Origin of the sequence: Nakamurella flava, assembly GCF_005298075.1 — a bacterium.
GTDB classification, from domain to species: domain Bacteria; phylum Actinomycetota; class Actinomycetes; order Mycobacteriales; family Nakamurellaceae; genus Nakamurella; species Nakamurella flava.
This window is the reverse complement of the sequence record NZ_SZZH01000005.1, coordinates 1-206,708: the sequence shown is the minus strand read 5'-3', so window position 1 is coordinate 206,708 and position 206,708 is coordinate 1. Positions and strand designations below refer to the sequence as shown.

Below are 206,708 nucleotides of genomic sequence, written 5' to 3'. Positions count from 1 at the left end.
TGTCGGGGTCGTTGGTGCAGTGGCTGCGCGACAACCTGGGCATCATCTCCTCGGCCCCGGAGATCGAGACGCTGGCCAACACCGTGGAAGACAATGGTGGGGCGTATTTCGTGCCCGCGTTCTCCGGCCTGTTCGCCCCCTATTGGCGGGACGACGCCCGCGGGGCGATCGTCGGTCTCACCCGGTATGTGAACAAGGGGCATCTGGCGCGGGCGGTGCTGGAGGCCACCGCGTTCCAGACCCGTGAGGTGCTCGATGCGATGAACGCCGACTCCGGGGTCGACCTGACCGCGTTGAAGGTCGACGGCGGCATGGTGGTCAACGAGACGTTGATGCAGTTCCAGGCTGACATCCTCGGGGTCCCGGTGATCCGGCCGGTGGTGAACGAGACCACCGCCCTGGGCGCGGCGTACGCCGCCGGCCTGGCCGTCGGGTTCTGGGAATCCGAGGACGACATCCGCGCCAACTGGGCCGAGGACAAGCGGTGGAACCCGCAGATGGACCCCACCGAACGCGACCGGCTGTACCGGCAGTGGAAGAAGGCCGTCACCAAGACCATGGACTGGGTCGACGACGACATCAGCGCCACCTGACCAGCCGCGCAGCATCGGGGCCGGCCGCCCGCGACAGGGCGGCCGGCTTCGTGCATGTTTGCGGCGACCGTCCAGGAGGGAAAGGGCATGGGTGTGACTGACCTGCTGCTGGGCCCCGTGCTGCGGCACGTCGGCGAGACCGATGCGACCGTCTGGGTGGAGACCGACGCCCCGGCCACGGTCACCGTGCTGGGCTGCTCGCAGGAGACGTTCACCGTCGCCGGGCACCACTACGCGCTGGTCGTCGTCACCGGTCTGACCCCTGGATCGACGAACGAGTACACGGTGCAGATCGACGGCGCCCAGGTCTGGCCGCTGGCTGACAGCACCTTCCCGGCCAGCCGGATCGCCACCCTGGGCCAGGACCGCCCCGTCCGCATCGCGTTCGGTTCCTGCCGCTATGCCACCGCCGAGGCCATCGGCACGTCGAAGGGCTACGACGCCGACGCCCTCGACGGGTACAGCCGTCGTCTGGCCCGCCAGGTGTCAGGGGTCGCGGGAGACCGGTTGGGCGACAACGACACCGACCCGCTGCACCGCTGGCCGACCGCACTGATCATGTTGGGCGACCAGGTCTACGCCGACGAGACGTCCCCGGCGACCCAGAAGAAGATCAAGGCCAAGCGGGACATCACCAAGGGCTCGAAGGACCAGGTCGCCGACTTCGAGGAATACACCTGGCTCTATCACGAGTCATGGGCCGACCCCGATGTCCGCTGGCTGATGTCGACCGTTCCGTGCTCGATGATCTTCGACGACCACGACGTCCGGGACGACTGGAACACCTCGGAGGCCTGGCGGCAGGACGTCAAGAAGACCGACTGGTGGTCCGAGCGCATCATCGGCGGGCTGTCGTCCTACTGGGTCTACCAGCACATCGGTAATCTGAGCGTGGGTGAGCTGGCCGAGAACGATCTCTACGCAAAGGTTCTCGAGGCCGGCCGGGACGGCGGCGACGCCGAGCCGATCCTGCGGGAGTTCGCGGTCGCGGCCGATGCGGAGGCCGACGGGGCCAAGGGAGCCCGCTGGTCGTACCGGCGGGACTTCGGCGACGTCCGCCTGCTGGTCATCGACTCCCGGTGCGGGCGCATCCTGGCCGACGGCCGCCGGACGATGGTCAGCGACGCCGAGTTCGACTGGATCGAGCAGCAGGTCGAGGGCGACTACGAGCACCTGCTCATCGGCACCTCCCTGCCCTGGTTGATGCCGCGGGCGCTGCACGACGTCGAGGCATGGAACGAGCTGATGTGCGCCGGCCGGCGCGGCAAGTGGGCGGCCAAGGTGTCCGAGAAGCTCCGTCGCGCCGCTGATTTCGAACACTGGGCCGCGTTCTCCGAGTCGTTCCAGCGATTCACGGCGATGATCGCCGCCGTCGGTCGCGGCGACTACGCCACCGCCGACGGCAAGGCCCCGGCGACCGTCTGCGTGCTGTCCGGGGACGTCCACCACGCCTACGTGGCCCACCCGGAATTCACCCCGGCCGACGGGGTGCGCTCGCAGGTCTACCAGTTGACCTGCTCCCCGCTGCACAACCGGGTGCCAGCCGTGGTCAAGGTCGGATTCCGGGCGGCCTGGAGCCGGATCGCCGAACGGTCGACCCGGGTCCTGCTCGGCACCATCGCCCGGGTGCCCCGGCCGCCGGTGGAATGGACCCGCACCTCGGGACCGTACTTCGGCAACGACCTGATGACCCTGACCCTGACCGGCCGCCGGGCCGATCTGCTGCTGGAGCAGGCCGGCCCCCGTCAGGACGACCCAACCCTGAGTGCCCGGCTGGCGCTGCAATTGGCCGATGGTCGGTCGTGACGACGCTGCGTTCTTGAGCGCCCGGCTGGCGCTGCAATTGGCCGATGGTCGGTCGTGACGACGCTGCGTTCCTGAGCGCCCGGCTGGCGCTCTGCGATGGGCCGGCGGCCGGTTCGCCGCGACCCCGTTTCGGGAGTTCTTCGTCCGCCCCACGGAGGATCACTTGCCGCCCCGGTTACGGTCCGAACCGGCGGAGGCATCGTCGGCGACGGGGGAGAGCAATGCGGACTGGCGCAGGACCGACAGGATGGAACGGCTTCGGGGCGTTCCCGGGCATGCCGGCGATGCCGGGGTTCGGCGGCTTCCCGGTGATGCCGGCGTTCGGCGGTTTCCCGGCCATGCCCGGCTGGGGTGGCGTGGCGGGTCGGGCGACGACCGGGCGTCCGCGGAGCCCGGAGGCGATGCTCGACGCCCTGTTCTACGACGTCGACGTCATCACCGACGAGGAGACGGCCCTGCTCGGCACCGATGCCGCACCGGAAGGTGCGGTGGTCGTGGTCCCGCCGACCGGTCAGGGGACGGTGCGGGTCTACCGCGACTTCGCCACCTACGCCGCGGCCGACGATCCGGTGACCGCTGTCGCGGTCGCCGGGGTGGCCAGCTCGGCCCTGGGTGGCGCGGCGCTGTCGCGGGATGTCGCCGATGCCATCGGGGCGCCGGTGGCCGCGGTCGTCTCCGGGCACGGACTGTCCGACCTGGCCGCCGAGGCGATGGGCGGGTGGTTCTGGTACGGCGGGATCAACCTGATGCGGCAGGCGGCCAAGGTGGTCACCCCGTGGTCGCAACTCGTCGGAGCGGCCGAGGACCAGTTGGAGGCCTCCGAACTGGTGTCGTTCGTGCGGACCAGTAAGGACGTCGACACCCTGCTGCACCTCATCGAGTCCGACGGGTCGATCGAGCTGCTGGTCGGTCACTCCAAGGGCAACCTGATGATCTCCGAGGCGCTCTACTGGCTCCGGGCCAACGATCCGAAGCGGTTCATCGAGGTCACCGAGAGGACGGCCGTCATCACCCTCTGCGCCAAGGTGGGTATGCCGGCCGGGTGCGAGCGGGTCATCGACATCACCTGCGAGCACGACAGTTTCGGGGCGATGAACTCCCGCATCGACATCCGGTCCGACCACATCGTGCCGAACGCCTGGCACAGCACCAGCCGCCAGTTCCCGTACGAGATGGGGCTGGACGTCACCAAGGCCGTCCGGGCGGTGCTCCCGTTGCTCGACGGGCCGCTCACCGACCAGCGCATCCCGCGTCGCCCGGGCGGTGCAGCAACGGGCGGGGGTCGGTCGCGGACGGCGACGGGCCGCCGCAAGCCGCGCGCGTCGAGTTCCGCTGCCGCCCGGCGCCGCAGCTGACCGGCTCAGGCCGGCGGCGACGCCGAGGGAGGTGCTGCGGGGCCGGCCGGGTGGACCGCGGCGTCGTACACCTCGATCAGCTGCCGGAAGAACTCCAGCACCGTCCGTCGTTCGGCCGGGGTCATCTCCGCGGCGATCCGGTCGATGCCGTCGATCACCGGCTGTACCAGGCTCATCGCCCGGGCGCCCGATTCCGGCAGCGCCGTGACCACCAGTTTGCGACCATCGGAAGGGTGTCGGGCCCGGCGGGTGTGCCCGGCGGCCTCGAGCCGGTTGAGCACGAGACTCATGGCGGCGGTGGAGATCCCGAGCCGGCCGGCCAGTTCGGTCGGGGTCGTCGGTCCCTGGGTCAGCAGCAGGTTCATCACCATCAGACCGGAGTGGTCGACGCCCAGCTGGCCGGCCAGGTAGTGCTCGAACACCTGCTGCCGGTTCCCGAACGCCTGGGCGCCGGATCGCAGATCGTCGCCGGGGTCCGGCGGCGGGGGAGACGAGACGGCCATGCGGTGAGGGTAACCGGTTGGCCCCACTCGTTGACAATCAACAGCATTGGTTATCAATGACATTGACTATCAACGTAATTGGTGGAACGCTCCCGGCATGACCCCACGACACGTCCTCATCTCCGGCGCCGGCATCGCCGGCCCCACGCTCGCCTGGTGGCTGGTGCGGTACGGATTCCGCTGCACCGTCGTCGAGCGGTTCGCCGAGCTGCGCACCGGCGGCCAGAACATCGACATCCGCGGCGCGGCACGAGAAGTCCTGCGCCGGATGGGTCTGGACGACGAGGTCGGCGCCCGCGGAACCGGTGAGATCGGCACCCGTTTCGTCGACTGCGACGGGCGCGCGGTCGGCGAGTTCCCGCAGACCCCGGGCGAGACCGACGGACCCACCGCCGAACGGGAGGTCCTGCGGGGGCAGTTCGCCGAGCTCCTGCACGAGCGGACCCGCGACGACGTGGACTACCGGTTCGGCGTCCAGGTGGACCGGATCGAGCAGCCGGCGGACGGCGCCGCGCGCGTCACGCTGACCGATGGGACGACGCTCGACTGCGACGTCGTGGTGCTCGCCGAGGGCATCAACTCGCGCACCCGCGGCCGGCTCGCCGACGCCTTTGGCGTGCACGAACGCCGCCTCGGCGTGTCGATCGGCTACTTCTCGGTGCCCCGCGTCCCCGCCGATGCCCAGGACGGCACCTGGTGGCGCTGGTACAACGCGACCGGCGGCCGGTCGATCACCCTGCGCCCGGACAATGTCGGGCGTCAACGGGTCACTCTGTCGTTCCGGTCGGCACCGGTCGCGGCCGACCTGCGGTCGATGGATGCCCAGAAGGATGTGCTGCGGCGACGGTTCGCCGGAGCCGGATGGCAGAGCGACCGGATCCTCGCCGCCCTGCCCGATGTCGACGACCTCTACCTGGAGGATCTGGGCCAGGTCCGGGCCGACCGCTGGTCCGACGGGCGGGTCGCCCTGCTGGGCGATGCCGCCTGGTGCGCCTCGCCGGTCAGCGGCATGGGCACGAGCCTGGCCCTGGTCGGTGCGTACGTCCTCGCCGGCGAGCTGGCCGCGCACGTGCACCATCAGGACGCCCTCGCCCGCTACGAGGAGCGGATGCGGCCGTACGTCACCAGGGCGCAGAAGCTCCCGCCGGGCGCCCCTGGCGTCATGCACCCGCGCACTCGACTGGGGGTGGCCGCCCTCCGGACGGCGTTCCGGGTCGCCGCGGCCGGGCCTCTCCGCCGCTTCGAGACGACGCTCTTCCAGCCGCCGGCCGATCAGTTCGTGCTGCCCGACTACCGCCACCTGCGCGCGGTCGAGACGGCCACGACCGAAAAGGGCTGACGCCGGGGAACCCAGCTGACGCTGACCAACGTGCCATTCGGAGCTCCACTATCGCTCTCCGACGCGATGAAGATCAGCGTCAGCGCGGATCGTCGGCGTCGGCGAGCGCGGCGGGCGACCCGACCGGTAGTCCGGCCAGTCGGCGGACCTGGGTCAGGACCTCGTCGAGCATCGCCGGGGTCAGCCGCCCGGTGAAGGTGTTCTGCTGGCTGACGTGGTAGCTGCCGACCAGCGTCAGCGAGCGGCCGTCGGGGTGGGTCACGGTGGTGGTGGCGCCGTGGCCGAACTTCGGGCGGGGGCGGGGCACCGTCCACCCCAGCTCGGTCAGGGTTCGCAGCAGCGCGACCCAGCCGAAGCCGCCCAGCACCATCGCCACCCGGACGGTCGGCGCCAGCAGCTCCAGTTCGCGGGCCAGGTACGGCGAGCAGTTCGCCCGCTCCTGCGGGGTGGGGGCGTTGTCGGGCGGAGCGCAATGCACCGGCGCGGTGATGCGCAGGTCGGTCAGCGTCAGGCCGTCGCCGGCGTGCACGGACGTCGGCTGTGAGGCGAACCCGGCCCGGTGCAGGGCGGCGAACAGCACGTCGCCCGAGCGGTCGCCGGTGAACATCCGGCCGGTGCGGTTGGCGCCGTGCGCGGCCGGGGCGAGCCCGACGACGAGGACCCGCGCGTCGTCCGGCCCGAGCCCGGGAACCGCGCGGCCCCAGTACGTCTCGTGCCGGAACGAGGCGCGGCGAGCCTCCAGGGCGACGTGCTCGCGCCAGGCCACCAGCCGGGGGCAGGCCCGGCAGGTCGCGACCGCCACGTCGAGCGCGGCGATCGAGGTGGCGCCGGCCGCCAGCAGGTCGGGCCGGTCCGTCCTCGTCGTCGGGCGGCGTCGCCGGGCGTCGGAGGGTGTGGACACGGCTCGATCATCCCCGTCGAGCCGGGCGGGATCGTCAGAACGCCCCGTCCGGCAGGTCCATCAGGCTCAGGTCCGCGGCCTCGACGATCGCCCGACGGGCGGTCAGCTCGGGCAGCACGTTGCGGGCGAACCAGCGGGCCACCGCGATCTTGCCGGTGTAGAAATCGACGTCCTTCGCCGAGGCCTCGCCGCGGTCCAGGGCCTGCTGGGCCACCGTGGCCTGGCGCTGCAGGAGATAGCCGATCAGCAGGTCGCCGACGCTCATCAGCAGGGACACGGCGTGCTCCCCGACCCGGTAGATCGAGCGCGGATCGGCCTGGGCGGCCAGTGCGAAACCGACCAGCGTGCCGACCATGGCCTGCACGTCCTCAGCGGCCGTACGGAGGAGGGTGAGCTCCTCCTTGTGCCGGCCGTCGCCGTTCTCCGACAGCCCGGCCTGCAGGAACGCGCCGATCTCGCCGGCGACCACCCCCAGCGCGGCGCCCTGGTCGCGGACGATCTTGCGGAAGAAGAAGTCCTGCGCCTGGATGGCCGTCGTGCCCTCGTAGAGGGTGTCGATCTTGGCGTCCCGGATGTACTGCTCGATGGGGTAGTCCTGGGTGTAGCCGGACCCGCCCAGGGTCTGCAGCGACAGGGCCAGGTTCTCGTAGGCCCGTTCGGACCCGACGCCCTTGACGATGGGCAGCAGCAGGTCGTTGACGTGTGCGGCGACGGACAGGTCGACGTGCTCGGCGCCCTCGGCACCGGCCTCCGCCAGCGCGATGCGGTCCTGCCAGCTCGCGGTGTACAGGTAGACGGCCCGCAGCCCCTCCGCATACGCCTTCTGCTTCATCAGCATCCGGCGGACGTCCGGGTGGCGGATGATCTCGACACGGGGCGCGGTCTTGTCGGTCATCCGGGTCATGTCGGCACCCTGGACACGCTGCTTGGCGTACTCCAGGGCGTTGAGGTAACCGGTGGACAGGGTGGCGATCGCCTTGGTGCCGACCATCATCCGGGCGTACTCGATGATCTGGAACATCTGGGCGATGCCGTTGTGCTCCTCGCCCAGCAGATAGCCGACAGCGGGGGTGCCGTTCACCCCGAAGCTGAGCTCGCAGGTCGTCGAGACCTTCAGGCCCATCTTGTGTTCGATGCCGGTGACGAAGACGCCGTTACGGTCGCCGAGCTCGCCGGTGGCCGGGTCGAACAGGAACTTCGGCACGATGAACAGGCTGAGACCCTTGGTGCCGGGCCGGTTCTGGACGCCCTCGCCCTCCGGGCGGGCCAGCACCAGATGGATGATGTTGTCGACCACGTCGGACTCGGCGGAGGTGATGAACCGCTTGACCCCCTCCAGGTGCCAGGTGCCGTCGGTCTGACGGATGGCCCGGGTCCGGCCGGCGCCGACATCGCTGCCGGCGTCCGGCTCGGTGAGGACCATGGTCGACCCCCACTGGTGGTCGATGGTGGTCTGCGCCATCTGCTGCTGCAGCGGGGTCCCGTTGCGGTGGACGACGGCGGCGAAGTTGGGGCCGCCGGAGTACATGAACAAGGCCGGGTTGGCGCCGAGCACGAGTTCGGCGGCCGCCCACCGCAGGCTCGGGCTGGCCCCGAAACCGCCCAGCTCGCTGGGCAGCTCGAGCCGCCACCATTCCCCGTCCACGACGGCGCGGTAGGACTTCTTGAACGACTCGGGGAGCGTGACGCTGAAGGTCTGCGGGTCGTAGACCGGCGGGTTGCGGTCGGCGTCGGCGAACGAGGCGGCGACCGGCCCACTGGCCACCGTCTCCAGTTCGCTCAACACGGTGCGGGCGGTGTCGGCATCCATCTCGGCGAACGGGCCGCGGCCCATGCTCGCGTCCGCGCCCAGCACCTCGAACAGCGTGAATTCGATGTCGCGGAGATTGGAACGGTAGTGACCCATGGCCGGCTCCTCGTCTGTCCGTTCGCCGAGCCCCCGTCGGTGCCGAGGCGTCGGCTCCGGGGTCGGGGGGACCACAGGGCGAACGGGGCGGCATCCGACGGGACAATTCCGGCACGTCCGAATGTGAACCCAGGTTATTACTCGCCAGTAACTTAGGCAAGGTCTCCCGGCTTCCGTCCCCGATCGGGTCGCGTCCACCCGACAGCGATCCAGGGGGCGTCGTACGGTGGCGGCACACCGGGTGCGACCGGCGGCCAGCCCGCCCGATCGGCGCCCACCCTGGGGGAGGAACGATGAGCGACAGCAGCACGCCCGGCGGTCCCGCCGACCACTCCGACGACGGACTGACCCTGCCGCCCCCTCCGCCGACGGACTACACCGACAGCGGCGTGCCCAACCTGGACTTCGTCCGGGACCGGATCGAGGGCCGGCTGGCCCGGGCCGAGGGCGGCACCGAACTGGCCGCCCAGGGCGAGGAGGCCCGGACGGCCGCCGAGCAGGCCGCCGACCGGGAGAAGGCCGCCGCGGAGCGACTGGCCGCGATCCGCCGTTCGCTGCGGCCCGACGGGGGCTGACGTCCGCTGTCCGCCGAGCCCACCCCGGTTCACCGCCTGCTGCTCGCCACCGCCCAGACCGGGGCCGGCGATCACTGGCGCGTCCAGGACCTCGATGCCCGGGGCGACCCGCTGAGCTCGGCCCGATCGGTCGGTACGGCGGAACTGCGGGACCTCGACACCTCCCGGGCCCGCTGGGTCTGCCGCGATCTGAGCGCCGACTACCCGCCCCTATGGCGAGCCGGGGTATCGCTCAGCCGCGCCCACGACCTGGCGGCGACCGACCGGATCCTGCGCGCCCGCGCGGGCGATGTCACCGCCGTACCGGACCCGGCCCCGGCGCTGCCGCCGCTGGATGACGGCCCGGGCCTGTTCGACGCCGTCCCCGGTCCGCGGCCGCCGCGCCGCCGCGCCGCCGCCGGGTCCGGAGCGGACAGGCCCCCGGCCGGCATCGGCGGGCCGGACGACGCCCGTCGGCAACTGGTCGACCAGCTCGCGCACACCGCGGGTGACGGTGCGCTGCGACTGCTGGTCGCCGCCGAATCCAGTGCCGGCCTGTCCGCGGTGGAGATGACGGCGGCCGGCCTGCCCTGGCGGGCCGACCGGCACCGGGAGCTGCTGGACGAGGTGCTGGGCGCCCGACCGGGCTTCGGGCAGCGGCCGCCACGCCTGGCGGCCCTGGTCACCGCCATCGGCGAGGCGTTCGGATTCCCGGTCAATCCCGACTCCCCGCTGGAGCTCCGGTCTGCGCTGTCCCGGGTCGGTTACGCCGTCGAGTCGACAAGATCATCGATCCTGCGGGAGATCCCGCATCCGGTCGTCCCGCTGCTGCTCGACTACAAGGAACGGGCCCGGCTGTTCACGGCCAACGGCTGGGACTGGCTCGACACCTGGGTGCGGGACGGGCGCTTCCGTCCGGAGTACGTGCCCGGCGGAGTGGTCTCCGGCCGGTGGGCCAGTCGCGGCGGGGGCGCCCTGCAGATCCCGCGCGCGCTGCGCCGGGCCGTGGTCGCTGATCCGGGCCACCGGTTGATCGTGGCCGACGCCGCGCAGGCCGAGCCCCGGGTGCTGGCCGCGGTGTCGGGGGACACCGGCCTGCGGGAGCGGGCCGCGGCGGCCGACCTCTACGACGCGCTGGCCGCCGACGGTTTCGGGGGCGACCGCGCCCGGGCCAAGCTGTCGCTGCTGGGGGCGATGTACGGGGCGACGACGGGGGAGTCCGGACGGCTGCTGCCCACGCTGCGCCGGCTCTATCCGCAGGCCATGGGGCATCTGCAGCGGGCAGCCGACGAGGGGGCGCGCGGCGGCACCGTCACGTCGGTGTTGGGTCGGGCCTGCCCACCGCCGTCGCCGTCCTGGCGGTCCACGGTCGAGATCGGCACCCAGCCGGACGCGACCGCCGCCGAACGGTCCCGCGCCGACCGCCTGACGGCCGACCGCTCGCGGTTCACCCGGAACTTCGTCATCCAGGCATCGGCGGCCGACTGGGCGTCGGTCTGGTTGGCCCAGGTGCGGCAGGCGCTCGGCCCGACCGCGGTGGTGCTGTTCCAGCACGACGAGATCGTGCTGCACGTCCCGGAGTCCGGGGCCGCGGACGCGGCGGCCGCGGTGACCGCGGCGGCGGACTCGGCCAGCGCGCTCGTCTTCCCGGGGACCGGGGTGCGGATCCCCGTCGATCCCGCCGTCGTCGACAGCTACGCCGACAAGACCTGACCGCCCACCACTGCGGGTCGGTCAAGAACGCCGCTACCACCCCTGCGGATGCGGCATTCTTTACCGACCGGGAGAGAGGCCGGTCAGCTGGCGAGGGTCTGCGAGGGCAGCTCGTGGAACGTCGCCCGGTAGACCTGCGAGAAGCGCCCCAGGTGGAAAAAGCCCCAGCGAGCGGCGATGTCGGTGACGGAGGTGCCCGAGGGGTCGGCGTCCAGCAGGTCCCGGCGGGCTCGTTCGAGCCGGGTCCGGCGCACGTACTCCAGCGGCGTGATCTGCAGGTGGCGCTGGAACGCCTCCTGCAGCGACCGGGCTGAGACCCCGGCGACCTGAGCGAGATCGGTGAGTCGCCAAGCTTTCTCGGGCTGCGCCTGGACGGCGGCGACGACCAGCCGCACGGCGCGCGATCCGATGGTGGTGGCGGGGGCGTCGGCGGAGGTGGTGTTCGGCTGGGCGGCGAGCAGTGCGGCGATGAGGCTCTGCTCGAGATGGGTGGCGGCCAGTTCGGACCCGACCAGCGCGCCGCCGGCCTCGATGTCGTCCACGGCGAGGTGCACCAGGCGCAGCCAGGACCGCATTCCGGGCGAGCACAGGTCGACGACGGGGTCGAAGACCACCGGCGGGGCGTCCGGACCGCCGGCGAGGGCCTGCACGGCTTCCCGTCGGATGTGGACGAGCAGCTGCTCGCACCCGTCGCCCCAGACCATGTCGACCGGCTCGGTGGGTGATCCCAGGGAGGCGCGGGTGGAGTCGGAGGCGACGATGCGGTCGCCGACCCGGACCCGCGCCCGTCCGGCCAGCGGCACCTGCACGAGATAGAAGGAGTGGAAGCGTCCGGGGACGATCCGTACCTCGTCGCCGTAGCGCAGGTAGTTCAGGGTGACGTCCCGGCCGATGGCGGCGGCGTTGTGCACCATGTCGAGCCGGCCGCCTCGCTGGGTCAGCGCCAGCTGGTGGGGACAGAACGACGCACCGATCGTGCCGCGCGCCTCGTCGAGCCGCGTCGTCGCGACCCGGCGGTGCCGGGACAGCAGTGTCGTGGACATCAGGGGGCTCCCGGGGTGTGGGCGGTGTCCCTATCGTCCACGCGCCCGTGGCCATGTCAACCATGGGACGGTCGTCATCTCGACGAAACACTCTACGGAGTCGGGCGGACCACTCGTTCCTCCGGGATGACGGCCACGCCCATGATCTCGATGAGCGCATCGGGCTGCCACAGGCCGGTGGTACCGATGCCCGCCATCGCCGGATAGACCGGCCCGGCGAGTTCCCGCCAGACCTGCCCGATCTCACGGCCGTGGGCCTGGTAGTCGGGGATGTCGGTGAGGAAGATCGTGATGCTGACCAGGTCGGACGGCTGGCCGCCGGCTTCGCGCAGCGTGGCCAGGACGTTCCCGAACGCCTGACGGAACTGCTCGACGATGCCCCCTTCGACGATCCGCATCCGCGCATCGAGGGCGGTCTGTCCGCCGAGGTAGAGCGTGTTGCCGGCCAGCGTGCCGTGCGAGTACCCGCTGGGCTTGGCCAGCGACGCCGGGTTGACGGGCACCGGGGTGAGGGACACGGCGACTCCTTGTGGATTGATCGGTCGGCTCGGACGCCAGCACGGTAACAACGGTATTGACACCGTGGCAACGATCGTGCGAAAACTGAAATACGTCAGCGAAGGAGGCCCACCGTGCGATTGGCAACCGTCATGGGTTCCACCGGAACCACTGCCGCGGTGCTAGACGGCACCGACTGGCGGGCCCTGCCCGCACCCGATCTGTCCGCGCTGTTCGCCGGAGCCGGCGAGGCGCTCGACCCGGCCGCAGTGGCCGGGCAGGCGGGTGTCGTCGTGCCCGACGCCGTGCCCGTCCTCCCGCTGCCCCGCCCGGGCAAGATCCTGTGCTGTGGACTGAACTACGGCGAGCACATCGCCGAGACCGGCCGGGAGCTGCCCCGCTTCCCCACTCTGTTCGCCAAGTTCGCCGACACCCTCACCGGCCCCACCGACGACTTGCACCTTGACCCGTCGGCCGAGTGGGACTGGGAGGCCGAGCTGGCCGTCGTCGTCGGGCGCACCCTGCACCGGGCCGACCGGGCCACCGCGGCCGCCGGCATCGGCGGGTGGACCGTCGCGAACGATCTCTCGGCCCGGGACTGGCAGCGCCGCACCCTGCAGTGGCTGCAGGGCAAGGCGTGGGACGCGACCACGCCCGTCGGGCCGGTCGTCGTCACCCCCGACGAGGTCGACCCCACCGCCGGCCTGGCCATCTCCTGTCGGATCAACGGCGAGGAGGTCCAGCGCGACAGCACGGCGACCCTCGTCTTCGATGCGGCCGAGCTGCTGGCCTACGTCTCCACGTTCACCGTGCTGCGCCCCGGCGACCTGGTCCTCACCGGCACCCCCGGCGGGGTCGGGATGACCCGCACGCCGCCCCGCTTCCTGGCCGACGGCGACGTCCTGGAGACCGAGATCGACGGCATCGGCACGCTGCGCAACACCGTCCGCCTGCGGGCCTGACCCGGCCCCCGCCGCACCCAGACCGCTCGTCCAGCCGTTCGCGAAGGAGCCCGCGATGCGATCCGAGACCCACTCCCACGACCACCACCACCACGGCGACGGGCGGTTCCACAGCCACAGCCACGGTCACGTCCCGCACGCGCACACCCCGGGCGGCGACGGCGAGTACGACGAGGTCGGCGACAGCGGCCTGGTCGTCCCCGTCGTCACCCGCGGCGGCGAGGAACCCGACAACACCGGTCAGAGCGAAGGAGCCACTCGGATCTCCGGGGTCAGCCCGCAGCACACCCCGGCGACCAAGATCTGGTTCGGCAAGGTGCACAACCTCGCCGGGTACCGCTCGGTGCCGCACCACCACGGCGAGGCCGAGACGGGCGGGTTCGTGCTCTCCGGGAAGGCGCGCATCTACTTCGGGCGCAAGTTCGAGGACTACATCGACATGTCCGAAGGCGACTGGGTCTTCGTCCCGCCGCACATGCCGCACGTCGAGTGCAACCTCGACCGGAACAACCCGCTGACGTGGATGACCACCCGGACCCCGGACAACATCGTCGTCAACCTGCCGCAGGTCGACGACAGTGAACTGCCGGACTGGACGGACCGGCCGTGACGACCACTGTCGCCACCTCGGCGACCTTCACCGACGCGATCACGCTCACCGAGTGCCCGGCGGAGGTCTTCGACGTCGCCTTCACCGCGACCACCCAGCCGTGCCCGTGGCCCAAGGCCTACGGCGGGGACATGGTGTCGCAGGCTCTCGTCGCGGCGATGCGGACCGTCACCGGCGGCAAGACCCTGCACTCGACGCACTCCTACTTCCTCCGCCCTGTCGACATCGGCGGGCAGGTCCGGTACGAGGTCGAGATCCTCCGCGATGGACGGGGTTACAGCACCCGGCAGGTCCGCGGCTTCCAGCACGGCAAGCCGGTCTACGTCTGTCTGGCCAACTTCGCCGCCGGCGAGGCGGGCGGCAGCTTCGCGCCGGAGCCGCCGGCCGACCTGCCCGACGCGGACACCCTGCCGTCGTCGGCGCAGGTGCTGGCCGGCCGGTCCGGCGGCACGATGACCGACGAGTCGCGCGAGTACTGGTCGCACGGGCGCAGTTTCGACATGCGGCACGTCCCGGGCCCGGTGTACCTGGAGGTCGAGGGCGCCCGGGTGCCGCACCAGGCCCTGTGGATCCGGCCGTTCGACACCCTGCGTCCGGTCGACGGATTGACGGACGCACAGCGGGACACCGCCGCCCTGGCCTACGTCTGCGACTACACCATCCTCGAGTCCGCGCTGCGGGTGCTCGACACCGCATGGGCCGAGCCGGGTCTCGTGACGGCCAGCCTCGACCACGCCGTCTGGTTCCACCGGCCGGTCGTCATGGGCGACTGGCTGCTCTACGCCCAGGAGGCGCTGTCGGTCGAGTCCGGCCGCGGCACCTGCCTGGGGCGCTTCTTCGACCGTGACGGGGTGCTGCTGGCCACCGTCGTCCAAGAAGGACTTCTGCGATCCGCTCGAGCTCAGACGGGAGTTGCAACATGAAGGTGGCAATCGTGGGCGGGGGCCCGGGTGGGCTCTACCTGGCCGCCCTGCTCAAGCAGCTGGATGCCGAGCATGAGGTCACCGTCTGGGAGCGCAACGCCCCGGACGACACGTTCGGGTTCGGCGTCGTCTTCTCCGACGAGACCCTTGGCAGCATCGAGGGCGCCGACCAGGTCGTGCACGACCGGATGGAACGGCGGTTCGCCCGGTGGACCGACATCGACGTCCAGGTCGACGAGCAGCACTTCACCATCGGTGGTCAGGGTTTCGCGGCCATGAGCCGCAAGGAGCTGCTGCAGATCCTGCAGGAGCGGGTGGCTGAACTCGGGGTCGACGTCCGTTACCGGTCGGTCGCGCCGGACGCCGAGGATCTCCGGCGGACGCACGATCTGGTCGTCGCCGCGGATGGGCTGAACTCGGCCGTCCGGACGAAGTACGCGGACGCGTTCGGTCCGTCGCTGGACCGCCGCCCGAACAAGTACATCTGGCTGGGCACCGACCTGGTCTTCGAGGCGTTCCAGTTCGTGGTGAAGCACACGCAGTGGGGCACCATGCAGATCCACGGCTACCCGTTCTCGGATGCCGGGTCGACGTTCATCGTCGAGATGCACGAGGACGTCTGGCACCGGGCGGGCTTCGACGCCACCGCGGAGCAGCAGTTCCCGCCCGGGGTGTCGGACGAGTACGCCGTCGACCGGATCCGGCAGATCTTCGCCGACGAACTGGTCGGCCACCAGGTCCTGACGAACAACTCGAAGTGGCTGAACTTCCACACCGTGCGCAATCAGCGGTGGCACGACGGCAATCTGGTGCTGCTCGGCGACGCCGCGCACACCGCGCACTTCTCGATCGGTTCGGGCACCAAGCTGGCCATGGAGGACGCCCTCGCGCTGGCCGCCTGCCTGCACGAGCACGACACCGTTCCGGCCGCGTTGGAGGCGTACCAGACCGAACGCAAGCCGGTCGTGGAGTCGACCCAGCGGGCCGCCCAGGCGTCGCTGGAGTGGTTCGAGCAGATCGGGATGTACGCCGATCAGGACCCGACCGAGTTCGTCTTCAACCTGCTGACCCGCTCGCGCCGCATCACCTTCGACAACCTCAAGGACCGGGACGCCGACTTCGCCGGCGAGGTCGAGTCCGCCTTCGCCCGCCGCGCCGGCGGTGAGCCGGGGCCGGCCATGTTCCAGCCGACGACGATCGGCGACCTCGAACTGGTCAACCGCGTGATGCTCTCGCCGATGGACATGTACGTCGCCCAGGACGGTGTCCCCGGTGACTTCCACCTGGTGCACCTGGGCGGCAAGGCCATGGGCGGTGCCGGCCTGGTGATGAGCGAGATGGTGTGCGTCTCGCCGGAGGCCCGCATCACCCCGGGTTGCCCCGGTCTGTGGACCGACGAGCAGCGTGACGCGTGGGCCCGGGTCACCGGCTTCGTGCACGAGAACTCCCGCGCGAAGATCGGCGTCCAGCTCGGCCACTCCGGCCGCAAGGGCTCGACCAAGCTGATGTGGGACGGCATCGATCAGCCGCTGGAGTCCGGCAACTGGGAGGTCGTGGGCCCCAGCCCGCTGCCGTACGGGCCGGGTTGCCATGTGCCCAAGGAGATCACCCGCACCGAGATGGACGCCGTCGTCGCCGATTTCGTCGCCTCCGCACGCCGGGCGGTGCAGGCCGGGTTCGATCTCATCGAGGTGCACGCCGCGCACGGCTACCTGTTGTCCTCGTTCCTGTCCCCGGTGGCCAACCGGCGGGCGGACGAGTTCGGCGGGTCGCTGGAGAACCGGCTGCGGTTCCCGCTGGAGGTCTTCGACGCGGTCCGCGACGCGGTGCGGGCCGAGCCGGGCGGGGCGAGTGTCCCCGTGACGGTGCGGATCTCGGCCCACGACTGGGTACCGGACGGCAACACCGCCGACGACGCGGTGGAGATCGCCCGGGCCTTCGTCGAGCACGGGGCGGCGGCGATCGACGTCTCCTCCGGGCAGGTCACCAAGGACGAGAAGCCGGCGTTCGGGCGGTCCTACCAGACCCCGTTCGCCGACCGGATCCGGCACGAGGTCGCCGCCCCGGCCGGGGTGGCCGTCATCGCGGTCGGCGCGATCTCGTCGCACGACGACGTCAACTCGATCCTGCTCGCCGGCCGGGCCGACATCTGCGCGCTGGGCCGCACCCACCTCTACGACCCGTCGTGGACGCTGCACGCCGCCGCCCAGCAGGACTACACCGGGGCGGGCGCGATCTGGCCGACCCCATGGCGGGCCGGTCGGCGCAAGCCACCGACGTCGCGGACCGACAAGATCCCGCCGCGGTTGTCGCTGCTGCGGGACGGTGCGCCGCAGACCGAGCACGTGCGCTGGCAGCCCCGGGTCCCGGCGGCCGTCGGGTGACCGCGCTCAGCGGTGTCCACCGGACGCATGTGCACTGGGTCGACACCGACGCGGCCGGTATCCACCACAACACGTCCATCGCCCGGTGGGCCGAGGCGGCCGAGGCGGACCTGATGCGCGGGGTGGGCCTCACCGGCTACTTCCCGGTGGCCCCGCGGGTCCGCTACGAGGCCGACTTCACCGCGTCGCTCCGGCCGGGCGACGAGGTGGGCGCCACCGTGACGGTCGAGCGGATGGGACGGACCTCCCTGACCCTCGGGTTCGAGGTCTGGGGTGGGCCCGCCGGTCAACCGGCGGTGCTCGCGGCCCGAGGTCGGTACGTCACGGTGCACGTCGATGCCGCGGGCGGCGGGCCGAGCCCCTGGCCGGCGACCTGGCGGTCGGCCCTGGACCCGGACGGGACCGCGACCGACGCTGTGGACGAGCCATGATGCTCGCCCCGGGTGGCATCATCGTCCGGGTGAGTCGCCCGCCGGTCATCCCCTCGCCCCGGCCGGCGTCCGCTCCCATCCGTTCCGAGGAGGACGGGGAGCCCCCGGGTGCGGTCGCCGAACTGGCGGAGCAGGGCAGCCCCCGGGCCCCGCGCACGCTGGTCGTCTCGTTCCTCGGTGCCGTCGTCCGGCGGATGGGCAACTGGTTGCCGATCGGTGGGGCCATCGACCTGCTCGACGCCGTCGACCTGGACGGTCAGACGGTCCGCACCGCCGTCTTCCGGCTGAAGAAGCGGGGCTGGCTGACGCCGGAGACCCGGGACGGCGTCCGCGGGTACGCGCTGACGCCGCACGCGCTGGAGGTGCTGGCCCAGGGCGACGAGATCATCTGGCATGCGCGGCAACCCGCGGCGCTGGACGACGGTTGGTGCATCGTCAACTTCTCGGTTCCGGAGTCGATGCGCAGCCGCCGGCAGCAGCTGCGGTCGCACCTGACCACGCTGGGGTTCGGCAACACCGGGACGGCGACCTGGATCGCGCCGGCCCGCATGTTGCCGGCGGCCGAACGGGCCATCGCCGAACTGGATCTCACCGACTACAGCGCCGTCTTCGTGGGGTCGTACGTGGCCGGCCAGGATCTCCGCGCACTGGTGGCCGAGAGCTGGGACCTGGCGGGCATCGACGGTCGCTACCGCGACTTCGTCGCCACCCACTCATCGATCGAGAAGTCGCTGGCCGGGGCGGCTCTCATCACCCCGGCCTACGCCTTCGCCACCTACCTGCACGTCGTCGACGCCTGGCGACGGCTGCCGTTCCGGGACCCCGGGCTGCCCCGGGACCTGCTGCCCGGCGACTGGGCCGGCCCGCACGCCACCCGGCTGTTCGAGCATCTGGTCGCCGCGCTCGAAGGTCGCGCCCTGGCCTACGCCGTCGGGCACTGGCCCGGCGCCTGACCGTTCGGTCCTCCGCCGGGCCCCCGGGTACGGCGGCGGTCGTCTGCTGTTCTGCCCCGCCCGGTGGGCTTCGTGCCCGACCCGTTCCGCTCGCTCGACACCACCATCACCGAGGTCGGTCCCGGCATCGTCGGATGACCGACCCGCTGCGACGAGGAGGCTTTCATGGCGATGTCACCGTCGGGGTACGAGGACACGTTCGCGCGGGACCATCTGCCGCCCCCCGGCCAGTGGCCGGTCCTGGAGTTCACCACCCCGGAGCTGGTGCATCCGGAGCGGGTGAACGCGGCCGTCGCGATCCTCGACGCCACCATCGCCCGGCTCGGCCCCGACCGGCCCGCACTGCGCACCCCCCAGGGCGAGATGTGGACGTACGGCGAGCTGCAGCAGCGCGTCGACCAGATCGCCGAGGTCCTGGTCGAGGATCTCGGGCTCCGGCCGGGCAACCGGGTGTTGCTGCGGTCGCCCAACACACCGTGGATGGTGGCGGCCTGGTTGGCCACGCTGAAGGCCGGCGGGATCGCCACGACGGTGTTCGCGGCGCTGCGGGCCGGTGAGCTGAGGCCGGTGATGGCCGCGACCCGGCCGGTGATCGCCCTGGTCGAGCACCGGTTCCTGGCCGACGTCGAGACCGTGCGGGACGAGGCGGCCCCGGGGCTGGTGATCGTGCCGATGGGCGGTGCGAGCGACGACGACCTGCTCCGTCGGGTCGAGGGGAAAACCGGCGGCTTCGTCGCGGTCGACACCGCCGGCGACGACGTGGCGTTGTTCTGCCCGACATCGGGCACCACCGGCGTCCCCAAGATCACCACCCACTTCCACCGCGACCTGTTGTCGATCGACGCGACGTTCGGCCGGACGATCCTGCAGCTCACTCCGGATGACATCGTCGCCTGCACGGCACCTTTCGCCTTCACCTTCGGCCTCGGCATGCTCGTCGTGTTCCCGTTGCGCGCGGGCGCCTGCGCCCTGCTGACCGATGCGATCGCCCCGGCGGACCTGGCCGGCGTGGTGGCGGAGCAGGGGGTCACGGTGCTGGCCACCGCCCCGACCGCATACCGGCAGATCCTGAAGGCGGGTCAGGGTGATCAGCTGCGCGGCCTGCGGATGGCGGTCAGTGCGGGTGAGCACATCACCCTCGAGACGTGGGACGAGCTGCGGGCCCTCGGCATCGACGTGGTCGACGGGATCGGCGGCACCGAACTGCTGCACATCTTCATCTCGGCCGCCGGGGACAAGGTGCGGCGCGGCGCCACGGGGCGTCCGCTGCCCGGCTACCGGGCCGCGATCCTCGGTCCCGACAGGCAGGAACTCCCGCCCGGGGTCGAGGGGCGACTGGCGGTGATCGGCCCGGTCGGCTGCCGCTACCTCGCTGATTCCCGCCAGACCACCTACGTCCAGCACGGGTGGAACGTCACCGGTGACACCTTCCGCCGCGACGAGGACGGCTACTTCTACTACTGCGCCCGGACCGACGACATGATCGTGTCCTCCGGCTACAACATCGGGGCGCCCGAGGTGGAGGCGGCGCTGCACACCCACCCCGACGTCGTGGAATGCGCCGTCATCGGCCGCCCCGACCCCGACCGCGGATCGGTGGTCTGCGCGTTCGTCGTGCTGCGCCCCGGGGTCCCCGAGTCACCCGAGCTGGTGCGCGCCCTGCAGGACCACGTGAAGGCGCGGCTGGCGCCCTACAAATATCCGCGAGACATCCGGTTCTGCGCCGCCCTGCCGCGCAACACCAGCGGGAAGGTGCAGCATTTCCAGCTGCGTCGGATGGCGTCCGGACCGGTCAGCTGACTCGCCGGGCGGCGGCGTCGATGACGCGGGCCAGGTCCCGGGGCCGGCTCCACATCGGCCAGTGCCCGGTCGGCAGATCGACCAGCTCCAGGTCCTCCAGGGCCGTGACGGGCGCGAACATCGGATGACCCGCCCGGGCCAACTCCAGCATCCGGTCTCCGGCTAGCGAGCAGCAGACCAGGGTCGTCGGCACCCGGTGGCGGGCCGGGTTCGTGAGCTCTATCGCCTGCCGGAGCGCGGCGGCGGGTTCGGGCACGGCGCGGGCGCGGAACCGTTCGAGGTCCGCCTCGCTGAGCCCCGCCAGGCTGGCCTGCTGGCCGAGAACGTCAAAGGGCGGCAGCGGCAGCTCGGTGACCGCCTCGGGCAGGTCCGGGGCGAAGACCGTCCCGGCGGCGACCGGACCGGAGTCGACCCACACGACTCGCCGGACCAGCTCTGGGTGCCGGTCGAGGACGATGCTGACGGGCGCGTTCGCGCCGCTGTGTGCGACGAGAACGACTCCTTGGCCGGCGATCTCGGGCCCGCGGATCGTGTCGACGATCGCCGCCGCCTGGTCGTCGAGGGTACGCGTCGTGCGCTCCGGATCGTCGGCCGACAGCCCGGGCAAGGTCAGGGCGACGACGGGGCGGCCCCCGTCGACGAGGTGTGCGACGACCTGGTCCCAGGCCCAGCCGCCCAGCCAGTGACCGGCGACGAGGACGACGGGCGGGCGCAACGGTGTGGTGGCCATGCCCCGACTCTCGCAGCCGACGAGGACAGCGGTATGACACCATCTGTGTCACTAATCGGGGGAGGTGTCCAGGGGTGAAGCGCACCGAACGCCTGCTCGCGCTGTCCGAGACCCTGCGCCGGCACGGCCAGCGGGGGTGTTCGGCGGAGTACCTGGCCGCCGAGTTCGGCGTCTCCGTGCGGACCGTCAAGCGGGACCTCGCCGCGCTGGAGAGCAGCGGCGCCCCGATCTGGTCCCGACCGGGTCCGGGCGGCGGCTACGGGCTGGCCGCCGGCGCTTCCCTGCCGCCCGTCACTCTTTCGCCCGCCCAGGCGGTGGCCCTCATGGCGGCGGTGTCCGCCGCGGCCGATGCACCGTACGCCGACCTGGCCGCAGCCGCCGTTCGCAAGATCGTCGACGTGCTGGACCCCGGAACCCGTTCCCGCGCCGATGATCTCGCCGGAAGGGTTTGGGTCGACGCCCCGGCGGCCGCTCCCCGGGCCGTCCGATCGGCCATCGAGCAGGCGATGGCCGACCAGCGGATCGTCCGTCTCCGTTACACCGCGCCGGACGGCACCACGACCACCCGTGACGTCGAGCCGGTGCTCTTCGCCGCCCGCCACGGCCAGTGGTACCTCATCGGCTGGTGCCGCCTCCGTGACGCGATGCGGTGGTTCACCGTCGCCCGGATCGAGCGGGCGACGGTCACCGCCCGGGCGTGCACCGGTCACACCGTGGACGAGGTCGGTGAACCTCCGGCGACCGCCGAGCCCGTCCACCGCCGGATCACCTGAGTCCTGGTCGCGTTCCGCGGACGACCACCGCGTCGCACGGATAGTCCGTCACCGGTGCCCGGACCTAGCGTCCCCTCCCATCACGCGCGGTCGCCGCCCGCGTGGAGGGAACGGAGGCCCACCCATGCCCGACCTGTCCGGTCGCACCGCCATCGTCACCGGCGGCGCCACCCTGCTCGCCCACGGCGTCGTCGGCGCACTGGCCCGCGCCGGGGCCCGCGTCGTGGTCGCCGACGTCGACGAGGCCGGCGGGGTGGCCGCTGAGAAGCTCGGTAGCGATGTCGTCTTCGTCCGCACCGACATCACTGACGACGCCGCGCTGGCCGCGTTGGTGGCCACCACCGCCGAGCGGTTCGGGGGCATCGACATCGTGGTCAATCTGGCCGCCACCTACCTGGACAACGGGTTCGGGACCAGCCGTCAGGACTGGCTGACCGCGTTGAACGTCAACCTGGTCAGCGCGGTGGAGACCGTCCGGCACGCCCACCCGTACCTGAAGGCCAGCGAGCACGCGGCGGTCGTCAACTTCACGTCCATTTCCAGCAAGGTCGGCCAGACCGGCCGCTGGGTGTATCCGGCGTCCAAGGCCGCCATCGTCCAGCTGACCCGGTCGATGGCGCTGGACTTCGCGGCCGACGGCATCCGGGTCAACTCGGTCAGCCCGGGCTGGACCTGGTCGAAGATCATGGACGACCTCTCCGGCGGCGACCGCGCCAAGACCGACCGGGTCGCCGCCCCGTTCCACCTGACCGGCCGGGTCGGGGACGGCGCCGAGATCGGCCACGTCGTCGCGTTCCTGGTCTCCGACGACGCCTCGGTGGTCACCGGCGCCGACTGGGCCGCCGACGGCGGCTACTCCGCGATCGGTCCCGAGCGGACCGTCCCCGCCATCCCGCAGTTGAGCGAGTGAGAGGCACCGTCATGAAGATCGCCATCGTGGGGGCCGGGTTCGCCGGCCTGTCGTCCGCCAAGGTCCTGACCGAACTCGGGCACGACGTCGTCGTCTACGAGAAGGCCCCGGACGTCGGTGGCGTGTGGAGCGCCACGCGCCGTTACCCGGGCTTGAAGACGCAGAACGACAAGGGCACCTACTCGTTGTCCGACCTGGCCATGCCGGCCGACTACCCGGAATGGCCGGCAGGCGAACAGGTGCAGGCCTACCTGGAGTCCTACGCCCAGAAGTTCGGGCTGCGGCCGCTGCTGCGGCTGGGCACCGAGGTCACCCACGCCGCCCCCGTACCGGGCGGCGGCTGGAACGTCACCACCGCCGCCGGCACCGAGCACGTCGACCACCTGGTGATGGCCAGCGGGATCTTCTCCCGCCCGTTCATCCCGACCATCCCGGGCGCCGACCTGTTCGAGAAGCTGGGCGGGCAGATCATTCCCGGCAGCGACTGGCACGACCGTGAGCAGGTGCGCGGCAAGAACGTCATCGTGCTCGGCTACGGCAAGTCGGCCTGCGACGTCACCGTCGAGATCTCCAAGGTCGCCGCTTCCACCACCGTGGTCGCCCGCGAACTGCTCTGGAAGATGCCCCGCAAGATCAAGGGCATCGTCAACTACAAGTACCTGATGCTCACCCGCCTCGGCGAGGGACTGTTCCGCTATCGCGTCATCTCCGGGCCGGAGAAGGTGCTGCACGCGCGGAACTCGATGATGGCCAACCAGATGCTGGGCAGCGTGGAGAAGGTCACCACCGGCCAGCTCGGACTCAAGAAGATCGGGCTGCTGCCGCACGGCCGCTTCGCCGACATCGCCCGGTCCACCGTCTCGCTGGTCTCCGAAGGATTCTTCGAGGGCGTCGCCGACGGCTCGATCACCGTCAAGCGGGAGAGCATCATCCGCCGGTTCGTCGAGCGGGACGGCCGCGCCTACGCCGAACTGGGCTCCGGTGAACAGATCCCGGTCGACGTCGTCGTCGCCGCCACTGGCTGGACGCAGGACATCCCCTGCCTGCCCGCCGATGTCGTGGACCAGCTCACCGACGACAACGGCGACTTCCTGCTGTACCGGCAGATCCACCCGGTCAACGTGCCGGACCTCAGCTTCGCCGGGTACAACTCGTCGTTCTTCTCGCCGCTGTCGGCCGAGGTGTCCGCCATCTGGATCGGCTCGCTGCTCGGCGGCAACCACACGCTTCCCAGTCGCGAGGTGATGCTCGCGCGCGTCACCGAACGGCTGGCCTGGATGCGGGAACGCACCCGCGGCAAGCACGCCCGCGGCACCAACGTCATCCCGTTCTCGGTGCACAACATCGACGAGGTGCTCTCCGACGTCGGCATCAACGTCGGCGCGCTGACCCGGGCCAAGCAGTGGCTGCTGCCGATCTGCCCGCAGGACTACCGGGGCATCACCCCGGCGCTGGCCCAGCGGCTCCGGGCCCGCGGAACCCTCTGCCACGGCGCGCCGGCACGTGACACCGCGGCCGAGCCGCGGCAGGCTGTGCGGGCATGAGCGCGACCTACGACGCCGTCGTCATCGGAGCCGGCATCAACGGCCTGGTGGCCGCAGCGGAACTGGCCGGCGCCGGTTGGAAGGTCGCGCTGGTCGACGAGCGTGACCGGATCGGCGGTTTCATCGATTCCGGCGAGCTCACCGCCCCCGGATACGTGCACGACACGTTCTCGTCCTGGCATCCGCTGTTCGTCGGCGGCGCCGGGTACGGGACGCTCGGCCCCGACCTGCACCGGCACGGGCTGGTCTACCGGCACGCTGAGGGCCCGGTGACCGCGTCGGTGTCGGAGCGGGGCGCCGTCGTCGCCGACCGCGACGCCGCGCTCACCGCGAAGCTGTTCGAGCATCCGGCGGACGCCGACGCGTACGCGGGGATGCTGGCCCAGTTCGAGAGCTGGGCGCCGCACGTCTTCGGGGCGCTGGGCTCGGAGCTGACGGCGGGGGACAGTGCGCGGCTCGGACTCGGGGCGCTGCGTGGTCTCGGCCGCGCCGGTCTCGGCGAGCTGGCCCGGGTGGCCACCCAGTCCGGCCGTGGCCTGGTTCGTGAGCGGTTCACCGGCTGGGAGGTCGACCAGCTGTGGTCGCCGTGGCTGCTGCACGCCGGTCTCGCGCCGGACCAGGCCACCGGCGGGCTGATGCTGCCGGTGATGGCCTTCACCATGCACGCCATCGGGCTACCGATCGTCGAGGGGGGTGCGGCCAACTTCACCGCCGCCTTCGCCGCGCTGCTGGCCGAACGGGGCGTCGAGACGTACCTGGGCAACCCGGCCGACCGCATCGAGGTCCGGGACGGTAAGGCCGTCGCCGTACATGTCTCGGGCACCCGCCTGGCCGCGAAGCGGGCCGTGCTGGCCTCCACCTCGACTGGCCGGCTCTACCAGACCCTGCTCGCCCCGGGCGATGTCGACGACCACGGCCGGCAGGCCGTGGCCCGCCACCGCCCGGGCCGGGCGGCCACCCAGATCCACCTGGCCCTGGACCGGCCGCTGCGCTGGACCGACGACCGTCTCGACGCGGTGCCGCTGGTGCACGTCAGCAACGGCGCCGACAGCACGGGTGTCGCCTGCGCCCAGGCCGAGGCGGGTCTGCTACCCGCGGCGCCGACCGTCGTCGTGGGCCAGCAGACGGTCCTCGACCCGACCCGCGCCCCGGACGGCGCGGCCACCCTGTGGCTGCAACTGCAGGAGGTCCCGTGGGCGCCCGTCGGCGATGCAGCCGGGCAACTGGACGTCAGCGGCGGGTGGACCCCGGAACTGGCCGACGCCTACGCCGACCGGGTCCTGGACCGGGTGGCCGAGTATGCGCCCGGGCTACGTGACCGGGTGGTGGGCCGGCACGTCATCTCCCCGACCGGCCTGCAGGCCGCCAACGCCAACGCCGTCCACGGCGACCCGTACGGCGGGGCTGCCGAGCTCGACCAGTCGCTGCTGTGGCGGCCCGGCACCGGCACCGGTCACCGCACCGGCGTCGAGAAACTGCTACACATCGGCGCTTTCACCCACCCCGGCCCCGGCCTCGGCGGCGGTTCCGGGCACCTGGCCGCGCAGGCGCTGCTGCGCCCGTCCGCCCCGCAGCGAGCCCTGAACCGGGTGCTGCACCGCGGCTGACCGCCGCCCCCGAAGGTCCCGCGCCCCCGCCTGATGTCATCGGCCGGGGCGCGGGACGTCCAGGGGCTCAGCGGCCGTCGATGCGATGATCGCCATCGTGGAACCGGGCCAGAACGGGGTCGATGGTCTGGCCGGCGAACTCGAGCGAACGGGTCAGACTGCGAAGGGAGGTAGGAACCGGTGACCTCATTGCCTCCAGTGTGTACTTCTGCTGCCAATCCGGTCCGGGTGGAACCAGCTTCCTGGGCAAGGTCATCCCGCGTCGGCGCTGTTCCCGTCGTAGCGCTGCCCCCAGCTGCTCTGGATCGATGGTGATGTCGTCGGCGCCGATGATGAGGACGAGGTCAACGAGATCGCGGTAGCGTCCCGACGTCCTTCCGTTGTGTTGCTCGTACATCGCGGCAACCTTGTCGGCGACCTGGTCAACCACGGGGTAAAGCCGCATGGGTGGAGGTGGCCCGACATCATCGATCGACACCGGGAAGTCCGAGTGCAGCACCCGCACCTTGCCGGTGAAGTGCAGACCGGTCGTCAGATCGAGCGGGAACTGCTCGAAAACGGTGGAGCCCAACAGGGCCCGCACGGTCAGCGTGACCCCGTGAGTCGCGCCGGTCAGGCGCCCCCGTTCGCTGACATCGAAGATGAAGGGGTCTCGCCCTTGCGCACGGCCGGCCTCCTTCAGTTCGGTGATGCAACCGTCGATGGTGAGGTCGGCGGCCGTATTCAGCAGGTCGAGATCCCTGCTGAATCGAGCATTGGGAAGCTGGACCGCCAGGCTGGTTCCACCTTTGAGGATCCAGCGTTCGCCGGGAATGTCGAAGACACGCGCGAGAAAGCAGTGCAGGACAAACAGGCGCCGAAGCTCCTGAAAGGGTCGGCCGCTAGCGGTTGAGGCCTGCTTGGTTCTGTCCGTCAGGGCTCGGCGAAAGGCAGCGGGAGTGGGATAGGCCTTCCCTGTCATGGAGGGTCAGCAATCATCGCTCGAAAACGTCCAGGCCCCGCTGGAGGAGAACTACGAGCACGGTCACCGCCGGTCGCGTGGGCGGCCAGGTCGATGCTGGACTGGGGGACGCCGGCGAGGGCGATCAGCTCATCGATCAGAGCGGTGCCGTCGTCGAATCCGTATCCCGCCGCGCAGCGATCCAGCGCAGCGGCCAGCGAAGTGACGGGTACGTCCCTCCGCCAGACCGCATCCCGGGCCACCACCGCCAGGTGCTCGCGGTCGACTCCGCTGTCCGCGAGCGCGGCGACCGTGACCACCGGAGTGGTGACCGGCAGGCCGTGCTCGACGATCCAGTCTCCGGACCGGACTTGGGCTTGGTGGACGACGACATCCGGATTGCGGGGCCGCCGTCGAGTGGACGCGACGAATTCGATGCGATCGGCGTCGAGATCGCCGAGGCCCAGCAGCTGTGCCGCGCTGCGATGGGAGACCACCCCCTCAGGATCAGGGGCGGCCAGCCGCTCCGGCGCTGATCGTTCCGGGGCCAGGGCGAGCCATGCGGTACGGACACCGGTCCACTCATCGGACGGGGTCCCGGTCAGTTGGTAGATGCCGTGCTGGAGGCGGGTCAGGGTGCCCTGCTCGATGAGGTCGGCCAGCTGCCGACGGGTGGCTCCGGCCAGGCGGCCTTGTGCGGCGGTGATGAGCCCGTGCTGGTCCTCCGCCTGCAGGCGGAGATTGGGCCACCACTCGTCCCTCCGCATGGCGCAATAGTATGCGCTTAGGTGAACTATTGCGCCATGCCGTGCAGCCAGCGGACGACCGGTCTGAGACCTGATCAGCCCATTTCGGGGCGCAGCCCCTTCTTGACCAGCCGCGGCATGACCTCCTGCGCGAAATACTCCAGCTCGCCGACGTAGTCGACGAACGACATCGTGATGCCGCCGAAACCGGCCCGGGCGAAGCGCTCGATCTCGTCGGCCACATCGTCGGGGGAGCCGACCAGCGGGCAGGTGCCGTGCCCGGCGGCGAACCGGCCGCGGAACGTGGCCAGCATCTCCGGGCTGAACGACTGCGCGTGCAGACCCTGCAGCCGCATCAGGTTGTCGACCGCATCCCAGTCGGCGTTCTCGTCGGCGTAGTAGTGCAGGTACTCGCGGGCTTCCTCGCGGGTCGGCCGGCAGACCACATGCGTCGGCGTGAGCACCCCGCTGGTCCGCCCCTGGGCCGCGGCGTCGGCGTGCAATCCGCGGACCACCTCGGCGCCCTGCTCCGGTCCGCTGACGATCGTGAAGACGAAGTCGGCGTTGCGGGCCGCATACGCCTTGCCCTGGGCGCTCGACCCGGCGTTCAGGATCGGCAGCCGACCGTCGGCCGGCTTGGGCAGTGCCTCCACCCCGGTCAGGTTCCAGAACCGACCGGGCACGTCGTACCGGCCCTCGCGCTGCCACAACGTGGTGACGATGTCGATCCACTCCTGGGCGAGGGCGTACCGGGAGTCGTGGTCCTGGGGGAGATCAACGCCCATGGCCTCGTACTCGGGCTGGTTCCAGCCCGCCACGACGTTCACGCCGACCCGACCGGGCGCGACCTGGTCGACGGTGGCGAGCTGCTTGGCCGTCACCACCGGGTGATTGAAGGCGGTGTGCACCGTGGCGAACGCGGTCACCCGCTCGGTCGAGGCGACGATCGCGGTGGCCCACGGCACCGGTTCCAGGACGCCCTCGTGGAAGTTGGTGACGCCCCCGTACCCGATCCACCGGGCGATCGGCAGCATGAAGTCGATGCCGACCCGATCGGCCAGCTGGGCCAACCGCAGGTTGTCCGCCCAGGACGCCGACCAGCGCTCCGGGATCGTCGTGACGGCCAGGCCGCCGGTGCAGTTCGAGGAGAACAGGCCGAGACGGAAGTGGTCGGCGTCGAGAAGCGGTGTGGACACGGTGAGTTCCTTTCGATGAGCGGGCGGTTCAGCGCTGCAGGACGAGCGGGATGGCCGGGCCGGCGGTGAGGTCGACGACCTGGCCGACGAGGTAGGTGTGGTCGCCGACCGGGAGTCGATGCCGGACGCGGCATTCCAGGCGGAGGGGTACGTCCGCGACGAGCAGCGGCATGCCGTCCAGGCCGGCCGTCCACTCGATCCCGGCGAACCGGTCGGCCGATCGGTTCGCGAAGTGGGTCGCCAGGGGTATCTGGTCGGCGCTCAACACGTGCACGACGAAGCCGTCGGCGGCCAGCCAGTCGTCCAGCTGACTGGAGCCGTGGTCGACGCACCATCCGACCAGCGGCGGTTGCAACGAGGTCGAGTGGAAGCTGTTGATGGTCTTGCCGACGGGCCGACCGTCGACGACGGTCGTGACGACGGCGACGCCGGTCGGCCAGCGGGCGAGGTGGCGGCGCAGCGCGGACGGAGTCGTCGCGGGGTCGTTCACGACCGGGGCGGGCGGGGTGTGCTGCGGCATGGCGGAGATCGTCCGGTCAGGGCGCCGGGACGGGCTATCCATTGACAGTCGCCGCTGTCCAGGGAACGCTTGTGTTCTGCGATCCGGACGAACGTCAGTCAAATGTCAACGGAGCCGCGCCGGCGCGTCGGTGACGGGGCGCCCGTGCGGGAGGTGGCCCATGGCCCGGTCGGCCCCGCCCCTGTCCGCCCACCGGGTGCTGCGCACCACGAGTCTCGATGTCGCCCGAGCCTCGGTCTCGGCCCAGCTCGCCCCGCACCGGCTGATGCCGACGGCCGGTGTCGAGGGCTTTCGCGCGCTGCACAACGCGGTCGATCTCGACGGTCTGAGCCTGCACTACATCGACTACGCGTCCGAGGTCGAGATCGCCGTCGACGGCATGGGTTTCCAGCTCGTCCAGATCCCGCTGGCCGGTCGGTGCACCATCGTGGCCGGACGAGCCACGGTCGCCGCGCACCCGGGCACAGCGGTGGTCGCCCCGCCGGGGCGCCCGCTGCGGATGCGCTACTCGAGGGGCAATCCGCGCCTGATGGTGCGGATCGGCCGTCCGGTGCTGACGCAACGGGTGGCGGTCGCCCGGGCCGCCGGGCTCGACATCCCCGACGGGGTCGGCGAACTCGATCTCACCCGGGGGGCGGGGCGGAGCTGGCGGGCCCTGGTCGACCTGGTCGTCACCGACGTGGACCGTCCCGACGGGCTCGCGTCGGCGCCCTCTGCGGCCGCGGCGTTGCGGATCGCGCTCATCGACGGGTTGCTGGCCGGGCTGGCCGTCCCCGGCGAAGCTGCCGCCGTCACCCCCCACGAGCGGCCGATCCGCCGCGCCGCCCGGCTCATCGAGGACCACTGTGCCGAACCGCTCGGCACCCCGGACATCGCCGAGGCCGTCGGTCTCAGCGTCCGCGCCCTGCAGGCCGGCTTTCGCGTGCACCTGGGCGTCACCCCGATGGCCCACCTGCGCCGGGTCCGGCTGGAACGGGTGCGCGCCGATCTGCAACAGGGCCGCGCCGCGAGCGTCACGGAGGCGGCGCTGCGCTGGGGCGTCACCCACCTCGGCCGGTTGTCCGGCGACTACCGGTCGACGTTCGGCGAGACGCCCAGCCAGACCCTGCAACGCTCCCGCTGAGACCGGGCCGCCCGGTCCGCCCGCATTCCGGCTGACCCACGCGCGAACTGGATAGAGCCCCGCCCGGGCCACCGCCTACCGTCCGACGTCACGGCAGCAGTCGTCCCCCGGGCGACCGCGATCCGCGTCCCGTACTGCGACCGAGAGGTGATGGCCATGACCGTCGTCGACGACCTGCTCGATTCCCTGGCGACCGGCGGGGTGGAGATCCTCGACCTCACCGCCCCGCTCTCGCCGGACACCCCCGTCCTGCAGCTGCCGCCGCCGTTCGCGAACACGATCCCGCTGTCGCTGGAGAAGGTCAGCGACTTCGACGACGACGGGCCGTTCTGGGGCTGGAACAACATCCACCTCGGCGAGCACACCGGCACCCACCTCGACGCCCCCGTGCACTGGGCGACCGGCCGGGACGGCAACTCCGTCGACACCATCCCGCCGCGTCGGCTCGTCGGACCGGCCGTCGTCCTGGACGTCACCGAGCGCGCGCAGGAGAACCCCGATCTGCTGGTCGGCCCAGCGGACTTCGAGGCTCTCGGTCCGTTGCCGGAGGGTGCCTGGCTGCTGCTGCGCACCGGCTGGAGCCGGTACAGCCGGGACGCCCAGGCCTTCGCTAATGCCGACGACGCCGGCCCGCACACCCCGGGCGTCTCGGCCGAGGGGGCGCAGTGGCTCGCCGAGTCGCCCATCACCGGCTACGGGGTGGAGACGGTCGGTATCGACGCCGGTCAGGCCGGCGGACTGCAGCCGCCGTTCCCGGTGCACCACTACCTGCTGGGCGCCGACAAGTACGGCCTGACCCAGCTGCAGAACCTCGACCGGCTGCCGGCCACCGGGGCCATGCTGGTGGTCTCGCCGCTGCCGATCGTCGGCGGCACCGGGTCGCCGGCCCGCGCGTACGCCATCGTCCCGTCCTGATCCGCTCGGGTCGCCGCCCCCGCTGACCAGCCGACCATCGACCGAACGGAGAAGGAGCCGCCGCCATGGCCGAACGGTCTTTCGCCCACGAAGTACGCAAGCTCCGCGACGGAGCGGGCACCACGTTCTCCGGCGAGGGCATCCTCGCCGTCACCAAGGCCCTGCTGCAGTCCGGCGTCGCCTACGTCGGCGGCTACCAGGGCGCGCCGATCTCGCACCTGATGGACGTCCTCGGCGACGCCCACGAGGTGCTGGAGGAACTCGGCGTCTACTTCGAGAACAGCGCCTCCGAGGCCACCGCGGCCGCCATGCTGGCCGCATCGGTGAACTATCCGCTCCGGGGCGCGATCACCTTCAAGTCGACCGTCGGCACCAACGTCGCCTCCGACGCCCTGGCCAACCTGTCCAGCGGCGGCGTCACCGGTGGCGCGTTGATCATCGTCGGGGAGGACTACGGCGAGGGCTCCAGCATCATGCAGGAACGCTCGCACGCGTTCGCCATGAAGTCGCAGATGTGGCTGCTCGACCCACGCACGAACATCGAGGCGATCGTCAACGCCGTCGAGGCCGGGTTCGAACTGTCCGAGGCCAGCTCCACCCCCGTCATGCTGCAGCTGCGCCTGCGGGCCTGCCATCTGACCGGCAGCTTCGAGGCCAAGGACAACCAGCGGCCGCCGATGACGGTCACCGAGGCCATCGAGAACCCGGTCCGGCAGCTGGACCGCATCGTGCTGCCGCCGGCGAGCTTCCTGCACGAGAAGGAGAAGATCGAGAACCGCTGGCCGGCGGCCGTCGAGTTCATCACGCGGCGCGGCCTGAACGAGGTGCTCGGCGCCGGCACCGCCGACGTCGGGATCATCGTGCAGGGCGGCGTCTACAACACCCTGAACCGGGCGCTCGAACTGCTCGGCCAGTCGGACGCGTTCGGCAACACCCAGGTCCCGATCTACGTCATGAACGTGACCTACCCGGTGGTCGACTCCGAGGTTCTCGACTTCTGCGCCGACAAGAAGGCCGTGCTGCTGGTCGAGGAGGGGCAGCCCGACTACATCGAGCAGAACCTCAACGCGATTCTCCGGCGGGCCGGGTCGACCGTCGCACTGCACGGCAAGGACCTGCTGCCCGTCGCCGGCGAGTACACCACCGCCGCCGTCACCCGCGGTGTCGACGACTTCCTGGCCCGCCACCTGCCCGACCGCGAACGGACCCGACCGGCGCTGCTGCGCCCGGCCGACGACCCGGCCAGCCCGTTCGCCACCCGCGTCGACGCCAAGGCCATCAAGGCCCGCCCGCCGGGCCTGTGCACCGGCTGCCCGGAGCGCCCCATCTTCAGCGCACTCAAGCTGGCGGAGAAGGAGACCGGCAAGAAGCACCACGTCAGCGCGGACATCGGCTGCCACCTGTTCGCCATCAACGAGCCCTTCAACCTCGGCGCGACCACGATGGGGTACGGGCTCGGCTCGGCCGGGGCGGCCGCACTGAACTCCAAGTCCGCCGACCGGCGGACCGTGGCGATCATGGGCGACGGCGGGTTCTGGCACAACGGCCTGACCAGCGGGGTCGGTAACGCCGTCTTCAACGAGAACGATCAGCTCCTGCTGGTCGTGGACAACGCCTACAGCGCCGCCACCGGCGGCCAGGACGTGCTCTCGTCCCAGGCCGACAGCCCGCTGCGTTCCACCCAGCATCCGATCGAGAAGGCCGTCCGCGGCGTCGGGGTGAAGTGGACCAAGACCGTCACCGACACGTACAGGATCGGCGAGCTGCGCGATCTGCTGGTCACCGCGCTCACCACTAAGACCAAGGGCCCGAAGGTCATCGTCGCCCAGTCCGAGTGCCAGCTGAACAAGCAGCGCCGAGAGAAGCCGCAGCGGCAGAAGGCCATCAAGGAGGGCAAGCGGGTCGTCAAGGAACGGTTCGGCGTCGACGCCGAGACCTGCACCGGCGACCACGCCTGCATCCGCGTCTCCGGCTGCCCCTCGCTGACCATCGCCCCCAACCCGGACCCGATGCGCACCGACCCGGTCGCCACCGTGCTCGACTCCTGCGTCGGCTGCGGGGTGTGCGGGGCCAACGCGCACGCCGCGTCGCTGTGCCCGTCGTTCTACCGGACCGACATGGTCATCAACCCGACCGCCGTCGACCGCGCCCGGTCCGTCATCCGCAAGGGCTGGACGAAGGCCCTGTCCTCCGGGGTCGAGTCCCGGGCCGCACAGTACGAGGTCGCGCAATGAGCAGCAGCTGGAGCAGTGGGCGTCGCCCGATCACCATCGCCATCCTGGCCATGGGCGGCGAGGGCGGCGGGGTGCTCGCCGACTGGATCGTCGCCGTCGGGCAGAAGGCCGGCTGGTACGCACAGAACACGTCCGTCGCCGGGGTCGCCCAGCGCACCGGTGCGACCGTCTACTACGTCGAGCTGTACCCGCCGTCGTTGGCCCCGGCCGGTGAGAGTGCCCGGCAGCAGCCGGTTCTCAGCCTGTTCCCGACGCCGGGGGAGGTCGACGTCGTCATCGCCTCCGAGCTGATGGAGGCCGGCCGGGCCGTGCAGCGCGGGTTCGCCACCCCCGACCGCACCACGTTGATCGCGTCGACCAACCGGGTCTACTCGATGGACGAACGACTCGCCCTCGGCGACGGCCGGGCCGACAGTGCCGCCCTGCTGTCCGCGGCCGAGGCCGGCGCCAAGCGGCTGGTGTCCGCCGACTTCATGGCCCTGGCGACCACGGCCGGCAGTGTCATCAGCGCGTCGCTGTTCGGGGCGCTGGCCGGGTCGGCCGCGCTGCCGTTTCCGCGGCCGGAGTTCGAGGCCGCCATCAGGGCGTCCGGCAAGGGCGTCGACGCGTCGCTGCGGGCGTTCGCCGCCGGCTACGACGCCGCGACCGCGCCGCCACCGGCCCCGGCCTCGCGCGGCAACGGCCCGGTCGCCCTGACCCTGCAGCCGCGCCGACCGGTCGACCCGGTCGAGGCCGCCGCCCAGGCCGAGGAACGGCGACGGCGGCAGATCGCGGCCACCGACCCGGGCAGCCTGGTCGGGCCCGGGTTGCAGGCCCACGCCCGTCGCGTAGCGGACCACTTCCCCGTCCCGGCGCGGGACATGCTGCTGCACGGGTGCGTCCGCACCGCCGTCTACCAGGACATCGACTACACCGATCGCTACCTGCAGCGGGTCTCCCGGTTGGCCGCGATCGAACTCGATCCGGCCGGGGAGGCCCGGCTCACCGTCGAAGCCGCCCGGCACGTCGCGCTTTGGATGACCTACCAGGACACCATCCATGTCGCCCACCAGAAGATCCGCAGCAAGCGGATCGCCGGAGTCCGCGACGAGGCCGGGGCCAAGAAGGGGCAGATCGTCGACGTCCGCGAGTACCTGCACCCGCAGGTCGAGGAGATCACCGACACTCTGCCGACGGCGATGGGCCGCCGGCTGTCCCGGTCGAAGATGTTCCGCCGCATCGTCACCAGGGCCACCCGGAACGGCATCGTCGTCAACACCACCGGCACCATCGGTTTCTCGATGCTGTGGGTGATGGCCAGGTTCCGGCCCATGCGGCCCCGGTCGTACCGGTTCGCCCGCGAGCAGGAGGCGCTGGACACGTGGATCGACCGGGCCGTCCGGGTCGGTCGCGACGATCCCGAACTGGCCCGCGAGGTCATCGAGTGCCAGCGGGTGCTCAAGGGCTACGGCGCCACCCACGAGCACGGCCGGGAGAGCTTCGCGCTGCTGATGGCCGCCGTCGACACCCTGGCCTCCGGGCCCGGGCGGGCCCGGGCGGCCGCGGAGATCCAGCGTCTCCGGGAGGCCGCGCTGGCCGACGAGGACGGGACGGCGCTCCGCGCGGCGCTGGCCCAGGTGGCGCCGGGCGCGTTGGCCGCGGTCGCCTGAGGCCGCGGGCGTGGTCGGTTCCGTCGGGGGGCCGACCCGCCCGGCTGCATCGACAGGGGCGCCCCGACCGCGAAGGACCGTCACCACCGTGGGACGGGCTATAGTGGTCGGGCACCTGCGGGCGTAGTTCAGTGGTAGAACTTCAGCTTCCCAAGCTGATAGCGCGAGTTCGATTCTCGTCGCCCGCTCCAGCAGTGCGAAGGCCCGGACGGATTTCCGTCCGGGCCTTCGCCGTTCCGCCGGTGGGGGTGACGTTGCGATTCCCGCTGGTCGGGGCCTCACGACCCGACGCCGATCGGCCCTCTAGGCTGCCCTCATGCTGCTTTCGGATCGCGACCTGCTCGCCGAGATCGAGGCCGGGAATCTCGGCCTGGACCCCTTCGACGCCACGCTGATCCAGCCGTCCAGCATCGACGTCCGGCTCGACCGGTTCTTCCGGGTCTTCAACAACACGAAGTACACCCACATCGATCCCAAGGTGCAGCAGGACGACCTGACCACCCAGGTGGAGGTCGAGGGGGACGGACCGTTCGTCCTGCACCCGGGCGAGTTCGTCCTCGGCTCGACGTTCGAGGCGGTCACGCTGTCCGACTCCCTGGCCGGTCGGCTGGAGGGCAAGTCGTCACTCGGCCGGCTCGGTCTGCTCACCCATTCGACCGCCGGGTTCATCGACCCCGGTTTCACCGGTCACATCACCCTCGAACTGTCCAACGTGGCCAACCTCCCGATCACCCTGTGGCCGGGCATGAAGATCGGACAGCTCTGCCTGTTCCGGCTGACCACCCCGGCGCTGCACCCCTACGGCTCGGCCCAGTACGGCTCCCGCTACCAGGGGCAGCGCGGGCCGACCCCGTCGCGGGCGTACCTAAACTTCCGGCAGGACGACACCCGCCGCTGAAGCGGCGGTCGCTTCGCCGCCCGATGGGCGGCGGAGCGGGTGGAGGTCACGAGGTCACGCGGAGAGTGCCGTCCACGCGACGCGCCAGTGAGTGGTCCACCGGCTCGTCCCGTAGTTCGTCGGGCAGCAGGTCGGCCGGCACGTCCTGGAAGCAGACCGGTCGGAGCCAGCGGCGGATGGCCGTCGCCCCGACGCTGGTGTGCAGCACCGACGTGGATGCCGGGTAGGGACCACCGTGGTGGGTGGCCCAGGCCACGGCCAGTCCGGTCGGGAACGCGTTCCAGACGATGCGCCCCACCCGTCCGACCAGGATGTCCAGGACGATCCGCGACACCTCGGAATCCGTCCCGTCGGCGTGGATCGTCCCGGTCAGCGCCGGTCCGGTCCGGGACACGATGGACCGCAGCTGGTCGACGTCCGTGTACGTCGCCACCAGCAGGATCGGCCCGAAACACTCCTCCAGCAGGTCGCCGGTCAGCTGGTCGGGGTCGACCTCCAGGAGCACTGGGGCGCCATGGCGGCCGCCGGCATCGACCGGACGACGATCGGAATGACCCGCCAGGACAGTGACTCCGGCGTGCCCGGCCAGTGCCGTGCTGCGGGTGGCGTAGGCGCCGGCGATGCGCTCGCTGAGCATCACGCCGCTCGGCACTTCGCCGACCGCCGTGATCAGCGCCTTGCGCAGGGCCCGGCCGTCCGGGCCGGCGGGGATCAGGACGAGACCCGGTTTGGTGCAGTACTGCCCCACCCCCAGGGTGAAGGAACCGGCGAGACCGCGGGCGATGTCGACGCCGCGGGCCCGGGCCGCGGCCGGGCAGACGGCCACGACATTCAGGGCCCCGAGCTCGCCGTAGAACGGGATCGGGTCCGGGCGGGCCGCTGCGACGTCGGCCAGCAGACGGCCGACCGGCAGCGATCCGGTGAAACCCACGGCGCGGACGGCGGGGTGGCGCACCAGCTCCGTCCCGGCCTGTTGCCCGTGGACGAGCGAGAGGATGCCGGTGTCGACGCCGATCGATTCCGCCGCCCGCCGGATCGCGCGGAAGGACGATGCGGAGGTCAGCGGGTGGGCCTCGTGGACCTTGGCGACGACGGGACAGCCAGCGGCCAGGGCCGAGGCGGTGTCGCCGCCGGCCACCGAGAAGGCGAACGGGAAGTTGCTGGCCCCGAACACACCGACCGGGCCCAGCGGGAGGAGCATCCTGCGCAGGTCGGGACGGGGCCCGGCCGGCGAGTCGCCGCGGTGGTCCACCGTCGCCTCGAGGTAGGCGCCGTCGTCCAGCACGTCGGCGAAATGCTCGAACTGGAATCTGGCCCGCGAGAGTTCCTGTTGCAGGCGTGATGTCGGCAGTCCGGTCTCCTGCTCACAAGTAGTGACCAGATCGTCACGGTCGGCCTCGAGTGCGGTCGACACCGCTCTGAGCAGTCGAGCGCGGCCCGACCGGCCGAGGGAGGAGAGCGCGGCGAAGGCCGCGACCGCCGCGTCGAGCGCCGCGTCCAGTTCTGCGGTCGAGGTGTGACGGGCGGGCGCGGCGGACGGGTCCGACCGGTCATGAGGGGACATCAGTGCTCCTGTCGGCTGGAAAGCGATGAAACGACACGAATGTCGATGGGTGGTCCTGGAAAAGCCTGTCGGGGCATTGCGCCGTATGACGCCCGCGTAACGATCGATGTGCGCGCAGACCTGTTCGGCCAGAACGCTCTTGACAAGTTCGGCAATGCGGCAGAGTCTCCCCGTAATCGATTACGAGGAGGACGTTATCGTCACCGTCAAGGACGTCGCTCAGCGAGCGGGAGTGTCCGTCGCGAGCGTGTCACGCGCGCTCAACGGGCTTCCGGGCGTGAGCGAGAGCGTCGTCCGGCGGGTCAAGGAGGCGGCCGACGAGCTGCACTACCGTCCCAACGCGGTGGCCCGCTCGCTGCGGACGGAAGCCTCCCGCGCGCTCGGCCTGGTGATCAGCGACGTCACCAACTCCTTTTTCGTGGAGCTCGCCCGGACGATCGAGGACGAGGCGGCCAAGCTCGGCTTCTCGCTCATCCTGTGCAACTCCGACGAGGACCCGGCCAAGGAGGGCCACTACCTCGACGTCCTGCACGACCAGCGGATCGACGGTCTGCTGCTGTCCCCGGCCCGCGCGATGACGCCGCAGATCAGGCGGATGCGCGAGTTCGGAACGCCGATCGTGCTGCTCGACCGCAACCTCCGGGGTTCCGGCCTGCCCTGCGCGGGCGTCGACGGCCGCAGTGCCATCGCCGATCTCGCCGAGCACCTGGCCGAGCAGGGGTATCGGAGCGCCGGTGTCATCGGCGGTCCGGTCGAGGTGTCCAACGGCCACCAGCGGCTGCTCGACTTCGCCACCGAAGCCGGGAACCGGGGTATCGCCGTCGCTCCCGAGCACCGCCACACCGGCAATTTCGAGGTCGACGGTGGGCGCGCCGCGATGAGCCTGATCCTCGACACCCCGTCGCCCCCGCAGGTTGTCTTCGCGACCAACAACCTGATGGCCCTGGGCGCTCTGCAGGTGCTGCACGAACAGGGCGTCGCGGTCGGGACCGACATGGGCTTCGTCAGTTTCGACGACGTGCCCTGGTTCTCCCTGATGACTCCGAGCATCACGGCGATCGAGCAACCGATCGCCGCGCTGGGCGCCAACGCCGCGTCGATGATCACCGGCCTGATCGCCGGCCAACGGGTGCGCTCCCGCACGGTCCGCGCGCACCTGACTCCCCGGCAGTCCACGATGAGGGGCCACGCATGACGACGAGCGGTACGCCGACGCACACGGGCGGGCGGCTCTTCCGGGACCCGTCGACGGGACGGTCATCGCACCCGATCCGTCGACTGGTGACGCCGTCGTTCTGGCGACACAAGGCGGTCTGGGTCGTGCTGGCCGCGACCTATCTCGTCGGGCTGGCCGTGTCCGCGAACGTCGTCGCGCCGAGTCGCTGGGCCGACCTGCTGCGGTTGGCCACGCCGTTGGCGTGCCTGGCCCTTGGTCAGACGATCCTGGTCATCGGCCGCAACCTCGACCTCTCCGTCGGCGGGGTCGTCGGACTGGTCAACGTGATCGCCGCCGGCGTCCTGGCGCAGCAGAGCAACCCCGTCGTGGTGATCCTGCTGTGCCTGGGCATGGGGCTGGCCGTGGGCCTGATCAACGGCGTCGGCGTTGCCCTGGTAGGGGTTTCGCCGTTCATCATGACCCTGGGCACGAGTTTCATGCTGACCGGCGCGGCCCTCGTGATCTCGGGTGGAGCCCCGTCCGGTCAACTTCCACCGTCGATCCGCGCGCTGTCCCTCGGCAGTTGGCTCGGCCTGGCTCCCGCGGTGTGGCTCACCGCGGCCCTGTTCGTGGGGGTGGCCATCGTGCTGAAGTTCACCTGGGTGGGCCGCACGCTCTACGCCCGCGGCATCAATCCCTCCGCCGCGCGGCTCAGCGGCGTCTCCCTCGCCCGTGTCGACGTCGTCTCCTACGTGTTCTCGGGGCTCTGCGCCGCCGTCGGCGGCCTGTTCCTGGCCGGCGCCGTCGGTCAGGGCAGTCTCGGAGCCGGCGAAGACCTGCTGCTGAACTCGCTGGCCGCCGTCGTCGTCGGCGGCACCACCTTCGTCGGCGGCAAGGGCGGCGTCGGCGGGACCCTCGGCGGGGCATTGTTGTTCACCGTCCTGGCCGCCGTACTGACAGCCGCCGGTCTCGGCGCCGGCGGGCTGTCGATCGCCAGCGGTGTCGTCCTGCTCGCCGCGGCCGCTCTGTTCCGGCGAACCCGCAGCACCTGACCAACCACCCACCACTGCGTCCCTGTCGCCTTTCTCGTCCGCCGCCCCACCCCCAGCACCCTCAGATCGGAGCTCCTCAGATGCGTACCCCCCTCCGGCATTTCATGGTCGCCGCGGCCGTGTCGGCCGTGACCCTGACCGCCCTGACCGGCTGCGGGAGTTCCAGCAGCACGTCCTCCAGCTCGGCCGACGGTGGCTCGTCGTCCGCTGCGGCGTCCGGCAGCGCCGGCGCGGACGCCGGCGGCAGCATCCCGCTCTACTCGGGGATGGCGCTGTCCGCCGCCAGCTCCGATGTCGACACCTCGAAGTACAAGAGCGACGTCAGCAACCCCAAGATCGGGTACGCCAGCCTCAACCTGGTCAACAGCTTCCAGGTGCAGCGCTCCAAGGCCGCCGAACTGGTGGCCAAGGAGTACGGCGCCGAGCTCATCACCACCAACGCCAACAACGACGCCAACACCCAGGTCAGCAACATCGAGGACCTGCTCGCGCAGGGCGTCAACGCCCTCGTCGTCTCGCCGGTCAACAGCGACTCCCTGACCCCGGTGCTGCGCCGCGCGGCGCAGGCCAACATCCCGGTCATCGTCGAGGGGACGGACGTCCAGTCCTCTGACGTGCTCAGCCGGGTGTTCTCGACCAACGACACCTTCGGTGCCACCGCGGCCAAGGGACTCTGCGACCTGATGTCCGGGAAGGGCAAGGTCGTGATGCTGCGCGGGATAGCCGGCGTGCAGGCCGAGACCGAGCGGTACGACGCGGGCAAGGCCGAGATGGAGAAGTGCGGACTCGAGGTCGAGGGTGAGGCCTACGGCGACTGGAACTACGCCGGCGGTCAGACCGCGGCGGAGACGCTGGTCGCCCAGTTCCCCGAGATCGACGGCGTGTGGTCCAGCGGTTCGGAGATGACGCGGGCGGCGATCGACGTGTTCGAGGCCAAGGGGCGGCCGCTGGTGCCGATGACCGGCGAGTGCGAGAACGGTTTCCTGCACATCTGGCAGGACAAGGGGCTCAAGGCCGTGGCGCCGATCTTCCCGACCTGGCAGACCCCGGAAGCGGTCAAGCTGGCGCTGAAGGCGTTGCGCGGCGAGACGATCAAGGCCTCCTACAGCCTGGAGCTGCCGGCCATCACCGATGAGAACGTCGACCAGTTCGCCAACGCCTCGCTGCCCAAGGACTGGTGGTCGGACGGTGTCGTCGGCAGCGACGGCAAGCTGGAGAACTACCTGACGCCCGACCAGGTCAAGACGATCTTCTCGTGACTTTCCGCAGCCTCACCGTCGATCACGTCTCCAAGGCGTTCGGGGCGACCCGTGCGCTGTCCGACGTCAGCTTCACCCTCCGAGCGGGCGCCGTCCATGGCCTGGTCGGGGAGAACGGCGCCGGGAAGTCGACACTGCTGAAGATCATCAGCGGGGTCTACCGGGCCGATTCCGGCACGGTGGCCGTCGACGGGACGGCGGTGACGCCGGGTTCGATGACGGCGGCCGAGGCTGCCGGGATCCAGATCGTGCATCAGGAACTGGCGCTGTTCCCGCACCTGACGGTGGCGCAGAACATCTGCGCCGGCCGGGCACCCCGCAAGCAGGGGTGGGTCAGCGTGTCGGAGATGGAACGCCGAGCCCGGGCCGCCCTGGCCCGGCTCGGCGCCGACATTGATGTCCGACGCCGGGTCGAGGGACTGCCGACCGCCGATCAGCAGTTCGTCGAGCTGGCCCGCGGTCTGGTTCGTTCGTCGAACGTCCTGATCCTCGACGAACCGACGGCGGCGCTGCCGCCCGAAGACGCGCGGCGGTTGCTGGCCGTGTTGCGGGAACTGGCCGCCGGCGGGATGGGCATCGCCTTCGTCAGTCACCGGCTCGACGAGGTGATGGCGGTGACCGACGAGGTGACCGTGCTCAAGGACGGCGCGGTGAACAGCTCCGCGCCGACCGAGCAGTTGTCGCCGGAGCGGATCGTCTCGCTCATGGTGGGCCGCGAGCTCGCCGATCTCTTCCCGCCGAAGGCGGCCGAGACCGGCCGGCCGGCCGTGCTCTCGGTGCAGGGACTGGTCGCTCCGCCGTTGGTCCGCGGCGTGGACGTCGAGCTCCACGAAGGGGAGATCGTCGGCCTGTACGGCCTGGAGGGGTCGGGCCAGGACGAGGTGCTCCGCTGCCTGGCCGGTGACCTCCCGGTGGCCGGCGGGCGCGTCAGCCTGCGCGGCCGACGGCTCCGGACCGGCCGGGTCGGTCGGGCGCTGCGGGCCGGGGTGGGGTTCGTCCCGCCCGACCGCAAGCACGACGGCCTGCTGCTCGAAGCGTCAGGCATCCAGAACATCTCGCTCCCCGTGGTCCGGCGCCGATTCAGCTCGGGCTGGTGGGTGCGGTCCCGGGCCGAGCACCGGGATGCCGCCGCCGCGGCCGCCGAGGCGGGTGTCCGCGGCAACCTGGACCGTCCGGTCGTCACCCTGTCCGGCGGCAACCAGCAGAAGGTGCTGCTGTCCCGGTTGCTGCTGGCCCGGGCCGACGTCCTGCTGCTGAACCAGCCGACCCGCGGCGTCGACGTCGGCGCCAAGGCGGAGATCTACCGGCTGATCCGGTCGGTCTGCGACAGCGGTCGGACGGCGCTGGTCGTCAGCCCGGAGATCACCGAACTGCTCGGACTGTGCGACCGGATCGTGGTCATCGGCGCGGGCAGCATCCGCGGTGAGGTCGACGCCGGCTCGGCGACCGAGGAACAGGTGCTGGCGCTGGCGGTGGCGTCGTGAACGACATCGGGAAGGGCAGCATGGACACCAGCATCAAGGGCGCCGTGAACGACGCTGGGACGACGACCCGGTCGTCCGGGTGGGGGTCACGGTTCGATCCGTCGATCCTGCCCGCGGTGCTGTTCATCGTGCTGCTGTGTCTCATCGGTGCGCGCAACTCCAACTTCTTCGGCACCTTCAACATCGGCAACGTCCTCACCCAGATCGTGCCGCTGCTCCTGGTGGCCGCCGGGCAGACCTTCGTGGTCGCGACCGGCGGCATCGACCTGTCCGTGGGGTCCATCGTCAGCCTGGCCTCGGTGGTGTCGGTCAGCCTGTTCGCCCCCTGGGGCATTCCGGCCACGATCGCGATGACCATCGCGGTGAGTGTGCTGTGCGGTGTCGTCAACGGCCTGCTGGTCAGCCGCGGACTCGAGCCGTTCCTGGTCACCCTGGCCACCCTGTCGGTGATTCAGGGCGCCGCCTTCCTCATCCGCGAATCGCCCGGCGGCGGCGTGCCCGAGTCCTGGGGCGAGGTGGCCGGCTACTTCAAGGGCGGCATCGTGCCGTTCGCGCTGCCGATCGCCGTCGTGGCCATCATCGTGGCCACCGTCGTGCTGCGCCGGACCCAGGTCGGGTTCGACATCCTGGCCACCGGCAGCAACGCCGACGTGGCCGAACTGTGCGGGATCCGCACCACCCGGGCCCACCTGTGGGCCTACGGGCTGTCGGGTCTGCTGGGCGGTCTGGCCGGGTTGTACGTGAACGCCCGGACGCTCGGCGGGGATCCGCTGGCGGGGGCCACCTTCACGCTCGACTCGATCGCCGCGGTCGTCCTGGGTGGCACCCTGATCACCGGCGGGCGGGCGTCGATCATCGGGTCGGCCGCCGGGGCGCTCTCGCTGGGCCTGCTCTCGAACGTGCTGAACTTCGCCAACGTCTCCAGCTTCTACCAGCAGGCCGTCAAGGGCGCCGTCGTCGTCCTGGCGGTGGCCGTCCCGCTGATCGCCGTGCGGGTGAGCCGACGCGTCCGGGCCACCAACCAAGCCCGCGCCGTCGCGCGGAACCGTTCACGCGTCGCCGTCGCCGGCGGCCCGGGGGACGGGAGTACCGCGTGACCGTCGTCGACGGGTGGGTGACGACCGTGACGGGGCCGGTCGAGGCCGCGTCGCTCGGACACGTCGCCCCGCACGAGCATCTGGTGTCCGACTCGTCGGCCCAGGTCGTGGCCCTCTACGAGGGGCCGGCGGAGCGTCGCGCCGCGCTGGGTATCGACGAGGCCGACCGCGAGTTGCTGATGGCGCCGATGGACATCCGCAACCTGGGCTGGATCCGTCGACACGCGATGAACGTCGACAACCTCCGACTCGACGACCGCGAGGCGACCCTCGAGGCGTTGGCCGACTTCCGTGGACTCGGTGGCACCGCCATCGTCGAGTGCACGCCCATCGGACTGGGCCGCGATCCGCTGGCGCTGCGCGAGCTGTCGCAGGCATCGGGCGTCCTGGTCGTGATGGGCAGCGGGTGGTACCTCGCCGACTTCCACCCGGCCGAACTCGACGCCGCCGACACCGGCCGGTTGCGTGAGGAGATCCTGCGCGACCTCACCGTCGGTGTCGACGACACCGGGGTGCGGTCCGGGATCATCGGCGAGATCGGCACCGGCTGGCCCCTCCACCCGGCCGAACGGCTGGTGCTGCAGGCCGCCGCGCAGGCGCAACGGGCCTCGGGGGCGGCGATGCAGATCCACCCCGGACGGCATCCCGAGGCCCCGGCGGCGGTCCTGCGGGTCCTCGACGAGGCCGGCGCCGACCTGACCAAGGTCTCCGTCTCGCACCTCGACCGGACCCTGACCGACCCGGCCGACCTCGTCGAGATCGCCCGGACCGGTTGCTATCTCGAGTTCGACATGTTCGGCCAGGAGTCGACGTACTACCCCTACGGCTGGTTCGAGGTGCCCAACGACGGCGCCCGCGTCCGGCTGCTGGAGGCGCTGGTCGAACGGGACCTGCTGGGTCAGCTGCTCATCTCGCAGGACACCGGCTACCGGTCCCTGCTGCCCCGCTGGGGCGGCACCGGATACGCGCACATCCTGCGCGAGGTCGTGCCCCTGCTGCGACGCCGCGGCTGGAGCCCGGCGGACGTCGACCGCCTGACCCGGACCAACCCCGCCCGATGGCTCAGCCGGAACGGAGCGTGACCGTGGCCATCATCGAATACCGCCCGGAACCCGAGGAATTCGGCTGGACGTTCGGCGGCCTGGAACCGGTGCGCCGGGTGGCCCCGGGCGATGTGCTGAGGCTGTGGACCGAGGACGCCTTCGGCGGTCACCTGCGCTCCACCAGTTCCCGGCTCAGCACGGATGTGCCCGGGTTGCTGACGAACCCGCAGACCGGGCCGTTCCACGTCGAGGGTGCCCGGCCGGGCGACACCCTCGTCCTGCACGTGCTCGACCTGCGCCCCGCCCGCACGTGGGGTGCCTCCTGCGCCTTTCCCGGCTTCGGCGGCCTGACCAGCACCGACCTCGACCCGTCCCTGCAGGACCTGCTGCCGGAACGGGTCTGGATGTACGACGTGGACGCCGAGGCCGGCACGGTGACCTATCGGGCCCTGGACAGCGACCACCAGATGGCGCTGCCGCTGGAACCCATGCTTGGCACCATCGGGGTGGCCCCGGCCCGCGGCGAGGTGCGGTCGTCGCTCGTCCCCGATCGGCACGGCGGCAATCTCGACGTCCCGGCCGTGCGACCCGGGACCACCGTCTACCTGGGGGTGAACGTCGAGGGCGCGTTGTTCTCCGTCGGCGACGGTCACTACCGCCAGGGCGAGGGCGAGCTCTGCGGCTCCGGGGTGGAGGGCGCGTTGTGGGTCGACCTGGTGGTCGACCTGCTGCCGGGCGTTCCGACCGCTGGGCCGCGGCTGGAGACCGACGACAGCCTCATCGCCGTCGGTTCCGCGCGGCCGCTGGACGCGGCCTGGCGCATCGCCCACCTCGACCTCGTGAGGTGGGTCGCCGACCGCACCGGACTCTCACCGATGGACGCCTACCAGCTCGTCTCCCAGGTGGGCCGGTCGCCCATCGGCAATGTCGTCGACCCGAACTTCACGGTCACCGCCGTGGTCGACAAGAAATACCTGCCCGGCCTGGACGAGGCCGCCGACGGCCTGCACCAGCGGCTGCGGGCGACCGATCTACCCGCCCGCCCCTGACCCGAGACCCCAGGGAAGGTCCGCCCGGACCGCCCGACCCGAGAGGAAGACCCGTCCGATGACACTGTGCCGCGCCCTGGTGGTGGGCGAGTCGTGGGTGACCCACAGCATCCATCAGAAGGGGTTCGACTCCTTCACCACGACCGAGTACGTCGAGGGCGGGGGTCGGCTGATCGCCGCCCTGCAGGCCGGTGACGTCGAGGTGGACTACATGCCGGCCCATGTCGCGATGCGCGACTTCCCGGACACCGCCGAGGCGCTCCGGGCATGGGACTGCATCGTCATCAGCGACATCGGGGCCAACAGCCTGCTGCTGCATCCCGACACGTTCAACCGGTCCGTGCCCCGCCCCAATCGGTTGGAGGCCCTGGCCACCTACGTGCGGGAGGGCGGCGGCGTGGTGATGGTCGGCGGCTACCTGACGTTCCAGGGCATCGAGGCCAAGGGCTGCTGGCGGGGCACCCCGGTGGAGGAGGTCCTGCCGGTCACGTTGGAACCGTTCGACGATCGTTGCGAGCGGCCGGACGGTGTCGTGGCCCAGGTGACCGGGTCGCACGCGGTCACCGACCAGGTCCACGGCGAGTGGCCGGCGTTGCTCGGCTACAACCGGTTGACCGCTCGCCCGACGTCACAGGTGCTGGCCACCGTCGGCGACGACCCGCTGCTCGTCGTCGGGTCGGCCGGTCAGGGGCGCAGCGTCGCCTTCGCCTCCGACTGTTCGCCGCACTGGGCGCCGCCGGCGTTCATGGACTGGGAGCACTACGAGCGCCTGTGGTCCCAGATGATCATCTGGGCCGCCGGGACGGGAGCGCGCTGACGGTGCCCACCGAGACGTCCTCGCCGGTGCCGCGGGTCGTCGTCCATCCCGAGCGGCCGGACGGCGTGTGGGAGGCCTTGCGCGCCCTGGCCGAGCAGGAACCGATGACGCTCGTCGACGCGGCCGACGAGCAGGACGTGGTCGACGCCCTGCAGGAACCCGGCGCAGTACTGGCCACCTATCGGTGGTCGCCGCGTTTCCTGCAACCGGGCCTGTCCTGGGTGCAGGCGATGAGCACCGGTGTCGACCAGTTCCCGCTCGACGAGTTCCGCCGACGTGGCATCGGCCTGTGCAACGCGTCCGGAGTACTGGCCGACTGCATCGCCGAACACGCCCTGGCCTGCCTGTTCGCGTTGACCCGGAACCTGCCGCAGCACCGTGACGACCAGCGCGCCGGCCGGTGGACGCCGCGGGTGGGTCACGAGCTGGTGGGCGCCACCCTCGCGGTCGTCGGACTCGGAGCCGTCGGGCAGCAGGTCGCCCGGCTCGGCGCGGCAGTGGGCATGACCGTGCTCGGCGTGCGCCGCACCCCCGGCCCGGTCGGGTCCGTGGCCGAGGTTCTCGGCCCGGACCGGTTGCTGCAGGTGTGCGAACGAGCCGACGCGCTCGTGCTGTGCCTGCCGGAGACGGCCAGCACCCGCGGCCTGATCGGGGCGGCCGAACTGGCCGCGCTCGGAGACGGGTGGCTGATCAACGTCGGGCGCGGCTCCGCGGTCGACGAGTCCGCGCTGCTCCACGCGCTCCGTCGGGGGGCCCTGCGTGGCGCGGCGCTGGACGTCGTCGACCCGGAGCCGCCCCCGGCGGACAGTGGACTATGGAACGAGCCCCGCATCCTGCTCACGGGCCACAGCGCAGTGCTGAGCCCACGCTGGGGGACGGAATGGACGAAGGTGCTGGCCGCCAACCTCCGGTCGGAGCGGGACGGGACCGGCCGGGTGAATGCGGTGATCGGGTGACCGTGCGAAAGCTGTTCGAGCGCCGATCCTCTGGTGAGACCCGTCTGGGCGTGGACGATGTCGTCGGCGAGTTGCGCCGCGCCGGGGTCCCGGTCGACACGGCTAGTCGCCGCCGGGCCGAGTACAGCTCGGACGCCGGGAACTACCGGGTCCCGCCGCAGGCCGTCGCCTACCCCCGGCACGTCGACGAGGTGCTGGCCGCGGTGGCGGCGTGCCGTCGGACCCGTACCCCGTTGACCGTCCGCGGAGTCGGCACCTCGATCGCCGGCAACGCGATCGGTACGGGTCTGGTGCTGGATCTGTCCCGGCATCTGAACCGGGTGCTCGACATCGATTCCGCCGCCCGGACCGCCATGGTCGAACCCGGCGCGGTGCTCGACCGGATCACGGCGGCCGCCCGGCCCCACGGTCTGAAGTTCGGTCCCGACCCGTCGACGCATTCCCGGGCCACCATCGCCGGCTCGATCGGCAACAACGCCTGCGGGGCCCACGCCATGTCCGTCGGGCGGACCGCCGACCAGGTCGTCGCCCTCGACGTCGTCGCGATGAACGGCGAACGGTTCACCGCCGGTCCGGGCAGTGCCGGCCCGTTCACCGAGCCGCTGCGGGCGCTCACCGCGCACAACCTGGGCGTCATCCGCACCGAGTTCGGGCGCTTCCGCCGACAGGTCTCCGGCTATTCCCTCGAACACCTGCTGCCCGAGAACCGTTTCGACGTGGGCCGTTTCCTGGCCGGAACCGAAGGGACCCTCGCCGTCGTCCTGGGGGCCACGGTGTCGCTGGTCCCCGTGCCGCCGGCCACCGCGCTCGTCGTCCTCGGCTACGAGGACATGCCCGCCGCCGCCGACGCGGTCCCCGCCCTGCTGCCGTTCGCGCCGCTGGCCATCGAGGGCATCGACGCCCGCATGGTCGACGTGGTCCGCCGGCGACGGGGCGACTCGGCCGTCCCGGTCCTGCCCCGCGGGGCCGGCTGGATGTTCGTCGAGGTCCAGGGACAGACGCCCGCCGCCGCCGTCGCCGCCGGGCAGGAGCTGGCCCGGCACGCGCAGGCCATCGACCACGTCACCGTCGGCGGTCCCGCCGCCGCGGCGCTGTGGCGGATCCGGGAGGACGGCGCCGGTCTCGGTGGTCGCACTCCGGCCGGAGAACCCGCGTGGCCGGGCTGGGAGGACGCGGCCGTCCCGCCCGAGCGCCTGGGGGACTACCTGCGCGCGTTCGAGGCGCTGCTGGCCGAGCATCGGCTGGACGCGCTGGTCTACGGCCACTTCGGAGACGGCTGCGTCCACGCCCGTATCGATTTCCCGTTCGCCACCGCCCCTTCAGTGTTCCGGCGGTTCGTCGAGGCGGCGGCCGACACCGTCGTCGCCCACGGCGGTTCGCTGTCCGGCGAGCACGGCGACGGCCGGGCCCGCAGTGAACTGCTGCCACGGATGTACTCGGCGCGGGCCATCGAGCTGTTCGGAGCGGTCAAGCACCTCTTCGACCCGGCCGGCCTGCTCAACCCCGGCGTCCTCGTCGCGCCCGCCCCGCTGGACGTCGACCTGCGGGTGCCGCAGGCCGGACCGCTGCCCAGCCGCCGGTTCGCCCTGCCGCTGGATCAGGGCGACGTGGGCGTCGCCGCGCACCGCTGCGTCGGCGTCGGCAAATGCCTGGCCGACGCGACCCCCACCGGTGGGGTCATGTGCCCCTCGTACCTGGCCACCCGGGACGAGAAGGACTCGACCCGGGCCCGGGCCCGCGTCCTGCAGGAGGCGGCCAACGGCCGTCTGGTCCACGGCCTGGGTGCACCCGAGGTCCTCGACTCGCTCGACCTCTGCCTGTCCTGCAAGGGGTGTTCGGTCGACTGCCCGGCCGGGGTCGACATGGCCACGTACAAGGCCGAGGCGCTGCACCAGCGATACCGGGGGCGGCTGCGGCCGGCGTCCCACTACGCGCTGGGCTGGCTTCCGCGGACCGCGCGGCTGGCGGCCCGCGCACCGCGGCTCGTCAACGGCCTGCTCGGCGTTCCGGCGCTGGCCCGACTGATCAAGGCCGCCGGCGGCATCGATCGCCGCCGACCGTTACCGCGGTTCGCCGACCGGACGTTCCGGTTCTGGTTCATGCGTCGACCCGTCGCCCCCGGGACGCCCGTCGTGCTGTTCGTCGACACCTTCACCGACCACTTCTCACCGGAGGTGGGGCGGGCGGCGGTCGCCGTCCTGGAGGGCGCCGGGTTCAGCGTGCGCGTCACCGATGAACCGGTGTGCTGCGGTCTGACCTGGATCTCGACCGGGCAGCTCGACGGGGCCCGGCGGCAGCTGCGTCGCACCGTCCGGGCGCTCGACGCCATCGGCGACGTCCCGATCGTGGGGCTGGAGCCGTCCTGTACGGCGGTGCTGCGGGCGGACGCGGTCGAGCTGCTCGCCGCGGGCGCCGTCGCGGCGGCTGAACGCGTCGCCGGTCGCACGCGCACCCTCGCCGAACTGCTCGGCTCGCTGCCGGGGTGGGAGCCGCCCGACCTACGCGGGGTCACCGGCGTCGCCCAGCCGCACTGCCACCACCACGCGGTCATGGGGTGGGACGCCGACCGGGCCCTGCTGGAGCGGGCCGGGGCGCAGGTGCGGGCGGTCGGCGGCTGTTGCGGGCTGGCCGGGAACTTCGGCGTCGAACGCGGGCACTACGAGGTGTCGGTCGCGGTGGCGGAGACGGCGCTGCTGCCGGCAGTGCGCGACGCGGGGGAGGAGGCCGCCGTGCTGGCCGACGGGTTCTCCTGCCGGTTGCAACTGGACCAGCTGGCCGGGCGGCGCGGACGTCACCTGGCCGAGGTGCTGGCCGACCATCGCTCCCCGAGCGGCGAGCCGTCTTCCTGAAGCCCGTCCGCGGCGCCGCTCCACTTGTCATACCCGCACCTTGCCGGCACCCGGGAACGTGCGGGTATGACAAGTCGATGCAGCCGGGACCCCCGGCATGGGCCTCGACGCGACAAGTTACCCGCGAGTAACTTCTAGAGTCGGGAACCGGGTACTACCGGAACCGCCGCCGTCCTGATCGGACCGGGGCGACCGGTTCAGGACGGGAGCACACACCAGATGAGCAGTACGACAGCCGAGCGGCCCACGCCATGACCGCACTGTCCTGGGTGACCGGCCCACTGGCCGTGATCCTCATCGTCGTCGGTTTCGGGATGCTCGCGCAGGCGAGCCTGAAGATCTACCGATTGGTGCGGCTCGGCGCCCCCGACCACACCCGCGGCGGCGCTGTGAAGGCCCGGGTGAAGGCGTTGGCCGTCGAGGTCGGCGGACACACCCGGATGTTCAAGTGGGGCATCGTCGGGGCCGCGCACTGGCTGGTGATGGTCGGCTTCGGCGCCCTCGTGCTCACGCTCGTACAGGCGGTCGGCCAGTGCTTCGACCCCCGGTTCGAGATCCCCTGGCTCGGTCATCAGGCCTGGTACGGGCTGCTCGTCGAGCTGGTCGCGGTCCTGACCCTGGTCGGCATCGGCTACCTCATCGCCGTCCGGCAACGGGCCCACCCGCGCCGCGCCGGTCTGCGGTCCCGGTTCGCCGGGTCCAACTTCGCCCAGGCGTACTTCGTCGAAGCGGTCATCGCCGTCATCGCCGTCTGCATCCTGCTGATCCGCGGCTTCGAATCCGCCGCCGGGTTCCTGCCGTTCCCGACGTGGGCGGCGCCGCTGTCGACCTGGCTGGGCAGCTGGCCGCCCGGCGGCACCACCGCCGAGATCGCCATTCAACTCGTCGCTCTCGTCAAGGTCGCGGTGTCGATGGCCTGGGCCATCGTGATCGCCCGCAACCTGACGATGGGCGTCGCCTGGCACCGGTTCCTGGCCTTCTTCAACATCTACTTCAAGCGCAAGCCCGAGCGCACGGCCAACGGCGGGCTGAAGCCGATGATGTCGAACGGCGACGTGCTGAACCTGGAGGAAGCCGACCCGGAGACCGACACCTTCGGTGTCGGCAAGGTCGAGGACTTCAGCTGGAAGGGCTGGCTTGACTTCAACACCTGCACCGAGTGCGGACGCTGCCAGTCGCAGTGTCCGGCCTGGAACACCGCCAAGCCGCTGTCGCCGAAGCTGCTGATCCTGGGTTTGCGCGACCATGCCTACGCCAAGGCGCCGTACCTGGCCACCGGCGGTGGCACCACTCCTGACGGGGACGAGAAGTTGAGCGAGGCGGACCTGGCCGCGTTCGCGCACGCGGATCCGTTGGCCATGCTGGAGGCCCAGCGCCCGCTGGTCGGCCCGGCCGAGACCGACGACCAGGGCCGCGAGATCGGCGGCATCATCGACCCCGAGGTGCTGTGGGACTGCACCACGTGCGGCGCCTGCGTGGAGCAGTGCCCGGTCGACATCGAGCACGTCGACCACATCATCGACATGCGCCGGAACCAGGTCATGATCGAGTCGGAGTTCCCGTCCGAGCTGGCCGGGCTGTTCAAGAACCTGGAGAACAAGGGCAACCCGTGGGGTGCGCAGCAGCGCGACCGGATGGCCTGGGCCAAGGACCTGCCGTTCGAGGTCCCTGTGGTCGAGGACGTCCTGGACTCCGACCACGAGTACCTGTTCTTCGTCGGCTGCGCCGGCGCCTTCGACGACCGCGCGAAGAAGACCACCCGGGCCGTCGCCGAGCTGCTGGACATGGCGGCCGTCGGGTTCGCCGTGCTGGGCACGGGGGAGACCTGCACCGGCGACCCGGCCCGCCGGGCCGGCAACGAGTTCCTGTTCCAGCAGATGGCCTCCGAGACGGTCGAGACGCTGAACGCCGCGTTCGGTGACCGGGAGCGTCGCAAGATCGTCGTCACCTGCCCGCACTGCTTCAACACGCTGGCCAACGAGTACGGCGAGCTCGGCGGCACGTTCGAGGTCGTGCACCACACCCAGTTGCTCAACCGGCTGGTCCGTGAGAAGCGGCTGGTCGTCAAGAAGCCCGTCTCCGCTTCCCAGGGGCCCGCGGTGACCTACCACGACCCCTGCTACCTCGGTCGGCACAACAAGGTCTACTCCCCGCCCCGCGAGCTGGTCGCCGCCTCCGGCCTGCAGCTGTCGGAGATGCCGCGCAACTCGGCCCGCGCCCTGTGCTGCGGCGCCGGTGGCGCGCGGATGTGGATGGAGGAGAAGATCGGCAAGCGGATCAACCTGGAGCGCACCGACGAGGCGCTGTCGGTACTGCCCGAATCCGGGGCCGGGCAGATCGCCACCGGTTGCCCGTTCTGCCGCGTGATGCTCACCGACGGGCTGACCGCCCGCCAGGAGCAGGGCCGGGGCGCCGACGTCGAGGTCGTCGACGTCGCCCAGATGCTGCTCGCCGGGGTGAAGGGCTCGCCGACGAGCTGAGGCTGTCGGTGCGTTACGGCACACTGTCGGCATGCGGCGGTGGACGACGAGAACTCCGATCGGGAACGGCTCGTCCGTCCCTGTCCCGGACGCTCCGGGGTACCCCCGGGGTGAGCATGTCGCACCAGGCACGACCGAGCAGGCCCGGCGCTGCGCTCCGCGAAGGAGCGGGCCCGCCCAGCAGCACAGGTCGTCGTCCACCGCCGTCAGTTCATGAGCGACACCCCCGATCCCGGGCCGCCGCCCCGCCGATCCGGTGACGATCCCGGTGGCCTCGTCCGTCGGGGTGGTCCGCCGCGTCCCCCGTCGGGCGGACCTCCCGCCCCGCCGATCCGGCCGCGGCGCAAGCGTCCCCGTGGTCGGCCGTCCCCGTTTCGGGAGGACCGCCCCGGTCGTCCCGATGCGTTGGTCGATGCGATCGCCGGCGCACTGCTGGCCGACGCGGACGACTGGACGGCGTCGGGACTGATCGGCCGGGTGGCAGTGGTCTTCGCCGGGCCGCACGACTGGGTGCCGCGCCTCGTGGAGCAGGTCCTCGAGCTCTACCCGCGTCCCCCGGCGGACCGGCCGCGCGAGCTGCAGGCGGTCGTCGGCGTCCTGCTCAACGACCTGCTCGACCCCGCCCCCGACGACGACGGTGACGAGCCGACGACGGAGATCCGGCCCGTGCCCCGTCCGGTCCACTGGCCCGTCGCGTCGACGAGGACGGTCCGCCGGCCGTTCGCCACGCCCCCGCTCGACGACGCCGGCGACTTGGCCGCGCTGCTCGGCGTCGATCTCGTCCAGCTGACCGCGCTGGCCGACACGCGGCTCCGGGGCCGCCGGGCCCGCAGTGAGCAGATCGCGAACTACCGCTACCAGTGGCTGGACCGCCCATCCGGTCCGCGGCTGCTGGAAGCGCCCCGGCCGCGGCTGCTGTCCGCCCAGAGGGTCGTGCTGCACGAGTTGCTCGACCTGATCCCCACCCACCCGGCGGTGCACGGGTTCGTGTCCGGGCGGTCGGTGGTCACCGGCGCACGGGAGCATGTCGGCGCGGAAACAGTGCTGACCCTCGACCTCGAACACTTCTTCGCCGCCGTCACCGCGGGCCGAATCTGGGGGGTCCTGCGGTCGGCCGGTTATCCCGAGCCGGTCGCCCATCTGCTGGCCGGACTGACCACGACGGCGACCCCGGTGCGAGTGCTGACCGCGATGCCGCCCGGACCCGACCCGGGGCGGCAGTTCCGGCTGCGTCGCCGGCTCGCCGTCCCGCACCTGCCGCAGGGCGCGCCCACGTCACCGGCGCTGGCCAACCTCGTCGCCTTCACCCTCGACCGGCGGCTGGCCGCCTACGCCGCCGCGGTCGGCCTGAAGTACACCCGCTACGCCGACGACCTCACGTTCTCCGGCCCGTTCCGCCAGAGAGCACACGTGCGGTCGTTCGCCCGGGCCGTCGGGCGCATCGTCGCCGACGAACGCTTCCGGATCAACGAGGCCAAGACCCGGTGGCGGGGCCGGCACGAACGGCAGACCGTCACCGGCGTCGTCGTGAACGAGCACCCGGCCATCGCCCGGGATGAGGTCGACCGGCTGCGAGCCGTGCTGCACGACTGTCGACGCTCCGGACCGGCCGCCGCGAACCGGCACGGCCACCCCGATTTCCGCGCCCACCTGCTCGGCCGGATCAGTTGGGTCGCCTCGGTGCACCCGGCGCGTGGGGCTCGGCTGCGTGAGCAGTTCGACGGGATCGACTGGACCGCCTGAGTCGCGGCTGCGCTCGACACCCCCCCGGGACACAGGAGAGGCCCGAACGCTGAGCGCTCGGGCCTCTCCGGGTGGAACGAACCGGTCAGCGCGGGGGGTGCGAGACCGGTCGACCTGGCGGGGAAAGGGGGGTGTCCCCGCCGGGCGGTCTGGTGGGGCTCAGGAACCGAAGACGTCCTTCGCGGTGTCCTTGACCTTCTCGCCGGCCTGCTTGGCGTTGGCCTCGGCCTGATCGGCCTGGCCCTCCGCCTTGAGGCTCTCGTTGTTGGTCAGGTTGCCGATGCCTTCCTTGGCCTTGCCGACGGCTTCCTCAGCGGCGTTCTTGATCTTGTCGCCCAGGCTCATGGCAGTTCCCTTCCGTCGTGTCGTCGACCGGTCGGTCGTCGCACCGCTCAATGCCCCGATCCTGGGAACCCAACATGGGAGTGGCGTGAGCGTTCCGTTCAGGTCCCGTCCGGGGTGTCACCTGGCGTCACCGAAGGGTGACTGGAGGTGCTCAGATGCGGCGGAGCGCCTCCGGGTTGACGCAGTACTCCAGTGGCTCACCCCGCAGGTAGCGGCCGACATCGCCGGCGACGATCTGAGCTGCCTTGATGGCCGTCTGCTTGGAGGCCCCGGCCAGGTGCGGCGTCATCACGATGCCCGGTGTGGTCAGCAGCCGGGAGTCCTCCGGGATCGGCTCGACCGGGAACACGTCGAACGCGGCCGCCCACAGCTGCCCGCTGTCCAGACCGTCGCACAGGGCGTCGTAGTCGAGCAGAGCCCCCCGTGCGCAGTTCACGATGATGGACCCCCGGGGCATCGCCGCGATCTGTTCGGCGCCGATCATGCCCTTGTTCTCCGGGGTCACCCGCGCGTGCAGGGTGATGATCGACGAGCGCCGCAGCAGTTCGTCCAGCTCGACCCGCTCGGCCACCCCGTCCAGCGTGGTCGGGTCGACGTACGGGTCGTAGACCAGCACGTCGGCGCCGAATCCCCGCAGGATCCGGGTGACTCGACTGCCGATCGCGCCGTAGCCGACGAGACCGATCGTGCTGCCCTCGATCTCGGGCCCGACGTTGTCCCAGGCGTAGTAGTCGCCCCGCCAGGTGCCGGCGTTCAGGTCCGCGTTGGTCTGCGGGATCCGCCGCACCGCAGCCATGATCATCGCGACGGTGTGCTCGGCCGTCGCGGTGGCGTTCCGCCCGGGGGCGAAGGTGACGCCCACCCCGGCTTTCGTCGCCGCCTCGACGTTGGCGTTCACCGGACCGCCTCGGCAGATCGAGAACAGGCGCAGATCCGGGCAGGCCTTCAGGATCCGTTCGGTCAGCGGCGCGAGTTGGGTGACGCAGATCTGCGCGCCCTCCAGTGCGGCGATGATCTCGTCCTCCGACCCGGACGCCTCGTCGACCTCGGCGACCTTGCCCATCGGGGTCATCGGCCACGGCAACTGCAGCTCGCGGATGTCACTGCGGGCCACCCCCTGGCCTTCCAGGGCATCGGTGAACAGGTGGGGCAGGACGAAGTGGTCGCCGGCGGCGAGCACACGGGTCATGACAGGAGCCTCCTTGGTCCGCGTCAGTGGTGGGGCTGTGAGGGAACCGTCTTCGGTCAGACGGCCGGGGCGTTGAACGACAGCAACGCGGCCGAGGGGGCGGCCCCGTCGGTGAAGAGCTCGATCTCGTTGAGGGCCCCGTTGCGCAGAACGGGCATCAGGCGTCGGTACTCGCGAAGTTGGATGCCGAGCAGCCGGCACAGCGCCAGTCGGGTGGCGGTGCTGTGGGCGACGACCAGGACCCGGCCGTCGGGATGGGCGGCCGCGATGTCCTCCAGGCCGGCCACGTACCGCTCGGCGCACGCGACCGGGTCCTCACCATCGGGCAGGTGACTGGCGACCGGGTCGTCCCGGAAGGCGGTCAGGGCGTCGGGGAACTGCTCGCCCATCTCGGCGATGGTCAGGCCCTCGGCCCGCCCGAAGTGCAGTTCACGGAACCGCGGATCGATGATCGGCCCCGTCCCCAGCGCCTCCGCCGACGGGGCGGCGGTCACCTGCGCCCGGCTCAGATCGGAGCAGTAGACGGCGGCCAGACCGGCGCCGGCGGCCCACGTCGCCAGGGCGTCGGCCTGTGCGCGGCCCTTGTCGGTCAGTTCGATGTCGCTGGAACCGGCGTACCGGTTCTCGGCGTGCCAGACGGTTTCGCCGTGCCGGACGAGGACGAGTCGGGTCATGCCGACCACCCTCTCAGACGGTCCCGGGCGTGCGCGGCCAGCCCGTCCGGCAGCCACCCCCGCTCGTCCAGGGCCGTCACGAAATCGGCGAACCGCTCCCCGTACCGTTCGCCGGCGTTCGGGTCGGGGTCGAGAACCGTTCGGACGTGGACCATGTCCGCCGCGCGCTCGGTGACCGGCCGGTCCTGGGCGGCGGCCAGCAGGGCCATCCCGAGGGCAGGTTCCGCCGTGTCCGGCAGGGTCACCGGCCGGCCGAGAACGTCGGCGCGGAGCTGGTTCCAGTACGCGCTGCGGGTGGCGCCGCCGGTCAGCACCAGGGCGCCGTCGGTGGGAGCGCCGATGCGGTCGAGGTGGTCGAAGCCCAGGCGTTCCAGGAAGGCCACCCCCTGCAGCACGGCGGCGAACCGTTCCCCGTCGTCGCGGGCCGGGCCGGTGGTGAACCCGGTCGCCTCGGGGGCGACGAACGGGAACCGTTCCCCCGACGACACCAGCGGGTAGGTCAGCATCCCCGCCGGCTCGTACGCGGCGGCGGCGCGGTTGAGGGCGTCCAGGTCGGCGTCGGGGAAGTCCCGGGAGATCGCCCCGGCCCCGGTGCTCGACGCGCCGCCCGGCAACCACGTGTCACCCGGCCCGCGATGGCAGTACACGGCGCCCGTCGGGTCGGTCACCAGTTCGGCGGCCACCCCCTTGACCACCAACGTCGTCCCCAGGACCGAGTTCCAGCTTCCGACCTCCAGGGCGCCGGCACCGAGTTGGGCGGCGCAGCCGTCGGTCATCCCGGCGATCACCGGGGTGCCCTCCGGCAATCCGGTCGCGGTGGCGGCCGCGGCGCCCACCGTGCCCAGGCGTTCCCCGGGCCGGGCCAGTGGAGGCAGGAGGGTCTCGGACGCGCCGAGGGTGTCCAGCACCGTCGACGGCCAGACGCCCCCGACGAGATCCGCGCCGGACTTCAGGGCGTTGGACAGGTCGGTGGCCACCGGACGCCCGACCAGCCGTTCGGTGATGACGTCGCTCTGGTGGGCCAGCCGGGCCCGTCCGACCAGATCCGGGTGTTCGGCCACCAGCCACAGCAGCTTCGGAAGCCCCCAGCTGCGCTGCATCCGCTGGTAGCCGAGCCGCCGCCACACCGCGCCGCCCGCCTCGTTGACCCGGTCGACCAGATCGGCGGCCCGGCCGTCGTCGTACATCAGGGCCGGGGTCAGCGGCGTGCCATCCCTCCGGTCGACCAGCAGCACCGTGCCCGACGTCGCGTCGACCGCCACCCCGCCGAAGGTGACCCCGGGTGCTGTTCTGCGGGTGTCGCGGACCGCCTCGGCGGTGGCCGCCGTGACGGCCTCCCACCAGTCCTGCGGGTCCTGCTCGTGCCGGTTGCCGTCCCGCCGACTGGTCAGCTTCCGACCCGCCGCGCCCAGGACCGTGCCCCGGCCGTCCACGACGAGCGTCCGCACGCTCTGGGTGCCGAGGTCGATGCCGACCCATGCCTCCGGGGGATCTGCGGTCATGGCCCCATTGGATCGTGCCGGCCCGGTCGCCGCTGAGCGGGGTCGTTCGTTTCCGACGCGTCGAACCCCGCATCGAGAGGACGCTCGTGCTGCTCTGGCAGGCCCTCACCGCAGCACAAGCGTCCTCTCGATGAGGGTGAGAACCCGCGTGGTGTGGACAACTGCGGCGGCGTCTTCCGGAACTGCGACGCTGCGATGTGTGCCGCCCTGCCAGCCCGTGCCGATCCGGCAGGACCTGCAGGCCAGCGCCTTCACGGTGGCTCAAGGCCGTGCGGCGGGGCTGACCCGCTTCGAGCTCGAGCATCCGCACCTGCAGCGGCCTTTTCGAGGGGTGCGCTTCGTACGGGACGAGAGCGCCGACACCTTTCGGGCTCGTTGCCTGGCCGCGCTCGCCTCGGTGTCCGCCACCGGGAACGGGGACGCCGTGCTCAGTCACCTGAGCGCGGCCCACTGGTGGCCCGTGCCGATTCCGACGCCGCTCGATGGTGGGCCCGTCGACGTCGCGGTGCGTCTCCCGGGCCGCGCCAGCCGTGCGACGGGGATCCGCGGCCACGTCCTGCACGATCCGCGGGCTCGCGTCGTGATGCGGCAGGGCATGCCTATGGTCGACGCCGGAACGCTGTTTTGCCAGCTGAGCGCGGTGCTGTTGGTGCCAGACCTCGTTGCCGTGGGAGATGCGATGGCGTTGACGCCTGCGGTGCGGTCCTGGGACGACGATCGCCCCTGGCTGACTGTCGAGGAGCTGGCGGACCGGGTCCACGGCTTCCGGGGACGAGGGAAGCGCCGCGCTGTCGCCGCGCTCACCTTGCTGCGGCCTGGTGCCGAGTCCCGGCCGGAGACGTTGCTTCGCCTGCGGTTGGGCGACGCGTCCCTGCCGGAACCGGAGGTCAACGGCGTGGTCCGCGACGGGGTCGGGCGGTTCGTCGCGCGCTGCGATCTGCTCGACCGGCAGTGGCGGGTCGTCGTGGAGTACGACGGCGACCAGCACCGCACGTCGCGAGCGCAGTTCGAGAAGGACGTCCGGCGGTTGGAGGAACTCGCCGCGTTGGGCTGGCGGGTGGTTCGCGTGCTGTCGCGGGACTTGTTCGTGACGCCGGATCTCACGGTTCTCCGCGTGGCGACTGCGCTTCGCCAGGGCGGTTGGCCACCAGGCTCCCATCGAGAGGACGCTTGTGCTGCCCGGTGACGCGATCAGCGCGACACAAGCGTCTTCTCGATGGCGGGGGGGGAGGGGTTGCGATGAGACATCTCACGCCCCGTTCGGGTTCAGCTCCCCCGCCCGAATGGGCACGGTGGAGTCATGTCCGTCGACCTTCTGGCCACCTTGCCGACCGACACCGGTGACGCTCCGCTCGCGTGGTTCTCCCTGTTCCTGCTCGCCGCCGTGGTGGGCGGCTTCGCCGCCGCCTGGATCCTGGGCCTGATCATCCGGCGCATCGCGCGCCGCTGGGACATCGCGGTCGAGGCGACCCGCCGCGCCCGGGTCCCGTTCCGGCTGCTGTTCGCGCTGATCGCCGCTCGACAGCTGATCGCCGCGACGACCGCCCTGGCCGGCTGGCAGGACACGATCCTGACCATCACCGGTCTGGCCGTCCTGGCCGTCTGCGGCTGGCTGCTCGCCGTGGTCGCGTTCGTGGCCCAGGACCTCACCCTGGCCCGCTTCCCGGTCGACGTCGTCGACAACCGGAAGGCCCGCCGGGTGCAGACGCAGGTGATCCTGCTGCGCCGGGTCGTGGTCGCGGTGATCGTGGTGCTCGTCCTGGCCACCATGCTGCTGACCCTGCCGGGCGCCCGTCAGGCCGGGGCGACGATCCTGGCTTCGGCCGGTGTGCTGGGCATCGTGGCCGGTCTGGCCGCCCAGTCGTCCCTGTCGAACCTGTTCGCCGGCCTGCAACTGGCGTTCACCGACGCCATCCGCGTCGACGACGTGGTGGTCGTCGAGAAGGAGTGGGGCCGCATCGAGGAGATCACCCTGACGTACGTCGTGGTGAAGGTCTGGGACGACCGTCGGCTGATCCTGCCGTCGACGTACTTCACGTCCACGCCGTTCCAGAACTGGACCCGCAAGGAGTCCGCGGTGCTGGGGGCCGTCGAGATGGACGTCGACTGGCGGGTGCCGGTGGACGAGTTGCGGGTGCACCTGGACCGCACGCTGCAGGCGTCGCAGATCTGGGACGGCCGGACCGGTGTCCTGCAGGTCACCGACGCCGTCGGCTCGTTCGTGCGACTGCGCATCCTGGTGTCGGCCAAGGACGGACCGACGGTGTGGGACCTGCGCTGTGAGGTGCGGGAGGCGCTGGTCGAGTTCATCCAGCGCAATCACCCGGAGGCGCTGCCGCGGCTCCGCACCCAGGTCGTCACCGCCGAGGACCAGGCGCAGACGAACGGTTCGGCCGAGCCGATGGGCCGTTTCGAGAAGACCGCTTCCGACCCGAGCAGCCGGCGCCGCGGCACCGGGGAATCCGAGTCCACCCAGACGATGGGGCTGTTCACCGGCAGCCGGCAGGCCGAGGAGCGGGCCAAGGAGTTCTCCCGCCCCTGACCGGCCCACCGAACGGAAAACGCAGAACGCCGTCACGGAGAGCTCCGTGACGGCGTTCTGCGTTCTCCGGGTGGGGGTCAGGAGGCCAGGCCGGCCTTGATGTCGTCGACGAACTTGTCCATGCCCCACGTGAGGGACAGGGCGGTCGGCGGCGAGACGGAGGAGACCTCGGACTCGCCGGTGACCTTGGCGATCTTGCCGCCGTTGACCTGCGGCAACAGCTTGGCCTCGGGGGAGGCGAGGAAGGTGTTGACCTCGTCGTCGGTGGCCCCGTACATCAGCAGCACGTCGGCGTCCAGCGAGCCGAACTGCTCGGGGGCCAGGGTGAAGTAGAAGCTGGCCTCCTTGGTGTCGAGGCTGGTCACGCTGTCCGGGGTGGTGAACCCGAGGTCCTGGGTGAACTGCACCCGCGGGTCGGCCGGCGTGTACACGTACAGCGAGCCACCCGAGTACAGGGCGGCGGCCATCGACTTGCCGGCGAACTCCGGGTTGGCCGAGGCGCGCTGGGCGATCTCGGAGTCGATGTTCTTCAACACCGTCTCGGCCTCGGCGGTCTTGCCCAGGACCTGCCCGGTGATGGTGACGACGTCCCGCCACGGCGTCGACCACGGCTTGTCCGGGTAGGCGACGACCTTGACCCTGGCCTGCGTCAATCGGTCGTACTCGACCTGGGTGAGCCCGGAGTACTGGGCGAGCAGAACGTCCGGCTTGGCCGCCAGGATCTGCTCGATGGGGGCGTCGGTGCCGTTATTCGGCAGCAGCGCCGGCGTCGCGGCGCCGAGCGCGGTCAGCTTGTCGGCGACCCAGGGGAGCACGCCGTCGGCGTTGCCGCCGTAGGTCTGCTGCGCGATGGCGACCGGGACGACGTCCAGAGCGAGGGCCGCGTCGGCGGATCCCCAGCCCCAGGACGCGACCCGCTCGGGGGCTGAGTCGATGGTGGTCTCACCGAACGCGTGGGTGATGGTGACCGGGAAGCCGCTGGCGGCCGGCGTGTTCGAGCCGGAGGCGGCGCTCGAGGCCGCCGCGCTGGAGGTCGTGCTGGAGGCGGTGGTCGAGCCACCGCCACAGGCGGACAGGGCCAGGGCGATGGCCCCGGCGGCAGCCACGGCGACCGCGGTGCGGAGTCGAGGGAAGCGGTAGGAGGACGGCATACGGGTGAGGTTAACCTAACCTTCCTCCCATGCGATCCATGGGCCGATCACGGTCCGGTCACGTCAGGGCGTCCGTCCGAGGGCGAGGTTCCAGAGCCTCCGCCAGCGGATCACCGGTGGGGGTGGCGGGACGCCGGGCCGGTCCTTCGGCAGCCGGATCCGCAACGCGCGCGGCTCGATGGTGCAGACGACCGGGGCGGGAAGCATGATCGCTTCACCGTCCAGGCCGACAGGCATCTCGTCCCGATCCGAGTCGACCCGCACCTGCTGCGTCACGACGGTCTGCACCGGCGCGGTGCGCCGGCCGAGCAGCCACTGCCAGGGCAGGCGTATCGCGTCGGCCGGACCCCCGATCGCTCCGGCCACGACCCCCAGCACGCCCCGGTCGAGCCGGTCGCGACGGCCGACGCCGCTGTACGGGTTGTTGCTGACGAGGACGACCTGCCGGTGGTGCAGCACGACCCAGCGGTTGCCCCGTCGGACGGACACCTGCGGCTGCACCTCCTTGTCCTGCAGCAGGTCGGGCAGCATCGTCAGGATGGTGCTGCCCTTGCGGTCCCGGTACTCCGGGTTCTGGACGATCTCGGCGTACGCACCGAATGAGGCCGTGTTGACGAACGGGCGGCGCTCGTCCCCGAGATAGCCCATGTCGATTCGGATCTCCACCGCGTCGGTGAGCGCGGCGAGGGCGGTACTGGGGTCGTTGCGGTCCAGCCCGAGATCCATGGCCAGGTGGTTGCGGGTGCCGGCGGGCAACACGACGAACGGCAGGTCGTGCTCGACGGCGACCGCGGCGACGAGGGCCTGGGTACCGTCGCCGCCGGCCACGCCGAGCAGGTCGGCGCCGTCCCGTACAGCCTGGCGGGCGAGTTCACCGACGTCGATCTCGTCGGGACCGTCGAGCAGGGCGACGTCGGCGCCCAGGGCCTTGGCCTTGGCGACCATGTCGAATTTGCCGACCTTCCCGCCACCCGACCGCGGGTTCATGACCAGGTAGGGCCGGCTCGGTGGGGAGACGGCGGTCTCCGGCATCCAGCGGAAGTCCGGTTTGCGCAGCGCGGCCCGGGCCGCCGTGCCCCCGGCCAGCACCAGCACGATCACCAGGACTGCAGTGATCAGTGATTCGCGGCCGACGAACAGGGCGACGGTGCCGACGAGGGCAGCCACCATCAGGACGAGCCCGACAACCCGGGCGACGCCCCGGCAGGTGAGGACGTAGTACCCGCCGACGACCAGCAGCGTCGCGCTGAGCGCCCCGACCACCAGCAACCACAGCCCGAGCACCCCGGAGGCCTGGATCAGGACAACGGCGGCGGCCGCGAAACAGACCAGCGCCGTGATCGCCAACACCCGTGCGGACGTCGTCACCGGCGTCTTGTCGCTCATATCCGGTGACGCTAGGTCATCGGCGGCGTCGGTCCGGCCGCGGCATTCGCATGCGGCCGACTTGTCATACCCGCATGCTCCCGATCCGCCGGAAGGTGCGGGTATGACAAGTGGGCTGCACCCGTCGGGTCACGGCGTCCATCCGGATGCGAGTAGCGCCTGACGCACGCGCCCCGTGACCCCGGTCGGGTCACCGAAGAATGATCGCGCGGTCACCCGGATCACCGTCCAGCCGGCAGCGACCAGGCGCTCCTGGCGGACGATGTCGGATTCCCATTGGCCTCGGTCCACCCGGTGGTGGTCGCCGTCGTACTCGACGATCACGCGCCACGGCTGATAGACGAGGTCTCCCCGGGCGACGAAGCGTCCGTCGCCGGTCGTGATGTCCCGGTTGACGGTCGGCTCCGGGAGTCCGGCGGCGACGAGGTGCAGACGCAGGAGCGTCTCCGGACGTGACTCGGCGCCCGGTCGGATGAGTTCCAGTGCCGTCGCGGCGGCGCGTTTCCCCCGGCCGCGGTACCAGCCGACCCGTTCGGTCAACGCGGGGAGGGAGATGTACGGACGTCCGGGTTCGGGGACGCGCGGGTCCAGCACGAGGGCATCCCCCACCGCGGTCAGATCCGGGACGGACAGGAACAGTCCGAGGTGGCAGAAGAGCGCCGCGGCGTCGATCGTCAGGAGCCCGTGGCGGATGACGGTGCGCGCATGTTCTTCGCTGATCTGTCGACCGAAGATCCCCGGCCGGCGGGTCGCCCGCTCGGGGATCCAGACGCTCAGGTGCAGTGCTTCGCCAGGTCGGGGCTGATCCGGGAGGGGCAGCGGCCAGATCCGTGCGGCCGTGATGCCGTCGACGAACGCGCCGGTGCCCAGGACGTGCAGAGCGAGTCGGCACCGCAGGCGCAGCGCCTCGGTGGGCTCGAGCGTGGCGGGGTCGAGCGGCCCGCCCCGGCTGACCCGCACCCCATGGTGGGGGCGGAGCAGGTCGGGTCCGGCGAGCCGACCTCGACCGAGACCCACCGAGCCCGGCCCGAACAGGGTCGAGTGCAGATGGTCGGGGAGTGGCTGTCGAGCAGGCATGACGGCAGGGTGCAGCCGTCCGGTCGTCCCGCCCGTCAGGTGTTCACATTTCGGGGCATTTCGAGCGAGCTGTCCCCAGGCCCGCCGGCCGACTTGTCATACCCGCATCTCCGGGCCGCGGATCGTCATGCGGGTATGACAAGTCGGCGTGCATCAGGTGGGGCGACACCCTAGGTTCGGGCGCGTGACTGAACCCCAGTGGTGGCAATCGGCCGTCGTCTACCAGATCTACCCGCGGAGCTTCGCGGACTCCGACGGGGATGGCATCGGTGACCTGGGGGGCATCCTGGCCAAGGTCGACCACCTGGCCCGGTTGGGGGTGGACGTGGTCTGGCTGTCGCCGGTGTATCCGTCCCCGCAGGACGACGCGGGGTATGACATCAGCGACTTCCAGGACATCGAGCCGGTCTTCGGCTCGCTGGAGATCTTCGATCAGTTGCTCGCGGCGCTGCACGAGCGGGGCATCAAGCTGGTGATGGACCTGGTGGTCAACCACACCTCGGACGAGCACGCCTGGTTTCAGCAGGCCCGTCGGAGCAAGGACGACCCGAAGCGCGACTGGTACTGGTGGCGCCCGCCGCGGGAAGGGATGACCGGTGGCGACCCGGGGGCGGAGCCGACGAACTGGGGGTCGTTCTTCTCCGGCTCGGCCTGGGAATGGGACGAGTCGACCGGCGAGTACTACCTGCACCTGTTCTCGAAAAAGCAGCCCGACCTCAATTGGGAGAACCGGGAGGTCCGCGAGGCGGTCTACGCGATGATGCGCTGGTGGCTGGACCGCGGGGTCGACGGCTTCCGGATGGACGTCATCAACATGATCTCCAAGGCCGTGCAGCCGGACGGCAGCCTGCCGGACGGGGTCGTGTCGCACGGCCTGTACGGCGATGGAACGCCGCTGTTCACCGATGGCCCGCGGATCCACGAGTACCTGGCCGAGATGAACCGCGAGGTGTTCGCCGGACGGGACGGCCAGTTCCTGACGGTCGGGGAGATGCCGGGTGTGACGATCGACGAGGCGATCAGGTACACCGATCCCGCGCGGGCCGAGGTCGACATGGTCTTCCAGTTCGAGCACGTCACGCTCGATCAGGGCCCGGGCGGAAAGTGGGACGTCCAGCCGCTGCGGCTCACCGACGTCAAGGCGTCGCTGGGTCGCTGGCAGGCCGGTCTGGCTGAGGTCGGCTGGAACAGCCTGTACTGGAACAACCACGACCAGCCGCGGGCGGTCTCCCGCTACGGCAGTGACGCACCGGAGCACCGGGTGCGGTCGGCCAAGTGCCTGGCCACCGTGCTGCACCTGCACCGCGGGACGCCGTACGTCTATCAGGGCGAAGAGCTGGGCATGACCAACTTCCCGTTCGGCGGGATCGGCGACTTCCGGGACATCGAGTCGCTCAACCATTACGCCGAGGCGACCGGACACGGTGAGGACCCCGAGGACGTCCTGAAGGCGCTGCGGTACATGGGCCGGGACAACGCGAGAACCCCGGTGCAGTGGGACGATTCGGCCAACGCCGGGTTCACCACCGGTACGCCGTGGATCGCGGTGAACCCGAACCACACCGAGATCAACGCATCCGCCCAGATCGACGACGAGGATTCGGTCTTCGCCCACTACCGGCGGGTCATCGAACTCCGGCATACCGAAAAGGTGGTGGCCACCGGCGATTTCACCATGTTGCTGGCCGATCACGACCAGATCTACGCGTTCGTCCGGTCCGAACCGGGTACTGCTCTGCTCGTGCTCGCCAACATGTCGAATGAGACGGCGGTGGCCGATCAGATCCCGGACGCCGCCGAATGGGAACGCGCCGAGGTGCTGCTGACCAACGCCCCGTCGCCCGAGCCGTCGCAGCCGCGGCTGTCCCTGCAGCCGTGGGAAGCGCGGGTGTACCGGCGACGGACCGATGGCTGATGTCCTGGCCGAGCTGGCCGGCGCCGTCGCCGATCTCGTCGATGAGCGGGGCCTCAGCGTGGCGGCGGCCGAGTCGGTGACCGCCGGGCGGGTCGCGACCGCGCTGGCGGCGGCCCCCTCGTCGGCCGCCTGGTTTCGGGGTTCGCTGGTCGCCTACCACTCCGAGGTGAAGTTCTCCCTGCTCGAGGTGCCGGAGGGGCCGGTGATCACCGGGGACACCGCCCGCCGGATGGCGACCCGGGTCCGCAGCCTGCTCGGGGCGGATGTCGCCGTCAGCTCGACCGGCGCCGGCGGCCCCGACGCGGAGGAGTCGCAACCGCCGGGGACGGTGTTTCTGGCCGTGGCGACCGCAGACGGCTGCTCGGTGCGCCGGCACCACTTCACCGGCGAGCCGCCGGATGTCGTCGAGCAGGCCGCGGCCGAGGCGCTGCGGGAGCTGCGCGACGTGCTGCGGGCCGGGGCGGCCGGCGGCCCACCTTAAGGCGCCGCTAAGAAAGCGGGGCCGCGCTTTCCGGGTACCTGGTCACCTGCGCATAGTGACGGTCGTCGCCGCCGGTTCGGCGGCACCGCCTCGGTCCGGGGCCCGGAAGCAAAGGAGCTTCGTCGCATGTCCGATCTCGGAAGGCCGGCCCTCGCGGAGGGCGGGACACTCGACGCCACCGTGAAGCCGATCAGCACCCAGCGGGCGATCCTCAACACGATCAAGGGCTCGTCCGGCAACCTGGTCGAGTGGTACGACGTGTACATCTACACGGTCTTCGCCGCGTACTTCGAGAACCAGTTCTTCGACTCCAACGACAAGAACTCGACGATCTACGTCTACGGCATCTTCGCCGTCACATTCGTCATGCGCCCGATCGGGTCCTGGTTCTTCGGCCGGTTCGCCGACCGCCGCGGCCGCAAGGCGGCGCTGACCGTCAGCATCACCCTGATGTCGGCCTGCTCGATGATCGTGGCGCTGATGCCGACGCGGGAGTCGATCGGCATCTGGGCGGCCATCATCCTCATCGCGGTCCGGCTGCTGCAGGGCTTCGCCACCGGCGGCGAGTACGGCACGTCGGCGACGTACATGTCGGAGGCAGCCACCGCCAATCGGCGGGGCTTCTTCTCGTCGTTCCAGTACGTCACCCTCGTCGGCGGCCATGTGCTCGCCCAGTTCACCCTGCTGATCATGATCAGCGTGATGCCCGTTCAGGACATCAAGGACTGGGGCTGGCGGATCGGCTTCTTCATCGGCGGCATCGCCGCGTTGGTGGTGCTGTGGCTGCGCCGCACGATGGACGAGTCGCTGTCGGCTGAGCACATCGCCGCGGTCAAGGAGGGTCGGGACACCGGCTCGGGGTCACTGAAGGAGCTGTTCACCACCTACTGGCGCAAGCTGCTCTGGGTCTTCCTGGTGACCGCCGGCGGCACCATCGCCTTCTACACGTACAGCGTCAACGCGCCGGCGATCGTCAAGAAGGCGTTCGGCGAGGACGGGGCGACCGCGGCCACCTGGGTCAACCTGCTGAGCCTGATCCTGCTGATGGTGCTGCAGCCGGTCGGCGGCCTGATCAGCGACCGGATCGGCCGCAAGCCGATGCTCGTGTTTTTCGGGGTCGGCGGTGTTCTCTACACCTGGGTGCTCATCACCTACCTGCCACAGACCACTTCGCCCGTGACGGCCTTCGCGCTGACCGCCATCGGCTACATCATGCTGACCGGCTACACCTCGGTGAACGCGATTGTGAAGGCCGAGGTCTTCCCGGCCCACATCCGGGCGCTGGGCGTCGGTCTCGGGTACGCCCTGGCCAACTCGATCTTCGGCGGGACGGCACCGGTGATCTACCAGGCGTTCTCGTCGGCCGGTCAGACCACCATGTTCATCGTCTACGTCACCGCGGTCATCGCGGTCAGCCTGGTCGTCTACGTGTTCTTCATGAAGAACCGGTCGGTCACCGCCCTGGACCGGGAGCAGGGCAACGCCTGGACGGAGCCGGTGGGCGCGGGTCGGTAGCCGGCGTCCTCGACGGTGACGGTCGTACCGGGGCCGGTCGAAGGCCCGGTACGACCGCTGCCGTTCGGTCCTAGGCTTGGCCGGTCACCGGGCGCGGTAGGCGCAGCCAGGGCCGTCGGATGGAGATCGATGCGGATCGCAGTGGTCGAGGACGACGACGGGGTGGCCGGCGCCCTGGTCGACGGCCTCGCCCTGCACCGGGTCGAGGCGGTACGGCTGACCCGCGGTCAGGACCTGCTCCGCCGACACGGCGAGTTCGACGTCGTGCTGCTCGATCTTGGTCTGCCGGACATGGACGGTATCGACGTGCTGCGGGATCTGCGGAAGGTGAGTGCGGTGCCGGTGGTGATCCAGACCGCGCGGGACGATGAACGCTCGGTGGTGCGGGGGCTACGGCTGGGGGCCGACGACTACCTGGTCAAGCCGGTGCGGATGGCCGAGCTGCTGGCTCGCATCGAGGCGGTCCGCCGACGGGCGGCGGCGGCCGCGCCACGGACCACCAGCAAACGCCACTTCGACGCGGTGGTGGTCGATCTCGACGAGCGGACGGTGAGCGTCGACGGGGTCGACATCGCCCTGACCACCAAAGAGTTCGATCTGCTGGCGGTCCTGGTCGACGAGCCGGGGGCGGCGGTGAGCCGGGAACAGCTGATGGATCGGGTGTGGGGGGATGCGTTCGTGGCGGTGTCCCGCTCGCTGGACGTCCACATGGCCGGCCTGCGGGCCAAGCTCGGTCGCCGCGGTCTGATCGAGACGATCCGTGGTTTCGGCTATCGCTGGACGGGCTGACCGATGAGGGCGCGGATCGTGCTGGTGCTGACGATCCTCGGTGCGTTGACCGTGATCGCGTTCGCCGTTCCGTTGATGCTGACGCAGGCCGAGTCGCGGACCCGGCAGCTGGTCCTGACGCGGGAGAGCGATCTGCAGCGGTTCGCGGCGCTGGCCGGATCGTGGGCCACCGGTGGCCCGTCCGGATCGCTCTTCGACGAGCTCCGTGCCTACGAGCAGTTGTACGGCGAGCCGATTGCGGTCGTGTCCACCCGCGGGGTGGCGCCGTTCTCGGTGGGACTGGACCTGAACGATCCGGATGTGGCCGGGGCGATCGCCGGGGCCGTCCGCAACCAGCCGCAGACCCCGGACGACCGGATCACCCCCACCGGACCGGACCGTCGGGTGTTCGCGCGGACCATCGGCGCGGACACCGACATCAGCGGTGCGGTGGTGGTGGCCGCGTCCACCGCGGCGGCCCGCGCCGACATCACCCGCGTCTGGGCGATCGTGGCTGCGGGCGGGGTCGTCGCCCTGCTCGCGCTGGTGGCGTTCGCCGTGGCGGTGAGTGCCTGGGTGCTGCGGCCGCTGCGGCGGTTGACCGTCGAGCTCACCGAGCTGGCCGCCGGGTTGCCGTTCCGGGCCGGGCCTGGTCAGGCTCCCGTGGAGCCGCTGGGAGGAGGTCCGCCGGAGCTGCGGGCGCTGTCCGGCACGTTCGAGCGGATGGCCCGGACAGTGCGCGGGTCGGTGACCTCCCAGCGGCAGCTGGTCGCCGATGCCGCACATCAGCTACGAAACCCGTTGGCCGCGTTGCAGTTGCGACTCGACGCACTGGACGGCCTGCTCGCCCCCGGAGCGCAGCCCGGCTACGCGAAGGCGGTGGCCGAGTCCGAACGGCTCGCCGAGGTACTGGACGACCTGCTGGCCCTGTCGTCGGCCGAGGCCGCGCGGTCGACGGTGCGGACCTGCCTGCCGCGCATGGTCGTGGTCGATCGGGTCGAGTTCTGGTCGTCCACCGCGGACGCCGCCGGGGTGCGGCTGGACGTCGTCCCGCCCGCGGCCGCTGGGGAACCCGACGTGTCGATGGGTCAGGTGGAGCTCGGCCAGATCCTGGACGTGCTGCTGGACAACGCCTGTCGGTACGCGGGGGCCGGGGCGTCCGTGCAGGTGTCGGTCGAGACCGATGCGCCGGACGGCCGTTTCGTGACGGTCAGCGTGGCCGACACCGGTCGCGGGGTACCGCCCACCGAATTGGACCGGCTGACCACCCGCTTCTACCGCGGCTCGACGTCGGCGCAGTCCGACGGGACCCGTTCGCGGGGAACCGGTCTGGGACTGGCGATCGTCGAAGCGCTGGTCACCTCGGCCGGGGCGCGGATGTCGATCGGGCCGACCCCTGGGGGTGGACTGACCATCGGCGTGCGCATCCCGGCCGCGGTCGACCCGGCGGGTGACCGGTCGGCAGAGGTGGAGGTCGATTCGCCGGCCACGGTGGCAGGGGCACCATGACGCTGCGGCCCAGTCGCCGGACGGTGCTGCGATGGTCCGCGGCGGCAGCCCTGGCCCCGCTGACGGCGGCGTGCAGTTCCGGTCCGACACCGACATACCAGGTGGGGGCGGCCGAGAAGGGCGGGTTCTTCTACGAGTTCACGCAGTCGTTGGTGGACGCGGTGGCGCGGGCCGATCTCGACTTCCGGCTGGAGCGCCTGGTCACCTCGGGGTCGTTGCAGAACCTGACCTTCGTGCGGGACGGCACGCTCCCCCTGGCCATCGCCTTCGCGGACGCCGCTGTCGCGGACCCGTCGGGTGTGGTCGCCCTGTCCCGGATCTACGAGAACTACCTCCAGGTGGCGGTGGTCGCGGACGGCCCGATCGCCACGGTGGCCGACCTACCCGGCCGTCGGGTGAGTCTCGGCCCGGTGGGGTCGGGGTTGGCGAACAGTGCCGAGCGCATCCTTCAGGCGGCGGACGTCCCCGTCGATCGCATCACCGCGGTGCCCACGCCGCTGGTCGATCTGCTGGACGCGTTGGGGGACGGCCGCGTCGAGGCGGGGTTCTTCGGCGGAGGGGTGCCAAACCCCGTCATGGACACGTCGGCCGGTCGGGGACCGTCGTCCGGCATCCGCATCCTGAATCTGTCCGAACCCCTGGTCCGGCTGCAGGCGCAGTACGGATCGGTGTACCAGACGGTCACCGTGCCGGCCGGGGTCTACGGATCGGATCGCGACGTGCAGACCGTCGGAGTGACCAGCTTGGTGCTGGCCTCGCCGTCGCTACCGGACGAGGTGGCCGGCGCGCTGGTCGATCTCATGGTGACCCGCCCGCAGGAGCTGGTGCCGCCGGCGGCGCTGGGTACCCAGTACCTCTCGCCGAGCGCCCTTCCGTACACGTTCGGCATCCCCCTGCACCCGGGGGCCGTCGAGACGTACCGGCGGCACCACGGGTGAGCGGGGCGGAGTAGCCCCGAACGTGGGGACGCCGAGCTCTTCGCCGCCTGCGTGTGGTGTCCGGACCTGGAGGAACCGCGGGGTCGGGCCTTTACGGTGTGGTCATGAGCGACCGCCCGCCGCCCCGGGGTTTCGACGCCGCGGCGGGTGGGCTCTCCCGGGACCGGATCGCGGAGATGGTGCAGGGCTGGGTCGACGGTGTCGTGGCGGGCCCGCCGCCCGCGGTGCCGCGCCCGGGCGACCGTCCGCTGCGGCGGGGTGTGTCCGTGTCGATCGAGGCTCCCCCCGGCATGGGCAAGTCGCATCTGGCGTGGTCGGTGGCCGAGCGGGCCCGGGACCTCGGGGCCCGCGTCGTCACCGCTCGGGGACGGGAGCGGTTGTCCCGCAGTAGTTTCGGGGTCGTCGACGAGTTGGTGGGCGGAACGGCCGCGGCCCGGGATCCGGGGGACGGCGCCTTCGAACAGATCGATGCCTGGACCGCGCAGGGCCCGGTGTTGTGTTGGGTCGACGATCTGCACTGGGCCGACTCCGCCTCGCTGACCGTTCTCCGTCGGCTGGCCTGGGCGGGCCGTGACCTGCCCCTGGTGTTGCTGCTCACCGGGCGTGCGGCGCCGAGCCGGGAGGCGGTCAGCCTGGTCACCCGCTCGGTCGACCACCGGGTCGACCTGCCGCCCATGACGGACATGGCGGTGGAGGCGCTGGCCCGGGATCAGCTGGGCGGCTGGCCGGGACCGCGTCTGCGCCGACACCTGCAGCGGTGCCGCGGCAATCCACTCTTCGTCACCGACGTGCTCGCCGGTCTGACCACGTCGGGGCGGGTCGGGTCCGTCGGCCGTGACCGGGTGGACCTGATCGGTCCGCCGCCATCGGCCGGGGCGGGTCTGCAGACCCAGCTCGACGATCACCTTCGTCAGGTGGGCGAGACCCCCCGGGAGCTGCTGGCGGCCCTGGCCGCGTGGGGCACCCCGGCGTCCACGCAGGAGCTCGCCGATCTGCTCTACGTCACCCCGCCCGCCATCCACACCGCGGTGGAGGCAGCCCTGGCCTCCGGTGTCGTGCAGTGGTCGGACGTCGGTGTGAACGACAACGTCAGTGCCGGAACGGATCCCCGGTTGCAGTTCGTCCATGACCTGTACGCCGAGCGGGCCCTGGCGCTGCTGGACCCGACGGTCCTGCGGTCCACCCATCGCCGCGCGGCCACCCTCCGGGCGACGGCGGGGTACGGCCCCGCCGTGGTGGCCGGCCATCTGATGCTGGCCGGCGACCCGGACGAGGGTCTGGTGACGGCCCTTCGCGCCGCGGTGGTGCAGGCCGGCGAGTGGGCGCCGGCGGTCCGGGCCGAGTTGCTCGGCGACCTGCAGTCGGTCGCCACCGGCGACGAGGTCGCGGTCGATCAGGCGCACGCCCTGTATGCGAGCGGGCAGCAGGAGCGGGCCGTTGAAGTGGCGGCCCGGCACCTGGCGGTGACGACGGACCGGGGCACGGCGGCCACGCTGCAGACCGTGGTGCTGCGTGCTCTGGTCAACCGGGCCGACACGGCAGCGGCCGGCCGGGCCATCGATCGGACCCTCACGGTGGCCGGGCTGCCCGATGGTGTCCGTCGTCAGCTCGGGCAGCTCCGCTGTTGGGTCCGGGTCCTGGCCGGCGAGCGGACCCGGGCACGCGCCGAGCTCGGCCCGCTGCTGGAGCAGGCTGTGGCGACCGGCGACGTCGATGTCGAGTTCGGCCTGCTGACCAGCCTGGCCATTCTGGAGTACCTCGACGCCCGCCCTCGGGATGCGCTCCAGCTCGTGGCCCGCCAGAGCGGGCTGACGCTGTCCGATCCGGCCGTCGAGAGCCGGATGACGGCACTGATCTGGCCGCCCCTGTTCCAGCTCTACGCCGATGGGGTGGACACCGCGACGCGGGGGTCGCTGGAGGCCCGGCGCGCCGGGGCGGCGCTCGGCGCGAGATGGTTGGAGCCGTTCCACAGTTTCGTGGCCGCCGGTATCTCCACCACGGCCGGCGACTGGGACGACGCCACCGTCGAGGGCGACATCGGGCTCGAGCGGGCGGAGGAGATCGGAACGGGGTGGATCTCGTTGGCCGTGGGGGAGCGGGCCGTTCTCGACGTCCGCCGCGGACACCGCGAACAGGCTGCGCGCAGGTTGACCGACCTGGGCGCGGCCGGGTTCCCCTGGCAGTTCGGCAGTCCCGATCCCGCGCTGGCCCAGCTGCTGATCCTCGAAGCGGGCGGGGCGAGCGCCGAAGCCGGTGCGGCGGCCCGGGAGCTGTGGTCGACGGCCGGGGTGGCCGGACCGTTGTGGATGCTGCGGGCGGCCCCGGACGTCGCCCGGGTCGCCTTGACCGGATGGGACCCGGAACTCGCGCAACGGGTGGCCGACGATGTGGCCCGCCTGTCGGTCGACCAGACACCGATCCTGGCTCCGGTCGTCGATCTGGTCGGGGGGATGGCGGACGGGTCGGTCGACCGGCTCCAGGCCGCCGCCGCGGCGGCCGAGGCCGTACGGAACGCCCCGCTCGCGGCCGCCGCCCACGAGGAGGTCGCCGTCGCGGCCGGCGCCGTGGGCGCCTCCGACATCGCCCGCACGGCATTGGATCTCGCGGTGACGGCCTATCGGGCGATGGGCGCCTGCACCGACGTCGACCGCGCCGCGGCGCGGCTGCGCGCCCTGGGGGTCCGCCGCGGTTCCCGTGCGGCCCGCCGGGTCCAGACGGGCGGGCCCGCCAGTCTCACCGAGACGGAGCGCCGCGTGATGGCGCTGGTCCGCGACGGGCTGACCAACCCGGAGATCGCGGCCCGGCTGTTCGTCTCGCCCCGCACCGTGCAGACACACGTCTCGCACATCCTGGCCAAGCTCGGCGTCCGGTCCCGGGTCGAGGTGGCCCGGATCGACCTGCCCGAGGACGTCTGACGCGAAGCGGGCCCGGTCGGGGAACGAAGCGCCTCCGCCGGTCGGCGGATGTCTCGACCGCACCCGCCTCCTAGTTTCCCGGGCATGAAGAATCTCGTGATCCTGATGGGCTTCGTCCCGTGGATCGTGTTCACTCTCGTCTCGCAGCAGTTCGGGCCCAACCGGGTGGCCTGGGCGGCCGTCATCGCTGTCGCCCTGACCTTGTTCTCGGTCGTCACCAACGCCCGCAAGCACGGACCGAAGATCCTGAACCTGGGGACGCTGGTCCTGTTCGGGGCCATCGCCGTCGCCGGCTTCGTCGGCGGCCCGGACGTCGACGCCTGGCTCTACCGGTGGGGCGTTCCGCTGGTCGGTGTCGTGCTCGGGATCTACGTGCTGGCCACCGTTCCCGTGCTGCCGTTCACCGCCGAGTACGCCCGGCAGGGCGTCCCCCGCCAGTACTGGGGTTCACCGACGTTCGTCAAGATCAACCGCGTGCTGAGCACCGCCTGGGGGGTGGCAATCCTGGCCATGGGTCTGCTGTCGGTGGCGGTCGCCGCGCTCGGCGGCAAGACCGGGCAGGCGGACGACAACCAGTTCCTCGACCTGTTGCTGAACTGGATCCTGCCCATCGCGATCGTCTGGTTCATGGTCAAGTTCACGGTCAGCTACCCGGACCGGGTCCGCGGTCATGCGCAGGGCGAACCGGCCGACACCCGGACCTCGGCGTGACGCGCCCGCCAGGCGCGTCCGAGGGTCCTGCGGGCGCTCCGGCCGTCCATCCCGCGACGCCCACCCGGCACGGCCATCCCGGGTTGGCCGACATGTCCGGGGACGTGCACCTCAGTGGTCCGTTCCGGCCGACCCTCGACGAGATCGACCAACCGGCCACCGTCATCTCGGGTGCGCTGCCGCCGGAGCTGGACGGGGAGTACCTGCGCAACGGCCCCAACCCGCGGTTCACCCCGGTCGGTTCCTACCTGTACCCGTTGGAGGGCGACGGCATGGTGCACGCCGTCACGCTGCGGGACGGCACGGCGCACTACCGCAACCGCTTCGTGCGCACGCCGATGGTGCAGCTCGAGGAACAGGCCGGGCACGTCCTGTGGCCCGGTCTGATGTCCGGCCGCACGCCCACCGCGGACGAGGTCGGACCGGAACTGGCCGGTTCGTTCCGGGAGATGCCGGACATCAACATCGTCCGGCACTCCGGCCGTCTGATGGCGATGGCCGAGGGCACGCCGCCGTTCTGTCTCGGTCCCGATCTGGCCACCGTCAAACGGGAGACCTTCGACGGTGCCCTGCCCGTCGGCATGACGGCCCACCCCAAGATCGACCCGGTCACCGGCGAGATGGTCGTCTTCTGCTACATGCTCGAAGCCCCGTTCCTGACGTGGTCGGTCATCGACCGGGACGGGCGGGTGACCCGGTCCGACACGCCGGTCCCCGGGGTGCTGCGCCCGGTGATGATCCACGACATGGCCCTGACCGAGCACAGTGTCGTGCTGGTCCTGTCCCCCTTGTTCTTCGACGTGATGGCGGCGATGCGCGGTGGCTCGCTGCTGTCCTGGGAACCGGACGAGGGCACCCGGGTGGCGAGCGTCCCGCGGGACGGCGGTGCGGTGAAGTGGGCGCACGGTGACACGTTCTGGACGTGGCACATGGCCAACGCCTTCCACCGGACCGGTCCGGGCGGGGCTCCGGGTACCGCGGACTCTCCGATCGTGGTGGACATGGTGCAGCACAACAACCCGGGCATGGGGCTGCGGTCCGGCCCGCACACGTCGGCCTTCGTGCGCACCACCATCGATCCCGTCGCCGGCTCCATCGAGCACGAGGAGATCGAGGCCGGACGGCTGGAGTTCCCGCGGATCGACGATCGGTTGCTGGGTTCCGCGCACCGTCAGGTGGCGATGGGTCACCGCACGGCCGCGGCCCCGCCGGTGCCGGGCGCGTTCGACGCCGTCCGGGTCTTCGACACCGCGACCGGTCGGGCGTCGATGTGGACCGCCGAGGACGGTCTGGTCGGGGAGCCCTCGTTCGCGCCACGGCCGGGGGCAAGCGCTCCGGACGACGGCTGGTGGCTCACCATCGTCGCCGATCCGGCCGGCGTCGCCCACAGCCGGCTGGTGGTGCTCGATGCCGCCGACATCGCGGCGGGCCCGGTGGCCACCGTCCAGTTGCCTGCCCGGGTCCCGCTGGGCCTGCACGGGAACTGGTTGCCCACGCAGGAGTGAGGTGACGAACCTGGGTGCCGTTAGGGGCCCAGGTGCGTCCGCCGATAGTCGTGAAGTCCTGGTGGATACTCTCCCGGACTGCAGGCCAGTGAGAGCGTACGTTGGGCTTCGCTCAGAAGTAGAAGTATTTCGACCCGGTCCACTTCGTCTTCACCAGCGGTGTCGCCACCGCATTGAATGTGGTGCATATACGTCGAGCGGACGCGATTCGCCGCACGATGGGGGACCGGGTGAGCTTCGAGAAGAATTTTCTTTCGTGATAAGACTCCAGCGATATGACGTCGAAGTCTTGTGAAAGCCAGGCCATCTGCTCGCTGGTCGGTTCGACTCCCACCAGCTTCGCAGCGAATCGAAAGAAATTCGCTTCGGTAATGATGTACTGGTCGGGGTACCTCTGGCAAACGAAGTTGCCATACATCTCGAATTCAGCCGGAATGGAGTTGGCGTCCATGACGCTGATGATCCCCTCCCAGAAGGGAAGTCCAGTTCGGGTCTCGACCTCATCAAGCATCTCGTTGACGAGATCGGTCCGCATGTACATCACTTCAGCGACGAACGAAGGGAGAGCCGGTCCTAGCTGCGTAGCCAGTCGACGGTTCTCGAGACCCAATACCCTTCTGTTCAATTCGTAATAGGGGGGGAAGTTTTCCGTTTTTCCGAATAAGAAAGGGCGGCCGTCGCGTTCTGAGAAGAAGTCGAACCGCTTTGTCGGAATGGTGTCAGAATCCCAGATGATGTAGCCGGTGTGAGGCGTCGTCCTCGCGTAGCCCAGCTTGAGGAACTGCTGCAACAGCCAGCCCGGTGACCGGAGTTTCGGAATGTCGTATTCTTCCATCTTGCGTCGCACTGCGTCGAGGGTCATCCCCGGCACCAACTTGTCCTCGTCCAGAACGCGGCAACCGGCCAGGCGCGGATCAGATGATGACTCCGATCCAGTAATCACGGTGATCTCAGCCGGTCTGACGTAGCGCCGGAGAGTATCGAAAGTGCGAGCAGCCGTTCCGATGTCCCGCACATGGAGCGGAATGACGATTTCCGGTTGAGGCGAGCCGTGTACTGGGTCAGGCTGTCTGTTCGGCAGTACGGTCATGACTTGCGTCCGTTCTGTGACATTCGCCGTCGGTAGTTGTGACAGGCAGTGGGTTGATTTGTCCCCGGGCCGTGAGGCCGGCTGGCTGTAGCTCAGCCCGCGTTGTCGAGTGCTTCCAGGAGCAGGCGCAGACGTCCGGACTTCAGGACGTACTGGTCGGCGCCGGCGGCGAGCATCGCGTCGCGGGTGGCGGCGTCGTCCCGTCCGGAGAAGACGACGATGTGCGAGGTGGGGCTGGCGTCCTTGGCGGCGCGGGCCAGATCCGGTCCGCCGCCGGGCATGCTGACGTCGAGCAGGATGAGATCGGGTCGGTGCAGACGGATCTCGTGCAGCCCGGACGGTCCGTTCTCGGCTTCGGCGACGATCCGGAAGCGGGGAACGTCGGTGAGGACGAGCCGGATGGCTTCGCGGAGGTCGCGTTGGTCGTCGCACACAACGATGCGTTTGGTCCGTTGGCCGGTGGTCGGGGCCGTCGTGAACGGGGGCCGGGTGTGGGTGGTCCGCCGCCGGGCGGTCAGGGCGAGGGTGACGGTGGTGCCGCGTCCGGGTGCGCTGTGGATGCGCAGCCGGGCGCCGACGTTCTCGGCGCGGGCGCGCATGGACGTCACTCCGCGGCTGAGGGTGGCTTCGGTGAGGCCCGTTGTCCCTCTGCCGTCGTCGATCAGTCGGAGCACGACTTCGTCGTGGTGGGTGTCGATCTGCAGGGTGACTGATCCGGCGGCGGCGTGCCGGCGGACGTTCGTCAACGCCTCCCGCAAGATCCGGTACGTCGTCTCCATGGTCCCGGGGTCCAGCGGGACGTGGTTGGGCCCGGTCACGGTCACCCGGGTCCCGGTGCCGGCGAAGATGCTGCGGGCCAGTGCCCCGAGGGCCCGCCCGAGTCCGCCGGCCAGGTCGGGCGGGGTGAGGGCGATGACGATGAGGTTGCGCAGCCAGGCCAGCGACTCCTCGAGCTGGCCGGTGACCTCGTCGACGACGCGGCGCGCGTTGGGGTCCAGCCGTCCGCGGAGGTGTTCGAGGGTGAGCAGCCCGCTGACGATGCGTTGGATCGGTTCTTCGGTCAGGGCGTCGGCCAGTGACCGTCGTTCCTCGTCCTCGATGTGGGCCAGTTGCTCGGCCGGGGACCATGCGGGCCCGGGTTGCCGGGGGAGCTGTCGACCGACTGACCGTTCCCCGGTGCGCTGCCGGGGCAGTGGGCCGGCGGGTGGCGCGGTGGTCTCGTGCGCGATCTGGTCGAGGGCGGCCGCGGCGGCTCGGGCCAGTCTTTCCAGCAGTCGTTGTTCACCGCGGCCGAAGTCGCCCGCGCCGGTGGAGAACGCGGCGATGTGCCCGAGCAGGTGACCGGCGCGGTGGACGGCGGTCACGATGGCCGCCCCGGTGGCCGCACCGAGGTCGTCCCGCAGGCGGTGGACCGTGTCGGGTCTCGTGGTGCCGGGACGGGGGTGACTGCCGGCCAGGGCTCGGCGCACCGCCCGCCGGACGTCGGGATCGGGGTGGGAGACGACCGGTCGTCCGTCGAGGCGAGGATCGCCGACCGCGGGCCAGATGACCGCCCCCTCGCCGATGGCCGCGGCGACGAATGCGGCCAGGGAGTCGAGCAGTTCCTCGGCGGGTAGCCGGGTGGCCATCTCGTCGAGGACCTTGCGCAGGATGCGGCTGTCGGCGGTGACGTCCGGTGGCGGGCCGAGGTCGGCCGCCGTGGTCCGGGCCAGCAGGGTCGTCGCGCCGGGGCCGTCGGGTGACGCAGGGGTCCGCCCGGCATGGCGTTCGGGGGGTGTGGCGGGATGTCGCGCATCGTGGTTCGACAAGGTGCACCAGGTTTTCGACAGCCGGTCTGCTGCAGCCGGTGATGGTGTGGGGGTGTGCGCGGCGCGGCGGAGGCCGCCCCGACCGGGTCAGGGATCCCCGGGCGGCGCGGACGACGCGGGGATGCGGAAGGTCACCGTGGTTCCCCCGCCCGGAGCGGCGACGATGTCCAGGGTGCCGCCGTCGGCGACGGCCCGCGCGCGCATGGTGGCGACGCCGAGATGGCCGGGGCCGGAGCTGAGATCGGAGGCCCCGACGCCGTCGTCGGCCACCCGGAGGCGTACCTGACCGTCGATCAGCTGGAGATCCACCCGCACGGCCGACGCCTGGGCGTGCTTCCGCACGTTGACCAGGGATTCGCGGGCGATCTTCCACGCGGTGCTGGCTCGGGCCGGGCTCAATGGCACCTGCTCCAGGCCCGTGACTTCGATGCTCATCGGCCAGCCGACGAAGATGCCTTCGGCCAGCCGCCGCAGCGCGATCCCGAGACCGTCGGTGAGATCGGCGGGCGTCATGGAGATGATGAGGGACCGCAATTTGCCGACGGCGCGTTCCAGCACGTCGATCCACCGGTCCATGCCGGCCGGTCGCTGATGGTCGGGAGTGCTGTCCATCAGCATCATGACGGCGACGATGAGTTGCATCGGTTCGTCGTGGATCGCCTCGGCGAGCAGGACGCGTTCGCGTTCCTCCACGGTGCTGAGCTGCTCGATGACGGAGGCGTATTCCAGGCGCAACCGGGACAACCGGTCGGCGGCGGCGCGGCCGTCCAGTTCGGCGCGTTCCAGGCGGGTGCGCAGCCGCTTCACCGTCAGGGCCGAGCCGATGCGGTCGGCGACGATCTGTGTGAGGTCGTCGTCGGCCGGCTGGAACTCGGTGGTGACCGGGGTCGTGGTCGTCCGGATGCAGCGCAGGTATCCGACGACGATTTGGTCGGCGCGGATCGGCGCGGAGACGACGTGCAGCAGGCTGTCCGGCAGCGGGAGCGCTGAGGAATGCGCGAGGTCCTCGCGCCAGCCCGGGGCGCGGGCGCTGGACCAGGCGCGGTTGCCGAGGCGGTCCAGGACGCTGGGCGGCCAGCCCGGGTCCCACAGCAGGGCGGCCTGGACGAGGTCCGGATCGTTGGTGTCGGCCTCACGCAGCGGTTCGGACACGACTTCGGTGGTGACGCGCTGGCGGTCGGTCGAGAAGACGCGGACGGCGACGATCCCGCCCAGGGTTTCGGCCATGACGTTGACGATGCTGCGGAGAAGAGCGCTGGGAAGGCCCTGTTCGGCGCTCATGATGTCGCCGATGCGGCGGAGCAGCGCAGTTCGCGCGGCGGCGGTCTCGGATCGTCGGACCAGTTCGGCGGGGTCGGGCGTGGTGTCGGGGACAGCGAGACCGCCGGCCACCGTTCCGGTGCTGCTCACGACCGCGACACCCCCCGTGCCTCGTTCTGGCGGGCGCGATGACGATGCGGTGACCCCCCGGTCCGACCGCACCTGGGCTTCGCCCTCCCGACGAGTCCCGGCGCTCCTGCGGCAGAGCGTAGCAGCGCAGGCACCCGTTGTGATGGCCGAGTTGCATCCGTCCAGTGACGTCAGCAGACCCTGTGAAGGGCACGCCGACGAGTGATCACAGGGCGGGGCCGTCCTGGTGGCGGAGGCGGCCGTCGTTCACTCGAAGGTGGGGCCCGTCGTGGCTCGCCGCTGAGCAGCTCTGGGTCCGAGCGGGGGAATACTGCGGCCGGCCTGTGAAGGCCCGGCGGGACGACGTGGCCAGGTCTACTGTCACATGGAGTGACGGGGGATCAGCATTCAGTAGGTACTGGGGGATCGGCGGCGGAGTCGCCGGGCGGTGGCGCGCGGGCAGCGGGCGACCCGCCGGCGGGATCCGGGACCTCAGGTGACGGAGCGCCGGCCGAGGGTGCGGCGGGTCCGTCGCGCTACACCGTCACCACCTACGTGCCGCCGGAGCCGACGGTGCAGTTCGCCGACCGGCGCCGGTTGACTCCGGAGGAGAAGGCCGCCGAGCAGGAGGCGCGGCGCAAACGCCGTCGTCGTCGCCGGGTGATCGGCTGGTCGATGATCGCCGCCGGGTGCCTGGTGCTGCTGGCCGGCGGGTGGGTGGCCTTCCGGGCGTACCAGGCTTATACAAACCTTGATGCCGCAGCGACCCGGGTGCAGGACCTGCAGGAGCAATTGGGTGGTGACGGCGCCGGGGTCGACTCGCTGGACGAGGCGGCCGCCCGGCAGACCATCAGTGATCTGCAGGCCGACGCCGCGGCGGCGCGGTCGGCGGTGAGCGACCCGCTGTACCGGATGGCCACCGGTCTCCCCCTGGTGGGCGCGAATCTCGATGCTGTGGGCACGGTCAGCAACACCGTCAACTCGCTGGCTCAGGACGTCATGCCGCCGCTGCTGGACGTGGCGACCACGCTGCGGCCGGAGAACCTCGCCCCGAAGGACGGGGTCATTCCGCTGGCTCCCATCCAGCAGATCTCGCCGACCCTGCAAAATGCCGACGCCGCGATCGACCAGGCACTGGTGGACGTGGGCGGTATCGACCGGTCGGCGCTGGCCCAACCGGTGGCCGACGCCGTGACCAAGCTCGGCGACAAGCTCGTGCAGGCAGCCGATCTCACCGACCCGGCGGCGCGGATCGCCCGGTTGGCCCCGGCCATGCTGGGCGCGGACGGGCCGCGGACCTGGCTGGTCGTCTTCCAGAACCCGGCCGAACCGCGGGCAACCGGGGGCATCTTCGGCTCGTTCGCGCTGATCAGGGCGGACCAGGGGAAGATCGAGATCCTCGACCAAGGCGCCTCTTCCCGATCGATCGGTTGGTTTCAGCAGCCGATCGCGGAGCTGACGGCCACCGAGAAGGGACTGTTCGGTGACCTGCCGGGGCAGTTCCCGCAGGACGTCAACCTGACCCCCGACTACGAGCGCGCGGCGCAGCTCTACACCGACATGTATATGGCACGGACGGGGACGAGCGTCGACGGCGTCCTGGCTCTGGATCCGGTGGTGCTCTCCTACGCCCTGAAGGGGGCGCCGGCCATCGAGGTCGGTAACGGCGTGACCCTGGACTCCGGGGATCTGGTGGAAGCCCTGCTGTCCCGGGCCTACGCCCAGTTCGACGAGAACGACCAGGCCGCCCGGGACGAGTTCCTGGCTGCGGCGACCGGGAAGATCTTCAGCACGGTGATGAGCGGCGGGGTGAACAGCCGCGCGGTGATCGAGGGCCTGCGGCAGGGGGTGCGCGAGCACCGGGTGCTGATCCAGTCAAACAACGTGGGCGAGCAGGCGGATCTGTCGAACACCGACCTGACCGGCCAGTTGGACGGTCTCGGCGCGACCCGGCCGACTGTCGGTGTCTTCCTGAACGACGCGACGGCGGCCAAGCTCGGCTACTACCTCCAGCCGAAGGTGGTCGTGACGGACGGCGACTGCCGCACCGATGGTCGCCGCCTGCTGGACGTGTCGGTCACGTTGACCAGCGATGCTCCTTCCACCGCCACCCCCCTGCCCGGTTATGTGCTGGGGGACAGCGAACTGGGGGCCCAGCACGGGGTGCTGACGGATGTCCTGGTGACGGCGCCGCTGGGCGGCGGCATCGTGTCGGCGACCCGGGACGGCGGCGACACCGCCTACAGCCGTGGCGAGATCGACGGACACGAGACCGGTTCGGCACCGATCCAACTCCTTCCGGGGGAGACCAAGACGGTGGTCTTCCAGGTGCTCAGCCCGGTGGGCTCGCCGGCCACCGATGTCGCACCGCGTCTGGTGACGTCACCGCTGGTCAGCCCGTGGACGACGGAGGTCGGCGCCTATCGCGTCTGCCGGGCGGAGGGCTGACAATGACCGGGTTTCACCTCCTTTCCGCCGGCCTGGCCGTCGGTGTCCGAGTCACTATTCCGGGGGAATCCGGACACGGAGGTCAGGCGTCCGCGACGCGTCTTGGTCACCCTCAGTCACGCAAAGCAGGAGCACGAAGCGGGGGGACACCCGCGGGGCCGACCTTGAACGAGTCAGTTACGCAGAGCAAGTCGACTGCTACACAGCGTCAAATCGGTGTCTTATGCTTCTCACATCTTCTTCCTCCGCAGGGTGGGCGGGGGGACCAAGTCTTCAGAGGGGGGCACTCCGTGCTGCGTAAGCTCGTTTCAGCTCTGGCGGTGGCCTTTGTCGTGACGCTCGGCAGTGCCGGCGTAGCGGCAGCGGCTCCGTACGATCCGCCGGCCGTTGCCGGCGACCGCACTCCCGGCGGGGGGGTCGAACTCCTCGGTAGCGGGTTCGGCACCGACGCCGGGGCCGACTCGTCCGTCACCGTCACCGTCGTCATCAACGGCGTTTCGACGACGTACACCTTCCCGGTGGACTCCGACGGTAACTTCCGCGGCACCATCCCCGGTATCGGCGACAACGCCGCCACCATCACCGTTGTCGGTGACCAGTCGGGCAAGACCAAGACGGTGCAGATCGCTGGCGTCAGCCAAAGCACCGACGCGACGACCACCGCTGTCGTCACGTCGACCATCCTCGTTCCGACGACGGTCGCCGTTCCGACCACCGTCAACGGCACGCCGACCACGTCGTACATGCCGTCGACCGTCACTTCGGTGGCGACCATCGGTGGGAACAGTGGTTCCAGCGGTGGCGGCTACTGGAACAACTCGGGTAGCGGATCGTCGGGCGGCTCGCAGGGCGCCTACAGCGCTGGTGGCTCTTACAACCCGAGCTTGGCCAACACCGGTGCCAGCATCGCCGGTCCGATGGCTATCGGTATCGGAACGCTGACCGCTGGGTTGGGCCTGCTGTTCTTCGGGACGCGGGGTGTCATTCGTCGTCGAGGTGTCCGCGGCACATCGTCCAGCTGATCCCGGTAGGTGCTAGGAAAGGGCCCGCGCCAAAGTGGCGCGGGCCCTTTCGCTTTACCGGAACGTCTCCCCCGTCGTGCGGGAATTCGTGTACCGTAGGTGTAGGGGCAGCGACTTGAACGCAATTCGCCGTGGTCGCTCGGGGTCACTACATCCGCACGGGGGAAACTGTGGATTTGCCGAGGTTTGGTCGCGCTCTGCGACGTAGCTGGTGGGTGATCGCGGTCGCGGTCGTACTGGCTGCCGGAGGTGGAATTGCCTACACGGCCATCACCCCCGCACAGTACGCGAGCACAGTGACGTTCTTCGTCAGAACGCCCACTGAACAAATCTCGGGAGCATATCAAGGCGACCAGTTTGCCCAAAAGCGAGTGAATTCTTACGTTCAGCTCGCCGAGAGCAAGCGTCTCGCGGATGCGATTCTTGAAGAGACGCAATTGCCCCTGACGAGCGAGCAGCTGACGCAGAAGATCAGTGCGCAAGGCGATCTCAACACCGTGCTACTCACGGTGACGGTCACCGACTCCGACCCGCAGCGCAGCCTTGACATTGCTCAGTCGCTTTCCCGGACTTACGTGTCCCTCGTTTCCGAACTCGAGACGCCGCCGGGATCTACGACACCCACGGTGTCGCTCGACGTGACGTCAGCTCCGACCCTGATACCCACGCCAGTCAGACCGCGACCTCTGATCAATATCGGGCTCGCGGTAGCTGTGGGTCTACTTCTCGGGATCTTGATCGCCGTCGTTCGCGACCTGCTCGACAACACGATACGTACCGCTCGCGAGTTAAAGACCGAAAGCGGTGGGGCTGTTCTGGCGTCGATTCCGTTCGACAAGTCGGCGGGAACCTCGCCACTCATCGTCGAGAGTCACGCGCTGTCTGCCCGTGCTGAAGCTTTCCGTCAGCTCCGGACCAACCTTGAATTCGTCGATGTCGATCACCCGGCCAAGGTGCTGGTCGTGACCTCCTCCTTGCCGGAAGAAGGGAAGTCGAGCACGGCGGCGAATCTCGCTCTGGTCTTCGCCGAGGCAGGAAAAAAGGTCCTGCTCATTGAGGCAGACCTTCGCCGGCCTCGCGTCGCCGACTATCTCGACCTCGAAGGTGGCGTCGGGCTCACCAACGTGCTTGCGGGGCAGGCTGAGCTCGATGATGTCCTGCAGCCGTGGGGCGTCGGCGGCCTGAGTGTGCTGCCCAGCGGTTCGGTGCCGCCGAATCCCTCAGAGTTGCTCGGTAGCCACAGCATGCAGGAACTCCTGCAATCGATGCGTCTGATCTTCGACATCATCATCATCGACACCCCGCCGCTCCTGCCGGTCACCGACGCCGCAATTCTCGCCGCCCATGCGGATGGAGCGATCGTGGTGGTGCGCTGCAGCAAGACGACCAGAAATCAGCTGGCGCAGTCCAAGCTAACTCTGGAAGCGGTCGACGCGAGAATCTTCGGGTTCGTCCTTAACATGGTGCCGCCCAAGCATCCGGAAGTGTACGGATACGAGACTTACCACTACGGAGCCGACTCGTCGAGGTCAAGCGCAGAAAAGATCGACGGTGTTGGGCAACTGCCTTCACAAGGTTCGCCCGATGACAGCGGTCACCGTGCGTCCGCTCAAGGCGCGCTGCGCTGAGGAGGGCCGTGACATGCACATCCAAAGCAGCCATGTCTGACGATTCGATCTGTGTCGTCGGCATGCACTTCGCGCCGGAGACCACCGGTAATGCGCCCTACACGACGGCTCTGGTCGGTGCTCTGGCCGAATCAGGCGTCGATGTGCACGCCATCACCGGGGTTCCGCACTATCCGCAGTGGAAGGTGCAACCCGAGTACGTCAGAGGTCTGAGGTGGGCGGAGCAGGGCGATGGATTCCGGCTAACCCGGCTCCGCCACGCTGTGCCCAGAAAGCCTGACCTGATCGGGCGGCTGCGGATGGAATCAAGTTTCTTTTCGTTGGCCTACCCGGAAGTTCGACGCGACCGTTCGTCGGCGGTCATCGCGGTCTCTCCCACGCTGTCGGGTCTCGCCGCGGCCAGGATCGGCGCACGGGGAAGGCCTGTAGGCGTTCTGGTCCAGGACCTGAACGGCAACGGTGCGCGACAGGCCGGCCTCACCGGCAGTCGGGTCTCCGACACCATCAACCGCCGGGAGATGGATTTGCTGCGCCGCGCCAGTCTGGTAGGCGTAATTACCCCGCGCTTTGCGGAAATTTTGGTCGAGAACGGGGTTGACAGTTCGGCCATCCGGCTTCTGCCGAACTTCGCCCACGTGGAGCCCGTCGCCGCCTCCCAGGCTGAATCGCGTGCGCGTCTGGGTTGGCAGCAGGACGGTCGGTATGTCGTCCATACCGGCAACATGGGGCGCAAACAGGGTCTCGAGACAATCCTCGAGGCGGCACGGTTGCACGCAGACAATCCGAGGATCACGTATGTGCTGGTCGGGGACGGTAACCAACGCAGCAATCTGCAGAGATCTGCGGAAGGTCTCACCAATCTACGATTCATGGACCCGGTCGATGACGGTGACTATCCGCATGTTCTCAACGCGGCAGACGTTCTGGTTCTTTGCGAGCGAGTCGGAGTCAAAGAGATGTCCCTCCCGAGCAAACTGACGTCGTATTCAGTCGCCGGGCGGCCGATCGTCGCCTCGGTTGAACGGGGTTCCATCTCGGCCGAGCTGTTGCGCAAGCACGATGCGGCGAAGATCGCGAATGCAGGTTCGGCCGAATCACTGGCGTGCGTTATCGACGAGGTGCTGGCGGATCCCGCAACCATGCAGAGCCTGGTCGATGGCGCTGGTCGCCTGCGATCTGTCGTGGGCGGAAGGGCTGAGGCGGCTGAGCGATACAAGGCTTTCGGCCGCGAACTGCTCGACCTGCCAGGTGGACCGTGATGGCTGCGGCCGCAGTCGGACAGTCGCATTGCGCCGTCGTACTGATCGTCGAGTCGAATCCTAGCGGGCACCGACTGAGCTACGTTCGGGTCATCGCTGATCAGGCAAGATCAGACGGTCATGCCGTTCGCATTCTGCTCGGTGGGCGATGCGAAGGTCACGAGAACTTCGGACTGCACCTTTCGCAGTATGACTGCGTGGTGTCTTTCGGCGGCGAAAACCTGAGTATAGGTGAGATGGAGCAATTCTCATTGCGGGTGAACGCCACAGTTGTCGTCGTCCCCGATGGCGACACTCTGCTCGTGCCGCTTCTGCGACGTGCCGGATGGTCGGGAGGCGGCCGCGTCCGTCTCTTGGTCATGCGCGCACCTCGATTCGAGACCAGAGGACTCCGGCGCTTCGTTAAGTCCATGGTGATATGGGTCGCCGCCCGTGCACGGCGGACCACTGTCCTGACGTTGGTAAGTTCGGTCGAGCCGGCACCCGGGCATCACGAGGTGCGTGATCCCGCAAGGCTCGTACACGATCAGCGAGTCGCACCCCCTGACGGTCACCACCGGATCCTAATGATTGGGGCGATCACACCTCGCAAGAATCCGGAGCTCGTGATCGACAGTGTCGCCCTGCTCGATCGACCGGATGTCGAGCTCGTGGTCGCCGGCACCGTGGCGAATTCGTGTGCCCGGACGATCGCAGAGGCGCCGGATCGCTTGTCGAGGTCGGGCGTGAAGTTCGTTCATGATGCAAGGCCGCTCTCTGACGACGAGTTCGACGCCTACGTATCGTCGTCGTCGGTAGTTGTCCTAGCGCATTCCAACAACGGCCCGAGTGGCGTTCTCGCGAAGGCGGCATTGGCCGGGGTGAATGTGGTCGCGGCCGGCGCACCGTCGTTGCGGGCCGATTGCGACGTGCTGGGCAACGGCGCCGAGTGGACCTCTCTGCGGGCGCCCGACATAGCAGCGGCCATCGAGCGCGCTCTCGCCACCAGGGGTGCGAAGCCGTTTCCGGCAGCAACCGAGAGCGAGTTCGCTCGCAAGATGATGGGCCTATGACGTCGACCAGGCAGACCCGCCGCGCAGGGGTTCGACGCCAGACCCTGTTCTACACCGTCGCCCTGGGCCTGGGTTCTCTCGTCACCGGGGTGCTGTTCGTCTTCGCCGCACGCTCGATGCCGCCCGGCACCTTCGGCCTCGTGAGCACCAGCATCGGTATCGCGACCGTCCTGGCCGGGGTGATCGACTTCGGGACTAACAGCTTGTGGGTGAGGGAGCTCTCGGACTCCCACACTTCCGTCGGGGTCGTTGCTCGACAGATGCGTGGCAAAGCCGTGGTAGCCGCGGCGACGGCAGGCGCGCTGGCCGCCGTGCTGGGTACGTGGCTCACACCTGCCTGTGCCGTGGTTGGTCTGTATCTGCTGGCCCTGGTCGTCGCCCAGATGTCGGTCGTGCCGCTGAGAGCCCGTGTGATGCCCGCGCGGGTGGTCTCGTGCACTGTGGCGGACCGGTCGGTCGCCGCTTCGACGATGCTGGCTCTCAGCTGGTTTGATGTCGAACCGGCGCTGCGTCTTCCCGTCGCCCTGTCGTTGGGTTCCTTCGCCGGCGCTGCACTTGCGATGTGGAGACTGGAAGGGCGAAGCGAATTCATCTCGTGCAAGTCCGTGGCAATGCCCTGGGGCGGCGCAGCGTTCTTCGGGCTCTCAAGCTTGGTGCTCGCTGTCCAGAATCTAGACCAGGCCGTCGTGCTCAAAGTGGCAGGTGCCTCCGCTGCCGCCGACGTGGGGGCGGTCTCTCGATGGATGTCCCCCATCGGCCTGATCGGCACAGCCCTGGCGAATACCGCGGGACCGCTCGCCGCGCGGGCGCCCGATGTCAGGTCCGCGTGGTCGACAATGAAGCCGACGCGCCCTTACGTACTCCTGGCCATCTGCGTGGGAGCCGTCAGCAGCTTGCTGAGCCCGTGGCTCGTCCCGGCCGTTCTCGGGACTGCCTACGCGGGTTCCATTCCCGTATTCCAGATCCTGGCTATTAGCGCCACGATCACAGTCCTGAGCCAGCCGGTGGTGACCATCCTGCAGTTCCGCGGCTACGACCGCACCGTTTGCTGGGTGGTGTGGTCCGGCGTGATGCTCCAGTTCACCGTTCTCTTCTCAGTCGTCTCGACCATGGGCGCCATCGGGTGCGCCATTGCTTCATTGACCTGCCAGGTCTTCATTCTGGCGGCGTTGGTCTGGGCGACGTGCATCAAGGTTGCAAGAGAATCGAAGACGTCGGTCGCGACCGCAGGCCGGTAGAACCTGGGTAATCGGGCTTCAACGAACGGCGTGCTGACCGGTTTGTGAAGCCGCTCCCGATCCAGGCCCCGGGATCACAGGCGTCACTCGCGACCGAGGATGACCCGCTGCGGCGGCATTCCCCCGTGCAGCCCGATTCGGGCACTGGGAGCCGTTGTGCGATTCAGGATCGTCCGGTGTATACGACACCGCAAGCAGGGCCAGGACCGCCAGGGCAGGGAAGAGATACGGCCGACCCGGCGCGGATATCACCTCGGTGAGAGAGCCGCTCAATAGAACGCAGACGACGCCGAGACTCCAGCGCCGAGCGGAATCATCCTGCGCGCTCAGTACCGCCGTGGTCAGAGCCCCGGCCAGTAGGAGGCATCCGATGGCACCACTCGCCACGAGCGACTCCATCATCAAGTTGTGGGTGGAGTAATTGGCCGAGATCCCGTCTTCTCCCCCCAGCCGCACCCAAAAGCTCGAACCGTACCCAACCAGCGGACTCTCGGCGGCCAGTCCTCTGGCGCTCAGCCAGAGTGTGGCGCGGTAGGTGAATTCGTCCCCGCGGTAGGCAAGTAGGGGAAGAATGACGCAGGTCGCTCCCAACGCAATTGCCGTCACTGCTTGCATAAGGTTCGAGTTGGTCCGCCTGCACCACCGGTCGACGATCGCGACGACGATCCCGATGATCCACGAATACAGTGCTGTTCGGCTGCTCGTCAGGTCGACGAGGGCCAAGCTAGCTGTGCTGATGACGAGAAATTTCCAGCGGCCGTCAATGATCAGGAGGCACAGCGCCGCGGCGATGGCATAGAAGATGCCCAACGCGTTGCCGTCCCCCGCCGTGCCGATGGACAGTCCCCAGACCGAGCACTTGTCCGTGCGGCAAGGGCCGAAGAAGTCGGATGACTGCGCGATCCCGATCATCGCAATCGCGATGATCGCCGTGAGGGTACCGAGCCGCAAACCGTTTCGGATCTGGCGGAGGTCGTAACCGGTTCGACGGCCGAGAATCGCGGGAAGGAACACCGCAAGAGAGAGACACGCCTGTGCCACGGATTCTCCGCCGAAGGCGAACGCGAGAAGGAGGACGAAGTAGGCACCGATCAGCCCGCCGGCCCAGTTGATCGACAGGGTGCGCGCAGCCAATGTCTGCAGAACCATGATGACGCCGACCACGATCAGCGGGATCATCCGAACGGCGGTGGCGAGAGTCGCAGTGCCGGAGAGCACGCCAATGCTGAACAGGGCCACCACGCCCGCCGTGACCATGGCCGTCCAGGCCCACCAAAACTCGATGGTTGGTCTACGAGTCCGGAGCGGACGTCTGACGAGCAATGCTGCCACCCAGAACACCGAGCTCAAGATGGTGACGACGAGTGGCATGGTTGTGGGCATACGGGCGGCTCCTGGTGAAATGGGTCGCTGCGGCAGGTGTCGAGAGCTGCCGATCGTTCCTGCGCGCAGTTCTAGAGGTACTCGCGAGTGCTGTTAAGCACGTCTAGGTGACGCCGGCCCTGCGAGTCATCGAATCTCGCGCCGACGACTCGGGCTGGGCATCCTGCAACGACAGCGAAGTCGGGTACATCGTTGATGACGACCGCTCCAGCTGCGATGACTGCTGCATGCCCCACGCGTATGCCGCTGAGAACGACAGCGCCGGCTCCGATCCACACGTCGTCGCCGATCGTGATGAGGTCTTGCGGGGTGGGTTCGCGGTTGCCGACCCACGCTGACAGCACGACCGGCACGCCGATCTCATCGATCGCATGATCCTGTCGCCCCACGACGGCGACGTTGGCGGCGACGAGGAAGTAGTCCCCGATAGTGCCGCTGACGTCGATGAGGGAGTTCCGACCCACACAGGCGTGGTCTCCGATCGACAGGTGACCAGGCGAGGAGACGCGACTGCCGGGACTGGCCCGGAAACTTTGTCCCACGGTGACCGTGGAAGACAGTGCCCGCTTGTTGAGCAGACGCCGAGCTGACCGTTCGACAACGGCCGGTACCCGGCTCCGACCGGTGGCGCTCATACGGCGTCCTCGGTGATGTCCACAGAAGACAGTGGCCACCCGGTCGCCAGGACGAGATTCTGCATTCGGCCCTCGCAGGCCGCCTGCAGTCCGGCCGCCATGTCCTCAGCGCAGTAGTAATCGAGCACCGGGCGTCGGACCTCCGAGGGCTCGGGCTGCTGAAAACCGTTGATGGATTGGAGTATTTCGGTCAGCTCCGTCTGGTCGTCGTAAAACAGGACGTTGCCGAAGCCGGCCAGTTCGATCTCCGGTGCATGCGGTTCGTGACGCGAGACCAGCATGGGCACTCCGAATCCAAGCGACTGGGTCAGGCTCAACCCCGCGTAACCGGGGGAGACGCTCAAGATGGTTCGATCGTAGATGTCCCGCAGCACCCGCGGGTCCGTCACCTGGCCGGTGAAATCCACGGCGTCCGCGCACCCCAGGGTCTCTGCGAGCGCCGCCAGATCATCCGCCATGCTGCCGGTTCCTACGATGCACAGCCTCGTCGAGTTTCCGGCCAGCCCGGCGGCAGCAAAGGCCCGAACGAGCTGGTCGACCTTCTTCGCCGGTTCGAGTCGACCGACGTAGAGGATCAGATTGCGCCCGTCGACGCTCCCCGCCGGCCCTAGCTGCGCCTTGCGGTACAGGGAATTGGGGGCGACCCAGACCGGCTGGTCGGGTAAAGCAGCCCGGGCTAGGAGCACACTGTCGTAGCCGTACAGGACGGTGCCATTACTGATCCGCCGCAGGAACTGACGGAGTGAGTTCGTTCGGGAATCCGCTCCTGCCCGGGGATGGAGATGCCCCCACAAGAGGGTGCGTCGACGGAGTGCCCAGCGGGCCAAGGTGAGGATCCATGCGGTCAGGGACCGCGGATTGAGGTCAAGGATCGCCACGTCGGCTCGCAGCACCTGCCCCCAGTGGCCGGTCTGCAAAAGCAACCGACGCCCGGCGATGAAGCGGTTGCTCACCGCGACGTACTGATCCGAGCGGATGCCCGTTCGAACCGTCGGATCGCAGTGCCGGTCTCCGGTGAAAATGGTGACCCGGTCACCCATCGCTTCCTGAAGGGCGTCGATGCACTCCTGTCGGTAGAACGGCACGACTGCCAGGTAGAGCACCGCGGACGTCAGGCTGCCGGACGGCTTCATCGCGTTCGCACTCCCCGGGCCTCAGGGGCGAGCACGGTCTCGCACGGTGCGACGTCCCCGGCGACCAGCGCTGTCGCGCCGACCGTGGCTTCCCGCCCGATGGTCACTCCGCGCAGGACGGTAGCCCGAGCAGCGATCCAGGCACCGTCCTCTACCACGATAGGCGCGTTGTCGAATTCGAAGGTCGCCGAGCGCCGATCATGGGATCCGGTGCACAGCAGGACGTCCTGTGAGATGCAGACGTCGTGGCCGATGGTCACCGGTTCCAGGTTGAGAATCCAGACGCCTTCACCCACCCAGCTGTTGTCGCCAATGGCGAGCTTCCACGGCCAATGGATGCGGACGCGATGACGAACGAGGACGCTTTCGCCTATCTGCGCACCGAAGCCGCGAAGGATGGCAACCCTGACCTGTCGCGGGCACCACCACCGCATCACCACTGACCCGGAGACAACCAGCCAGGCGAGCTGCCACAACGGGCCGCGCCCCCGGTCGTATCCGACGCCGGTGAAGCCGGCGAGATTTCGGGTCACCGGCGGAACTTGTCCTGGTTGTCAAGGAACCATGCGTACGTCTCGCGGAGCCCCTCGCTCAGGGGTATCTCGGGCTTCCAGCCAGTTGCCTTCAGGCGCGAGACATCGAGGAGCTTGCGCGGCGTGCCGTCCGGCTTGCTGGCGTCCCAGTGGATGTCGCCGTCATAGCCGACGGTCTCAGCCATCATGTCGGCGATCTGGGCGATGGTGTGGTCTGTCCCGCTCCCGATGTTGATGGTGTCGGGGCTGTCGTAAGTCTCCAGCAGATGCAGACAGGCAGCGGCCAGGTCGTCGACGTGGAGGAACTCGCGGCGGGGCGTCCCGGAGCCCCAACATGTCACCGCCGGAAGGCCGCCGAGCTTCGCCTCATGGAACCGACGCATCATCGCCGGCAGCACATGGCTGTGCTGCGGGTGGAAGTTGTCACCCGGCCCGTACAGGTTCGTGGGCATGGCCGAGATGTAGGCCAGGCCGTACTGCCGCCGGACGGCTTGAATGCCGAGGATGCCGGCGATCTTGGCGATCGCGTAGGCGTCATTGGTCGGCTCCAGGGCGCCGGTCAGCAGCGACTCCTCGCGGATGGGCTGTGCGGCGAACTTGGGGTAGATGCAGCTGGAACCCAGGAACAGAAGGCGCGGCACTCGCTGGGCGGCCGCAGCATCCAAGATGTTGGTCTGCATCCGCAGGTTGTCGGACAGGAAGTCGGCCGGGTACGTGCTGTTCGCCATGATCCCGCCGACCCGCGCGGCGGCGTCGATGACGACGTCGGGCCGCATCTCCTCGAACCGGCGGAAGACAGCGTCGCGGTCGCGGAGGTCGAGCTCCCGCGAGCTCCAACCGACCACATCGGTGAAACCTTCAGCCCGGAGGAGGCGGCAGATCGCCGACCCCACCAGCCCCCGATGACCCGCGACGTAAACCCGCGCGGTCCGATCGAGCGGCCCGACAACAGGGCGTTCGACATCCATGATCGTCATTGCAGTTTCCCCCAGAACATTTCGTCACACCCGCGCCCACCGCTACACTGCGTGTGACTCGACCAACCCAGCGTAGCGGTCAGGGTGGGGCCGCGGGAAGGTATCGAGTCACAAGTCGACGACGGGGGTCATCGGAAATGTCGCGTACCGCATTCATCACTGGCATCACCGGCCAGGACGGCTCATACCTAGCAGAGCTGTTGCTGCAGAAGGGGTATCAGGTCCACGGGCTCATCCGCAGGGCGTCCACCTTCAATACCAGCCGCATCGATCACCTCTATCAAGACCCGCACGACGATGCGGCCCGCCTTTTTCTGCATCATGGCGATTTGACCGACGGGTCACGCTTGGTGACTTTGTTGGAGCGAATTCAGCCCGATGAGGTCTATCACCTCGGCGCGCAATCACACGTTCGTGTGTCTTTCGATGAGCCCGAGTTCACCGGTCTCACTACGGGTATGGGAACCGTTCGCCTGTTGGAGGCGATCCGTTCCACCGGGGTGCCGGCCAAGTTCTACCAAGCCAGCAGCTCGGAGATGTTCGGCGCAACCCCGCCCCCGCAGTCCGAGAGCACGCCGTTCTGGCCCCGGTCGCCCTACGCGGCGGCCAAGGTGTACGCCTACTGGACGGCCCGGAACTACCGGGAGGCCTACGGCCTCTACGCGGTCAACGGGATCCTGTTCAATCACGAGTCACCACGGCGTGGCGAGACGTTCGTGACCCGCAAGATCGCGATGGCGGCGGCCGCCATCGCCGCCGGCAAGCAGGAGCACCTCTACCTCGGCAACCTCGATGCCATCCGCGACTGGGGTTACGCCAAGGAGTACGTCGAGGGCATGTGGCGCATGTTGCAGGCGCCGACCCCGGACGACTATGTCCTCGCTACTGGGACGGCGTACTCCGTCCGCGACTTCCTCGGCTTCTGTTTTGAGGCCGTCGGGCTGGAGTGGGAGAAGTACGTCCGGTTCGATCCCCGGTACGTGCGGCCCTCCGAGGTCGACGCGCTGATCGGTGATCCTGGCAAGGCCGAGCGGGTGTTGGGCTGGAAGGCGGAGACGCTGGCGCCGGATCTCGCTCGCCTCATGACCCAGGCGGAGATGACGGCCCAGCCGAGCGCGTTCGCGACCTGGCAACGACCGGCAGTCTGACGCCATGTCGGTCATCGCCTCCCGGGCCCAGCCCGACCAGGAGGGTCCGGATGAGACGCGCCCTGCTGCTGCCTTCGTCGATCCCGCCGACCCGGCCGGCCCCGTCGAAATCACCAGCGCCGCAACGACCCGTGACGAGCCGGCTCTTCCGACAACCGTCGACCGCTGGTCGGTGCGACTCCGGACCCGCCTGCTGCTGACCGACACGGCGACGGTTGTGCTCGTCGTCTTCGCAAGCCAAGCCCTGCGCATCAGTGATCGCACGCAGGTGGTCGTCGACGGCTTCGGCTCGATCAACTACTGGGCCATCTCGACGTTGCTGAGCGCGCTGTGGATCGCCTCGCTGGCCATCTTCGGCGCCTACGACAAGAACATCCTGGGCGCCGGGGCCAGCGAGTACGGCCGCATCGGCAAGGCGTCGTTCTACCTGTTCGGCTTCACCGCCATCGTGTCCTACCTGCTGCAGGCCGAAGTCGCCCGCTCCTACCTGATGATTGCCCTCCCGTTGGGTCTGTTCGGCCTGATCGGCGGGCGGTGGGTGTGGCGGCGGCTGCTCGCCGAGTACCGGCGGTCGGGGTCGCACCTCAACCAGGTGCTCATCGTGGGCAGCCCGCAGCGGGCGCATGATTTGGCCCGGCGGCTGCGGGCCGAACCGGCCGCCGGCTTCCGGGTGGTCGGGCTGTGCCTCCCCGGTGCGCCTGATGTCACCCCGAACCAGCACTCCGCTTCTCCGCTGATGACGGACGACGGTTTCGAGGTCGCGGGCGGCGTGGGGGACATCCTGTCCGCCATCCGTCTCACCGGCGCCGACACCGTCGCCGTCGAGGCGTCGGAGTCGTTCGGCCCGGAAGAGGTGCGCGAACTCGGGTGGAAGCTCGAGGGCACCGGCGTCCGTCTCGCGCTCGCCCCGGCCCTCACCGATGTCGCCGGCCCCCGCGTCCACGTCCGACCCGTCGCCGGCCTGCCGCTGCTCTACGTCGAGGAACCGCGTTTCCGCGGGCCGAAGCTCATCGCCAAGACGGCGCTGGACGTCGGCCTGGCCACGATCGGCCTCGTCCTGCTGTCGCCGGTGTTGCTGGCCGTCGCCGTCCTCATCAAGATCAAGGATCCCGGGCCGATCTTCTTCCGGCAGAACCGCGTCGGCTACGGCGGCAAGGTGTTCCGCGTCTGGAAGTTCCGCACGATGATCCACGGCGCCGACAAGCAGGTCGACAAGGCGAAGGACGAGGCCGGCCAGACCGCCAGCGTCTTCTACAAGTCGGCCAACGACGCCCGCATCACCCCGCTCGGCCGCTTCCTGCGCAAGACGAGCATCGATGAGCTGCCGCAGCTGTTCAACGTCGTCGCCGGGCAGATGAGCATCGTCGGACCGCGCCCCCTCGTCCCTGGGGAAGGGGCCGAGATCGGGAACTTCCTGGAGCGGCGACGCCTCGTCCGTCCCGGCATCACCGGGCTCTGGCAGGTGTCCGGTCGGTCCGACGTCAGCGCCGAGGAACGGATCCGCCTCGACTTCTACTACGTCGAGAACTGGTCCGTCGCCGGTGACCTGGTCATCATCGGCCGCACCGTCAAGACGGTGCTCGCCCGCGAAGGCGCCTACTGACCGGGCCCGCGCCGGTGAGTCGCCCGGAGTGACGCTGCGAGCGCGCGAGTGCAGTTCCCGTCACGGCGCCCCCGTCGCGCGACCCCCGTCCGCTACCGTTCGTTGCGGAGGGCACCGGCGCCCGAACGGACCGTCACCGCAACATCGAGGATGAACGCATGAAGATCTCAGTCGTGGGCTGTGGGTACCTGGGCGCCGTCCACGCCGCGGCGATGGCCAAGCTCGGTCACGAGGTCGTCGGTGTCGACGTCGACGAGAACAAGATCGCGCTGCTGGCCAAGGGTGAGCCGCCGTTCTACGAGCCGGGCCTGCCGGAGCTGCTGACCGAGAGCATGGCCTCCGGTCGGCTCACGTTCACCACCGACATGGCCGACGCCGCCGACGCGAAGGTGCATTTCGTCTGTGTCGGCACCCCGCAGAAGCGCGGCGAGTACGCGGCCGACATGCGGTACGTCGAGGGTTCCGTCGAGTCGTTGATCCCGCACCTGCGGTCCGACTCGCTGGTCGTCGGGAAGTCGACCGTGCCCGTCGGCACCGCCGGCCGCCTGTCCGAACGGATCGCCGAGGCCGTCCCCGGCGCCCTGCTGGCCTGGAACCCCGAGTTCCTCCGTGAGGGTTTCGCCGTCCAGGACACCCTCACCCCCGACCGCCTCGTCTACGGCCTGCCCACCGTCGGGGCCGAGACGGCCAAGGCCCTGCTCGACGAGGTCTACGCCGACATCCTCGCCCTGGACACCCCGCTCATCGTGGCCGACTACCCGACGGCGGAGCTGGTGAAGGCGGCGGCGAACGCCTTCCTGGCCACCAAGATCTCGTTCATCAACGCGATGGCCGAGGTCTGCGAGGCCAGCGGGGGTGACGTCACCAAGCTGGCCGACGCCATCGGCTACGACAACCGCATCGGCCGCCGTTTCCTGAACGCCGGGCTCGGCTTCGGCGGCGGCTGCCTCCCCAAGGACATCCGCGCGTTCATGGCCCGCGCCGGCGAGCTCGGGGCCAGCGACGCCCTCGGATTCCTGAAGGAGATCGACGCCATCAACATGCGGCGTCGCGTCCGCATGGTCGACCTGGCCCGTGAGGTCTGCGGGGGCTCGATCATCGGCCGCCGGGTCGCCGTCCTCGGCTGCACGTTCAAGCCCGACAGCGACGACACCCGCGACTCACCGGCCCTGAACGTCGCCGCCCAGATGAAGCTCCAGGGCGCCAGCGTCGTGGTCCACGACCCGCAGGGCATGGACAACGCCCGTCGCGCCTGGCCGGACCTGGAGTTCGCGCCCTCCGCCGCGGACGCGGCCCGCGGGGCCGAGGTCGTCATGCTGCTGACCGAGTGGCGCGAGTATCGCGACCTGGACCCGACCGAGTTCGCCCGGCACGTGGCCGCCCCGCGCATGCTCGACGGGCGCAACGCGCTGGACGCCGAGAAGTGGCGGGCGGCCGGCTGGACCTACCGGGCGTTGGGGCGCCCCTGAGGCCCGGAGATCGGGCTCACACCGACGTTCCCCGGCTCGCCCGGTAGCGCGGGAGATCGACTGTATGTCCGATCTTCGCAGGTCACGGTGGTTCGTTCAGCGATCGGCGCTTCGTTTTGTTCCCCCAGATGGCCGCGGTATTCGCTTACCATGATCACGTAGCGAAGGCAGTGTTTGGGATCGTGGACGCGGGGAAGTCCTGCGGTTGCAGTCGATGGGAGTCGGCGCATGATGCAGTTCGAAGGACCGCCACCGGGAGCCGGCCTCCCGGTCGACCCGGTGCTGAGGACCGCGTCGATCGGGACGGACGCCGACCCGGCGCCCGAGCGGCTGAACGAGGACGAACCGGCCGTGACCCGCCTGGGAATCGACGACCTCCGGCTCGACACCTACGCCCAGATCCTGCACGACGAACCGCTGCAGCTGGTCATCGCGGCCATGCTCCGCCTGGACGCCGTTCCCGCGCAGTACCGTCTGCCGGCCCTGACCCGTTCGGTCGAACTCCTCGAGCGGACCGTGGACCGTCAGCGACACCTGGTCCACGCCATGGGGGCACCCGACGACGACGACAGCATCGCCGTCGTCGTCGGCCGGGACGCCGCCGCGCTGCTCGCCGGCCGGCAGGTGCGGATCGCCGTCACCGACCGGTCCGGCCTGCGGCTGTGCGCCCGACTCGAACGGGCCGCCCGGGACATCCTCTTCGCCGCGCTCTGCGAGATCCGGCTCCGCAGCACGCTCACCGCCGTGCATCTCGACCTGCACGCCGACGCCGGCGACCTCGTCGTCACCCTCGAGAACGACGGCGACGGCAGTGTGCCGCGCGGCCCGCACCCGGCCCCGCCCGGTCTCGCCGACCTGCGGGTCCATGCCGCCGCCGTCGGCGGCACCCTGGACATCGGGCCCGGGAACACCCTGACCCTCACCCTGCCTGCGGCAGCACCGGCCCGCCCGGTCGGTCTCGCCGCACCGACGTCGTGACCCCGGCCGGGCCGTCGTGACCGAACACGCTCCCTTCGACGCCGCCAACTGGACGACCGGTGTACGGGCCGTGCCTGCTCTGGTCGATGACCGTCGACCGGTCGGGGCCGAGCGTTCCCCCGGCCAGATCGTCGACACCTTCGTGGCTTTCGCCGCCGCCAGTGTCGGCGACGGCGCGGTCTTCTGGCCCGCGGAAGGCCGCTTCGAGGTCGACTGGCGGCCGCGCGTCTGCCATCCCGACGGCGACATGGCCCGCATGATCAAGAGCGGGCTGTCCCTGCCGTCCCACCGCTCGACAGCTCCCGACCTGCGGCCCCGCCACGAGGTCCTGCGCGACGTGCTCCTGGACATCACCCCGGCGGCCCTCGTCGTCCCCGTCGACGTCGACGGAGCCGAACTCGGCCACCTCGGCGTCTTCTCGCTCCGCCCCACCGCCCGGTACGGCCCGGCCGACCACGATCTGCTGACCCGGGTGGCCGTCACCGCCGCCGCCGCCCTGCAGCACGCCGAGGTGCGAAGCCACCCGGGCGCGGGGGGAAGCGCCGTCGTCGAGGCCGACCCGAGACACTCGGCGGGCCCCGCCGGTGACCACCGGCGCCTGCTGGACCGGATGGCCGAACTGGAGGACGAGGAGCGGCGCGCCCTCGGCGAGGCCATCCACGACGCCCCGATCCAGCAGATCGTCACCGGTGTCGTCCGGCTCGAATACCTGCGGGACAGGGTCGACCAGCACGGGCAACAGGTCATCGACGGGGTCACCGACCTGCTCGAGGAGTCCCTGGACTGGCTGCGCTCGCTCATCGTCGTCTCGCTGACCCCGCCCGACCTGGCGCCCGGGATCGGGCCCGCGTTGGCCGTTCTCGCGCGTCAGGTGCTCGCGGGCACCGGGACGCGCGTCCGGATCGCGGGTCCCGCTCATGCGAACCTCGACCGGTCCGCGAAGCTGGCCGTCTACCGGATCTTCCGGGAGGCGCTGCTGAACGTGGCCCGGCACGCCGAGGCCGATCTCGTCGTCATCCGTGTCGAGTCACGCGCCGGCGAGATCGAGATCAGCTTGCGTGACAACGGTGTCGGCGGTGTGGACGGGAAACCCGCCGGCTCACGCGGGCTCTCGATGATGGCCGACCGGGCCCGCAACCAGGGTGCCGAACTGGTCATCGACAGCCCGCCCCGGGGCGGGACGACCGTCACCGTGCGGTTCCGCACCTCCGTCCTGCCCGTGCCCGTCTCGCCCGGGGCACTGGCCGCCGCCTCGCTGGCCGCGCCGCCGTTGGTGTCCCGCGCCCGCAACCGCGTCCTGGTCTGCGACGACCAGAAGGACCTGCGAGCGGCGGTCACCCTCGTGCTGGCCGACAATCCGACCGTCGAGGTGGTCGGGGAGGCCCCCGACGGGGACACCTGTCTGCGGCTGCTCGAAGAGCGCCGTCCGGACGTCCTCATCGTCGACGTCAGCATGCCGGGCGGCGGGCCGGACCTGGCCCGGGCCATCAAGACGATCCGGCCGGACTGCCACGTCATCGTGTTCTCCGGCCGCGCCGACGCCGCCACCCAGGAGGCCATGCTGGAGGCCGGCGCCGATCAGTACGTGGTGAAATCCGGTCGGCTCCGGCGATTGATCGAGGCCCTGGAACGGGCCATCTGAGCCGGCGGGCCGGTGGCCCCGCGGCGAGTGCCGGAGAAACGAACGAGGTCCCCGCGGGTGTGCACCCACGGGGACCTCGATCGGTGAAAAGCCCTGCGTCAGACGATGTATCCCCGTCGCAGACCCTGTGCCACCGCGTGCGCCCGATCGCGGGCGTCGAGCTTCACGAAGAGCCGGCGGCTGTGCGTCTTGATGGTGTCCTCGGTCAGGAACAGCTCCCGGCCGATCTCCCGGTTGGTCCGGCCGTCGGCCATCCCCCGCAGCACCTGCATCTCCCGCTCGGTGAGGTTGTCCGGCACCTTCGGCGTCAGGCGACGGCCGGTGGCCCCGCCCGCGTTCGGACCGGCCCACCGCAGCACCCCGCGGGCGCCACGGCGCACCGCGGCCGCCAGCAGATGCGGGTCGGCCAGGTCGCCGTAGACGACGACCGTGGTGCTCGGGTGCAGGCTCAGCAGCAGATCCAGCGCCTGGGTGCCCAGGTTGGGCGACAAGGCGATGAAGACCAGATCCGCGGGCTGCCGCTGGAACTCGTCCACCAGCGCGAAGCCGTCGACCACGCGACGGACCTGCGCGCCCTGCGACTCCAGCGTCAGCGCCGGATCCGGAAACCGTCCGCCGCCCTCGCACACCAGAACGGTGCGGACGGCATGACGGGCGCGCGGGATCGCTCCCACGCGAGCTTGTACTTCGGTCATCCTTGGTCCCCCTGTGTTGGGGCGATCCCGGTCGCGTAGTCACCCACCCGACCGGGACCGCCATTCCCCCCGAAACGTCGTGACCGGGCAACCACCCCATGTCGGCCGGTACGACAGCGTCACCGTAACTGTTGGTGCCGAAGTTGTCACTACGTGTAGCAAGCCACCGAATGAACTCATGCGGACGCGTCGATGTACTGATGTGATCGCCCGGAGTGGATGACATACCCCCTGAATGGCTGACCGGCCCCGTGTCGGACCAGTGCGACCACGCTGAGCGACGTGATCTTGGTCCTCTCACCCGTTTCACATTCACGCTGTCCCGGGAGAGTGGTTCTTCGGTCAGCCACCGGACGAAGCCGTTTCCTGGCAGCGAAGGACGGTGAGGTGGGCGGATGATCCGCCCGGCCGCCCCGCCGTCGGGTCAGAACCGGCCGCCCCCGCCGCTGGTCCAGCCGCCACCGCCACCGCCACGGGAACCCCCACCCCCGAAGCCGCCTCCGCCGAAACCGCCACCCCAGCCGCCGCCCCCGCCGCCGCGACGGCCGGCATTGAGGACGGAGTCGATGAGGATGCCGCCCAGGACGGCGCCCCCGAGACCGCCGCCCCCGCCGGACCGACCACCACCACCCCAGCCGCTCACGTCCTGCTGGGCCAGATCCGAGGCCGCCCGGGCCAACGAGATCGCCTGCTTGGCCTCACCGATCGCCCGGGCCGCGTCCGTGCCGGACAGCTCTTCGGCCGCCGCCAGATGACGGGACGCCTCGGCCAGCCGGGTCCGGGCCTCGCTCCCGATGGCCCCGCGCCGGGTGCTGACGAAATCCGTCGCCGTCGCGACCTCCGACCGCGCGGTCGACAGCACCTGCGCCAGCGTCGCCTGCGCGCGCTGCGCGTCCTCCTGGGCGGTGTGGGTCGCCACGGCGATCTCGTCCAGCGCCTCGTCGGCCTCGTTCACCTTGGCCAGGGCCGTCAGCGGGTCGGCCGCGCCCTGGGCGGAACGCGCCACCTGCAGCACCGCGGCGACCTGGTCGAGGCGCGCCTGCAGGCCCGCCGCTGCGCCGCCCGCGTCACCGGCGGCCAGCGCCGAACGGTTGGCGGCCAGCTCGTTCTCGACGGCGGCGACGGCCTGATCAAGCCGGGAGCCCGCGTCGGCCAGCTCGCCCTCGGTCCGCTCGATCGCGTCGAGCAGGGTCTGCGCCTGTCCGATCGCCTCCTGGGCCGCGCCGGCCGCCAGGACCGCCGTCGTCCGGGCCTCGTCCGGTACGACCGGCACCATGGTGCCCGCGGTCGGGGGAGTGGTCGCCCCGGTGGCATCCCCGGCCGAGGCCTTCGCCTGCTGTCCCGACGTGCGGGCGAACGCCAGTCGGCTGGTCGCCTCGTCCACGTTGGCGGCGACCGCCGAGAGTGCGGTCGGGGAGTAGCGCAGCCGGAGCCGGTCGAGAGAGGCGGCGGCCACCGGGATCCGGGCCTGCTGCGCGTCGATCGCCGCCGGCAGCTCGGCCAGCACCTGCGGCAGGCGCGACCGGAGATCCCGCAGACCGCTGAACCGTTCGGACTCGTCCTCCAGCTGCTGCGACGCCTGCGTGCAGCGCTGCAGGATCTCCTCCATCATCGCCCGCCGGTCCGCCTCGCTCTCCGGCACGTCGTCGTCGATCTTCTGCCGCAACGCGAAGGCCCCGGCCAACGACTCCCGGGCCGCCTCGAACACCCGGCGGAAATCGACGGCCGCCGCCGTGCCGAACTCCGTCTCGGCCGCGGACAACTCGAATTCGCTAGCCCGCACGGCGTTGTCGGTGTCGATGAGCGCCTGCACGCTGCGATCGGAGAGTTGCTGGTACGGCTCGACCGGCACCGGCCGGCCGTCCGGCCCGACGCCGGCCGGGACGTCCGCGGACCCGGTCTGGTTCTTGCGCTGCCGGTTGCGATAGACCAGGTACCCGCCACCTCCGACGACGACGATGCCCCCGGCCGCCCACCACCAGCCCGCGCCGCCGCCCCCGGCCGCCCTGCGGTACCCGTCCGCGGCGGCGATCGCCGCGCCGGCCCAGTCGGAGTTCTGCAGGGCCGGGAGGATGTCGCTGTCGGTCACGTTCCGGATTTGGCTGGAGGTCAGCTTGCTGAATCCTGGGCCCACCCCGACCCCGTACGACTTCTCCTGGGTGGCCACCGCCAGGACGATGTTGTCAGCGCCCATGCCGGACAGCTGCCCGGAGGCCTGCGCCCACGCCGCACCATCCACCGGGTTCTCGAACGTCGGCACATAGACGACGTAGAGCGAAATGCCGGTGTCGCGGGCCAACTGGTCGAGCTTGCTCTGCACCTCGCCGCGTTCACCGCTGTCTAGGGCTCCCGACTGGTCGGTGATCTGCTCGGGCAGGTTGAGCGGAGCGGTGGCGGGCCGGGCGAACGGCCCCGCGGCCGCACCGGCACTCGGCGGGGGAGCCGCCTGCGCCGCCGTGGTCGCGAGCACCGGAGCCCCCACGATCAGGGCGAGACCGGCGGCCGCCGCCCATCGGTTGAGCGTTCGCTTGGTGGTCATCGCCTGGTGTCTCCCCCTCGACCGGTCCACGAGACCACCCGGCCGCTCGGCCGATCCGATCCGTGGACACCCGGACCGTCGTCGGGGGAGGGCGGGGGCCCTTGTCGGGGGAACAGTACCGAGCGACCGCGGCACGGGACCGGAATCCGCCGGCAGGTTGGCCGGTTCCGGTGATCACGCGGCGCGCGGCGGCGCCCGGGCGGCAGATGTTCGCTTTTCGTGCGGTTGAGTGCGCTCCGGTGACTAGCGGTCAGGTGGCCGGTGTTCTGGAATGGAGGACGGCCACGCGCGCCCGCCCTGAAGAGAGGGGCCCCGCGCGACGGTGCACGCAAGGAAACGATCATGACCAGCCTGTCCTCCTCCGCCCGACTCGGCGGTGCGCCGGTAGCGCACAGCTCGCCACCGTGCCCGGTCGACGCCCTTGCGGTGGTCGCCCGGCGGCTCGCCCTGGCCGACGACCTGTCCGTGCTGCTCGCCGAGCTCCCCAAAGTGGCCCCTCTGGTCGTGGCCGGCGCCGAACACGTCAGCGTCACGCTGATCGACAAGGGTCGGATCACCGCCACGAGCGCGGGGGACGACGTGGCCCGGCGCTGGGCGAGCTGCCAGCAGCAGACCGGTGAGGGCCCGACGATCGACGCGCTCCGCGGTGAGACGGGGATCGTCGTGGTCCCCGATCTGGCGGGCGACCAGCGCTGGTCCCGCTGGCGCGCCCTGCTCGCCCAGGAATGGCCCGGCGCCCCGGGCGGTGCGTTGCTCGCTCTCCGGCTGGACGCCGGTCGTGGTCAGCAGGCGACGCTGACCCTGCACTCCCGGCGGCCGCGGTCCTTCGACCGGGGCGCGACCTCCGCCGCGACGGCGTTGTCCATCCACGCCTCGATCGCCATGGCCACGGTCGCCAAACACGACAATCTGCGGGTCGCGCTGGAGTCGCGCGACACGATCGGCCAGGCCAAGGGCATCCTCATGGAGCGCCTCCGGGTCACCGCGGACGAGGCCTTCGATCTACTGGTCGGCGCCTCCCAGCGGACCAACCGCAAGCTGCGGGACATCGCCGAGCAGCTCACGACGACCGGTGAACTGGTCGCCGAACGCGTTCCGCACACCTGACCGTCGCGCACGTCGGCCCCCGGGGCCAGCGGTCAGCAGGCCGTGCCGTCCCGGTCCTGGGGCAGCGTGCGCCGCCGCTGCACCACGTCGTGGGCCACTTCCTGGACCGTCGACTGCTCCACGAACGCCGTCGCACACAACCGGGACAGAGCTTGGTCGGGAGCCACCCCCCACTGCGCCGACAGCATGCCGGCGGCGACGTGCACGTCGGGCCGGTGTTCGCCCCACGGTTGCCGCGGCACGCCCGCAGGGCCGCCCGCCGGGGCCGAGGACAGGTAGGCCACGACGATGCGATCGGCGAGCTCCACGGTGAGGGCCGCCGCCGCGCGGGTGAGCGCCCGGGCCTCCCGCCGTCGCCAGTGGAACGTCGCGGTGCCGAGGAACCCGGTGGCCACGTACAGCGGCACCGAGAGCAGGGCGGCGACGCCGATGCGGGTGGCCTCCGGGACGAAACCCGGCCACCGGCCAAGTGCGACCGTCGCGGCGAGATCCGGGACGTGGACGGGGCGACCGGTCGCGAAGCAGGTCAGCGCCGGGCCCTCGCCCAGGACGAACTGCAACTCCTCCACCGCCGCCCCGAGCGGATCGCTGACGTGCACGACCGCGGTTCCGGTGCGGCCGCCGCCTCCCACGCTGACCCCGACCCCGTCGGCGACCAGTTCGTCGCACAGCTGCCCGCACGTGCGGCTGATGGCCGGCCCGTCCCCGGGGACGGGCCCGGTATGAACGCCTGGTTCAGCCACGGACCAGTGGTTCCCGGGGGCGCCCGGAACGACGCAAAGAGGGCGTTTCGCCGGCCGGCCCTCCGGTTCGCCCGCCGGTCGATCGATCCCCGGCCGGGGGACCCCCGGCCCGTCAGGGGCGGGCGAGGGCGTCCCGCGCCGACCGCTCTACGAACACCGGCACGAAGTCGCGGATCGGGGCGCCGTCGAAGCGGCGGTGGGCCTGTTCGACGGCGGCCTGCACGGTGTCCGGCGGGGCGTCCGGGAACCTGGTCGCCAGGCGCCGCGCCACCTCGGCGATGTCGCGCTGTTCGTGGGCAGCAGGATCTGTTTTCGGCTGCATGGACTCGATGATCGACGCCGATCCGGAGGGGTTCAAGCCGGCGGCGAATGATGGCCGAACGATCACCCGGGCGGTCATCCCGGCTCCGCCGGGAGTCTTCGCTGCGGTTCACCCAGGGGCGCCCGGAACCGAAGTGGTCCATCGACCGGGTGGTGATCACGCTGGCCAGGGGACCCGGTCGACCCGGACAGGTGTTCGCCCTCGCGTACGCTGATCGGGCAGTCATCGAGTCCGTAGGAGGCCGATGTGGTGACGGACAACGGGCTCCCGCCCGAACCGCCGGGCTTCGCGGAGCTGGTGGCCGACCTCGCTCTGGCCTACGCTGATCTGCGGGACCCGAACCGGCGATCGCTGGTGGAACAGATCGTCACCGGAGCGATCGCGATCATTCCCGGGGTGGTGGCGGCGGCGGTCGAGACCCTCGACGCGCAGGGCCGGCTGGGGGCACCCGTCATGGTCGGCAATGAGGTCGCGCGCGCGGTGATGGATGCGCAGAACGAGCTGTCCGACGGGCCGGGTCTCCAGGCCCTGCGCGATCAGAAGCAGGTCGTGGTCAACGATCTCGGGTCCGATGGCCGCTGGCCCGCAGTGGCCGCCGCCGCGGCGTCCGCCGGGGTCCAGTCGGTGCTGTGCACTCCGATGGAGGTCAACGGCCGCAGCTTCGGCGTCCTCGTGCTCCTCGGCGGCGCCTCCGACTTCGGTGACTCGGCGGAGGACAGTGCCGTGCTGGCCAGGATTTTCGCCGCGCACGCCGCGCTGGCCCTGTCCGGTGCGGCGACATCCGGCCAGATGGCCACCGCCCTGGAGAGCCGCGACCTGATCGGGCAGGCCAAGGGCATCCTGATGGAACGGTTCCACCTGGCCCCGGACGCCGCGTTCGCCCTGCTGGTGCAGACGTCCAGCCACACCAACACCCGGCTGCGCGCGGTGTGCGAGCAGCTGTGCGACACCGGGCAACTGCCGTCGGACCGACGTGCCCCGCGGCCGTCCCCGACCGACTGAGCCGCTCTCGTCCCCGGAACCGGACGGAGCGGTCTCGGCCGCCCGTCTGCTGGAGCGGCCGAGACCTTGGTACCGAGACCGCCCGGGCAGTCGTATGTACCCACCTGCCCCATTCCCGGCCAGACCGCTGACGTAAACATCGCAGAAGGAGGAAGATCAGCGGATCGGACGGAAAGTCCGCGCTGCTCCGCTCATTCGGCGGCCGACGGAGCGTCCGCCGTGGCCAGGAACTCCCGCATCGCGGCGACCACGGCCCCCGGGTCGTCCGAGATGGGCACGTGATGCGCCCCGGCCAGCCAACGCCACCGCACGTTGGGCAGCACCCCCAGGTACCGCAGCACCTGCGGTGTCATGGGGTCGTTCGTGCCCTGCAGGATCAGCACCGGTTGCCGGATCGACGGCAGGTGGCGGGCGACGTCGAGGGCGCCGGCCCGGTTGGTGGCGTCGAAGCTCGCGGAGTCGGCGTACCCCTCCAGAAGCTCCCGGGCGTCGGCGGAACCCAGCTGCCAGGGCAGACTGCGGTTCCCGGTGAAGAAGACCGCCCGGCCGGCGGGGCTCTGGCTCAACCACGGGGCGAGCGGGGCCAGGCCGGCGGCCATCATCCGGGCCGCGGACAGGTACCAGTAGCCCTGCCAGCGCTCCCAGGGCGTGCCGAGACCGTCCGGTCCGATCGCGACCACGGCCGACACCGACGGGGAGGCGGCGAGCTGCAGGGCGACCCGGGCTCCCAGCGAGTAGCCGGCCACGGCGGCCGATGCGATCCCGTGCCGCCGCAGCTCGGCCCCGACGGCCGCGGCCAGGTTCGCCGAAGTGGGCTGGCGATCGGCGGGCAGGGCGGGCGACTGCCCGAACCCGGGGAGGTCGAAGGCGAGGACGTCGAAGTGCTCGGCCAGTCGGTCCATCACCGGATGCCAGCCGACGCTGGATTCGCCGAGGCCGTGCAGGAGCACGAGCGCCGGGCCCGAACCCCGTCGGTCGAGGAACAACTCGGGCCAGCCATCGGTCGGCGTCGGCGGATTGATCGGGGCAAGGGCGGGCAGGACGGCGGTCACGGGCGACTCCAGGGGGCAGAGACGACGGACCGGCGTCGACAGGAGTGTCGACGCCGGTCCGTGGTCTTCGGTGTCGGGTGTCCGACCGGGCTGGCCGGTCGGACACCCATGGGGACTCGTGGGCGAGGCGGTGGCGGTGCAGGAGGTTCGGCCGGAGCCGGCCGTCACCGCACCCGCCGACGGGTCACTTGCTGTTGTCGTCCTCGACGAGGCGCTCGATCAGCTCGTCGACGTTGCCGCTCTTGGGCAGGCCGCGCTCGGCCAGGTGCTCGGACAGCTCGGCCTTGGTCAGACCCTCGTACTGCTCGCGGGCCTTGGCCTGGTTGGCCTTCTCCTCGTCGCGGGCAGCCTTGCGCGCGGCCTTCTCGGCCTCGGCCTTCTGCTCCTCGACGACATCGGCCTGCTCGTGGGCGACCTCGCGCAGCTGGCCGGCCTGCTCGGTGGCCAGGTCAGCCGCCCGATCGGCCTGCTCGACCATGAGGCTGCGGGCCGACTCGGCCTGCTCGACCATGGCGCTGGTCAGCTGGCCGACCAGGTCGGCCCAGCGGAAGGCCAGCTCGCGCTGGACATCGACGGTCTTCTGCACGAACTCGAAGTAGCGCTGGACGGGCTCGTTGAAGTCCATCTTCGGCAGCTGGCCGGTGAACTGGCCGGCCTGCTCGGCGAGCTGATGGGTGCCCTGCCGCCAGGCACCGACGGTGCTCTCGACGGCGCTCTTGCCCTGGTCCGCAGCGGCGGTGTACATCTCGGTGGCGCTGGTCATGACGACTCCTGATGCTCGGGGAACGATGGTCGCCGCACGAGCGACAGCCCTGGGCGCTACCGCGGCCAGGACGGGGAGAGCTGGCCGGGTAGGGCTTTCGGGTGCTGGCGCGGACTGCGGGGCGACCTACTCCGGGGATTGCGGAGCTATTAGCAGGTTAGCTGCGATTCCAGCTAACTTGCTTGCAAGGGCGGGTGACGATGACCACCCGGACATATGGTTCACATCGGGCGAGCGGGGAAACCCTCACGCGCGCTCGCCGGTGTGTCGGCCGGTCGTCGCCACCGTGGCCGGCGGGTCGAGGCCGCGCGGCGGCGATGAGGGTCTGGCCGGTCGCCAGGTCGGCAGGAGCCCGGTCTCCACGAGCTCGGCGGCGACGTCGGTGAGTTTCCGGTTCATGTTCGAACTCACGACCCGCAGGCGATCGAACGCCGCGTCGGCGTCGATGCGGTACGCGTACATCAGGATCCCGACGGCGTGCCCCACGAGCCGGCTCGTGGTCAGTGCCCGATCGAGGTTGACGACCTTGTCGGTCTGTCGGACCAGCATCAGCATGACTTCGGCGTGGGCGGCGAACATCGTTGCCACGTCGACACTGTCGGTCGTGAAGGCGCCGACGGAGGCGCTGTAGAGGTTCAGGGCGGCGCGGTGCGTCGGCACGTGCACGGTCAGGGACAGGGCCGACCGGATGGGGGTGTCGGCGGTGACCCGAGCTCCGAACTCGGGCCACTCGTTCGACTGGCGCAGATCGTCGGCCCGGAACAGCCCGTCGGCGCGCATCGCCGCGACGGCGGGGCCCTGCGCGAGGTGGTACTGCAGGTCGTCGGCCACGCGGACGACCGGGTCGGTCGCCGCGATGGTGGTGAACCGATCGCACTGACGTCCGGTGTTCTGGGTCAGGCCGGCCCAGTCGCATCGGGGTATCGACCATTGCGCGAGCCGGGCGACGTCGGTGAGCGCCTGGGCGACATCGTGGGTGTGGAACAGTCGGTCGCCCAGGGTGCGGAAGCCTTCGGCCATGACGCCGCTCACACAGTCATCCATGGTGGGTGCCTCCCTGGGTGGCCTCGTCGAGAGATCGACGGACAGTCACCACCGAACGGGCTGCGCACTTGAACCCACTTGCACCTTACTCATACCGGATGACGCCGACATAACGGGCATCCTGGAGTCGGTCGACGGCCGCGAGCGGGGCCCGGACCGACTCACCCGAAACGTCGGCGGCGACGCAGCCGCAACGGCCCGGCCGGTGCGAGGGTGAGACCGCCGCGGACCTTGCCCGTGCCGGACACCCGCTCGAGGTCGGCGTCGGCGAAACCGGCGACCGCGGTCCGCAACATCAGCGTGGCCAGGCCGGCGCCCAGACACGTCCGCTCGCCGGCCGCGAAAGGCAGATAGCCCCAGGCCGGCTGGGGGCCGTCGAAGCGCTCCGGTCGGAACGCCTCCGGATCCGGCCACAGGTCAGGGTCACGATGCGTCAGATACGGGCTGTAGAGCACCATGCGGCCGGCCGGCACCAGCAGGCCGTCGACCTCGGTGTCGGTCGCGGCGACCCGGCTGCCGATCCACCCGGACGGATAGAGCCGCAGCGCCTCCTTGACCACCGCCGCGGTCCGGGCCGGGTCGTTGAGATCCGGCCGGTCCGCAAGCTCCCACAACGCGAAAGCCAAGCTGTGCGCGGTGGTGTCGTAGGCCGCGGCCACCGCGACCCGGGCCTCCTCGACCCCGTCGGGCAGCTCGGCGAACAGCTCGGCCAGCGTGCCCGGCTGCGGAGCCTGGAACACCTGGCGCAGCGCGGCGTTCATCCGGCTGATGCGGACCGGGCGTCGCAGCAGCGGCCCCGGCATCGGTTGATCCAGGGGCGCGACGAACGACGCGAGCTCGTCGGGCGGCATCCGGTCGCCGAAGAAGGCCGCCGTCAGCATCGACCGCACCACCGTCGACGACCACCGACCCGCGTCGAAATCGCCGGTCGGCAGATGAGCGCGGACGATGCGACCGAACCGGTCGGCGAACGCCGCGGTGACCGCCCGACGGTGGAAGGTCGGGTTCATCGCCGCCCGCCGTGCCCGATGGTCCGGATGATCGAGCGCCACCACACCGGCCGACAGGTACGGCGAGATCTGACTGAGACTGCCCCGGCTGCGGAACGTCGCCAGATCGCCCAGCACCGCCCGGTTCCACGCCGGTGACCAGCCGACGGTGACCGGGCGCCACAACCTGATCTCGAAGGCCCGTCGCCCACCGGTGCGCCCCCGGGCCGCGCCCTCCTGCAGCAGCGCCAACGGGTCCGACGTCCAGCGGGGCAGGTGCCCGACGAGCGGAAGTCCCTGCGGCCGGGCCAGCGGACCGGACCCTGCGGGAGCCGCGGCGGACGGTGCGTCCCGCACCACCCCGGACACCGGGCAGGTCGGCGGGGTCGGCTCCCCGGCGGGCTGCGCGGTCACCGCTCGGCCCGCCGCGCGAAACGTTCGTTCCAGCTGCGCACTCCGCCGACCACCTCGTCGAAGCCCGGCAGCGGACGCTCCGGATCGGCCGTGGCCAGTGCCGCATCCAGGTCCGCCAACCGCCGGGTCAGCTCCCCGGTCAGCTCGTCGGGCTCCGCCGCCCCCGACGGGACCCCCGGCGAGATGTCGAGGTAAGCCTCGGGCGCCTGCTGGGCCCGTAGCACCACCCGAGTGGCCACCGCGTGCAGCGCGGCGCCCGACCGATCGGCCAACCACCGTGCGCCGGGCGCGGTCTCGCGCAGCGGTCCGCTCGGCCACAGCCGCCCCTCGGGAAAGACCACTAGCACCATGCCCGAGCGCAGCATGTCGACGGCCGTGCGCAGCCGATCGGTGGGCACCACCCCGACCCGGTCGTACAGGGCCCGCCGTCCGACGTTCGTCGCGTCCATCAGCACGCCGACGTCGTCCCGGCCGCGCGCCCGCAGCGCCGCCGCTGCCGCGAAGAAGTCCCACCAGCTGTGATGGTTCGCCGCCCACACCGCCGGCCCCGACGGGACCACCCCCGACGTCCACACCCCCCGCAGGTTGCGACGCACCAACTGGTCGAGCCCGCCACGCAACACGTCCTCGGCCCCGCTCCGGACGCCCGCGGACACCCGGGAACGGACGACCGCGCCCAGGCGAGCCGCCCGTTCACTTCCCGACGTCATCCGGTGGCCGCCCCGTCGCCCGTCGCCCCGGCGGTCGGGGTCGGGTCGCTGCGTCCGTCGTCGACCAGGGCCATCAGCAGCGCGTTGTCGTCGGCGTTGGCGCCCGATTCGGCCCGGTCGCCGATCGGGGCCTGCAGTTGGGACTGGACGTACTCCAGCGGAGCGGACGCCAGGGCGCGCACCAGACCGCCGTCGACGGCCGGTCCGGGCAGCGTCGTCACCTGGACCATCGCCCGCCCGGCCCGCCGCGCGAACGAACGGGCCAGGCCGGCCGTCCGGGCGACCCCGTCGCCGGCCCGCAGCAGAGCCAACGCCCGGTCGGCCTCGGGGACGGTCAGACCGGGCCGGAGCAGATCCCGCAGTTCGGCCGCGTCGGACGTTCCCGCGGCCATCGCGTACACCGCCGGCATCGTGACGGTGCCGCCGACGAAGTCGGCCCCACACGGCTTGCCCACCGCCTCCGCCGATGCCGCGACGTCCAGCAGGTCGTCGGTGAGTTGCAGGGCCACGCCGAGGTCGGATCCGAACGCGCCGAGGGCCTGCACCTGCGCCTCCGACAGCCCGGCCCGGCGACCCCCGATCCGGGCCGCCGCGCGCAGCAGGGCACCCGTCTTGAGCTGGGCGACCCGCAACACGTCCAACGGCCCGGCATCGGCGTCGAAGGACAGCAGGGACTGCCGCTGCTCACCGGAACACATGTCGGCCAGCGCGTCGGCCAGGTCCCCGCACGCAGCCCCGGCCGCCGCCACCAGCCGCCAGCTCTGGGCGATGAGCGCGTCACCGGCCAGGATCGCGGTCGCCGGGCCCTCGACCTCGTGCACGGTCCCCACCCCCCGACGGGTCGGGGCGTCGTCGAGCAGGTCGTCGTGCAGCAGGGTCGCGCTGTGCAGGAGCTCGACCGCGGCGGCGGCCTGCACCGTGACGTCGTCGTGGCTCGGATCCCCGGCCGGTCCGTCCGTGGTGAGCACCGCGCACCGCAGGACCAGATCCGGCCGCAGGCGCTTGCCGCCGGCATCGATCACCCGGCGGGCCCCCGACCGGCCCGGTTCGCCGAGCCGGTCGACAGCCGCCCGCAACGACTGCTCGACGGCAGCGGTCAGTCCGTCGGGGCGGGGGGAAGTCGACGCAGGAGCCACAACGCAGTGCCTTTCGTCCGGGACCCGCGCCGGCCGTCGAAGGGCCCGAGGGTCGGTGTCTGACGAGTGGTCGACCCCGATGTCGTGTCCATCATGTCGGATTACGCGGTCACCCGGCGTACTTCCCGTGTTCCCGAATCGGATGCGCTCACACCCCCTCCGACATCCGGTGAGCCGCTCACCCGGCAGCCCTGGGTGATCGACGGGCCGTCCGCGGCCCCTTCCGTACGATCGGTCGGGTGGGGCTCCGGCGGGTGACCCCCGCTCGAAAACCCTGACGGACGGTACCGAGACGGACAGGAGTGATCGGCGACGTGACGGGCTGGACCTACCTCGCCGTGCTGGCGGCCTGCGTCATCGGCACCCTGCCGCTGGAATTCGCCCTGCGGGCCCGGGTCTACCGCCGCTGGACCGGGGCCCTACTCGCCGTCCTCCCCATCTCTGCGATGTTCCTGACCTGGGACTACTTCGCCACGGCCGGTGGCTGGTGGTGGTTCGACGAGAACCACCTCGTCGGCCTGTGGCTCGCCGGGATGCCGCTCGAGGAGTGGCTGTTCTTCCTCGTCATCCCCGTGTGCGGGCTGCTCACCATCGAGGGCGTCCGGCACGTCCGCCCCGACTGGGGCCGGGCCGCCGACGCCGCCGGGCGGCCGCCGATCTGGTCACGCCCACCGTCGACCGTCGCGCCGAGCCAGGACGTGGAGGCCAGCCGGTGACCCCGACCCTGATCTACACGTGGGCGTCGATCACCGCCGTGGTCGTCGCTGTCGTCGTCGACCTGTGGATCGTGCGGACCCGGCTGCTCACCACGCGCCTGTTCTGGGCGTCCTACGGGATCGTGCTGTTCTTCCAGTTCATCGTGAACGGCATCCTCACCGGGCTCGGCATCGTCCAGTACGCCCCCAGCGGCATCCTCGGCCTCCGCGTCTTCTTCGCGCCCGTCGAGGACATCGGCTTCGGCTTCGGGCTGGTCACCCTCACCCTGGTGCTGTGGATGCGCTACGGCCGGTTCCGGCGGGGTGGTCCGGTCGAACGGCCCGTCGACGCCGGTTCGGAGCGCTGACCCTGTCCTGGTGGGCTGGCGCTGCCCTGGTGAGTCGACGCTGACGAAGTGCGCATGTGCGGACCGTAGTGGCTGCTGAATCGCATTCTTGATCAGCGCCAGCCGAGTTCATCAGCGTCAGCCGCGGTGCACCGACGGCCGCGCGGAGGCCCTCAGACCGTCCGGGCCAGCAGGGTCCGCAGGGCCACCGACGCCCGGCGCCGCCGGCTGACCCGGACCCGGGGGCCGAAGACCTGCAGGTCGGCCTGCTCGATGGCCCCGAGGATGTCCCCGTACAGCTGATAGGCGACGCGCACGCAGCGACGGCCCCGGGGCGCGAGCAGCCCGATCCCGGCCTCCGCCGTCTCGTACCGGGCGCGGGTGTCCGCGATCCGGTCGGTCAGCAGGGCTCGCACCCGCGGGTCGACGGGACGGTGGCCGTCCTCGGCGGCCAGCAGCTCCCGGTCCACCCCGTACGCGGTCATCACGTCCTCCGGGAGGTAGACCCGGCCCAGCCGCAGGTCCTCGCCGACGTCCCGCAGGAAGTTCGTCAGCTGGAAGGCGACCCCCAGCTCGGCCGCGGCCGGCTCGGCCACCGATCGCGGACCGACCGTCCCGAGGATCGGCGTCACCATCAGGCCGATGACCGCGGCGCTGCCGTAGACGTACTCGTCGAGGTCGGCCTCGGTCGCGTAACCGGTCACGGTCAGGTCCATGGCCATCGAGTGCAGGAACGCCTCGAACCAGTCCGACGGCAGCTCGTACCGGCGGGCCACGTCCGCGGCGGCGCGGACACTCGGATCCACGCCGGGATCGGTGGCGCTCCGTCCGTCGAGCAGGGCGTCCCGGAGCTGACCCGAGAGCACGGACAGCCCGGCCCGTTTCGCCTCCGTGGTGGCGTCGACGTCGTCGACGATGTCGTCGGCGGTCCGGGTGAACCCGTACAGCGCATGGACCGCCGGCCGCGCGTCCGGCGGCAGGAACCGGGTGGCCAGGAAGTACGTCCGGCCGTGCTCGGCGGCGAGCCCCCGGCAGTGCCGGTAGTCGGCCCGCAGGGCCGGGGCGTCGATGCCCGCGGCGTCCAGTTCGCGATCCACCGCGTCCCCGCGATGCACTCCGCGCATCGTCCGGTCCTCCGTCGTCCGGGTCACGCAGCGGCCCGATCGCCCACGATGCGCTGTGCGGCCAGCCGACCGGAGAGCAGCACCATCGGCACCCCGACGCCGGGTTGCGTGTTGGACCCGCAGAAGACCACGTTGCCCAGCTTGGGGTCCAGCGTCGGCCGGCGCAGCGGGCCGGTCTGCCGCAGGGTGTGCGCGGCAGCGAACGGCGCACCCGCGGCGAGCCCCATCGCCTGCCAGTCGGCCGGGGTGACCAGTCGCTCGACCTCGATGGCGTCACCGAAGCCCGGGAAGCCGCGCCGTTCCAGCGTGGCGACCATCTCGTCGCGGTAGCGCGGACCCTCGGTGGCCCAGTCGATGTGGGCCCCGGTGATGGTGTTCGGACACGGGAACAGCACGTAGTACGTCTGCTTCCCGTCCGGGGCCAGCGACGGGTCGGTCTGCGACGGGTTGCTGACCAGGAACGACGGGTCGCTCATCGTCTGCCCGGTCTTGATGATCTGGTCGAACGTCTGCTGCCAGGCGTGGCCGAAATCGATGGTGTGGTGCGCGGTGTCGGGGAAGGTGGCCGACGAGCCGACATGCAGCAGCACGCACGACGGCGAATAGGTCAGCCGCTTGACGCCGCGCGGGGTGTATTGCGGGTCGAGCAGTTCGCGGTAGGCGACGGGGAGGTCGGCGTTGACGACGACCGCGTCCGCGGCGATCCGCTCCCCGTCCGCGGTGTGCACGGCGACGGCCCGGTCGCCGGAGGTCTCGATGCGGGTCGCGGACGTCCCGTAGCGGAACTCGACCCCCGCGTCGGCGGCCGCGGCGGCCAGCGCGGCCGGCACCGCGGACATGCCGCCCTTCGGGAACCAGACGCCCTTGACGCAGTCCATGTAGGCGATGACCGAGTAGATGGCCCGGGCGTCGTGCGGGGCGAGCCCCGCGTACATGGCCTGGAACGAGAAGATGCGCCGCAGCCGGTCGTCCTTGACGAAGTCGCCGATCCGGCCGTCCAGCCGGCGGAGCCCACCCAGGGCCAGCAGCTTGAGGGCGTTGACGGCGCTGGGTCCGATGAAATCGGTGACGCTGTCGAGGTTCCGGTCGATGAAGTCGTGCCGTTCGATCCGGTACATCTTCTCGAGGAACGTGACCATCCTCCGGTAGCCGTCGGCGTCGGAGGCCGAGCACGTCCGGGCGATCTCGGCGGACATCGCGTCGACGTCGGTGATGACGTCGATGGCGGTGCCGTCGGCGAACCGCGCCCGGTAGGCCGGGTCGACCTTCACCAGCTCCACCCGATCGCTGAGCTCCTCACCGACGCAGGCGAGCGCGTCGTCCAGCAGCTCGGGCATCGTCAGCACCGTGGGCCCGGTGTCGAACCGGTAGCCGTCGAGGTCGAGGATCCCGGCCCGGCCGCCGGGCCGGTCCTCCCGTTCGACGACGGTCACCCGCCGGCCGGCGCCCACCAGGCGCAGCGCGGCCGACAGGCCACCCAGTCCGGCTCCGATGACGACGACGTGGTCGGCGGACATGCCGCGGCGGGAAGGGGATCGCATGTTCCGCTGGTACCCCGTGCCGACCCGGGCCAGATGCGCAACCGGGCGAGATGTGAACCACGCGACCGGCATCAATGGCGGTGGCGGTGGTGGCTGTCCGGGAAGTGCTCGTGGCTGTGGGTGAGCTGCGGATGGGCGTGGCGGTGCTGATGGCGGGTGCCCGGCGCGACCGGTTCGGCGTGGTCGTGTCGATGGTGCTCGTCGTGGGTGTGCCAGTGCTCGTGCTCGGTCGCGGTGTGGGTGTGCCGGTGGTCGTGCCGCTCCCTCAGGTGCAGCCAGACCCCGACGGCCATCAGGGCACCGGCCACCAGCAGCGGCCAGGTCACCGGTTCGCCGAGCCCGACGGCCAGGACGGCGCCGAAGAACGGGGCGACCGAGAAGTACGCCCCGGCCCGCGCGGTCCCGACGTGCCGCAACCCGACGATGAACAGGACGAGGCTGACGCCGTACGCCAGGAACCCGACCACCATCGCCGCGGCCGCGTTCACCGCCGGCGGCCAGGCGGTCCCGACCACGAAAGCCAGGGTCAGGTTGACGGTGCCGGCGACCAGACCCTTGACCGCGGCGAGCCAGGACGCGTCGTGCACCGCGACCTGGCCCGTCAGGTTGTTGTCCAGCCCCCAGCACAGGCACGCCCCAAGCACGGCCAGCGACGGCCAGAGCGCCCCGATGCCGACCCCTCCGGCGGCGGTGAGCACCACCGCACCGGCCACGATCGCCAGCATCCCGGCCACGACCCGGCGGTCGGCGTTCTCCCGGAACACCCACCAGGCCAGCAGCGCGGTGCAGACGCCCTCCGCGTTGAGCAGCAGGGAGGCGCCCGTGGCCGGGAGCCGGGTCAACCCGATCATCAGCAGCAGCGGGCCGAGGACACCCCCGGCCAGGATGGCGCCGGCGAGCGGCCACCGGTCGGCGAGGGACAGCCGCACCCGCGGGGCGCGTCGGAGGAGCCGGATGGTGGCCAGGCCCAGACCGGAGCCCAGGTAGAGCAGACCGGCCAGCAGCCAGGGACTCACGCTGTCCAGCAACAGCTTCGCGGCCGGGGTGCCGGCACCGAAGAGGACCGCCGCCGCCAGCGACGCCTGGACGCCGGGGTTGCGCACCCCGAGCCGGTGACCGCGGTGATCGTCGGTCACCGCAGTCCCCCGCGGTCGGCCCGAGACCACGCGGAGTGGCGCAGCAGTCGGAGGCCGTTGAGCGCCACCAGGACCGTCGAACCCTCGTGCCCCGCGACGGCCAGCGGCAGCGGCAGGGTGGCGACCAGATCCCACGCGACCAGGACGACGATGAACGACGCCGCGAGGGCCAGGTTCGCGACGACGACCCGATGCGCCCGACGCGACAGGGCGATGACCGCCGGAATGGCGTGCAGGTCGTCGCGGATCAGGACGGCGTCGGCCGTGTCCAGGGCGAGATCCGAACCGTGCCGGCCCATCGCGACGCCGACACTCGCGGTGGCCAGGGCCGGGGCGTCGTTCACGCCGTCGCCGACCACCAGCACCGGTGTGCCGGTCTTCTCGAGATCGGCGACGATGGCGGCTTTGTCGCTCGGAAGCAGCCGTGGGTGGATGTGGGTGATGTGCGTCCGATCCGCGACATCGGCAGCCGTGGCTGCGTTGTCGCCGGTGAGCAGATGCACCGGGGCGACGGTGAGCGCATCGATCCGGGCGACGGCGGCCGGTGCGTCCGCGCGTAACGCATCCTTCAGCGTGATGCGACCGACGGGCCGACCGTCGACGCGCACCAGGACCGCGGTGCCGATCCGCTCCACGTGGGCGTCATCGTCGCGGCTCACCTCGACGCGGTGCCCGTCCGCGGTGCCGAGCACACCGACCCCGGGGACGGCTCGGAACCCCGAGACGGACGGAACGTCGAGATCGGTGGCCGCGCCGACGATCGCGCGCCCCAGCGGATGTTCACTGGGCGCCTCGACCGCGGCCGCCCACCGCAGGACCTGATCGGCGGTCGCGCCGGGAAACGGTTCGACGAGGCGGACCTGGGGTGCCCCGACCGTGAGCGTGCCCGTCTTGTCGAAGGCCACCACCTGGGTGCGGCCGAGGCGTTCCATGACGGTGGCCGACGTGACCAGCAGGCCGTGCCGCCCGGCGTTGGCGATGGCCGCCAGCAGCGGCGGCATGGTCGAGAGCACCACCGCGCACGGCGACGCCACGATCATGAAGGTGACCGCCCGCAGCAGGGCGCCCTGGGGGTCGGCGCCGAACAGCAGGGGGACGCCGAACACCGCGAGGGTCGCGACGACGACCCCGAAGGAGTACCGCTGCTCGACATGCTCGATGAACAGTTGCCGGCGGGCCTTCGTCGCCGACGCCTGCTCCACCTGGGCGACGACGCGGGCGACGACGGACTGTGCGGCGGCCCGGCCGACGCGGACCCGCAGGGCGCCGGTCCCGTTGAGCGTCCCCGACAGCACCGGGTCGCCGACGTCCCGCCGGATCGACACCGACTCGCCGGTCATCGCCGACTGGTCGACGTCCGACACGCCGTCGACGACGGTCCCGTCGGCGGCGATGCGCTCCCCGGGCCGGACCAGGACGATGTCACCCACCTGCAGGTCGGCGGCCGTGATCGTGTCCGGCTCACCGTCGGGGCCGAGCCGGGTGGCTTGTTCCGGGGCGAGGTCCAGCAGCGACGACACCGCAGTGGCGGTGCGCTGGGTGACCACGGCTTCCAGGGCGCCCGAGGTGGCGAAGACGACGACGAGCAGCGCCCCGTCGAAGACCTGCCCGATCGAGGCGGCCGCGACGGCCGCGACGATCATGAGAAGGTCGACGTCCAGGGTCTTCTCGCGGAGCGCCTGCCAGCCGGCCACGGCCGGCTCCCACCCGCCGGCGAGGTAGCAGGCCAGGTAGAGCGACCACCACGACCATGCCGGTGCCCCGGTCAGCTGCAGACCCCAGGCCGTCAGGAACAGGGCCAGAGCTGCTGCGGCCCACCGCACCTCGGGGAGCTGCCAGCCGGTGCGCCACAGCGGTGGGGGTGCGGCGAGGACACGGCCGCCGTCTCGCGCCGTCGTGCTCGACGGTGGGGCGGGAGCTTGGCACGTCACGGCGCAGCCCGGCCGTTGGTCGCCCGGCCGTTCGCGGCGGGGCGGCGTGGGTCGGCGGACTCCGGGTGATGGTGCGCGGGCGACCCGCCCAGGGAATGCTCGGCTTGGAACACCGCGTCGGCGACCAGTTGCTGGGCGTGCTCGTTCTCCAGTCGGTAGAACACCCGGTTGCCGTCCTGGCGGGTGCCGACGATCCGGGCCAGCCGCAGCTTGGCCAGGTGCTGCGACACCCCGGCCGGCGTCTTGCCGACGATCTCGGCGAGCTGCCCGACCGGCAGCTCACCGGCGTCCCGCAGCGCCATGATGATCCGCACCCGGGTGGCGTCGGCCAGCATCGAGAACACCTCGACCGCCAGCTCGACGTACTCGCTGTCCGGCAGCCGACCGCACCGGCTAGATCGACTATCTGCATTCATACGCAGATAGTTGCACAGTCGGCCGGGTTCGGGCCAGGCTCGCCTCGGTGACGCTGACGACGTGGGCTGACGCTGATCGTCTCGGCCTGATGGAGCCGCACGGAGGTGCCGATCTAGGGAGTCGATCAGCGTCAACGAGGGTGGTCCGCGTCGGGTCGCGGGCGTGGTGCTGAGGTCAGTCCTTCGGCGGTCGGGGGAAGAAGAACGACACGCGCCGCTGGTAGTCCCGGTAGCCCGGCCGGTCGGCCATCCGCTTCTCGGTGCGCTTGGCTCCGGTGGCGTGGATCAGGAACCAGGTCATCGCGGCCGGAGCGGGAAACGTCCAGGCGCCGGGGGCCGATGCGGCCGCGGCGAGGTAGGCGCCGTCCCAGACGACGGAGTCGCCGAAGTAGTTGGGGTGACGCGACCAGCCCCACAGACCGGTGTCGAGGATCTGCGGGACGTCCGAGTCCGGCTTGTCGGACTTCTTCGCTTCCTGCTTGGCGGCCTTGTAGGCGTCCTTCTGCCGGTCGGCGACCGCCTCGATGACGGTGCCGGCGACCATGATCGCGATCCCGGCCGGCGCCAGCCAGCGCCGTGGCCCCTTCGGCAGACTGCTGGCCGCGGCGAGCTGCAGTGGAGCGGAGACCAGCAGCTGGGCCAGACCCTGGGTGACGAACACCTTGGTGACGACCTGCGCGGTCGAGCTGTCCTCAAGGAACTCCGCGTACCGCGGATCCTCCTCGTCGGACTTGCTCACACGTTTGCCCATCAAGGTTGCCAGCCGCGCGGCCCAGGCCGTCGTCACCCCGGCCAGCGCCCACCGACGGCCGGCATCGCCCTGCCCGACCGTCGCCCCGACCAGGGCCACCGCCGCCAGGCCCGGCCCCCAGACCGCGTCGGCGTAGTCCCGCCGTCCCGCCTTGATCGCCGTCACCGCTGTCGCCGCCTGCAGGGCGGTCACCGCCGCCGCCGACACCGCCGCGACCCGGCCGAGGTTCCGCAGATTCACGCTCATGGGCCACCGATGCCCGCGGGGCGGCCCGATGAATCACCCCGACGAAAGGGCTGACGCCGCCGAACGGGTCTCAGCGCAACCGGTTGGCCGGGGCGAAACCGTGCTGGTAGCTGGACTCCTCGGCGCGGATGACGTGGGTGACGGCATTGATGAGGGCCAGGTGCGTGAACGCCTGGGGGAAGTTGCCGAGGTGCCGGCCGGTGACCGGGTCGAGTTCCTCGGCGTACAGGCCCAACGGGGAGGCGTGCGACAGCAACCGTTCGCACAGGGCGCGGGCCCGTTCTACCTCACCGATCTCGACCAGCGCCGAGACCAGCCAGAACGAGCAGATGGTGAAGGTGCCTTCCTCGCCGGCCAGTCCGTCGTCGGTCTCCTCGACCCGGTAGCGCAGGACGAGACCCTCGTGGGTCAGCTCGTCGGCGATGGCCAGGACGGTGGAACGGATCCGGTAGTCGTCCGGCGGCAGGAAGCGCACCAGCGGGGCCAGCAGGAGCGACGCGTCGAGGGCGTCCGAGCCGTAACGCTGCACCAGGGCGCCGCGTTCGTCGACGCCGTGGGCGAGGACGTCGGCGTGGATCTCGTCGGCGATCGCCTGCCACTTGTCGGCGATCGAGGGGGAGTCGTGCAACCGGGCCAGCCGCACCCCCCGGTCGAGCGCGACCCAGCACATGATCTTGGACGCCGTGAAGTGCTGCGGCTCGCCGCGGACCTCCCAGATGCCGCGGTCGGGGGCCCGCCAGTGCGCCGCGGCCTGCTCGACCTGGGCGATGACGATCGGCCAGAGCTCCTCGGGCATCTGCTCCCGGGACCGGGTGTGCAGATAGATCGAGTCCAGCAGTGCACCCCAGACGTCGTGCTGCTGCTGGTTGTAGGCGCCGTTGCCGATGCGCACCGGGCGGGCGTCGTCGTAACCGGTCAGCCAGTCGAGCTCGTGCTCCTCGAGTCGGCGTTCACCGCCGACGCCGTACATGATCTGCAGGTCGTTGGGGTTCTCCTTAGTCACGTCGTGGATGAAGAAGAAGAAGTCGTTGGCCTCGCGGTCGAAACCGAGGGTGTACAGGCCCCAGAGGGCGAACGTGGAGTCGCGGATCCAGGTGTAGCGGTAGTCCCAGTTGCGTTCGCCGTGCGGGGTCTCCGGGAGGGACGTGGTCGCCGCGGCCAGCAGGGCACCGGTCGGTGCGTACGACAGACCTTTGAGGGCCAGGGCCGACGACTGCAGGAACGCGCGCCACGGATGATCGGGAAAAGCGCCCTGCGACAACCACTGTCGCCAGTACTCGCTGGTCCGTTCCATCCACTCGGCCGCCTCGCCCTTGTCGGCCGGCGGGGACAGCGGCGAGAACGTCAGGGCCAGGTAGTGCGAGTCGCCGCGGGTCATCTTGGTGCGGGCCATCGCGGAGCGGCCCTCCACGCCCATCCGCAGCGAGCCGGTCAGGGTGAGCGTCGGCTGGCCGGGCACGGTGCTGGTGACCTGGTCGTAGCCGGACCCGGTGTACTCCCAGGTGCCCCCGGTCTTGGCGTAGTCGAAGACCGGTTCGCACGCCATCTGCAGGTCGACCGTCCCGCTGATGCATTTCATCGTGCGCAGCAGACAATGCGCGGCGTCGTAGTCGGTGGGCGACCGGCGGTGGGTCTTGGACCGTTCGTCGGTGTTGTGCCAGGGCGCGAGGATCAAGGCGTCCCGGACGACGAGCCACCCCGTCGGGGTCTGCCACGTCGTCTCCAGGACCAGGGTGCCGGGCAGGTAGCGGCGGGCGGCCGGGACCGCCACCCCGAACGGCGACACCCGGAACGACCCGCCGGCCCGGTCGAGGATCGCCGAGAACACCGACGGCGAATCCGGTCGAGGGACGCACATCCACTCCACCGCGCCCGACGGGGCGATGAGGCAGTTCGTCTCGCAGTCCGACAGGAACGCGTAATCGGCGATTCCCGGGAAGTTGCTGGACGAGTGGTGCGCGTGCGCGGCCGCGGCCATCGGGTTCGCCCCGTCGTCGGAGATGTCCAGCAGGGGAGCAGCCGCCCCGTTCGACGACGTCAGCGGCGACAGCGAGCTCGCTGCGGTGGACTGGTCCATGGTGCACCCCTGATCCCCGGTTCGGACGGTGTGAGCACAGTGTGGGCCACAGTAGGGCCGTCGCCATCCGCGGGTGGTTTCGACCGTGTGAAGAGCGCTCGATGGGGAAGTCCTGCGCCGGGGGCGGCCACCTGAAGTGATGGAAATCCGCATTCATCCGCATGAGGTGGACGGGGACACCGACCGGGCGGCGCCCGGAGCGCAACGGTTCCGGGGTGCAGCGGACGGTGACCAAACGTGCACGGGATGCTGACATCCGGATATTCCAGCACCGCCGCGGCCCGGTGACCGGTCTACCCAGCGACAGCCCCCCTCGACCTGAATCGGATCAGCGTCGCACCGCAGGATGCGAAAGTCCCCGTGCCGGCGGTCGTGGACGTGCGACGACCCGGCCAGATCGCGGTGGTCCTCGACAGTGCGGCCGCCTACTCGTCTTGCGGGGGGAAAACCATGAAACGACCACCCTGGCTCCGGCGCCTGATGGCCGGGACCGTGACGCTCACGCTGGTCGCCGGGGCGACCGTCGCGCTGCCGGCCATGGCCGCCGCCGCGACGACCGTCCTGTTCCAGCAAAGCTTCCACAACAACACCCCGGACGGCGTCGGGGCCGTCGTCCGGCCGGCCGGGTCCGGCGTGGCGAACACCGCCTGCCTGACCGCGACCGGCGGCAACAGCCCCTCCCTGCCCAGCTGCCCGTCAGGTCAGGGATTTGTCAATAACACCAACGGTGCGGGGGCGCTGTCCCTCACGCCCGCACTGAACGAGAAGACCGGCGGTCTCTTCGCGGCCACCAGCGTGCCCACGTCCCAGGGCCTGGATGTGTCCTTCGATCTGCATCAGTATTCGAATTCCAACGATCCGGCCGACGGGCTGACCTTCGCGCTGTCGGCCGTCGACCCGGCCAACCCGACTGCCCCGCCCAATATCGGGCCGGCCGGGGGTTCTCTCGGATACGCCGCGGCGCCCAACGTGGCCGGTTTGTCGAACGCCTACCTCGGGCTCGGTTTCGACGTCTACGGCTACTACAGCAGCACCACGTTCTTCGGCACCCGCGGATGTGGGTCCACCCCGTTCGCCCGGCCGAACCGGACTCCCTATCAGGTGGTGGTCCGCGGCCCCGGCAACGGCCTGGACGGCTACTGCGCCCTGGACAGCACCGCAACCAGTTACAACGATCCGCGGGTCAACCTGCACGGCACGAGCCGCGCTGGTTCCACCATCCCGGTACGAGTACTGATCAACTCGTCGAAGTCCGCCGTGGTCGCCGCGGGCGGGATCACGGTGCCGGCTGAGTCGTACTACTTCGCGTTCACGCCCATCGGCCAGCCGCAACGGGTTTTGACCAAGGCACTGCCGGTGATGAGCAGCGCCTACGTCGGCGCACCGTCCTGGCTCGACAGTGACGGCCTGCCGAAGCAGTTGGCCTTCGGTTGGGCGGCCGCAACCGGCGGCCAGGTCATGAACCAGGAGGTCGACAACGTCACCGTCGCGTCCCTGACCGCGGCCGTTCCGCGGCTCACGGTCGACCAGAACAGCTACACCCCCGCGACGAATCTGAACCCGGGCGACCCGGTGGGCTACGTGGTGAGGCCGGGCGTCGCTGAAGGGACGAACGATCCCGGTCCGGTGTCGGTGACCATGACGACACCGACCGGCGTGGCCCCGCGCGGCGCGTCAGGCGACGGGTGGAGCTGCGCAGCTCCGAGCGGACGGCAGATCACGTGCACCCGCTCGGGAGGGCCTTTCCCCGCGGGACAGGATCTTCCCCTCATCGCGGTGACCGCCGTTGCCACCGCCTCAGTGGCTGCCACCAGCATCCAGACGGGAACGACCACCACGGTGTCGTCGGACACCGGCCAGGCCGCGATCACCACGACCGCCCCGGCCGGCGCCAACCCGCCCGCCCCCCAGATCAGCCGATTGAGCCCCGATCTCGGTTCGACCGCGGGCGGCATCCCGGTGACCATCAGCGGATCGGATCTCGCGGGAGCTACCTCCATCGCCGTCGGCACGGCCCAGGAGATCGCCGCCGGCACGGCGCCGGTGCTGCTGCCCTGCTCGGTGACCATCACGACCAACTGCTTCACCCTGTCGAATGGGCAGCTGGTGGTCCCGCAATGGCCCGCACACGCCGCCGGGGCCGTGATCGTCTCCGTCGTCGCGCTGGGTCGCTCCGGTTCGAGCAGCTTCTCCTACGTGGCGGTGGCGCCCGGCGCACTATTGATCAGCGAATTCCGGCTGTCCGGCCCGAACGGTGACGACGACGAGTACGTCGAGCTGACGAACGTCAGCGGGACGCGCCTGCCGATCGCCGGGTTGAGCGTTCAGACGAACTCCGGCGCGGGAGACACCTCCGCGCTGCGGACGACGACGCTGCCGATGACGGCCGCGCCGTTGCCCGCGGGTGGGACCTACCTGGTCGCCGGCCCTGCCTACTCGCTGGGGGCCGTCGCAACGGCCGACTACACGTCGACCACTCCGCTGGGGTCGGGCGGTGTCCGGCTCGTCGCCCCCGACGCCCCGACAGCCGTCGTGGACGCGGTGGGACCGTCCGGTATCGCCGGCTTCACCGAGGGGACCGGTCTGCCCGCGTTCTCGGTTTCTCCGTCCGATCAGTACGGGTGGGTCCGGACGCGGCAGACGGGTGCCTTCAAGGCCACCGACGACAACGCGGCCGACTTCGCGCTCGTGTCGACGACGGGGGGTGCGGTGGGCGGAGTCCAGTCGATGCTGGGTTCGCCATCGCCGTCGGGCCTCACGACCCCGGCGGACCGTTCCGCACAGCTCCCGTCGACGCTGCTCGACCCGACGAAGCCGGCGAGCGCCGCTCCGAACCGCGTCGTGACCAAGGGGGCGGGCAGTACCCGGATCGAGACCCGACGCGTCGTCACCAACAACACCGGCCAGACGATCACTGCGTTGCAGTTGCGGTTGATCGACATCACCGAGGCGAACGGCCTGACGCCGCTGCCCTCGGTCATCCCCTCGGGGGCGTCCCTGGCCCAGCTGAAGGCGGTCACGCCCCCATTGCCGACCGTCCAGATCGATGGTCGGACGGTCTCGAATCTGGCGCCGGCCAGTCCGTCCGTCCCGGGGGTCGGCGGGGGACTGAACTCCACCTTGCTCGTGCCGCTGGAGGGAACTCTGGCCCCCGGTCAGTCGGTCACGGTGGCCGTCACGATGGATGCCACAGGGAGCGGCAAGTTCTTCTACCGGTACTCGACGGAAGCGCTGCTGGGCAGCTGACGCGGCTGCCACACGGGCCGACGGCCGGGTCACTTCTCGAAGTGACCCGGCCGTTCGCCGTTTCAGCGGAGCCTCGACGGTGATGGCGGTATCAGCCGTCGTCCAGCTCAGCCGCGGTATCCCCGTCACTCCAAGGAGTGCGAATGGCTGCACGCCATGCGAACGGTCTCAGGTGCGCTCGTTGGGGCGAGAGACGCGCACGGCACAGCTCCATCGCCCAGCACGCTGTCACGCTCCACTCACCGTATTCCCACGTTCCGGTAGAGCGGTATATGTATTGGTCACGCAGGGCGGGGGCGGGAGCGTGGGGTGGCCGGCGGCCCGGTCCGGCGGGCGGTGGGCCACCTCTATCTTCCGGTCAGCACCGGGCGCGCTGTGTGACGTCCCGGTGGGTTGCGACGGCCGGGGGAACCGGTCGTTCCGTCACTGACCGGGGGAGCCCATGAAACGTCCGCCCTGGTTCCGGCGAGCACTCGTTGGAACAGTCACCTGCGCCCTGGTCGGGGGAATGGCCATCGGCTTTCCCGCCGCTGCCCTGGCCGCGCCGAACAGCACGCTGCTGTTCGACCAGACCTTCCGGAACAACACCGCCGACGGGACGGGGGCCGTGGTGAAGCCGGCGCCGAGCGGGTCCGGTCAGCAGAATGTCGCCTGCCTGACCGCTTCCGGCGGGACCACGGGCGAGCTACAGAGTTGTGCGAACGCCAGTGACGCCAACGGTTCCGGAACGCTGTCGCTGACCTCAGCGCAGTACAACCAGGTCGGCGGGGTGTTCGCGGCGACCAGCGTCCCGACGGCTCAGGGTCTGGACGTGCAGTTCACGATGCATCAGTGGTCGCCGGGCAACACCAACCCGGCCGACGGCATCGCGTTCGCCCTGTCGGCGGTGGATCCGGCGGACCCGACGTCCCCCCCGAACATCGGGCCCAAGGGCGGGGCGCTGGGCTACTCGTCGGCTTCCGGAGCCGAGGGCGACGACGGTTTGGCGCACGGCTACCTCGGTATCGGCTTCGACACCTTCGGTAACTTCAGCAACACCGCGTACCAGGGCCTGAACTGCCCGACCAGCCAGTACGCCCGACCGGGCCTCACCAAGAACCAGGTCGTGGTCCGTGGGCCGGGGCAGCGGCAGGCCGGGTACTGCGCGATCAACAGCACCGCGACGAACTACGACGCACCAGCCGTTGCGATGCACGGTGACACCCGGGCGGGCTCGTCCGTCCCGGTGCAGGTCATCATCAACTCGAGCCCGTCGTCGGCCACCACCCGTAACGACCTGTCGATTGCCGCCAACTCCTACCTGGTGCGCTGGACGCCGATCGGCTCGTCCCAGGCTCAGGAACTCGGGGGCCCGCTGCCGGCGATGGACAGCAGCTACGTCGATTCGCCGTCCTGGCTGGACGACACCGGGCTGCCCAAGCAGCTGGCGTTCGGTTGGGTCGGGTCGACCGGTTCGCTGATCGACAACCACGAGATCACCAATGTGACCGTCAGCAGCCTCGTGGCCGAGGTCCCGGTCCTGAACGTCAGCGCCACCAGCTACGTACCGGGACCGAATCTGGTGGCGGGCGACCCGGTCGGCTACGTCATCACACCGGGCGTCAACCCCGGCGCGAACGAGCCGGGGCCGGTCACGGTCACCGTCACCACGCCGACCGGGGTCAAGCCCCTCGGTGGGTCGGGTAACGGGTGGGTCTGTGAGCCGCCGGCGGGTCAGCAGCTGACCTGCACCAAGTCGGGCGGCCCGTTCCCGGCTGGAGCTGCTCTCCCGCCGTTCACCGTCACCGCCGTCGCGACCGGCCCCATCACCGCGGACGACGTCGAGAACACCGTGACCACTGCGTCTTCCGATGGCAGCCAGCCCGGTTACAGCGATGAGGCTCCCAACGACACCAACCCGCCGACGCCGGGCAACCTCAGCATCGGTCCTGAAATGGGCGACGTGTCGGGTGGATATCCGGTCACGATCTCAGGTGACAACCTGGCTGGTACCACGGCCGTTCTGGTGGGAACGCAGGATGAGTTGAACAGCGGTACCGGCACGCTGGTACCGCCCTGCGCGAGCGGCGTTCCGCAGCCGTGCTTCAACAACTTCGGCGGCTCGCTGGTCGTGGAGCAATGGCCCGGGCACGGCGTTGGCCCGGTCAAGGTGCGAGTCGTCGCGCGCGGCACCGCAGCACAGTTGGACTTCACCTACTACGAGTACTCCCCCGGCTCGTTGGCGATCACGGAGTTGCGGTTCTCCGGCCCGGCTGGTCCGGGTGATGAGTATGTGGAACTGACCAACACCACGAGTGGTCCCCTGCCCATCGCCGGGGCGGTCGTGCTGGCGGCCAACGGTCTGGGGGTCGGGATCCCGGACGTCAGCCCGCTGCCAGCCGGCGGCTCCTACCTGGTCGCCGGCCCGACGTACTCGCTCGGGTCGGTCGCGCCCGCCGATGTGGTGGCCAGCGGCGAACTGGGGGACACCGGTGTGCAGGTGCTCTCTCCGCGCGTCAATGGCGCGCGGGTCGTCACCGATGCTGTCGGTCCGGCATCGTCGGCATCCGGTTTCCACCGGGGTACCCCGTTGGCGACGGTCGCCAACACCGTGACCGATCAGTATGGGTGGGTGCGGACGCAGCAGACGGGTGCGTTCAAGCAGACCGATGACAATGCGGCTGATTTTGCGTTGGTGTCGACGACGGGTGGTGTGGTTGGTGGGGTGCAGTCGATGTTGGGTTCGCCGTCGCCGACGTCGTTGACGACTCCGTGGAATCGGTCGACGTCGATCACGTCGACGTTGGTGGATCCGAGCAAGTCGGCGAATGTGGCGCCGAATCGGGTGGTGACCAAGGCGCAGCAGGGTCAGCCGGGTGGGCGGATCGAGTCGCGTCGGGTGGTCACGAACAACACGGGGAAGTCGGTGACGGCGTTGCAGTTGCGGTTGATCGATGTGACGGAGGCCAATGGGTTGACGCCGTTGCCGTCGGTGATTCCGTCGGGTCGGCCGTTGGCGCTGTTGAAGGCGGTGCGGCCGGCGCAGCCGACGGTCACGGTGAACGGCACGGTGGTGTCGAATCTGTCGCCGGCGGCTCCGACCATCCCGGCCAATGGCGGCGGGTTGAACTCGACGTTCGTGGTGCCGTTGGAGAGTGCGTTGGCGCCGGGGGCGTCGGTGTCGGTGGCGTTGACATTCGATGCTTCGACCAGTGGTTCGTTCTTCTTCCGGTATTCGACGGAGGCGTTGCTGGGCGGTTGATCGCGGGTGGCGACCGTCAGCGGCCGGGTTCCCCTCGCGGGGACCCGGCCGTTTCCGTTCTGTCAGTTCACCCCGGTCAGCACATCCCAGCTGACCCAGAAAGCACCGGGCCGGTCGACGGAGAAGGTGATCGCCACCGCCTGCCGTTGCCCGGAGAACAAGGTGTTCTGGTAGGTCCCGAGCGGCAGTACTGCGAACAGACCACCGGTGCCGCCGCCGGCTGGTGCGAGATTGCTGACCGTCACCGGCGACCCGTTGGCCAGTCGGACCGACGACGAACGGGTCGACGGGGTCGCAACGGTCAGCTCGGCTCGTCGGTCGGCGGGGACCAGGGAAAAGGGTGACCCGCCGCCATTCCGGATGCTCATCGTCGAGATGCGCAGCGCCAGGCCGGGGGCGGCCGGCGCGGTGCCGGGATTGCTGATCCATCGACGGATGGTCAGGAAGCGCTGGCCGTCGACGGTGGTGATCTCGCGGTTCGGTGCGGCCGACGCCGGAACCGTCGGGTCGAGCAACAGGGAGGTGACCGTCGTCGATCGGGTCGCGGTCACGGCGACGGGAGTGACGGTGCCGCGGACGGCCGCTCGACCTCCGACGGCGCCACCGTCCGCGGAGATGAGCTGGAAGTCGGAGGAGTTGTTGCCCGTCGAGACCGGTCCGGCGGGAGTGCGGCTGCGCATCCACGCGAAATCGACCGCGGGCTCACCGGTCAGCGCAGGCAGCCCGCGACCGGTGTGCAGGCCGGCTTGCGGTCCGACGGCGTCCGACACCGTGCCGGAGCCATCAGGGAAGCGGATGCGCAGGCCATCAGTGCCGAGCCCGTCCTGCGCCACCTTCGTCGCCGCGGTGGCTCCGGACCACGTCGGTCCGACGATCAGAAGATGACCGGACGGGGCCAGGACTGGTGCGTCGTCGGCCAGGGTGACGGTTGCCCCCGCGCCGGTCTCCACGTCCAGGCCCGCGGTCGGGATCGGAGTCGGGCTGACGTTCGTGATGTCGACGAACTCATCGCCCGGTCCGGCCGGGCCGGATTGGCGCATCGAGGTGATCAGCAGATCCCCGGCCACCACCGGCCCAGCGACCTTGACCGAGGTGGTCGCGGACTGGGTGGTGCCGGCTGCATCGGTGACGCCGATGGTGACCGAACTGGTGCCGATCGCCTGCGGGCGGCCGGTGATGGCGCCGGTGTCGGGGTCCAGGCCGAGGCCGGCGGGCAGGCCGCCCCCGACGACGGCGAAACGGTACGGCGCGGTACCGAGGGTGACGTCCGTGCGGCCGTGGTAGTCCCAACCGACCCGGCCGAGGGGAGTGGCCAGGCTGACGACCAGCGGTGACACCACCAGCACCGCTGCGGACGGGTCCGAGGGCAACCCCTGGCCGATCGCGTTCCGGGCGGCGACCGTGAAGGTGTAGCTGGTGCCCGGCGTCAGACCGGTGAGCAGCGCCGAACGAGCATCCCCACCCGTGGTGACGGCCGGTGCGGAGCCGGCGGCCGTCTGCGGCGTCACCACGTAGCCGGAAATGTCCCGCCGACCGTCGGACGACGGGGCCTGCCATCGGACGGTCACCCCTGTCTTGTCCGACGACGCCTGGACGTCGGTGGGCCGACCCGGTAACCAGGGGACCTCGATGTAGTCCGTGAACCCGGTCGGGCCGACCCCGCCGTTGATCCCCGGCTGGACGAGGACCCGGTAGTCACCCGCCGGCAACGCGACGAAGGTGATCGTCCGATCCCGCCCGCTGGGAAAGCGCACGGTCTCGGCGTAGCCGGTTCCCACCACCGAGACGGTGTAGCCGCTGACTTCGGAGCCGTCCGGAAACAGCGAGGCGGTCCAGGTCGCCGTCAGCTGGCCGGGCGCGGGTGTGGCCGTCACCAGGGGCAGTGACGACGTCTCCGCCGCGCCGGCCGATGGAGGCAAGACGAGCAGAGTGACCAGCACCGTGACCAGCGTCAGCAGGCGGACCTGCTTCCGCCCGGCCCGCCGGCGGCTGTACGCGCGTGGCCGGAGAGGTCGGCCGCCGGGCTCTCTTCCGTCGGCGCCCCGGGGTGTCATCGACCGATCAACTCGAATTGCTCCCACAGACCGATGGAAGTGCGGTTGGCGATGAGCGGCTGCGACCCCCCGGCCTCGGCGGTCACGAAGCGACCGTTGATCGTCGACCGGAGACTGATCGTGCCGTCGGCGTTGGGGATGAACAGGAACTGTTCCCAGTCGCTGGCCGTCGGGCGGTTCGCGATGAGGGGCTTGCTCCCCGCGTTGTCGGCGGACGTGAACCCGTTGACGACCGACCGCAGGGCGACACGGCCGTTGCCCAGGTCGTACATCTGGAACTGCTCCCAGGAGCCGATGGCCGGTCGGTTCGCGATGAGGGGCTGGGTTCCCGCGGCCTCGGCGGTGACGAGCTGGTTGTTGGCCTTGGCCCGCAGGCTCAGGGTGAGCGGCTCACCGCAGGAGGCCGACGTCGGGCCGCCGCCGGGGTACCAGGGCAGATCGATGGCCGGGGCACTCGAGTTGTTGTTGACGTACTGGACGGCCAGGTTCTGCCACTGCCCGTAGTACTGGGGCTGGCCGCTCTGCTGGACGGATTCCGCCGCGGCGGCCAGGTCCATCGTCTGCCAGTTGGGCACGTCCAGCAGCCCGCTGTTCGGGGCGGCGCTGCGGCTGCCGCCGAAGAACGCCATGGCTTCCCACCGCGGATCGAGCAGGCGCCGGACGACGCCGATCGGGTCGGTGCGACCGTTGCTGGCCCCGTAGTTGCCCCAGCCGTAGGCGGGGCGCTGCTGGAAGAGACCGATGGAATCGGCGTTGTAGGCGCCGTCCCGCGAGCCGAACCGGTCGTGCGGGAAGTACAACGACTGCTTCGCGACGGCCTGGTAGTAGGCCCGGCCCGGCCACGGATACGACGAGCGGTAGGGACTCGTGCCGTCGTTGGCGAGGTTGCGGATGCTCGACTCCTGCAGCATCACCATCACGGCAATGACCTGACCGCGGTAGGGCACCCCCATCGACTTGGCGACGCCGATCATCGTGCGGACGGCGGCGGTGCCGGACGACTGGGTCGGGTTGGCGGGATCCGGGCAGGCCGCCGCGGCCATCAGGGATCCCGCGGCCGCCGGACCGGCGGTCGCCGGGCCCGCGACGGTCACCGAGCCGGTGACGGCGACGAGCGCGGTCAGCAGCGCCGCCGCCCAGCGGGGTCCACGCCGACCGCCGGCTCGCCGCGAGGGGCGCGCCGGACGGTGGGCAGACAGGGTGGTGACGTCCATGGGTGCCGCCTTCGCCGCTCGGGTGCACGCGCCGGTCACAGGGCCGCGGCGGCCGTCGAACCGACGATCCATCACCTACAGCAACAATTCAGACACGTGACGTAATCAATGGGCTGACTGTAGGTCGGCCGACAAGACGAGGTCGACTCCCTGGGGGCGTGATGCGGTGGTCCCGATAGCGGTCTCGGCCCCCGGGTCCGATGACCACTCTCCGTGACGGGTCGCTGAGTCGGGCCACTTTCCCCCGAAAGTTGCTGTCGCGAACCGGGGACCGCCAAATACCATCTGACCGGGGGAAATACGGATCACGCCGGTGCTGCGCCGCTACTGCGCGCGTGTGTCAGGCCTGACCGATGTCACGGGGGGTACAGGATGCGCGAGCAGCTGATCACGGGTCCGAACGACGGCGGACCGGACGTCGACGCGGTGGGGGTGGCCCACGGACTCCGCATCGAGGGGCTGGACGCCGCCGACAACCTGCCGCGACTCCCGGCCGGTCAAGCGGCCGACCTGCCCGTCGTCCGGGTGGAACGCACCACGTCGCCCTGCCCGACCGAACGCCGGGTCGGCGCCCACGGATGCGGCGGGGACGTCGTCGTCCGCGAGTTCTCCGGTGACCGGGTTCTCGTCCTGGATCGTCTCGCGGGAACGGCCACCTTCCACGGCCCGGCCACCGCGCCCGACGTCTTCGTCCACCCGGGCCTGCTGATGGTCAGCGCCCAGTTCAACCACTGGGCCGGGCGGGAGACCTTCCAGGCCGGCGCCTTCACCGTCGGCGGTCGGGCGTACCTGATCGCCGGACCGTCCGATGCGGGTAAGAGTGTGCTGCTGACGGCGCTCGCCGCGGCCGGCGCGACGGTGCTGACCGACGGCGGGGCGGTCACCGACGGCCGTTCGGTGTTCAGCGGACCGCGGACGCTCGACCTGTCCGAACCGGTACCGATGCACGTCGTGGGCCTGCCGATGCAACCGGCGAACGGCCAGACGCGCTGCCGGTTCCCTCTCGGGCCGGCGCCCCTGCGGCGCCCGCTGGCCGGCGTGTTCTTCCTCCGCTGGGGCGGCCCGGTGCGGGCCGAACCGGTGAGCGACGCCGGCCGCGCCGGGCGGCTGGCCGCACAGCGCACGCTGCGGGTGCTCCTCGCCGATCCCGGCATCATGACGGCGATCGCAGCGCTGCCGGCCTGGAACGTGCACCGGGCCCGCGAGTGGTCGAGCCTGGACGAGACGGTCGACCTCGTGCTCGGGCTGGCCCGGTCGACCGGCGACGGCACCGCTTCGCTCCCGGCGCAGCAGACCGCCGCACCCGCGCAGATGATCCCTGCGGTCGCCTGACCGGGTCGCACCGCCACTCGTCCGTCACCACGAACGGACCGCGTCGATCCGCAACTGCGGAACCGGCGCGTCCGGGGGCACCGGACCGGCGGCCGACTCCGGGAAGTCGAACACGGCGACCATGATCTGCAAGGGGTAGGTCGGCGGGGCCGGACAGCGGCGGACGACGACCTCGTCGACCCGGAACACGGCCTCGTGGTCGTCCCAGTCGACGGAGTAGGTGTGGGGTTCGCCGACGTCGAGGGGGAGCCGTGGGGCGGCGAAATCGTCCTGTAGCCGGGGATCACGGATGGCCTTGACGCCGATGCCCACCTCGGCGGACGGCCCGTCGGGGCCGTCGCGGAGAGCGGAACCGAACACCTCGACGACACACAGTTCGCCGCAGTCGGTGGGCTGTTCCTGGAAGCCGCACAGCCACAACGCGGCCATCGACGTGGGACCCAGGCTCATCGAGCACGTGACCTCCAGGTGGCCGCCAGTCTGCAGGTGCCCGCGGAAGGGGGGCTGGGCCTCGCGGACGCGCTGCCCGGGGAAGACCTCCTGCTGCCCGTCCGTGCTGCCGACCGGCCCCGAACGGCAGGCGCTCTGCAGGCCCGAGACCCGCAGCGGCGGCCGGTGGTCGTCCGGCAGCCAGACCGGGTGGTCGACGGGTAGTTCGAGGACCAGGCCGGAGCCGGTCAGGCGGTAGGCGGCGGCCGTCTGCCCCCGGGAACTCCACATGGGCAGGTAGTGCGGCAGCCAGACGGCCGGATCCAGCGCGGTTCCTTCGAAGCGGTCCTCCCACATGCCCGGAACGGTAGGGGTCGTCACCGACAGCGGGTTGCGGTTGCCCGCCCGGCGCCGGGCCCGTCCTGCGGCGCGTGCGAATCACCCGTTCGATGGCGCGGAACGGGAACATCGTGACCGGGTCTGCGGTTGGACCGATCAGTAAAGTTGAGTCGAGTCAGCTCAGGTCGTTTGACAAGTCCCCGAGGCGGGGGCAACCTGAGTCGAGGGGACTCAGCCACGCGCCACCAACAGACCTGAATTCACTGATGGTCCGAGCCGACCGGCTCGGACACCTCGCAACAGGAGGAACCTGCATGTCCCGTGCCGTCGGTATCGATCTCGGTACCACCAACTCGGTCGTCTCCGTCCTGGAGGGCGGCGAGCCGACCGTCATCGCCAACGCCGAGGGTGCCCGGACGACGCCGTCGATCGTGGCCTTCGCCAAGAACGGCGAGGTCCTGGTCGGTGAGGTCGCCAAGCGGCAGGCCGTCACCAACGTCGACCGGACCATCCGCTCGGTCAAGCGCCACATGGGCACCAACTGGACCGTCGCCATCGACGGCAAGAACTACACCGCGCAGGAGATCAGCGCCCGCGTACTGGGCAAGCTGAAGCGCGACGCCGAGTCGTACCTGGGCGAGCCCGTCACCGACGCCGTCATCACCGTGCCGGCGTACTTCAACGACTCGCAGCGCCAGGCCACCAAGGAGGCCGGTGAGGTCGCCGGTCTGAACGTGCTGCGCATCGTCAACGAGCCGACCGCCGCGGCCCTGGCCTACGGCCTGGACAAGGGCGACAAGGAGCAGACCATCCTGGTCTTCGACCTCGGTGGCGGCACCTTCGACGTGTCCCTGCTGGAGATCGGCGACGGGGTCGTCGAGGTCAAGGCGACCGCCGGTGACAACAAGCTCGGTGGCGACGACTGGGACGAGCGCGTCGTCAAGTACCTGGTCGACAAGTTCAAGCTGGCCAACGGCATCGACCTGACCAAGGACAAGATGGCCATGCAGCGGATCCGTGAGGCCGCTGAGAAGGCCAAGATCGAGCTGTCGTCCTCCCAGCAGACGTCGATCAACCTGCCGTACATCACGGTCGACGCCGAGAAGAACCCACTCTTCCTCGACGAGTCGCTGTCCCGCGCCGAATTCCAGAAGATCACCTCCGATCTGCTGGACCGCACCCGCACCCCGTTCCACCAGGTCATCAAGGACGCCGGCATCAAGGTCGGCGACATCGACCACGTCGTGCTCGTCGGTGGTTCCACCCGCATGCCCGCGGTGACCGACCTGGTCAAGGAGCTGACCGGCGGCAAGGAGCCCAACAAGGGCGTCAACCCTGACGAAGTGGTGGCGGTCGGAGCGGCGCTCCAGGCCGGCGTGCTGCGCGGCGAGGTCAAGGACGTCCTGCTGCTCGACGTCACCCCGCTCTCCCTGGGCATCGAGACCAAGGGCGGCATCATGACCAAGCTGATCGAGCGCAACACCACCATCCCGACGAAGCGTTCCGAGATCTTCACGACGGCCGAGGACAACCAGCCGTCCGTGCAGATCCAGGTCTTCCAGGGTGAGCGCGAGATCGCCGCGTACAACAAGAAGCTCGGCATGTTCGAGCTGACCGGGCTGCCGCCGGCCCCGCGCAACGTGCCGCAGATCGAGGTCACCTTCGACATCGACGCCAACGGCATCGTGCACGTGTCCGCCAAGGACATGGGCACCGGCAAGTCGCAGTCGATGACCATCACCGGCGGCTCCGCGCTGCCCAAGGACGACATCGACCGGATGATGCGCGAGGCCGAGGCGCACGCCGAGGAGGACAAGGCCCGCCGCGAGGAGGCCGAGGTCCGCAACCAGGCCGAAGCGCTCGTCTACCAGACCGAGAAGTTCGTCAAGGACAACGAGGACAAGCTCCCCGAGGAGCCGAAGGAGCGCGTCAACGCCGCCATCGCGCGGACGACCGAGGCGCTCAAGGGCACCGACGTCGCCGCCATCAAGTCGGCGGTCGAGGAGCTGGCCAACGAGTCCCAGCAGCTGGGTTCGGCGCTGTACGCGCAGAACCAGGCCGACGCGCAGTCCGGCGCGGCCGGCGGCGCGGACGCCCCCGGCGGCACCACCGGTGCCGGCTCGCCCGACGAGGAGATCGTCGACGCCGAGATCGTGGACGAGGGCGACAAGAAGTGAGCGATCCCGGCCGACCTGACGAGCAGGAGCCGGTGATCCGCGACCGTCGACGCATCGACCCGCAGACGGGTCTGCCGCGCGAGACCGGTGCCACCGCACCGGGTTCGCCGGCGGGCCCGGCGGGCGATGCGCCCATCGGTCCGGAGTCCGGCAACAACCCGTTCCCGGGTGGGCGGCACGCCGCCGACGATCCCGGGGACCCGAACAACGCCGCGCAGCCCCTCAACGTCGACGCCGGCATCGCGGGCGCCGAGCTGGAGCTGGCCAAGCAGGAGGCGGCCGAACGGACCGCCGACCTGCAGCGGGTCACCGCCGAGTACGCCAACTACCGGCGGCGGGTCGACCGCGACCGCGAGCAGGTCGTGACGTCGGCCAAGGGCACCGTCGTGACCGAGCTGCTGCCCGTGCTCGACGATCTCGACCGGGCCCGGGCCCACGGCGACCTCACCGGGTCGTTCGGCACGGTGGCGGACAAGTTCGTCGCCGCGCTGCGCAAGCTCGGCCTGGAGCCGGTCGGCGCCGAGGGCGAGGCCTTCGACCCGGCTCGGCACGAGGCCGTGCAGTTCGGGACGTCCGCGGACGTCACCGAGCCGACGGTCACGTCCGTGTTCCGCAGCGGATACACGTTGGGCGACAAGCTGTTGCGGCCCGCCGTGGTCGTCGTCACCGGACCCGAACACGGGTCCTCGGGCGACACCACAGCTGATTCCACAGATGCCGCCGGTTCGTGACATCAGCGGGGCGGCCGGGGACATCCCGGCCGCCCCGCTTTCTTCAGACTTCAGAACGGAAGGGGGTTCCGAGTGAGCGCCAAGGACTATTACGAGAAGGATTTCTACTCCGAGCTGGGGGTGCCGAAGACCGCGTCCGCGGCCGAGATCAAGAAGGCCTACCGCAAGCTCGCCCGGGACCTGCACCCCGACAAGAACCCCGGCAACACCCAGGCCGAGGAGAAGTTCAAGGCCGTCTCCGAGGCCTACGACGTGCTGTCGGACGACGCCAAGCGCAAGGAGTACGACGAGGCGCGAGATCTGCTGGCCTCCGGCGCGTTTCGAGGTTTCGGGGGCGGCGCCGGACCCGGCGGCGGGGGGAACCCGTTCGGCGGCGGCGCCGGTGGGATCAACCTCGACGACCTGCTGCGCAACGCCGGCGGTGGCGCCGGAGGCGGTGGCGCGGGGGGCTTCTCCGACATCTTCTCTGGCCTGTTCAACCGCGGCGGCGGGGCCGGCGGGGCGACCGGGAACCCCCGAGCCAGCCGGGCCCGCAAGGGATCGGACCTCGAGACCGAGGTGCGCATCTCGTTCACCGACGCGGTCAACGGGGTGTCGGTACCGCTCAACCTCACCGAGCGGGGCACCTGCCCGACCTGTCACGGGGTCGGGGCCAAGCCGGGCACGTCGCCCCGCACCTGCCCCATCTGTCAGGGCACGGGCCTGACCACCCGCAACCAGGGGTCGTTCGCGTTCTCCGAACCGTGCGCCAACTGCCACGGCACCGGGTCGATCATCGACGACCCGTGCCCGACCTGCCACGGCGAACGGACGGTGCTGACCACCCGTCGGTTGACCACCCGCATCCCCGCGGGAGTGTCCGACGGGCAACGGATCCGGCTCGCCGGCAAGGGCGAGCCCGGTCCCGGCGGCGGTCCGGCCGGTGACCTCTACGTCGTCGTGCACGTCACCGCGCACGACCTGTTCGGCCGCTCCGGGGACAACCTGACCCTGACCGTCCCGGTCACCTTCCCGGAGCTGGCGCTGGGCACGGACCTGCAGGTCCCGACCCTGTCCGGGTCGGTGCGCCTGCGGGTCCCGGCCGGTACGGCGTCCGGCCGCAAGTTCCGGGTCAAGGGCGCCGGCGTCACCCGCAAGGCGACCACCGGCGACCTGATCGTCACGGTGGAAGTGCAGGTGCCGCAGCGCCTGTCGGCCGAGGCGAAGAAGGCGCTCGAGGAGTTCGCGGCGGCGTCCACCGCGGATCCGCGGCCCGGCATCACCGCGGCGCTGGCCGACCGGGGCTCCGGCGGTGCGTCGTGAGCGGCCCGATGTCCGGTGAACCCCGTCGTCCCCGCACCACCGGCGACGGCGGGGCCGCCGGACCCGCCGATCGGTCGGGGCAGCCGGCCGGCCCCGGGCGAGGCCCGGGTTTCGAGATGGACGCACCGTTGTTCGTCATCTCGGTCGCGGCCCAGCTGGCCGGTCTGCACGCGCAGACGCTGCGGTCCTACGACCGGGAAGGGCTCGTGTCGCCCGGCCGTACGCCCGGCGGTGGGCGTCGATACTCGCACCGGGACATCGAGCTGCTCCGTGAGGTGCAGAAGCTGTCGCAGGACGAAGGTGTGAACCGGGCCGGCATCCGCCGCATCATCGAGCTCGAATCGCAGGTCGACGCGTTGCGCAGTCGGCTCGGCGAGATGGAGGACGAGATCGCTGAGCTGCGGGCCGAGCTCATGCAGTCCCGGATGGACGCCGCCAACGCGGCCGCCAACGCCATCGCCGGGATGCGCCGGGACGTCGTGCCCTGGCAGCAGAGCGGGACGTCGCTCGTCGCCTGGCGCCGGCCGCCCCGTCGCTGAGCCGTTCCCGTCCGCGACTTGGTCAAGAAGGCCGCAAAAATGTCGCGGAAGCGGCGTGTTCCGCCCAGTCGCGTGGAGGTGGCCGAGGATTCGGGGTCGGCGGCGCTGCCGGCCCCGTCAGGTAGATGTGTCGAACGATCAGGCGACGTCCGAGTCCACGGATCCGCGGTGGGTCAACACGTCGAACGTGTCGTACTCCGCCATCGACGACGTGTCGTTGTCCCACAGCACCCGGGCCCGCGGCGTCCGCCCGTAGTTCCCCCCGTAACCGGGGTGGATGACGTTGACGACCAGACCCGTCAGACCCACCGTGACGCAGACGTCATCGACCAGGGAACGGACGGTGTCACCCACCCGCAGTGGCCGCGGTCGTCGGCCGGGGGTCGGGGCGGGGACGCTGGGGTGGGGGATACCGGCCTGCGGGCCGGTACCGCCGGAGGTCGCCCGGTCCGCGTCCGTGACGGGGCGGGCGGTGCGATGGACAGCCAGCGCCGGTAGTCCCGTGGCATTCGACAATGCGGTGTCGTCATTCATGAGTGCGCCCTTTCTCGATCTCCTTCGCGGGGCCTTGACCGGTTCAGATTGCGTGGTCCCCGCTTCGATGGAAGGACGCCGGTGTTTCGGGTCCGTGAATCGCTGGTCGCTTTCGTCACAGTGCCCGCTTTCGAGTGACGCGCACCACCGATTGTTCGCCGCATTCGCAGAATGCGAATGGCGTCGACGCGTCTTCCGTCTTTCGGGTGGGTCAGCGATCCGGTGCCGGGCCGGGCTGGCAGCGCGGACACCACCACGTCCGCCGACGTTCCGGATCACCGGGGACCTCGGCGACCACCTCGATCGTGGTGCCACAGCGCCGACACGGCTCCTGGGCCCGACCACTGACCCAGTGCTGCTCGCCGCGGCGGGTCGACCCGGTGGTGACCTGATGCGCCCCCGGAGTGAGCGCCGAATGCCGCAGGGCCCGAGCGGCCAGGGTGACCGTCCGCGGCAGATCGACGTCACGCATCGGCGTCCACGGGCTGTAGCCGCGCAGGAACGCCAGCTCGTTCACCCACAGATTGCCCAGGCCGGCCAGGTTCCGCTGGTCGAGCAGAGCGGCGACCAGCGGGCGGTCCGGATCCGACGCGAGCCGGCGGATCGCCTCGGCCGCGTCCCAGTCGCTCCGCAGCGGGTCGGGTCCCAGGTGGCCGACGATCGACGCCTCGTCGTCGGTGCGGACCAGTTCGACCACCGGCAGTTTCAGCCCATAGGCGGTCGGCCCCGGCGCACCGTCCTCCTCCGTCACCGCCAGCAGGACCCGGACGTCCGGCATCAGGTCCCGGGGCAGGCGTTTCCCGGCCCGCACGACGCTCCAGCTGCCGTCCATCCGCAGGTGGGTGTGCAGCGTCAGGTCACCGGACAACCGGGTCAACAGGTGCTTGCCCCACGTGGCGTGCTCGAGGATGACCCGCCCGGACAGGTCGGCGGTCGCGTGCCGAGGCACGCGCAGGTCCCCGCGGCTGATCCGGCGGCCCAGCAGCGACCGGTCCAGCCGCCGGGCCAGCAGATACACGCTGTCGCCTTCAGGCACGACAGCTCAGTGCCCCGCCGAACGGGGCCTCCAACACCCCTGGGCCCACGCTGATGAACGTCGCTGACGCTGCCCCAGTGAGCTGACGACTTGGTCAGCGTGGACCCACTGCGTCGGCGTGGACCGCCGCCCAGGCCGCGGCCGGCACCCGGAACCGCTTGTGCCGGGAGGTCATGCCGCCGACCAACTCCACCTCACCCCGCCGCACGCCCAGGTGCGCGGCCAGCAGTTCGCCGGCCGCAGCGGTGGCCTTGCCGTCGACAGCCCGTTCGCGGACGATCAGCGTCAGCGCCCCGGACTCCGGGTCGACCTCGACGAGCGGGCCCTTCCGGCTGCCCGGGGTCACCTTCACGGTGACGGTCGCCCAGGCGGCGGGGTCGGCGGCCATCAAGCGAGCGTCGCGGCGACGGCGGCCTCGACGTGCAGGCGGGTGGTCGGGAACACCGGGAGGTCGCAGTCGTCCGCCCCGATCAGCAGCTCGATCTCGGTGCAGCCGAGGATCACGCCCTCCGCCCCCGCGGCGGCCAACCGTCCGATGACGTCCTGGAACCGCCGGCGCGACGCCGGGGCGATCACCCCGCGGCAGAGCTCGTCGTAGATGACCCGGTGCACCTCGGCGCGGTCGTCGTCGTCCGGTACCAGGACGGTCAGCCCGTGTCCGGCCAGCCGGTCCCGGTAGAACGCCTGCTCCATCGTGAACGCCGTGCCGAGCAGCCCGACCGTGGACAGCCCGGCGGCGTGCACCGCAGCCGCGGTGCAGTCGGCCAGGTGCAGCAGGGGGATGTCGACGGCCGTCTCGATGGCGTCGGCGACCTTGTGCATGGTGTTCGTGCACAGCACCAGGAAATCGGCGCCCGCCGCCTGCAGTCCGCGCGCCACCTCGGCCAGGACCTGACCCGCGGTCGCCCAGTCACCGGCCACCTGCAGGGCCTCGATCTCGGCGAAATCGACGGACGACAGGATGCAACGGGCCGAATGCAGACCGCCGAGCTCGCGGGCGACGGCCTGGTTGATGAGCGAGTAGTACAGCCCGCTGGACTCCCAGCTCATCCCGCCGATGAGACCGACTACGCGTTGACCGCCCACGGGGCGAGCGTAGTCGCGGTCCGCTGTTTCACCGCCGACGCAGCAGCGCTCGCACGTTGGCGACGGCCCCGGCGACGGCGGCGAGCAGCAGCAGGCCGGCCAGCGCCACCCGCAGGTTCGTCACGGCCAGATAGATCGCCCCGCCGATGACGACGAGCACGGCCAGGCCGACGAGGTAGGTGGCGATCCGCCCCCGGAGGACGGCTTCCACCCCGGTCACCGCGAGGATGGCCACCCCGCCGAGCAGCAGGGCCGAGTCGTAGCCGAGCAGCAGGGCGACGCCGAGCAGGGCCAGCAGCACGGACAGCGACGCCTCGGTCCAGACCCGCAGCAGCAGACCCGGCGGCCGGTCGGGGTCGATGTCGGGGACGGCCCGGTGTCGCAGGTGGGCGTGGGGTGGCGTCTCGACGGGGCGGTTGATGGCGCGCTGCAGGTACTCGCGTTCCACGACGAGCGTGCGCCGCTCCTGCTCGAGATCGGCGACGGCGGACTCCTTCTCGCGGACGCGCCGACGGGCGCCGATGCCGCCGCGCTCGCGGGCCAGGGTGGGCGGCACGGCGTCGACTCCGACGGCGGTGCTCTGCAGTGCCCGCGTGCGCTGGGCGATGTCGGCGCTCAGGGACCGCTCCTGCCGGCCCAGCTCGGCCAGCCGTTCCTGCTGGGTCGCGTGCAGTTCGGCGGCGGTGGCCGGCACCTTGGCCAGGCCGGCCCAACCGACCGGGTCGCCCCACGACGCGCGGATGGTCCCGCCCCGCTCGTAGCGGGGGCCGCCGGGGGCGCGTTCACCACCGAACGGGTCGTCGGTGTCCAATCCCCACAGGCCGGGATAGTCGCGGACCCAGGGGGTGTCGTCGTCCACGAGCACCGGCTGCCACGGGTGGTCGGTTCCCGGTCCGATGTGCCGGCCGTCGCCGCGGGCGTAGTCGACGTACGGGATGCCGAGACCCTTGTGCTCGTCGTCGGTCCACGGGAACAACGCCCGCCGCGTCCGCCGCACCGCGGCCAGGAAACGTTGCAGGGCCGGCGGTTCCACCCGGATCAGGTAGTCGCCGGGCAGGTAGGCCCCGGAGTGCGAGCCGGCCCCGGCGTGCACCACCGGGTGGGTGTCGCCCACCCAGCTGATGTCCGGGTCGTCGGCGCGGCGGCGCAGGTCGTCGCCGGTCTCGTCGTGGCTGGAGAACGCCACCCACGCGACCCGCCAGTCCGCCGGGTCGGTCGGTAGGGCGCGGCCGTCAGGATCCGACCACCCTTCGCGCGGGGACAGGAAGACGGTGACCTGCTCCCAGTCGGCCTCGTGGTCGTTGACCCCGCCGAATGTCGAGCGCCAGTCGTTCATGGCGTAGAAGAACCAGTACTGCACGACGAGGTAGCGGCCGTCGCTGCTGACGTGCGCGTAGTACGGGTGCCCGGCCTGCGGGTCGGCCGGGGTCGGGTGGGCCTGCTGGATCGCGGCGGTCAACCCGCCCGGGACGGCCCCCCGGACCACCAGGGACAGCCGGAACAGCACGTCGATCAGCCGGCCGAGCAGGCCGACGGTGGCCAGCCGGGAGGTGCTGGAGAGCCGGGCCCGGTCCGGTCGACGACGCCACTGCAGACGTTCACGGCGGGCCAGCGGGCCGGGCACCGTGCGCAGCTCGAGTCGACTGTCGCGGTGTTCGTCGGCCCGCTGCAGGAGCCCGTCCAGGGTCAGCTCGCCGTGGTCGGCGACGCGGCTGCGGGTGCGGTCCCGTCGCCCCGGGGCGGGGACGGCCGGCCGGGACCACAGGGCCGCGCGGGCCACGTAGTCCTCGACGGCCATCGGGAAGAACAGCTCGCCCTGCGTGTAGCGCACGACGGGTTCGAACCGTCGGGCCACGGCCCACGGGTCCAGCCCGGGCGGCAATGGGTCCGGTGCGGTCGAGGGCATGTCACCGATCATGACCGATCGATGCCGGTCGACCGCTCGTTTCGGCCGGGGCCACCCGACCGGCGTGGGCGAGGGGCGCTCCAGCAGCGGAAGCAGGCCGCCGGTGCGCCCCTCGACCCCATCGGGCAGCGCCTACCAGCGCGGGTGGATCTGCGCTCGCAGCCGCTCGTCGTAGACCCGGTGCACCGCCTCGTCGAAGCGGCCACTGTCGCCGTCGGTTGCCCAGCCCCGGCCGGCGGCCGCATTGGACTTCGCCTGCCGCGGGTTGCGGGCACCGGGGATGACGGTGGTGATGCCGGGCTGATCGACGATCCAGCGCAGCGCCGCCTGGGGCAGCGGCACGCCGTCGGGCAGGGCGCGCTGCAGGTCGGCCACTGCAGCCAGGCCGGTGGCGAAGTCGACGCCGGAGAACGTCTCGCCCACGTCGAACGCCTCGCCGTTGCGGTTGTAGCTGCGGTGGTCGTCGGCGGCGAACGTGGTGTCCGCGGTGTACTTCCCGGACAGCAGACCGCTGGCCAACGGCACGCGGGCGATCACCCCGATGCCGGCGGCCGCGGCGGCCGGCAACACCTCGTCCAGCGGCTTGAGCCGGAACGCGTTGACGATGATCTGCACACTGACCACGCCGGGCCGGGCGATGGCGGTCAGCGCCTCTTCGCACGTCTCCACCGAGACGCCATACCCGGCCAGCGCGCCCTCGGCCTGCAGCGAGTCCATGGTGTCGAAGACGGCGTCGTCGGAGTAGACGGCGGGCGGCGGGCAGTGCAGCTGGACCAGGTCCAGGGTCTCGACGTCGAGGTTGCGGCGGCTGCGGTCGACCCAGGCCCGAAGGTTCGCGTCGGTGTAGGTCTCGGCGACGAACGGGTCGGCCCGTCGACCCACCTTGGTGGCGATCATCGGTCGGTCGGCCGCCGGCAGATCCCGCACGAACCGCGCGATGAGCTGCTCGCTGCGGCCGTCGCCGTAGACGTCGGCGGTGTCGAAGAACGTCACTCCGGACTCGAGCGCAGCCCGCAGTACCCCCAGCGCGTCGTCCTCGCTGACCTCACCCCAGTCGGCGCCGAGCTGCCAGCAGCCGAGGCCGACGACGGAGGCGACCGCGTGGTCGGCGCCGCGGGCGAGCAGACGCGGGAACGGGCGCTGGGGCAGCACCGGACGGTCGGTGGCGGGGTGGGCGGCAGTCGGGTCAGCGGCATCGGTCACGGACGGACGGTATCCCCGGTCCGGGTCGGCCAATCGGGCCGCCGGTCGCCGCGGCGGACGGATCAGTGGGTGAGCAGCAGCTTGAGCAGGACGACCAGCAGACCGATCGCGGCCACCCCGACCCCGGTCAGCACGATGCGCAGGGAGGACTCTCCGCCTCGCAGGCGGGCGACCAGCACCCCGGTCAGGGCCAGCCGGACCAGAGGGATCAGCGGGGCGACGATGACCACCAGCCCGATCGGCAGGATCCCGACGACCCCGGACCACAGCACCAGGGCCGGCGCGACACCGGAGGTCAGGATCGGCCACGACTCCCGCATGACGTGCGGCCATCTCGACAACGGCAGATCGTGCCCGATCCCCTCCGCGACGACGTGGGCGACGAAGGTGGAGATCGTCGTGCCGATGACGATGACCACCGCGTGCCCGCTCAGCTCCTCGGACAGCACGGCCACCAGTGCGGCGAGGGTCAGGATGTTGCCGTAGAGGAACGCGCTGATGCGCTGCGACGCATCGACCGGGTCGAGTCCGTCGCGGCGGTCGAACCAGCGCCGGCGGTGCAGGTAGGTGGCCATCGGGGCCGAGTCTCGCGCATCGACCGTCCAGCTCACCGGTTCCGCGAGCGGGAGTCGCCCGTTGGGGCGACGGCCAGGGGAAGATCGCCGTCGACCAGGCGGCTCCAGGCGTCGGCGAACTCGTCGACCGCGCCGGCGGCGATGGCCTGCTCGAACGCATGCAGTCGGCCGTAGGCGAAACCGACCAGCCCGTCGGTGGTCTCGTCGGCGGCCAGGTCGGCGAGCAGTTCGGTGGCCAGCACGGCGTCCCGATGCTCGCCGAGCGTCTCCTGGACCTCCTCCAGGGCGGCGGCGAACACCACCGCGTCGAGGCCGAGGACGGCGGCCACCGCCTCGACCGCGAAGCGCAGCCGCTTGGCCGCCTTGCGGGCCCGGTGCAGGGCCACCGGGTTCTCGGGATCGTCCAGTGCGGCGTCGGCCCGGCGGACCACCCGATCCCACTGGGTCGACAGCAGGCCCCGCAGGACGCCCGGGGCCGGCCGGGTGGCCGGACGGGACGCCCCGGGGGCGCCCGCGGCCCGGTCCAGGGCCTGCAGGAGGGCGAAGTAGCCGTCGTCGACGAGGACGTCGGCCAACTGGTCGCGGGCGCGGAATTCCCGCCGGTCCAGACCGGCGCGCAGGCCCACCCCGGCGACCCGGGCCAGGTTCTCCGGCTCGTCCACCAGCTGACCGACCAGACGGGCGCGGACCACGTCGAGATCCCGGACGTCCCCGAGTGCGCGACGCAGGTCGCGGGTCCCGGTGGCGATCGTCTCGGCGTCCTCCGGGTTCAGATCCAGGACGGATCCGAGGACGGCCACCACCGCCTCGAGGCGGGACACCGCCGACCGGGCGCCGTGGACGGCGACGGCGTCCCCCTCGCGCAGCCGCCGGTCGGCGGCCAGCAGCTGGTCCCGCAGCCGCGCGACCGCACCGGCGACGACGGCGCCGGCCGTCCGGGGAGCACGACCGTTCCGGGCCGCCGCCGGGCCGCTGGGAACGTCCAGGGCCCGGGCCAGCTTCGACGCCGACGACGCCGGGGTGGCGCCGGCCTGCTCCAGGACCCCGACCACCGCGGCCAGCTGGTCGCGGGTGCCGCCCTTCAGTTCGACCTCCAGCTCCCGCCACCGACTGGAGCGTCGGTTGGCGATCGGGCCGTTCAGGGTGTCGGCGGTGACCTGGTCGTCGGCGACCTCGACGGCCGGATTCCCGTCGGCGGCCAGCAGGTGCCGGATCGTGCGGGAGTTGCGGAGCCGCGCGACGGGCCGCAGCGGCCGGCCCCGGGCGGCGCCGAGGGTGAGACGGAGCAGCTCGTCGGGGACGACGCCGTCCTCGCCGGCGGACAACGGCAGACCCACCTCGGTGCGCGCCTTGGCGGCGCCGCCCGGGGCGGCCGACGTCTCGCCGTCGGCGTCGGCCGGCAGCTTGAGATGCCAGCCGGCGTCTGCGCCCCCGGTGCGCCGACGCAGCGTCATCCGGCTGCGCAACAGATCCAGGGCGTCGGTGTCGTAGTACGTCGCGTCCAGGTCGTGCACCACCGGTTCGGTGACCCCGGTGAGGCCGACGGCGGCCAGGCGCTTACGACCGGCGAGGTCCGGCAAGGCGCGCTCGGCGGTCAGTTCGAGCTTGGTCTCGATCTCGACCGTCCGGGTCGGCCGCGCACCGTCCCCGGGCCGCTCGCCCGCGCGTGGCGTGCGGGGTCCGTCCGTCGCCCGAGTGCCGGGCCCCTTCTTGCGGATCGCCATGTGACGTAAATACCTGGTTGGAGCCGTTTCACGCGCATCGGGACCGATCGGTTGCCGGAGGACCGCGGCCGGTCACCCGTCGGTGGGCCGCGCTGGAGTCGGTGCGCGGCCTGGGAGGAGACTGCGGGAGGGGAGAGGCGGCGTCCGCACGATCGGATGACGGGAAGAGTTGAGTGGAATAGACTCAACTTAGCTGCGTTGAAAGAAGTGGTACCTCGCAATTCGGGGCTACCGCACCGACTCGTCCACGCGAAAGGCATACGACCGTCCATGAACCTGGAGATCCTCACCACGAAGAGCCGCGAGGTGGTCACCGCGGCCGTCACCGCCGCGACCGCCGCCGGCAATTCCACGGTGGAACCGGCGCACCTGCTGGGTGCCCTGCTGGCGACCCCCGGGTCGACCGCGCCCGGTTTGCTGCGCGCCGTCGGCGCCGATCCCGCGGTCGTCAAGTCCCGCACCGACGCCCTGCTGTCCCGGCTGCCCAAGATCACCGGCAGCACCGTCGGCCAGCCCCAGCTCTCCCGCGCGGTGGCCAACGTCATCACCGGGGCCGAGCAGATCATGCGGGCCGCCGGCGACGAGTTCCTGTCCACCGAGCACCTGCTGGCCGCTCTCGCGCGGCCCGCCGACGGCGACCCCGTCGCCACGCTGCTCACCGAGCTGGGCGCCACCACCGACGCCCTGGTCGAGGCGTTCCCGGTGGTCCGTGGCGGCGACCGCAAGGTCACCAGTCAGGACCCGGAGGGTTCCTACCAGGCGCTGGAGAAGTACGGCGTCGACCTCACCGAGCGGGCTCGCGAGGGCAAGATCGACCCGGTCATCGGCCGTGACTCCGAGATCCGCCGCGTGGTGCAGGTGCTGTCCCGGCGGACCAAGAACAACCCCGTGCTGATCGGCGAGCCCGGCGTCGGCAAGACCGCCGTCGTCGAGGGCCTGGCCCAGCGCATCGTCGCCGGGGACGTCCCGTCATCGCTGCGCGACAAGCGGCTCATCTCGCTCGACATGGGCGCGATGATCGCCGGCGCCAAGTACCGCGGCGAGTTCGAGGAACGGCTGAAGTCGGTCCTCGAGGAGATCAAGGGCAGCAACGGCGAGGTGGTCACCTTCATCGACGAGCTGCACACGGTCGTCGGCGCCGGGGCGACCGGCGAGGGCGCGATGGATGCGGGCAACATGCTCAAGCCGATGCTGGCCCGGGGCGAGCTGCGGATGGTCGGCGCGACCACGTTGGACGAGTACCGCGAGCACATCGAGAAGGATCCGGCCCTGGAGCGCCGTTTCCAGCAGGTGCTGGTCGGGGAGCCGAGCGTGGAGGACACCGTCGGCATTCTGCGCGGCATCAAGGAGCGCTACGAGGCGCACCACGGGGTCCGGATCGCCGATTCCGCGCTGGTCGCCGCGGCGACCCTGTCGGACCGCTACATCACCAGCCGGTTCCTGCCCGACAAGGCCATCGACCTCATCGACGAGGCCGCGTCCCGGTTGCGGATGGAGATCGACTCCCGACCCGTGGAGATCGATGAGCTCCAGCGCAGTGTCGACCGGTTGAAGATGGAAGAGCTGGCCCTGGAGAAGGAGTCGGACGCTGCCTCCCAGGAGCGCCTGACCCGGCTTCGCCGCGACCTGGCCGACCGCAACGAACAGCTCACTGCGATGAACGAGCGGTGGGAGCGGGAGAAGTCGGGCCTGAACCGGGTCGGCGAGCTGAAGAAGGAGCTCGACGAACTGCGCATGCAGGCCGAGCGGTACCAGCGCGAGGGCGACCTGGCCAAGGCCTCCGAGCTGCTCTACGCCAAGATCCCGGCCCTGGAACGTGAGCTGTCGCAAGCCATCTCGGCCGAGAAGGCCGACGAGGTCGCCGAAGCACCCATGGTCAGCGAGGAAGTCGGACCGGACGACATCGCCACCGTCATCGCCGCCTGGACCGGGATTCCGGCCGGCCGGCTGCTGGAGGGCGAGACCGAGAAGCTGCTGCGCATGGAGTCCGAACTCGGACGCCGGGTGATCGGCCAACGCGAGGCGGTGCAGGCGGTCAGCGACGCGGTGCGCCGCGCGCGGGCCGGCATCTCCGACCCCGATCGGCCGACCGGCTCGTTCCTGTTCGTCGGGCCGACCGGTGTCGGCAAGACCGAGCTGGCCAAGGCACTGGCCGATTTCCTCTTCGACGACCCGCGGGCCATGGTCCGCATCGACATGAGCGAGTACTCCGAGAAGCACTCAGTGGCCCGGCTGGTCGGTGCCCCGCCCGGTTACGTGGGCTACGACGAGGGTGGTCAGCTCACCGAGGCGGTCCGCCGCCGGCCCTACTCGGTGATCCTGCTCGACGAGGTCGAGAAGGCCCACCCGGACGTCTTCGACATCCTGCTGCAGGTGCTGGACGACGGCCGGCTGACCGACGGCCAGGGGCGCACGGTCGACTTCCGCAACACCCTGCTGATCCTGACCTCGAACCTGGGCAGCCAGGCGCTGGTGCAGGCCGGTCTGCCGGAGGAGCAGCGCCGGGAGGCGGTCATGTCGGTGGTGCGGACGGCCTTCAAGCCCGAGTTCCTCAACCGGCTCGACGACATCGTGTTCTTCTCCGCGTTGACCACCGAGGAGCTGGGCTCGATCGTCGACGTCCAGGTCGGCGCGCTGGCCAAGCGGCTGGCCTCCCGGCGGCTCACGTTGGACGTGACCGACGCGGCCCGCGAATGGCTGGCGGTCGGCGGGTTCGACCCGCTCTACGGGGCGCGTCCGCTGCGTCGCCTGATCCAGTCGGCCATCGGTGACCAGCTGGCCAAGGAACTGCTGGCCGGGCAGATCCGCGACGGCCAGAGGGTCGTCGTCGACGTGCCGGAGGGTGCCGGCATCGACGCCACGGGCCTGGTCGTTCGTGCGGCGGAGACCGATGAGGTCCTGCGCGTCTGATGTCGCGAGAGTGGCCCCGTCCCTGCCTTCGACGGAACGGGGCTTCTCCCCTCGGTGAGGGATGGATCGGCGGTGACAGAAAGCGAAACCTGGGCTGCGTACGGCTTCGACGATGTGCCCGATGAGCAGTAGCTGCGGCAGATATGTCGCTTTTCCGTCAGGGCCTGTCTCTCCCTGTGGGCCGGATGGGTGGCCTGTCAGTATTTCGGGGGGGTGTGTCTGCGCGGACGCGCTGGTTACAGTGCGCGCCGGGGGTGTGACAGAGGTGGACCGGGTCATCGCGGTGAGCGGCTGGCTGTTGATGCAGTCGTGGTGGGCGGGCGTTCTCGCCTGCCTGGCCGCCCTCAACATCGCCTGGTACGGCCGTTCTCGTCAACCCCTGCTGCTCTGGTCCGCAGTCGCCACCGGGGCAGCGGTCGTCAGCATCCTCCTCACCGCGCTCGGTCTCGTCCTGGGGGCCGATGCGCCATGGAGCCTGCTCGTCGCCGCGCGTTCCGTCGCGGTCGGTGTCCTGCTGGTCGCGTTCGTCCTGTGCCTGCACAGCCTCGTCCCCCTACCGGCCGTGCAGGTGGCCGTGGTGGCGATCCTGGGCACCAGGATGCTGTTCGTCGTCCTCGGTTTCCTGCCGATCGGCCGGTGGACCCTCGCCGCCGGCACGAGTTCGCCGAACTACTCCCCGGTGAGCCGCGCGGTCTTCGCGGTCACCGTGCTGATCGTCTTCGTCTACATCGTGATCGCCATGGTCCGGTTGCCGCGGCGGTCCCGGATCGAGTTGGGTCTGGCCGCCGCGCTCTCGGCGTCACCGGTGTTGGTCGTGGTGGGCGTGCTCGACGGGGCGCAGGTGGAAATCGTCGCCTCCCTCTGGCTGGCGCCGCTGGCTCTGCTGGTCGGCGCCTGGTCCAGCCGCCACGTCGCGGAACTACGGGGGTCGTTGCGTACCGCGCTGACCGATCGGGACGACGCGCGTGAGATGTCGTACCGGCAGGCCCGGACCGATCACCGCACCGGCCTGCCCAACGCGCGCGGAGCGGCGGAACTGCTCGAGGCCCGGTTGGAGGCGCTCGCCCCCGGGCAGGTGGTGGCCGTTCGGGTCCTGACCGTGGATCTGCGCCAGGTGCGGGCCGACGAGGGCGATCTGGCCGCCGACGCGGCGAGCTACCAGATCGCCCTCACCCTGCGGCGGATGGGGGAGGAGACGGACGTGGCCCGCCTGGGCGAATCGGTCTTCGGCGTGTTCGTCACCTGCCGGTCGGACGAATGGGTCGCCCGCCTGGTCGCGCAGACGGAGGAGAGTTACGGGGCGTTCCGGCGCGGCACCGGCCTGCCCTCGGGTACGCCCCTCCACACCGGTATCGCCCTCAGCGCGGACGGCGTCGATGCCGACGAGCTGTTGCAACGGGCCCGTACCGCCGCGGCCGAGGCGCAGGAACAACAACGACAAGTGGCCGTCTACGCCGCCGACCTGCAGGAGATCCGTAGCCGCCGGGCCCGCCTCGGACGTCTGCTGACCGGGGCCGTGACCTCCGGCGAGATCGAGGTCCACTATCAGCCGGTGGTCGACCCCCACACCGGTCGACGGGTCAAGGCCGAGGCCCTGGCCCGCTGGCGCCATCATGGTCGACTGCATCCGCCGGACGAATGGATCCCCCTGGCCGAGCGACGGGGCCTGATGCCGGCGATCGGCGAGGAGGTCCTGCGGATCGCGGCCCGTGACCAGGTCCGGCTGGGCTGCCCGGTCGCCGTCAATGTCTCGCCGGGGCAGCTCGCCGCCCCCGATTTCGTCGCCACGGTGCTCCGCATCGTCGGTGACTCCTGTCCACGGGAACGCATCGTCCTCGAGATCACCGAGGATGCGATCATGGCGGACTTCGCGGGGGCCCTGCGGGTCCTGCAGGAACTGCGGGCCGCGGGCTTCTCCATCGCCCTCGATGATTTCGGCACCAAGTACAGCTCGCTCAGCCGCGTGGCGCAGGTGCCGTTCGACATCCTGAAGATCGACCGTTCCTTCATCCAGCGCATCGAGGACGAGCAGGGCCGGGCGATGGTGGCCGCCATCCAGGCGCTCACACACGCGCTGGGGAAGGTGTCGGTGGCCGAGGGGGTGGAGACCCCGGCGCAGTTGACGGCACTGCGTGAGATCGGCTGCGACCTGGTCCAGGGATTCCTCACCGGCCGCCCGGAGCCGATCGAGGCGGCGGAACTCGCGACCGAGACGCCGTCGTGGGTGTCGCCGGACGCGCCGGTCTACGACGTCGCAGCACCGCCGGGGGCATCGGTCCCGCTCTGACCGAACCGGTCACCCGAGCCCAGGTGGTCGACGAGGGCCAGCAGTCCCTGCCGGAACGCCGCGACGTCGCCGCCGGCTGAGCGGACGATCTCGTCGGTCAGGTCGTCACCGATGTCGGACATGCGCGCCAGCAGATCCAGTCCGGTCGGGGTGATCTCGACGGTGCGGCGGCGCCGGTCCGGCTGGTCCTGGTGCCGCGCGACATGGCCGGAGGACTCGAGGGTGGCGACGGTGCGGGCCAGGGTCTGCTCGGTGACCCGGAGGCGACCGGCCAGTTCGCGTTGACCGGAGGGGCCCTGGGACAGCGAGTGCAGCAGGACCAGGCCGGCGTGACTGACTCCGCAATCGCGCAGGCGCTCGTTCCACCGGTGCTCGACGACCCGGGCGGCGGTGGCGAGCAGACGGCCCGTCATCCAGTCCCGGGGGTGCTCGTCGGCAGCGGAGGTCACGGTTCCACTTCATCACGACTCGAAGGCTGGCGAAATAGTCAGCATGCTGAGTAATGTGCGGAGTGGATCTGAGCCGAAGCGCCAGCGGCGGCCCGGTCCGTACCGCGATCGCCCGGCAACCGTGCCGGACGAGCTCCATCAGCAACGCCCGAGCCGATACCCGCCGACTCCACGAGGAGTTCCCCGTGCCGCAGCCCCCCACGCCGGCTCACCTGACCGAGGGGCCGCCCGCTTCCGCGGGCGCCCCATCCCGGCCCGGCCCCACCAGCCGACGGTCCGCCGTCCTGCGCGCGGTGGGCCTGCTCGCCCTCGTCGGGGTCTGGCTGGCCATCGCCGGGCTGGGCGGCCCCGCCGTGGGCAAACTGTCGACCGTCCAGTCCAACGACCAGGAGACGTTCCTGCCGGTCGGAGCGGAAGCCGTCCAGGCCGACAAGGCCGCCGCGGCGTTCGACACCACCGGGGCGCTGCCCGCGTTCGTCGTGTTCACCAGCGAGGGCGGTGCGCAGGCCACCCCGGAGCAGCTGGCGTCCTGGGGCGGCTTCGCCCAGCAGGTCGCCGGGCTGACGGTCACGGACGAAGCCACCGGGACCAGCCTGGGCACCATCGCGGATTATCTGGTGGCCCCCGAGGCGTCCGGCGGGGCACCCTCGGCGGTTCCGCTGATCCCCGCCCAGGACGGGCAGGCCGCCCTGGCCGTCGTCTCGCTGTCCAGCGACAAGGTGACCGCGATCAATCCGACCAGCGGCAAGAACGTGGTCGCCCCGGTCGTCGACACCCTCCGCACCGCGGCCGCCGACGCCGTCGCCGGCGGGCAGGTGTCGGTCGCCGGTCCCGCCGGTCTGATCGCCGATCTCGGCACCGCCTTCGCCGGGATCGACGGCCTGCTGCTGCTGGTCGCGCTCGGTGCGGTGCTGCTCATCCTGTTCGTGGTCTACCGGGCGGTGGTGCTGCCGTTCCTGGTGCTGTTCACCTCGCTCAGCGCCCTGGCCGCCGCCGGCGGGCTGGTCTATCTGCTGGCCGACAACGGCGTCCTCACCCTCAACGGTCAGAGCCAGGGCATCCTGTTCATCCTCGTCGTCGGCGCGGCGACCGACTATGCGTTGCTCCTGGTCTCCCGGTACCGGGAGGAGCTCACCCGGGTGCAGTCGCGCTTCACCGCGATGGGACGGGCCTGGCGGGCCTGCGTCGAACCCATCGCCGCTTCGGCCGGCACCGTCATCATCGGCCTGCTCTGCCTGCTGTTGTCCGACCTGAACTCCAACCGGTCGCTCGGCCCGATCGGGGCGCTCGGTATCGGTGCCTCCTTCGTCGCCGCCCTCACCCTGCTGCCCGCGCTGTTGATGGCCGGCCGCTGGCTGTTCTGGCCGCGGATCCCGCGGGTGCTGGCCGATCGCGGCCTGCGGCACCTCGGCCGGCACCAGGCGCTGTCCGCCCACGGGCCGACCGTCGCCGAGCCGGCCGACGACGCCGATCACCCCGGGCGGCACGAGGCCGACGAGGTCACCGGAACGGCCGGACGGGACGCAGCGGCTTCCTCCCGGGGTGGTCGTGCTGCTGCCGCCGGTCGCGACGCCGCGGCCCCGTCCCGGGGCGGGGTCTGGGCGCGCGTCGCGGTACTGGTCGCCCGCCACCCCCGGCGCATCTGGCTGATCACGGTGGCCGGGCTCGCCGTGGCCTTCGCGTTCGTCACGACCCTGCAGGCGTCCGGCACCCAGCAGACCGACGTGTTTCTCACCGACGTCGAATCGGTCGCCGGCCAGGACGCCCTGGCCCAGCACTTCCCGGGCGGCTCCGGCAACCCGGTCGTCATCATCGCGCCGGAATCGGCCACCGACCAGGTCGTCTCGGCCGTGGCGGCGGTCCCCGGCATCTCCGGTCAGCCGGCTGCGGTCACCGCGTCCGGGGCGCCGGCCTCGGCCGGCAACCCTCAGCCCGCGGCGGTCGTCGACGGGCGGGTGCAGATCCAGGCCACCCTGGCGAGCACCCCCGATTCGCCGGCGGCCAAGGACACGGTCCGTGCGGTCCGGGACGCGGTGCACGCGTTGCCCGGGGTCGGCGACCAGGTGCTGGTCGGCGGGGCGACCGCGATCCAGGTCGACACCGTCGACACCGCCGAGCGCGACCTGACGGTCATCATCCCGGCCATCCTGCTGGCCGTGCTGCTGGTGCTCGTCCTGCTGCTGCGCTCGCTGGTCGCCGCGCTGCTGCTGACGGTGGCCACCGTGCTGTCCTTCGGTGCGGCGCTGGGGGTGTCGGCGCTGGTGTTCAACCATGTCTTCGACTTCCCGGGCGCGGATCCGGCGGTGCCGCTGTTCTCATTCGTCTTCCTGGTCGCGCTGGGGGTCGACTACTCGATCTTCCTGATGACTCGGGCCCGGGAGGAGGTCGCGTTCTTCGGTCCGAAGGAGGGGGTGCTGCGCGGGCTGCGGGTGACCGGTGGGGTGATCACCAGCGCTGGTCTCGTGCTGGCCGCCACGTTCGCGGCCCTGGCCGTCATCCCCATCCTGTTCCTGGCGCAGATCGCGTTCATCGTGGCGTTCGGCGTGCTGCTGGACACCTTCATCGTCCGCACCCTGCTGGTCCCGGCGCTGGCCGTCGACCTGGGGTGGAAGACCTGGTGGCCGATCCGGCCGAAACCCACGAAGCACCAACTCGAGGTGCGGGGCGAACCACTGGTGAAGAGCTGAGTGGCCTCAGCTGATGGTGGCGGTCTGCGTCGCCGAGGTCAGCCCGGTGGCCGACACCGTGATGGTCGGGGAGCCCGCCACCGAGTCGCCGTAGTAGACGCCGGCGGTGGCCTGACCGGCGGGGATCGAGACCGTGGTGACGCTCGTCCCGCCGGCGGTGGTGGCGAAGCGGCGGCCGGTCGAGGTGGACGTCAGGCCGACCGTCAACGACGCGGTGCTGTTGGTGACCAGGTTGCCGAACGCGTCGATCCGCGCCACCACCAGCGGACCGAGCTGGGCGCTGGTCGACCTCGCCCCGGACAGCGGCGCCGACTCGATCCGCAGTGCCCGGGTGGTGCCCGGGGTGATCGTCTGGGTCTGCGTCGCCGCCGCCACGTCACTCGCGGCGGCGGTGATGACGGGCGTACCGACCCGGGTGTCGCCGTAGTAGACCGACACGGTCGAGGAGCCGGCGGCCATCGTCACCTGGGTGACCGGTGTCCCTCCCGAAGAGGTGGCGAACACCGGTGTCCCGGTCGTCGAGGAGCTGAGCGAGATCACGGTGCCGCCGGTCGGGGCGGGGGCGGCGTTGCCGAACTGGTCCCGCCGGACGATGGTGATGGCGCCGAGGGTGGCGGTCGAGGATGCCGCTCCGCTGCGCGCGGTGCTGGTGACGACGAGTTGGCTGGCCACCGGGGCGAGCACGATGTTCTGGCTGGCCGCGCTCAGGTTGGTGGCCGCTGCGGAGAGCTTGATCGTGCCTGTCTTCGTGTCCCCGTACCAGGCGGTCGTGGTCGATGCCCCGTCCGGGATGGTGACGAGAGTGGTGGCCGCGCCGCCGGAGCTGGCGGCGAAACTGCCGGTGGTGGTGTTGGCCGTGGTCAGCGTGACGGCGGTGCTGCCGGAGGTGGTCGGATTGCCGAAGGAGTCCTGGCGCTGCACCGTCAGCGGCCCGAGGTCGCGCGCGGCACTGGGCGCGGCCGTGATGGCGGCGTTGCGGAACACCAGTTTGCGGGAGGTGCCGGGCGCGATGGTGACGCTCTGGTTGGCCGCGGCGAGTCCGGTGGCGCTCGCGGTGACGGTGGGGCTGCCGGCGACCGTGTCCCCGTAGTAGGCGCTGACCGACGTCGCGCCGGAGCTCATGGTCACGCTGGTGACGGCGCCGCCGCCGCTGCGGGTGGCGAACCGGGCCCCGGCGCTGGACGAGCGCAGGGTGATGACCAGCCCCGAGCTGGGGGCGGCGACCGCGTTGCCGTAGACATCCTGCTGTCGCAGGGTCAACGGCCCCAGCGTCGCCGAACTGGAGGCACTCCCGGACCGGGCTGCGGTGGTGAAGGCCAGGGCGACGGCGGCGCCGACGGTGACGGTCGCGGTCTGGGTGGCCGAGGTCAATCCGGTGCTGGCCGCGGTGAGAACTGGTTTTCCGGGACGGATGTCGCCGACCCAGAAGTCGACGGAGCTCGATCCGGCGGCCATGGTGACGGTGGTCGTGGGTGAGCCGGACTGGGTGGCGGCGAAGACTGTGGTCGAGGAACCGGTCGCCGTGAGGGAGACGGCGGTGGCGGTCGCGACGGGAGCGGCGTTGCCGTAGGTGTCGCGGCGGGCGATGGTCAGGGGGCCGTACCGGGCGGCGGCGTCGACCGTGAACGACGGCGCGGCGGTCGTGTACGTGAGCGTCGTGGCGGCGGCCGGGGTGATGGTCTCCTCCTGTGAGGCGGAGACCAGGCCGGTGGCGGAGGCAGTGAGAACCGGCCTGCCGGAACGGGTGTCGGCGTAGTAGACGGTCGCCGACGACGCCCCCGAGGGGATGGTGATGCTGGTGACCGCCGACCCGCCGACGGTGGTGGAGAACCGGGTGGTGCCGGTGCTGGAGGTGACGAGGCGGACGGTCGACGTACCGGAGGTCACCGGGTTTCCGAACGGGTCGTTGCGGCGGATGACCAGGCTCTGCCCGTCGGACGTGGTCGCAGCGGTCGCGGTACGGGCCGGGGTGGCGAAGACCAGCACGTTGGCGTTGGCCGGGACGATGGCGAAACGGTCGCTCGTGGCGTCGCTCAGCCCGGAGCCCGAGGCGATCAGTCGGTAATCGGTCCCAGACTGGTCGATGCGCAGCGTCGCGAACGTGGCGGTGCCGCTGCTGTCGGTGTCCGCGGTCAGGGTGCCCTGGAGGTGCCCGCTGGACGTACCGCCGAGGCGCACGGTCAGCTGGATACCGGCAGCGGGGGCGGGGTCGCCGCCCGCCGTGCGCAGGCACAACCGGACGGCCGGGGTGAGGACGGTTCCGGCCGCCGCCGTGGTGGGCTGTTGACAGAACGTCGCGGTCACCGGCAGCCGGACCGCCGTGGTCCCACTGGTGGTCGCGGTCGTCCAGCTGTCACGGACGGCGATCACCCGGTAGCTGTAGTCGCCGTCGCCCGGCACCGTGTCGACACAGGACGTGGACGTCAGGAGGGCGGTGGCGCTGGAGTTGCAGGCCGGACCGGGTCGGCTGCCCAGGCGCTGCACGTAGTAGCCGGTGGGGGCCAGTCCGGGCCCGGTGGCCCAGGAGATCGGAATGGCTGCGGTGTACGAGACCGAGGGAACCGCAGGTGATGTCGGTGTGGCGAGATGGCCCGCGGTGACGCTCGAGACACCGTCGCCGCCCGAGGTGAAGTAGGCGTGGGCCACCGAGGGCAGGGCGGTGACCAGCGTCGCGACGACGAGCAGCAGGAGTCCCCTGCCGGTGCCTCTCATCGTCGCGCCGCCGGTCGGCCGGTTCCGAGCTCAGGTCAGCTGGCGACGAAGTAGATCGGCACGGTCAGCCCCTGGCAATCGTCCTGATTCTGCGCGCGGTTGATCATCTGCACGGTCACGGTGCCGTCGGCATCGGCGCCGGCGGCGATCTCGCCGTAGGTGATCGCGGGCGTCCCGACGGTGAAGTCGGCGGCGGTGCAGTTCCCGACGTTCCACGCAGTGCCGTCGGCGTTGGCCACCGCGGCGGTGACACTGGCCAGGTTCAGCACACCGGACGACGGGTTGGCCACCGAGAACGCGACGGTCTCGGTGGGGCCGCCCGGGCTCAGCGGCCCGCCCGTGCCGGGGGTGCTCGAGACGACGAACGCCGGGGCGGTCCCGGTGTCGACCTCGCCCTCGCCCACCCCGGTGGACGACCAGTACGCGTAGGCGGCTCCGCCACCGATGAGCAGGACGGCGGCACCGCCGATCACCATCGCTCGGCGACCGAAACGGCGGGTCCTTCCGGCGGAGGTGCCGTCGGTGGATTGCGGGCGGGTGGCGGACGGAGCGGACATGCAGAATCTCCTCGAGCTGGGCGGCGTTTCCCGTCGACGAATTCGACGGGGTTGGGGAGGTATGCGGGAAATCCGCACGCGCTCGAATGACGGGGTCCACGACGACTGTCGGGCCGCGAATTCGCGGTCCTGCGAAACGAGCATCGTCAGACTAAACGGTCAGTTCGCGCAATGGCCATGACGGAATACTGGTCGAGCTGAATGGGGCGGTATATCGCCCGATGGTGCCGCGCTCAGTCACAGCGGGCGAACCTGGGGGCGGTCGGCTGGTCGAGAAAGGCTGACGCTGTCACCGTTTCGAGACGCTCAATGGATTCAGCAGTTCGGGCCATCACGCGAACGGCCGTGTGTGCTGCGCCACCTGTTGGTCCCCGATGCGGTGAAGGTCTTCGCGGTGGACCTGCAGATCCCGACGACTCGGACGACGCCGTTCGCGCCTGCACTGCGCATCCGAATCGTGGGAATACGGGGCTGTGACGCGTCGGTGACCACCGGCCTGGGTGAATGTCGTCACCGGCCGATCGCTCGGTACGGCATTCCGGCATGTCGCTGATGGTCGGGGACGTCGCGAAAAGGCGCCAGACTGCGCACCTGCGATCCGCCGGCCGGGCGGACCTGTCTCTTCAGGGGGAACACGATGGCAATCAACGACGGCACCACGCCCGCGGAACAGGTCGACAACGATGCGTCGTCCGGGGTCGAGGGTTACACGACCCATGTCGACGACACCGACGACGAGGACATCACCGGCGGGCTGAGCCCGGACCGCACCGGCGGCGCCGGCGGCTACACCTCGGGTCGGAAGGCCTGATCGGGCGAGCGCTGGTCGGATGAGCTTGCGCGGGCGAGCCGCGGCGCGCCGGTTCGTCGCGCCGGGGCCCGGCTCGCCGTTCGGTGCCGGGCGGTGTGGCACCGTGGGGCGACCACTTGCTCGGGCGGCCGACGGTGCGTCCGTCCGAGGGGCGGCCGAGCCGATCCCCCCGGAGACCCGGACGCAGAACAGGACCCGCATGGCCACGACCGCCGAACAGCTCGCCACCCTGGTGTCATCGGTCACCGGTGCGCCTCTACCCGTCGGGTTGCGGGCCTGGGACGGGTCCGCCGTGCCGGCCGGGTGGCGGGCCGGGGTGGCAGCCGGCGCGACGCCGGTGCCGCCGGCCGACGCGGCGCCGCCCACGGTGGTGGTGTCGAACCGGCGCGCCCTGCGGCGCATGCTCTGGTCGCCGGGCGAGCTGGGAGCGGCCGAGGCCTACCTGGCGGGCGACCTGCAGGTCGAGGGCGACCTGGCCGGCGGGCTGTCCGCGGTCTGGCGGGCCCATCAGGGCGGCACCGGCGGGCACGGAGTGCGGGTGCGGGACTACCCGCGTCTGCTCGGCGCGGCGGCCCGTCTCGGTGCGGTCGGTCCCCGTCCGGCGCCGCCGGGTCAGGGTCAGCGCACCGGGCGTGCCCGGCTGTCCGGTCGCCGCCACACCCGGGCCCGGGACCGCGCCGCGATCGCGTACCACTACGACCTGAGCAACGAGTTCTACGAGTTCCTGCTCGATTCGTCCATGGCCTACTCGTGCGCCTACTACGCACAGGCGCCGGCCGACCCGGCCGCGGCGGCCGCCGCCCTGCCGTCGGCGCAGAAGGCCAAACTGGACCTCATCTGTCGCAAGCTCGGCCTGCACGAGGGCGCGAAGCATCTCGACATCGGTTGCGGCTGGGGCTCTCTCATCTGTCACGCCGCCGAGCACTACGGCACGGTGTCGACCGGGGTGACGTTGTCCAAGCAGCAGCACGAGTACGTCACCCGGCGCGTCGCCGCGGCGGGCCTGCAGGACCGGGTCACCGTCCGGCTGTCGGACTATCGCGACCTGGCTCTGTCCGTGGACGACCAGGGCGCCTACGACGCGGTCAGCACCATCGAGATGGGCGAGCACGTCGGCGAGGCCGAGTACCCGGAGTTCGCGCGCATCCTGGCCACGATGGTGAGACCGGGTGGCCGGGTGCTCGTCCAGCAGATGTCCCGGGGCACCTTCGGCCCGAACACCACCGCCGGGGGCGGGGCGTTCATCGAGACCTACATCGCGCCGGACATGCACATGAAGCCGTTGGCGACCACGGCCGGCCTGCTGGCCGGGGCGGGCCTGGAGGTCCGCGATGTGCACGCCCTGCGGGAGCACTACACCTGGACCGCGCAGGCCTGGCTGGAGGTACTGGAGACCCACTGGGACGAGGCGGTGGCGCTGATCGGCGAGGTCGGGGCGCGGGTCTGGCGGCTGTACCTGGCCGGGGGAGCGCTGGCGTTCGCCGAGAACCGCATGGGCGTCGACCAGATCCTGGCCGTGCGGCCCGACCCCGACGGGGAGTCCGACCTTCCGCCGACCCGTCTCGGCTGGGAGCCCGCCGCCTGACTCCCGCCGGGCTCGGTCGGTAAAGAATGCCGCCATCATTGACCGCGAGCGGCATTCTTTACCGACCCGGTGAGGCGTGGTGTCCGGTCAGGCGCCGGGCAGCGCGACCTCCACCTCGGCTTCCGCCAGCGCCTCGGCCAGTTCGGCGGGTGGGGCGGCGTCGGTGACGAGGTAATCGGCGGCCTGCAACTCGACCACCCGGGCGAACAGGCGCCGACCGAACTTGCTGTGGTCGGCCAGCACGGCGACCTTGTCCGAGCGCGCCATCATCTCGGCCATCATCCCGGCCTCCTCGATGTGGCTGGTCGAGAACCCGTCGTCCGCACTGACCCCGCCGACGGAGATGAAGGCGAAATCGGCCCGGATCTCGTGGTGCTCGGGTCCGAAGACGCTGGGCAGGCTGACCGGACCGGTGGTGGTCTCGCCGCTGATCCGGACCCGGCCGCCGAACAGGTGCAGGTCCCGGCACACGTCCGGGTTGATCTCCAGGGCGGCTCGTAGGTTGTTGGTGGCAATCGTCAGATCGCGGTGCCGCTGCAGGTGTCGTACCAAGGCCAGTGCCGTGCTGCCGGCGTTGATGATCACGACGGCCCCGTCCGGGATCAACTCCGCCGCGGCCGCCCCGATGCGGTCCTTGGCGTCGCTTTGCATACGGGAGCGGACGTCGACCGCGGTGTCCGGCCGCAGGGCGGCCTGCAGGGCGATCGCCCCGCCGTGCGTGCGGATCAGCACGCCCTCGTTGTCCAGTTGATCGAGATCCCGGCGGATCGTGTCCGCTGACACTCCGAACGAGGTCGCGAGTGCGGCCACGGTGACCTGGCCGGCCTCCGTGACATACGCCGCCAGCCGGGCCTTGCGGGACGCCGGCAAATGGCGTTCCTCGTCGTCGACGGGGTTGGCCACCATCAGTCCTCCGGATCGGGCTTCGAGCGGGTGACGTCCCGACCGAATCGGGCCCCCACCGATCGGCTGCCTGATTGTGCGGGTTCGCGCGCTAGCCATGCAAGTTCCTGCTGCTTTCCGCTTGACGGTGCCAGAGTATGCGCGTTAGTGTCAGCCATCCTGGCGCAAAAGCGCAAGGAACCGCATCAGTTCGCGTGAACCGGCACGGATCGGCACATCACGCATCGTTCGGATGGAGAACAATGAGCAAGGGCGCTCGAATGCGGCGGTCGGTGTCCGTCATCAGTGCGGCGGTGCTGGCCCTGGGGCTGGCCGCCTGCGGCGGCGGCAGCGATTCCGCGGCCCCGGCCGGGTCCGGCTCGGCCGCGGCCTCCGGGGATCAGGTCACGCTGGAATTCGCGCAGTGGTGGGAGCCCGAGCTCCCGGCCAACGCACTGCGCGGAATGATGGACGAGTTCGAGAAGCAGAACCCGAACATCAAGGTCAAGCTCATCAGCGGTCCGTACTCCTCGACCAAGGAGCAGGTCATCGCCGGCGCGGCCGCGGGCACCATGTCCGACGTCGTCGGCCTGGACGGCGCCTGGGTCGCCGACTTCGTCAAGCAGGGCTCGATCGCGGACCTGTCCAAGTTGATGGCCGACGCCGGCTACGACGATTCCCAGCTGGCCAGTCAGGTCCAGCTCGAGGGCTCCACCTACATGATCCCGGTGGTCAATTTCGTCTACCCGATGTTCACCAACACCGATCTGCTGACCAAGGCCGGGGTGTCGACCGCGCCGACCACCCGCACCGAGTTCGCCGACGCGGCCGCCAAGGTGTCCGCGCTGGGCGGCGACACCAAGGGCTGGGTCCTGCCGCTGTCGCTCGAGGCGCCCAACGGCGTGCAGAACGACGTCATGTCGTGGGTCTGGGCGTCCGGCGGTTCGATGCTCAAGGACGGCAAGCCCGCGGTCACCGACGCCGACGTCACCGGCGCGGTCGACTACGTCAAGTCGCTGTGGGACGCCAAGGTCATCGCTCCCGGTTCGTTCACCATGAAGGAGCAGGACAAGGTCGAGGAGTTCACCAACGGCCGGGTCGGCATGATGATCGACTCGCTCGCTCACGTGAACCAGATCCGGGAGAAGAACCCGAACCTGAACTTCGACATCTCCGCCATCCCGGCCACCGACGGGTACTCCGGCAAGCGCGGGATCCCCTACGCCTCCTGGGGTATCGGTGTCGCCGAGAACAGCGAGCACAAGGCCGAGGCCTTCAAGCTGGTGCAGTTCCTGATGAGCAAGGATGTCAACTCGCAGCTGTCCTCGGTGGCCAAAGCGTTCCCGGGCAACAAGGAGTCGGTGCCGGACTACGTGCAGTCCGACGCGCTGATGAAGAAGGCGTTCGACATCTACCAGAGCGGCTACCCGGCCAACGAGTTCGTCGGCCTGCCCGCCGCCGAGGACCTGATGCGCACCTTCGACACCGAACTGCAGGCGGTGCTGTCGGGTGACGAGTCCACCACCGACGGCCTCCAGAAGGTCCAGCAGGCCTGGTCCGAGAAGTTCTGACCGGCTGATCCCACCGGGCCGGCCGCCCGTCCCCTCCCGGGGGCGGGCGGCCGCCCAGGGCCGCACTCGCAATCGTCTGGAGGACCAAGATGGCAACGGCGACATCTGATGTCACACAAGCGGTGCACCGGGTGCCGCCTGCGCCCGGTAAGGCGGCCGCGGGACGGACCCCGCGCCGGCGCAAGAATCTGACCCCTTGGGCGTTCCTGTCGCCCACCGTCCTGTTGATGCTCGTCCTGATGTTGGTACCGATCGTCATGGTGATCGTGTACTCGCTGAAGAACAACGTCATCATGACCCGCAAGTCCGAGATCATCGGGCTCGGCAACTACGGCGAGATCCTCACCGACCCGATTTTCCTCAAGGCCCTGATGAACACGGTGATCTTCACCGTGACCAGCGTCGTGGCGCACCTCGTCCTCGGGCTGACGTTCGCGATGATGCTGAACTCGCCCCTGCTGTCGAACGCCACCCGGGCGGTCTTCCGGGTCATCTACTTCCTGCCCTGGTTGTTCACCGTCGCGGTGATCGCCGTGCTGTGGCGGCTCATCCTGAGCCCCAACGGTGTGCTGAATTACATCCTGCAGCAGTGGGGTCTGATCAGCGAGAAGGTGGAATGGCTCTCGTCGCCCTCCACCGCATTGATCGCGGTCACCTTCATCAACATCTGGGCCGGTTACCCGTTCTACATGGTCAGCCTGCTGGCCGGCCTCCAGGGTATTCCCAGGGACCTGTACGAGGCGGCCCGCGTCGACGGGGCCACCGCCCGGCAGCAGTTCTTCAACGTCACCATTCCGCAGTTGCGACCGATCATCATCAGCATGGCGATGCTCGACGTCATCTGGACGTCCCAGCAATTCGCTTTGATCTGGATGACCACCGGCGGTGGACCCGGCACCAGTACCGAGATGCTGTCCACCTACACGTACAAGCTCGCGTTCAGCGAGTACGAGTTCTCCCTGGCGTCCACCAGCGCGGTCATCGTCTTCCTGCTGTCGATGGTGCTGGCCTTCTGGTACGCCCGTCACCAGAAGGCGCGGGACTGACATGACCACCATCACCTCGACTGCGCCGTCCGGCGGCGGTGTCCGGCAGAATCGCCCCGCCTCGCACTGGCCGGCGAAGATCGCCCTGCTGGCCGGGCTGACCGTCGGAGCGCTGTTCGCCGGTCTGCCCGTGCTCTGGATGCTCTCGAACTCGTTCAAGTCCAACACCGAGATCTTCTCGCTGCCACCGAGTCTGATCACCGACTCGTTCTCGTTCTCGGCCTACACCTCGATCCTGACCGACTCGACGAAGCTGCGGTTCTTCCTCAACAGCTACGTCATCGCGCTGAGTGTGACCGCTCTGACCCTGCTGGTGTCGCTCTTGGCCGCGTACGCGTTCAGCCGCTACGAGTTCCGGGGCAAGAAGGCCCTCAGCGTCCTGATCGTCAGCGTGCAGGCCATCCCGCCGATCACCCTGCTGGTGCCCTACTTCGGATTGATGGTCGTACTGAAGCTGTACAACACCTACCCGGGTCTGATCCTGACGTACATGGTGTTCACGCTGCCGTACGCCATCATCATGATGACCGGGTATTTCAACACCCTGCCCAAGGAATTGGACGAGGCCGTCCGCGTCGACGGCGGCGGGCCATTGGTCGCGCTGTTCCGGGTGTTGGTTCCGATCTCGATCCCCGGCATCATCTCGGTGTCCGTCTACACGTTCATGATCTCGTGGAACGAGTTCCTGTTCGCACTCACCCTGACCAAGACCGAGGACATGCGCACCGTCCCGGTCGGGATCCAGCTGCTGATGGGCCAGCACTCGTACGAATGGAACGAGATGATGGCCATGAGCGTGTTGGGCAGCATTCCCGTGCTGTTGTTGTTCCTGATTTTCCAGCGGTATTTCATCGGAGGCATGACCTCCGGCTCGGTCAAGAGCTGACCGCGCGCTCCATCAACATCCACGAAAGAGGACAGCTGTGCTGATCGACGGCAAGAAGATGCTGGACGTCGCGAACGAGAACAACTTCGCGGTCCCGGCTTTCAACATCAGCGACTGGGCGATGGCGGGTGGCATCTTCGACATCAGCGAGGAGCGGGAGGCGCCGCTCATCGTCGCCATCCACCCGGACGAGCTGGCCCACACCGGTCAGGAGCTGACCCGGGCCATCATCGAGCGGGCGCACCGCTCGTCGGTGCCGGTCGCCCTGCACTGGGACCACGGCGCCACCACGGAGCAGATGCTGACCGCCATCCGCACCGGGTTCACCTCGGTGATGCTGGACGGTTCGATGTCGCCGTTCGAGGAGAACATCGCCCGCACCAAGGCCGCCGTCGACGTCGCCCACCCGGTCGGCATCTCGGTCGAGGGTGAGCTCGGGACCATCGGCAAGACCGACAGCGAGGCCGAGGACGGCGCCGCCACCATCGTGTACACCGACCCGGCCGACGCCAAGGCGTTCATCGAGGCCACCGGGGTCGACAGTCTGGCCGTGGCCATCGGCACCTGCCACGGCATCTACCCGTCCTGGATGAAGCCGGAGCTGCGCCTGGACCTGCTGGAGCAGATCAAGGCCGCGGTGGGCATCCCGCTGGTGCTGCACGGCGGGTCCAACAACCCGGACGCCGAGATCGGCCAGTCGGTCAAGCTCGGCATCAACAAGATCAACATCTCCAGTGACATCAAGGTCGCCTACCACGACAAGATGCGCGAGGTGCTGGCCGATACGTCCCTGCGCGAGCCGAACTCGATCCAGCCGCCGTGCATCGCGGCGATGAAGGTCGTCGCCGCGCACAAGATCGAGCTGTTCGACGCGGCCGGCAAGGCCACCCTGTACTGATCTGTCGGTAGACGGATCGCCGCGAAGAGGGAGCGACGCATGAGCACGGAGGGCAGCGCGGCCACCACGGGCCGCGCTCCCCTCGACCCGGCCGCCCGGATCGTTCTCGGTCTTGGCGGTACGGTCGACTGGGAGATCGACTGGGACGCGGGAATTGTCCAGCGGCTGGCCGACCAGCACGCCGTCACTGTCGAAGAGCTGGACCCGTGGATCCCGATCACCGACGAACGCACGCTCGTCCGAGCAGTGCTCGGGTTCCTGCGCACCGGCGGCGGCGGCGAGCGGTTCGTGGCCAGCCCGGCCGTCCTCGAGGCCTTCGGTGAGCACTTCGACTACCGGATCACCTTGGGCGGCACCGGGGTCCGCGCCGCGCTGGCCATGAGCCGGCTCGGCGTGACCAGCACCCTGCACCTGGTCAGCATCAACGACCACGTGCGGCGGCTGCTGCCGGCCGGGTGCCGGTACGTCAGCAGCGCGACCGCCGACAGCTCCGAGCCGCATGTCATCGTGCAGTTCCCCGCGGGGGCCAGCGTGCGGGTGGGGGACCAGGTGGTGACGGCTCAGCACCCGAACCGCGTCATCCTGGTCAACGACCCGCCCAACCGCGACCTGCGGCTGAGCCCGGAGCTGACCGAGCTTCTCGCCGACGCTGCGGTTTTCGAGATCTCCGGGCTGAACACCATCGTGGGCCGGTCTGTGCTCGACGATCGGATCGCCCGGCTCCGGTCCGACGCCCGGGCCGTCCCGGCGGGTGGGGTGGTGTTCTACGAGGACGCCGGGTTCCACGACCGATCGCTGCACCGGGCCGTGCTCGACGGGCTGGTCGACGTGGTCGACGTGATCAGCATGAACGAGGACGAGTTGGCCGAGCACGTCGGCCGGGACATCGATCTGCTCGATCCCGCGCAGGTGGCCGCGGCGCTGGCCGATCTGCACGCGGCCATCCCGGCCCCGGCGGTGGTGGTGCACACCAAGTACTGGGCGATGGCCTGCGGGCCACAGGCCGAGCGCTGGGCGGACGCCGTCCGCGGCGGCGTCATCATGGCGGGCACCCGGTTCACCCACGGGGACGACTTCACCCCGGACGACTACCGGCGCACCGCGGACGGTCCGGTCCACGAGCCCGGCGCCGCAGCGTCGACCGCGGCCGTCGAGGTGCTGGCCGATCGCGGCATCCCGGCAGTGGCGGTCCCAGCGTTCGTGCTGCGTCCGCAGAGACCCACCACTATCGGGCTCGGTGACTCCTTCGTTGGCGGGTTCGTGGCCGCGGTCGCGTCCGCCCCGGCCCCGGTCGGTGGATGACTTCTGACCCTACGAACATGGACAGGTTCGCCGGCCCCGGTCAGGGCCGACGGGCCAGCCAGAGCGTCCGCCGGCTGCGGACGTGGACGGAGCGCAGGACGTCGGGTGGCCCCATCAGATCCAGAACCAGGGCCCGCAACCGCTCCCGGTCGGAATCACGGGTCTGCTGACCGCGGCCACCGCGTCGCTCGCCGCCAGCACGATCAAGTGGTGCAGCTCGGCGTCCAACTCCAGCAGGCGCGGCAGAAGGTCCGTCGAGTGCCCGTGACCCGCGTGTGTCGTCATACCCGTCACCCCACCCTGCGCAGGTCAGCGGTCGCCGAGTCGCCTCGATTCCTGCGGGCCGACTCGCCCGCGGCGGTACCCTGCGAAGTGATCGCCGCCATGCGGCCCTACCGGCAGGGAGACACAGCCGTGGCCACGGATGCCGCATTCGACGCCCTCGCCGATCCGGTGCGGCGGTCGATCCTGGATCTCCTCTCGCGTCACGACAGTCGCACCGCCGGTGAGATCGCTGACGCCATCGACTCGGTGGGTCGGACGGCAGTGTCGAGTCATCTGCGGGTGCTCCACACGGCCGGACTGGTCAGCGAGCGGCGTGATGGCCGGTTCCGACACTATTCGCTGTCGACCGAGGGGCCGATGCGCGACGTGATCGGCCTGTTGCAGGGCCTGCTGCAGAACTCGCTCGACGACGCCGATGCCGTCGCCCCATCGAGGTCGAGTCGCGGCACTCGGTCAGCCTGACCCGCGCACAGCCATGGGCAAGGTCGTGGTGTCGGCGCGACGGCACACTCCGGTGCGCCGCACCGAGCTGTTCTCCCGCTTCGGGTCGGGGGACGCCGGTGGCTGGCTGTTCGACTGCAGTTGCGATGTGGTGGAACCGGGCGCCGCGATCATGCTGTCCCTGCCGATCGACGGTCAGACCGGGGGCCCGGTCGTCGTGTTCGGCCGGATCGGCCGCATCCGTTACCCGTCCCTGATCGAGATCCAGCACGATCAGCCCTGGCGGGGGCGGCTGGTGGTGCGGATGACCGACGACCCTGACGGCACCCTCGTCACCCTGCAGGAGGAACTGGATGAGGAGGGGCTCCGCTGGTTGATGCGCCGACGCGGACACGTGTTGCGGCACGCGTCCTCCCGGACCACTCCGCTGGGCCTGCTGACCAGTAAGTCTGGATCCGGCAGTCTCTTCGGAGCCGCGGTCGACGGCATGGCTGCGCTGGCGGTCGACGAGATCAACGCCGAGCGACGGCACGGGACGGCGCCGATCGAGCTGCTGGTCGGCGACGATGCGACCGATTCCGCGACCGGCGTGGCCGAAGCGCGGCGGCTGGCGGCTTCGGGTTGCCGCACCATCCTGGTGGCCACCGCTTCCCACACCTACCGAGCGGTCGCGCAGGCACTGCGGGGCACCGGGGTCCTGCTGGTGTACGCGATCATGAACGAGGGGTCCGGTGCGGGTCGGCTCCAGATCCAGCTCGGTGAGCGCCCGCTGGATCAGATCCGCACGGCGGCACCGGAACTGATGCGACGCAGCGACGGTCGCCGGTGGTTCCTGGCGGGCAACGACTACATCTGGCCAAGAGCCATGCACCGCACCGCGCGTCGCGTCCTCCCCGGCCAAGGTGGACAGATTGCCGGCGAGGCACTGGTTCCTCTGGGCAGCGTGGATTTCACCAGGGTGATCGAGGCGCTGCACGCCTCGGACGCCGATCTGCTGCTGTCGACTTTCGTCGGCCAGGATTCGGCGGTGTTCCAACGGCAGTTGCACGCCGCCGGTCTGAGCGACCGGTACGTGACGCTGGCTCCGGCCCTCGACGAGTCGACCCTCGCCCGCATCGGCGTGGCGGCCAGCCGCGGCGTGCATGCGGTGTCCGGTTACGTGGGCACGCTCCAGACCCCGGCGAACGTCGACCTGCAGCGTCGGTATCGCGAGCGCTTCGGACCGTGGGCGGCGCCGCTGTCCACTCTGAGCGAGGCCGTCTACGAGGCGATCCTGCTCTGGTGGACGGCGGCGCGCGCGGTCGGGGTCGACGATCCGGTGGCGATCGCCGACACGTTGCGGTCGGGTAGCCATGACCTGCCCCGCGGCCGGGTCGTCCTGGACGGCCACGGCCGGGTGTCCCAGCGGATGAGGTTCTCGCGCGCGGCCGGTATCGCGTTACAGACACTGCAGCCAGGTTAAATTCATGTCAATGCGTCGCTACATGTTGACGCATGGCCCGGTGCCGTCCTACGTTCCCCGACATGCCTGTCCCCCCACTCGATTCCGCCGGGCTCGCCGCCTTCGACGAGCACTACCGCTTCGGCCTGTCGGCCGCCGACCAGGACGAGTTCCTTCCCGCCGTCAATGGGTCGTTCGCCTCGTCCCATGCGGTGGAGCAGCTGTACCGGGCCAGCGCCCCGCAGGCTCCGGAGCGTGCGTGGCAGACACCGTCCGAGAACCCCTACGGGGCCTGGTATGTCACGACATCAATCACCGACACTGCCGAGGGCCCGCTGGCCGGCCGCACCGCGGCGATCAAGGACAACGTCATGGTGGCCGGGGTCCCCATGATGAACGGGTCGCGCACGGTCGAAGGTTTCGTACCCGTCCGCGACGCCACCGCCGTCTCCCGGCTGCTGGCCGCCGGGGCCGAGATCGCGGGCAAGTCGGTCTGTGAGGACCTCTGCTTCTCCGGCGGCAGCTTCACGTCCCATCCCGCGCCGGTGCGCAACCCCTGGGACGAGACCCGCAATGCCGGGGGGTCCTCCAGTGGCAGCGCGGCTCTGGTGGCCGGCGGGGTGGTCGACATCGCGCTCGGTGGCGACCAGGGCGGCTCCGTCCGCATTCCCAGTTCGTTCTGCGGAACCGTCGGGCACAAACCGACTTTCGGTCTGGTGCCGTACACCGGGGCGTTCCCCATCGAGCGCACCATCGACCATCTGGGGCCCATCACCCGGACCGTGGCCGACGCCGCGCTGATGCTGGGCGTGCTGGCGGGCGCTGACGGGTTCGACCCGCGACAGCCGGAAGGGGTCGCCGGCGCGGACTACGTCGCCGCGCTGGAGCGGCCGGTCACCGGCCTGCGGGTGGGCGTCGTCCGGGAGGGTTTCGGCCTGTCCAACTCCGACCCCGCGGTCGACGCCGCCGTCCGCGACGCCGTGGGCGTCCTGGAGTCCCTCGGCCTGGTCGCCCAGGAGGTGTCCATCCCCTGGCACACCGACGCCATGCACGTGTGGAACGTCATCGCCACCGAGGGGGCGGCGTACCAGATGCTCGATGGCAACGCCTACGGCATGAATTCCGAGGGTCTCTACGATCCCGAGCTGATCGAGCACTACGGTCGGCAACGGCTCACGGCAGGCGTGCACCTGTCCAAGACGGTCAAGCTGGTCGGTCTGTCCGGTCGGCACACCTTCCTGACCGGCGGTGGCCGCTACTACGCCATGGCGCGCAACCTGGCCCTGGACGTCCGCGCGGCCTACGACCGGGCGCTCGCCGAGTTCGACGTCCTGGTGATGCCGACACTCCCGTACACAGCGCGCAGTATCCCCGCCGCGGACATCTCGCTGAGCACCTATCTCGACGTCGCCCTGTCGATGGTGGTCAACACGGCGCCCTTCGACGTCACCGGCCACCCGGCCTGCTCGGTACCGACCGCCCTGGTCGGCGGGCTGCCGGCCGGTCTGATGATCATCGGCTCGCGATTCGACGACGCCACCGTTCTGCAGGTCGCCCACGCCTACGAACAGGCCCTCGGCGGCTTCCCCGCCCCCGCCGGGTCGGCCGCCCCCGCACTCGCCCGCTGAAAGCCCTGGTAACGCTCACAGAAGGACGACCATGACCACTGCACAGCAACCGCTCGCCCGCCGCGTCCTGCCGGCCGTCGCCGTCCCCGCATGGGCATGGGCGCTGACCCTGCTCGCGCTGTTCACCCTGTACCTGGTCACCCAGGACAATGGCGCGGTCCTGGCGCAGGCCGGCGACGTCGCGCACGAGTTCTTCCACGACGCGCGCCACGCCCTGGGCATGCCATGTCACTGACCCAGGTCCCGCCCTTCGGGCAGCTCCTCGGTCGGTTCGCGCTTGCCGGGGTGATCGCGGGGGCGGCGGCAGCGGCCTTCCAGCTGCTGGTCACGGAACGGACCATCGCACCGGCGCTCGCCCTCGAGGAGCTGCGCTCGGAAACCGGCCACGACCATTCCCACGAGGACATGTTCAGCCGCACCACCCAGGAGATCGGCGGTGTGCTGGGCGTCGTCATCGCCGGCGTGGTGTTCGCGGTGGTCGTCGGCTCGGTCTTCGCGCTCGTGCGGCACCGGCTGCCCGGTGGCACCGATGGTGCCCGGACGGCCGTGCTGGCCGCCGTCGGATTCGGCGTCTTCGCCCTGCTGCCGGCGCTCAAGATCCCGGCGAACCCGCCCGCGGTCGGAGACCCGGTCACCGTCGGGATCCGGACCGCGATCTACGGCGCCGTGCTGGTCTGCGGGATCGTCATCGCCCTGGCCGTGGCCGCTCTCGTCGGCGCCCTACGGGCCCGCGGGTCAGCCGGCGGTGCGGTTGCCGCCGCGGCCCTCGGCCTGGTCGTCGTCCTCGTGACCGTCGTCATGGTCGCGTTGCCCGACAGCCCCGACACCATTTCCGCGGACGTGCCGGCCGCCGTGGTCTGGAATTTCCGACTCGCCTCACTGGGCCAGCTGGCCGTGCTGTGGGCGGTGCTCGGCGTCGCCGCCGGCTGGTTGGTCGATCGACTCACCATCCCGTCCACCCCGTCCCCCGCGGACGTCACACGAGGAGTGCCTGCGTGAACGGAGTTTTCGACCTCGGCGGAACGGACGGGGTGGGCCCCGTCGTCGTCCCGGACGAGGAACCGGTCTTCCGGGCCGACTGGGAGAAGAGCGTCTTCCCCATGTTCGCCCTGTGCTTCCGCGCCGGGTTCTTCGGGGTGGACGAGTTCCGCCACGGCATCGAGCACATCGACCCGGCGGTGTACCTCAAGTCGCCCTACTACGAGCACTGGGTGCACACGGTGGAGTACCACGGGGCGCGCACCGGCAAGCTCGATCTGGCCGAGCTCGACCGCCGCACCCAGTACTACCTGGAGAATCCGGACGCCCCGCTCCCCGAGCACGAGGACGATCCGGAGCTGCTGGCGTTCATCAACGCCGTCGTCCCGGCCGGTGCCTCGGCCAAGCGGGAGAGCGACAAACCGGCGCGTTTCGCGGTCGGCGACACGGTGCGGGTGAGCCGCGGCGCCCCCGTCGACCACACGCGCAAGGCCCGGTACATCCGTGGCGCGGTCGGCGAGATCGTCCTCGCGCACGGCGTTTTCATCTACCCCGATACCGCCGGTAACGGCCGCGGCGAATGCCCCGAGCATGTCTACACCGTGCGTTTCGACGCCACGGAGCTGTGGGGCAGCGAGGGTGCGGAGCCGAACGAATCGGTCTACTTCGACGTGTGGGACCCGTACATCGAACTCGTCGAAGCGGCCACCAAGGAAAGGACATCGGCATGAGCTCGCACACCCGTACCCCGGCGGAGATCGCCGCTCGGGTCAAGGCTCTGGAATCGATGCTCATCGAAAAGGGCATCATGACCAGTCAGGCCGTCGACCGGATGGTCGAGATCTACGAGAACGAGGTCGGCCCGCAGCTGGGTGCGGCGGTGGTGGCCAAGGCCTGGGTCGATCCCGAGTTCAAGACCCGGCTCCTGGCCGATGCCTCGGAGGCCTGCGCCGAGCTCGGCATCGGTGGCCTGCAGGGTGAGGACATGGTGGTGGTGGAGGACACCGACACCGTGCACAACGTCATCGTCTGCACGCTGTGCTCGTGCTACCCGTGGCCGGTGCTGGGCCTGCCGCCGAACTGGTACAAGGACCCGCAGTACCGGGCGGCCATCGTCCGTGAGCCCCGCAAGGTGCTGCGGGAGAGCTTCGGCTACAGCATCTCCGACGACGTCGAGATCCGGGTGTGGGACTCCAGCAGCGAGATGCGCTACTGGGTACTGCCCCCGCGCCCGGCCGGCACCGAGGACCTGTCGGAGGAGGAGCTGGCCCAGCTGGTCACCCGGGACAGCATGATCGGCGTCGGCCCGCTGGCGGGAGCATCGCGGTGACCACGACCGCTCGCACCCGCATCCGGCCGGACGCGACCGAGCTGGGCGACGCCCGACGTCGAGTGGAAAAGCTCGTCTGCGGGCTGCCCGGCGCCCCCGACGGCGAGGCCTCGTTCTCCGAACCGTGGGAGATACGCGCCTTCGCCATCGCGGTCGCGGCCTACGACGCCCGGCAGTTCGAGTGGGCGGAGTTCCAGTTGTCGCTGATCGAGTCCATCCGCGCCTGGGAAGCCGATGGCGGATCCGAGGCCGGCGAGCCGTGGTCCTACTACGAACACTGGCTCGCTGCTCTGGAGGACCGCCTCTCGGGATCGGGGCTGCTCAGCGAGGCCGAACTGGACGGCAGGACGGCCGTCGTCCTGGCCACGCCACCCGACCGCGACCATCACCACGCGCACCTGGAGCCGGTGTGCGTCGACCCTGCCCGGGTCGCCTGACCGCCGCGCCGCGGACGATTCCCCACGGACACGGATGCCACGATGCTGCGGTGAGCTCCCACCTTCGCCGCCGCGCCGGTCTTCTCGTCCTTCTGGTGACGGTGATCGCCGGGCTGCTCGTGCACCGGGCGCTGCCGGCGAGCCCCGTCACCGACATCGCCGGTGACGCCCTCTACACCGTGGCCGTCTACGCGGGGCTGGTGTCGCTGTTCCCGACACTGGCCCCGCGGATCGTCGCGCTGCTCGCCGGAGGGTGGAGCGTGGCGGTGGAGCTGTTCCAGGCCACCGGGATCCCGGTGGAGCTGGCCCGCCGGTTCCCACCGGCCGCGCTGGTGCTCGGCACCGGTTTCAACGCCCGGGATCTCGTGGTCTACGTGATGGCGGCCACCGCGGCCCTGGCCGTCGACCTCCGGCTCACCCACCGGGCACTGCGCCACCGGACCGTCCCGGGCCGGTCGATCAGTCGTTGACCGACCGGCCCGACCGGCGTCAGTTCAGGGCGCGGGTGGTCGCCGGCAGCACCCCGCCGCCGACGATGTCGGTCGCGGCGTCCTGCAGGGCGGTGAGTGCGACGCGCTGGGTGAACGGCCCGGTGGACACCCGGGCCACTCCCAGCTCCTGCAGTTCGGAGGCCGGCAGGGCGGCACCGGGCGGGCTGATCAGCGTGAGCTTGCGCTCGCCGAGCGCGGACGCGACCTGGCGGATCTCCTCGCGGTCGACCAGCCGGGGGACGAACACCACCGGGGCGCCGGCGTCCAGGAAGGCCTTTCCCCGGCGGATGGCCTCGTCGACCAGCCCCTGACGGTCGGCGTCCGGCGCGGCCTTGACGAACACGTCGGTCCGGGCGTTGAGGACGAAGTCGATGCCGGCGGCCCGACCGGCGGCCATCACCGCCTCCACATGGGCGACGGCTTCGTCCAGCGGACGCATCTGATCCTCCAGATTGGCCCCGACCACCCCGACCTCGATGGCCCGGGCGGCCGTTCGTCCGGGATCGCCGTAGCCGGCCTCGAAATCCATCGAGACGGGAATGTCGACGGCCTGCACGACGCGCCGCACCATGTCCAGGTGCAGCTCGAGGGGAATGTTCTCGCCGTCCTCGTAGCCGAAGGTGGCGGCGATCGAATGGCTGGCGGTGGCCAGCGCCTTGACGCCGGGGACATCGGCGACGACGCGGGCGGAGATGACGTCCCAGACGTTGGCCAGGACCAGGATCTCCGGGTCCGTGTGCAGATCCAACAGGGTGCGGGCGCGGGTGGCGAGGTCGGTCATGGCCCGACGGTAACCCGGTGGCCACCCGTCTAATCCGGGGTTCCCGGAGCCTGCCGGCCCATCGCCGGACCCAGAGATGGATCCGTGCGACGGGCCGACGCTGGCCGGCTCAGCCCGGGTCCCCGACCCCTCAACGGGAACCCGGCGACCGTGGCCGACATGCGGCCCCCCGTCACCGCATTCCGTCATTCGGAGCCGACCGGCGCCCGGATGGGACATATCGAGCACATTTCTGCGCCGACTTCGCCAGGCCGGGCCGACGACGTCAGTGGCGCAGACCGATCCGCGCGTACAGCCGGCGCAGCGGCGCCGGGGCCCACCAGTTCCACTCACCCAGCAACGTCATCGTCGCCGGCACCAGCAGGCAGCGGACGACGGTCGCGTCCACGGCGACGGCCACCGCGAGGGCGACACCGGTCTGCTTGATGACCAGCAGCTGGCCGGCGACGAACCCGGAGAACACCAGCACGACGATGAGCGCGGCCGAGGTGATGATGCGTCCGGACTTCTGCAGACCCCGGACGACCGCCTCGTCGTTGGGCACCCCGGCGTCCCGGAACTCCTTGATCCGGGCCAGCAGGAAGACCTCGTAGTCCATGGCCAGACCGAAACCCATGGCCAGCACCAGCACCGGGATGATCGACTCGACCCCGCCGGTGGAGGCGAAGCCGAGCAGGTCCTCGCCGTGGCCGTCCTGGAAGACCCAGACCAGCACGCCGATCGACGCCCCGAGCGAGATCACGTTCATCAGCAACGCTTTGAGCGGGATGAGCAGCGACCCGGTGAGCAGGAAGAGCAGGACGAACGTGGCCAGCACGACGACCGCGGCGGCCAGCGGTGCGTCAGCGGCCAGCGCAGCGGTGAAATCGACCAGGAACGCGGTCGACCCCGTGACGTCGAACGCCACCCCGCCCGGCACGGTGCCGGCGTCCCGTTCGGCCCGCAGGGTCTGCACCGCGGCGCGTGCGTCCGTTGAACCCGGGTCCGGGATGGTCATCACCACGGCGAAGGTCGACACCGGCGCGTCACCCGCACCGACGGCCCGGGGCGGCGTCACCGCCCGGACACCGGGGAGCGTCGCCGTTCGTTCGGCCACCCCGGCCAACGCCTGCGGACCGACCGGCGCCACCACCTGGAAGGCCGGGATGGCGGCGGCCGGGTAATCGGCGGTGAGTTCGTCGAAGAACTGCCGGTCCGGGGCGCTGGGCGGCAGGAGTTCCACCCCGGAGTTGCGGACCTCCAGTCGCAGCGCCGGGGCGGCCAGCAGTCCGAGCAGCACCACCACCCCGACCAGCACCAGCACGGGACGGCGCTGGGTGCGGCGGGCCAGCCGGGAGAAGAAGCCCTCGTCCGGCGGGACGTCCCCGAACCGGGTGGTCAGCGACCGAAGTCCCGGGACCCGGGTGAGCAGGCCCGGTCGCAGCATGCGCCGCCCGGCCAGCGCCAGGACGGCCGGGATGAGGGTGAGGGAGACGAGCAGCGCGACCGCGACGACGCTCACCCCGGCGGCCCCGACCGCCCGGAGCAGCGGGGCTCGGAAGACCAGCAGGCCGGCCAGGCTGATCGCGACCGTCACGCCGGAGAACAGCACCGTCCGGCCGGCGGTCGCCATCGTCGCGGCCAGCGCGTCGGTCCGCGCGGTCGCGGTGGCCCGGGTACGGGTGGCGGCCAGCTGGTCGCGCAGCTCCTCGCGGTAGCGGGACACGATGAGCAGGCCGTAGTCGATCGACAGACCCAGCCCGAGGACGGTGACCACGTTGACGACGCTGGCGTCGAGGTCGAGCACGTACGAGAAGCCGAGCAGCGCCACCAGCGCGCCGGCGATGGACGCGACGGCTCCGACGATCGGCATCCCGGCGGCCAGGAACCCGCCGAACACCAGCACCATCACGAACAGGCTGAGCGGCAGGGCGATGAGTTCGCCGGACACCAGGTCCTTCTCGACCTGCCGGGTGATGGTGTCGAACAGGAGGGAGCCGCCGCCGACCTGCGCGCTCGACCCCGGGACGGCCGCGGCGAGTTCGACGCCCAGCTGGTCCAGGCGTTGCTCGACGGCGTCCTGTGTCGCGTTCCGGGTGGTCCGGTCGAGGTCGCCGTCCAGGGTCGCCGTCACCAGGAAACCGGATCCGTCGGCCGCGACCAGGGCCGCCCGGGCCGCTTGAGCGGTCGGGTCGGCCCCCGATTCCGGACCGATCGCGAGCGGTTGATCGACCCGGGCCACGCCGTCGATCGCCCCGATCGCTTCGGCGGCCGCGACCACCGTGGGGGCCGCGGCCTGCACGGCGGTCGAGTCGAACGGGGCGTCACGGACCAGCAGGGTCACCGACGGCCCGTCGGTGGCGCGTTCGTCCAGCAGATCCCGACCGGCGGAGGCCTCACCGGAGACGCTGGGTTCGCCGGTGGCCAGCCGGGCGAACAGACCCTCGCCCACACCGCCGACGGCCAGGGTGAAACCGAGGGCGGTCGCGACGACCCACAGCACGACGACGAGCCCGGCGTGGCGGGCGATCCAGCGACCGAGGCGAGCCAGCACCGGCTGATCGTGCCACCACCGGCCTGCCGTCGGACCGTCGTGGTTCCGTGACCGGCACAGCCACGGCACAGCGTCCGAACAGCTCCCGTCCGGGCAGCTCGCGCATCGTCATCGGTGCCGGCCCACGCCCCAGCCGGCCCGCGGATCCGACGTCCGCGCCACCCAGCCTCGAGGAGTCCCGATGACGACCCGCCCCACCTATCAGGGCCGCACCCTGCCGTTCCCGGACGAGGAGGTCGTCGACCAGGGCCTCCAGTTCGACCTCGGCACGTTGCTCGGCCGGCGTCGCCTGCTCAAGGTGATGGGGCTGGGCGCGGTCGGCGTCGGGCTGGCCGCGTGCGGCGGCGGGGCCTCCGGATCGGCGAGCGCCGCCTCGACCACCGCTGCCAGCAGCGCCGCCACCGGGACGCTCACCGAGATCCCGGACGAGACCAACGGTCCCTACCCGGCCGACGGCACCAACGGTCCGGACATCCTGGAGCAGAGCGGCGTGGTCCGCAGCGACATCCGTTCCAGCTTCGGCACGTCGACCACCACTGCCGAGGGCATCCCGATGACCCTGCGCCTGACGGTCTTCAACCTGGAGGGCGGTCAGACCCCGTACGCCGGGGCCGCGGTCTACGTCTGGCACTGCAACCGGGCCGGGGAGTACTCGATGTACTCGAGCGGCCTGGAGAACGAGAACTACCTGCGTGGGGTGCAGATCGCCGACGCGTCCGGCGTGGTCGAGTTCACGAGCATCTTCCCGGCCTGCTACTCGGGTCGGTGGCCTCACGTGCATTTCGAGGTCTACCCGGACGAGGCCGGCATCACCGACCACGACAACGCCGTCTCCACCTCGCAACTCGCGTTCCCGCAGGACGTCTGCGACACCGTCTACGCCACCAGCGGGTACGAGCAGTCGGTCGCGAACCTGGCCCAGCTCAGCCTGAGCACCGACAACGTCTTCAGCGACGACTCCGCCGCGCACCAGCTCGCGACCGTCACCGGTGACGTGACGAAGGGTTACGTGGTGTCGCTGGACGTCGGGGTCGACGCCGGCACGGCGCAGACCGGTGGGTCGGCACCCGGTGGCTCCGGTGGTCAGGGCGGCATGGGCGCCCCGCCGAGCGGGATGGGCGCCCCGCCCAGTCGCTGACCCTCAGGCCAGCCCCAGCTCCTGCAGTTCGCGTCGCACCGCCGCGTCCTGGTCGGTGAGGAAGTCACCGAACTCGGTGCCGGTGAGGAACGCGTCCTGCCAACCGTTCTCGGCCAGCTGCTGCTGCCAGCCGGGGGAGGAGTGCAGGTTGGTGAACAGCGCGACGAACCGCTGCCGGGTGGCCTGCGGAATGCCCGGCGGCGCCACCACGCCCCGCCAGTTCGTGAACGCCACGTCGTAGCCGGCCTCCCGCAGCGTCGGGGCGTCGACGGACGACAGCCGCTGCGTCCCCGAGGTGGCCAGCACCCGTAGTTGCCCGGAACGGACCTGCTCGAGGACCTCCCGCGGGCCGGACACGGCGGCGTCGATCGACCCGTCGAGCAGCGCGGGCAGCAGTTGGCCGCCGCCCTCGTGCGGCACGTAGCCGACATCCGTGGCCGGGATGCCGGCCGCCCGGGCCAGCTGCAGCAGCATGAGGTTGTCGGTGCCGCCGGGGATGGAGCCGCCGCCGATGCGCAGGCCGGCGCCGCGCAGCCGCCAGTCGGCCACGAGCTCGTCGAGCGTCCGGTACGGCGAGGCGGCCCGGACCAGGACGACCTCGGGTTCGGTGATCAGCCGGGCGATCGGCACCACCCGGGTGACCCGGGCGGGGCTGTTACCGGTGATGCTGGCGGCCACCACCCCCAGACCCATGAGCATGAGCAGGTCGCTGTTCCCGGACTCCTGCACCATCCGGGTCAGGCCCACGGCGCCGCCACCGCCGGCCACGTTGAACACCTCGGGGTGGTCGACGATGCCCTCGGAGTCCAGCAGTTCCGCGGCGATCCGCGCGGTGACGTCGTAGCCGCCGCCGGCGTTGCTGGGCACCAGGATCCGCAACGGCGGGTAGGCGTCGGTCGCGCATCCGCCGGCAACGGACAGCAGGACCGCCAGCAGCACGGCGAACCGCCGCATCCGCCGTCGGGTGGGATGCTTCCCGGACGGGCCGGCCGGCGACGGTGGACTCACCCGTCCACTATCTCCGGACGGCGGCGACGGCGCGTCCCTGCGACGGGCCGCCGTGCCGATCGGGCGGCGAGGGAGGCGGCGATGGCGACGCGGTTGTCCTGGCGCCGCGCGCTCCCACGAACCCTGGCCGGCACGTTCCTCGTCCTGCAGTTGGTGGTGATCGCGCTGGTGCTGGCGGTGGCCGGGTTGGTCTCGGTGCGCCAGGCCGTGGCCCAGTTCGCCGACTCCAGTGGCAGCCGGGTGCTCGGGGCGGCCGAGAACCTGGCGGCGAATCCCCTGGTGCGGGCGGGCTTCTCGGTGCCCGACCCGGCCGGTCAGCTCGCCCCGGTGGCCGAGTCGGTCCGCATCCAGTCGGGGGCCTCGCTCGTCCTGCTGGCCGACCCCGGGCGCCAGGTGGTCGCCGGCACCGACCCCTCCCTCGTCGGCACCGAGCTGACCCTGCCGGACAGTCGCGTCTGGTCCGGACGGTCGTGGGACGGCGACGTCACGCTCGACGGACCCCAGCTGCTGGCCGCGGCGGCCCCGATCTACGCCGAGGACGGTTCGGTCATCGGACTGGCTCTGGTGGCCGAGGAGTACCCGGGCACCTGGAGCCTGCTGGTCGCCGGCGTCCCCGAACTGCTCGGCCTCATCGCGCTGGCCGCGGCGGCCGGGGTGGCCGGGTCGCTGCTGCTGGCCCGCCGGATCAAACGGCAGACGCACGGCCTGGAACCGGCCGAGATCGCCGGGTTGGCCGACCAGCGGGAGGCGGTGCTGTACGGGATCCGCGAGGGCGTCCTCGGGGTGGACCCGGACGGCACGGTGACGGTGGCCAACGACGGTGCCCGCGAGCTGCTGGACCTGCCGGCCGACGTGGTGGGCCGCCGCGTCGACGATCTCGAGCTGCCCGCCGACCTGCACGACGTGGTCACCGGCGCCCGGGCCGGCAACGACCTCGTGGTCGTCCACGGCGACCGGGTGCTCGTCGTCAACCGCCGGGCCGCCCGCGGCGCCCGGTCGAGAACGACTGGCGGTGAGCAGGAATCGTCCCGCTGGGGCAGCGTGCTCACCCTGCGGGACCGGTCCGAGTTGATCGCCGTGCAGCGGCAACTGGGCGCGACCCGCAACGCGACGGACTCGTTGCGGGCCCAGACCCACGAGTTCGACAACCAGTTGCACGTCATCTCGGGGCTGCTGCAGCTCGGCGAGTACGACGAGGCCCGCGAGTACGTCGCCGGTCTGGCCCGCCGCCGGGCCGAGGCGGACGAGCAGATCGCCGCCCTGGTGGAGGATCCGGCGGTGGCCGCGCTGCTCGGGGCCAAGTCGAGCCTGGCCGCGGAGCGGCTGATCCGGCTGGATCTGCTGCCGGCGTCCCGGTGCCCGCGGCTGCCGCACGAGCTGTCGACGGACGTCGCGACCGTGCTGGGCAACCTCGTCGACAACGCGTTCGACGCGGTCGCCGACGTCGCCGAGGCCGTCGTGCAGGTCGAGATCACCGCGGACGACCACGTCGTGCGGGTGGTCGTCGCCGACAGCGGCCCCGGGCTGGCCCAGGGGGCGGCCGACCGCATCTTCGACCGCGGGTTCTCGACCAAGTCGGCCGCCGTGGTGGGCGGTCGCGGCGTCGGTCTGTCGCTGGTCCGTCGGGTCTGTCAGGACCGCGGTGGCTCGGTGGGCGTGGCCGCGGGAGCGCCACCCACCCCCGGTGCGTCGTTCACCGCGGTGGTGCCGCGCCGACGCCCGGCCGCGGGGGCGCCGGCCGGTTCGCCTCCGTCGGCCGCCGCACCCGCCGGGCCGTGGGGCGAGGTGGCGCATGGGTCAGAATGACCGGGTGGTCGATGACGACCCGCCGGCCGGCGGTCCCGCAGCAGATGCCGGTCCGACGTACTCCGTGGTGGTCGTCGACGACGACTTCATGGTCGCCCGCATCCACACGCGTTACCTGGGCGGCCGGCCCGGTTTCGAGGTGGTGGCCACGGTCCACACCGGCGCGGAGGCCCTGGCCGCGGTCGCCACCCTCCGTCCGGACCTGCTGTTGCTGGACGTCTACCTGCCCGACATGAGCGGCATCGACGTGCTGCGCCGGGTGCGGGCCGAGTTCCCCCAGGTCGACATCATCGTGGTGTCCGCGGCCCGCGAACTGGACACCGTCCGGGCCGCGGTGCAGGGCGGTGCGGTGTCCTACCTGATCAAGCCGTTCGAGTACGACGCCCTGGGCGAGCGGCTCGAGCACTTCCGGCAGACCCGTCGGCTGCTGGACGAGGCGGCCCGGGTCGATCTGCAGATCGAGCAGCAGCACGTCGACCGGCTCTTCGGCGTCACCCCGGCCGGCGGTGCGGCCGAGCAACCGGTGCCCAAGGGGCTCAGCCCGGAGACGGTGGGCGCGGTGCGCAGCCTGCTCACCCGCGACGAGGCGCTGTCGGCCAGCCAGGTCGCGGAACGGATCGGCCTGTCCCGGGTCAGCGCCCGGCGGTACCTGGAATACCTGGAGCGCACCGGGGCGGTCGTGGTCAGCCTGAAGTACGGTGCGGGTCGGCCGGAACGGCTGTTCCGGCTGCGGTGAGCCGGGCGGTCACGGCCGACGCCACCAGACCGTGGTGTCGGGCGGGACGGCCGCACCATCCGGCCAGGCGTCGCCGGGCGGGGCGCCCAGGCCCGGGCGCGAGGCCAGCACGATCTGCGCGCCGGCCGGCAGTCGGGTGCCGTCGTCGAAGGTGACCCAGCAGTGCAGGTCGCCGTCGCGGGTGGATCGCCGGAAGGCCAGCACGCCGGACGGCGCGGTCCCCTCCCAGGTCACCGGGCCGGCGTCGGCCCACCATTTGCGGCGCAGCGCCAATGACGTCCGGTACAGCGCGAGCATCGAGTCCGGGTCCGACTCCTGCTCCGAGGCGGCCAGATCGTCCCAGCCGGGCGGCTGCGGCAGCCACGGGTCGGCAGGGGCTGACCCGTCGGCGCGCACGGCCGGGGAGAAGCCGGCCGACGCGGCGCCGGCCACCCAGGGCAGCGGGACGCGGCAGCCGTCCCGCCCGGGGTCGGTGCCGCCGGAGCGGTGGAAGATCGGGTCGACCCGGGCCCGCGCGGGGAGGTCCTCGACCTCCGGCAGGCCCAGTTCCTCTCCGAGGTAGAGGTAGAGGACGCCGGGTAGCGCCGCCACCAGCAGGTGCGCGGCCCGGGCCCGGTTCCGGCCGAGCCGGTAGTCGGGGCGGGAATGCGGCCAGCGGGCCCGTTCCCACTCGTTGCCGCCCTTCTCGGGGGGCTGCTCCCGCGAGTAGCGGGTCACCTGACGGACCACGTCGTGGTTGGTCAGCACCCACGAACTCGGCGCCCCGGTCAGGTCCGAGAACGCCAGCTCCCGTTCGATGACCCGACGCCAGGGCCCCTCCCGCCAGGCCACGTGCAACGGCTCGAAGGCGAAGGCGGCGTGCAGCTCGTCCGGCCGCACGTACAGCGGTAGCCGTTCCCGGCGCCCCACCCACGCCTCGGCCACGAAGACGCGCGGCGGGTCGTAGGAATCGGCGAGCGCCCGCCACGCCCGGTAGACCTCGTGCACGTCGTCCTGGTCCCAGCCGGGGTGGGCCTCGGTGCGGCGGTCGGCGCCCAGCGCATCGGGTAGTCCGTGGGCCTTGGCCAGACCGTGGGCCACGTCGACGCGAAAACCGTCCACGCCGAGGTCGAACCAGAACCGCAGGACGTCCAGCAGTTCGACGTGCACCTGCGGGTTCGTCCAGTCCAGGTCGGGCTGGGCGGGGGAGAACAGATGCAGGTACCACTCGCCGGGTTCGCCGGTCATTGGGTCGGTCGTACGGGTCCACGCCGGGCCGCGGAACGAGCTCTCCCAGTCGTTGGGCGGCAGCTCGCCGCGCGCACCGCGGCCGGGACGGAACAGGTACCGGGCCCGGGTGTCCGGGTCACCGGCCAGGGCCGCCTGGAACCAGGGGTGCGCATCGGAGGTGTGGTTGGGCACGATGTCGAGCAGCACCCGCATGCCGACCGCATGGGCCTCGGTCACGAACTGCCGGGCCTGGTCGAGATCGCCGTAGCGGGGATCGACGGCGCGGTAGTCGCTGACGTCGTACCCGGCGTCGACCATCGGTGACGGGTACCAGGGGTTGACCCAGACGGCGTCGACGTCCAGGGCGGCCAGGTGGCCCAGCCGCGCCCGCAGCCCGGCGAGGTCGCCCACCCCGTCGCCGTCCCCGTCGGCGAAGCTGCGCAGCAGCACCTGGTAGACGACCGCGGTGCGCCACCACTGGGGATCGGTCGTCGGTGGCTGCCGCGGATGGTTCACCGGAGCACTGTTTCCGCGCGGGACCCTGCTCAATCGTGCCGAACGAGACGACGAAACCGGGTGTGAGTCCGTCGCCGATCCGGTGTCCAACTCACGTGTCCCCGAAAGTCGGGGACCGGTGCCCGTCCCCCCGACGGCGCTCGCGTCGTCGAGCCGGCCGGGGGGTACGGGCGAGCCCGGCGGCCGTCCGGTCGCCGGCTGCGCACAGGATGAAGAGGAATCGTGAAACTAGGAAACCGTCTGGCCGCCGAGTTCATCGGAACGTTCTGGCTGGTGTTCATGGGCTGTGGTGCGGCCGTCCTCGCGGCCAAGGTGGACGGTGAACCCGGCGTCGGCATCGGCTATCTCGGGGTCGCGCTGGCCTTCGGTCTCGCCGTGCTGACCATGGCGTACGCGGTCGGGCACATCTCCGGCGGGCACTTCAACCCGGCCGTCACCGTCGGTCTCTGGCTGGGTCGTCGGTTCGCGGCCAAGGACGTCGCGCCGTACGTCCTCACCCAGGTGGTCGGGGCCGTCGTCGCGGCCGGACTGCTCTCCGTCGTGGCCCGCGGCCGGAACGGATTCGAGACGCCCAGCGGGCCGGGGGCTTTCGCGACCAACGGGTTTGGCAGCAATTCGCCGGGCGGCTTCTCGCTGCTGTCCGGACTGATCGTCGAGGTGCTGCTCACCGCGCTGTTCGTCTTCGTCATCCTCTCGGTCACGGACACCCGTGCGGAAAAGGGTTTCGGGCCGCTGGCCATCGGCTTCACCCTGACGGTGATCCTCCTCGTCGCCATCCCGGTCACCAACGGGTCGGTGAACCCGGCCCGGTCGACCGGTCCCGCGCTGTTCGCCGGCGGCGAGAGTCTGTCGCAGCTGTGGCTTTTCTGGTTGGCGCCGCTGCTGGGTGCGGCCGTCGCCGGCCTGTCGTACCGGTTCGTCACCGGGGCCGTCGGGGCTGCGGAACCGGAGCTCACCCGCCGCTGAGACGCCGGTGGCGGATCCCCGGATATATCTGGTCCGGGGACCACCGCGGGCATATCCGTGAGCCGACCCGGGCGATATTATCTCAGTTCCGCAATACGGAAGATGCATTCTGTGATGCAGAAGGGATGGGTCGACATGGAACGTCCGCGACCAGTGGCGGTCGCCTGGGAGTGGCAGCTGCAGGCGGCCTGTCGGGGCATGGACGTCGAGGTGTTCTTCCACCCCGATCGGGAACGCAATCCGTATCGCGCGCAACGTATCTCGCAGGCCAAGCAGATCTGCGGCGAGTGCCCGGTCATCGCCCAGTGCCGCGCCCACGCGCTGTCCGTCTGCGAATCCTTCGGGGTGTGGGGCGGGCTGTCCGAGGACGAGCGGGCCGGCATCCTCGGGGTCCGATCCCTGCTCTACCCCGGCCAGGCCCGGACCCCGGCGGCCGGCTGACCGACGGCCCGCGTGCGCAGCACCGTCACAGGATCCGGACCGCCCGCCAGCTCGCGAGAGTGCCCGGATCCCCGGACTCGACCGCCGCCGGCGACGGCCGGTTCCAGACCCAGCGGTAGAGGGCGTCGCTGTCCCCGCCGACCACGGCGTCGGCCTTCGTGTCGGCCGGGACGTCTCCCGTCGTCCGGGTCCGCTCGCCGCCGAACTCGACGAGCCAGGACGGGCCGTCGGTGCAGGCCAGCAGCAACCTCCCGGGCCGGGACGTCGCGAAGCCGGGTTCGGTGGCGAACCCACCGACCAGCTCGGTCAACCCGTCCTGCGCGAACTGCGGGGCGAACGCAGTGACCGGACCGCCGCCCGCCAGCTCGACATCGAGCCGGTGGACGGCGGTCTCGTGGGCCTGGCGGTGGATCCAGAACCGGCGCGGCGGCACCCCGGGCAGGAACGTGAAGCAGGCCAGACCGTCGGTGACCTGGCCCAGCAGTGTCGTCAGTGCGTGCGCGCCGTCCCGGATCCAGCCCGGCAGCTCGGCGTCCGGCAGGCCGTCGGGCCAGAACGCACTGCTGCCACCGGTCTCGTTGGTGGGCAGGGCTCGGCGCACGACGTCGGCCGACCACCGGTGCACCGCGCCGGTGTGGGTGACCACCGTGCGGACGTCCCACTCCAGGCCGGGCACCCGCGCATCCCACCCGGCTCGCTGGGCGGCGGCGACCATCAGGTCGGCGTCGTCGGTGATCTGGGCGAGCAGGGACTCGGGCTTCATGGCGGAGATCATCCCGATCCCGACGGCCGGGCGACGACCGGGGTGCCGGCCGGCCGGGTCGGGGCCGGACGACGTCAGGGCGTCGGCATCCCGCCGTCGACGTGCAGCGTGGCTCCCACCACGTACGAGGACTCACCGCTGGCCAGGAAGACGAACGCCGGGGCGAGTTCGGCCGGCTGCCCCCAGCGCCCGAGATAGGTCTGCTCGCCGGCCGACGGCAGGTCCTCGGGTGCCTGCCCGCCGGCCGGCTGCAGCGGCGTCCAGATCGGACCCGGGGCGACGGCATTGACCCGGATGCCCTTCGGCGCCAGCTGCGCGGCCAGACCCTTGGCCAGGTTGTTCACGGTGGCCTTGGTCGCGGCGTAGTGCACCAGGTTCGGCGACGGTGCGTACGCCTGGATCGAGGTGGTGTTGATGATCGTCGAGCCCGGCGGCAGGTGGGGGACCGCCGCCTTGGTGATGCGGTAGGTCGCGTAGACGTTGGTCTTGAACGTCTCGTCGAACTCGTCGTCGTCCAGATCGGTGATCGAGTCGACGTTCTGCTGCTTGCCGGCGTTGTTGACCAGGATGTCCAGACCGCCCAGGCCGGCGACGGCCTTGGCCACCAGCTCCTCGCACCAGTGGCGCGACGTGATGTCGCCGGGCAGGGCCACCGCCTTTCGCCCGGCGTCCTCGATCAGGCCGACGATGCGCTGCGCGTCCTGCTCCTCCTCGGCCAGGTAGGAGATGGCGACGTCGGCGCCCTCCCGGGCGAAGGCGATGGCCACGGCCGCGCCGATGCCGGAGTCGCCGCCGGTCACCAGGGCCTTACGTCCGGCCAGTCGACCCGAGCCCCGGTAGGACTGCTCGCCGTGGTCGGCGGGGACGTTCCGGGCGAGTTCGGCGTCCGTCCCGGCGCCCTCCAGGTACTGCTCGTCCGGCTTGCGGTCGGCGTAGAGGGTGGTCGGGTCCTGCATCGTGTACTGGTCGATCTGCTGGTCGCTCATGGGTCGTACGAATACCCGGCCCGATCGTCCTGATAACCCGGCGAAGCCAGGAAACGATCGGTGTCACTCACGCCCGGACGAGGGCCGATCCGGCCCACCGGGGCTCGCGGCCGAGGAGCTGTCCGAGCAGGGGGTCGGTCCCGGCGAAGTAGCCGGCCGCCGCCGCCTGGAACATCCCGAGGGTGAAGTGCGCCATGCCCTCCGGCCGGCCGGCGGCGATCTGTCCGGCGACCCAGGCGTCGGCACCGATGGTCTTGACCCGGACGGGCCGGCCCGCGCTCTCGGTGGCGGCGGCGGCGAGATCGGCGAAGGTGGGTGCCGCCGGCGCGGTGAGGGTGACCGGTCCGTCGTAGCCGGTCCCGGCGGCGAGGATGACGGCGGCCGCCTCGGCGGCGTCCTCCCGTGCCGTCCACGAGACCGGCCCGTCCAGCGGGATCTCGATGACGCCGGTCTCCCGCCAGGGCCCCGCCAGCCAGGCGAGGCTGTGCGCGTAGAAGCCATTGCGCAGCGACGTCCAGGGCAGCCCCGATGCGGCCAGCAGGCCCTCGGTGGCGGCGTGGTCACGGGCGGGGGCGAACGGGCTGTCCGCCGCGGCGCCCTGATGGCTGGTGTAGAGGATGCGGCCGACTCCGGCGGCCACGGCCGCGTCGATCGCGGTGCGGTGCAGAGTGACGGCGTCGGCATGCGGGTCGTTGGACGAGACCAGCAGGAGTTGGTCCGCGCCGGCGAATGCTGCGGGCAGCGAGGCCGGATCGCCGTAGTCGGCCCGGCGCACCTGCACGCCCCGGTCGCGAAATCGTTGTGCCGCCGCAGGTTCGCGGCTGGTGACGACGATCCCGGCGGGCGGGACGCGCGTGAGCAGGTGGTCGACGGTGGCCCCGTTGAGGGCGCCGGTGGCTCCGGTGACGACGATCATCAGATCTCCCCAGGTGTTATCAGCGTTAATGTTGCGACAGTAGCATCGATAACATCAACGGCAACAGAGCGTTGTTATCGTTGTTCCGTGCCTGATCCGACCAGTCCCCGGGACGAGACCCGCATCCGCATCGTGACGGTCGCCGCCGAGCTGCTGGAGCGGGGCGGTGCCGCCGCGCTGACCACCCGGGCGGTGGCCCAGGCCGCCGGCGTGCAGGCGCCGACCATCTACCGGTTGTTCGGGGACAAGGACGGTTTGCTCGAAGCGGTGGCCGAGCACGTGATGGGCGCCTACGTCGCGGGCAAAGCAGCCACGGTCGCCGCGGCGGTCGCGGCCGGCGTAGACCCGGTGGAGGAGCTTCGCACCGCCTGGTTCACGCAGATCCGCTTCGGGATCGAGCATCCCGAGCTCCACGCCCTGATGAGCGATCCGGAACGGGGACGGCGTTCGGCCGCCGCTCAAGCGGGGTGGCAGGTGCTGCGGGAGCGGGTGGTGCGGGTGGCCGCCGCCGGACGGTTGCGGGTGCCCGTCGACCGGGCGATCGACATGATCGGCGCGGCCGGCAACGGCGCGGTGCTGGCCACGCTGTTCCGCCCGCCGGCCGAGCGGGATCCGGGGCTGCCGGCGGCGATGTGGGAGGCGGTGGCGGCGCAGATCCTCGTCGCAGCAGCCGATGAGGGACGGTCCGACGGGGGAGCGTTGGTGGCAGCGATCTCCCTACGGGCGGCCGCATCCGAGCTCCCGGCCCTGAGCGACGGGGAGCGGGCGGTGCTGGTCGAGTGGCTGGATCGGGTGGCCATCGCCCTGGCCACGCCGCCCGCCTCCTGAACCGTCCCGGTGCTCGGAAACCGAGTCGGGTAGGACGCCCGGCCAGGCCCCACGCGACTGGGCGGAACATGCCGTCTTCTCGACGTTTTTTCGACCGGGTTTACCAAGTCGCGGCGGAGGTCGGGAGTCGGGGAGAACCGGTTCGGTCCAAGACGATCCGGGCGGGTCAGCCCACTTCGGCCAGGAGGCGCTGGGCCCGCTGCGCGACCGGCAGGTCGACGAAGTGGCCGGACGGGGTGCGGGTGGCGGCCTCGCCGGCGGCGGTGAAGGCGGCGAGAACCTCGGTGGCCCAGGCCCGCTCGTCCTCGCTGACGCCGAAGACCGAGCGGACCGGGCTGAGCTGCCGGGGGCTGAGCAGGGACTGCCCGGCGAAACCGAGGTCCTTGGCCGCCTGGGCGTGGGCGACCAGGCCGTCGGCGTCGTCCAGTCGGGTCCACACGCTGTTCACCGGCCCGGGCAGGCCGGCGGCCCGGGACGCCACCACCAGGGTGGCCCGGGGGAGGGCGAGACCGAGAGCAGTATCCGCGCAACCGAGATCCCTGCACAGGTCGACTCCGCCCAGTCCTAGTCGCGTGACCAGTGGGTGCCGGGCGATCTGCGGGGCGGCCAGCAGGCCGGCCGCCGACTCGATGGCCGGCAGGGTGGCGACCAGATGCGGGAGTTCACCGGCCAGAGCGTCGATCTGGTCGGGGGTTTCGACCTTGGGCACCCGGACGTGGGTCAGCACGTCGGCCAGGGCGGCGACGTCCCTGAACCCCTCGTCCGAGCCGACCGCGTTGACCCGGACCCACACCTGCGGCCCGGTCGGGATCTCCCGGGAGCGGGAGCGGAGGAACTCACCGACCGCGTCGCGGGCGGCCGGTTTGGCGTCGAATGCGACGGCGTCCTCCAGGTCGAGGACGATCGCGTCGACCCCGCTGGTCAGGGCCTTGGCGAACAGGGCGGGCCGGTCACCGGGGACGAACAGCAGCGTGCGCGCGACAGGCGAGGTTGCACTCACAGCGTTCCTTCTTCCCGCAGACGGTGGATCTCGTCGACCGAGCGGCCGAGTTCCTTGACGTAGATCTCCTCGTTGTCCGCGCCGAGAGCCCGTCCGCCGTAGGCGATTCCGCCCGGCGTCTCGGACATCCGGAACATGACGTTCTGCATCCTGAGCGGACCGAGGTCCTCGTCGTCGATGGTGGTGATGATGTCCCGCTCGATGACGTGCGGGTCGTTCATCAGATCCTCGACCGTGTAGATCGGCGCCAACGCGGCCCCGACCCGCTCGAACTCGCTGACCACCACGGACAGTGGGCGTTCGCCGATCCATCCGCCGACCCAGGCGTCGAGGTCGTCGGCGTGCTGCACCCGCTCGCCGGCGTTCTGGAACCACGGTTCGTCCACCACCTCCGGATGACCGACCAACCGCAGCACCCGCTGCGCGACCGACAATGAGGACGTCGACACTGCCACCCAGCTGCCGTCCGCGGTCAGGTAGGTGTTCCGCGGGGAGTTGTTGGGAGAGCGGTTGCCGTGCCGGCCGGGGACCTCGCCGAGCTGGTCGAAGACCGTCGGTCCGGGCCCGAGGACCAGCAGCAGCGGCTCGAGCAGCGAGAGGTCGATGACCTGGCCCTTACCGCCGCGCTCGCGGTGCAGCAGGGCCAGGGTGGCGGCGTAGGCGCCGGCGAGCGCGGCGGTCCCGTCGGCCAGGCCGAACGGCGGGAGGGTCGGCGGTCCGTCGGGTTCGCCGGTCATGTGGGCCAGCCCGCTCATCGCCTCGATGAGGGTGCCGAACGCGCGGCGCTGGGCGGCCGGACCGCCCTGCCCGAACCCGGTGACCCGCAGGACGATCAGGCCGGGGTTGATCTCGTGCAGCACATCGGGCCCCAGGCCCCACTTCTCGAACACGCCGGGGCGGAAGTTCTCGATCAGCACATCGGCGGTGCGGACCAGCTCCAGGAACAGTTCGCGCCCCTCGTCGGTCGACAGCTTCGCAGTCACGGTGCGCTTGTTGCGGCCCAACGTCTTCCACCACAGCCCGATGCCGTTCTTGCTCCAGCCGTGGGTGCGGGCCGAGTCACCCTCCGGGTGCTCGAGTTTGATGACGTCGGCCCCGAAGTCGCCCAGCATGGTGGCGGCCAGCGGCCCGGCGTAGACGGTGGCCGCGTCCAGGACGCGGAAGCCGGTCAGCGGTCCGCGGGGGCGACGCTCGGACCTCTCGAAATCGGCAGTGCTGTCGGGGCTCTCGGTGGCCGACGGGTGGGTCATGACGGACTCCCTGGGGATGGGCGGTGGGGGGTGTGCGCGCGGGAGGAGTGGGGGCGGGGGGGGGGCGCGGGGGGGGGGGGGGGGCCCCGCGGGGGGGGGGGGGGGGGGCCGGGGGGGGGGGGGGCCCCCCCCGGGCCCGGTCGGTTCGGCGGATCAGGCGTGGAAGGGGATGACGCCGATGGCCAGCGAGACGGCCAGCATGGTCAGCGAGCAGACGACGGCCCGCCAGATCACCTTCTTGTGATGGTCGGCCAGGTCGACCTTGGCCAGCGAGATGAGCAGCAGCATGGCTGGGACCAGCGGGCTGGTCATGTGGACCGTCTGCCCGATGATCGAAGCCCGGGCCATCTCGACCGGGGCGATCCCGAAGTGCGCGGCCGCCTCGTTGAGGATGGGCAGGACACCGAAGTAGAAGGCGTCGTTGCTCATGAAGAAGGTCAGCGGCATCGACAGCACACCGGTGATGACGGCGAAGTACGGACCGAGCGGCTCGGGCACCGCGTTGACGATGAACGTCGCCATCTGCTCGACCATGCCGGTGGCGGACAGCACCCCGACCAGGACGGCGGCGGCGAAGACCATGGACACGACCGCGACGATCGACCCGGCGTGCGCCTTGATGCGATCGCTCTGGTCCTGCGGCTTGGGGAAGTTGACCATCAGGGCCAGCGCGGCGGCGGTCATGAAGACCAGGGACAGCGGGAGCTTGTCCAGGCCCAGGGCCACCAGCAGGGCGATCGTGAGGCCGAAGTTGAACCAGATCAGCTTCGGTCGCAGGGTCGGCCGGTTCGGGTCCAGGTTGGGGGTGTCGTCGTCGGCCGGCAGGTCGGGCAGGTCGTTGCCACCGGTCGCGGAACGGGGGACGTCGGTGCCGCCGCCGGTGCTCACGGTGCCGGTGTCGGGGCCGGCCACCGCGCCGACCAGGGAGAGCTCCTCGGCGACGATCTCCAGCGAGTGCCCCTTGCGGGCCAGCCGCTTGCGCTCCGACCGGCCGAGCTGCCAGGCGAGGACGATGACGACCGCCATCGCGGCGATCATGCCGGGGACCATCGGGTTGAACAGCTCACCGGGCGAGACGTTCAGGACGGTCGCGGCGCGGACCGTCGGCCCGCCCCAGGGGACGATGTTCAGCACGCCGTTGGCCAGGTTGGCGACCACGGTCAGCACGACCGGGCTCAGACCCAGCCGGCGGTAGATCGGCAGCAGAGCGGACACGGTGATGATGAAGGTCGTCGAGCCGTCGCCGTCGAGGGAGACCAGGCCGGCCAGCACCGCGGTGCCGATGACGACCTTGACGGGATTGTTGCCGGTGACCCGGAGAATGAAGCGGATCAGCGGATCGAAAAGACCCACGTCGATCATCAGACCGAAGTAGATGATGGCGAAGAACAACAGCGCCGCGGTCGGCGCGAAGTCCTTGATGGCTTTGGTGATGGCACCGGGCAGGCCGCCCTCGATGTCGTCCGCAACCCCGGTGGCCAGGGCGATCAGGCCGAAGCCGAGCGGGACGATGATCAGGGCGACGGCCGGCGTCAGCTTCTTGGCCAGGATCAAATACATGAACACGGCGATCATGGCAAAGCCGAGGAAGATGAGCATCGGTGCCCCTCCAGGTCGGTCATCGGAATACGAGAACCGTAGGAAGAAGGGGTGTCACCGGTCACGCTTGCGTTCGCAACTCACGCGCGGGAAAACAACGGAACTTGTGGTCGTTGTGGTCACGGCCCCACTCGCCCGGGGTCGGTAAGGAATGCCGCTACCGGTCGACCGGTAGCGGCATACCTTACCGACCAGGAGTCGGCTGCCAGGCCCCCGACGGCGTGGCAGCCGATCCCGTCAGCTGGCCTGGACCGCCGTCCGCTGGACGGGCAGCGCGGCCACGTAGCGATCCATGAAGGCGTCGAAGCCGGCCACGTCGGCCGGGTCCGGCTTGACCTCGTCGACCTGCGCGTCGGCGAAGACGGACGTGGCCAGGTAGTCGGCCAGCGACTGGTTCTCGCCGTGGCGCACGGCGTAGGCGGCGAGCACGGCCATGCCCCAGGGGCCGCCCTCGGAGGCGGTCTCGCCGACCGACACCGGGGCGTCGATGGCCGCGGCCAGGAAACGCTGGGCCACGCCCTTGGTGGTGAACAGGCCGCCGTGCGCGAACATCGAGTCCAGGCCGACACCCTCGTCCCGGGTCAGCACGTTCATCCCGAGCCGCAGCGTGGCCAGCGCCGAGTAGAGCTGGGTGCGCATGAAGTTGGCCAGCGACAGCGTGCTGTCGGGGGTGCGGAAGTACAGCGGGCGCCCCTCCTCCAGTCCGGTGATGGGCTCGCCGGACAGGTAGTTGAAGGCCATCAAGCCGCCGCCGTCGGCGTCGCCGTCCAGCGCCGCGTGGAACAGGGTCTCGAAGACGGCGGAGGTGTCGACCGAGGCACCAGCCGCGGCGGCGAACTCGGCAAACACGCCGGCCCACGCGTTCAGCTCGCTGGCCCCGTTGTTGCAGTGGGCCATGGCGACGAGGTCGCCGGCCGGGGTGGTGACCAGGTCCAGTTCGTCGTGCACCCGGCTCAGCTCGTTCTCCAGCACGACCATCGCGAAGATCGAGGTCCCCGCGCTGACGTTGCCGGTGCGCGGCGCGACCGCGTTGGTGGCGACCATGCCGGTCCCGGCGTCGCCCTCGGGCGGACAGACCGGGGTGCCGGCGGCCAGCGACCCGGTCGGGTCGAGCAACCGGGCACCCTGCTCGGTGAGCGTCCCGGCCGGCTCCCCGGCCCGCCGGATGGCCGGCAGCAGATCGGTCAGGCTGTGTGACAGGGCCGTTCCGGAGACCAGATCGTCGAACTGGCCGACCATCGTCGCGTTGTAGGTGCCGCTGGCGATGTCGATCGGGAACATGCCGCTGGCGTCACCGATGCCGAGCACCTGCTCACCGGTCAGCTTCCAGTGCACGTACCCGGCCAGGGTGTTGACGTGGGCGATCCGGCCGACGTGCTCCTCGCCGTCCAGTACCGCCTGGTACAGGTGGGCGATGCTCCAGCGGTGCGGGATGTTGTGCCCGAACAGCGGGCTCAGCTTCTCCACCGCCGCGCCGGTGTTGGTGTTGCGCCAGGTGCGGAACGGCACCAGCAGCTCGCCGGCGTCGTCGAACGCGAGGTAGCCGTGCATCATCGCCGAGACGCCCAGGCCGCCCAGCGAGGTCACCGCGACGCCGTACCGGTTGCGCACATCGGCGACCAGATCGGCATAGCACTCCTGCAGGCCGGTCCACACCGCGTCCAGCGAGTAGGTCCAGAGCCGGTCGACGAACTGGTTCTCCCAGCTGTGGCTGCCCACCGCCAGCGGGGTGTGGTGTTCGTCGATGAGCACCGCCTTGATGCGGGTCGATCCGAGCTCGATGCCCAGGACGGCCGTGCCGTCGGAGATCGCCTGCGGCACTGCGGGTTCACTCATGTCGTTTCCTTCGGTTGCGATGTCGGTCTGCGGGAGGACGGAAAAGTCGGCCGTCAGAGGCCCTGGGCCAGGCGGTGGTAGGCCTGGTTCCACCGGACCTCCTTGGCGAAGCCGCGGGTGGTGGTGTCGCCGTCGATGACGAGCAGCTCGACCCCGAGGATGGTGGCCAGATCGTCGACCTCATCGGTGGTCAGCGCGGTGGACAGCACGGTGTGGTGGGGGCCGCCCGCGGTCAGCCAGGCCTGGGTGGAGGTGCGGAAGTTGGGCTGCGGCCGCCAGATCGCCCGGGCCACCGGCAGTTTCGGCAGCTCGGCATCCGGCGGCACGACGTCGACCTCGTTGAGCACCAACCGGAAACGGTCGCCCATGTCGGCGATGCCGACGATGACGGCCGGCCCCGGTTCGGCGTCGAAGACCAGCCGGACCGGGTCCTCCCGGTCGCCGATGCCCAGCGGATGGATCTCGCAGCTCGGCCGGCCGGCCGCGATGGTCGGGCAGACCTCCAGCATGTGGGCGCCCAGGATCTTCTCCTCACCCGGGACCAGGTGGTAGGTGTAGTCCTCCATGAACGAGGTGCCGCCGGGCCGGCCGCGGCCCATCGCCTTGAGCGTGGCGAGGATGACCGAGGTCTTCCAGTCGCCCTCGCCGCCGAACCCGTAGCCGTCGGCCATCAGTCGCTGCACCGCCAGTCCGGGCAGCTGACGCAGGCCACCGAGGTCCTGGAAGTTGGTGGTGAACGCGCCGAACCCGCCGTCGGACAGGAACTGTCGCAGCCCCGCCTCGATGCGGGCCGCGTAGCGCAGCGATTCCCGCTGATCCCCGCCGGCCCGCAGCGCCGCGGCCAGTGTGTAGGTGTCCTCGTACTCGGCGACCAGGTCGTCGATGGCGGCGTCGTCGACGGCGTCGACCACCGCGACGAGATCGTTGACCCCGTAGGTATTCACCGACACGCCGAAACGTCGCTGGGCCTCGACCTTGTCGCCCTCGGTGACCGCGACGTCGCGCATGTTGTCGCCGAACCGGGCCAGCGTGAGCGAGCGGACGGTCGCGGCGCCGCGGGCCGCGCGGACCCAGTCGCCCACCGCGGCCAGGGTGCTCTCGTCGCTGACGTGACCGGCGACCGTCTTGCGACGCACTCCAAGCCGGGTCTGGATGTAGGCGAACTCCCGGTCGCCGTGCGCGGCCTGGTTGAGATTCATGAAATCCATGTCGATCTCGGCCCACGGCAGCGCCTGGTTCGCCTGCGTGTGCAGGTGCAGCAGCGGCTTGCGCAGCGCCTCGAGACCGGCGATCCACATCTTGGCCGGCGAGAACGTGTGCATCCAGCAGACGACGCCGATGCACGAGTCGTCGGCATTGGCCTCCAGCATGATCCGGCGGATCGCGTCGGCCGAGGTGAGGACCGGCTTGACGAGCACGGTGGCGTCGATCAGCTTGCTGTCGCCGAGCTGACCGGCGATCGCGGTCGCGTTGTCGCGGACCTGCTGGACCACCTCCGGCCCGTACAGGCCCTGACTGCCGGTCAGGAACCAGATGGTGCCGTCGGCGCCGGCGGCGGGCATGGTGGGGCGGGGGGTGCTCATCGGGCGTGTCCTTGCATCAGGGGCTGTTGGCCGTAGGCGTTCTGGTAGCGGTCGTAGAGGGCGTCGATGTCGGCCGGGTCGATCGGATGCGGCTCGCCGGTGGCCCGGGCGACGGTGACGGCGTGGGCCACCTCCTCGCACATCGCCGCGGTCTTGACGGCGGCGCGCGCGGTGCGGCCGACCGTGAACGGACCGTGGTTGGCCATCAGTACGGCGTGCGAGCGGGACGAGCGCAGGGTCTCGACGATGCCGCGGCCGATCGAGTCGTCCCCGATGCGCGCGAAGGGACCGACGGGGATGGGGCCGCCGAACTCGTCGGCCATCATCGTCAGCACGCACGGGATGGGCTCACGCCGGGCGGCGAACGCGGTCGCGTAGGTGGAATGGGTGTGGACCACCCCGCCGACCCAGTCCAACTCGCGGAAAACGTAGGCGGCCGCGGCGGTGTCGGACGACGGAGCCCGGTCACCCTCGACGACGACGCCGTCGAGGTCGGTGACGATCATGGATGCCGGCGTCAGGTCCTGGTAGTCGACCCCGGACGGTTTGACGACCAGCAGGTCCGCTCCCGGCACCCGGGCCGAGACGTTGCCGGCGGTCCAGACGACCAGGTTCCAGCGGATGAGTTCGGAGTGAAGGGCGGCGACCTCGACGCGCAGTCGGTCGATCTCACGGCGGATGTCCGGGGTGATGGTCACCGGATCACCGGCCCGGGCCGGCGCGGTGGGCGCTGGGGGTGGTGCAAGCGTTCATCGCGAAGTGCGGGCGACGTGCGCCCGGCTCCCCTTCTCTCGGCGAGGCGCCGCGCAGGTCCGCGGCGCTGGTGAACCGGCCGAGCACCGCCGCACGTCCCGCAGGTGGGGACGGACGGCTGGTCGTCGACGACCGGGAACAGCTGGAAACCCGGCGGCCGCGGGTCGAGGACGGCCGCGCCCACCGGGTGCGGCGATGTTAGCGCTCACACTCCGGGCTGCCAAGGGGGAGTTCGACGGCAACGGTGGCCGGATCGTCAACCTGGCGGGCCGCCGGGCGCCCCGGTGATCAGCGAGTCGGGCGTCGCGGTGCCGCGAGCGCGGCCAGTCGTCGCTCCAGTTACCGGATCGAGACCTCCGTCGTCGTTCCGGGGGTTGACGAACCGATTGTTAGCGCTAACACTATGGCCGTGAGTCACCTGGCTCACCTCGAGCCGCCGCCGGCGAAACCAGTCCGGCGACCTGCCGAACCGGCGCGCATCCGGAATGTCCCGGGCCGCTCCACCGGACGGGCGGGCACGTCCCGCCCCGTCGGATGTCGGTCCGCACCGCTCGAGGCTCCATTCCTGGTTGGGAGAACAACGGTGTTCAAGAAAACGTGGGCGATCGCCGCGGCGGCGGGACTGGCCCTGACCCTGGCGGCGTGTGGAGGCAACTCCTCGACCGCCTCCTCGTCCTCGGTCACGTCGGACGGGACCAGCAAGGCATCCTCCTCGGCCGCCGCCTCCGGGTCGTCCGGCTCCAGCGGCGCGGCCCCGGCCAGCGGCGAGCTGCCGCCGATCGACCCCACGGTGCTCGACGGGGCCGTCATCGGCTTCGCCCAGGTGGGTTCGGAAAGCGGTTGGCGCAGCGCCAACACCGACGACATCAAGAGGGCCGCCGAGGCGAACAAGGTCGACCTGCAGTTCACCTCGGCCGAGGGCGACCAGGCCAAGCAGATCGCGTCGATCAAGACGTACATCACCCAGGGCGTCGACGTCATCGCCTTCTCGCCGGTCGTCGAGACCGGGTGGGACAGCGTGCTGCAGGAGGCCAAGGCGGCCGACATCCCGGTCATCCTCACCGACCGTGCCGTGGACTCGGACCCGAGCCTGTACAAGACCTTCATCGGATCCGACTTCGTCGCCGAGGGGGAGAAGGCCGCCAACTGGGCCAAGAAGGAGTTCGCCGACGCCAGCTCGGTGAACGTGGTCGTCCTGGAGGGCACCACCGGTTCCGCCCCCGCCAACGACCGCGCCACCGGATGGAAGAACGTCCTCGGCAGCGACACCAAGTTCAAGACCCTGGCCTCGCAGACGGGCGACTTCACCCGTGACGGCGGCAAGAAGGTCATGGAGGGCTTCCTGGCCGCGAACCCCGACATCCAGCTGGTCTACGCGCACAACGACGACATGGCGCTGGGGGCCATCGAGGCCATCGAGGCCGCCGGCAAGGTGCCGGGCAAGGACATCAAGATCGTCTCGATCGACGGGGTGAAGGCCGGCATGGAGGCCCTGGCCGCCGGCAAGATCAACTACATCGTCGAGTGTTCGCCGCTGCTGGGCAACCAGCTCTTCCAGGCGGCCAGCGCGGTGCTGAAGGGTGACACCATCCCGACCCGCATCGTCACCGTCGAGAGCGAGTTCGACCAGGCCCAGGCCCAGGCCGCCCTGCCCGACCGGCAGTACTGATCCGGCCCGGGACGGCGGCTGGCCGCCGTCCCGTCCGCCACCGGGGTCAGGCCTGACCGCCTCCCGCTCGGGAGGACCCCGCTCCGGCGCCGGGTCGGACCACCGTGTCCGACCCGGCGCCGTCGGCGGGCTGGGCCCCGCGGGTACCACGGAAGGAAGCGAGAGATGTCGACTCCACACACTGCGGTCACCGGTGGCCCCGGCGCCGCCCCGTCCACCCCCGTGGTGGACATGCAGGGCATCACCATCACGTTCCCGGGCGTCAAGGCGCTGCAAGACGTCGCATTCCGGCTCTTCCCCGGCGAGGTGCACTCGCTGATGGGTGAGAACGGTGCGGGCAAGTCCACCCTCATCAAGGCGCTGACCGGCGTCTACACCATCGACGGCGGATCGATCTCCGTCGGCGGGGAACCGGTGTCGTTCTCGGGGCCGGCCCAGGCGCAGGCGGCCGGCATCGCCACCGTCTACCAGGAGGTCAACCTCGTCACCAACCTGTCGGTGGCCGAGAACATCCTGCTCGGGCGAGAGCCCCGGCGTTTCGGCGGACTCGGGGGCATCGACTTCCGCGCCATGCGTCGCCACGCGGCCAGGGTGCTGGCCGAACTGAACCTGGACATCGACCCGGGATCGCTGCTGGGGGCCCATTCCCTGGCCGTCCAGCAGCTGGTCGCGATCGGTCGCGCGATCGACACCGACGCCAAGGTGCTGGTGCTCGACGAGCCCACGTCCTCGCTGGACATCCGCGAGGTCGCCGAACTGTTCCGCATCATCCGGTCGGTCCGCGACCGCGGAGTGGCGGTGCTGTTCGTCTCCCACTTCCTGGACCAGATCTACGAGATCTCCGATCGCATCACCGTGCTGCGCAACGGTGAGCTGGTCGGCGAGTACCTGGTGCAGGACCTGCCCCGGCTCCAGCTCGTGTCCAAGATGATCGGCCGCGAGCTGGCCACCCTGGACGCACTCGAGGAGGGGACGAAACGCGAGGCGCGCGAACGGGTCCCGGGCGCCGAGCTGCTGACCGCGCGCGGGGTGGGCAAGAGCGGATCCCTGCAGCCCTTCGACCTCGACGTCCACCCCGGCGAGGTCGTCGGCCTGGCCGGCCTGCTGGGCTCCGGCCGGACCGAACTGGTGCGGCTCCTCTACGGCGCCGACAAGCCGGACACCGGGGAAGTGACCGTGGACTCGCGCCCCACCCGGGTGCGTACCCCCCGGGTCGCGTTGGCCAACAAGATCGCGTTCGCCTCGGAGAACCGCAAGGCCGAGGGCCTGGTCGGCGATCTCAGCATCAGAGCCAACATCGTGCTGGCGATCCAGGCCGCCCGTGGCTGGGCGCGCAAGATTCCGCACCGTCAGCAGCAGGAGCTCGCCGAGAAGTACATCGCCGCCCTCGACATCCGGCCGGCCAACCCGGACACGCTGGTGCGCAACCTGTCCGGCGGCAACCAGCAGAAGGTTCTACTGGCCCGCTGGCTGCTGACCGAACCGCGGTTGCTGATCCTGGACGAACCCACCCGGGGCATCGACGTCGGCGCCAAGGCCCAGATCCAGAAGCTGGTGGCCACGCTCTCCGACGAGGGCATGTCGGTCATCTACATCTCGGCCGAACTCGAGGAGGTACTGCGGCTCTCGCATCGGGTGGGCATCATGCGGGACCGCCGGAAGATCGCCGACCTCGTCAACGACGGCCTGACCGTCGAGGAGATCATGACGACCATCGCCGGAGAGCCGACCAACCACCCGCCCGCAGAAGCGACCACGAGCACCACCACGGAGTCGGTCCGATGAAGAACCTGCTGTCCTCGCGCCTCGCCTGGCCCGTCCTGGTGCTGGTCGCCCTGCTCCTGGCCAACTTCGCCGTCAACCCGTCGTTCTTCGAGATCACCGTCCGGGACGGCAATCTCTACGGTCCGGTGGTCGACATCCTGCGCCGGGCCGCCCCCATCGTGCTCATCGCCCTGGGCATGACCCTGGTCATCGCCACCCGCGGCATCGACCTCTCGGTCGGCGCGGTCGCCGCGCTCAGCGGGTCGTGGGCATCGATGTCCATCATCTCCTCGGCCGACCGCGCCTCCGTCGGCGTCGTGCTCACCGCCGTCGCGGTCGCTCTGATCATGGCCCTGGTCGCCGGCGCCTGGAACGGGTTCCTGGTGTCCACCCTCGGGATCCAGCCCATCGTCGCCACTCTCGTGCTGATGGTGGCCGGACGCGGCCTGGCCCAGATCATCACCAACGAGAAGATCCTGTACCCGGACAACAGCCCGGCCTACAAGCTGATCGGTGGCGGATACCTGCTCGCGGTGCCGTTCTCGATCCTGCTGGCCGGCGCGATCTTCGCCCTGACGGCCATCCTCACCCGGCGGACCGCGCTCGGCACCCTCATCGAGGCGGTCGGGATCAACCCGGCGGCCAGCCGGCTGGCCGGGATCAAGGACCGCCAGATCATCTTCCTGGTCTACGTCTTCAGCGGCTTCTGCGCCGGCCTGGCCGGCCTGATGCTGACGTCCAACTCGACCTCGGCCGACCCCAACTCGATCGGTCTGTCCATCGAGCTGGACGCCATCCTCGCGGTGGTGATCGGCGGGACCGCGCTCACCGGTGGGCGGTTCTCGCTCGCCGGGACGCTCGTCGGCGCCTTCATCATCGAGACGATGGACGCGTTCGTCGTCATCGCGATCTCGGCCCGCAGCACCGACGTGTTCAAGGCGTGTGTCGTCATCGTGGTCTGCCTGCTGCAGTCGCCGAAGATCCAGTCCTGGCTGCGGGGACTGTTCACCCGTCGACGCCCGGGCACCCCGACCGGTCCGCCGCGCGCAGCCGGGTCCGCCGAGCCGGCCGGCGCGACACCCACCGGACCGGCCTCCGGCCCCGCCGTGAACCCCACCGAGCAGATGACGAGGACGTCATGACGATCACCGAGTCGGCCGTCGCCGCGGCCCGTCCCCGGCGCCGACGCTTCAGCCGCTACGCCCAGTACTCCACGGTCGGCATCACGGTCGCCCTGCTCGCCCTCATGCTCGTGGCCGGCAGCCTGCTGTACCCGAACTTCACCTCCGGGCAGGCGCTGCTCGACCTCCTCGGCAAGAACGTCTTCCTGCTGCCGCTGGCCGTCGGGATGACCTTCGTCATCATCTCCGGCGGGATCGACCTGTCGGTCGGCGCCATGATGGCGCTCGGCTCGGTGGTCGCCGCCACGCTGCTGCAGGCCGGCTGGTCGGCCCCGGTGGTCATCGTGGCGGTCCTTCTCATCGGGTCCCTGCTCGGCCTGCTGAACGGCGTCATGGTCAGCTACTTCGGCATCCAACCGTTCATCGCGACACTCGCCTCGATGTTCCTGGCCCGGGGGCTGTGCCTGGTCATCACCGACCGGTCGATCGCCATCGACAACCCGTTCTTCCAGACCATGAACACCGCCCACCTCGATCTGTTCGAGGTCACCTCGACCAACCTGCGCGGCAAGGTCCGGGTGTCCGACGTGTACACGACGCCGTCGGTCGTCATCGCGCTGGCCGTGCTGCTGACCGCCTTCGCGGTCCTGCACTACAGCCGCTTCGGACGCACCGTCTACGCGGTCGGTGGCAACGAGAGTTCCGCCCGGCTCATGGGTATGGCGGTCTCGCGGACGAAGATCTCCGTCTACGTCATCAGCGGCCTGTGCGCCGGTGTCGCCGGGCTGCTGTTCGCCTTCTACACCGCCTCCGGTGACCCGGTGGCCGGCATCGGGTACGAACTGAACGCCATCGCCGCCGTCGTCATCGGCGGCACCCTGCTGGCCGGCGGCACCGGCTACGTGCTCGGGTCGTTCCTCGGGGTGCTGGTGCTCGGGGTCATCTACGCGTTCAAGGAGTTCGACGGTGACCTGAACACCGGCTGGACGCGCGTGATGATCGGCGTGCTGGTGCTGTTCTTCATCGTGATCCAGCGTCTCGTTGTCCGCCGAACCTGAGGCCGTCGTCGACCCGGTGACGGCCCCGGCGGTGGTCCCGTTCCAGCGGGCCCGACCACCGGATCTCTACGACGTGGCCCGGTTGGCCGGCGTCAGCCATCAGACGGTCAGCCGGGTCGTCAACCACCACCCCCACGTCCGCGTCTCGACCCGGCACAAGGTGATGACGGCCATCGCCGAGCTGGGCTACCGGAGCAACGCGGCCGCCCGCACCCTGGTGACCCGGCGGTCGAACACCATCGGGGTGATTACCAGCGCCGCACCGCTGTGGGGGCCCATCGGCACCCTGGTCGCCCTGGAGCGGGCGGCCCGGGACACCGGGTTCGGCGTCAACGTGGCCGGCATGGCCAGTATCGACCCGGCCGTGGTTGACGCCACGCTCCGCAGGTTCGTCGACCAGGGCGTGGACGGGATCGTGGTGGTGGCCCCCGAGGCCGCGGTGAGCCACATCGCCGAACCGTTCGTCACCGACGTTCCCGTGGTGCTGGTCGCGGCCGGGGCCGAGCCCGCCGTCGGCGTGCAGATCGCCGCCGTCGACCAGGAGGGCGGGGCGCGCGCGGCCGTCCGGCATCTGGTCGACCTGGGGCATCGGGAGATCGCGCACATCTCCGGCCCCGAGCCCTGGTTCGACGCCACCGCCCGTCTGCGGGGGTGGCGCCGGGAGTTGTCGGCGCACGACCTTCCGGCCGAGGTGCTGCTGTCCGGCGACTGGAGTTCGGCGAGCGGGTACGCGGCCGGGGCCCGGTTGATCCGCCGTGGACCGGTGCCGACCGCCGTCTTCGTCGCCAACGATCTGATGGCCATCGGCGTGATCAAGGCGCTCCGCCACGGCGGCCTGCGGGTGCCGCAGGACGTCTCGGTCGTCGGCTTCGACGACATGCCGGGCGTGGACTTCCTCGCGCCGTCACTGACGACGGTGCGGCAGGACCTGGACGCGCTGGGTCGGCTCTGCATCGACATGCTCACCCGCGAACCGGGCTCGCCGACAGCCGCGCCGACCACCGTGCCGGCCGCCCTTGTCGTGCGCGGGAGCACGGCCGGACCGGTCCGGGACGCCGGGTGGGCGGCTCGCCGCCCGGACGGGCACACTGAGCCGCGATGACCATGCACCGCGCCCGTCCACCGGGCCTGTACGACGTCGCCCGGCTGGCCGGCGTGAGCCACCAGACGGTCAGTCGCGTCATCAACGACCACCCGAACGTCCGGCCGGAGACCAAGGAGCGGGTCAAGGCGGCGATCGCCGAGCTCGGCTACCGGCGCAACGCCGCCGCGCGGGCCCTGGTGACCCGACGGTCCAACACCATCGGCGTGATCACCAGCTCCTCCCCGCTGTGGGGTCCGATCGGCACGCTGGTCGCGGTCGAGCACGCGGCACGGAAGGCCGGTTACTACGTCAACGTGGCCGGCATGGCCAGCATCGAACCGGTCGCCGTCGACGCCGCCCTGCGCCGGTTCGTCGACCAGGGGGTCGACGGGATCGTCGTGGTCGCTCCCGAGGCGGCGCTGAGCCACATCGCGGACCCGTTCGTCACCGACGTCCCGGTGGTACTCATCGCGGCCGGCGCCGATCCGGCCCCGGGGGTGCAGATCGCCGCGATCGACCAGGAGGGCGGGGCACGGCTGGCGGTGCGCCATCTCATCGAGTTGGGACACCGGGACATCGCCCACGTCTCGGGCCCCGAGCCGTGGTTCGACGCGACCGCCCGTCTGCTGGGCTGGCGCCGGGAGCTGGCCGCACACGGCCTGCGGCCGGGACTGCTGCGGTCCGGCGACTGGACGGCGGCCAGTGGTCACCGCATCGGTCGGCAGCTCCTGCGGCGGGCGTCGCTGCCGTCAGCGGTGTTCGTGGCCAACGACCTGATGGCCCTCGGCCTGCTGAAGGCGCTGCACGATGCGAACATCGCTGTCCCGGAACAGGTCTCGGTGGTCGGATTCGACGACATGCCGGGGGCGGACTACTTCGAGCCGGCCCTGACGACGGTGCGTCAGGACCTGGACTCGCTGGGGCGCCTGTGCATGGACATCCTGCTCTCCGCGCTGAACGGCACGCCGGCGCCGCCGCCCGTCGTCCCGGCCACCCTGGTGGTCCGGGAGAGCGCCGGTCCGCCGGCCCCCCCGCCGGGGGGGGGGGGGGGGGGGGGGCCCCCCGGGCCGGGGGGGGGGGGGGGGCGCGCCCCCGGGGGGGGGGGGGGGGGGGGGGGGGGGTTGGGTCCTCGGGCT

At 70.9% G+C, this 206,708-nt stretch carries 169 protein-coding genes and 1 tRNA gene; 99 read left to right on the top strand and 71 right to left on the bottom strand.

The genetic code is table 11. From position 1 onward, the window contains the following. From FDO65_RS18040 to FDO65_RS18030, 3 genes are all read left to right on the top strand, one after another. Positions 1–593 (top strand): FGGY family carbohydrate kinase (locus FDO65_RS18040; protein WP_240757702.1); only part of this gene is annotated, 593 nt, incomplete at its 5' end. Between the two features lie 93 nt (positions 594–686). Next, the gene (locus tag FDO65_RS18035; RefSeq protein WP_137451144.1) at positions 687–2,399 is read left to right on the top strand and encodes an alkaline phosphatase D family protein; all 1,713 of its coding nucleotides are present in this window, start codon (positions 687–689) and stop codon (positions 2,397–2,399) included. Positions 2,400–2,620: 221 nt separating this feature from the next. Continuing rightward, the gene (locus tag FDO65_RS18030) at positions 2,621–3,754 is read left to right on the top strand and encodes a hypothetical protein (protein ID WP_137451122.1); all 1,134 of its coding nucleotides are present in this window, start codon (positions 2,621–2,623) and stop codon (positions 3,752–3,754) included. Positions 3,755–3,759: 5 nt separating this feature from the next. Here FDO65_RS18030 and FDO65_RS18025 read toward each other — a convergent pair whose 3' ends face one another. Beyond that, positions 3,760–4,257 (bottom strand): MarR family winged helix-turn-helix transcriptional regulator, encoded by a 498-nt coding sequence (locus FDO65_RS18025; RefSeq protein ID WP_137451121.1) that lies wholly within the window; start codon positions 4,255–4,257, stop codon positions 3,760–3,762. Between the two features lie 97 nt (positions 4,258–4,354). On the opposite strand from FDO65_RS18025, the gene FDO65_RS18020 reads away from it, so the two are divergent. Further along, complete coding sequence (locus FDO65_RS18020; protein ID WP_137451120.1) at positions 4,355–5,596, top strand: FAD-dependent monooxygenase; 1,242 nt, start codon at positions 4,355–4,357, stop codon at positions 5,594–5,596. 79 nt (positions 5,597–5,675) lie between these two features. On the opposite strand, the gene FDO65_RS18015 is transcribed toward FDO65_RS18020, so the two are convergent. Both FDO65_RS18015 and FDO65_RS18010 read right to left on the bottom strand, forming a co-directional pair. Then, positions 5,676–6,437: a uracil-DNA glycosylase gene (locus FDO65_RS18015; protein WP_137451143.1), complete on the bottom strand. Its 762-nt coding sequence runs from the start codon at positions 6,435–6,437 to the stop codon at positions 5,676–5,678. A 94-nt stretch (positions 6,438–6,531) separates the two neighbouring features. After that, complete coding sequence (locus FDO65_RS18010; protein WP_137451119.1) at positions 6,532–8,403, bottom strand: acyl-CoA dehydrogenase; 1,872 nt, start codon at positions 8,401–8,403, stop codon at positions 6,532–6,534. A 293-nt stretch (positions 8,404–8,696) separates the two neighbouring features. Here FDO65_RS18010 and FDO65_RS18005 point away from each other — a divergent pair, with 293 nt between their 5' ends. Both FDO65_RS18005 and FDO65_RS18000 read left to right on the top strand, forming a co-directional pair. Next, a complete protein-coding gene (locus FDO65_RS18005) occupies positions 8,697–8,978 on the top strand; it encodes a hypothetical protein (RefSeq protein WP_137451118.1) in 282 nt (93 codons plus the stop codon). Between the two features lie 6 nt (positions 8,979–8,984). After that, positions 8,985–10,670, top strand: coding sequence for a bifunctional 3'-5' exonuclease/DNA polymerase (locus FDO65_RS18000; RefSeq protein WP_137451117.1), 1,686 nt, complete (start codon positions 8,985–8,987; stop codon positions 10,668–10,670). An 83-nt stretch (positions 10,671–10,753) separates the two neighbouring features. Here FDO65_RS18000 and FDO65_RS17995 read toward each other — a convergent pair whose 3' ends face one another. Together FDO65_RS17995 and FDO65_RS17990 are read right to left on the bottom strand one after the other, a co-directional pair. Next, the gene (locus tag FDO65_RS17995; RefSeq protein WP_137451116.1) at positions 10,754–11,713 is read right to left on the bottom strand and encodes an AraC family transcriptional regulator; all 960 of its coding nucleotides are present in this window, start codon (positions 11,711–11,713) and stop codon (positions 10,754–10,756) included. Between the two features lie 92 nt (positions 11,714–11,805). Next, a complete protein-coding gene (locus tag FDO65_RS17990; RefSeq protein WP_137451115.1) occupies positions 11,806–12,231 on the bottom strand; it encodes a RidA family protein in 426 nt (141 codons plus the stop codon). A 114-nt stretch (positions 12,232–12,345) separates the two neighbouring features. Between FDO65_RS17990 and FDO65_RS17985 the strand changes: the two genes are divergently transcribed. The 7 genes from FDO65_RS17985 (at position 12,346) to FDO65_RS17955 (ending at position 20,274) form a co-directional block, all read left to right on the top strand. Next, a complete protein-coding gene (locus FDO65_RS17985; RefSeq protein WP_137451114.1) occupies positions 12,346–13,173 on the top strand; it encodes a fumarylacetoacetate hydrolase family protein in 828 nt (275 codons plus the stop codon). Positions 13,174–13,363: 190 nt separating this feature from the next. Next, on the top strand, positions 13,364–13,783 hold the full coding sequence (locus FDO65_RS17980; protein ID WP_137451142.1) for a cupin domain-containing protein: 420 nt from the start codon (positions 13,364–13,366) through the stop codon (positions 13,781–13,783). Next, a complete protein-coding gene (locus FDO65_RS17975; RefSeq protein WP_137451113.1) occupies positions 13,780–14,706 on the top strand; it encodes an acyl-CoA thioesterase in 927 nt (308 codons plus the stop codon). The genes FDO65_RS17980 and FDO65_RS17975 overlap by 4 nt, the downstream gene beginning before the upstream one ends. Then, on the top strand, positions 14,703–17,090 hold the full coding sequence (locus tag FDO65_RS17970) for a bifunctional salicylyl-CoA 5-hydroxylase/oxidoreductase (RefSeq protein ID WP_137451112.1): 2,388 nt from the start codon (positions 14,703–14,705) through the stop codon (positions 17,088–17,090). Before FDO65_RS17975 ends, FDO65_RS17970 begins: the two co-directional genes overlap by 4 nt. Next, a complete protein-coding gene (locus FDO65_RS17965; RefSeq protein WP_205850144.1) occupies positions 17,087–17,521 on the top strand; it encodes an acyl-CoA thioesterase in 435 nt (144 codons plus the stop codon). The genes FDO65_RS17970 and FDO65_RS17965 overlap by 4 nt, the downstream gene beginning before the upstream one ends. Then, the gene (locus tag FDO65_RS17960; protein ID WP_205850143.1) at positions 17,518–18,474 is read left to right on the top strand and encodes a PaaX family transcriptional regulator; all 957 of its coding nucleotides are present in this window, start codon (positions 17,518–17,520) and stop codon (positions 18,472–18,474) included. Before FDO65_RS17965 ends, FDO65_RS17960 begins: the two co-directional genes overlap by 4 nt. 165 nt (positions 18,475–18,639) lie before the next feature. Next, positions 18,640–20,274, top strand: a complete 1,635-nt coding sequence (locus tag FDO65_RS17955; protein ID WP_137451111.1) for an AMP-binding protein — start codon at positions 18,640–18,642, stop codon at positions 20,272–20,274. Here the strand turns inward: FDO65_RS17955 and FDO65_RS17950 are convergent. After that, positions 20,267–21,004, bottom strand: a complete 738-nt coding sequence (locus FDO65_RS17950) for an alpha/beta fold hydrolase (RefSeq protein ID WP_137451110.1) — start codon at positions 21,002–21,004, stop codon at positions 20,267–20,269. The two genes, FDO65_RS17955 and FDO65_RS17950, sit on opposite strands and share 8 nt — an antisense overlap. 74 nt (positions 21,005–21,078) lie before the next feature. On the opposite strand from FDO65_RS17950, the gene FDO65_RS17945 reads away from it, so the two are divergent. The 4 genes from FDO65_RS17945 (at position 21,079) to FDO65_RS17930 (ending at position 25,838) form a co-directional block, all read left to right on the top strand. Then, on the top strand, positions 21,079–21,777 hold the full coding sequence (locus FDO65_RS17945; RefSeq protein WP_137451109.1) for a helix-turn-helix transcriptional regulator: 699 nt from the start codon (positions 21,079–21,081) through the stop codon (positions 21,775–21,777). Positions 21,778–21,901: 124 nt separating this feature from the next. Next, positions 21,902–22,687, top strand: coding sequence for an SDR family oxidoreductase (locus FDO65_RS17940; protein WP_137451108.1), 786 nt, complete (start codon positions 21,902–21,904; stop codon positions 22,685–22,687). An 11-nt stretch (positions 22,688–22,698) separates the two neighbouring features. Continuing rightward, positions 22,699–24,231: a flavin-containing monooxygenase gene (locus FDO65_RS17935; protein ID WP_137451107.1), complete on the top strand. Its 1,533-nt coding sequence runs from the start codon at positions 22,699–22,701 to the stop codon at positions 24,229–24,231. Further along, a complete protein-coding gene (locus tag FDO65_RS17930; RefSeq protein WP_137451106.1) occupies positions 24,228–25,838 on the top strand; it encodes a phytoene desaturase family protein in 1,611 nt (536 codons plus the stop codon). The genes FDO65_RS17935 and FDO65_RS17930 overlap by 4 nt, the downstream gene beginning before the upstream one ends. Before the next feature lie 67 nt (positions 25,839–25,905). Here FDO65_RS17930 and FDO65_RS17925 read toward each other — a convergent pair whose 3' ends face one another. The 4 genes from FDO65_RS17925 to FDO65_RS17910 form a co-directional block, all read right to left on the bottom strand. Next, the gene (locus FDO65_RS17925) at positions 25,906–26,799 is read right to left on the bottom strand and encodes a nucleotidyl transferase AbiEii/AbiGii toxin family protein (protein WP_137451105.1); all 894 of its coding nucleotides are present in this window, start codon (positions 26,797–26,799) and stop codon (positions 25,906–25,908) included. Further along, on the bottom strand, positions 26,796–27,545 hold the full coding sequence (locus FDO65_RS17920) for a type IV toxin-antitoxin system AbiEi family antitoxin domain-containing protein (protein ID WP_137451104.1): 750 nt from the start codon (positions 27,543–27,545) through the stop codon (positions 26,796–26,798). The genes FDO65_RS17925 and FDO65_RS17920 overlap by 4 nt, the downstream gene beginning before the upstream one ends. Before the next feature lie 74 nt (positions 27,546–27,619). Then, the gene (locus FDO65_RS17915; protein ID WP_137451103.1) at positions 27,620–28,720 is read right to left on the bottom strand and encodes an LLM class flavin-dependent oxidoreductase; all 1,101 of its coding nucleotides are present in this window, start codon (positions 28,718–28,720) and stop codon (positions 27,620–27,622) included. Between the two features lie 28 nt (positions 28,721–28,748). Continuing rightward, positions 28,749–29,240, bottom strand: coding sequence for a flavin reductase family protein (locus tag FDO65_RS17910; protein ID WP_166442274.1), 492 nt, complete (start codon positions 29,238–29,240; stop codon positions 28,749–28,751). 160 nt (positions 29,241–29,400) lie between these two features. On the opposite strand from FDO65_RS17910, the gene FDO65_RS17905 reads away from it, so the two are divergent. From FDO65_RS17905 to dcd, 6 genes are all read left to right on the top strand, one after another. Next, positions 29,401–30,363, top strand: coding sequence for an AraC family transcriptional regulator (locus FDO65_RS17905; protein ID WP_166442273.1), 963 nt, complete (start codon positions 29,401–29,403; stop codon positions 30,361–30,363). 156 nt (positions 30,364–30,519) lie between these two features. Next, entirely contained in the window at positions 30,520–31,278 is a 759-nt protein-coding gene (locus tag FDO65_RS17900) for a cyclase family protein (RefSeq protein WP_137451100.1), read from the top strand. 65 nt (positions 31,279–31,343) lie between these two features. Further along, positions 31,344–33,512 carry a thiamine pyrophosphate-dependent enzyme gene (locus tag FDO65_RS17895; protein WP_137451099.1) on the top strand — a complete coding sequence of 723 codons (2,169 nt, stop codon included), beginning with the start codon at positions 31,344–31,346 and terminating at the stop codon, positions 33,510–33,512. After that, on the top strand, positions 33,509–35,161 hold the full coding sequence (locus FDO65_RS17890; RefSeq protein ID WP_137451098.1) for an indolepyruvate oxidoreductase subunit beta family protein: 1,653 nt from the start codon (positions 33,509–33,511) through the stop codon (positions 35,159–35,161). The genes FDO65_RS17895 and FDO65_RS17890 overlap by 4 nt, the downstream gene beginning before the upstream one ends. 117 nt (positions 35,162–35,278) lie before the next feature. Beyond that, a tRNA-Gly gene (locus tag FDO65_RS17885) sits at positions 35,279–35,352 on the top strand. Between the two features lie 125 nt (positions 35,353–35,477). Next, positions 35,478–36,059: a dCTP deaminase gene (gene dcd / locus FDO65_RS17880; RefSeq protein WP_137451097.1), complete on the top strand. Its 582-nt coding sequence runs from the start codon at positions 35,478–35,480 to the stop codon at positions 36,057–36,059. 46 nt (positions 36,060–36,105) lie between these two features. On the opposite strand, the gene FDO65_RS17875 is transcribed toward dcd, so the two are convergent. Further along, positions 36,106–37,623 (bottom strand): aldehyde dehydrogenase (NADP(+)), encoded by a 1,518-nt coding sequence (locus FDO65_RS17875; protein ID WP_137451096.1) that lies wholly within the window; start codon positions 37,621–37,623, stop codon positions 36,106–36,108. 106 nt (positions 37,624–37,729) lie between these two features. Between FDO65_RS17875 and FDO65_RS17870 the strand changes: the two genes are divergently transcribed. The 12 genes from FDO65_RS17870 to FDO65_RS17815 all read left to right on the top strand — a co-directional run bounded on the left by FDO65_RS17870 (position 37,730) and on the right by FDO65_RS17815 (position 54,608). After that, positions 37,730–38,818, top strand: coding sequence for a LacI family DNA-binding transcriptional regulator (locus FDO65_RS17870; RefSeq protein ID WP_137451095.1), 1,089 nt, complete (start codon positions 37,730–37,732; stop codon positions 38,816–38,818). Then, positions 38,815–39,831, top strand: a complete 1,017-nt coding sequence (locus tag FDO65_RS17865; protein WP_137451094.1) for an ABC transporter permease — start codon at positions 38,815–38,817, stop codon at positions 39,829–39,831. The genes FDO65_RS17870 and FDO65_RS17865 overlap by 4 nt, the downstream gene beginning before the upstream one ends. Positions 39,832–39,911: 80 nt before the next feature. Beyond that, positions 39,912–41,090, top strand: coding sequence for a substrate-binding domain-containing protein (locus FDO65_RS17860; protein WP_137451093.1), 1,179 nt, complete (start codon positions 39,912–39,914; stop codon positions 41,088–41,090). Beyond that, positions 41,087–42,574 (top strand): sugar ABC transporter ATP-binding protein, encoded by a 1,488-nt coding sequence (locus tag FDO65_RS17855; protein WP_137451092.1) that lies wholly within the window; start codon positions 41,087–41,089, stop codon positions 42,572–42,574. The genes FDO65_RS17860 and FDO65_RS17855 overlap by 4 nt, the downstream gene beginning before the upstream one ends. Further along, on the top strand, positions 42,571–43,671 hold the full coding sequence (locus FDO65_RS17850) for an ABC transporter permease (RefSeq protein ID WP_137451091.1): 1,101 nt from the start codon (positions 42,571–42,573) through the stop codon (positions 43,669–43,671). Before FDO65_RS17855 ends, FDO65_RS17850 begins: the two co-directional genes overlap by 4 nt. Further along, positions 43,668–44,753: a phosphotriesterase family protein gene (locus FDO65_RS17845; protein WP_137451090.1), complete on the top strand. Its 1,086-nt coding sequence runs from the start codon at positions 43,668–43,670 to the stop codon at positions 44,751–44,753. The genes FDO65_RS17850 and FDO65_RS17845 overlap by 4 nt, the downstream gene beginning before the upstream one ends. 2 nt (positions 44,754–44,755) lie before the next feature. Then, positions 44,756–45,763 carry an acetamidase/formamidase family protein gene (locus FDO65_RS17840; RefSeq protein WP_137451089.1) on the top strand — a complete coding sequence of 336 codons (1,008 nt, stop codon included), beginning with the start codon at positions 44,756–44,758 and terminating at the stop codon, positions 45,761–45,763. 58 nt (positions 45,764–45,821) lie between these two features. Continuing rightward, positions 45,822–46,580 (top strand): glutamine amidotransferase, encoded by a 759-nt coding sequence (locus FDO65_RS17835; RefSeq protein WP_205850141.1) that lies wholly within the window; start codon positions 45,822–45,824, stop codon positions 46,578–46,580. Positions 46,581–46,582: 2 nt separating this feature from the next. After that, positions 46,583–47,536: a D-2-hydroxyacid dehydrogenase gene (locus tag FDO65_RS17830; protein WP_137451088.1), complete on the top strand. Its 954-nt coding sequence runs from the start codon at positions 46,583–46,585 to the stop codon at positions 47,534–47,536. A 2-nt stretch (positions 47,537–47,538) separates the two neighbouring features. Beyond that, the gene (locus FDO65_RS17825; protein ID WP_420847553.1) at positions 47,539–50,385 is read left to right on the top strand and encodes an FAD-binding and (Fe-S)-binding domain-containing protein; all 2,847 of its coding nucleotides are present in this window, start codon (positions 47,539–47,541) and stop codon (positions 50,383–50,385) included. A 251-nt stretch (positions 50,386–50,636) separates the two neighbouring features. Then, positions 50,637–52,865 carry a (Fe-S)-binding protein gene (locus tag FDO65_RS17820; protein ID WP_137451086.1) on the top strand — a complete coding sequence of 743 codons (2,229 nt, stop codon included), beginning with the start codon at positions 50,637–50,639 and terminating at the stop codon, positions 52,863–52,865. 405 nt (positions 52,866–53,270) lie between these two features. Further along, a complete protein-coding gene (locus FDO65_RS17815) occupies positions 53,271–54,608 on the top strand; it encodes a reverse transcriptase family protein (RefSeq protein WP_205850140.1) in 1,338 nt (445 codons plus the stop codon). A 159-nt stretch (positions 54,609–54,767) separates the two neighbouring features. Here the strand turns inward: FDO65_RS17815 and FDO65_RS17810 are convergent, their stop codons facing one another. The 4 genes from FDO65_RS17810 to FDO65_RS17795 form a co-directional block, all read right to left on the bottom strand. Continuing rightward, the gene (locus FDO65_RS17810; protein ID WP_137451084.1) at positions 54,768–54,953 is read right to left on the bottom strand and encodes a CsbD family protein; all 186 of its coding nucleotides are present in this window, start codon (positions 54,951–54,953) and stop codon (positions 54,768–54,770) included. Positions 54,954–55,104: 151 nt separating this feature from the next. After that, entirely contained in the window at positions 55,105–56,142 is a 1,038-nt protein-coding gene (locus FDO65_RS17805; protein ID WP_137451083.1) for a 2-hydroxyacid dehydrogenase, read from the bottom strand. 56 nt (positions 56,143–56,198) lie between these two features. Next, positions 56,199–56,816 (bottom strand): histidine phosphatase family protein, encoded by a 618-nt coding sequence (locus tag FDO65_RS17800; RefSeq protein ID WP_137451082.1) that lies wholly within the window; start codon positions 56,814–56,816, stop codon positions 56,199–56,201. Continuing rightward, positions 56,813–58,318, bottom strand: coding sequence for an FGGY-family carbohydrate kinase (locus tag FDO65_RS17795; RefSeq protein WP_137451081.1), 1,506 nt, complete (start codon positions 58,316–58,318; stop codon positions 56,813–56,815). The genes FDO65_RS17800 and FDO65_RS17795 overlap by 4 nt, the downstream gene beginning before the upstream one ends. A gap of 217 nt (positions 58,319–58,535) precedes the next feature. On the opposite strand from FDO65_RS17795, the gene FDO65_RS17790 reads away from it, so the two are divergent. After that, positions 58,536–59,504 (top strand): endonuclease domain-containing protein, encoded by a 969-nt coding sequence (locus FDO65_RS17790; RefSeq protein ID WP_166442272.1) that lies wholly within the window; start codon positions 58,536–58,538, stop codon positions 59,502–59,504. A 114-nt stretch (positions 59,505–59,618) separates the two neighbouring features. Next, positions 59,619–60,860, top strand: a complete 1,242-nt coding sequence (locus FDO65_RS17785; protein ID WP_137451079.1) for a mechanosensitive ion channel family protein — start codon at positions 59,619–59,621, stop codon at positions 60,858–60,860. Between the two features lie 77 nt (positions 60,861–60,937). On the opposite strand, the gene FDO65_RS17780 is transcribed toward FDO65_RS17785, so the two are convergent. From FDO65_RS17780 to FDO65_RS17770, 3 genes are all read right to left on the bottom strand, one after another. Beyond that, the gene (locus FDO65_RS17780; RefSeq protein WP_137451078.1) at positions 60,938–62,011 is read right to left on the bottom strand and encodes an ABC transporter substrate-binding protein; all 1,074 of its coding nucleotides are present in this window, start codon (positions 62,009–62,011) and stop codon (positions 60,938–60,940) included. 63 nt (positions 62,012–62,074) lie between these two features. Next, the gene (locus FDO65_RS17775; RefSeq protein ID WP_137451077.1) at positions 62,075–63,397 is read right to left on the bottom strand and encodes a diacylglycerol/lipid kinase family protein; all 1,323 of its coding nucleotides are present in this window, start codon (positions 63,395–63,397) and stop codon (positions 62,075–62,077) included. Positions 63,398–63,526: 129 nt separating this feature from the next. Next, the gene (locus tag FDO65_RS17770) at positions 63,527–64,474 is read right to left on the bottom strand and encodes an endonuclease domain-containing protein (RefSeq protein ID WP_137451076.1); all 948 of its coding nucleotides are present in this window, start codon (positions 64,472–64,474) and stop codon (positions 63,527–63,529) included. Between the two features lie 184 nt (positions 64,475–64,658). Here FDO65_RS17770 and FDO65_RS17765 point away from each other — a divergent pair, with 184 nt between their 5' ends. The 9 genes from FDO65_RS17765 (at position 64,659) to FDO65_RS17725 (ending at position 76,731) form a co-directional block, all read left to right on the top strand. After that, positions 64,659–66,389 carry a glycoside hydrolase family 13 protein gene (locus tag FDO65_RS17765; RefSeq protein WP_137451075.1) on the top strand — a complete coding sequence of 577 codons (1,731 nt, stop codon included), beginning with the start codon at positions 64,659–64,661 and terminating at the stop codon, positions 66,387–66,389. Beyond that, on the top strand, positions 66,382–66,870 hold the full coding sequence (locus FDO65_RS17760) for a CinA family protein (protein WP_137451074.1): 489 nt from the start codon (positions 66,382–66,384) through the stop codon (positions 66,868–66,870). The genes FDO65_RS17765 and FDO65_RS17760 overlap by 8 nt, the downstream gene beginning before the upstream one ends. 126 nt (positions 66,871–66,996) lie before the next feature. After that, the gene (locus FDO65_RS17755) at positions 66,997–68,385 is read left to right on the top strand and encodes an MFS transporter (protein WP_137451073.1); all 1,389 of its coding nucleotides are present in this window, start codon (positions 66,997–66,999) and stop codon (positions 68,383–68,385) included. A gap of 129 nt (positions 68,386–68,514) precedes the next feature. After that, the gene (locus tag FDO65_RS17750; protein ID WP_137451072.1) at positions 68,515–69,174 is read left to right on the top strand and encodes a response regulator transcription factor; all 660 of its coding nucleotides are present in this window, start codon (positions 68,515–68,517) and stop codon (positions 69,172–69,174) included. A gap of 3 nt (positions 69,175–69,177) precedes the next feature. Next, complete coding sequence (locus FDO65_RS17745) at positions 69,178–70,662, top strand: sensor histidine kinase (RefSeq protein WP_137451071.1); 1,485 nt, start codon at positions 69,178–69,180, stop codon at positions 70,660–70,662. Next, positions 70,659–71,600 carry a TAXI family TRAP transporter solute-binding subunit gene (locus FDO65_RS17740; protein WP_137451070.1) on the top strand — a complete coding sequence of 314 codons (942 nt, stop codon included), beginning with the start codon at positions 70,659–70,661 and terminating at the stop codon, positions 71,598–71,600. The genes FDO65_RS17745 and FDO65_RS17740 overlap by 4 nt, the downstream gene beginning before the upstream one ends. Before the next feature lie 104 nt (positions 71,601–71,704). Continuing rightward, positions 71,705–74,515 (top strand): LuxR C-terminal-related transcriptional regulator, encoded by a 2,811-nt coding sequence (locus FDO65_RS17735; RefSeq protein ID WP_137451069.1) that lies wholly within the window; start codon positions 71,705–71,707, stop codon positions 74,513–74,515. An 84-nt stretch (positions 74,516–74,599) separates the two neighbouring features. Further along, on the top strand, positions 74,600–75,226 hold the full coding sequence (locus FDO65_RS17730) for a hypothetical protein (protein WP_137451068.1): 627 nt from the start codon (positions 74,600–74,602) through the stop codon (positions 75,224–75,226). A gap of 92 nt (positions 75,227–75,318) precedes the next feature. Then, a complete protein-coding gene (locus tag FDO65_RS17725; RefSeq protein ID WP_137451138.1) occupies positions 75,319–76,731 on the top strand; it encodes a carotenoid oxygenase family protein in 1,413 nt (470 codons plus the stop codon). 112 nt (positions 76,732–76,843) lie between these two features. Here the strand turns inward: FDO65_RS17725 and FDO65_RS17720 are convergent, their stop codons facing one another. The 3 genes from FDO65_RS17720 to FDO65_RS17710 form a co-directional block, all read right to left on the bottom strand. Beyond that, complete coding sequence (locus FDO65_RS17720) at positions 76,844–77,821, bottom strand: DUF6492 family protein (protein ID WP_137451067.1); 978 nt, start codon at positions 77,819–77,821, stop codon at positions 76,844–76,846. Between the two features lie 92 nt (positions 77,822–77,913). Next, entirely contained in the window at positions 77,914–79,629 is a 1,716-nt protein-coding gene (locus FDO65_RS17715; protein WP_137451066.1) for an ATP-binding response regulator, read from the bottom strand. 87 nt (positions 79,630–79,716) lie between these two features. Continuing rightward, positions 79,717–81,039 (bottom strand): sensor histidine kinase, encoded by a 1,323-nt coding sequence (locus FDO65_RS17710; RefSeq protein ID WP_137451065.1) that lies wholly within the window; start codon positions 81,037–81,039, stop codon positions 79,717–79,719. A gap of 552 nt (positions 81,040–81,591) precedes the next feature. Here FDO65_RS17710 and FDO65_RS17705 point away from each other — a divergent pair. The 6 genes from FDO65_RS17705 to FDO65_RS17680 all read left to right on the top strand — a co-directional run bounded on the left by FDO65_RS17705 (position 81,592) and on the right by FDO65_RS17680 (position 89,665). After that, a complete protein-coding gene (locus FDO65_RS17705; protein WP_137451064.1) occupies positions 81,592–83,466 on the top strand; it encodes a DUF4012 domain-containing protein in 1,875 nt (624 codons plus the stop codon). A 320-nt stretch (positions 83,467–83,786) separates the two neighbouring features. Then, the gene (locus tag FDO65_RS17700; protein WP_137451063.1) at positions 83,787–84,488 is read left to right on the top strand and encodes a hypothetical protein; all 702 of its coding nucleotides are present in this window, start codon (positions 83,787–83,789) and stop codon (positions 84,486–84,488) included. A 131-nt stretch (positions 84,489–84,619) separates the two neighbouring features. Beyond that, entirely contained in the window at positions 84,620–86,116 is a 1,497-nt protein-coding gene (locus tag FDO65_RS17695) for a tyrosine-protein kinase domain-containing protein (protein ID WP_137451062.1), read from the top strand. Between the two features lie 32 nt (positions 86,117–86,148). Beyond that, on the top strand, positions 86,149–87,375 hold the full coding sequence (locus tag FDO65_RS17690) for a glycosyltransferase family 4 protein (protein WP_137451061.1): 1,227 nt from the start codon (positions 86,149–86,151) through the stop codon (positions 87,373–87,375). Next, positions 87,375–88,427, top strand: a complete 1,053-nt coding sequence (locus tag FDO65_RS17685) for a glycosyltransferase (protein WP_137451060.1) — start codon at positions 87,375–87,377, stop codon at positions 88,425–88,427. Before FDO65_RS17690 ends, FDO65_RS17685 begins: the two co-directional genes overlap by 1 nt. Next, positions 88,424–89,665 (top strand): lipopolysaccharide biosynthesis protein, encoded by a 1,242-nt coding sequence (locus FDO65_RS17680; protein WP_137451059.1) that lies wholly within the window; start codon positions 88,424–88,426, stop codon positions 89,663–89,665. Before FDO65_RS17685 ends, FDO65_RS17680 begins: the two co-directional genes overlap by 4 nt. Positions 89,666–89,683: 18 nt before the next feature. Here FDO65_RS17680 and FDO65_RS17675 read toward each other — a convergent pair whose 3' ends face one another. The 5 genes from FDO65_RS17675 to FDO65_RS17655 form a co-directional block, all read right to left on the bottom strand. Continuing rightward, positions 89,684–91,048: an O-antigen ligase family protein gene (locus FDO65_RS17675; protein ID WP_137451058.1), complete on the bottom strand. Its 1,365-nt coding sequence runs from the start codon at positions 91,046–91,048 to the stop codon at positions 89,684–89,686. A 71-nt stretch (positions 91,049–91,119) separates the two neighbouring features. Beyond that, the gene (locus tag FDO65_RS17670) at positions 91,120–91,512 is read right to left on the bottom strand and encodes a DapH/DapD/GlmU-related protein (RefSeq protein WP_205850139.1); all 393 of its coding nucleotides are present in this window, start codon (positions 91,510–91,512) and stop codon (positions 91,120–91,122) included. Positions 91,513–91,679: 167 nt separating this feature from the next. Next, the gene (locus tag FDO65_RS17665) at positions 91,680–92,816 is read right to left on the bottom strand and encodes a glycosyltransferase family 4 protein (RefSeq protein ID WP_137451056.1); all 1,137 of its coding nucleotides are present in this window, start codon (positions 92,814–92,816) and stop codon (positions 91,680–91,682) included. Further along, positions 92,813–93,349 carry an LbetaH domain-containing protein gene (locus tag FDO65_RS17660; RefSeq protein ID WP_137451055.1) on the bottom strand — a complete coding sequence of 179 codons (537 nt, stop codon included), beginning with the start codon at positions 93,347–93,349 and terminating at the stop codon, positions 92,813–92,815. Before FDO65_RS17660 ends, FDO65_RS17665 begins: the two co-directional genes overlap by 4 nt. Beyond that, positions 93,346–94,326, bottom strand: coding sequence for a GDP-L-fucose synthase family protein (locus tag FDO65_RS17655; RefSeq protein ID WP_137451054.1), 981 nt, complete (start codon positions 94,324–94,326; stop codon positions 93,346–93,348). Before FDO65_RS17655 ends, FDO65_RS17660 begins: the two co-directional genes overlap by 4 nt. A gap of 137 nt (positions 94,327–94,463) precedes the next feature. On the opposite strand from FDO65_RS17655, the gene gmd reads away from it, so the two are divergent. The 5 genes from gmd to FDO65_RS17630 all read left to right on the top strand — a co-directional run bounded on the left by gmd (position 94,464) and on the right by FDO65_RS17630 (position 101,166). Further along, positions 94,464–95,474 carry a GDP-mannose 4,6-dehydratase gene (gene gmd, locus FDO65_RS17650; protein ID WP_137451053.1) on the top strand — a complete coding sequence of 337 codons (1,011 nt, stop codon included), beginning with the start codon at positions 94,464–94,466 and terminating at the stop codon, positions 95,472–95,474. Between the two features lie 4 nt (positions 95,475–95,478). Continuing rightward, on the top strand, positions 95,479–97,077 hold the full coding sequence (locus FDO65_RS17645; RefSeq protein WP_137451052.1) for a sugar transferase: 1,599 nt from the start codon (positions 95,479–95,481) through the stop codon (positions 97,075–97,077). 158 nt (positions 97,078–97,235) lie between these two features. Beyond that, complete coding sequence (locus tag FDO65_RS17640; RefSeq protein WP_137451051.1) at positions 97,236–98,546, top strand: UDP-glucose dehydrogenase family protein; 1,311 nt, start codon at positions 97,236–97,238, stop codon at positions 98,544–98,546. A 228-nt stretch (positions 98,547–98,774) separates the two neighbouring features. Then, complete coding sequence (locus FDO65_RS17635) at positions 98,775–99,524, top strand: sensor histidine kinase (RefSeq protein WP_137451050.1); 750 nt, start codon at positions 98,775–98,777, stop codon at positions 99,522–99,524. Positions 99,525–99,540: 16 nt separating this feature from the next. Next, positions 99,541–101,166, top strand: a complete 1,626-nt coding sequence (locus tag FDO65_RS17630) for an ATP-binding response regulator (RefSeq protein ID WP_137451049.1) — start codon at positions 99,541–99,543, stop codon at positions 101,164–101,166. A gap of 98 nt (positions 101,167–101,264) precedes the next feature. Here the strand turns inward: FDO65_RS17630 and FDO65_RS23155 are convergent, their stop codons facing one another. Together FDO65_RS23155 and FDO65_RS23150 are read right to left on the bottom strand one after the other, a co-directional pair. Further along, entirely contained in the window at positions 101,265–101,861 is a 597-nt protein-coding gene (locus FDO65_RS23155; protein WP_137451048.1) for a helix-turn-helix transcriptional regulator, read from the bottom strand. 424 nt (positions 101,862–102,285) lie between these two features. Next, a complete protein-coding gene (locus FDO65_RS23150; RefSeq protein ID WP_137451047.1) occupies positions 102,286–104,400 on the bottom strand; it encodes a TPM domain-containing protein in 2,115 nt (704 codons plus the stop codon). Positions 104,401–104,742: 342 nt separating this feature from the next. On the opposite strand from FDO65_RS23150, the gene FDO65_RS17615 reads away from it, so the two are divergent. Beyond that, complete coding sequence (locus FDO65_RS17615) at positions 104,743–105,507, top strand: ANTAR domain-containing protein (RefSeq protein ID WP_137451046.1); 765 nt, start codon at positions 104,743–104,745, stop codon at positions 105,505–105,507. 32 nt (positions 105,508–105,539) lie between these two features. Here the strand turns inward: FDO65_RS17615 and FDO65_RS17610 are convergent, their stop codons facing one another. Together FDO65_RS17610 and FDO65_RS17605 are read right to left on the bottom strand one after the other, a co-directional pair. Continuing rightward, entirely contained in the window at positions 105,540–106,250 is a 711-nt protein-coding gene (locus FDO65_RS17610) for a GAF and ANTAR domain-containing protein (RefSeq protein ID WP_166442271.1), read from the bottom strand. A 112-nt stretch (positions 106,251–106,362) separates the two neighbouring features. Then, positions 106,363–106,650 carry a three-helix bundle dimerization domain-containing protein gene (locus FDO65_RS17605; protein ID WP_205850138.1) on the bottom strand — a complete coding sequence of 96 codons (288 nt, stop codon included), beginning with the start codon at positions 106,648–106,650 and terminating at the stop codon, positions 106,363–106,365. A gap of 171 nt (positions 106,651–106,821) precedes the next feature. Between FDO65_RS17605 and FDO65_RS17600 the strand changes: the two genes are divergently transcribed. Then, the gene (locus tag FDO65_RS17600; RefSeq protein WP_166442270.1) at positions 106,822–107,574 is read left to right on the top strand and encodes a GAF and ANTAR domain-containing protein; all 753 of its coding nucleotides are present in this window, start codon (positions 106,822–106,824) and stop codon (positions 107,572–107,574) included. A 191-nt stretch (positions 107,575–107,765) separates the two neighbouring features. Here the strand turns inward: FDO65_RS17600 and FDO65_RS17595 are convergent, their stop codons facing one another. From FDO65_RS17595 to FDO65_RS17570, 6 genes are all read right to left on the bottom strand, one after another. Next, entirely contained in the window at positions 107,766–108,626 is an 861-nt protein-coding gene (locus FDO65_RS17595) for an alpha/beta fold hydrolase (protein ID WP_166442269.1), read from the bottom strand. Between the two features lie 184 nt (positions 108,627–108,810). Further along, a complete protein-coding gene (locus FDO65_RS17590; RefSeq protein ID WP_137451042.1) occupies positions 108,811–109,389 on the bottom strand; it encodes an SAP domain-containing protein in 579 nt (192 codons plus the stop codon). Positions 109,390–109,635: 246 nt separating this feature from the next. After that, positions 109,636–110,433: a GAF and ANTAR domain-containing protein gene (locus FDO65_RS17585; RefSeq protein WP_137451041.1), complete on the bottom strand. Its 798-nt coding sequence runs from the start codon at positions 110,431–110,433 to the stop codon at positions 109,636–109,638. A gap of 161 nt (positions 110,434–110,594) precedes the next feature. Beyond that, the gene (locus FDO65_RS17580; protein ID WP_205850137.1) at positions 110,595–111,836 is read right to left on the bottom strand and encodes a cytochrome P450; all 1,242 of its coding nucleotides are present in this window, start codon (positions 111,834–111,836) and stop codon (positions 110,595–110,597) included. Continuing rightward, a complete protein-coding gene (locus FDO65_RS17575) occupies positions 111,833–112,546 on the bottom strand; it encodes a 1-acyl-sn-glycerol-3-phosphate acyltransferase (RefSeq protein ID WP_137451040.1) in 714 nt (237 codons plus the stop codon). Before FDO65_RS17575 ends, FDO65_RS17580 begins: the two co-directional genes overlap by 4 nt. After that, the gene (locus FDO65_RS17570; RefSeq protein ID WP_137451039.1) at positions 112,543–113,682 is read right to left on the bottom strand and encodes a polyprenyl synthetase family protein; all 1,140 of its coding nucleotides are present in this window, start codon (positions 113,680–113,682) and stop codon (positions 112,543–112,545) included. Before FDO65_RS17570 ends, FDO65_RS17575 begins: the two co-directional genes overlap by 4 nt. Positions 113,683–113,996: 314 nt before the next feature. Here FDO65_RS17570 and FDO65_RS17565 point away from each other — a divergent pair, with 314 nt between their 5' ends. Further along, entirely contained in the window at positions 113,997–114,398 is a 402-nt protein-coding gene (locus FDO65_RS17565; protein WP_137451038.1) for a lycopene cyclase domain-containing protein, read from the top strand. After that, positions 114,395–114,745 (top strand): lycopene cyclase domain-containing protein, encoded by a 351-nt coding sequence (locus FDO65_RS17560; protein WP_240757695.1) that lies wholly within the window; start codon positions 114,395–114,397, stop codon positions 114,743–114,745. Before FDO65_RS17565 ends, FDO65_RS17560 begins: the two co-directional genes overlap by 4 nt. 152 nt (positions 114,746–114,897) lie before the next feature. Here FDO65_RS17560 and FDO65_RS17555 read toward each other — a convergent pair whose 3' ends face one another. The 7 genes from FDO65_RS17555 to FDO65_RS17525 all read right to left on the bottom strand — a co-directional run bounded on the left by FDO65_RS17555 (position 114,898) and on the right by FDO65_RS17525 (position 123,946). Further along, positions 114,898–115,848 (bottom strand): phytoene/squalene synthase family protein, encoded by a 951-nt coding sequence (locus FDO65_RS17555; RefSeq protein ID WP_137451037.1) that lies wholly within the window; start codon positions 115,846–115,848, stop codon positions 114,898–114,900. A gap of 23 nt (positions 115,849–115,871) precedes the next feature. Then, positions 115,872–117,389 (bottom strand): phytoene desaturase family protein, encoded by a 1,518-nt coding sequence (crtI, locus tag FDO65_RS17550; RefSeq protein WP_137451036.1) that lies wholly within the window; start codon positions 117,387–117,389, stop codon positions 115,872–115,874. Between the two features lie 71 nt (positions 117,390–117,460). Further along, complete coding sequence (locus tag FDO65_RS17545) at positions 117,461–118,525, bottom strand: DMT family transporter (RefSeq protein ID WP_137451035.1); 1,065 nt, start codon at positions 118,523–118,525, stop codon at positions 117,461–117,463. Further along, positions 118,522–120,456, bottom strand: coding sequence for a heavy metal translocating P-type ATPase (locus tag FDO65_RS17540; protein ID WP_137451034.1), 1,935 nt, complete (start codon positions 120,454–120,456; stop codon positions 118,522–118,524). The genes FDO65_RS17545 and FDO65_RS17540 overlap by 4 nt, the downstream gene beginning before the upstream one ends. Further along, positions 120,453–120,872 (bottom strand): ArsR/SmtB family transcription factor, encoded by a 420-nt coding sequence (locus FDO65_RS17535; RefSeq protein ID WP_137451033.1) that lies wholly within the window; start codon positions 120,870–120,872, stop codon positions 120,453–120,455. The genes FDO65_RS17540 and FDO65_RS17535 overlap by 4 nt, the downstream gene beginning before the upstream one ends. Before the next feature lie 175 nt (positions 120,873–121,047). Then, positions 121,048–121,869 carry a DUF1295 domain-containing protein gene (locus tag FDO65_RS17530; protein WP_137451032.1) on the bottom strand — a complete coding sequence of 274 codons (822 nt, stop codon included), beginning with the start codon at positions 121,867–121,869 and terminating at the stop codon, positions 121,048–121,050. 70 nt (positions 121,870–121,939) lie between these two features. Further along, entirely contained in the window at positions 121,940–123,946 is a 2,007-nt protein-coding gene (locus tag FDO65_RS17525; protein ID WP_137451031.1) for a glycoside hydrolase family 15 protein, read from the bottom strand. Positions 123,947–124,396: 450 nt separating this feature from the next. Here FDO65_RS17525 and FDO65_RS17520 point away from each other — a divergent pair, with 450 nt between their 5' ends. Continuing rightward, the gene (locus FDO65_RS17520; RefSeq protein ID WP_205850136.1) at positions 124,397–127,192 is read left to right on the top strand and encodes an IPT/TIG domain-containing protein; all 2,796 of its coding nucleotides are present in this window, start codon (positions 124,397–124,399) and stop codon (positions 127,190–127,192) included. Between the two features lie 508 nt (positions 127,193–127,700). After that, the gene (locus FDO65_RS17515) at positions 127,701–130,433 is read left to right on the top strand and encodes a lectin-like domain-containing protein (protein ID WP_137451029.1); all 2,733 of its coding nucleotides are present in this window, start codon (positions 127,701–127,703) and stop codon (positions 130,431–130,433) included. A gap of 62 nt (positions 130,434–130,495) precedes the next feature. Here the strand turns inward: FDO65_RS17515 and FDO65_RS17510 are convergent, their stop codons facing one another. Then, the gene (locus tag FDO65_RS17510) at positions 130,496–132,373 is read right to left on the bottom strand and encodes a fibronectin type III domain-containing protein (protein WP_166442268.1); all 1,878 of its coding nucleotides are present in this window, start codon (positions 132,371–132,373) and stop codon (positions 130,496–130,498) included. 110 nt (positions 132,374–132,483) lie between these two features. Continuing rightward, positions 132,484–133,701: a fascin domain-containing protein gene (locus FDO65_RS17505; protein ID WP_137451027.1), complete on the bottom strand. Its 1,218-nt coding sequence runs from the start codon at positions 133,699–133,701 to the stop codon at positions 132,484–132,486. 372 nt (positions 133,702–134,073) lie between these two features. On the opposite strand from FDO65_RS17505, the gene FDO65_RS17500 reads away from it, so the two are divergent. After that, entirely contained in the window at positions 134,074–135,033 is a 960-nt protein-coding gene (locus FDO65_RS17500) for a hypothetical protein (RefSeq protein ID WP_137451026.1), read from the top strand. A 24-nt stretch (positions 135,034–135,057) separates the two neighbouring features. Here the strand turns inward: FDO65_RS17500 and FDO65_RS17495 are convergent, their stop codons facing one another. Next, on the bottom strand, positions 135,058–135,819 hold the full coding sequence (locus FDO65_RS17495) for a glycoside hydrolase family 16 protein (protein WP_137451025.1): 762 nt from the start codon (positions 135,817–135,819) through the stop codon (positions 135,058–135,060). Positions 135,820–136,115: 296 nt separating this feature from the next. Between FDO65_RS17495 and dnaK the strand changes: the two genes are divergently transcribed. The 4 genes from dnaK to FDO65_RS17475 all read left to right on the top strand — a co-directional run bounded on the left by dnaK (position 136,116) and on the right by FDO65_RS17475 (position 140,550). Beyond that, complete coding sequence (gene dnaK / locus FDO65_RS17490; RefSeq protein ID WP_137451024.1) at positions 136,116–137,978, top strand: molecular chaperone DnaK; 1,863 nt, start codon at positions 136,116–136,118, stop codon at positions 137,976–137,978. Next, positions 137,975–138,709, top strand: a complete 735-nt coding sequence (grpE, locus tag FDO65_RS17485; RefSeq protein WP_137451023.1) for a nucleotide exchange factor GrpE — start codon at positions 137,975–137,977, stop codon at positions 138,707–138,709. Before dnaK ends, grpE begins: the two co-directional genes overlap by 4 nt. A 72-nt stretch (positions 138,710–138,781) precedes the next feature. After that, a complete protein-coding gene (gene dnaJ, locus FDO65_RS17480) occupies positions 138,782–140,011 on the top strand; it encodes a molecular chaperone DnaJ (RefSeq protein ID WP_137451022.1) in 1,230 nt (409 codons plus the stop codon). A 116-nt stretch (positions 140,012–140,127) separates the two neighbouring features. Next, entirely contained in the window at positions 140,128–140,550 is a 423-nt protein-coding gene (locus FDO65_RS17475; protein WP_137451021.1) for a heat shock protein transcriptional repressor HspR, read from the top strand. A gap of 138 nt (positions 140,551–140,688) precedes the next feature. On the opposite strand, the gene FDO65_RS17470 is transcribed toward FDO65_RS17475, so the two are convergent. The 8 genes from FDO65_RS17470 to FDO65_RS17440 all read right to left on the bottom strand — a co-directional run bounded on the left by FDO65_RS17470 (position 140,689) and on the right by FDO65_RS17440 (position 148,614). After that, complete coding sequence (locus tag FDO65_RS17470) at positions 140,689–141,084, bottom strand: hypothetical protein (RefSeq protein WP_137451020.1); 396 nt, start codon at positions 141,082–141,084, stop codon at positions 140,689–140,691. A gap of 211 nt (positions 141,085–141,295) precedes the next feature. Beyond that, positions 141,296–142,120 (bottom strand): DNA-formamidopyrimidine glycosylase family protein, encoded by an 825-nt coding sequence (locus FDO65_RS17465; protein WP_137451019.1) that lies wholly within the window; start codon positions 142,118–142,120, stop codon positions 141,296–141,298. Positions 142,121–142,214: 94 nt separating this feature from the next. Then, on the bottom strand, positions 142,215–142,508 hold the full coding sequence (locus FDO65_RS17460; RefSeq protein WP_137451018.1) for a DUF167 domain-containing protein: 294 nt from the start codon (positions 142,506–142,508) through the stop codon (positions 142,215–142,217). Beyond that, positions 142,508–143,206, bottom strand: coding sequence for an aspartate/glutamate racemase family protein (locus FDO65_RS17455; protein ID WP_240757694.1), 699 nt, complete (start codon positions 143,204–143,206; stop codon positions 142,508–142,510). Before FDO65_RS17455 ends, FDO65_RS17460 begins: the two co-directional genes overlap by 1 nt. Positions 143,207–143,234: 28 nt before the next feature. Then, the gene (locus FDO65_RS17450) at positions 143,235–145,112 is read right to left on the bottom strand and encodes a hypothetical protein (RefSeq protein ID WP_137451017.1); all 1,878 of its coding nucleotides are present in this window, start codon (positions 145,110–145,112) and stop codon (positions 143,235–143,237) included. Between the two features lie 132 nt (positions 145,113–145,244). After that, entirely contained in the window at positions 145,245–146,237 is a 993-nt protein-coding gene (locus FDO65_RS17445; RefSeq protein WP_420847552.1) for an aldo/keto reductase, read from the bottom strand. Between the two features lie 140 nt (positions 146,238–146,377). Next, entirely contained in the window at positions 146,378–146,890 is a 513-nt protein-coding gene (locus tag FDO65_RS22910; RefSeq protein WP_240757690.1) for a hypothetical protein, read from the bottom strand. Between the two features lie 32 nt (positions 146,891–146,922). After that, on the bottom strand, positions 146,923–148,614 hold the full coding sequence (locus tag FDO65_RS17440) for a CYTH and CHAD domain-containing protein (protein WP_137451015.1): 1,692 nt from the start codon (positions 148,612–148,614) through the stop codon (positions 146,923–146,925). Between the two features lie 270 nt (positions 148,615–148,884). Between FDO65_RS17440 and clpB the strand changes: the two genes are divergently transcribed. Together clpB and FDO65_RS17430 are read left to right on the top strand one after the other, a co-directional pair. After that, a complete protein-coding gene (clpB, locus tag FDO65_RS17435) occupies positions 148,885–151,524 on the top strand; it encodes an ATP-dependent chaperone ClpB (RefSeq protein WP_137451014.1) in 2,640 nt (879 codons plus the stop codon). 256 nt (positions 151,525–151,780) lie between these two features. After that, positions 151,781–153,811, top strand: a complete 2,031-nt coding sequence (locus FDO65_RS17430) for a putative bifunctional diguanylate cyclase/phosphodiesterase (protein ID WP_137451013.1) — start codon at positions 151,781–151,783, stop codon at positions 153,809–153,811. Here the strand turns inward: FDO65_RS17430 and FDO65_RS17425 are convergent. Continuing rightward, on the bottom strand, positions 153,769–154,260 hold the full coding sequence (locus FDO65_RS17425; protein ID WP_205850135.1) for a MarR family winged helix-turn-helix transcriptional regulator: 492 nt from the start codon (positions 154,258–154,260) through the stop codon (positions 153,769–153,771). The genes FDO65_RS17430 and FDO65_RS17425 overlap by 43 nt on opposite strands. 185 nt (positions 154,261–154,445) lie before the next feature. Between FDO65_RS17425 and FDO65_RS22905 the strand changes: the two genes are divergently transcribed. Next, positions 154,446–156,947 carry an MMPL family transporter gene (locus FDO65_RS22905; RefSeq protein ID WP_240757689.1) on the top strand — a complete coding sequence of 834 codons (2,502 nt, stop codon included), beginning with the start codon at positions 154,446–154,448 and terminating at the stop codon, positions 156,945–156,947. A 6-nt stretch (positions 156,948–156,953) separates the two neighbouring features. Here the strand turns inward: FDO65_RS22905 and FDO65_RS17415 are convergent, their stop codons facing one another. Both FDO65_RS17415 and FDO65_RS17410 read right to left on the bottom strand, forming a co-directional pair. Then, entirely contained in the window at positions 156,954–159,659 is a 2,706-nt protein-coding gene (locus FDO65_RS17415) for a beta strand repeat-containing protein (RefSeq protein WP_137451011.1), read from the bottom strand. Between the two features lie 35 nt (positions 159,660–159,694). After that, positions 159,695–160,216, bottom strand: a complete 522-nt coding sequence (locus tag FDO65_RS17410) for a SipW-dependent-type signal peptide-containing protein (protein WP_205850134.1) — start codon at positions 160,214–160,216, stop codon at positions 159,695–159,697. 637 nt (positions 160,217–160,853) lie between these two features. On the opposite strand from FDO65_RS17410, the gene FDO65_RS22295 reads away from it, so the two are divergent. Both FDO65_RS22295 and FDO65_RS17405 read left to right on the top strand, forming a co-directional pair. Continuing rightward, positions 160,854–161,027, top strand: coding sequence for a hypothetical protein (locus FDO65_RS22295; RefSeq protein WP_166442267.1), 174 nt, complete (start codon positions 160,854–160,856; stop codon positions 161,025–161,027). A gap of 199 nt (positions 161,028–161,226) precedes the next feature. Further along, positions 161,227–162,612, top strand: a complete 1,386-nt coding sequence (locus FDO65_RS17405) for an SAM-dependent methyltransferase (protein WP_137451010.1) — start codon at positions 161,227–161,229, stop codon at positions 162,610–162,612. A gap of 87 nt (positions 162,613–162,699) precedes the next feature. On the opposite strand, the gene FDO65_RS17400 is transcribed toward FDO65_RS17405, so the two are convergent. Beyond that, positions 162,700–163,518 (bottom strand): DeoR/GlpR family DNA-binding transcription regulator, encoded by an 819-nt coding sequence (locus FDO65_RS17400; RefSeq protein WP_137451009.1) that lies wholly within the window; start codon positions 163,516–163,518, stop codon positions 162,700–162,702. 239 nt (positions 163,519–163,757) lie between these two features. On the opposite strand from FDO65_RS17400, the gene FDO65_RS17395 reads away from it, so the two are divergent. The 14 genes from FDO65_RS17395 to FDO65_RS17330 all read left to right on the top strand — a co-directional run bounded on the left by FDO65_RS17395 (position 163,758) and on the right by FDO65_RS17330 (position 176,207). Further along, complete coding sequence (locus FDO65_RS17395) at positions 163,758–165,065, top strand: ABC transporter substrate-binding protein (RefSeq protein WP_137451008.1); 1,308 nt, start codon at positions 163,758–163,760, stop codon at positions 165,063–165,065. A gap of 89 nt (positions 165,066–165,154) precedes the next feature. Then, the gene (locus tag FDO65_RS17390) at positions 165,155–166,111 is read left to right on the top strand and encodes a carbohydrate ABC transporter permease (RefSeq protein WP_137451007.1); all 957 of its coding nucleotides are present in this window, start codon (positions 165,155–165,157) and stop codon (positions 166,109–166,111) included. Between the two features lies 1 nt (position 166,112). Next, positions 166,113–166,997: a carbohydrate ABC transporter permease gene (locus FDO65_RS17385; RefSeq protein ID WP_137451006.1), complete on the top strand. Its 885-nt coding sequence runs from the start codon at positions 166,113–166,115 to the stop codon at positions 166,995–166,997. Positions 166,998–167,034: 37 nt separating this feature from the next. Continuing rightward, positions 167,035–167,895: a ketose-bisphosphate aldolase gene (locus FDO65_RS17380; protein WP_137451005.1), complete on the top strand. Its 861-nt coding sequence runs from the start codon at positions 167,035–167,037 to the stop codon at positions 167,893–167,895. A 39-nt stretch (positions 167,896–167,934) separates the two neighbouring features. Then, entirely contained in the window at positions 167,935–169,197 is a 1,263-nt protein-coding gene (locus FDO65_RS17375) for an ADP-dependent glucokinase/phosphofructokinase (RefSeq protein WP_137451004.1), read from the top strand. 207 nt (positions 169,198–169,404) lie between these two features. Further along, the gene (locus FDO65_RS22565; protein WP_205850132.1) at positions 169,405–169,944 is read left to right on the top strand and encodes a metalloregulator ArsR/SmtB family transcription factor; all 540 of its coding nucleotides are present in this window, start codon (positions 169,405–169,407) and stop codon (positions 169,942–169,944) included. 13 nt (positions 169,945–169,957) lie between these two features. Further along, the gene (locus tag FDO65_RS17365) at positions 169,958–171,385 is read left to right on the top strand and encodes a substrate-binding protein (RefSeq protein ID WP_137451003.1); all 1,428 of its coding nucleotides are present in this window, start codon (positions 169,958–169,960) and stop codon (positions 171,383–171,385) included. 62 nt (positions 171,386–171,447) lie between these two features. Next, positions 171,448–172,992: an amidase gene (locus tag FDO65_RS17360; protein ID WP_137451002.1), complete on the top strand. Its 1,545-nt coding sequence runs from the start codon at positions 171,448–171,450 to the stop codon at positions 172,990–172,992. A 31-nt stretch (positions 172,993–173,023) separates the two neighbouring features. Beyond that, the gene (locus FDO65_RS17355) at positions 173,024–173,227 is read left to right on the top strand and encodes a CbtB-domain containing protein (RefSeq protein ID WP_137451001.1); all 204 of its coding nucleotides are present in this window, start codon (positions 173,024–173,026) and stop codon (positions 173,225–173,227) included. Beyond that, positions 173,218–173,991 (top strand): CbtA family protein, encoded by a 774-nt coding sequence (locus FDO65_RS17350; protein ID WP_137451000.1) that lies wholly within the window; start codon positions 173,218–173,220, stop codon positions 173,989–173,991. The genes FDO65_RS17355 and FDO65_RS17350 overlap by 10 nt, the downstream gene beginning before the upstream one ends. Next, positions 173,988–174,701: a nitrile hydratase subunit beta gene (gene nthB / locus FDO65_RS17345; protein WP_137450999.1), complete on the top strand. Its 714-nt coding sequence runs from the start codon at positions 173,988–173,990 to the stop codon at positions 174,699–174,701. Before FDO65_RS17350 ends, nthB begins: the two co-directional genes overlap by 4 nt. Beyond that, the gene (gene nthA / locus FDO65_RS17340; RefSeq protein WP_137450998.1) at positions 174,698–175,300 is read left to right on the top strand and encodes a nitrile hydratase subunit alpha; all 603 of its coding nucleotides are present in this window, start codon (positions 174,698–174,700) and stop codon (positions 175,298–175,300) included. Before nthB ends, nthA begins: the two co-directional genes overlap by 4 nt. Continuing rightward, the gene (locus FDO65_RS17335) at positions 175,297–175,737 is read left to right on the top strand and encodes a nitrile hydratase accessory protein (protein WP_205850131.1); all 441 of its coding nucleotides are present in this window, start codon (positions 175,297–175,299) and stop codon (positions 175,735–175,737) included. Before nthA ends, FDO65_RS17335 begins: the two co-directional genes overlap by 4 nt. A 50-nt stretch (positions 175,738–175,787) precedes the next feature. Continuing rightward, a complete protein-coding gene (locus tag FDO65_RS17330; RefSeq protein WP_205850130.1) occupies positions 175,788–176,207 on the top strand; it encodes a ribosomal maturation YjgA family protein in 420 nt (139 codons plus the stop codon). A gap of 19 nt (positions 176,208–176,226) precedes the next feature. Here FDO65_RS17330 and FDO65_RS17325 read toward each other — a convergent pair whose 3' ends face one another. Next, entirely contained in the window at positions 176,227–177,009 is a 783-nt protein-coding gene (locus FDO65_RS17325; RefSeq protein WP_137450997.1) for an isocitrate lyase/PEP mutase family protein, read from the bottom strand. A gap of 265 nt (positions 177,010–177,274) precedes the next feature. After that, positions 177,275–179,542: an MMPL family transporter gene (locus FDO65_RS17320; protein ID WP_137450996.1), complete on the bottom strand. Its 2,268-nt coding sequence runs from the start codon at positions 179,540–179,542 to the stop codon at positions 177,275–177,277. 181 nt (positions 179,543–179,723) lie between these two features. On the opposite strand from FDO65_RS17320, the gene FDO65_RS17315 reads away from it, so the two are divergent. Then, positions 179,724–180,680 (top strand): intradiol ring-cleavage dioxygenase, encoded by a 957-nt coding sequence (locus tag FDO65_RS17315; RefSeq protein ID WP_137450995.1) that lies wholly within the window; start codon positions 179,724–179,726, stop codon positions 180,678–180,680. A 3-nt stretch (positions 180,681–180,683) separates the two neighbouring features. Here the strand turns inward: FDO65_RS17315 and FDO65_RS17310 are convergent, their stop codons facing one another. After that, complete coding sequence (locus FDO65_RS17310) at positions 180,684–181,688, bottom strand: Bug family tripartite tricarboxylate transporter substrate binding protein (protein WP_205850129.1); 1,005 nt, start codon at positions 181,686–181,688, stop codon at positions 180,684–180,686. An 81-nt stretch (positions 181,689–181,769) separates the two neighbouring features. Here FDO65_RS17310 and FDO65_RS17305 point away from each other — a divergent pair, with 81 nt between their 5' ends. Together FDO65_RS17305 and FDO65_RS17300 are read left to right on the top strand one after the other, a co-directional pair. Then, positions 181,770–183,494: a sensor histidine kinase gene (locus tag FDO65_RS17305; protein ID WP_166442266.1), complete on the top strand. Its 1,725-nt coding sequence runs from the start codon at positions 181,770–181,772 to the stop codon at positions 183,492–183,494. Continuing rightward, positions 183,481–184,230, top strand: a complete 750-nt coding sequence (locus tag FDO65_RS17300) for a response regulator (protein ID WP_137450993.1) — start codon at positions 183,481–183,483, stop codon at positions 184,228–184,230. The genes FDO65_RS17305 and FDO65_RS17300 overlap by 14 nt, the downstream gene beginning before the upstream one ends. Before the next feature lie 9 nt (positions 184,231–184,239). On the opposite strand, the gene FDO65_RS17295 is transcribed toward FDO65_RS17300, so the two are convergent. After that, on the bottom strand, positions 184,240–185,955 hold the full coding sequence (locus tag FDO65_RS17295; RefSeq protein WP_205850128.1) for a glycoside hydrolase family 13 protein: 1,716 nt from the start codon (positions 185,953–185,955) through the stop codon (positions 184,240–184,242). Positions 185,956–186,177: 222 nt separating this feature from the next. On the opposite strand from FDO65_RS17295, the gene aqpZ reads away from it, so the two are divergent. Next, positions 186,178–186,921, top strand: a complete 744-nt coding sequence (gene aqpZ / locus FDO65_RS17290) for an aquaporin Z (protein ID WP_137450991.1) — start codon at positions 186,178–186,180, stop codon at positions 186,919–186,921. A gap of 135 nt (positions 186,922–187,056) precedes the next feature. Further along, a complete protein-coding gene (locus tag FDO65_RS17285) occupies positions 187,057–187,362 on the top strand; it encodes a WhiB family transcriptional regulator (RefSeq protein WP_166442265.1) in 306 nt (101 codons plus the stop codon). Between the two features lie 25 nt (positions 187,363–187,387). Here the strand turns inward: FDO65_RS17285 and FDO65_RS17280 are convergent, their stop codons facing one another. From FDO65_RS17280 to FDO65_RS17270, 3 genes are all read right to left on the bottom strand, one after another. Further along, positions 187,388–188,125: a maleylpyruvate isomerase family mycothiol-dependent enzyme gene (locus FDO65_RS17280; RefSeq protein WP_166442264.1), complete on the bottom strand. Its 738-nt coding sequence runs from the start codon at positions 188,123–188,125 to the stop codon at positions 187,388–187,390. A gap of 74 nt (positions 188,126–188,199) precedes the next feature. Next, positions 188,200–189,111, bottom strand: a complete 912-nt coding sequence (locus tag FDO65_RS17275; RefSeq protein WP_137450988.1) for a glucose 1-dehydrogenase — start codon at positions 189,109–189,111, stop codon at positions 188,200–188,202. A 67-nt stretch (positions 189,112–189,178) separates the two neighbouring features. Beyond that, complete coding sequence (locus tag FDO65_RS17270; protein ID WP_137450987.1) at positions 189,179–190,027, bottom strand: NmrA family NAD(P)-binding protein; 849 nt, start codon at positions 190,025–190,027, stop codon at positions 189,179–189,181. Positions 190,028–190,114: 87 nt separating this feature from the next. Here FDO65_RS17270 and FDO65_RS17265 point away from each other — a divergent pair, with 87 nt between their 5' ends. Further along, on the top strand, positions 190,115–190,855 hold the full coding sequence (locus tag FDO65_RS17265) for a TetR/AcrR family transcriptional regulator (protein WP_137450986.1): 741 nt from the start codon (positions 190,115–190,117) through the stop codon (positions 190,853–190,855). Positions 190,856–191,021: 166 nt separating this feature from the next. Here the strand turns inward: FDO65_RS17265 and FDO65_RS17260 are convergent, their stop codons facing one another. The 6 genes from FDO65_RS17260 to FDO65_RS17235 all read right to left on the bottom strand — a co-directional run bounded on the left by FDO65_RS17260 (position 191,022) and on the right by FDO65_RS17235 (position 198,821). Beyond that, positions 191,022–191,855: an HpcH/HpaI aldolase/citrate lyase family protein gene (locus tag FDO65_RS17260; RefSeq protein WP_137450985.1), complete on the bottom strand. Its 834-nt coding sequence runs from the start codon at positions 191,853–191,855 to the stop codon at positions 191,022–191,024. Beyond that, entirely contained in the window at positions 191,852–193,105 is a 1,254-nt protein-coding gene (locus FDO65_RS17255) for a CaiB/BaiF CoA transferase family protein (RefSeq protein ID WP_137450984.1), read from the bottom strand. The genes FDO65_RS17260 and FDO65_RS17255 overlap by 4 nt, the downstream gene beginning before the upstream one ends. A gap of 153 nt (positions 193,106–193,258) precedes the next feature. Next, positions 193,259–194,704, bottom strand: coding sequence for a CitMHS family transporter (locus tag FDO65_RS17250; protein ID WP_137450983.1), 1,446 nt, complete (start codon positions 194,702–194,704; stop codon positions 193,259–193,261). 237 nt (positions 194,705–194,941) lie between these two features. Beyond that, positions 194,942–196,540 (bottom strand): xylulokinase, encoded by a 1,599-nt coding sequence (locus FDO65_RS17245; protein ID WP_137450982.1) that lies wholly within the window; start codon positions 196,538–196,540, stop codon positions 194,942–194,944. Between the two features lie 53 nt (positions 196,541–196,593). Beyond that, on the bottom strand, positions 196,594–198,102 hold the full coding sequence (gene araA, locus FDO65_RS17240) for an L-arabinose isomerase (RefSeq protein ID WP_137451127.1): 1,509 nt from the start codon (positions 198,100–198,102) through the stop codon (positions 196,594–196,596). A 17-nt stretch (positions 198,103–198,119) separates the two neighbouring features. Further along, positions 198,120–198,821, bottom strand: coding sequence for an L-ribulose-5-phosphate 4-epimerase (locus tag FDO65_RS17235; RefSeq protein WP_137450981.1), 702 nt, complete (start codon positions 198,819–198,821; stop codon positions 198,120–198,122). Positions 198,822–199,459: 638 nt separating this feature from the next. Here FDO65_RS17235 and FDO65_RS17230 point away from each other — a divergent pair. The 6 genes from FDO65_RS17230 to FDO65_RS17205 all read left to right on the top strand — a co-directional run. Next, positions 199,460–200,545 carry an ABC transporter substrate-binding protein gene (locus FDO65_RS17230; RefSeq protein ID WP_205850127.1) on the top strand — a complete coding sequence of 362 codons (1,086 nt, stop codon included), beginning with the start codon at positions 199,460–199,462 and terminating at the stop codon, positions 200,543–200,545. A 165-nt stretch (positions 200,546–200,710) separates the two neighbouring features. Further along, positions 200,711–202,330, top strand: coding sequence for a sugar ABC transporter ATP-binding protein (locus tag FDO65_RS17225; protein ID WP_205850126.1), 1,620 nt, complete (start codon positions 200,711–200,713; stop codon positions 202,328–202,330). Further along, positions 202,327–203,451: an ABC transporter permease gene (locus tag FDO65_RS17220; RefSeq protein WP_137450979.1), complete on the top strand. Its 1,125-nt coding sequence runs from the start codon at positions 202,327–202,329 to the stop codon at positions 203,449–203,451. The genes FDO65_RS17225 and FDO65_RS17220 overlap by 4 nt, the downstream gene beginning before the upstream one ends. After that, positions 203,448–204,488 carry an ABC transporter permease subunit gene (locus FDO65_RS17215; RefSeq protein ID WP_205850125.1) on the top strand — a complete coding sequence of 347 codons (1,041 nt, stop codon included), beginning with the start codon at positions 203,448–203,450 and terminating at the stop codon, positions 204,486–204,488. The genes FDO65_RS17220 and FDO65_RS17215 overlap by 4 nt, the downstream gene beginning before the upstream one ends. Further along, positions 204,472–205,590, top strand: a complete 1,119-nt coding sequence (locus tag FDO65_RS17210) for a LacI family DNA-binding transcriptional regulator (protein WP_205850124.1) — start codon at positions 204,472–204,474, stop codon at positions 205,588–205,590. The genes FDO65_RS17215 and FDO65_RS17210 overlap by 17 nt, the downstream gene beginning before the upstream one ends. After that, positions 205,587–206,708, top strand: a 1,122-nt coding sequence (locus FDO65_RS17205; protein ID WP_205850123.1) for a LacI family DNA-binding transcriptional regulator, incomplete at its 3' end; no start/stop codon positions are given. The genes FDO65_RS17210 and FDO65_RS17205, both read left to right, overlap by 4 nt.

Bases quoted from the DNA above. Each gene is read 5' to 3' on its own strand.
- FDO65_RS18030 (WP_137451122.1), top strand. From the start codon at position 2,621: ATGCGGACTGGCGCAGGACCGACAGGATGGAACGGCTTCGGGGCGTTC.
- FDO65_RS18025 (WP_137451121.1), bottom strand. From the start codon at position 4,257: ATGGCCGTCTCGTCTCCCCCGCCGCCGGACCCCGGCGACGATCTGCGA.
- FDO65_RS18020 (WP_137451120.1), top strand. From the start codon at position 4,355: ATGACCCCACGACACGTCCTCATCTCCGGCGCCGGCATCGCCGGCCCC.
- FDO65_RS18010 (WP_137451119.1), bottom strand. From the start codon at position 8,403: ATGGGTCACTACCGTTCCAATCTCCGCGACATCGAATTCACGCTGTTC.
- FDO65_RS18005 (WP_137451118.1), top strand. From the start codon at position 8,697: ATGAGCGACAGCAGCACGCCCGGCGGTCCCGCCGACCACTCCGACGAC.
- FDO65_RS17995 (WP_137451116.1), bottom strand. From the start codon at position 11,713: ATGTCCACGACACTGCTGTCCCGGCACCGCCGGGTCGCGACGACGCGG.
- FDO65_RS17970 (WP_137451112.1), top strand. From the start codon at position 14,703: ATGAAGGTGGCAATCGTGGGCGGGGGCCCGGGTGGGCTCTACCTGGCC.
- FDO65_RS17960 (WP_205850143.1), top strand. From the start codon at position 17,518: ATGATGCTCGCCCCGGGTGGCATCATCGTCCGGGTGAGTCGCCCGCCG.
- FDO65_RS17955 (WP_137451111.1), top strand. From the start codon at position 18,640: ATGGCGATGTCACCGTCGGGGTACGAGGACACGTTCGCGCGGGACCAT.
- FDO65_RS17950 (WP_137451110.1), bottom strand. From the start codon at position 21,004: ATGGCCACCACACCGTTGCGCCCGCCCGTCGTCCTCGTCGCCGGTCAC.
- FDO65_RS17940 (WP_137451108.1), top strand. From the start codon at position 21,902: ATGCCCGACCTGTCCGGTCGCACCGCCATCGTCACCGGCGGCGCCACC.
- FDO65_RS17935 (WP_137451107.1), top strand. From the start codon at position 22,699: ATGAAGATCGCCATCGTGGGGGCCGGGTTCGCCGGCCTGTCGTCCGCC.
- FDO65_RS17930 (WP_137451106.1), top strand. From the start codon at position 24,228: ATGAGCGCGACCTACGACGCCGTCGTCATCGGAGCCGGCATCAACGGC.
- FDO65_RS17925 (WP_137451105.1), bottom strand. From the start codon at position 26,799: ATGACAGGGAAGGCCTATCCCACTCCCGCTGCCTTTCGCCGAGCCCTG.
- FDO65_RS17920 (WP_137451104.1), bottom strand. From the start codon at position 27,545: ATGCGGAGGGACGAGTGGTGGCCCAATCTCCGCCTGCAGGCGGAGGAC.
- FDO65_RS17910 (WP_166442274.1), bottom strand. From the start codon at position 29,240: ATGCCGCAGCACACCCCGCCCGCCCCGGTCGTGAACGACCCCGCGACG.
- FDO65_RS17905 (WP_166442273.1), top strand. From the start codon at position 29,401: ATGGCCCGGTCGGCCCCGCCCCTGTCCGCCCACCGGGTGCTGCGCACC.
- FDO65_RS17900 (WP_137451100.1), top strand. From the start codon at position 30,520: ATGACCGTCGTCGACGACCTGCTCGATTCCCTGGCGACCGGCGGGGTG.
- FDO65_RS17895 (WP_137451099.1), top strand. From the start codon at position 31,344: ATGGCCGAACGGTCTTTCGCCCACGAAGTACGCAAGCTCCGCGACGGA.
- FDO65_RS17890 (WP_137451098.1), top strand. From the start codon at position 33,509: ATGAGCAGCAGCTGGAGCAGTGGGCGTCGCCCGATCACCATCGCCATC.
- dcd (WP_137451097.1), top strand. From the start codon at position 35,478: ATGCTGCTTTCGGATCGCGACCTGCTCGCCGAGATCGAGGCCGGGAAT.
- FDO65_RS17875 (WP_137451096.1), bottom strand. From the start codon at position 37,623: ATGTCCCCTCATGACCGGTCGGACCCGTCCGCCGCGCCCGCCCGTCAC.
- FDO65_RS17870 (WP_137451095.1), top strand. From the start codon at position 37,730: ATGTGCGCGCAGACCTGTTCGGCCAGAACGCTCTTGACAAGTTCGGCA.
- FDO65_RS17865 (WP_137451094.1), top strand. From the start codon at position 38,815: ATGACGACGAGCGGTACGCCGACGCACACGGGCGGGCGGCTCTTCCGG.
- FDO65_RS17860 (WP_137451093.1), top strand. From the start codon at position 39,912: ATGCGTACCCCCCTCCGGCATTTCATGGTCGCCGCGGCCGTGTCGGCC.
- FDO65_RS17835 (WP_205850141.1), top strand. From the start codon at position 45,822: ATGACACTGTGCCGCGCCCTGGTGGTGGGCGAGTCGTGGGTGACCCAC.
- FDO65_RS17820 (WP_137451086.1), top strand. From the start codon at position 50,637: ATGACCGCACTGTCCTGGGTGACCGGCCCACTGGCCGTGATCCTCATC.
- FDO65_RS17810 (WP_137451084.1), bottom strand. From the start codon at position 54,953: ATGAGCCTGGGCGACAAGATCAAGAACGCCGCTGAGGAAGCCGTCGGC.
- FDO65_RS17805 (WP_137451083.1), bottom strand. From the start codon at position 56,142: ATGACCCGTGTGCTCGCCGCCGGCGACCACTTCGTCCTGCCCCACCTG.
- FDO65_RS17800 (WP_137451082.1), bottom strand. From the start codon at position 56,816: ATGACCCGACTCGTCCTCGTCCGGCACGGCGAAACCGTCTGGCACGCC.
- FDO65_RS17795 (WP_137451081.1), bottom strand. From the start codon at position 58,318: ATGACCGCAGATCCCCCGGAGGCATGGGTCGGCATCGACCTCGGCACC.
- FDO65_RS17785 (WP_137451079.1), top strand. From the start codon at position 59,619: ATGTCCGTCGACCTTCTGGCCACCTTGCCGACCGACACCGGTGACGCT.
- FDO65_RS17780 (WP_137451078.1), bottom strand. From the start codon at position 62,011: ATGCCGTCCTCCTACCGCTTCCCTCGACTCCGCACCGCGGTCGCCGTG.
- FDO65_RS17775 (WP_137451077.1), bottom strand. From the start codon at position 63,397: ATGAGCGACAAGACGCCGGTGACGACGTCCGCACGGGTGTTGGCGATC.
- FDO65_RS17770 (WP_137451076.1), bottom strand. From the start codon at position 64,474: ATGCCTGCTCGACAGCCACTCCCCGACCATCTGCACTCGACCCTGTTC.
- FDO65_RS17760 (WP_137451074.1), top strand. From the start codon at position 66,382: ATGGCTGATGTCCTGGCCGAGCTGGCCGGCGCCGTCGCCGATCTCGTC.
- FDO65_RS17755 (WP_137451073.1), top strand. From the start codon at position 66,997: ATGTCCGATCTCGGAAGGCCGGCCCTCGCGGAGGGCGGGACACTCGAC.
- FDO65_RS17750 (WP_137451072.1), top strand. From the start codon at position 68,515: ATGCGGATCGCAGTGGTCGAGGACGACGACGGGGTGGCCGGCGCCCTG.
- FDO65_RS17745 (WP_137451071.1), top strand. From the start codon at position 69,178: ATGAGGGCGCGGATCGTGCTGGTGCTGACGATCCTCGGTGCGTTGACC.
- FDO65_RS17740 (WP_137451070.1), top strand. From the start codon at position 70,659: ATGACGCTGCGGCCCAGTCGCCGGACGGTGCTGCGATGGTCCGCGGCG.
- FDO65_RS17735 (WP_137451069.1), top strand. From the start codon at position 71,705: ATGAGCGACCGCCCGCCGCCCCGGGGTTTCGACGCCGCGGCGGGTGGG.
- FDO65_RS17730 (WP_137451068.1), top strand. From the start codon at position 74,600: ATGAAGAATCTCGTGATCCTGATGGGCTTCGTCCCGTGGATCGTGTTC.
- FDO65_RS17725 (WP_137451138.1), top strand. From the start codon at position 75,319: ATGTCCGGGGACGTGCACCTCAGTGGTCCGTTCCGGCCGACCCTCGAC.
- FDO65_RS17720 (WP_137451067.1), bottom strand. From the start codon at position 77,821: ATGACCGTACTGCCGAACAGACAGCCTGACCCAGTACACGGCTCGCCT.
- FDO65_RS17690 (WP_137451061.1), top strand. From the start codon at position 86,149: ATGTCTGACGATTCGATCTGTGTCGTCGGCATGCACTTCGCGCCGGAG.
- FDO65_RS17685 (WP_137451060.1), top strand. From the start codon at position 87,375: ATGGCTGCGGCCGCAGTCGGACAGTCGCATTGCGCCGTCGTACTGATC.
- FDO65_RS17680 (WP_137451059.1), top strand. From the start codon at position 88,424: ATGACGTCGACCAGGCAGACCCGCCGCGCAGGGGTTCGACGCCAGACC.
- FDO65_RS17675 (WP_137451058.1), bottom strand. From the start codon at position 91,048: ATGCCCACAACCATGCCACTCGTCGTCACCATCTTGAGCTCGGTGTTC.
- FDO65_RS17665 (WP_137451056.1), bottom strand. From the start codon at position 92,816: ATGAAGCCGTCCGGCAGCCTGACGTCCGCGGTGCTCTACCTGGCAGTC.
- FDO65_RS17655 (WP_137451054.1), bottom strand. From the start codon at position 94,326: ATGACGATCATGGATGTCGAACGCCCTGTTGTCGGGCCGCTCGATCGG.
- gmd (WP_137451053.1), top strand. From the start codon at position 94,464: ATGTCGCGTACCGCATTCATCACTGGCATCACCGGCCAGGACGGCTCA.
- FDO65_RS17645 (WP_137451052.1), top strand. From the start codon at position 95,479: ATGTCGGTCATCGCCTCCCGGGCCCAGCCCGACCAGGAGGGTCCGGAT.
- FDO65_RS17640 (WP_137451051.1), top strand. From the start codon at position 97,236: ATGAAGATCTCAGTCGTGGGCTGTGGGTACCTGGGCGCCGTCCACGCC.
- FDO65_RS17635 (WP_137451050.1), top strand. From the start codon at position 98,775: ATGATGCAGTTCGAAGGACCGCCACCGGGAGCCGGCCTCCCGGTCGAC.
- FDO65_RS23155 (WP_137451048.1), bottom strand. From the start codon at position 101,861: ATGACCGAAGTACAAGCTCGCGTGGGAGCGATCCCGCGCGCCCGTCAT.
- FDO65_RS23150 (WP_137451047.1), bottom strand. From the start codon at position 104,400: ATGACCACCAAGCGAACGCTCAACCGATGGGCGGCGGCCGCCGGTCTC.
- FDO65_RS17615 (WP_137451046.1), top strand. From the start codon at position 104,743: ATGACCAGCCTGTCCTCCTCCGCCCGACTCGGCGGTGCGCCGGTAGCG.
- FDO65_RS17605 (WP_205850138.1), bottom strand. From the start codon at position 106,650: ATGACCGCCCGGGTGATCGTTCGGCCATCATTCGCCGCCGGCTTGAAC.
- FDO65_RS17590 (WP_137451042.1), bottom strand. From the start codon at position 109,389: ATGACCAGCGCCACCGAGATGTACACCGCCGCTGCGGACCAGGGCAAG.
- FDO65_RS17585 (WP_137451041.1), bottom strand. From the start codon at position 110,433: ATGGATGACTGTGTGAGCGGCGTCATGGCCGAAGGCTTCCGCACCCTG.
- FDO65_RS17575 (WP_137451040.1), bottom strand. From the start codon at position 112,546: ATGACGTCGGGAAGTGAACGGGCGGCTCGCCTGGGCGCGGTCGTCCGT.
- FDO65_RS17555 (WP_137451037.1), bottom strand. From the start codon at position 115,848: ATGCGCGGAGTGCATCGCGGGGACGCGGTGGATCGCGAACTGGACGCC.
- crtI (WP_137451036.1), bottom strand. From the start codon at position 117,389: ATGCGATCCCCTTCCCGCCGCGGCATGTCCGCCGACCACGTCGTCGTC.
- FDO65_RS17535 (WP_137451033.1), bottom strand. From the start codon at position 120,872: ATGAATGCAGATAGTCGATCTAGCCGGTGCGGTCGGCTGCCGGACAGC.
- FDO65_RS17530 (WP_137451032.1), bottom strand. From the start codon at position 121,869: ATGAGCGTGAATCTGCGGAACCTCGGCCGGGTCGCGGCGGTGTCGGCG.
- FDO65_RS17525 (WP_137451031.1), bottom strand. From the start codon at position 123,946: ATGGACCAGTCCACCGCAGCGAGCTCGCTGTCGCCGCTGACGTCGTCG.
- FDO65_RS17520 (WP_205850136.1), top strand. From the start codon at position 124,397: ATGAAACGACCACCCTGGCTCCGGCGCCTGATGGCCGGGACCGTGACG.
- FDO65_RS17515 (WP_137451029.1), top strand. From the start codon at position 127,701: ATGGCCATCGGCTTTCCCGCCGCTGCCCTGGCCGCGCCGAACAGCACG.
- FDO65_RS17505 (WP_137451027.1), bottom strand. From the start codon at position 133,701: ATGGACGTCACCACCCTGTCTGCCCACCGTCCGGCGCGCCCCTCGCGG.
- FDO65_RS17500 (WP_137451026.1), top strand. From the start codon at position 134,074: ATGCGCGAGCAGCTGATCACGGGTCCGAACGACGGCGGACCGGACGTC.
- FDO65_RS17495 (WP_137451025.1), bottom strand. From the start codon at position 135,819: ATGTGGGAGGACCGCTTCGAAGGAACCGCGCTGGATCCGGCCGTCTGG.
- dnaK (WP_137451024.1), top strand. From the start codon at position 136,116: ATGTCCCGTGCCGTCGGTATCGATCTCGGTACCACCAACTCGGTCGTC.
- FDO65_RS17475 (WP_137451021.1), top strand. From the start codon at position 140,128: ATGGACGCACCGTTGTTCGTCATCTCGGTCGCGGCCCAGCTGGCCGGT.
- FDO65_RS17470 (WP_137451020.1), bottom strand. From the start codon at position 141,084: ATGAATGACGACACCGCATTGTCGAATGCCACGGGACTACCGGCGCTG.
- FDO65_RS17460 (WP_137451018.1), bottom strand. From the start codon at position 142,508: ATGGCCGCCGACCCCGCCGCCTGGGCGACCGTCACCGTGAAGGTGACC.
- FDO65_RS17450 (WP_137451017.1), bottom strand. From the start codon at position 145,112: ATGCCCTCGACCGCACCGGACCCATTGCCGCCCGGGCTGGACCCGTGG.
- FDO65_RS22910 (WP_240757690.1), bottom strand. From the start codon at position 146,890: ATGGCCACCTACCTGCACCGCCGGCGCTGGTTCGACCGCCGCGACGGA.
- FDO65_RS17440 (WP_137451015.1), bottom strand. From the start codon at position 148,614: ATGGCGATCCGCAAGAAGGGGCCCGGCACTCGGGCGACGGACGGACCC.
- clpB (WP_137451014.1), top strand. From the start codon at position 148,885: ATGAACCTGGAGATCCTCACCACGAAGAGCCGCGAGGTGGTCACCGCG.
- FDO65_RS17415 (WP_137451011.1), bottom strand. From the start codon at position 159,659: ATGAGAGGCACCGGCAGGGGACTCCTGCTGCTCGTCGTCGCGACGCTG.
- FDO65_RS17410 (WP_205850134.1), bottom strand. From the start codon at position 160,216: ATGTCCGCTCCGTCCGCCACCCGCCCGCAATCCACCGACGGCACCTCC.
- FDO65_RS22295 (WP_166442267.1), top strand. From the start codon at position 160,854: ATGGCAATCAACGACGGCACCACGCCCGCGGAACAGGTCGACAACGAT.
- FDO65_RS17405 (WP_137451010.1), top strand. From the start codon at position 161,227: ATGGCCACGACCGCCGAACAGCTCGCCACCCTGGTGTCATCGGTCACC.
- FDO65_RS17400 (WP_137451009.1), bottom strand. From the start codon at position 163,518: ATGGTGGCCAACCCCGTCGACGACGAGGAACGCCATTTGCCGGCGTCC.
- FDO65_RS17395 (WP_137451008.1), top strand. From the start codon at position 163,758: ATGAGCAAGGGCGCTCGAATGCGGCGGTCGGTGTCCGTCATCAGTGCG.
- FDO65_RS17390 (WP_137451007.1), top strand. From the start codon at position 165,155: ATGGCAACGGCGACATCTGATGTCACACAAGCGGTGCACCGGGTGCCG.
- FDO65_RS17385 (WP_137451006.1), top strand. From the start codon at position 166,113: ATGACCACCATCACCTCGACTGCGCCGTCCGGCGGCGGTGTCCGGCAG.
- FDO65_RS17375 (WP_137451004.1), top strand. From the start codon at position 167,935: ATGAGCACGGAGGGCAGCGCGGCCACCACGGGCCGCGCTCCCCTCGAC.
- FDO65_RS17365 (WP_137451003.1), top strand. From the start codon at position 169,958: ATGGGCAAGGTCGTGGTGTCGGCGCGACGGCACACTCCGGTGCGCCGC.
- FDO65_RS17360 (WP_137451002.1), top strand. From the start codon at position 171,448: ATGCCTGTCCCCCCACTCGATTCCGCCGGGCTCGCCGCCTTCGACGAG.
- FDO65_RS17355 (WP_137451001.1), top strand. From the start codon at position 173,024: ATGACCACTGCACAGCAACCGCTCGCCCGCCGCGTCCTGCCGGCCGTC.
- FDO65_RS17350 (WP_137451000.1), top strand. From the start codon at position 173,218: ATGTCACTGACCCAGGTCCCGCCCTTCGGGCAGCTCCTCGGTCGGTTC.
- nthA (WP_137450998.1), top strand. From the start codon at position 174,698: ATGAGCTCGCACACCCGTACCCCGGCGGAGATCGCCGCTCGGGTCAAG.
- FDO65_RS17325 (WP_137450997.1), bottom strand. From the start codon at position 177,009: ATGACCGACCTCGCCACCCGCGCCCGCACCCTGTTGGATCTGCACACG.
- FDO65_RS17315 (WP_137450995.1), top strand. From the start codon at position 179,724: ATGACGACCCGCCCCACCTATCAGGGCCGCACCCTGCCGTTCCCGGAC.
- FDO65_RS17305 (WP_166442266.1), top strand. From the start codon at position 181,770: ATGGCGACGCGGTTGTCCTGGCGCCGCGCGCTCCCACGAACCCTGGCC.
- FDO65_RS17300 (WP_137450993.1), top strand. From the start codon at position 183,481: ATGGGTCAGAATGACCGGGTGGTCGATGACGACCCGCCGGCCGGCGGT.
- FDO65_RS17285 (WP_166442265.1), top strand. From the start codon at position 187,057: ATGGAACGTCCGCGACCAGTGGCGGTCGCCTGGGAGTGGCAGCTGCAG.
- FDO65_RS17280 (WP_166442264.1), bottom strand. From the start codon at position 188,125: ATGAAGCCCGAGTCCCTGCTCGCCCAGATCACCGACGACGCCGACCTG.
- FDO65_RS17275 (WP_137450988.1), bottom strand. From the start codon at position 189,111: ATGAGCGACCAGCAGATCGACCAGTACACGATGCAGGACCCGACCACC.
- FDO65_RS17270 (WP_137450987.1), bottom strand. From the start codon at position 190,027: ATGATCGTCGTCACCGGAGCCACCGGCGCCCTCAACGGGGCCACCGTC.
- FDO65_RS17255 (WP_137450984.1), bottom strand. From the start codon at position 193,105: ATGACCCACCCGTCGGCCACCGAGAGCCCCGACAGCACTGCCGATTTC.
- FDO65_RS17250 (WP_137450983.1), bottom strand. From the start codon at position 194,704: ATGCTCATCTTCCTCGGCTTTGCCATGATCGCCGTGTTCATGTATTTG.
- FDO65_RS17245 (WP_137450982.1), bottom strand. From the start codon at position 196,540: ATGAGTGAACCCGCAGTGCCGCAGGCGATCTCCGACGGCACGGCCGTC.
- araA (WP_137451127.1), bottom strand. From the start codon at position 198,102: ATGCCCGCCGCCGGCGCCGACGGCACCATCTGGTTCCTGACCGGCAGT.
- FDO65_RS17225 (WP_205850126.1), top strand. From the start codon at position 200,711: ATGTCGACTCCACACACTGCGGTCACCGGTGGCCCCGGCGCCGCCCCG.
- FDO65_RS17220 (WP_137450979.1), top strand. From the start codon at position 202,327: ATGAAGAACCTGCTGTCCTCGCGCCTCGCCTGGCCCGTCCTGGTGCTG.
- FDO65_RS17215 (WP_205850125.1), top strand. From the start codon at position 203,448: ATGACGATCACCGAGTCGGCCGTCGCCGCGGCCCGTCCCCGGCGCCGA.